The organism is Streptomyces sp. A2-16 (genome assembly GCF_018128905.1).
Lineage (GTDB): Bacteria > Actinomycetota > Actinomycetes > Streptomycetales > Streptomycetaceae > Streptomyces.
This window is the reverse complement of the sequence record NZ_CP063808.1, coordinates 2,910,552-3,138,484: the sequence shown is the minus strand read 5'-3', so window position 1 is coordinate 3,138,484 and position 227,933 is coordinate 2,910,552. Positions and strand designations below refer to the sequence as shown.

Sequence of the window (227,933 nt, the reverse complement as noted above, 5' to 3'; positions counted from 1 at the left end):
TCGACGACATCACCAAGGGCATCAAGGTGTCGACGGGCGGCGGCAGCGGCCAGGACGTCTGACGGCCGGCCCCCGGACACCGGTCGGCCGGGTGGGGCGCCTCTCCGCTCAAGAGGAACCCCACCCGGCCGGGGGGTGCGCGCCGCCCCCGTCCCCACGGTGCGGCGCGATCGGGCAGCCGTCCAGTCATCCCGTGGACGGCGGCCCGGGTCTCAGGTCAGGCCGAGTGCCGGCAGCACGGCGGCCTCCACGAACCGGACCAGGTAGTCCGGGTCGGCGTACTCCCCGTCGACCACGGGACGCGCGCGGATGACGCCGAACAGCTGGGCCGGGATGTACTCCAGCGCCGGGTGTCCGGCGGCGATCTCGCCCCGGTCGACCCCACGCTGGAGAATGTGCCTCAGTGCGGCGATCTCCGGATCGACCAGCGCCTCCCGCAGGGCCCGCGCGAGTTCCGCGTCCTGGGTGACGGCGTGGCCGAGTGCCTGGAGCAGCTTGGTGTCGTGCATCGACCACCGGCCCGCGGCCCGGGCGGCCTCGCGCAGGTCGTCGGCGAGCGATCCGGTGTCGATCCCGTCGAACTTCGACCTGCGGCGGGAGCGCAGCGCGGCCACCACGAACTGGGGTTTGGTCTTCCACTGCCGGTAGAGGGTGGACTTGCTGCAACGCGTGCTGGCGGCGACACCCTCCATGGTCACGGCGTCGTATCCGCATTCACGGATCTGTTCGAGTACGGCGTCGAAGAACTCCTGCTCACGCTCCGGCGTGATCTTGGAGCGGCGCGAGGCGGCGACCGTCTCCGGTCCGTCCGCGGCCTGCGACGTCATCGGCTCTTCCCCTTGTCTCGCTCCGGCGGCCGGCGTGCTGCACGGTCGCCGCGTTTCATTCCCGGATTCCAGTGTGGCGTATGTCTATCGATACGTGAGTGTACCGGTACCCGACCGTATCGGTACACTTGCGTATCGGTACGACGCCGTATCGATTAGTTTTGGAATCCGCACCGGTCACCACCTCGTTCGGATTCAGCACCTGCACCACCGTCAGCGAAAGGGCCGGGGGAATGAATGCCCGCACCGAGCCTTCAGAAGCGGAGCCGGACGCGACAGCGCGGCCGCCGCTCGTCCGTGAGCTCCTGCTCGTCGTAGGACTCTTCCTCGTCTACAAGTTCGGCCGGCAACTGGTCACGGGCCACACCACCGAGGCCTTCCGCAACGCCGACCGCGTGTGGGACTGGGAACGGACCCTGCACCTGCCCTCGGAGGGCTCGGTGCAGTCGCTGCTGCTGCACGGCGACACCCTCGCGCACCTGGCGAACACCTACTACGCGACCGTCCACTTCCCGGCCACGGTCGCGTTCCTGGTCTGGCTGTACCTCAAGCGCCCCGCCCACTACGTCTGGGCCCGGCGCGTCCTCGCCGCGCTGACCGGCGCCGCCCTGGTGCTGCACCTCGTCTTCCCGCTGGCCCCGCCGCGGATGCTGGCGGCGGCCGGGCTGGTCGACACCGCCAAGGTCTACGGCCCCTCCGTGTACGGCCCGCCGCAGACCGACACCCTCTCCAACCAGTTCGCGGCGATGCCCTCGCTGCACTTCGGCTGGGCCCTGATGGTGGCGATCGGCCTGATCGTGGCGACCCGCTCGCGTCACCGCTGGCTGTGGCTGCTGCACCCGCTGGTGACCCTGGTGGTCATCGTCGGCACGGCGAACCACTACTGGATGGACGCGATCGTGGCCGCGGCCCTGCTCGGCATCGCCCTGGCGGTCATCCACGCGCCGCGGCGGACGGTCACGACCGCGGGCCGGGCGCAGGAGCGGCTCGCGTCGGCCGACCCCAAGGAGAACGTCCTGGTCGGAGCGGGCCGATGAACGCCACCCTGCTCGCCGTAGGACTGTCCCTGCTCTCCTCCGTCGCCTACGCGGCCGCCGCCGTCGCCCAGGAGCGCCTCGCCTCCCGCAACCCCGGCACCGGTGTGCTGCGGATGCTGGGCTCGGGTGCCTGGTGGGGATCGGTCGGGCTCAACGCGGCGGCGGCGCTGCTGCACGTCGTCGCGCTCAAGTACGGCCCCCTGACCGTGGTCCAGCCGCTCGGCGCCCTCACCCTGGTCGCCGCGGTGCCGCTGGGCGCGCGGATCGCGGGGCGCCGGGTCGGCGCGACGGAGTGGCGGGGCACCGCGTACACCCTGGCCGGCCTCGCCGCGATCCTGGTGGTGGCGTCCGGCTCCGCGCCCGGGAAGGTGCTGAGCACCTCCGAGGCGGTGGCGGTGGCCGCGGTGACGGCGGCGCTGATCGGGCTGCTGGCCCGTCCCGGCGCCCGGCCCGGGATACGGCACGCGTCGGCGTCCGGGGTCGCCTCGGGAGTGGCCTCCGCGCTCACCCAGACCGTGACGGTCGCCGCGACCGACCGTTCCCAGTCGCTCCTCAGCGTCCAGGTGATCGGCGTGGCCCTGCTCGTGGCGGCCTTCGCCGCGGGTGGGCTCCTGCTCTCCCAGACCGCCTACCGCGACGGTCTGGGCGCCCCGCTGGCGGTGGTGACCCTGGCCAATCCGGTGGCCGCCGCTGTGATCGGCCTGTCCCTCCTGGGCGAGGGCCTGCGGGGCGGCGCGGCGGGCGTCCTGCTGGCGCTGGCGGGAGCGGGCCTGGCGGCGTGGGGCGTCGTGCTGCTGACCCGGATGCCCCAGGTCCCGGCGGACGAGGAACACCCGGTGGCGGCGGTCCTGAGGCTGGAGCCGTCGACGGCGTCGGTGGAACCGGCGCTGCGGGACATGGGCGTGCCCCGGCAGCCCGAGCCGGGGCACCTGACCGCGCTGTAGGCCGGCTCAGCCGAACCCGCGAGCGTCCTGCTTCAGCGCCGTGTCCACGGTCAACGCCGTGGCGACGACCAGGCTCAACAGCGGTTCGGGCAGTTGGTAGTGGATCTGCAGCACGTAGTTGTCCGCGGTCGTGAACATCGTCTTGGCGAGTCCCTCCCACGTCTTCGTGATCCGGGCGACCTCGTTCTCCGTGTGGTCGACGATCGCGAAGTTCCAGGCCCGCCAGTTCTCGGCCTTGATGGCGCCGACCTGCTGCCCGTCCACGTTGATCGCGAAGTTGATCTTCCCGATGACGTTCTGCTGGACGATCTCGCCCACCTGCGACCCGTCCGGGCGCTGCACGATCACCCGGGACTTGAGGAACTTCGCCGGCCGTGTCAGCAGGAGCACCGGCTGACCGTGGGCGTCACGGATCTCCAGCTTGTGGGTCATGTACTGGTCGAGGCTGGAGACGAAGCGCAGCACCTTCTTCAGCGCGCTCTGCCCGACCTGGGTGACGGAACCGAGCTGGTTGCCGTTCTGATCCATGACCTTGTACTCGTTGGTCACCTCGATCAGCTTGGCCTTCTGGTTCACCACGAGCACCGGCTCGGTGAACAGCGTGCCGCCGCCCGTGCCGTCCGCCGTGACCCCGGCCTGCTGCTGCACCTGACGCTGCACGCGCGGGTCGGGACCGGCCGACTGCTGCGGCATCTGGGGAGTCTGAGGCGCCTGCCCGGCCCCCTGCTGCTCGCTGTTGGTGTGCTGGGTCCACTGCGCCCCGTCCCAGTAACGGAGCGTCTGGGACGCTCCGTGCGGATCGGGGTACCAGCCTGCAGGTGTGTTCGAATGCGTGGTCACCGGGGCACACTACCCCGGCACGATCACTGTTCGGCCACCTGTTCGGCGGTACCCCGACCGCCTTTACCTGGTGATTACGGCCGGGTCGCTCACCCCGGGACGCCCGTTCTCGACATGTCCGGCGAACCGTCGCACAAAGGCCGCGTCGCTCTCGGACGTGACCGTCAGGTCGTACCAGCGCCTCCCGGCCTTGAGGTCGAAGGTGTGCCGGACGGTGGACCCGGCCCGCACCGTGAACGTCTTCGTCCGGCCGCCGTAGCCGCTCACGACCTGCAGACGGACCGTGCCGGAGCCCTTGTTGGTGAAGGACAGCTCGACGTCGTCGCCGCGGTGGCGGGCGGTGACCTCGGGACCCGCGGCCTTGTTCGACCCCTTGAAGGCACGCAGGAAGCCGCCGGGACCGTGCACGGTCAGGTCGTACGACCCCTTCGAGTACGCCGAGTTCCAGGTGTCCGAGACGGTCTTGCCGGCCTCGGTGGTGTAACTCCAGGGTCCGTCCGTGCGGTTGCCGGAGGTCACCAGGAAGGCGGCACCGGCCTTGGCGCCGGAGGCGAAGGCGAGCGTGAACTTCCCGCTCTTCGCGTCCACCGAACCGTCCACGTGCGGGGCGTACTTGAGCGGTCGGGCGGGGCGCAGCCCGCGCTCCTGCTTCGGCAGGGCACCGACGGCGGGCGGGACCGGCACGTAGTCGGGGTGGCGCTCGCGGTCCGGCGGTTCGTAGCCGTCGGTGTCCGGGAGGGCGACCGGCCTGGTGTCCTTGCGGGAGAAGTCGAAGGCCGAGGTGAGATCACCGCAGACCGCGCGCCGCCAAGGCGAGATGTTGGGCTCGTGGACGCCGAACCGGGTCTCCAGGAAGCGGATGATCGAGGTGTGGTCCAGCGTCTCTGAGCAGACGTAACCGCCCTTGCTCCAGGGCGAGACGACGAGCATGGGCACGCGCTGGCCGAGTCCGTAGGGTCCGGCCGGGTGGCCGGCGTCGCCCTTGAAGAGGTCGAGGGCGGGGTCGACCGTGGACTTGCCCTGCGCGACGGATCCCGCCGGGTACGCCGGGACCACGTGGTCGAAGAAGCCGTCGTTCTCGTCGTAGGTGATGAACAGGGCAGTCCTCGCCCAGACCTTCGGGTCGGAGGTGAGCGCGTCCAGGACCTGGGCGATGTACCAGGCACCGTAGTTGGCGGGCCAGTTGGGGTGCTCGGTGAAGGCCTCGGGGGCGACGATCCAGGAGACCTGGGGCAGCTTCCCGGCCTTGACGTCGGCCTTGAGCCGGTCGAAGTAGCCCTCGCCCTTGGTGTAGTCGGTGCCGGTGCGGGCCTTGTCGTACAGCGGGTCGCCGGGCTTGGCGTTGCGGTACTGGTTGAAGTAGAGGAGCGAGTTGTCGCCGTAGTTGCCGCGGTAGGCGTCCGGGATCCAGCCCCAGGAGCCGTTCGCGTCGAGGCCGTCGCCGACGTCCTGGTAGATCTTCCAGGAGACGCCGGCCTTCTCCAGGCGCTCGGGGTAGGTGGTCCAGCCGTAGCCGACCTCGTCGTTGCCGAGGACCGGGCCGCCGCCCTGGCCGTCGTTGCCCGTGTACCCCGTCCACATGTAGTAGCGGTTGGGGTCGGTCGAGCCGATGAACGAGCAGTGGTAGGCGTCGCAGATGGTGAAGGAGTCCGCGAGGGCGTAGTGGAAGGGAATGTCCTCGCGGGTCAGGTACGCCATGGTCGTGGACCCCTTGTTCGGGACCCATTTGTCGTACTTGCCCCCGTTGAAGGCGGCGTGTCCGTCGTTCCAGCCGTGCGGGAGGTCCTGGATGAACTGCAGGCCCAGGTCGTCGGCCTCGGGACGGAACGGCAGGATCTCCTTGCCGTTCCCGTCCGTCTGGTGCCAGACGGACTTGCCGTTGTCCAGCGTCACCGGGCGCGGGTCGCCGAAGCCGCGCACGCCTCTGAGCGAGCCGAAGTAGTGGTCGAAGGACCGGTTCTCCTGCATCAGGACGACGACGTGCTCGACGTCCTCGATCGTCCCCGTGCGGTGGTGGGCCGGAAGGGCGGCGGCGCGCTGGATGCTGTTCGAGAGCGCGCTGAACGCCGTCGTGGCACCCGCGAGTTGGAGGAATCTGCGCCGGTTGACGTCGGACATGAGTGAGGGACCTCTCAATCCTGCGCATCGATGGCCCGAATGTGACGGAAGGTGCGCGCAGCGAGTGTTCCAAGCCCACCAAACGTCAGGGAAGGGTCCGGTGGCGCTGATGTGAAAGTCGCGGGTACGGGAGGTGTTGCGAGCCTCGGGCGGGGAATGGCCGCGATCATGACAGAGACGACACGTCCGGACGCGCCGCCGACGAAACGGCCCGTACGCCAGCTCCTCGCCGCCTCCGTCGGCAACGCCGTCGAGTGGTACGACTGGTACGCCTACACCTTTCTGGCCACCTACATCGCCGCCGCGGTCTTCCCCAAGGGCGCGGACAACTCTCTGGTGCCGCTCCTGTCGACGTTCGCGGTGTTCGCGGTGGGGTTCTTCATGCGGCCGGTCGGCGGGCTGCTGATGGGGGCGATCGCGGACCGGCACGGGCGGCGGGCCGCGCTGACGGTCACGATTCTGCTGATGGGCGGCAGCAGTCTGCTGGTCGGACTGACGCCGACGTACGCGGCGGTCGGCGTCCTGTCCCCGGTCGTGCTGGTGCTTGCGCGACTGCTCCAAGGGCTTTCCGTGGGCGGGGAGTTCGCGGCCTCGACGACCTTCCTGGTCGAGTCCGCGGGGCCCGGCCGGCGCGGGCTGTTCTCCAGCTTCCAGTACGTGTCGACGACCGCGGGCCAGCTCGTCGCGTCCGGGATCGCCACCGTGCTGGTGGACACGCTCAGCGAGGAACGGATGGACGGCTGGGGCTGGCGGGTGCCGTTCGTGCTCGGGGCCGTACTGTCCCTGGTCGGGTTCTGGATCCGGCAGGGTGCGCAGGAGACGCGGAGCGAGGAGCAGCGCGGCGGCCCGCGTCCCGGTCTGCTGGAGGCGTTGCGCCGCCATCCGCGCGAGTCCCTGCTGATCTGCGGGATCACGATGGGCGGCACGATCGCGTACTACACGTGGACGTCGTATCTGCCGACGTACGCCGAACTCAACGCCGGTGTCGAGAAGTCCGACGCACTGCTCGCCGGGACGATCTCGCTGGCCTTCTTCGGCCTGCTCCAGCCCCTGGGAGGAATGCTGTCGGACCGGTTCGGGCGTCGGCCCCTGCTCCTCTTCTTCGGGGTGGGCTTCGCGCTGCTGAGCGTGCCGCTGCTGCACGCGCTGCGGGACTCGTTCGCCGTGCTGTTGCTCGTCCAGTGCGCGGGCATGGTGCTGCTGACCGGGTTCACGTCGATCAGCGCGGCGGTGAACGCGGAGGTGTTCCCGCCACGGGTGCGGGCGGCCGGGATCGGTTTCCCCTACTCCCTGACGGTCGCCCTGTTCGGCGGGACGGCGCCGTACGTGGGCACGCTGTTCAAGGAGTGGGGGTACGGGGGGTTGTTCCCCTGGTATGTGGCGGTGCTGTGTCTCGGGTCCTCGCTGGTGTACCTGCGGTTGCCGGAGACCGCTCATGCGGAGCTGCGGCGGTGAGGGCCAAGGCCCTCTTCGCCACCGCCGTTCCCGACCTCAGCGCCGTGACGGGGTCCGCCGCCTCGTCCAGCTCGATGAGGACCGTGTGGGCGCCCGGTGTGCGGGACATCGCGTCGGCCCAGCCCGCCCAGTCCACGATCCCCTGGCCCAACTCGGTCATGTACGGCTGCTGTTGGGCGTACACGGTGTCGTCGACGGTGAGGTGGACGTCGATCGGGCGCACCGCGTCCTTCCAGTGGGCCAGGGCGATGCGCGGGGCGTGGCGGCGGGCCACGGCCACGGGGTCGCCGCCGCCGAGGGCGATGTGGCAGGAGTCGGGGCACAGCCAGACGTAGCGCGGGTCGGTGAGGGCCATGAACAGGTCGATGTCCCGCTCGTACCAGAGGGTGCTGTTCGACTCCGTGTGGAAGGCCAGCTTCACCCCGTACCGGGAGACCGCCTCGCCGACCGCGTGCGCGATGTCGGCCATGCGGGTCATGTAGGCCGCGTCGACGAAGAAGGGCGGGCGGGTGCCGTACGTCGTGCGCATCGGCAGCCCGGCGACGAGGAGTCCGGCGCCGGTCTCGGCGAGGAAGGCGGCGCGGCGCTCGGCGTCGGCGACGATCGCGGGCAGGTCGTCGCCGTGCCGCCAGTCGGGGGCGTCGCTCTCGGCGACGAAGGCGCTGACGACCGCGAGGCCGCGGGCCGAGAGTTCGCGGCGGAACCCCTCTGCGCTGCCGAAGGCCCGCAGGGCCGAGTCCATCCCGCCGGGCGCGAACGTCAGCTCGACACCGGTGACCTCGGTCTCGGCCAGGGTGTCCATCACCCGGTGCCAGAAGCGGTCCGGATGCGCTGCGGCCCAGTCGCGCACCGCCTCGGCGGACTCCAGGTCCCAGAACCCGGGGTGATAGAAGGTGATGACGTCCGTGGCGAACCGGGGGTTCATTCGGCTCCTCCGCGCGCGTTGTAGACGACGACACCGTCGGACTCGTCCACGGCCTTGCGGTAGCCGCGGAACACGGCGAGCGCCTCGTCCCGCAGGACGTCCCCCACGACCTCGATGCCGCGTGCCTCGAACTGCTCGGCCCAGTCGGAGCGGACCGGGCCCTCGTCGAACGTGGTGATCTCCTCCAGTTCCGGGCCCTGACCCGCCACCACGAGGCCGCGCACCCCGGACCACATCGTGGCGCCGTAGCACTGCACGCAGGGACGCCAGTTGACGACCAGTTCATGGGCGGGCAGACCGTCGGCGCCGAGGTCCCAGCCGCCGGTCGCCTTCTGGGCGAGGCCCAGCGCGACGACCTCGGCGTGCGCACTGGAGACGCCCGTGGACAGGACGACGTTCACGCCGACGGAGACGATCCGGCCGCTCTCGCGCTCGGCGACGAGCGCCGCGAACGGACCGCCGTTGCCCTCGCGCCAGTTGCGGTCGGCGAGGCGGTGGACGAGACGCATCCGGTCCTCGCGGGAGGGCGCGACGGCGGGTACGTCGGCGAGTTCGTCGTCGATCCACGCGGGCAGGGCCACGCGGTATTCCTTCGCGATGTCGATCACGGTTCGGTTCCTCTCGGATGGTTCAGGTGCTCACGCGGCCACGGCACGGGCGGCCCGTACCGCGGTGACCGCGCCGGTCAGGGTGACGTTGGCGGCCATCGCCGTGGGAACGACTCCGTTGCCCGCCAGATACAGGTTGTCGAAGCCCCAGACCCTTCCGTCCGGGTCGCACACACTGGTGCCGTCGTCGCTGACGCCCGCCCTGACGGTGCCGGTGAGATGGAGCGACGAGCCGGGCGGGAGCACCCTGCACTCGGTCGCGGGGTCGAAGGGGCCGAACTCCTCGGCGACGGAACGGACCTCGTCCAGCGCCCGTCCGATCAGCGCCCGGTCGGCGTCGGAGTGGTCGAACTCGACCCGGATGCGGGGCAGTCCGGCGAGGTCGGTCTCGGTCGCCGAGAACACCAGCCGGTTCTCCGGGCGGGACTCGACGGGGACGTACAGCGACAGGCCCACGGAATGCGCGAGCCGTCGGCCCTCCTCGTCGACGTACGTGCGGTTCATGATCTGGCCGTGGAAGGGCTGCGCGGTTCCGTTGCAGGGCAGCCAGAGCGAGTCCGTGCTGAACTCGCCGGGGCGCGGCAGGGGCAGGTCGTCGAGGTCGAGGCCGAACCGGTCGAGGTCGAGGAGGACCCGGGCGGTGACGAAGGCGTGCTCGTTGAGGTGGCGGCCGAGCGCCGGGGGCCGGATGCCGGAGGCGAACAGGAGTTGGGGGGTGCGCAGGGCGTCGGCGCACACCACCACGGTGTCCGCGCGCAGTTCCGACTCGGCGCCGTCGGCTACGCGGCGCAGCCTGGCGCCCGCGACCCGGCCGTCACCGGCCCTGGTCAGGGAGGTGACCAGGGTGCCGGTCAGCAGGGTGAAGGCGGGGTCGGCGCCGGTGGCGATCGCGGGGAAGATCGTCCCGGGTGCGGTGCGGGGCATCGGGCCCGACGGGGTGGGGGTGACGGCCATGGGCATGGGCTGGGGCGCCCGGTCGCCCGGTCCGAGTGCGCCGTAGCGGCGGTTGAGGACGTCGAGCACGAGTTCGCCGACCTTGGTCGGGCCGATCGCGGCGGGTGTGACGGCGAGGAGCCGGCGCGCGGTGTCGAGGTCGGAGCTCCAGCGGCCGGGGTCCCCGAAGTCGAACACCTCGTCCCCGGCCGGCCACGGGGTCGCCGCGGTCCAGTGCACGCCCATGCCGCCCGCGTTCCAGGCGAGCGCGGCCTGCGGCATCGCCTCGGCGTCCTCGCCGAAGGCGAGCGCGTGGAACATGCCGGGGCTCAGGTCGGTGAGGCGGTCGGCGACCTCGCGGACCACCTCGGCGCCGGTGTACATGCCCTGGATGCCGGTGGCGACCTGTTCGTTGTAGCGGGACCACAGCTCGGGGTCGTCGAGGTCGTGCAGGTGCAGGCCGGGCGCACCGCCGATCGCGGTGCCGCCGTCGACCATGGTGATGCGCAGACCGGGGTCGCCGTCGCGCAGCAGGCGGGCCACGAGGGATCCCATGATGCCGCTGCCCACGACGAGGACGTCGGTGCGGGGGTGGTGCGTCAAGTGAGGCTCCAGCAGGAGGAGTTGTGGGGGGTTCACTGGCTCGGGACGGGCGGGCCGAACAGCTCGGTGTCCATGCGGTCCAGGGCCAGCTTCACCGCGCCGACGAGCGGGGCTTCGTGGCCGAGCGCGGTGGCGCGCAGTTCGACCGCGGGGGTGCGGGCGTCCCGGAGCGCCGCCCGCACCCGGGGCAGCAGGACGTCGGCCGCGCCCTCCAGACCGCCGCCGAGCACGATGAGCGAGGGGGCGACCGTCCAGGACAGGGTGGTGAGGATCGACGCGATGTTCTCCACGAACTCGTCGACCTCGGCGAGCGCGGCGGCGTCCCCCGCCCGGGCGGCGTCGAACCGGGCGCGGGCGAGGGCGCGTTGGGCGGGCAGCGGCGAGGTGAGTGCGGCCACGGTCCGGTCCTCGACCGAGCCGGCCGGCATCGACGGCGCCTCGACGATCTCGCCCGCGGCACCGTCGAGACCGCGGTGCACGGCCCCTCGGATGAGGATGCCGAGACCGGTCCGGTTCCCGAGCATCGCCCATACGACGTTGTCGTGGTCGTCGGCCACCCCGCGCCAACGCTCCGCCAGCGCACCGAGGTTGGCGTCGTTGTCGGCGAACCAGGGCACCGGGACGCGCCGGGCGAACTCCTCGGGCAGATGCACGCCCTCCCAGCGCGTGGTGTGCACCAGGCGCCGTACGACCCCTTCGTCGTCGATGGCTCCGCCCGCCGCGACCGCCCCGGCGCGCAGCCGGTCCACCGAGCCGCCGGCGTCGTCGAGAGCGCGCAGCACCAGTTCGGCCGCGTCGTCCAGCGTGGTTCGCGGATCCTGGTAGGAGCGCAGCGGCCGGTGGGCGCGGCCCAGGATGCGGCCGCGCACGTCGGCGACGACCGCGGACACGTCGACGGTGGTGATGCGGACGGCGGCCAACAGGGCGTGTTCGGCGCGCAGTTCGTAGCGGCGGGCCGGGCGTCCGGCCGAGCCGCTGATCGGCACCCGGTCCAGTTCCGCGACCCAGCCCGCCTCGACCAGGGAGTCCAGGACGATCTCGACGGTGCGGCGGGACAGGGCCGTCTGCCCGGCGAGCTCGGACAGCTTCCGCGGTCCGGCGGACACCGCCAACGCCCGCAAAATCACTGCGGTGTTGACCCGTCGTACGGCGCTCTGGTTCATCCCCGACATCAGCATGTCCCTGCTCCCGTCCCGGTCACGGGGTCGTACACGCCCCGGGTGTCGGCCGCGAGGGGCGCGCCCGGGCGGCCGTATTCGCGGGCCGGGTCGCCGGGTGTGCCGGTGGCCCGGGCCCAGGGCGGTGTCCCGCCGTGCACGAAGGCGACGAGGTCGGCGTGCATCCGGGCGGCGAGGTCCGCGGGCGGGTTCGGGCCGAGCGCTTCCGGGACGCCCGGCGCGTCGAGGAGGTCGAAGAAGAACGGGAGGTCGACGCAGTGCACGGCGCCGCCGAGGGCCGGCGAGGGCCACTCGAAGGAGTACAGCCAGGTGCCGGCGGGGGCCTCGCGCCGGGCGGCCGCGACGCGGATGCAGGCGGAGCGGAACAGGGTGTCCGTGATCCGGGTGCCCCGGGCGCGGTCCTCCGGAGCGCCCGCGCCGTCGAACTCGTCGCCGGTGGCGCCGAGGAGGAGCGGGACGTCGTGTCCGTACGCGGTGAGGCCCTCGGCGACCGGGACCGGCAGGATGTCGTCACCGACGACCGGGCCGAGGGGCGGCCTTTCGGCGCCGCGCAGGTCGAGGACGGCCCGTTGGAGCTGTTCCGGGGTGCGGCGGGCGAATCCGGCGCGGGTCGGTGGCACCCCGAGGCTGTGCCCGAGCCCGGCGAGGAACGCGTCCGGCGGGTCCATGTCGAAGAGCCCGCCGGACAGGCTCGCCGCGCGGCGGAAACGGCCCCGGGCGGCGGGTGACGAGAGCAGCGCGAGCACCGCGGCTCCCCCGGCCGACTGACCGGCGACGGTGACCCGGTCGGGATCGCCTCCGAACGCGGCGATGTTCTCCTGCACCCAGTCGAGCGCGAGCAGCAGGTCGCGCAGCCCGAGGTTGTGCGGTACGTCGTCGAGCACGGCGAACCCGTCGACGCCCAGCCGGTAGCCGACGGTGACGGTGACGACGCCGTCCCGGGCGAAGGGCCGGCCGTCGTACCAGGGGCTGGCGGGGCTCCCGGCCAGGAATCCGCCGCCGTGGATCCACACCAGCACCGGACAGGGCTCCGGCCGCGCCGCGGGGGCCGTGACGGACAGGTTCAGCACGTCGTCGCCCGGCACCGAGGGCTCGGGGATCGTGGTCACGGCGAACAGCGGCACGCGCTGCGAGGTGGCGCCGTGCCGGGACGCGTCGAAGGGCTCGGAAAAGGCTCCGCGCGGGACCGGCGGGGCGAACCGCCGCTCTCCGATGGGTGCTTCGGCGTACGGGATGCCCAAGTACCGTCGTACGTCCGCGTCCTGGCGTCCGACCACCGTGCCCGCGGGAGTGTGCAGGATCGACTCCGTCATGGTCATCGCATGCCCGTTCCCGCGATGCCCTGCACGAAGTACCGCTGCAGGAAGAGGAAGAGCACGAGGACCGGCAGCATCACGACGACGGCTCCGGCGAGCAGCAGGCCGTAGTCGGTGACGTGTGCGGCGGCCTGGCTGGTGGCGGCGAGGCCGACCGGCAGGGTGTAGGTGGACATGCTCTGGGCGACGATCAGCGGCCAGATGAAGTTGTTCCAGGAGTTCAGGAACGACATGATCGTGATCGTGGCGACGGCGGGTCCGGCCAGGGGCAGGAAGATCCGGAAGAAGATGCGGAACTCTCCGGCGCCGTCGATGCGGGCGGCCTCCAGGAGTTCGTCGGGGACCGACAGGGCGTACTGGCGCATGACGAAGACGGACATCGGCAGCGCCGCGCTGGGCAGGGCGATCCCGGTGAGGGTGTCCGCGAGGCCGGCGTCGACGGTGATCACGAACTGCGGGACGAACACCGCGGTGAAGGGCACCATCAGTGCGGCCATGACCGCGCCGAACGCGAGCCTCCGGCCCGCGAAGTCGAGCTTGGCGAGCGCGTAGCCGGCGGCCGACGCCGCCACGACGTTGCCGGCCACCACCATCAGCGCGACGACGACGCTGTTGCCCAGGAACGTGCCGAAGCCCTGGGTCTCGAACAGCCGGGTGAAGTTGCCGAAGGTGAGGTGGTGCGGGAACAGGGCGCCGGGGTCGGAGCGGATGTCGTCCAGGCTGCGCAGGGAGCCGCTCACCCCCCAGGCGAAGGGCACGGTCGTGAGCAGCGCGCAGACCACCAGGGCGGCGTACAGCAGGGAGCGGGCGATACGGGTCGTGGTCATGTGCGGGACCTCAGCAGCCGGAACTGGACGACACTCACGACCATCACCAGCACGAGCGTCACGAAGGACGCCGCCGAGGACATCCCGAACTCGCCCGCCCCGAACTGGCGGTAGGTGTAGAGCGCGACCGACTCGGTGGAGCCCAGCGGGCCGCCGCCGGTGAGCAGATAGGGCTCGTCGAAGACCTGGAGGTAGAAGACGGTCAGCAGGACGGAGACCATGAGGGTGGTCGGCAGCAGCAAGGGCAGGGTGATGTGCCGCAGTTGCCGCCACCGCCCCGCACCGTCGAGGGCGGCGGCCTCGTACACGTCCTGGGGCACGGCCTGGAGACCGGCGAGGAACAGCACCATCGCCGTACCGAAGTTGCGCCAGACACCGAGCAGGACGACGACCGGCATGGCCAGGTTCGGGTCGTCCAGCCAGTTCGGTCCGGCGAGGCCGACCGCGCCGAGCACCTTGTTGACGGTGCCGTCGGTGTGGAAGGCGTACTGCCAGATCAGCGCGGCGGCCACCACGTTGGTGACGACGGGGGCGAAGAAGACGGTACGGAACAGGCCGCGCAGCCGCCGTACGCCGGAGTTCAGCGCGAGGGCCAGCACGAACCCGGTGACCATCGTCAGCGGTACGCCCACGGCCACGAAGAGGCCGGTGTTGAGGAGGTCCCGGACGAAGGTGTCGTCCTGGAACAGCCGTACGTAGTTCTCGACGCCGGTGAAGTCGACGGCGAACGGGGTGCGCAGGTCGGCGCCCCGGATGTCGGTGAGGCTCAGGCCGAGGGCGGCGACGGTGGGGATCGCCGTGTAGACCACGAAGACGACGGCGAACGGGGCGAGGAACAGCCAGGCCACGGCGGTGCGCCGGGCGCGGGAGGCCCTGCGCGCCGCCGCCTTCGGTGCGACCGCGGTCTCCCGGGTCGCCGGTGCGAGGGTGGAGGCCATCACTTCCTACCGGTGCCGACGCTCTCGGCGTACGCCTGGATGTTCGCGGCCGCCCCCGCCGCGGTCTCCTTGCCCTTGGCCACCGCCTCCATCTCCTTGCCCAGCCGGGTCGCGACCTGCTGCCAGGTGCTGATCTGCGGAAACGCCCGGGTGTTCTTGAGCTGGGTGAAGAAGGCGTCCAGGAGCGGCTGGTTCTTGATGGCCGAGTCGTCCCAGGCGGTGATGACGGCCGGGAGCGAGCCGTACGCCTTGTACTGCGCGACCTGGGTGCTCGGCGCGGCCAGGTACCGGACGAGCTTCCAGGCGGCGTCCGCGTTGCCGCTGCCGGCGAGGACGCCCCAGGTGCCGCCCGCGGAGAAGGTGACGCTGCTCGACGCTCCGGCGGGCAGCGGGGCGGTGGCGACGTGGGCGGACGTCCAGCCCTTCTTCTTGGCCGCGGTGTCGAGCTGGCCGAGGACCCAGGGCCCGGTGATCATGGAGGCCGTCTTCCCGGAGACGAAGTACGGCTGCGCGTCCAGGAAGGTCGGCCCGCTGGTGTCGGCGGCCCCGGAGGTGAAGAAGTCGGCGTTGTACTTCAGGGCGGCGGCCATCTGGGGGGTGTTCAGGTTCCACTTGCCGTCGGAGGTGACGAGGGAGCCGCCGGCCTGCCAGGCGTACATGGCGACGTCCTGGCCGTTGAAGATGTCCCAGCCGATGTCGGCCCCGAGTCCGCGAGCCGCGCCGGCACCCTGGAGGGCCTTGAGGAAGGGCTCCATGTCGGCCCATGCCTTCGGCGCCTCGACGCCCGCCTTCTTGGCCAGATCGGATCGGTAGACGAGGGCGTACGTGTACGCGTACCAGGGCACCGTGTACGCCACGCCGTCCACGACCCCGGCGTCCCAGAGACTCGTGAAGAAACTGCTCTTGTCGACCAGGCCGTCCGGTACGGGCAGCAGGGTCGAGGAGTCGAGGAACTGGGCCTGCGACTCGGGGAAGAACTGGGCGATGTCCGGCCCCTTGCCCGCCGCGATCGCCGCCTGGAGCTTGGTGTAGTACTCGGCGTTCGGTATGAGCGTGGTCTTGACGACCACGTCGGGGTTGGCCGCCTTGAACGGCTTGACGACCGTGCCGAGCACGTCGGCGTCGCCCTGGGCGGCCCAGACGTTCACGGTGCCGGTGGCCGGGGACGCGTCGACCTTCTTGGCGCCGGCGGTGGCGGCCGTGTCGTTGCTGCGCCCGCAGCCGGCGAGGGGCAGGGCGGCGCCGAGCGCCATGCCGGCGGTCAGCCGCAGGGCGCTGCGGCGGGAGAGATTGGGCACGGGGGACTCCTGTCACACGAGGTGCAGAGGACAGTGGGGTGGTGTGGGGGCTGTGCGGCTGACGCTATGAACCGCGTGTTTCGGCCATGTGGCGGTCCCGGCCTTCAATAATTTCGGAACTTGTAGCGAAATCGGCCCGACGCTCGGTGTGCGAGGTGGAGCCCGGCGCAAGGTGGGGCCCGCGCGAGGCGAACCCACCACAGGCGGCGAGGGCCCGGGCGCTTCGTGCGCGCCCGGGCCCTCGCCGCCTGTGGTGGGGGTGTGCTAGCTGTGCCCGCCGCCGGTGAACTTCTCGAAGGTGTGGCTGAAGGCCCAGGTGTCCTGGGCGATGCCGGAGCAGGAGTCGGAGCCGCCGGTGCCCGGGCAGCCGCCGTTGTCGCGCTGGAGTGCCCAGAACGAGAGGGTGTTGATCCGCTTGGCCTCGGCCCACTTCTCCACCGCGACCGCGTTCTCGACGGTGAAGGTCTCCTCGGGGCCGTAGTCGTCGATGCCGGGCATCTCGATGATGCCGATCATGCTCCACAGCTTCGCGGAGCTCTTGTGCGGGTGGAGCGCGGCGAGCTGGGCGTGCAGACCCTCGGCGGCCGTCACCGTGTCGGCCGCCATGTCGTGCGTGGCGCCGTCGTAGTAGTCGAACGTCATGAGGTTGACGACGTCCACGCGCGCGCCGTTGTCGACGGCGTTCTGGAGCACGGCGAGGCCGTTGGCCTCCAGACCGTGCGTGGAGGTCGGCAGGGTGTAGGAGAACTGGACGGTGCGGCCGGTGCGTTCGGCCCAGCGCTGGACCTTGGCGATCGCCTTGTTGCGGCGGTCGATCCCGGCGGTGTTGTTGATCGAGTCGCCCTCGACGTCGAGGTCGATGCGGGTGATGCCGTACGTCGTGACGAGGCTCTTGAACACCTCTGCGATGGCGTCGACGCTGGTGCAGCTGTCGGCCAGTTCGGTGCCGGTGGTGTCAGCGGACCAGCCGCCGAAGGAGGGGATGACGTTGCCGCCGCGCGCCTGGATGGTGGCGATGTCGCGGCCGAAGGTCGTCTTCGAGATCGGCTGGTCCGTCTCACCGTTCCAGTAGGCGGAGCACGAACCCGCCGCGGCCGTCTGGAGGAAGGCCAGGGTGAGGTACTTGTTGCCGGAGGCGGCGGCGAGCGCGGCCGGGCTCTCGCCGGTCCAGGACTCGAAGTAGGGCGCCGCCACATGGGCGGGCAGGGGCTTGCCGAAGGCCGGGAGCGAGGGCGCGGAAGGCGCCGCGAGCGCGCTCCCTCCCCCGAGTCCGACGAGCCCCGCGGACAGAGCGCTCACGCTCAGACAGGACAGCAACGCACGAAGGTGACCAGGTCGTCTCACTGACGCTCCCAGGGGGAAAGGGCATGCGGGTACTGCGGAATCGCGGTACCGCGGGAAGAACCGTGCCCCATGATTGGACTAGACCATATAACTGTCAAGGTTCTTTACAATTAGCTTGCCCAGCCGTCTCCGTCCGGTGGCGAAGTCCGTGGCCACCCGGGCTCCTTGCGTCCGGCAAGTCCTCGTCCCTACCCTTGACCGACAGCGGAACCGTCCGCCACGCAGGCTGTGACCTGGCACTTTCCGCTCAACCTTCCGTGAGGCGGAAGCAGCGTTGCGCGTCGGCGAGGCCCTTCACGACGATGTCGCCACCACCCAACGACGGGAGCCGCAACGATGCCGCACATGACCGCGTTCGCCAGGAACCAGTGGTACGTCGCCGCCTACAGCCATGAGGTCGGGCGCGAGGAGCTGCTCGGCCGGACGATCCTCGGTGAGCCGCTCGTGTTCTACCGGACCGAGGAGGACGGGACGCCCGTCGCGCTCGCCGACCGGTGCGTGCACCGCCGGTTCCCGCTGCACGAGAAGCCGAGCCGGCTCGACGGCGACCGGATCGTGTGCGGGTACCACGGGTTCACGTACGACACGACGGGCACCTGTGTGTACGTGCCGGGGCAGAAGCGCGTACCGCGGACCGCCCGCGTCGCCTCCTACCCCATAGCCGAGCTGGACTCCCTGATCTGGGTGTGGATCGGCGACCCGGCGCTCGCGGACGCCGACACCATCCCGCGGGCCCGGCACCTCGACTCCCCCGGGTGGGTCACCGTCCGCGGCATGGAGCCGATCGACGCCGACTACGGACTGCTGGTCGACAACCTCCTCGACCTCTCCCACGAGACGTATCTGCACGGCGGCTACATCGGCACCCCCGAGGTCGCCGAGACGCCGATCACCACGGAGGTCGACGAGGGCGCCGGCATCGTGCGGGTCAGCCGGCACATGGACGACGCCGCCTGCCCGCCGTTCTACGCCAAGTCCACCGGCATCGAGGGGCGGATCACCCGCTGGCAGGACATCGAGTACCACGCTCCCTGCCTGTACCTGCTGCACAGCCGCATCGCCCCGGTGGGTGTGCTTCCCGAGGCCGACGGCAGCGACCCGAACGGCTTCCACACCGAGATCACGTACGCCATCACGCCGTCGAGCGACGGGCACGTGTACGACTTCTGGATGGTCTCGCGCGACTGGGCGACCGAGGACGCCGAGGTCACCGAGTTCCTGCGGGGCAACAACCACACCGTCGTCATGCAGGACGTCGACGCGCTCAACCTGCTCCAGAGGACGCTCGGCACCGAGCGCTCCGGCTACCAGGAGCTGAGCATCAACATCGACACCGGCGGTCTCGCCGCCCGCCGCATCCTCGCCCGGCTGGTCGAGGAGGGCGACAAGCCCGTGGAGAAGGTCCTGTGAGTGCCGGAGCCACCGGGGAGATCTACCGCATCGACTGGCTGCCGGGCACCGACACCCTGCACGGCACCTGTCACTGCGGCCGCGAGCACACCTCCCAGGACCCGATCGAGATGTGGGAGTGGATGCTCGCGCACCCGAACGGCCACGCCCCGCGGGAGGACGAGCCGCAGGACACCGGCCGCAGGAACACGAACGGCGAGGAAACAGCTCATGAGTGACGCGTACGAAGCCGAACTCGTCGTCGACCGCAGGGACGTCGCGGCCGACGGCGTGCTCGCCCTCACCCTGCGCCACCCGCTGGGCGAACAGCTCCCGGCCTGGGAGCCCGGCGCCCACATCGACGTGGTGCTCGGGCCGGGCCTCGAGCGCCAGTACTCCCTGTGCGGCGATCCCGCCGACCGCACCGCCTGGCGGATCGCCGTGCTGCGCGAGCCCGCGGGACGCGGTGGATCCGCCCATGTGCACGAGCAGGTGGAGCGGGGCGGCAAGGTCAGGGTGCGCGGTCCGCGCAACCACTTCGCGCTGCGGTCCGCGCCCCGCTACCGCTTCATCGCGGGCGGCATCGGCATCACCCCGATCCTGCCGATGCTCGCGGCGGCGGAGGCCGAGGGCGCCGAGTGGACCCTGCTCTACGGCGGGCGCACCCGCGCCTCCATGGCGTTCACCGGCGAGTTGGGCCGGTACGGCGACCGCGTCACCGTCGCTCCCCAGGACGAGACCGGCCTCCTGGACCTCGCCTCGGTGCTGGACGGCGTCCCCGAGGACACCCTCGTCTACTGCTGCGGACCCGGCCCGCTGCTCGACGCGGTGGAGGAGCGCTGCCCGGCCGGTCTGCTGCACGTCGAGCGGTTCGCACCGAAGGAGCAACCGGAGGGCGAGAACACGGAGTTCGAGGTCGAGCTCGCGCAGACCGGCACGACGATCACCGTGCCCCCGGACGTCTCCGTGCTCGACGCCGTCCGCGCCTGTGGCGTGGAGGTGCTGTTCTCCTGCACCGAGGGCACCTGCGGCACCTGTGAGACCGACGTCCTCGACGGCACCCCGGACCACCGGGACTCGGTGCTCACGGACGAGGAGCGGGAGGCCGGGGAGACGATGATGATCTGCGTGTCCCGGTGCCGGGGGAAGAAGCTCGTGCTGGACCTGTAGCCATCCGGAGGTCGGTCTCGATGCCGGCCACGGTCTCCAGCAGCGCCGGCAGCAGGTCCCGCCGGACCGCGGCGAGGGTCGTACGCCCCGCCTGCACCGGGATGTTGACCGCCGCCACCACCTCGCCGTCCCGGTCCCGGACCGGGGCGGCGATCGAGCGCAGGCCCTCCTCCAGCTCCTGGTCGACGAGGGCGTACCCCTGCCGTCGCACCCGTTCCAGTTCCGTCCGCAGCAGTTCGGCGGAGACGATCGTGCGGTCGGTGAGCGGGGTCAACTCGGCCCGGGCGAGCCGTGTTTCGACCTCCTCCTCCGGCAGGTGCGCGAGGATCACCCGCCCCACGGAGGTGGCATGGGCGGGGAAGCGGGTGCCGACGGTGATCGCCGCGGTCATGATGCGGCGCGCGGGCACCCGGGCGACATAGACGATGTCGTCACCGTCGAGCACGCACAGGGACGACGACTCCCTTGTGTTCTCGACCAGTTGCTCCAGATGCGGTTCGGCGATCTGGGCCAGCGAGAAGCTCGACAGGTAGGAGTAGCCGAGCTCCAGCACCCGCGGGGTGAGCCGGTAGGCACGGCCGTCGGCGCGGACGTATCCGAGGTCGGCCAGCGTCAGCAGGAAGCGGCGGGCCGCCGCGCGGGTCAGTCCGCAGGAACGGGCGACCTCGCTGAGGGTCAGTTCCGGGTGGTCGGCGTCGAAGGCGCGGATCACCGCGAGGCCGCGCTCCAGGGAACGGACGAAGTGGGGGGCGCGGTCTGCTTCGGGCATCGTCGCCTCCGTCGAGCAACTGTCAACAATATTGTCAGCCAAAGGTGTTGACCCCGCCCCGCGAGACCAATACCTTTCGCGCTGTGCACCACTGTGCGGTCTGCGCACAGCCTGTCGGAACAACGAAGTCTGCACAGGAGGAGCCATGCGTCGTCTGCTCGCCGCTCTCGCGGCCGGAGCATTACTGGTCACCGCGTCGGCCTGTGGTTCGTCCGGGGACTCGGGGGCCCCGGACTCGGGATCGTCGTCCGGCGGCACCACCACCGTCAAGCTCGGCCTCATTCCGATCGTCGATGTCGCGCCGGTGTATCTGGGCCAGCAGAAGGGCTTCTACGGCAAGCACGGGCTGAAGCTCGAGATATCGACCGCGTCCGGCGGCGCGGCGATCGTGCCCGGAGTCGCCAGCGGGCAGTTCCAGTTCGGCTTCTCCAACGTCACCTCCCTGCTGATCGCCCGGTCGTCCGGCGTGCCGATCAAGGCGGTCTCCAACGGCATCGCCTCAACCGGCGTGGCGGGCAAGGACTTTGCGGGAATCGCGGTGCAGAAGGGCAGCTCGATCAGGTCCGCGAAGGACCTGGAGGGCAAGAAGGTCGCGATCAACACCCTGAAGAACATCAACGAGTCCGCGGTGCGCGAGTCGGTCCGCAAGGACGGCGGCGACCCGGACAAGGTGAAGTTCGTGGAACTGGCCTTCGACCAGATGCCGGCCGCCCTCGACAGCGGCCAGGTCGACGCGGCCTGCGCGGTCGAGCCCGCGCTCGCCACCATCAAGGGCCAGGGCGGCCAGGTGATCGCCTCCCCCATGGTGGACGTGGCGCAGGGCACCACGGTCGCCATGTACTTCACCTCGACCCGGTACCGGCAGCAGAACGCCGACGTGGTGAAGAGGTTCCAGGAGGCCACCGCCGAGTCCCTCGCCTACGCCGACGCCCACCCGGACGAGGCACGCCAGATCATCACGACGTACACCAAGATCCCGGCATCCGTGCTGGCGCAGGTGACTCTCCCCAAGTGGCCGGCCGAGCCGAACAAGGAGTCCATCGAGGCGCTGGCGAAGCTGGGCGAGGAGGACGGGTTCTTCAAGAAGACCCCCGACGTGGACGCGTTGCTTCCGTGAGGCTCCGGAACGCGGCGCTGGGCGCCGCCGGGCTCGCGGCCTTCCTCGCCCTGGGCGAGGCGGTGCCGCGGCTCGGTCTGGTCAAGGAGGAGTACTTCCCGCCGACCAGCCGGATCGCCCGCGCCTTCGCCGACGAACTCTCCGACGACACCTTCTGGACGGCGCTCGGCGACACCCTGACCGGCTGGGCCCTGGGCCTGGCCATCGCCGCCACGGCGGGCATCGTCATCGGTGTGGTCCTCTCGGTCGTCCCGCACCTGCGCGAGGCGACGGCTTCGACGATCGAGTTCCTGCGCCCGATCCCCTCGGTCGCCCTCATCCCGCTGGCGGTGCTGCTGTACGGCAGTGAGCTGCGCTCGGTACTGCTGCTCGTCGTGTACGCCAGCTTCTGGCAGGTCCTCATCCAGACGCTCTACGGCGTCCAGGACGTCGACCCCGTCGCCGACGAGACGGCACGGTCGTACGGCCTCGGCACCTGGGCACGCGTGCGGCACGTGCTGTGGCCGACCGCGCTGCCGTACGTCATGACCGGCGTCCGGCTGGCCGCCGCGGTCGCGCTGATCCTCGCCATCACCGGTGAACTCGTCATCGGGGCACCGGGGTTGGGGGCCAGGATCGCGGTCGCGCAGAACTCGCAGGCGGTCCCGGAGATGTACGCGCTGATCGTGGTGACCGGTCTTCTGGGGCTGCTCATCAACGTCGGCGCGCGTACCGTGGAGCGACGGGCGCTGGCCTGGCACCAGTCGGTGCGCGGGGAGGTGGCGGTGTGAAGCGGCTCGTCTCGCGGCTGTTCCTCGTGCTCGCGCTGCCCGCGCTGCTGGTCGTCGTGTGGTGGCTCGCGTCGGACTCCAGCACCAACGTCTTCTGGCCGCCGCTGCGCACGATCCTCGACACCTTCCCGGACGTGTGGACCGCCGAGCGGCTGCGCGACGACGTCCTTCCCAGCATCTGGCGGCTGACCGCCGGTTACGCGCTGGCGGCGGTCGTCGGAGTGGCGGTCGGCACCGTCATCGGGTCCTACCGGCGGGTGCGGGCGCTGTGCGAGCCGGTCCTGGAGTTCCTTCGGGCGATCCCGCCACCGGTCCTGATCCCGGTCATCATGCTGTTCGCGGGCATCGGCGACACCATGAAGGTCACGGTGATCGCGAGCGGCTGTGTCTGGCCGATCCTGCTCAACACCGTCGAGGGCGTGCGCGCGCTGGACCCGGTGATGGTCGAGACGGCCCGCTCCTACGGCATCTCCGGGCCGTCGCGCCTGCGCAACCTCGTGCTGCGCTCGGCGAGTCCGCAGATCTTCGCGGGCCTGCGCCAGGCCCTCTCGATCGGCATCATCCTGATGGTCATCAGCGAGATGTTCGCGGCCAGCAACGGCATCGGCTTCACCATCGTCCAGTTCCAGCGCAGTTTCGCCGTCCCGGACATGTGGACCGGGATCCTCGTCCTCGGTCTGCTCGGCTTCCTGCTCTCCGTCCTCTTCCAGCTGGTCGAGCGGCGGGCCCTCGCCTGGTACCACGGCCGGCGCGCCTCGACCCGGCGGTCCCCGTGAATCCCCCGAACGCGAAAGGGCGTTCCATGCTCGACGTACGCGGCCTCAAGAAGGTCTACGAGGGGTCAGGCCGCCGGGTGGAGGCGGTGCGCGACCTCACCTTCACCGTCGAGGCGGGCGAACTCGTCTGTCTCGTCGGCCCGTCGGGCTGCGGCAAGACGACCCTGCTCAAGTGCATGGGCGGCCTGCTCACGCCGACCGCGGGCGAAGTCCGCCTGGCGGGGCGGACGGTGAGCGGCCCTCCTCCCGGCATGGCCTTCGTCTTCCAGGAGTACGGCCGCAGCCTCTTTCCGTGGATGCGCGTCGCCGACAACGTCGAACTGCCGCTGAAGCAGAAGGACCTGAGCCGGGCGAGACGACGTGAACTGGTCGCCGACGCGCTGGAGTCGGTGGACCTCTCGGAGGCCGCCGGGGCGTATCCCTGGCAGCTCTCCGGCGGGATGCAGCAGCGTGTCGCGATCGCCCGCGCCCTCGCGTACGAGCCCGAAGTCCTGCTGATGGACGAGCCGTTCGCGGCGGTGGACGCGCAGACCCGGGCCGACCTGGAGGATCTCGTACGGCGGCTGTGGCGGGAGCGCGGCATCACGATCCTGTTCGTCACCCACGACATCGACGAGGCGGTCTACCTCGGCGAGCGGGTGATCGTGCTGTCGGCCTCCCCCACGGTCGTGCAGGAGCAGCTGAAGGTCGATCTGCCCGACGAGCGGGACCAGTTGAACACCCGGGTGGCCCCGCGCTTCGCCGAACTGCGCACCCATGTGTACGAGCAGATCCAGGCGGCGAAGCGCGGGGTCGTGCGGGACGCCCCGGTCACGAAGTCCGATACGCCTCCACTTCGCTGAACTGGGCGGCGGGCCAGCCGGTGTTGGCGCTCACCGAAAGGCGCAGGTACCGCAGACCGGTGCCGGGCAGGGTGACGGTGGCCGTGTTGCCGCTCGCCGGGTCGAAGCGGTAGCCCTGTGCGCCGACGACGGTGCTGTAGGTGCTGCCGTCGGTGCTGCCCAGCACGGTGACGGTCTGGGTGCGGGCCTGCCAGGCGCTCTGGGGAGGCAGCTTCAGCACCAGCCTGCGCACCGGCTCGGCGGATCCCAGGTCCACCGTGAAGGACTGCGGGAAGGCGTTGTTCGCGGACTCCCAGTAGCTGTTCGCGTCGCCGTCCACCGCCTTGCCGGGCGTGTAGACGTCCTGGGAGCCGGTCGCGGTGGCCGGGCGGCCCTTGGCGAGGTTGCGGTTCGGGTCCGGGTCGGGGTTGCCCTGCCCCGGCTGCGGCCAGGTCGAGCAGTCCGACCAGGTGGTGTTCCAGCCGGAGTTGCCGCCGCCGTCGGTGAGGGCGAAGGTGCCGGAGCTCGCCGGGTAGGGGCAGTTGTAGACGCCGGCCGCGCCGACGCCGGTCGCCGTGACGTTGCGGAAGGTGGCGGCGCCCTGGGCCTCGGCCTGGACGACGACCGTGCCGGTGTTGCGGACGGTCGCGCCGTTCACGGTGACGTTCCGGACCGGGTACCCCTGTCCCCCGCCGGACACGAACTCGAAGGCGCTGTACGGGCTGTCGGTGATGGTCGTGTCGGTGATGTTCACCGTGGCGTTGATGGCGCTGTCGTACGAGTCGACCCGCAACGCCCCCATCGGGTGGTTCCAGTTCGGGTTCATCGCGCCGGTGCGGACGAGGGTGTTGCCGTCGACCGTGATGGTGCCCGCCAGCGGGAAGAAGGGGTCGAGGAACTTCTGGTTGGAGATCGCGATGCCGCTGCCGAGGGCGTTGGTGTCGGAGACCAGGTTGTTCCGTACGGCGATGTCGGTGCCGCCGTAGATCGCGATGCCGTTGGCCAGGTTCGGCTGCGTGACGGTGTTGTTCTCGAAGCTGCTGTTGGTGTCGGGCGCGTAGAGCGACCACATGGCGAGCGCGTCGTCGCCCTGGTTGCGCAGGAAGTTGTTGCGGACGCGCACTCCGCGGGCGTTGCCGTTGAGGTTGAGGCCGTCGGCCGTCATGTCGAGGAAGCGGTTGTTCTCCACGACGAGGTTGTCGTTGTTGCCCGTCAGCCAGAGGCCGACCTTGAGGTGCTGAAGCCACATGCCGGAGACCGAACTCCCGGGTCCGAGGCTGCCGTTGACGAAGTTGTCGGGGCTGGAGTCGACGCGCTCGGTGACCTCGCCGATCACCGCGAAGTCCTTGACGTGGACGTTCCCCGAGGAGCCGGACTGGTCGATGAAGCGGGAGGTGTGCACGACCGAGTGCCAGTGGCCGGCGCCCTGGAGGGTGACGTTCTGGACGCCGCTGAGGGAGGAGGTCAGCCGGTACTCGCCGGGCGGGATCCAGACCACTCCCCCCTGGGCGGCGGAGATCGCGTCCCGGAAGGCCTGGGTGGAGTCGCCGTTGCCGGTGGGGTCGGCGCCCTTGGAGGTGACGGACACCGACCCGGCGGGTTGCCCGGTGGCCGCCGCGGCCTGCTCGAAGTCGGCCACGTCGACGGTGACCTGGGTCCCGGTCGACTCGAAGGCGACCTTGTCGCCCGCCTGGAGGTTCTGGCCGAGCAGGAGGCGGGCGTTGTCGAAGAAGTGGTGCGTCCTGGCACCGGGGATCCAACTGGTGTCGATGTAGGAGTACTTGGAGGTCACCGGGAGCGTCTTCGCGAGCCTGGTGCCGTTGACGTAGACGTTCAGGGTGCCGGACTGGCCGTCGGGGACGCTGTAGGCGAGGTTCACGGCGTTGGCGGCGCGCGGCACGGTGAACTCGACGCGCCGGCCCGCGTCCAGCCGGACCGCCTGCCGCCCGGACGCCTCCGAGGCGAGGGTGCCCTGGGTGTAGTCGGGGCCGATCCTCGTGCCGGTCGTGCCGGCGGACTCGGCCTCGACCGAGGTGAAGGGGAGGGTGGCGCCGGCGGCCGCGTGGGCGGTGGGGGCGATCGCGGCGAGGAGGCCGGCGGACAGGGCCACGGTGATCGCTACTGACATGCTCCTGACAGATCTGTGCATGTGCTGATCCCTTCGTGTGGGGGTGCTGCGGTCTCAGCCCCTCAGCCAGACCGCGGTGTCCCTCGGCAGTCGGCCCCGCTGGTCCAAGGGCCCACTGGCGAGCAGCAGTTGGGCATGTTCCGGGAGGTCGGCCGGGGTCTCGGCGAGGTTCACCACGCACCGGACGCCCTCCGCGCGGGAGAAGGCGAGAACGCCCTCGGGTGCGGGCAGCCAGGTGAGCGGGGAGTCCCCGAAGACCGGCCTGATCCGGATCGCCTCGCGGTACAGACTGAGCATCGACCCCGGGTCCGCGCTCTGCCGGTCGACCGCGTACGACGTCCAGTCGGCCGGCTGCGGCAGCCAGGGCTCCTGCCGGGAGCCGAAGCCCGCGTAGGGCGCCGCCTCGACCCACGGCAGCGGCACCCGGCAACCGTCGCGCCCGGGGTCCGTGCCGCCGGAGCGGAAGTGCATCGGGTCCTCGATGCGGTCGCGGGGAATGTCCGCCTCGGGCAGTCCCAGCTCCTCGCCCTGGTAGACGTACACGGCTCCGGGGAGGGCCAGCGAGAGCAGGGCCGCCGCCCGGGCGCGCCGGGTGCCGAGGGCGAGGTCGGTGGGGGTGCCGAAGGCCTTGGCCGCGAAGTCGAAGCCGGTGTCGGTGCGGCCGTAGCGGGTGACCGTGCGGGTGATGTCGTGGTTGCACAGCACCCAGGTGGCGGGGGCGCCGACCGGGGCGTGCTCGGCGAGGGTGGTGTCGATCGAGGAGCGCAGCCGCTCGGGGTCCCAGGGGCAGGACAGGAAGGAGAAGTTGAACGCGGTGTGCAGCTCGTCGGGGCGCAGGTAGCGGGCGAAGCGCTCGGTGTCCGGGAGCCAGACCTCGCCGACGAAGACACCGTCGTACTCGTCGGCCACGGCCCGCCAGGAGCGGTAGATGTCGTGGAGTTCGTCGCGGTCCACGAAAGGGTGCGGTTCGGGTCCGTCGGCGAGGTCGGGCAGCGCGGGGTCCTTGGCGAGCAGGGCGGCCGAGTCGATGCGGACGCCCGCCACCCCCCGCTCGAACCAGAAGCGCAGGACGTCCTCGTGCTCCTGGCGGACGGCCGGGTGGGCCCAGTTGAGGTCGGGCTGTTCCGGGGTGAACAGGTGGAGGTACCAGTCGCCGTCGGGCAGCCGCGTCCACACGGGTTCGGTGGAGCCGACGAACTGCGAGGGCCAGTCGTTGGGCGGGAGTTCGCCGTGCTTCCCGCGCCCGCGGCGGAAGTGGAACAGCTCCCGTTCCGGGCTGCCGGGGCCCGCGCGCAGAGCCGCCTGGAACCAGGGGTGCTGGTCGGAGACGTGATTGGGGACGATGTCGACGATCGTGCGGATGCCCGACTCCCTGGCCTCCGCGATGAGCTTCTCCGCCTCGGCGAGGGTGCCGAAGGCCGGGTCGATGGCTCGGTAGTCGGCGACGTCGTAGCCGCCGTCCTTCATCGGCGAGCGGTACCAGGGGGTGAACCACAGTGCGTCCACGCCGAGTCGGACCAGATACGGCAGTCCGGCGCGCACTCCTGCGAGGTCTCCGGTGCCGTCCCCGTCGCCGTCGGCGAAGCTGCGGACGTAGACCTGGTAGATGACGGCGGAGCGCCACCAGTCCTGCTGTGCCACGGGGCCTGCCTTTCTGCGGATGGGGGGTCAGCCCTTCGTGCTGCCCGCGCTGATCCCGGCGACGATGTGCCGCTGGAAGACGAGGAACAGGGCGACCATCGGGATGCTGGCGATCACCATCGCGGCGATGAGCACGGTGAGCTGGATGTTCTGCGACAGCTGGACGAGTGCCACGCCGATGGGCTGCTTGTCGGTGTCGGAGAAGACCATCAGCGGCCAGAGGAAGTCCTGCCAGACGGCGACCAGCGCGAAGATCGACACCACCCCGAGGACGGGCCGCGACATGGGCAGCACGATCGACCACAGGGTGCGCAGCCTTCCCGCCCCGTCGATCTCGGCGGCCTCCAGCACATCGCGCGGGATCTGGTCGAAGAACCGCTTGAGCAGATACAGGTTGAAGGCGTTGGCGACCGCCGGCAGCCAGATGGCGAGCGGGTCGTTGAGCAGTCCCAGGTCGGCGACGGTCAGGTACTTCGGTACGACCAGGGCCTGGGCCGGGACCATCAGCGTGGCGAGGATGCCTGCGAGGATCACCTTGCCGAAGACGGGCTTGAGCCGGGACAGGGCGTAGGCGGCGGCCGTGCACAGGACCAGCTGGAACGCCCAGGCCCCGGCGGCCTGGACCACGGTGTTCCACAGGTGCCGCGGGAGCTGCATGAGGTCCCAGGCGTCGGTGTATCCCTCGAGGTGCCACCGTTCGGGGACGAGAGTGGGCGGGGTGCGGGTCACCTCGTCCGGCGACTTCATCGCGCCGGTGACCATCCAGTAGACCGGGAAGAGGAAGGCGAGTGCGAAGAGCCCGGCGACGGTGGTGAAGACGGTCCAGTAGGCGGCCCTGCCGCGCGGCCGGGCGAGCGTCGCCGGGGAGATCAGGGTGCGGGTGCTCATGCGGGGTCCCCCTCTGCGGACCTGGTCAGTCGCAGGTACACGGCGGAAAAGGCGCCCAGCAGCACCAGGAGCATGACGCTCAGCGCGCACGCGCCGCCGAAGTCGTTGTAGAGGAACGCGTACTTGTAGATCAGGTAGAGGACGGTGACCGTGGCGTTCTCCGGACCGCCGCCGGTGATCACGAACGGTTCCGTGAAGACCTGCATGGTGGCGATGATCTGAAGGAGCATCAGCATCAGGATGACGAACCTGGTCTGGGGGATCGTCACATGACGGACACGCTGGAGGAGGTTCGCCCCGTCCAGTTCGGCGGCCTCGTACAGCTCGCCGGGGATGGACTGGAGGGCGGCCAGGTAGATCAGGACCGTGCCGCCCATGTTGGCCCAGGTCGCCACGATCACCAGGGAGACGAGTGCCGTGTCGGCGCCGTTGGACCAGTTCGAGGTGGGCAGGTGGAGGAAGCGCAGCACCTCGTTGGCGAGGCCGGCTCCGGGGTCGTAGAACCACTTCCAGAGCAGGGCGCTGACCACCGGCGGGATCATCACCGGGAGGTAGACCACGACCCTGAAGAAGGCCTTGGCGTGCCGCAGTTCATTGAGCACCAGGGCCATCACGAAGGGGATCGCGAAACCGATCAGCAGGGCCAGCAGCGTGAAGACGAGGGTGTTGCGCCAGGCGGCGGTGAACTCGGGGTCGTGCCATACGCGGGTGAAGTTGGCGGTGCCGACCCATTCGGGCTCGGCGCCCGGCGTGTACTTCTGGAAGGCGATCACGACCGCGCGGATCGCCGGGTACCAGGAGAACAGGGCGAAGCAGACGAGTCCGCCGAGCAGGAAGCCGTAGGCGCGGACCTGGTCGGTGAGGCGGCGCCGCCTCCGGTCCCCTGCCGGGGGCGGCGCCTGCACCGGGGGTTCGGCGATGGCCTCGTGGGGCGGGCGTTCCACCGTCCTCACGGGGTCAGCTCCGGGCCAGGATGCCGTCGATCTTTCCTGAGGCGTCCTTGAGGAGCTGGTCGATGTCGGCGTCCTTCTTGGTGAGGACGGCGGAGACGGCGCTGTCGAGGACGGAGTAGATCTGCTGGGCGTTCGGCGGCTCGATCTTCATCTTCAGGCTCTGGTTGCCGTCGAGGAAGGCCTGGTAGTTCTCCACGGGCACATTGGCGTTGGCCTTCTTGACCTGCTGGTCCTTGGCGTCGGCGGCGCCGGTGAACAGGCGCGGCTCGGGCAGGCCGACCGGGGCGTCGGCCTTCTTGGCGCGGGCGTAGTCGCCGAGGAAGCCGGCTCCGGGCGTCAGGAACATGTGGTCGAGCCATTTCAGGGCGGCCCTGATCTGGTCGGGGCTCGCCTTCTTGTTGACCATGTAGCCGTCGCCGCCGATGAGCGTGCCGTTGCCGCCGGGCATCGGCGCGAGGGCGAGGTCCTTGTAGTTGCCGCCCTTCTCCTTGACCAGGATCGGGATGTTGTCCGGGGCGGAGAGGTACATGCCGAGCTTGCCCGAGCCCATCATCTGTTGGACGTCGTTGATGACGAGGAGCTGCTTGCTGCCCATCGAGTCGTCGGTCCAGCGCATGTCGTGCAGGTTCTGCAGGACGGCACGGCCCTCGGGGGTGTCGATGGTGGCCTTCTTGCCGTCGGCGCTGACGACGTCGCCGCCCTGGGAGTACAGCTCGGCGGTGAAGTGCCAGCCGCCCTGGTTCTGGGCGCTGTAGTCGGCGTATCCGACGGTGCCGTTGCCGAGGGCGGCGATCCTCTTGGCGTCGGCACGCAACTGTGCCCAGGTGGTGGGGGGTTGCTCGGGGTCGAGGCCGGCCTTCTCGAAGAGCTTCTTGTTGTAGATCAGGCCCATCGAGTAGCCGGTGCGCGGGATGCCGTAGATCTTCCCGTCGACCGTGTAGATGTCGCGGAGTTGCTGCTGGAGGGTGTCGTAGCTCTTCAACTCCTTGACGTACGGGGTGAGATCGGCCGCCTGGTTGATGTCGACGACATGCCTGGCGTCGGTGAAGTACGTGTAGAAGACGTCCTCCATCTGCCCGCCGGCGAGCTTGGCGTCGAAGGTCTTGGGGTCCTGGCAGGGGAAGGCGTCGTGTGCGACGACGTCGATGTCCGGGTGCTGCTTCTCGAAGGACGCGATGTCCTGCTCGAAGAACGTCCGGTCGACCTTGGCGCTCTTGGGCGGCATGCAGTTGACCGTGATGCGGGTCTTGCCGCTCGCCGACTCGTCGCCCGATCCACAGGCGGAGGCGGCGAGGGCAAGGGAGCAGACAGTGAGCGCGGCGAAGGTGCGGCGGTACCCGGTGCTTCTCATCGGTGGACCCCTCGTGGCAGGAGCGGTGGGCGCCGCACACTCAAGCACCGCCGACATCCGTCCGCAAGATGTCGCGCAGAATCTGTAATTATTCGACAGAGCTGTGGGTCTCAGCCGCGAGGGGCTTGCGCGGTGGACCCCCTGACCACGAGCTCGGGTTCGAAGAGGAGCTCCTCGGTCGGTACGGCACTGCCGCCGACCTGGGCGTTGAGCAGTTCCACGGCGGCCCGCCCCATGGCCTCGATGGGCTGGCGGACGGTGGTCAGCGGGGGGTCGGTGCAGTTCATCAGGGCGGAGTCGTCGTAGCCGACGACCGACACCTGCGCCGGCACGTCGAGTCCCTTGCGGCGCGCGGCCCGGACGACGCCGAGGGCGAGGGGGTCACTGGCGCAGATGAACCCGGTGACCCCGCGGTCGATCAGCCGGGTGGCGGCGGCATGTCCGCCCTCGATGGAGAACATGGCGCGTGCGACCCGCTCCTCGGGCAGCTCGCCGAGCGCCTGGGCCGCGGCCAGCTTGCGGGCCGAGGGCAGGTGGTCCGCGGGGCCCAGCACGAGCCCGATCCGCTCATGCCCGAGAGAGGCCAGATGCCGCCAGGCCTGCTCGACGGCGACCGCGTCGTCGCAGGACACCCCCGGGAACCCCAGATCGTCGATGGACGCGTTGACCAGCACCACCGGGATGTTCCGCTCGGCGAGCCGGCGGTAGTGGTCGTGCGGCGCGTCGGCCTGGGCGTAGAGCCCGCCGGCGAAGACGACCCCCGAGACCTGCTGCTGCAGCAGCAGGTCCACGTAGTCGGCCTCGGAGACCCCGCCCTTGGTCTGGGTGCACAGCACCGGCGTCAGCCCGAGCTGGGCCAGGGCCCCGCCGATGACCTCGGCGAACGCCGGGAAGATCGGGTTCTGCAGCTCCGGCAGCACCAGCCCGACCAGCCGCGCCCGCTCCCCCCGCAACTGCGTGGGCCGCTCGTACCCGAGCACGTCCAGGGCGGACAGCACCGCCTGCCGGGTGCCCTCCGAGACCCCCGGCTTGCCGTTGAGCACCCGGCTGACCGTGGCCTCGCTGACCCCGACCTTCTTGGCAACCTCGGCAAGTCGTCGCGTCATGAACGCAAGAATAGCGCAAACCATGCAAGCCACTTGCGCGATCGCGTCAACTCCCGCGAAAGGCAGCTCATGGCGGCGGAGCGAGCCGGGACGGGCGGCCCCGTGGAACACCCCTGCTCCACGGGGACCGACGACTCTCCACGGGGACCGACGCGTACTGACGAGGCGCCGTCGACGACCTGAACGCCGACGGTGCCCGTCAGGCCTGGGGGGCGGGCACCACCGTGAGGTGCGTCGCCGTGCGCCGCGGGCGGCGCCTGGCGGGAGCCGGTCGCAGCACCAGCGTCAGACGCGTGTAGCCGAGGTCTCGCAGCGTGCGCGGGGTCTCGTCGACGACCCGGCAGTCGGTGGCACCCCAGCGCGGGTCGGGGTGCACCAGGGGGCGTACGGAGCCGTCGTGCTCCACGGCCTGTTCGCCGACCGCGCGGATCCAGTGCGGCAGACCGTGCCGGTAGGCGGCGTCCATGATCGGGTCCTGCGCGATGTCCCGGCGGATCGCCTGCAGGCCGTGGTCGTGGCCGTGGCGCTCCACCGCGGCCGCGAAGTGCGCGAGCATCGGAAGGCACCAGCGCGACTCGTGCTCGCCCAGGACGCTGCTCGCGTCGGGATGGAAGAGGACGAACCGAAGGAAGTTGACGTCCGGCATGGCCGTCGGGTGCGGGCCCATGGCGCGGAAAAGTGACGCGAAAGCGGCGTTGGCGAGGACGACGTCCCAGCGGTGGTCGAGGACGACGGACGGGAAGGGGACGGCTTCCAGGAGCATGGCGTAGTCCTGAAGATACGCCCGGGCTTCGAGCCCCTCGGGGACGGGCCGCAGTTCCGACGGCTGCCCACCTGCCTGATACGCCATCGGGAGGTCACCCCTCTTGCCTATGCGGCCTTCACGCGGCGCCTTGATCCTGCGTCCCCGGAGCGAGGCATGTCAACTATCGTGGCATTCCGCAGCGGTTGACGGCTGAAATTGGCCACAGTTGTGGCGAGACCTGGATGTGAGTTCGAACAACGGGCTACTCTCCGGGAAGTTCACGGCGAGGGCCTGTGAGAAGTCGGGTGAGAGACGTAGGAGATCAGTCGGTGTCGGATGGCTTCGAGAGCCCGGACGACGCGGCAACGGTCGTGCTGACGGCCGTCGTCGCCCGCGTCACCGCACTCTCCGACCGGCTCGGCGTGCCGCACGCGCAGGTCTTCGACACCGGGCGGCTGTCCGTCGCCTCCGGAGTCCCCGAACCCGTGGTCAAGACCCTGCTGAGCGGGCGCCCGGCGGGCGAACCGGACGTCCAGGCGCGGTTCCTGCAGCGGCTCGGCCTGTTGCGCCGCACCCGGCTCAAGCCCAACGGGCGCAAGTACACCCAGCAGGAGATCGCCGACGGCGCGGGCATGTCCCGGCAGCAGGCGGGCGCCCTCATCAACGGCGACCGGCGCCCCACCATGGAGCACTGCGACGCCATCCAGCGGTTCTTCCGCGTGCACGCCGGATTCCTCACCGCCGAGGACCCCGAGGCGCTCGCGAGTGCGCTTCAGCACACCGAGCAGGAGCTCCTGCACAAACTCGCCGACCGGGAGCGGGAGGCCGCGGCGGCCGCCCACGACCCCTTGGAGCGGCTGCTGCAGGACCACGGCGTCCGCGGGATCGCCTGGCGGGCCGCGCAGCTGCCCACCGACCAGCACCGTGACAAGGTCGCCGAGTGGCTGGACATGCTCCTGGAGAGCGTCAAGCGGCCCGAGTCCTGATCCGGGAGACAAGTGTGGGCATCGGTAAGCACATGCGCCGCCTCAGCGGCGAGTTGGTGGCGGAGCTGGAGCTCGACGCCCCGGCACGGCCCGACGACCTCTACGGCGCCCTGTGCGAGGCGATGAGCAGACGCCGGGGCCGCCCGGTCCACTTCCGTACGGCGCCTTTCCCGGCCGGCACGGCCAGCGGGCTCTGGCTCGACATGGCCGACCAGGACCTCGTCGTGATCGAGGAACGCACCGCCCCCGACCACCAGTTGGTCATCCTCGGCCACGAGCTGTGGCACATGAACGCCGGCCACTGCTCCCACCACGTCGAGGGCGCCGCGGTCGCCGCCCGGCTGCTCAGCGACGACGCCGACCTGCAGGCCACCGTGCGCAAGGTCGCCGCCCGCAGCCGCTTCGAGCTCGACGACGAGCGGGAGGCGGAGAGCTTCGGTCTGCTGCTGGCCAGCAAGTGCCGTACCTGGCTGGAGGGTTCACCGCTGCGGGGCCCGGTGCAGCGGGACCGCCTGGCGGGACGGATCGAGGCGTCACTGGGGTACCTGGGGCCGCAGGGCTGAGGGTTCGCCCCGGAGGCCAGGTCGCAGGCTCGTCGCGAAGGTCAGATCGCCGGCTCGCCCCGAAGGTCAGGTAGCGGGTTCACCCCAGAGGCCACATCGCGGGCGCGCCCCGGAGGTCAGGTCGCGCTGCGCTCGCTGGCCTCCCTCAGCTCCCGCTCCCCCACACGCGCCCCCGTGCTGCCCGGGCCGCCCTCCCGCAGCAGCTCCCTCCAGTGCTCCCGGCTCCAGTCCGCCGGGGCGGTCGTGGCGGTGAACTCCTCGACCAGGGCCACGAAGCGGGCGGGGTCGCTGTGGAACGGGAAGTGGCCCGCGCCCTCGAAGATCTCCAGACGGCTGCCGGGCATCGCCTCGTGCGCCCCGAAGGCGTGCCGGACGGGCACCACGCTGTCGCGGTCGCCCCACAGGAGCATGGTCGGCATGCCCTCGGTGAGGTAGCAGCGGTCGAGCATGGTGACGACCTGGCCGCGCCAGTCGACGACCGCGCGCAGGGTGCGGATGAAGGCGTTGCGGGAGGTCTCGTCGGGGAGGGCGTCGACGAGGTTCAGCAGATCCGGCGCGTCCTGGCCCAGGTCGGTGTCCAGGAGCTTCATCAGCCGGACGGCGAGGCCCACTTGGAAGCGCATGCCGGGCAGCCGCAGCGAGGACAGCACGAGATGGGCGCCGGGCAGGGACACCAGCCGCAGCACGGGATTGACCTCCTGGCCCACCCCGCCCGCGCTGACCAGGATGAGCCGCTCGGTGCGCTCGGGGAACTGGTACGCGAACTGCATGGCCACTCCCCCGCCCAGCGAGTGCCCGACCAGGGTGGCCGACTCGATGCCGAGGGTGGTGAGCAGATCACGGACGCCGTTGGCGTACGCGGCCACCGAGTAGTCGGCGCGCGGCTTGTCGGAGTTGCCGTGGCCGAGCAGGTCCGGGGCGATCACGGTGTGGGTCCGGGCGAGGTCCGGGATCAGCTCGGCCCAGGTGGCCGAGGAGTCGCCGATGCCGTGGATGAGGACGAGGGGCGGCCCCTCGCCCGCCATGCGGAAGGCACGGCGGTAGCCGTGCACCACGCAGTAGCGCAGCTCCAGTTCTCCGTCGGCCACCGAGCGCAGCCGGACGGCGCGCACCGGGCGCCGGCGCGGGTCGTCGACCACGTGCTCGCCTCCCGTACTCCTGGCCGCGACAAGGCGGCCGAAAGCCCTTCCTCCCAGCGTAGAACTGCTTTCCCCACGGTGATTTCGGGGAGGTTTCGCCTCCGCTAAGCGGGCGAACGAAGGGGCGCGGAAGCCGGATTGTCAGTGGTGGACGGCAAGCTGGAGATGCACGCCCGTGCGGCGTGCGACCGACGCGCCCCGTCCGGGGGTGCGACCGACGCCGACCTGGGGAGAGCCGCCGATGCCCACCGCCGTACTGACCGACCGTGAGCGCACCGCCGTCCAGGCGTATCTGCGGCTGCTGCACACGGTCCGGGCCGCCTTCGACACCGCGGCCGGCCCGCCCGACCGCGCCCGACCACCGGTCGTCCCGCCGGCGGTCCTCGCCGAGGCCGAACAGGCGCTCGCCGACGCGGGGCTCGCGGGCAACGAGGAGGCGTTCTTCAGGCTGCTGCACAGCTGGTGCCCGCCGGAGGCCTAGAGGCTCCGGGCGGACGCCCTGCCGTGCCGCTCAGTGCCGCCCGGTGCCGTGCCGCGCGTTCAGGCGTGCGGCACGGTCACCGAGGTCGCGACCAGGCCGCCCCGGACCGTCCAGCGGCCCTCGAGGACACCGCGCCGCTCGCCGCCCACCAGCGGGCCGGGGACGAGGAGTTCGGCGCGCAGGGAGCCGCCGGAGGGCTGTCCCGGGTCGAGGAGGATGTCTATGTCGGCCTCGGCGAAGTCCAGCCACTTGCCGGTGAGCGGGAACCACGCCTTGTAGACGGACTCCTTGGCGCTGAACAGCAGCCGGTCCCAGTGGATCGCGGGGCGGGCCGTCGCCAGTGCCCGCAGCCTGACCCGCTCCTGCGGCAGGGAGACGCTCTCCAGCACGCCTTCCGGGAGCGGTCCGTGGGGTTCGGCGTCGATGCCGAGGGAGGCCAGGTCGGTGACGCGGACGAGGGCGGCGGCGCAGTAGCCGTCGCAGTGGGTCATGCTGCCGGTGAGTCCGGCCGGCCAGCGCGGGGCGCCGCGTTCCCCGGGCAGGACCGGCTGGGGCGGCACACCGAGTTTCTCCATGGCCCGGCGGGCGCAGGCCCGCACGACGGCGAACTCACGGCGGCGCTTGGGGACGGCGCGGGCGACGAGCGCGGCTTCCTCGGGGTACAGCGCGGCGTTGTCCGGCTCGTCGCGGCCGTACGTCTCGACGGCCACCACCGAGTCCGGCAGCAGTTCCCCGATCACAGCGCACCGACCTCCCTGGGCACGATCCGGCGCAACCGTCCGGGCGGCTCCGGGCGCTTGCGCCACTCCCGCGGATAGCCCACCGACACCTCCTCGAAGCGGACGCCCTCGTGCCAGGTGGTCCGCGGGATGTGCAGATGGCCGTAGACCATCGTCTCGACACGGAACCTGCGGTGCCAGTCGGCGGTCAGTGCGGTGCCGCACCACATCGCGAACTCGGGGTACCACAGGACGTCCGTCGGGTGCCGGTCCAGCGGGTAGTGGTTCACCAGGACGGTGGGCAGGTCGTCGGGGAGCGCGGCGAGTCTGCGCTCGGTCTCGGCGACCCGGGCCCGGCACCAGGCCTCGCGGGTCGGATAGGGGTCGGGGTGCAGCAGGAACTCGTCGTTGCAGACGATGCCGGTGCCGTGCGCGTACTCCAGGCCCTGCTCCTTGGTGGTGCACCCGGCGGGCAGGAAGGAGTAGTCGTACAGCAGGAACAGCGGGGCGACGGCGAGGGGGCCGCCGGGGCCGTCCCAGACCGGGTAGGGGTCCTCGGGGGTGAGGACGCCCAGTTCCCGGCACATCGCGACGAGATGCTCGTAGCGGGCGGCCCCGCGCAGGGTGACAGGGTCCTTGGGGTGGGTCCACAGTTCGTGGTTGCCGGGGGCCCAGACGACCTGGCGGAAGCGGCCGGCGAGGGTCTGCAGGGCCCAGCGGACGTCGGCCACGGTCTCGGCGACGTCACCGGCCACCAGGAGCCAGTCGTCGTCGCTGTCGGGGCGCATCCGCTCGACGAGCGAGCGGTTCTCGGGGTAACCGATGTGCAGGTCGCTGACGGCCAGTAGTCGTGCGGCGCCGGCCCCAGACATCACCTCTCGCCCCCTCAGAGCACCCATGTGGGACCACGAGAACACATTTGTTTTCCTGGTACAAGAGTGACCCGGAGCGGCGGCTTTCCATGATCGGGAAATCCGTAACACGGGCGTTGCACGCGCGGCCCCTTGAAAGCCGTATGATCGCCCCAACACCACCGCATGTACCTCCCTTCACAAGGGGCGGTTTGGTGTCCCTCCAAGCACCCTGCCCGGGCACGGGCCCGCTTCGCCCTGCCCGAAAACCCCGAAAGGCGGCCTGAATGCTCTCTCGCGTACGCGTCTGGCTCAACCGCACGTACGCGGAGAACGTGTTCTTCATGGATCAGTTGCGGCGAAATCCCAGCGACAGAGCCGTCGAGATCCACGCGACGCACGGGGACGCGGACTCTCCCGTGCTGGCCGCCGCCGACACCGCCGAGCTGGAGCCGGAGGGGCTGTCCCCGGCCGCCTACGTCGAGTTCGCCCTCGACCAGTGCCAGCGGCGTGGCATCGACGTGTTCGTGCCCCGGCTGCACCAGGCGGCGATCGTCGCCCACCGCGCCGACTTCACCGCGATCGGCACGGCGCTGCTCGCACCGCCCCCGGAGGCCGTCGCCGTCTTCCACGACAAGGTGATCGCCTACGAGGCGGTCCAGGCGGTCGGCGTCCCGGTGCCGCCGTGGTGGCGGGTGCGGACCGCGGACGAGCTGGTCGCGGCCGTGGAGGAGCTGGAGGCCGACGGCCACAAGGCCTGCTTCAAGCCCGCGTCCGGTGCGGGCGGGGTCGGCTTCCGGGTCGTCACGCGCGCCCCCTTCTCGCTCGCGCACCTCAACGGCTTCCCCAGCCCGTACGTGCCGCTGGACATGGTCGTCGAGGCGCTGGAGCAGGCCGACGAGCAGGTGGACTGGCTGGTCATGCCGCGTCTCGAGCAGCCGGAGGTGTCGGTGGACACCCTCACCGGGACCGACAACCGGGTGCGGCTGGCGATCGGCCGCACGAAGAACGGACGTCGTCGCGGGTTCACGCTGGACGAGCGGTGGCTGGAGCCGGCGCGGCTGATCGCCGAGGGGTTCGGTCTGCACTATCTGTCCAACATCCAGTTCCGGATGCTCGGTGACCGGCCCGTGCTGATGGATGTGAACACGCGTCCGGCGGGCGGGCTGCACCAGCTGTCCCTCTGCGGAGTCAACGTGCCGTGGGCCGCGGTGCAGTTGGCGCTCGGGGAGGACACCGGGGTGATCGAACCGCCGTTCCTCGGGCAGGACTACACGGTGGTGTCGGGGCCGCGGCAGCTTCGGCCCGTGTCCGTGCAGCATCAGCGGGAGCTCCCCGAGCCCTTGCCCGCGGTGCCCGCGCCTGCGGCCGCCGAGCCCGTGGTCGTCGAGGCAGCGGCTCAGGTGCTGCCGCTCTAGGCGCCCCCACCCCCGCCCTCACCGGTATGGACCAATTCTGCCGCTCGTCTTGACAGGCCGATTGGTCCATACCAACTTGGTTGCGCACCCTCCTGCACTCTCCTTGCACTCCCGAACACCCCCATATCTTCAGGGAGATCGCGTGCGCAACCCACTCAGACGTTCCAGACTTCTCGCTCTGCTCGGTTCCGCGGCCCTCGCGCTCGTCGGTGCCGTCGCTCTGCCCGGTACGGCCCAGGCGGCCAACGTCCTGACCAACCCCGGCTTCGAGTCGGGGGCCCTGTCGCCCTGGTCCTGCACCGGGAATCTCGGGTCGGTCGTCTCCTCTCCCGTGCACGGCGGCTCCAAGGCGCTTCAGGGCGCGGTGAGTTCGAGTGACATAGCCAAGTGCAGCCAGACCGTCTCCGTGCGGCCGAACACCTCGTACAGCCTCAGCGGCTGGGTGCGCGGCAGCTATGTGTACCTGGGCGTGGACGGCGGTTCGTCCACCTGGACGTCGTCGCCCTCGGCGTACAGCCTGCTCACCACCTCCTTCACCACCGGGGCCTCGCAGACCAGCGCCACCGTCTATGTCCACGGGTGGTACGCGCAGGGCACCTACCAGGCCGACGACATCAGCCTCGACGGGCCCGGCGGCGGTGGTTCGGACTCGCAGGCGCCGAGCGCGCCCGGCAGCCTGAGGTCCACCGGGAAGACCTCCTCCAGCGTGTCGCTGGCATGGAACGCCTCGTCCGACAACGTCGGGGTGACGGCGTACGACATCTACAGCGGGTCCAACCAGGTGCTCACCGTCTCCGGGACGAGTGCCACCGTGAGCGGGCTCGCGGCCAGTACCTCCTACACCTTCACCGTGAAGGCGCGGGACGCGGCCGGGAACTCCTCCGCGGCCTCCAACGCGGTGTCCGTGACGACGGAGGCGGGCGGCGGTGGCGGGACCGGGTTCAAGCAGGCCGCGCCCTATCTCTACCTCGGCTGGGGCGACCCGCCGAGCGCGACCTCGGTGATGAGCGCGACCGGGATCAAGTGGTTCACGATGGCGTTCGTCCTCTCCTCCGGTGGCTGCAACCCGGCCTGGGACGGCAGCAGGCCGCTGACCGGCGGCAACGACCAGTCCGTCATCAACTCGATCCGGTCCGCGGGCGGTGACATCGTCCCCTCGATCGGCGGCTGGAGCGGCAACAAGCTCGGGCCGAACTGCTCGACCCCCGAAGCGCTGGCCGGCGCCTACCAGAAGGTGATCGACGCCTACGGGCTCAAGGCCATCGACGTCGACATCGAGAACACGGACGAGTTCGAGAACGCGACCGTGCAGGACCGGATCCTGGGCGCCCTGAAGATCGTCAAGGCCAACAACCCGGGCCTGCGGACCATCCTCACCTTCGGCACCTCGACGACCGGCCCGACCTACTGGGGCAACCGGCTGATCGAGCAGGCCAAGGCGCTGAACGCGAACATCGACGTCTTCACGATCATGCCGTTCGACTTCGGCGGCGGCTCCGACATGTACGGCAACACCGTGAACGCGTCGGAGGGGCTGAAGACCAAGCTCAAGTCCACGTTCGGGTGGGACGACGCGACGGCCTACGCCCACATCGGGATCTCCGGGATGAACGGGCTCAGCGACCAGCAGGAGTTGACCAGCACGGCGATCTGGACCCAGATCCGCGACTGGGCCAACTCCCGTCACATCGCCCGGCTCGCCTTCTGGTCGGTCAACCGCGACCGGCCGTGCCCCGGCGGCGGGGTGACGAGCAACTGCTCCGGCATCAGCCAGAGCAACTGGCAGTTCACGTCGATCACGGCCGGCTTCACCGGCTGACCCGGACTCCGCCCCGAGAACCCGAACACCCCCACGCCTGAGCCGACTCGGCCGGGCGTGGGGGCAGTTCGGCTTCGGTGCGGAACCGGGCAGGGCGCGGTCAGAACCGGCCCGCCCCCCGGTACAGCTCCGCTTCCCCGTCCAGTTCGACCTTGAGCACCGTGGCGTACGGATCGAGGTCGGCCTCGGCCGGCGGGTCGATCCACACGATGCCCACGGCCTCGTGGAGTCCGCCGACCACCCGGTGGCCCAGTTCCCTGCCGGTGCCGAGGACGGTGACCCGGCGGACCGGGGTGACCAGTCCGCGCAGCCCGATCTCGGCGCGCGGCGCGTCGAAGAGGACCAGGTAGAGCGTCCGGCCGTCCGCGGACAGGGTGCTGGGCCCGTAGTGGTGCCCGGCGGGCAGCCCGCGCACGGTCCCGTACACGGCCTCGGAGTGTTTGCGGATCCACTCCCCCAGGCCCTCGAGGCGCTCCACCTGGGGCGCGGGAATGGTCCCGTCCTCCATCGGGCCGACGTCCAGCAGCAGGTTGCCGCCCCCGCCGATGGTCTCGGTGAAGTAGCGGATCAGCTGGGCGAGCGACTTGTGGTTGTGGTCCTGGTGCTGGTAACCCCACGAGTCGTTGATCGTCAGGCACAACTCCCAGGGCCCGGCGGGCGGTTCGATGGGAGCGCCCTGTTCGGGGGTGGCGTAGTCGCCCTCGCTGAGCATGCGCGCGTTGAAGACGACGTCCGGCACGTACGACCGGATGAGCGCGGCGAGTTCGGGGATGCGCCACTGCTCCTCGCTGCGGTCCCACTCGCCGTCGAACCACATCAGGTCGGGCCGGTAGCGGGAGGCCAGCTCGGTGATCTGGCCGTCCCGGTAGGCGATGAACCGCTCCCAGGCCTGAAGGTCCTCGTCCTCGGCGGCCACCTCGGAGTAGCGGTTGTCCTCCAGCTCCGGCGGGCGGCCCGGCTTGCGCGTGGAGGCGTAGTCCGGGTGGTTCCAGTCGGAGTGGGAGTAGTAGAAGCCGACCTTGAGGTCCTTCTCGCGCAGGGCCTCGGCGTAGGGGCCGACGTAGTCCTTGCCGAGGTTGAGGTCGCCGTACTCGGTGTCCCACAGCGCCACGCCGTCGTGGTGACGGGTCGTCAGCACCGCGTACCTGGCTCCCGCACGGGCGAACAGGTCGGCCCAGGCGCGCGGGTCGTACGCGGCGCCCGTGAACCGCTCCAGCTGGGACATGTACCGGTCGTGCGGGACGATGTCGTCGTAGAACGACCAGGACTCCTGCACGCCGTCCACGGCATAGATGCCCCAGTGGATGAAGATCCCCAACTTGGCGTCGGTGAACCAGGGTTGCATGGGCATCAGCTCACCCCGGCACGGGACAGGCGGAGCGTCAGCACCTGGAAGGGGCGCAGCTGGACGGCGACGCCGCCGTCCTCCACGGGAGCGGTCTCCAGCGGGCGCTCCAGCAGGTCGGTGATCCGGGCGCCGGCCAGCGGGAACCCGGTGCGCAGCACACCGCTCGCGCGGCCGCCGCCCGACTCGTAGAGACGGACCACGACGTCACCGGATCCGTCGTCGGCGAGCTTGACCGCCTCGACCGTCACGCCCTGGCCGTCGACCGAGACGACCGGCTCGGGGGCACCGGCCGCGTCCGCCACCCGCAGCGGCAGGTTGAGCGAGTAGCCCTCGGCGACGGTCTCCTCGATGCTCGCGCCGGGCAGCAGCGAGTAGGTGAAGCGGTGCGTGCCCTGGTCGGCCTCGGGGTCCGGGATGCGCGGGGCGCGGACCAGGCTGAGCCGGACCGTGGTCGTCGTACCGCCGTCCTCGCGGACCGTACGGGAGACGTCGTGGCCGTAGGTGGAGTCGTTGAGGACCGCGACGCCGTAGCCCGGTTCGCCGACGTGCACCCAGCGGTGGCCGGAGACCTCGAAACGGGCCGCCTCCCAGCTGGTGTTGGTGTGCGTGGGGCGCTGGATGTGACCGAACTGGATCTCCGCGGAGGAGTGCGCGGCCCGCACGTCCACCGGGAACGCGGCCTTGAGGATCTTCTCGGCCTCGTGCCAGTCGATGTCGGTCTCGAAGTCGATCCGGGGGCTGCCGGCGCGCAGGGTGATGGTCTGGGTGATCGTCGAGCCCTTGCCGAAGGCCCGGGTCACACGGATCGCGCCCAGCAGCGGGTCCTCGGAGACGACCTCGACCGAGGTGGGCTCCAGCAGGTCCGTGTAGCGGTTCTTGTAGTGGCTGTCGATGTCCCAGGCGTCCCAGTAGTTCGGGAGGTCGGTGTGCAGCCGCAGCAGGTTGCCCTTGTCGCCCAGGACCTCGCGCCCGGCCCGCAGGTCGAACACGGAGGACAGCGTGCCGTCCTCGGCCACCTCCACGCGCACCAGGCCGTTGTCGAGGGTCCGCCCGGACACACCGACCGGCCGGGCCGGCTCGGCACCGGTGAGCGCCGCGCTGCCGTTCGCGGGGACCTCGATGTACGCCAGGGCCCGGTCGCCGGTGCGGACCACCTCGGCCCGGTCGAACGGGCTGGTGTTGAAGGCCCGGGTGCCACCGGCGCCCAGCGCGACCACCGCCTCGGCGGTCAGCGCCTCCAGTTCCTCGGCGACCCGGGCGTACTCGGCCTCGGCCTCGCGGTGCACCCAGGCGATCGAGGAGCCCGGCAGGATGTCGTGGAACTGGTGCAGCAGGACCGTCTTCCACAGGCGGTCCAGCTTCTCGTACGGGTAGGAGTAGCCGGGCGCGTGCAGCGCGGCCGTGGTCGCCCACAGCTCGGCCTCGCGCAGCTTGTGCTCGGAGCGGCGGTTGCCCTGCTTGGTGCGGGCCTGGGAGGTGTAGGTGGCGCGGTGCAGCTCCAGGTAGAGCTCGCCGACCCAGACCGGGGCGTCAGGGTACTCGGCGCGGGCCTGGGCGAAGAAGTCGTCGGGGTGCTCGACGACGACCTTGGGCGAACCCTCCAGGTCGGCGAGGCGCCGGGCGCGCTCCATGATCTCGCGGGTGGGGCCGCCGCCGCCGTCGCCCCAGCCGAAGGGGGCCAGGGAGCGCCGGCCGCCGCCCTTCTCCGAGTAGTTGCGGACCGCGCGGTCCATCTCCTCGCCGCTGAAGCGGGCGTTGTAGGTGTCGACGGGCGGGAAGTGGGTGAAGATGCGGGTGCCGTCGATGCCCTCCCACCAGAAGGTGTGGTGGGGGAACTTGTTGGTCTGGTTCCAGGAGATCTTCTGGGTGAGGAACCAGTCGTTGCCGGCGAGCTTGGCGAGCTGCGGGTAGGCGGCGGTGTAGCCGAAGGAGTCCGGGAGCCAGACGCCCTTGGTCTCGATGCCGAAGTGCTCGATGAAGAACCGCTTGCCGTGGATGAGCTGGCGGGCCATGGCCTCGCCGCCGGGCAGGTTGCCGTCGGCCTCGACCCACATGCCGCCGACCGGGGCCCACTGGCCCTTCTTCACGGAGTCCTGGATGCGGGCCCACACGTGCGGGTAGTTGTCGCGCACCCATTCGTACTGCTGGGCCTGGGAGCAGGCGAAGATGAAGTCGTCGTACTCGTCGGCGAGCGAGGTGACGTTGGAGAAGGTGCGGGACGTCTTGCGCTTGGTCTCGCGGATGGGCCACAGCCACGCGGAGTCGATGTGCGCGTGACCGACACCGGAGATGGTGTGCGCGCTGGCGTTGGCGGGCTTGGCCAGCACCGGCGCCAGTACCTCGCGGACGGCGGCCGCGCTGCCGGCCACGTCGTCCAGGTCGAGGGCGTCCATGGCCCGGTCCAGGGCGTGCAGGATCTCGTGGCGGCGGGGCTCGTGGTCGGGGAGGTGGACCATGAGCTCGCGCAGCACCTGGAGGTCCAGGTCGAGGTGCCAGACGTTCTCGTCGAGGATCGCGAGGTCGGCGCGCTGGAAGGTGTAGAGCGGCGCAGAGCCGGCCGTGAGCTTGTCGCCCATCGGCGTGATCTTGGAGAAGTTGTCCTTGAGGATGTCCGGGTTGGAGGCCGCCTCGACCAGGTAGTCGATCTGCTCGCCGCCGGTCGCCGGGTTGGCGACGGGCACGTACTGGTTGAGCGGGTTCACGGCCTTCAGGGGGCGGCCGTCGGGCAGGTGGACCAGGGCCTCGGCCTGGTTGCCGGGCCAGTCGCCGACGAAGCCGAGGTCGATGACGGCCTCGACGCGCTTTCCGGCCCACTCGGCGGGCACCTGTCCGCGCATCCGGAACCAGGTGGTGCCCCAGGGCGGGCCCCACGGGGTGTCCATCGCGAACGGGGTGTACCGGGCGGCCGCGGCCTCCTCGAAGGAGACCGGCTCGCCGGGCGCCTGCCAGGCCTCGACCTCGAAGGGGACGGTGGCCGCGTAGATCGCGGGCTTGATGCGCTGGTCGTGGGCGCGCTGGACGCGCTCCTCGATGCGGCGGCGTTCGTCGTGCATGAAAGGTCTCCAGGGAGGGAGAGGGCGAGCTGGTGGGGCTGCCAAGCGAGGGGAAAGCGCTTTCCGAAGAAAGCCGCTACTTAAGGTACGCGAGCCCCGGATGCACCGAGGTGTACCCCTCGACCAGCCTGCGGGCGACGTTCACGGAGTCGACGAGCGGGTGCAGGGCGAAGGCCTTCACCGCGGCCGTGCGGGCGCCGGACTCGGCGGCGGCGAGCACCTCGCGCTCGACCGCCTTGACCGAGCAGACCAGGCCGGTGGCGTGGTCGGGCAGCGGGGCGACGGCGACCGGGTGGGCGCCGTTGGCGTCGACCAGGCAGGGCACCTCGATGACGGCGTCGGTGTCGAGGACCGAGAGCGTGGTGCGGTTGCGGACGTTGAGGATCAGGGTCGTGCGTTCGTCGCGGGCGATGGCCCGCATCAGGGCGAGCGCGACCTTCTCGTAGCCGCCGGAGAGGTCGTCGGGCTCGCGCTCGCCGGCGCCGGCGGTCTCCCGGTTCTCGGCCATGTACGTCGCCTCGCGCTCGGCCCGGGTGCGGTCCCAGGCGGTGAGGGCCTGGGCGCCGGGGTCGCGCATCTCCTCGTAGAAGTGGGCCTGCTGGTCGCGCAGGAAGGCGCCGCGGGTCTTCTCGGCCTGCTGGTAGGCGCGGACGGCCTCACGGTTGAAGTAGTAGTAGTGCAGGTACTCGTTCGGGATCGCGCCGAGGGACTGGAGCCAGTCGGTGCCGAAGAGCTTGCCCTCCTCGAAGGAGCCGAGCAGGTCGGGGTCGGCGAGCAGCCGCGGCAGCTCGTCACGCCCTGCGATGTGCAGGCCGCGGACCCAGCCGAGGTGGTTGAGGCCGACGTAGTCGATCCAGGCCTCCTTCGGGTCGGCGCCGAGCACGCGGGCGATACGGCGGCCGAGGCCGACCGGGGAGTCGCAGATGCCGATGACACGGTCGCCGAGGTGGCGGGACATGGCCTCGGTGACCAGTCCTGCCGGGTTGGTGAAGTTGATGACCCAGGCGTCGGGGGCGAGCCGGGCCACCCGTCGGGCGATGTCGACGGCCACGGGGACCGTGCGCAGGCCGTAGGCGATGCCGCCCGCGCCGACCGTCTCCTGGCCGAGGACGCCTTCGGCGAGGGCCACCCGCTCGTCGTTCGCCCGCCCCTCCAGGCCGCCGACCCGGATCGCCGAGAACACGAAGTCGGCGCCGCGCAGGGCTTCGTCGAGGTCGGTCGTGGCGCTCACCCGCGGGGCGTCCTCGACCCGGGCCGCCTGCTCGGCGAGGACCCGGGTCACCGCGGACAGCCGGCCGGCGTCCAGGTCGTGCAGCACGACCTCGGTGACCCTGCCCTCGCCGCGGTCGCCCAGGAGGGCGCCGTACACGAGCGGCACGCGGAACCCGCCGCCGCCCAGAATCGTCAGCTTCACTCTTGCACCTTTCCTGCCTCGACCACCTCGACGCCCGCCTCCTCCAGGGAGGAGCGGGTCGCCGGGTCGGCCGGGGCGTTCGTGACCACCATGTCCAGGTCCTCGGGACCACAGACCTTCGCCATGCCCGTACCCGGGAACTTGGCGGCGTCGGCGAGCAGGACGACCTTGTCGCTGGCCTTGATCATGGCTCGCTTCACCGGCACCTCGACGACCGTCGTGTCCATCACCTGCCCACCCGGACGCACTCCACTGGTGCCGAGGAAGAGCCAGTCGGCGTGGAGCTGGCGCAGGTTGTCCTCGGTGAGGAAGCCGACCAGGCTGCGGTACTCGCGGCGGAGCATGCCGCCGAGGAGCACCAGCTCGATGCCCTCGTCGTCGGCGAGCTCCTCGTAGACCACGAGGTTGCTGGTGATCACCGTGAGACGGCGGCCGTGCAGCTGGCGGGCGAGCCGGAAGGCGGTGGTGCCGATGTCCAGCAGCACCGACTGGCCGTCGGCGACCATGGCGGCGGCCCGCTCGGCTATGGCGTCCTTCTCGGACACGCGCACCTCTGCGACCTCGGCGAAGGGCTGGTCGCCCTCCTCCACGACGGCGCCGCCGTGCACGCGCGTGAGCAGCCCGTCCTCCTCCAGTTTGACCAGGTCGCGCCTGATCGTGGCAGGGCTCACAGCCAGCTGCTCGGAGAGATCGGTCACGGATGCGGGGCCACCGGAGCGCAGGGCCCGCAGGATGAGTTGGTGTCGTCGTTCTGCCAGCACGGCGTGCACACTACTCGTCATCTTCAATCAAATCCATGCTCAGTTCTGCTCGGGTATTGACCAATCTCGCGGAGCAGCGCACGATTCCCGTCATCGAAATTGACGAGTTTTGACGAGAGGCTCTTCGCGTGGACGACGACAGGCCCGACGTGCTCCTGACCGGGCTGCTCTTCTACGACCTCGTCCTCACCGGGCTCGGGAAGCCGCCGACGCCCGGCGAGGAGATCTGGACGGCCGGCATGGGCTGCGGCCCCGGCGGCATCGCCAACCTGGCGGTCGCCGCGTCCCGCTTCGGCCTTCGGACCTCCCTGGCCACGGTCTTCGGCGACGACTTCTACGGCGCCTACTGCCAGGAGGTCCTCGCAGCTCAGGAAGGTGTCGACCTCTCGCTCTCCCGGATCGCGAACGGCTGGCACACCCCCGTCACCGTCGCGCTCGCCCACGGTCACGACCGGGCCCTGGTCACCCACGGGCAGGAACCGCCGTACTCCCAGGACGTGCTGATGGGCGACCCGCCCGACGCACGCACCGCCCTCGTCCACCTGGAGGCCGAGCCGCGCGCCTGGCTCTCCAAGGCCGCCGCGAACGGCACGCACATCTACGCGGACGTCGGCTGGGACCCCACACAGCAGTGGTCCACCGACCTCCTCGACCAGCTGGCCCTGTGCCACGCCTTCCTCCCCAACGAGGGCGAGGCGATGGCCTACACCCGCACCGACAGCGCGGTCGCGGCCCTCGGCACGCTCTCCGAGCTGGTCCCGGTGGCCGTGGTCACCCGGGGCGGGGACGGCGCGGTCGCCGTCGACCAGATCACCGGTGAGTACGCCGACGTCCCGGCCCTCGCCGTGGACGTGCTCGACGCCACCGGCGCCGGAGACGTCTTCGGCGCGAGCTTCGTCACGGCCTCGCTCGGCGGCTGGCCCCTGGAGGAACGACTCCGGTTCGCCGTCCTCGCGGCCGGACTGTCCGTCCGGCACCACGGCGGCGCCCTCGCGGCCCCCGGCTGGTACGGCATCGACCTCTGGTGGCGCTCCCTGACCGACCCCGACCTGCGCACGGCGTACGGCTTCCTCGCCGACCGCCTGCCGGCCGACATCGGCCCGCCGGTGCACCACGCCCCGGTCACCCCGCCCCGGCAGCCCTGACCCTCACAACGCCCCCACAGTCCGACACCCCTCAGCACCACGAACAGGAACAACAGGAGTGACCCGTGGACCTTTCACGTAGAGGCTTCCTCCAGGCCGCAGCGCTCACCGCAGCCGCGTCCGGACTGACCGTCGCCTGCGGCGGCTCGGGCTCGGGCTCGGGCGGCACCAAGAACGGCAAGGACCTCACCTTGTGGTACTGGGGCGGCGCGCTCAGCGACAAGGTGGTCGCGGAGGCCAAGACGCACTTCGCCGGCCAGGTCAAGCTCACGTCCGCCTCCATCGGCGGCGACTTCAAGCAGAAGCTCACCACCACCCTCGCGGCGGGCACGTCCGTGCCGGACATCACGGGCATCAAGGGTGAGGACATCGCGTCCTTCCTGCCCAACGCCAACCGCTTCCTCGATCTGAACGACCTCGGCTTCAAGAAGATCTCCTCGCAGTACCTGGACTGGAAGACCAAGCTCGCCCAGACCGAGGACGGCAAGCAGATCGGCTTCCCGATCGACATCGGCCCCACCGCGCTCTTCTACCGCGAGGACCTGTTCGCCAAGGCCGGGGTGGACACCGACCCCGCCAAGGTCGCCGCGCTGGTCAGCACCTGGGAGGACTACTTCCAGCTCGGCACCGAGCTGCAGAAGAAGAACCCCGGCACCTACCTGGTCAACAACATCGGCTCCGTCTTCAACATCGCGGTCGGCCAGGGCACCCAGCGGTTCATCGACAAGGACAACCACTTCATCGGCGACGGGGACCACATCCGCGCCGCGTGGACCACGGCGGTGCGGCCGTACACCCTGGGCATCGACGCCAAGATCAACGACAACACCTGGAACGCCGCCGTCGGCAAGAACCTCCTCACCGAGCTCGGCGCGGCCTGGCACGCGCTGGACATCGAGCAGGCGGCGCCGCAGACCAAGGGCAAGTGGCGGGTCTGCGCCAACCCGGTCGGACCGGCCAACCAGGGCGGCTCCTACCTGGCGCTGCCCAAGCAGTGCCGCAACCCCGAAGAGGCGTTCAAGATCATCAGCTGGATCCTCAGCCCCGCCAACGACGCCCGCGGATTCACGGACGCCGCCATCTTCCCGGCCGCGCCGGCCGCGTACGCGATGCCGGCCATGACCGGTCCGGACGCCTTCTTCGGCGGACAGAAGGTCATCGAGGTCTTCGGCCCGGCCGCCAAGGACATCAAGGTGGCCTACGAGGCGCCCGCCGACGCGGCCGTCATGGCCCCCTTCATGACGGAACTGACCAACATCGAGGCCAAGGGCAAGAAGCCCGACGACGCCTGGAAGGACGCGGTCAGCCAGGCCAAGCAGATCGCCCGGCGGCAGGGGGTGAGCTGAGGTGACGTCACCTCCGGTCACCGGCCCCGCCGCGGTGCCCGCGCACCGCGGCGGGCCGGGCCCGGCCCGGTTCCGCCCGCGGCGCGCCACGCCCGCGGGTGCGGCTCGGCCCAAGCGGCGCGGGCCGCTCGCGTACTGGCGGCAGTACCTGGCGATCTCGCCGTTCTACCTGATCTTCGTCGCGTTCTCCTTCTTCCCGGTCTTCTACTCGCTGTACCTGGCCTTCCAGCGCTGGGACGGCTTGGGCTCCATGCAGTTCGTGGGCCTGCAGCAGTTCCGGTTCCTGTGGGACGACCCGGTCTTCTGGCTGTCGATCCGCAACACCCTGGTGATCTGGGTGCTGTCCACCGTGCCGACGCTGTTCGGCGCCCTGATGCTGGCGACGCTGCTGCACTCGGTGCGCCGCTTCAAGGGCTTCTACCGCATCGCGCTGTACGTGCCGAACGTGACGTCGATCGTCGCCGTGGCGATCTTCTTCGGCGCGGTGTTCAGCAACAACTTCGGTCTGGTCAACGCGATCCTGGGCGTGGTCGGCATCTCGCCCGTTCCGTGGCTGAGCAACCCGTGGCTGATCAAGGTGGTCATCTCGCTGCTGATGACCTGGCAGTGGACCGGCTACAACATGATCATCTATCTGGCCGGCCTGCAGGCGATCCCGGGCTCGATCTACGAGGCGGCGAAGATGGACGGCGCGGGCCCCGTCCGCACGTTCTTCCAGATCACCATCCCGATCATGCGGCCGATCATCCTGTTCACGGTCATCATCTCGACCATCAACGGCCTGCAGAGCTTCAGCGAGCCCCAGGTCCTGTTCGCCAGCAACGCCGCCAACGCCAACCTCGGCGGCCCGGGCCAGGCGGGCCTGACGACCTTGCTGTACTTCTACCAGTCGGCCTTCCTCAACAACGACTACGGCTACGGCGCGGCCATCGTGTGGGCCTTCTTCGTACTGATCATCATCCTCGTCGCCGTCAACTGGCGCATCACCACACGAGGGAGGAAGGCATGACCGCGGTCGACACCGCACGGCCGGCCACAGGCGGCAGGCGACTGCGCCGCCCCAAGGGCCTCACGGCGCACATCATCCTCATCGTGGCCGTCCTGGTCTCGGTCTTCCCCTTCGCGTGGACGATCATCATGGCGACCAACACCACGCAGGACATCTACAAGAGCCCGCCGAAGTTCTCCTTCGGCTCCCACCTGCTGGAGAACATCCGGCACGTGCTGAACACGATCGACTTCTTCGGGTCGATGCTCAACACGGTGATGGTCGCGACCGTCACCACCGTCCTGGTGCTGTTCATCGACTCCCTGGCGGCCTTCACCTTCGCCAAGTTCGACTTCCCCGGCCGCAAGCTGCTCTTCGGCACGCTGCTGCTGTTCATGATGCTGCCGCTGCAGCTGGCGATCCTGCCGCAGTTCATCCTGATGTCGAAGATCGGCTGGGTGGGGATGCTCAAGGCGCTGGCCCTGCCCTCCCTGGCCAACGCCTTCGGCATCTTCTGGCTGCACCAGTACATCCAGAACGGCGTGCCCGACGAACTCCTCGACGCCGCGCGCATCGACGGCGCCGGGTTCTTCCGGCAGTACTGGAACATCGCGCTGCCGATGATCAGGCCCGCGCTGTCGTTCCTCGCCATCTACGTCTTCGTCAACTGCTGGAACGACTACATCTGGCCGCTCGTCGTGCTCACCGACCCGGCCCACGTGACCCTCCAGGTGGAGCTCGCCCAGCTCAATGTCGGCCACACCACCGACTACAGCATGGTCATGGCCGGTGTGCTGATGGCGGCGCTCCCGCTGGTCATCGTGTTCAGCATCTTCGCCCGCGGGTTCATCGCGGGTGCCACCGAGGGAGCGGTCCAGGGCACCTGACCCGGTGCCGGGAGAAAGGGGTGGGCGGTGACGTACGACTTCGGCGGGCGCGGCAGGGTGCTCGTCGTGGGCATGGACGGGCTGCGTCACGACCGGCTGACCCGCTCGCCGGCCACGGCACCCGTCCTGCACGGCCTGATGGCCGCGGGCGCCCACGGCACCAGCCTGCTGCCCTACGGCGAGGTGGACGGCCAGGCCCCGGACGGGCCGTCCACCAGCATGGCCTACACCGACTCCGGGCCCGGCTGGTCCAGCGTGCTCACCGGGGTGTGGCCCGACCGGCACGGAGTGCGCGGCAACGACTTCGCCGGTGCCGACTACGCCCGCTACCCCGACTTCCTGAGCCGGGCCGTCACCGCCCGGCGCCGGCTGCGCACCGCGGCCGTGGTGTCCTGGCCCGAGCTGATCCGGCGCGGCACGCTCGGCCCCGCCATCGGCCGCCGGGTGCGCTACGACGGCGAGACGGACGGCTACGGCACCGCGGACCGCCTCGTCGCCCGCACCGCCGAGCGCTGGATCAGCCAGGACGATCCCGACGCCGTGTTCGTGTACTTCGGCGCCACCGACGAGGCCGCCCACGCCGAGGGCCCGCACAGCCTCGCCTACGACCGGGCCCTGCTCACCCAGGACACCCACCTCGGCTGGCTGCTGGCGGCCATCGAATCCCGGCGCTCGGACCCCGCCCGCGCGCGGGAGCGCTGGACCGTGCTGGTCACCACGGACCACGGGCACCTCGACACCGGCGGCCACGGCGGCGACACCCGCGCCGAACGCGAGGTGTTCGTCGTCCTGGCCGAGCCCGGCATGCCCGGCGGCACCCGGCTCGACACACCCCGTCTCATCGACATCGCCCCCACCGTCCTGGACCGGCTCGGCGTCCCCGTCGACCCGGCCTGGGGCCTGCAGGGCCGGGTCCTGCACGGCCACGGACGGTCCTGCCACGCCCCGGCACCACCCATCTCGCCACCGACTCCGGAACGGTCATGACCGACGCACCCCGCGGACCCCACCCCTCCGATCCCCTGATCGCCCTGCGCCCCTGGGAGTCACCCGAGGTGACCTCGTGGGGCCGGCTGCCCATGAACGCCGTCGACCGGCGCTCCGGAGCACTCCCCCTGGACGGCGACTGGCGTTTCCAGCTGCTGCCCACTCCGGACGCGCCGGTCGGCGGCTCCTGGTCCTCCTCGCACGTCCCCGGTGTCTGGACGATGCAGGGCACGGACGACCTGCCGCAGTACCTGAACGTCCGCATGCCGTTCCCCGAGTTCCCGCCGCACTCCCCCTCGGCGAATCCCACGGGCGTGTACGAGCGTGAGGTGGACGTCCCCGCCGAGTGGACCGGACGCCGGATCGTGCTCCAGGTGGGCGCCGCCGAGAGCGTGCTCCTCGTGCACGTCGACGGGCGGCCCGTCGGCATCTCCAAGGACTCCCACCTCGCGGCCGAGTTCGACCTGACGGGACTGGTGCGCGCCGGCGCGCGCAGCGTCGTACGCCTCACCGTCGTCAAGTGGTCGGACGCCTCGCACGTCGAGGACCAGGACCAGTGGTGGCACGGCGGGATCACCCGGTCGGTGCTGCTGTACGCGACGGATCCGCTGCATCTGGCGGACGTGACCGTACGGGCCTCCTTCAACGGCTCCTTGCGCGTCGACTGCACCGTGCGGGACGCGGGGGGCGCGCTGCCCGAGGGGTGGTACGTCAGCGGGGAACTGGAAGGCCTGCTGCTCACCCAGGACGCCGAGTTCGACCGGTGCAACCGGGAGGACGACCGGGTCTCCGACTTCCTCGGCGAGGCGCGGATCCGCACGACGGTCGAGGACGTCCGCACCTGGAACGCCGAGACGCCCGAGCTGTACGACCTCACCGTCCGGCTGCACCGCGCCGACGGCACGGTCGCCGACACCTCACGGCACCGGATCGGCTTCCGGGACATCGAGATCGCCGGCCGCGACCTGCTGGTCAACGGCGAGCGGGTGTTCGTCCGGGGCGTGAACCGGCACGACTTCCACCCCCTGACCGGGCGGACGGTGTCGTACGACGACATGCGCGCGGACCTGGTCACGCTGAAGCGGTTCGGGTTCAACGCGATCCGCACCTCGCACTACCCGAACGACCCGACGCTCTACAACCTCGCCGACGAACTCGGTCTCTACGTCGTCGACGAGGCGGACATCGAGTCGCACGACCACGCCCACGAGATCGCCGACGACCCGCGCTACCTGAACGCGTTCGTGGACCGGGTCTCGCGCATGGTGCTGCGGGACAAGAACCATCCCTCGGTCATCATCTGGTCGCTGGGCAACGAGTCCGACTACGGGGCCAACCACGACGCGGCGGCCGGATGGCTGCGCCGGCACGATCCGACGCGGCCGGTCCAGTACGAGGGCGCGGCGAAGCTCGACTGGGCGGCCGTCGACGACGCCTCCGACATCGCCTGCCCCATGTACGCCTCGCTGGAGGAGTGCGTGGAGCACGCGCTCTCCGGACGGCAGACCAAGCCGCTGATCTGGTGCGAGTACTCGCACGCCATGGGCAACAGCAACGGCACGCTCGCGGACCATTGGGCGGCCATCGAGTCAACGCCAGGTCTTCAGGGCGGGTTCATCTGGGAGTTCTGGGACCACGGCATTCTCCAGCGTGTGAACGACGGCAGACCGGTCGGGCGTGGGGGCGCCGGGCTCTATGACAACGGTGTCGCCGCGCCCGGACACCGCTGGGCGTACGGCGGCGACTTCGGCGAGCCCTTCCACGACGGTGCCTTCATCGCGGACGGCGTGGTCCTTCCCGACCGCACGCCCAAGCCGGTGATGTACGAGCACCGGGAGATCGCGGCGCCGGTGCGCATCGAGTGCTTCCGGCACGAGGGCATCGTGCTCGGCAACCACCAGCACTTCCGGGGCCTCGCCTGGCTGGCCGGCCAGTGGGAGCTCTCCCTGGCCGACGGCCGGACCCTGACCGCGCCCGCCGAACTGCCCGATCTGCGGCCGGGCGAGACGGCGGCGGTCCCGCTGCCGTTCGAACTGCCCGAGGACGGCGGCGAGGCCTGGCTGACGCTGCGGGTCACCACCGCGAACGACGAGCCGTGGGCCCCGCGCGGGACGGTGGTGTGCCTGCCCCAGGCGCGGCTGCGGGAGGCGGTTGCCGAGGCGCCGACGGCGGTGAGGAACCGTTCCGTCGAAGTCGATGACGACGGTCTTCTGGTCCACCCCCTGCTCACCTCCGCGCCCACGCTGTCCCTGTGGCGGGCGCCCACCGACAACGACGAGCTGGGCGGGACGGCGGCGCGCTGGCGCGGCTGGGGCCTCGACGCCTTGGTGCGCAAGGTCGCGCACATACGGCAGACCGCCGGACGAGTCACCGTCCGTGCCGAGTACCTCTCCGACGCCGGTGTCGTCCGTCATGTGCAGGTCCTCACCGCGGTCGAGGGCGGCATACACGTCGAGGAGTCGGCCGAACTGCCGGACACCCTCGCCGACGTGGCCCGGATCGGCTCCGTCTTCGAGACGGTCGCCGGACTCGATCTCATGGAGTGGTTCGGACAGGGCCCCTGGGAGTCGTACCCTGACCGCGCCTTCGGGGCGCCGGTCGGCCATCACTCGGTGCCCGTGGACGACTTGTTCACCCCCTATCTGCGCCCGCAGGAGAGCGGTGGCCGGCACGGGGTCCGGCACTTCACGCTCTCCGCTCCGGACGCCACCGGCCTCGCGGTCGTCCTCGACGAACCGCGCCAGGTCGGTGTGACCCGGTACCGCGCCGCGGACCTCACCGAGGTGGCGCACCACGACGAGCTCGTCCCCCGGGCGGGCTGTGTGGTCCACATCGACGCCGCCCACCGCGGCCTCGGCACCGCCTCGTGCGGCCCCGACACCTTCGCCTCCTATCTCGTCGCGCCGGGCGTCCATCGCTGGAGCTGGACGCTGCGCGCTCTCTGAACCCTCGCTGACTCCCACGTCCGTCTTGGAGCACACGTGTGTACTTCGCATGACCAGAATCAGGGCGCGGCGGAGGCCGCGCAGGCCGGTGCCGGCCGGCGCAGTTTCCTGCGGGCCACGGCCCTGCTGGGCGCCGCGGCCACGGCGGGCGTCGCCCTGCCCGCCGGCACGGCCGAGGCCGCTCCCGCCGCCGTGTCCGGTTGGCGCCCCGACACCGACAGCCGGCGGTTCACGCTCGCCGTCATGCCCGACACGCAGTACCTCTTCGACGGGCCGAGCATCGACAAGGCTCCCGTCGAGGCCTCGCTGCGCTATCTGCTGGAGCACGGGAAGGACGAGAACATCGTCTTCCTGTCCCACCTCGGCGACCTCACCCAGAACGGCGCGGCGGCCGAGTTCGCCGCGATCGGCGACGCGTTCGAGCTCCTCGACCGCCGGGGCGTCGGCTACAGCGTCCTCGCGGGCAACCACGACGTGAAGTCGTCCACCACCGACCAGCGCGGTGCGACGCCGTACCTGGACGTGTTCGGCCCCGGCCGGTTCAAGGGCCGCAGGACCTTCGGCGGCGCCTCCCCCGACGGCTACAACACGTACCACCTCTTCAGGGCCGCGGGCCGCGAGTGGATGGTCCTCGCGCTGGACTGGCGGCTGTCGGACCAGGGGTACGCCTGGGCGAAGAGCGTCCTGGCCGCCCGTCCGAGGACCCCGGTCGTCCTGACCACGCACGAGCTGGTCGTCGAGGACGACACCCTCTCGGACTACGGTCAGCAGCTGTGGGACCGGCTGGTCAAGGACCACGACCAGATCTTCCTCACCCTCAACGGCCACTACTGGCCCGCCGGGCGGGCGACCCGCACCAACACGGCGGGCAACGACGTCCATCTGCACCTGACGAACTACCAGAACCGGTACTTCGGCGGCGCGGCCATGATCCGCCTGTACCGCTTCGACCTCGACCGCGGGGTGATCGACGTGGAGACGGTCTCCCCGTGGATCCTCGGCCGGGCCGGGAAGGGCCTCAACGAGCTGGAGCGCCAGGAGATCGAACTCAGCGGCGACGCCGACCGGTTCTCGGTGGACATCGACTTCGCCTCGCGGTTCGCCGGCTTCGACCCGGTGCCCGCGCGGGCGGCGCGTCCGGCGTCGAAGCTGCTGATCCCGGGCACGGCCGCGTACTGGCGCTTCGACTCCGCCGTCACCGGCACGGTCCGCGACCAGTCCGGCAAGGGCAACGACCTCACCGTCGTGTCGGTCGGCGGCGGCTCGCTGGGCTGGTCCGCCGACCACCACCCCGACCAGCCCGGTCACGGCAGCCTGGAGTTCCAGGGATACAAGTCGCCCCTGAAGGGCGCCTATCTGCAGACGGTCGACAAGGCGCCGCTCAACTCGGCTGTCTTCAAGGACGGTTACACCATCGAGGTGTTCTACCGCATGCCCGCCGACTGGGACCCGGACCACAACGCCTGGGCGGGACTGGTCAGCCGGAGGGGGACCGGCGGGGCCGCGGGCAAGACCGGCGACGACCCCGACGAACCGCTCGCCACGCTGTCGCTCTCCAACGACCGCGAGCCGCAGTGGGCCATGCGCCCGCTCAACCAGCAGGGCATCGCCACCAACTGGGGCCAGGAGACACCGCTGGAGACCTGGTGGCACCTCGCCGTCGTCAACGACGGCAGGCACACCACGCTGTACGTGCAGGGCTGCCCGGTGGTCCGCAACCCGAAGGCGTCGGCCGTCGGGATCACCTCGGTCGGACTGCCGTGGCTGGTGGGCGGCTACACCTACGCCGACAAGATCGACCAGATCTTCCACGGCCGCCTCGGTGACGTGCGGATCGTCTCGCGGGCACTGCCCGTCTCGTCCTTCATGACCCACTGACTCCCTTCCGAGGATCACCATGAACGAGCAGCAACTGCCCTCCTGGGCCGACCCGTCCGTCTCCCCCGCCGACCTCGACGCGCAGGGCGTGTCGAGACGCGGACTCCTGCGCCGTGCGGGCCTGTTCGGCGCCGCGTTCGCGCTGGGGTCGGCGACTCCGGCACTGGCCGCTTCGCCTCGCCCTCGCTTCGGCGGCGACGACCCCCGGCTCGCCTACCTCGTCGGCGACCACCACGTGCACTCCGTCTACAGCCACGACGCCAAGTACACGTTCTCCCAGCAGGCGAGGGCCGCCGCCAAGTACGGCCTGGACTGGATGGTGTTCAACGAGCACTCCAACTTCGGACACGCCAACTACGGCGCCAAGCTGGAGCACGCGGAAATCGTCAAGGCCCGTGCGGAGAACCCGCGTCAGCTGATCTTCCAGGGTCTGGAGTGGTACATCCCGGCCGCCGAGCACTGCACGGTGTTCGCGGCTCCCGGGCCCCACGAGACCGACCTGCTCACCCAGTTCGAGCTGGCCTACGACGGCAAGCTCCTCAACTACACCGAGGGGTCCGCGGGCGCCGCCGACACCGCCCGCAACGAGGCGCACGCCGTCAAGGCGATCAAGTGGCTGGCGGAGCAGCGCCGTTCGGGCTACGTCGACGACGTCCTCGTCATCGCCAACCACCCGCTGCGGCTCGGCATCGACTCCCCGCACGAGATGCGGGGCTGGCGGGACGCGGCCCCCGAGATCATGATCGGCATGGAGGGCGCACCGGGCGCCCAGGGCGCGGCGATCCCGGGCTGGCGCGGTGCGACCTCGATCCGCGGCGAGTACGAGAACAAGCCGTCGGCCCAGTCCTGGGCGGGCTATCCGGCGGCGGCCTATGTGACGTACGGCGGTTTCGACTGGGCGACGGCGACCGTCGGCGGGCTGTGGGACTCGATGCTGGCCGAAGGCAGCCTGTACTCGATCACCACGAACTCCGACAACCACCGCACCGTCTTCGACACCTGGAAGAACGGCGACTGGCCGGCCGGGCAGAACTTCGACAACACCGGCAAGCTGCCCGACCCGGTGAACACCGACACCCCGCAGCCCGGCAGCGACTTCTGGCCGGGCGAGTTCAGCCGCACCCACGTCGGGGTGACCCGCTACGGCTACCGGTCGGTGATGGCGGGCCTGCGCGCGGGACGGGTCTGGGTGGACCACGGGCATCTGCTCGACGGGCTCGACGTGCGGGTGAAGCGGGACTGCGACTCCGGGCGCGGTGTCACGCTGGGCGGTCGGCTGCGGGTCCGCAAGGGCGAGCGGATCACGCTGTACGTGACGGTCACGTCCGCCTCCCGCCCCAACCCCCAGGGAATCCTGCCGGAGTTGGCGCACGTGGACGTGATCCGGGGCGCCGTGCGCGGTCCGGTGAGCGACCGGGACACCTGGCAGGCCCCCGACACCAGGGTCGTGCAGACGAAGGACGTGTCCGGGCGGAAGGGGACGTACACCCTGCGCATCCCGCTGACCGCCGGGGACGAGTCCTTCTACGTCCGGCTGCGGGGCAGTGACGGGAAGCGGCACGGTGCCGGGTACCTCGGCGCGTCGGTCGACCCGCACGGACCGATCCCGCACGAGCCCGGCAACGGTGACCCGTGGGCGGATACGTGGTTCTATTCCAACCCCGTCTTCGTCGACGTGGCGGGTGCCTGATGAAGCGTCATCTCACTGTCCTGGGCTGCTTATCAGGGGCCGTCGTACTCAGCACGGGTCCCGCCCTCGCGGGCGGTGACCCGCACTGGGTGGAGACCGGCACGGCGTACACCGACACCCTCGGCGGGGGCCAGGGGCTCGCCGGCCGCGCGGACGGCTCGCTGCTGTACCGCGGGCTGACGGACATCCCCCTGGACCTCCGCGTCAAGGGCTGGAACCACGTGGGCGACCCGGACATCGCGCGCGGCTACGTCTTCGACGCCTACCAGGGCGCGGACACGGCCACGTCGAAGATGTTCGCGGTCACCACGCCGGCCGGGAAGCGCTACGAGTACGTGCACGCCCTGAACCCCGGCGAGAAGGTCAACAACTCCTTCGCCGCCCTCTCGCCCGACGCGCAGTGGCTGGTGTCGGGCGAGTGGGGCGAGCAGAACAGACTCCAGGTGTTCCCGGCACCACTGCTGAACCCCTCGACCCCTTCCGCCGGTGGGGCCCTGAAGGAGGCCTGGCAGATCACCCTGGACAAGCCCGTCCGCGACATCCAGGGCTGTGACTTCGTGACGGACACCCGTCTGGTGTGCGCCTCGAACGACGCCACCGGCACCCTGTTCCCCGAGATCCGCCCGCTCCTGCAGGTCGACCTCCCGCACAGGCTGGACGGCGGGCCGGTCACGGGCGAGGTGCGGAGCCTGTTCGCCCTGCCGCAGCGCAGTGTGTGCACGCAGGGGTCGTTCGAGGCGGAGGGCGTGGACTACGACGCGAGCAGTGGGACACTGCGGGCGGAGGTGATCCCGCCGGGGGTGTGCGCGGTGGCGACGGCGGTGTACTCGTACCGTCAGGCGTAGAACCGCGACAGGCTCTGCAGCACCGCCGCCGGCTTCGCTCCGCCTTCGATCTCCACGGCCCCGTCCACGGTGATCTGGACTCCGCCCGGTACCTCCTCGACGTCCGTGAGCTTGGCGACGAGGCGGATGCGGGAGCCCACCTTCACCGGCGCGGGGAAACGCACCTTGTTCAGGCCGTAGTTGACCTTCGTGGTGACGCCCTGGACGTCCAGGAGCTCGGTGAAGAGCGGGATGAAGAGGGACAGGGTGAGGTAGCCGTGCGCGATGGGGGCGCCGAAGGGGCCCGCTGCCGCCTTCTCGGGGTCCACGTGGATCCACTGGTGGTCGCCGGTGGCGTCGGCGAAGGTGTTGACGCGCTCCTGGGTGACCTCGATCCACTCGCTGGTGCCGAGGTCGCTGCCGGCGAGCTTCTTCAGTTCGTCGAGGCCGTTCACGGTGACGCTCATGTAGCTGTCCTTGTCTGGGAGTCGGAGCCGTAGCGCTTGCGCACACGGGACTTGAGGAGCTTTCCGGAGGCGGTGCGCGGGAGTTCGTCCGCGATCACCACCGATTTGGGGATCTTGTACTTGGCGAGGCGGCCGGACAGGGAGGCCAGCACCTCGTCGGGGTCGGGCGTGTGGCCCTCGCGGGGGACGACGACCGCCCGCGGCACCTCGCCCCACTTGTCGTCGGGCACCCCGATGACCGCGCACTCGGCGATGTCCGGATGGCCGAGGAGCAGGTCCTCGATCTCGGCGGGGTAGATGTTCTCGCCGCCCGAGATGATCATGTCCTTGATCCGGTCGACGATGAAGACGTACCCGTCCTCGTCGACCCGGGCCGCGTCCCCGCTGCGGAACCAGCCGTCCGCGAAGGAGGCCGCGGTCTCCTCGGGCAGCCCCCAGTAGCCCGGCATCACGTGCGGGCCGCGGAGCACGACCTCGCCGGTCTCGTCGATGTCGACGGGTGTCAGGTCCGGCCGTACGACCCGGACGTCGCTGAAGAAGTGCGGCACTCCGGCCGAACCCGCCTTGCCGATGGCGTGCTCGGCGTCCAGGAAGAGGGTCCCGGGGGACGCCTCGGTCATGCCGTAGCCCTGGAGGAAGGTGAGCCCGCGCTCCTGGTACGCGGCGATGAGCGGGGTGGACACCGGGGAGCCGCCGCAGGTCAGGATGCGCAGGGAGGACAGGTCCGCGCCCGCCCAGCGCGGGTGCCTCGCCACCTGCTCGAACATCGTGGGCACCCCGAACATGAAGGTGATCCGGTGCTGTTCGATCAGGTCGAAGGTGGCGTCCGGGTCGAAGGCCTCGACCAGGACACAGGTGCCGCCCTTGAGCAGCACCGGCAGGGTCAGCATGTTCAGTCCCGCCGTGTGGAACAACGGGGCCGAGACCAGGGCGCGTTCGTCGGCGATCAGGTCGGTGTCGACGAGGACGTTGATCGCGTTCCACGTCAGGTTGCCGTGGGTGAGCATGGCGCCCTTGGGGCGGCCGGTCGTGCCCGAGGTGTACATGATGATGCAGGTGTCGTCGGGCGTGACCGGCTCGTCGACCGGGTCGGTCGGCGACTCGGTGAGCAACCCCTCGTACTCGGCGCCGACTTCGACGTACGTCCGCACGTCGGTGCTGCCCGGCAGTCCGGCGACGAGCCCCGCGTGCGAGGGGCCGTAGACCAGCGCCCTGGCCCCGGAGTCGGAGAGCTGGTAGGCGATCTCCGGTCCCGCTAGGCGGGTGTTGAGGGGGACGAAGACCGCGCCGAGGGTGCCGGCCGCGAACAGCGTCTCCAGGTAGGAGGGGTGGTTGGGGCCGAGGTAGGCGACCCGGTCGCCGCGCCGGATGCCCCGGGCGCGCAGGGCGTGCGCGAGGCGGGTGACGCGGGTGTGCAGTTCGGCGTAGGTGACGGTCGTGTCGCCGTGGATCAGGGCGGTGCGGTGCGGGGTCTTGCGGGCCCGGCGTGCGGACCACGACCCCAGTCCCTCGTTGCGCATCTGGGGCCCCTTATGGCTTGGTCAGCCCGAGCAGACGGGCGGCGTTCTCCTTGAGGATCCTCGGCTTGACCTCGTCCTTGATCGACAGCTTCTCGAAGTCGGCGAGCCAGCGGTCGGGGGTGAGGACGGGGAAGTCGGAGCCGAAGAGGACCTTGTCCTTGAGCAGCGTGTTCGCGTACTGCACGAGCTGCGGCGGGAAGTACTTCGGCGACCAGCCGGACAGGTCGATGTGGACACCCGGCTTGTGGGTGGCGACGGCGAGGGCCTCGTCCTGCCAGGGGAAGGACGGGTGCGCCAGGATGATCTTCAGATGCGGGAAGTCGGCGGCGACGTCGTCCACGTGCAGCGGGTTCGAGTACTTGAGACGGATGCCGCCGCCGCCCGGGACACCGGCGCCGATGCCCGTCTGGCCGGTGTGGAAGAGGGCGATGGTGCCCGTCTCCTCGATCACCTCGAAGAGGTCGTACGCCACTGCCCGGTCGTTGGGGAAGAAGCCCTGGATGCTGGGGTGGAACTTGAAGCCCTTCACCCCGTACTCCTCGACCAGCCGACGGGCCTGCTTGACGCCCGCCTTGCCGCGGAAGGGGTCGATGGAGGCGAAGGGGATCAGGACGTCGGAGTTGGCGGCGGCCGCCTCGGCGACCTCCTCGTTCGGGACGGGCGCGGTGCCGGTCGCGGACTCGGCGTCCACCGTGAAGATCACGGCGGCCATCTTCCGCTCACGGTAGTAGGCGGCGGTCTCCTCCAGGGTCGGCTTCCGCTTGCCCTCGACCTTGAAGTAGGCGGAGGAGGCGTCGTGCAGGTCGTCGTCGAGCGAGGAGTGCCCCTTGGAGGAGACCTCCGCATGGGTGTGCACGTCGATGGCGACCAGTTCGTCGATGTCCATCAGGCCTCCGGGAACTTCGGCGCCGGGATGCCGACGGTCTGGAGCTCGGCACCGACCGAGGTGGGGAAGGCGTCGGCCAGGGTCTCGGGGGTCCAGCCGCCGTCGGCGTACGCCGCCTTGATCTCCTGCGGATGGGACCAGAGTGCCACCTTGTCGCCGCCGATGCCGATCGCCTGCCCGGTGATGCCCCGGGCGGCCTCTGAGGCGAGGAAGGGCACGAGGGCCGCGCAGTCCTCGGGGGTGCCGAAGCCCTCGCCCTTGCGGAGGAAGCCCGGGAGGGGCTCGCCGTTCCTCATGGCCTCGATGTACGGGGCGAAGGCGGGGATGGTCTCGGTCATCGCGGTGGCCGCGACCGGCACGATCGCGTTGACGGTGATGTTCGCGCGGCCCAGCTCCATGGACCAGGTGCGGGCGAAGGCGGCGATGCCGGCCTTGGCGGCGGCGTAGTTGGTCTGCCCGAAGTTGCCGCGCTGTCCGGCCGGGGAGCCGACCAGGATCAGGGTGCCGCCCTCGCCCTGCTCGCGCATCCGGACGGCGGCGGCGCGGGCGCAGGTGAAGGTGCCCTTGAGGTGGGTGGCGATCACCGCGTCGAAGTCCTCGTCGGTCATCTTCCACAGCACCTTGTCGCGCAGGATGCCGGCGTTGGTGACCAGGACGTCGATCCGCCCGAACTCCGCCACGGCCCGGTTCACCAGCCGTTCCGCGGCCTCGGTGGTACCGACCGGGACGACCTCGGCGACGGCGGTGCCGCCCGCCTCGGTGATGGACTTCACGGCCTGCTCGGCGACCGCCTCGTCGACGTCGTTGACGACCACGGAGGCGCCGTGGGCGGCCAGGGCGTGCGCGTAGGCGAGGCCGAGGCCCCGGCCGCTGCCGGTGACGACGGCGACCTTGCCGGTGAGATCGATGCTGGGCACGAGGAGGTCCCTTCACGAACGGATGCGGGTGGTGCGGCTGCGAGAAGCGCGGTGCGACTTCGAGATCGAAGCTAAGAGCAATAATTGGTGACGTCAATAGTTGTTGTTCACCTATGGGTGCGCCATGCTGGAATCTCCCTGACACACCGAGTGCGAGGAGCCCGCCATCACACGCCAGCACGTCACCCCGAAGCCCATCGACTCGGAGGAGCCGTGGATGCGCGGGCTGCACGCGGACACCGGTTACCTGCTGTACCGCCTGGGCCTGCGCTCGGGCCAGCTCTTCAACACGTTCCTCCAGGAGTCGGGGCTGCGGCTGCGGCACTACGCGGTGCTGCGCTACCTCGCCGGCGCCGAGGGCGCCCTTCAGCGGGAGCTGAGCACCCGGCTCGGCTACGACCCCAGCGCGATCGTCGGCCTGGTCGACGACCTGGAGAGACTGGGCCTGACCGAGCGCCGCCCCTCCCCCGACGACCGCCGCAGCAAGATCGTCGTGCTCACCGAGGACGGCCGGGCCTTCCTGCGCGGCACCGACGAGGCAGGCCGACGGGTGACCAACGACCTGCTGGCCCCGCTGGACCCCGCCGAACGCGAGACGCTGCAGGCCCTCCTGCTGAGGGTCGCCGACCGGCCATGACGGCACGTTCCGCGCCGGACCGGCTGCTGTCCGTGCTCGCCGCGTTCGACCACGACCACCCGGCGCTGTCCCTGACCGACATCAGCCGGCGGGCCGGGCTGACCCTGACCACCACGCACCGGCTGGTGGGCGCGCTGACCGACTGGGGCGCGCTGGAGCGGGACGACGCCGGCGTCTACCACGTGGGACTGCGCCTGTGGGAGGTCGCCGCGCTCGCGCCGCGCGGGGTCGCGCTGCGGCAGCTGGCGCTGCCGTACCTGGAGGACCTGTACGAGGCCACCCACGAGAACGTGCAGCTGGCGGTGCGGGACGGATCGGACGTCGTGTACATCGAGTGGATCGCGGGGCGCTCCTCGGTCGGTGTGCACATCCGGGTCGGGGCGCGCTGGCCGCTGCACGCCACCGGGGTCGGCCTGGTGCTGCTGGCGCACTGCGCGCCGCGCGAGCAGGAGGAGTACTGCGCGGCACCGCTCGCGATCTTCACGCCGTACACCATCACCGAGCCGGCGAAGCTGCGCCGGGTGCTGGCGGAGGTCCGGCGCACCGGGGTGGCGGTGAGCAGTCGTCAGGTCACCGACGACGCCCTGTCGGTGGCCGCGCCGGTGCGCGGACCGGACGGGTCGGTGGTCGCCGCCGTGTCCGTCGTCGTGCCGCAGGACGACGCCCAGGTGCCGGTGCTGATCCCCGCGGTGCGGCTCGCGGCGCTCGGGATCTCGCGGGCCCTTGGCTGGCAGCCCGCGGTCGCGCCGCGTTCGGGCGCCGGATATCCCTCTCACCGGTGAGGTCCCCGCCGCACCCGTGTCGTGATACTGGAACGGCCCCGGCCCCGAGGAGCCGCTCATGTCCGCCGCCCGGTCCTGGTACGCCCCCGTCGTGACCCGTCTGAGGACGACGAACCCGTACGTCGTCGACAGCGCGCTCGCCGTGCTGGTGCTGTTCGCCGCGTCGCTGCAGTGGATGTTCCCGGACGAGGGGGACGACCGGCTGACCCTGGTGGGCTGGCTCCTGGGGGCCGCCACCGCCGTCCCCCTCATCTGGCGGCGCCGCCATCCCTACAGCTGCGCCCTGGCGGTCTCGGCGGCCACCACGGCGATGGCCTACTACCACGCGCCACCGCCCGACGTGCTGTACGGCGGACTCGTCGTCCTCTACACCATGGCCGCCCAGGGCCTGCCCTGGCAGCGGCGCACGATGCTGGCGGGCTGGCTGCTCGGAGCCGTCCTGACCATGCAGCACAAGGAGCACTCCGAGCCCTTCGAGTACGCCTTCCACATCACCGGGATGATCTGCGCCTACGGCCTCGGCGTACTGGCCCGCGTCCAGCGCGCGTACACCGCGGCCGTCGAGGACCGGGCCCGCCGGCTGGAACGGGAGCGGGCCGCGGAGACCGCGCGGGCCATCGCCCAGGAACGCGCCCGGATCGCCCGGGACATGCACGACATCCTCGCGCACGCGGTGAGCCTGATGGTCGTCCAGGCCGAGGCCGGACCGGTCGTCGTGCGCAGTGATCCGGCGCGTGCCGAGGCCGCGTTCGACGCGATCGCGGCCAGCGGACGGGACGCCATGACCCAACTGCGGCGGATTCTCGGTGTGTTGAAGGAGGAGGAGCGTCGGGGCGGCGCCGTCCGGCTGCCCCAGCCGGATCTCACCGGACTGCCCGACCTGGTCGGCCAGGTCGCCGGATCGACGGAACTGCGGGTCGAGTTGACCGTCCGCGGCCGCTCTCGCCCCCTGCCCCCGGACACCGAGGTCGCCGCCTATCGCGCGGTGCAGGAAGCCCTGACCAACACGGTCAAGCACGCGTACGCTTCCTGCGCACAGGTGGAACTCGACTGGGCGGAGGACGGGTTGACCCTCACGGTGACCGACGACGGCCGTGGGCCGGCCCGCACGGACGGCGGCCACGGGCTGATCGGCCTCAGGGAGCGGGCGGCCGCCTGCGGGGGCAGCGCGCAGACCGGGCCCGGACCGCAGGGCGGCTTCCGGGTCGTCGTACGGCTGCCCGCCGGCGCGGACCGGGAAGCGGCCCTCGGGTGAGCATCCGGGTGGTCGTCGCCGACGACCAGGAACTGGTCCGCAGCGGCTTCAGCATGATCCTGGAGGCGCAGCAGGACATCGAGGTGGTCGCCGAGGCCGGGGACGGCGCCGAGGCGGTGGCCGCGGTGCGGCGCCACACGCCGGACGTGCTGCTCCTCGACATCCGGATGCCCGTCATGGACGGTCTGGAGGCGGCCCGGCGGGTGTGCGCGCAGTCGAGCTGCAAGGTGGTCATGCTGACCACGTTCGACCTGGACGAGTACGTGTACGACGCGCTGTACGCCGGGGCCAGCGGCTTCCTCCTCAAGGACGTCCGCCGGGACGACCTGGTGCACGCGGTGCGGGTGGTCGCGGCCGGCGACTCGCTGCTCGCGCCGGCGATCACCCGCCGCCTGGTCGCGGACATCGTGCGCCGCCGCCACGAGGAGGCGGCCACCGGGACCGCCCCCGACCGCCTGGACGTCCTGACGGCCCGCGAGGCGGAGACCCTGCGGATGCTGGCGCGCGGCCTGTCGAACGCCGAGATCGCGACGACGCTGTTCGTGAGCGAGCACACCGTCAAGACGCATGTCAGCAACGTCCTGAGCAAGCTGGGGCTGCGGGACCGCGTCCAGGCGGTGATCTGCGCGTACGAGACGGGTCTGGTGACGCCGGGTTCCTCCTAGTCCCCGAGCTCGGTGAACAGCGTCAGCTGAAGCGAACCGGGCGCCTCCAGGCGGGAGTTGAGGGAGTTCCACGGCGTGCGGGTCGGTTCGGCGACCACCTGCGCACCGGCCTGCGCCAGCCTCGCCGTCGTGGCGGTCGAGTCGTCGACCTCGAAGGCGACCCTGATGTGCCCCGCGACCCGCTTGCCCACCTCCACGTCGTCGATGAACGCGGCGTGGTTGGGATCGGTGAGCTCCAGCGTCGCCCGCCCCGCCTCCAGGATGGTGACCCGTCCGTCCGGCGAGGAGAACGCGGCCCGCTCCGGCAGCCCGAGGACGTCCCGGTAGAAACGCAACGCCTCGTCGTAGTCGTCCGCCGTGACGACGAGCCGGAGTTCACGCACAGTGGGTGGTACCTCGGACATACGGCCTCCTCGATGGTGTCTGCCCGGTCCAACTCCCGGACCGGTACCGAAGATTCCTCCCCCGCGGGAGTGAGGAACCACCCCGCCTCACCCGTACGACGGAGGCCCCGAAACCGCCCGTCCCGGCGATCCGGTGATCAGCCCCGCGGCAGCAGCCTGAGGGGGCCGACCAACACCACCGCCAACTCGCCGGGAGGCCCCCGTGCTCTCCACACTCGCCCGGGCGGCGACCCGCCGCCCGCTGACCGTCATCGGCCTCTGGGCCGCCTTCCTGCTGCTGGGCTTCGGACTCGGGACGGGGGTCTTCGCCGACCTCTCCGACGACGTGCCCGACGTGCCGGGCACCGAGTCCGACATGGCCGACGACCATCTCTCCGGCGTGGACCCGACCGGCGAGTCCGTCACCGCGGTCGTCGCGGGCGAGCCGGTCTCCGGGGCGGCCCTGCGCGCCCAGGTCGAGCGGACCGTCGCCGAGGTCCGCGAGATCGCGGGGGTGGCCGACGTACCGGACCCGTACACCACCCCCGGTCTCGTCGCCCGCGACGGACGAGCCCTGATCATCCCCGTCACCTTCGAGGGCGGTCTGAGCGACGAGGCCGAGGAGAAGGCGACGGACACGGCCGTCGAGACCGTCCAGCGGATCGACGCGCCCGACGTCCACGTCAGCGGCGGCGAACTCCTCGGCAGGCAGCTCGGTGAGCGTGCCCAGGAGGACGTCAAGAACGCCGAGTTGATCTCCCTGCCGGTCGTCCTCGCCCTGCTTCTCGTCGTGTTCGGGGGACTGCGCGCCGCCGCGCTGCCGCTGGTGATCGCGGTGAGCGGGATCGCCGGTGCCTTCCTCGGGCTGTTCGCCTTCAGCCAGGTCACCGACATCTCGGTGTACGCGATCCAGGTCACCACCATGCTCGGCCTCGGACTCGCCGTCGACTACGCCCTGTTGATGCTGGTCCGCTTCCGCGAGGAACGCCGGCACACCGACGACGTGGTCCAGGCCGTCCACCGCACGGTCGACGCGGCCGGCCGGACCGTGCTGTTCTCCGGGCTCACCGTGGCCGTCAGCCTGACCGGGCTGCTGGTCTTCCCGAGCGTGTTCCTGCGCAGCATGGGCCTGGCCGTCGCCGCCGTCGTGGTCGTCGACATGCTGGCCGCGGTCACGCTGCTGCCCGCGCTGCTCACGAGGTTCGGCGGGCGGATCCGGCCCTCGAAGGCGCGTTCCGAGGACGAGGAGGGCCGTGTCTTCGCCCGCCTGGCCCGCTTCGCGCAGCGCCGCCGGATCGCCGTCCTGGTCACCGTGGTCCCGGCCCTGCTGCTCCTCGCCCTGCCCGTGACCGGCATGAGGATCGCGATCGGCGACGCCCGGCAGCTGCCTTCCGGTACCGAGGCACGGCAGTTGTACGACACCGTCGACGCGCACTTCCCGAAGGGCACCGGGGTCTCCCCCGTGGTCGTCGTCCTCAAGCCCGGCACCGACACCGCGACCGCCGACCGGATCCGCGCCCTGGTCCCGAACGCCGAGTCCCGTGAACTGCCCGGCGGCAACACGGTCGTGGAACTGCAGCCGCCCGGCAGTGTGGACGGCGGGGCGGCCACCGGCCTGGTCGAGCGGGTACGGCAGGTGCGCGGCGGCGAGCCCGTCGAGGTGACCGGGGTCGCGGCCCGGCTGGTCGACTTCCGCGCGATGCTCGCCGAGCGGGCCCCCTGGGCGGCGCTGACCGTCCTGGCCGGCATCTTCGTGCTGCTGTTCGCCTTCACCGGCTCGGTGCTGATCCCCCTGCGCACGATCGCGACCACCCTGCTCAGTCTGGGCGCGGCGCTCGGCGTGGTGGTGTGGGTGTTCCAGGACGGCCACGGGGCGGGGCTGCTGGGCGGCGAGGGCCTGGGCGCGCTGAGCCTGACCGCGCCGCCGCTGATCGTGTCGATCGCCTTCGGTCTGGCCATGGACTACGAGCTGTTCATCCTGGCCCGGATGCGCGAGGCCCGGCAGCGCACCGGGGACGACCAGGAGGCCGTGGTGACCGGGCTGCGCCGCTCCGGCCGGGTCGTCACCTGCGCCGCCCTCCTCCTCGCGGTGGTCTTCGGCGCCTTCATGACCGGCGGGTTCTCCCCCATCCTGCAGATCGGTCTCGGCCTGACCCTGGCGGTGCTGATCGACGCGACGGTCGTACGGATGCTGCTGGTCCCGGCGACCATGGCGCTGCTCGGCCGGCGTGCCTGGTGGGCGCCGAAGCCGCTGCGCAGGGTGCACGACCGGTTCGGGCTGCGGGAGGCGTCGCCGCAGCCGCGCGTACCCACGAGCGCCTGAGGTTCCAGGCGGGCGGGGCACCGGGCCGACGGCCTGGTGCCCCGCCCGCGCGGTCGCTACGGTGGCGCCGTGCACAGGGACACCGAGGGTGGGCGCACGCGGCCGTGCAAGTGGTGCGGCGCACCGGTTCCGCAACCTGGCAGATGGCGCCGACGGGGCTTCTGCGGTTGGTCGCACCGCCGCAGGTTCGGGATCATGCGGGCTCTCTGGGAGCTGCTGGACTTCTGGTAGCGGTGCCCTCGGGGAGAGTCCTCACCGGAATCTCAGGAAACAGCCCGGGGATTCCAAGGGACACCACATCTGCGCGACGCAGGATGCACCCGGCAAAGGTGGACATCTCAGGAAGGCGTGCCGTGGGCGTCCCGCACATATCGAACTCGTCCGACCGGTCGGAGAGGTGGTCCCGGCGCGGGATTCTCGCCGCGCTCGGCGCCGTACCGACCGCGACCCTGCTGACGGGGTGCGGCAGCTCCGCGGACGCCTCGCAGGGGGCGGGGGCGACCGCATCCGTGCAGGCGGCGACCAGGAAGGCGGTCGTCTCCGTCACCCCCGCGAACGGCACGACGAGGGCCGCCTTCTCCAGCCCCGTCGAGGTCACCGTCACCGACGGCACGCTGGCCTCCGTGAAGGTGACCGGCAACGACGGCTCCACGCTGACCGGATCCCTCAACGACGCGAGGACCAGGTGGACCTCGTCGAGGAACCCCTACTCGGGCACCGTGTACACGGTCACGGTCACGGCACAGGGCGGCACCGAGGAGACGACGACCTTCACCACCAGGTCCCCCGGTGAGACGTTCGTCGGCTACTTCACCCCCGAGGCGAACTCCACCTCCGGCGTCGGCATGCCCGTGTCGATCAACTTCACCCATGCCGTGTCCGACAAGGCCGCCGTCCAGAGGGCGATCACCGTGACCGCCGAGCCCGCGGTCGAGATCGTGGGCCACTGGTTCAGCGACACCCGGCTCGACTTCCGGCCCGAGACCTACTGGGCAGCCGGCACGCGGATCACGCTCGGGCTGCGGCTCAAGGACGTCCAGGGCACGGACGGCGTCTACGGCGTGCAGTCGAAGGACGTCACCTTCCGCATCGGCCGCGAGCAGATCAGCACGGTCGACCTCAGCAGCAAGGAGATGGTCGTCAGGCGGGACGGCGCGACGATGGCCACCTACCCCGTCTCCGGCGGCGACTCCGACCACACCACCTGGTCCGGGATCATGGTGATCAGCGAGCGGTTCAAGCAGACCCGCATGGAGTCCTCCACGGTCGGGCTCGGCGACGAGTACGACATCTCCGACGTCCCGCACGCCCAGCGCCTGACCACCTCCGGCACCTTCGTGCACGGCAACTACTGGGCATCCACCGCGGTGTTCGGCCACCAGAACACCAGCCACGGCTGCGTGGGCCTGCACGACGCCAAGGGCGCGAACGACACCTCGGTGGACGGCTACAAGTTCTACGAGAGCTCCATGCTCGGCGACGTCGTGATCGTGAAGAACTCCGGCGAGAAGACCGTGGCGGCGTCCAACGGCCTCAACGGCTGGAACCTGTCGTGGTCGGACTGGAAGGCCGGCAGCGCGCTTTAGCGGGTATGCCCGGTTTCAAGGGATGAACTCAGCGGCAGCGCACAGACTTTCACGGCTCAACCTCTTGACGGCCGGAGTGACTGCGAGCACATTGGGCCCACTTTGAGAGCGCTCTCAAAGACTCTCGAAGACACCCGCGCTCACTTCTCCCCGTACCCGAGAGGCACCCCCATGAGCGAAACCTCCGGCATACCCAGACGGCGACGGGCCCTCCTCGCCGTGCTGAGCACCCTCGGTCTGGCCGCCGCCCTCGCGACGGCCGCCACCCTGCCCGCCGACGCGTCCGCGCCCACTCCTCCCACCGGCTGGTCACAGGTCTTCGTCGACGACTTCAACGGCTCCGCGGGCACCGGCGTCAACACCTCCAACTGGCAGTACGCGACCGGGACTTCGTACCCCGGCGGCCCCGCCAACTGGGGTACGGGCGAGGTCGAGACGATGACCAACAGCACCAGCAACGTGGCGCTGGACGGCAACGGCAACCTGCGCATCACCCCGCTCCGCGACTCGGCCGGCCGATGGACCTCGGGCCGCATCGAGACCAACCGCACCGACTTCCAGCCCCCGGCCGGCGGCAAACTGCGCGTCGAGGCCCGCATCCAGATGCCCAACGTCACCGGCACCGCGGCCGAGGGCTACTGGCCCGCGTTCTGGATGCTGGGCGCGCCCTACCGCGGCAACTACCAGAACTGGCCGAGCGTCGGCGAGCTGGACATCATGGAGAACGTCCAGGGCATGAACCGTGTCTGGGCGACCATGCACTGCGGCACCAACCCCGGCGGCCCGTGCAACGAGACGACGGGCATCGGCAACAACGTGGCCTGTCCGGGCTCGACCTGCCAGTCGGCGTTCCACACCTACACCATGGAGTGGGACCGCTCGGTGGGCCCCGAGACGATCCGCTTCTCCGTCGACGGCACCCAGTTCCACTCGGTCAACGCGAGCCAGGTGGACGCGACGACCTGGGCCAACGCCACCAACCACGGGTTCTTCATCATCCTCAACGTGGCGATGGGCGGCGCCTTCCCGGACGCGTTCGGCGGTGGCCTCGACTCCGGCACCCAGTCCGGTGTACCCATGGTCGTGGACTACGTCCAGGTGCTGTCGGCGGGTGGGAGCGGTACCACGCCGCCCACGGGTGGCGTCGACGCCTACGGCACCATCCAGGCGGAGTCCTTCAACAGCCAGAGCGGTGTCGGCACCGAGACCACGACCGACACCGGGGGCGGCCAGAACATCGCCTCCCTCGCCAACGGCGACTGGGCTCTGTACCAGAACGTCAACTTCGGCTCCACGGCGGCCACTCAGTTCGTCGCCCGGGTGGCGAGCGGTGCGGCGGGCGGGGTCAGCGGCCTGGTCGAGGTGCGCCTGGACAGCCGTACCGCCACCCCCATCGGCAGCTTCGCGCTCGCCAACACCGGTGGCTGGCAGTCCTGGAGAACGGTTCCGGCGAACATCGGGGCCGTCACCGGCACCCACAACGTCTATCTGACCTTCACCAGCGGCCAGCCGGCCGACTTCGTGAACGTGAACTGGTTCACCTTCGGTCACTGACGATCGCGTCGCGCTGCCCCGCCAGACCGGTGCGGTCCCGCGGGGCAGCGGTGTGTCACCCCAGATAGGCGGGGGCGACCGCGGAGCTCATCAGGCGGCGGGCCGTGCCGGTGCCGTCGGCGGGGACGGTCCACAGGTCGGAGCCGTAGTCGCCGGGCAGGGCGTAGACGAGAGTGTCGTCGTCGGCCCACAGCGCCTGGTCGTCGATGTTGCGGGGCTCGGCCGTCGCGGTCTCCTTCATGGTCCGCAGGTTCAGCACGTACAGCCGCCAAGGGGCGTCCGGCGAGGCCCCTTTGACGCGTTTCTTGTACGCGACCCGGGTGCCGTCCGGTGAGAGGGAGGGGCATTCGACGTTGCGGTGCAGCGTGGTGAGGGTGCGCGCGCCGACGTCGCCCCGCACGAGGTAGGTCCGACCGCCGGTGGCCAGCGTGGCGTAGAAGCGGTTGTCGTCGGCGAAGGTCACGCCCCAGACGTTGGTGTCGGCGGCGTGGTACGCGCGGCCGTCCTTGACGATCCGGAAGGTCTCCAGGTTGTCGTCGATCGCCCAGGTGCGGGTGTCCACGACGGCCGTGCGGGTGGAGAAGTTCGTTCCGGCGTACGAGTCCCCGCTGACGAACACCGTCCAGGCGACCATGTGCCCCGAGGGCGAGACCCGGGCCCGGGTGGGAATGCCGGCCGCCGGGAAGCGGTGGCGTTCACGGAGGCGCGCGTCGAGCACCACCGCGCGGTAGGTGTCCCCCAGGGCGCCGTGCACGGCCTGGAGGCAGATGCCGGTGCCGGCCGCCGCGTGGAAGCGCAGGCACTTCACGCCCGACGCGGTGCGCGGGCCCTGCGGGTCGTCGGCGGGGACGGTGGCGATCTCGTCGCGGTGCGGGCCCCAGGCCAGGTTGCGCACCAGCAGCCGTCGTTCGGCCGTGGGCCGCAGCGAGACGGTACCGGCCCGCACGCTCGGACCGTCCGCCTGCTGACGGTCCCGCAGGCCCGAGCGGTGGGCGGCGTACAGCACCGACCCGGCACCGACCGCGCCGAGCAGCACGACGGCGACAAGGAGGGTCACCAGACGGCTCGTCCGGGTCATGCGGACACCTCGCACGCCCTTCCTCCGAGGTTCACGGGCGTCAGTTCCAGATGCCGGTGATGTCGGCGGCCGAGGCGGCGTTGCCTGCATGGGTGCTCAGACCGGCCAGGTCCTCCACCGTGCGCAGCACGTTGTAGTGGTTGTAGGTGGTGGAGCTGGTGCTGCCGGGGGTGACGTGCTGGCCGTAGAAGAGGGTGGGGATGCGGTTGCCGGAGAGCTTGTTGTCCTCGTCGAAGGTGACGGCGAGGATGCTGTTGTGGGTCCTGGCCCAGGTGGCGTAGGCGCCCAGGTTGTTCTTGATCCAGGTGTCGCCCGTGGAGACCGAGCAGTCGTGCATGTCGCTGCACAGGTTCGGGACGACGAAGGAGACCTTCGGCAGGGTCGTGTAGTCGGTCGGGAACTGCGTCATCGTCTTCGCGGTGCTGGTGGGCACGTTGGAGAAACCGAACCACGGGTTGTGCTTCTGCGCGTAGCTGCCGCTGCTGCAGGTCGTCGAACCCTGGCTGGGCAGCGACTCGTTGTAGCTCGCCCAGGTCTGGCCCGCGGCGATCAGCTCGGAGGCGAGGTTGGGCTTGTTGATGGAACCGACGCTCACGCAACTGTCGTCGGTGCGGCCCTGGTTGGAGCCGGAGAAGAGCATGTAGTAGTTCGGCTCACTGGGGTGGGTGAGGCCGTAGGACTGGGTGAGGTCGGCGCCACCCGCCTTGAGGGTGTTGTTGAGGTAGGGGGCGCTGGAGCTGCCGATGACCTGCGAGTAGGCGTGGTTCTCCAGCACCACGACCACGACGTGGTCGGGGGTGGGGAGGGCGGCCGCCTCGGCACTGGAGGCCGTCGTGGCCCACACTCCGATCGAGGTGGCGGTGAGGGCGAGGGCTCCGGCGAATGCGGAGAGGGAACGTCGGTTGCGCTGCGGTGCCTTGACGGCGGCCATGACTGTCCTCCGGACAGAGGTGACGGACGTTCGGGGGGAGCGGCGCCGCAACCCTAGGGGCCCCCGGCCGGGTCCGCGTGAAGGGCGGGCGAACCACGGGTTCCACCGGGCAAAGATCACCCCACGCACAGGTCATGCACAGCAAAGGGTTGGTCAAGTAGGCATCAGGCTGGGCGGTTTGACGGGATGTCATCCGCCCTGACCGAAGACGCAGAACTCGTTCCCCTCGGGATCGGTCAGCACCAGATGGTCCGCGTACCGGTCCCGGATGGTCGCACCGAGTCCTACGAGCCGCTCGGCCTCCGCCTCCATGTCCTCGGCGAGCAGGTCCAGGTGCACCCGGTTCTTGCCGCTCTTCGGCTCCGGCACCAGCTGGAAGAACATTCGGGGGCCGCCCTCGTGGGACTCGACGAGGACGGTCGGGTCGTCCTCGACGTCCGTGATCCCGAGGGCCCGCAGCCGGGCCAGCTCCTCGTCGTCGTACGGCGCAACGGCACAGTCGTCCAGCGCGGCCGCCCAGAACCGGGCCGTGGCGGCGGGGTGGGCGCAGTCGAAGACGATGTCCCGCAGTCGTGCCATCGGTTCACTCCTGTCGAAGTTCCGTCCGGAAGGCGGCCGGCGTCATGTCGGTGTGCTGCTGGAAGAACTTGGAGAAGTTCGCGGCGTCGGGGAACCCCACCGCCGCCCCCACCCGCCCGATCGGCAGGTCCGTGTGGGCGAGCAGCCGCTTCGCCTCCAGCACCACCCGCTTGTCGATGAAGCCCTTGGGGGTCTCCCCCGTGGCGGCGCGCACCGCGCGCACCAGGGTCCGGCGGGAGTAGCCCAGCGCGTCTGCGTACGCGCTGACGCTGTGGTTCGTGGCGAAGCCCTTCTCGACCGCGTCCCGGAACAGGGTGAACGTCGACTCGGCCCGCCGCCCGGCCTCCGCCGAACTCGCCGCGAGGTGGGCCAGCCGCAGCAGGAACGCCGTCAGCGAGTGCCGCAGGACCGAGGTGTGCAGGCTCAGCGGAAGGGTCCAGGTGTCCTCGTACTCCCGCCGCAGCTGGGCCAGGGAGGCCTCGATGCCCGCCAACTGGGCCTCGGTGGGCCGCAGCAGCGGCGGGAGGTCGTAGCGGTAGAGCCCCGTCGCCTCCACCGTCGCCCGCGGCAGGAAGCCCGGTTGCATGGTGAGCACGGTTCCGCGGTACTCGCTCGTCGGTGCGAAGCGGTGCACCTGGCCCGGGCGGATCCACAGCAGGTCGCCCGCCGTCGCCTCGTACTCGGCGAAATCGATCATGTGGCGGACGGGGCCGTCGTCGAAGAGCATCACGACATGGAAGTCGATGCGATGGACGCGCTCCAGCGGGGCATCCGCGTGCCAGGTGCGGTCGGCGGCTCCCATCGGGCCGATCTGCATACCGACTCCGCACACACTCAGCTCGACCGGGAAGGGGAACGTTCTGATCGCGTCCACCCCGTCGTCACCGGCTCCGCCTTGGATGGAGTCTTGGGTTGTTCTGTCCGCCATGTCCTTCTCGTGCCGCCTGCCTGGAGCGCTCCGTGTCCCACTTTCACCACAGGCTGACACACGGCGACCTTCCCCCGTAAAAGTCAGACTTTTAAGTTTGAACACGTCAGACCAGCTACCCCGCTCCGATCGAGGATTTCTTGAAGATGAGCACGCAGACACCGGACAGCTTCGAATGGACCGAACTCGACCGGCGTGCCGTCGACACCGCCCGCCTTCTGGCGGCCGATGCCGTGCAGCAGGTCGGCAACGGACACCCGGGCACCGCGATGGCGCTGGCCCCGGCGGCGTACACGATCTTTCAGAAGGTGATGCGTCACGACCCGGCGGACCCCGAGTGGACGGGCCGTGACCGCTTCGTCCTCTCCCCCGGGCACACCTCGCTGACGCTCTACACCCAGCTCTACCTCTCCGGGTACGAGCTGGAGCTGGACGACCTCAAGGCCTTCCGGACCCACGGCTCCAAGACGCCCGGCCACCCCGAGTACGGGCACACCGCCGGTGTCGAGACCACGACCGGCCCGCTCGGCCAGGGTGTCGCCAACGCCGTCGGCATGGCGATGGCGGCCCGCTACGAGCGCGGCCTCTTCGACCCCGAGGCTCCCGAGGGCGAGTCCCCCTTCGACCACACCGTCTGGGCGATCGTCTCCGACGGCGACCTGGAGGAGGGCATCTCCGCCGAGGCCTCCTCCCTCGCCGGCCACCAGAAGCTCGGCAACCTGGTCTTCGTCTACGACGACAACCACATCTCCATCGAGGGCGACACCGCCACCGCGTTCTCCGAGGACGTGCTGAAGCGGTACGAGGCCTACGGCTGGCACACCCAGCGCATCGAGCCCGGCGCCGACGGCGACATCGACGTCCACGCCCTGTACGACGCCCTGAGGACGGCCCAGGCCGAGACCGAGCGGCCCTCGATCATCGCGATGCGCACGATCATCGCCTGGCCCGCCCCGAACGCGCAGAACACCGAGGCCGCCCACGGCTCCGCGCTCGGCGCCGACGAGGTCGCGGCCACCAAACGCGTCCTCGGCTTCGACCCCGAGCGGACCTTCGAGGTCGCCGACGAGGTCCTCGCCCACTCCCGCACGGCCCTGGACCGGGGCGCCGAGGCGCACGCGGCCTGGGACAAGCAGATCTCCGTATGGCGCGGTGAGCAGCCCGAGCGGGCCGAGCTCTTCGACCGGATCGTCGCCGGCCAGCTCCCCGAGGGCTGGGAGTCCGCGATCCCGGTCTTCGAGGAGGGCAAGTCCGTCGCCACCCGTGCCGCCTCCGGCAAGATCCTCCAGGCGCTCGGCCCGGTGCTGCCCGAGCTGTGGGGCGGTTCCGCCGACCTCGCCGGCTCGAACAACACCACCATCGACAAGACCAGCTCCTTCCTCCCGAAGGGCAACCCGCTGCCCGAGGCCGACCCGTACGGCCGTACGGTCCACTTCGGGATTCGCGAGCACTCGATGGCCGCCGAGATGAACGGCATCGCGCTGCACGGCAACACACGGATCTACGGCGGCACCTTCCTGGTGTTCTCCGACTACATGCGCAACGCAGTGCGCCTGTCCGCGCTGATGCAGCTGCCCGTCACCTACGTGTGGACGCACGACTCCATCGGCCTCGGCGAGGACGGCCCGACCCACCAGCCGGTCGAGCACCTCGCGTCGCTGCGCGCCATCCCGGGCCTGAACATGGTCCGCCCGGCCGACGCCAACGAGACGGCGATCGCCTGGGCCGAGATCCTCAGGCGGCACGGCACGAACCCGGCCCCGCACGGCCTCGCGCTCACCCGCCAGGGAGTGCCGACCTACGCCCCGAACCCGGACGCCGCCAAGGGCGGCTACGTCCTGCGGGACTCCTCCACGAAGACGCCCGAGGTCGTCCTCATCGCCACCGGCTCCGAGGTCCAGCTCGCCGTGGCCGCGCGGGAGCAGCTGGAGGCCGAGGGAGTCGGCACCCGGGTGGTGTCGATGCCGTCCGTGGAGTGGTTCGAGGAGCAGCCGCGGAAGTACCGGGAGCGGGTCCTTCCGCCGTCCGTGCGAGCCCGCGTCGCGATCGAGGCCGGTATCGGCCTGACGTGGTACCGGTTCACAGGTGACGCAGGACGCATCGTCTCCCTCGAACACTTCGGCGCCTCCGCCGACGCGAAGACCCTGTTCGCCGAGTACGGCTTCACCGCCGAGAACGTCGCCGCCGCAGCCAGGGAATCACTGGCCGCCGCGCGTGGTTGATCCGACCGCCAGAAAGAAGATGATCACAGTGACCGAAGCAACCGCGACCGCGGGAGCACTCAAGCGCCTGTCCGACGAGGGCGTCTCCATCTGGCTGGACGACCTGTCGCGCGGGCGGATCGAGTCGGGCAACCTCGCCGAGCTCGTCGCCACCAGGCACGTCGTCGGCGTCACCACCAACCCGTCCATCTTCCAGGCCGCCATCGGCTCCGGAGCGGGCTACGAGGAGCAGCTGAGCGACCTCGCCACCCGTGGCGTGACGGTCGACGAGGCCGTACGGATGATGACCACGGCCGACGTCCGCGCCGCCGCCGACGTCCTGCGCCCGGTGCACGACAGCACCGGGGGCCGGGACGGCCGGGTCTCCATCGAGGTCGACCCGCGCCTCGCCCACGACACCCGGGCGACGATCGCCGAGGCCAAGCAGCTCGCCTGGCTGGTCGACCGCCCCAACGTCATGATCAAGATCCCGGCGACGAAGGCCGGCCTCCCGGCGATCACCGAGGTCATCGGCCTCGGCATCAGCGTCAACGTCACGCTGATCTTCTCCCTGGAGCGCTACCGCGAGGTCATGGACGCCTACCTCGCGGGGCTGGAGAAGGCCGCGAAGAGGGGCCTCGACCTCTCCGCGATCCACTCCGTCGCCTCCTTCTTCGTCTCCCGTGTCGACTCCGAGATCGACAAGCGGCTCACCGTCCTCGGCACGGACCGGGCCCTCGCGCTCAAGGGCAGGGCGGCACTCGCCAACGCGCGCCTCGCCTACCAGGCGTACGAGGAGGTCTTCGCCGGTGAGCGCTGGAACTCCCTCGGCGGCGCCCGCGCCAACAAGCAGCGCCCGCTGTGGGCCTCGACCGGCGTGAAGGACCCCGCGTACAAGGACACCCTCTACGTCGACGACCTGGTCGCACCCGGCACCGTCAACACCATGCCCGAGGCCACGCTGAACGCCACCGCCGACCACGGTGCCATCACCGGCGACACGGTGACCGGCGGCTACGCCCAGGCCCGCGCCGACCTGGCCGCCGTGGAAGCGCTCGGGATCTCGTACGACGAGGTCGTGCAGCAGCTGGAGGACGAGGGCGTCGCCAAGTTCGAGGCGGCCTGGCAGGACCTGCTGGACGCCGTCACCAAGTCGCTGAACAGCAAGGGAGTTGACGCGGAATGACCATCACCGCCGACTGGCAGAACCCCCTGCGCGACGAGCGCGACCGGCGTCTGCCCAGGATCGCGGGACCGTCCGGCCTCGTCATCTTCGGTGTCACCGGCGACCTGTCCCGCAAGAAACTGATGCCCGCCGTGTACGACCTCGCCAACCGCGGCATGCTCCCGCCGGGCTTCTCGCTCGTCGGGTTCGCCCGCCGGGACTGGGAGGACGAGGACTTCGCGCAGATCGTGCACGACTCGGTGCGCGAGCACGCGCGGACCGAGTTCCGTGAGGAGGTCTGGCAGCAGCTCGCCGAGGGCATGCGGTTCATCCCGGGCGACTTCGACGACGACACGGCGTTCAAGCAGCTGCGCCAGACCGTCGAGGACCTCGACAAGGCCCGCGGCACCAGTGGCAACTACGCCTTCTATCTCTCCGTACCGCCGAAGTTCTTCCCGAAGGTCGTCCAGCAGCTCAAGAAGCACGGCCTCGCGGACGCGCCCGAGGGCTCCTGGCGGCGCGCGGTCATCGAGAAGCCGTTCGGCCGCGACCTGAAGAGCGCACGCGAGCTCAACGCCCTCGTGCACGACGTGTTCGAGCCGGACCAGGTCTTCCGGATCGACCACTACCTCGGCAAGGAGACCGTCCAGAACATCCTGGCGCTGCGTTTCGCCAACCAGATGTACGAGCCGATCTGGAACCGGTCGTATGTCGACCACGTACAGATCACGATGGCCGAGGACATCGGCATCGGCGGCCGCGCCGGCTACTACGACGGCATCGGTGCCGCCCGGGACGTCATCCAGAACCACCTGCTCCAGCTGATGGCGCTGACCGCCATGGAGGAGCCGGCCGCGTTCGACGCCGAGTCGCTGCTCACCGAGAAGCTCAAGGTCCTCAGGGCCGTGAAGCTGCCGGAGGACATCGGCAAGCACGCCGTGCGCGGGCAGTACGCGGGCGCCTGGCAGGGCGGCGAGAAGGTGCTCGGCTATCTGGAGGAGGAGGGCATCGACCGCGCCTCCACCACGGACACGTACGCCGCCATCCGGCTGAACGTCGACAACCGCCGCTGGGCGGGCGTCCCCTTCTACCTGCGCACCGGCAAGCGGCTCGGCCGCCGGGTCACCGAGATCGCGGTGGTCTTCCAGACGGCCCCGCACTCGCCCTTCGACTCCACGGCCACCGAGGAGCTCGGCTCCAACGCGATCGTCATCCGGGTGCAGCCGGACGAGGGCATGACGGTCCGGTTCGGATCGAAGGTGCCGGGCACCTCGATGGAGATCCGGGACGTGACGATGGACTTCGCCTACGGCGAGTCGTTCACGGAGTCCAGCCCGGAGGCGTACGAGCGGCTCATCCTGGATGTCCTCCTCGGTGACGCCAACCTGTTCCCGCGCCACCAGGAAGTGGAAGAGTCCTGGAAGATCCTCGACCCGATCGAGGAGCACTGGGCGAACCACGGCCGTCCGGCGCAGTACGCGTCGGGTACCTGGGGACCCGAGGAAGCCGACGAGATGCTCGCACGAGACGGACGGAGCTGGCGCAGGCCATGAAGATCGACCTGACCGACACCACGGCAAGCAAGATCAACAAGGCGCTGGTGCAGGGTCGCCGCGCCATCGGAACCCCCGCCGTGGGCATGGTCCTGACGATGGTGATCGTCACGGACGAGGAGAACGCCTACGACGCGATCAAGGCGGCCGAGGAGGCCTCGCACGAGCACCCCTCGCGCACCCTGGTCGTCATCAAGCGGCACGCCCGGACCCCGCGCGACCGCACCAACTCGCACCTGGACGCCGAGGTCCGGGTGGGCGCCGACGCCGGCACCGGCGAGACGGTCATCCTGCGGACCTACGGCGAGGTCTCCGACCACGCCGACTCCGTGGTGCTGCCGCTGCTGCTCCCGGACGCCCCGGTCGTCGTGTGGTGGCCGGTGGACGCGCCCGACAACCCCGCGAAGGACCCGCTGGGCGCGCTGGCCCAGCGCCGGATCACCGACCTGTACGCCGTCGAGAACCCCCTCGACGTCCTCGCGACCCGGGTCCGTTCCTACGCGCCGGGCGACACCGACCTCGCGTGGACGCGGCTCACCCCGTGGCGCTCGATGCTGGCTGCCGCCCTCGACCAGGCGCGCGTGCAGATCATCTCCGGTGCCGTGGAGGCCGAGGCCGACAACCCGGCCGCCGAACTCCTCGCGCGCTGGCTGGAAGCGCGGCTGAAGGTGAAGATCGACCGCGTGGTCACCGCCGGTCCGGTCGTCACGGCCGTCCGCCTGGGCACCGCGAACGGCGAGATCGTCATCGACCGCCCCGAGGGCCCGCTGGCCACGCTGTCCCTGCCGGGCCAGCCGTCGCGCACCCTCGCGCTGAAGGTCCGCTCCACCTCCGAACTCATCGCCGAGGAGCTGCGGCGCCTCGACGCGGACGAGATGTACGCCGTCGCTCTCAGGGGCGAGGCCACCAAGGAGAACCTTTCCCATGTCTGACTCTCCCAAGCTGACGCGCCGCCCCGAGTGGACCGCGCTGGAGGACCACCGCGCCGAGGGTGTCACCCATCTGCGTGAGCTGTTCGCGACGGATCCCGGGCGCGCGGAGCGGTACGTCGTGCGCGTCGGCGATCTGCGCATCGACTACTCCAAGCACCTGATCACCGACGAGACCCTGGCCCTGCTCCAGGAGCTGGCCACCGCCGCCGATGTGTTCGGGCTGCGGGACGCGATGTTCCGCGGCGAGCGCATCAACCTCACCGAGGACCGGGCGGTGCTGCACACCGCGCTGCGCGCCCCCGCCAACGCCGTGGTCGAGGTGGACGGGGAGAACGTCGTGCCGCAGGTGCACGCCGTGCTCGACCGGATGAGCGACTTCGCGAACCGGGTCCGCTCCGGCGAGTGGACCGGGCACACCGGCAAGCGGATCAAGAACGTCGTCAACATCGGCATCGGCGGCTCCGACCTCGGTCCCGCGATGGCCTACGAGGCCCTGCGGGCTTACACGGCACGGGAGTTGACCTTCCGCTTCGTGTCCAACGTGGACGGCGCCGACCTGCACGAGGCGGTGCGGGACCTGGACCCGGCGGAGACGCTGTTCATCGTCGCGTCCAAGACGTTCACCACGATCGAGACGATCACGAACGCCACGTCGGCCCGCACCTGGCTGCTGGACGGCCCGGCCGGACTCCGCGACGACAAGGCCGTCGCCAGGCACTTCGTCGCCCTGTCGACGAACGCCGAGAAGGTCACCGACTTCGGCATCGACCCGGACAACATGTTCGAGTTCTGGGACTGGGTCGGCGGCCGCTACTCCTTCGACTCGGCGATCGGTCTCTCCCTGATGATCGCCATCGGCCCGGACCGGTTCCGGGAGCTGCTCGACGGCTTCCGGATCGTCGACGAGCACTTCCAGAACGCGCCCGCCGAGGCCAACGCCCCGCTGCTGCTGGGCCTGCTGGGCATCTGGTACGGCAACTTCCACGACGCCCAGTCGCACGCCGTACTGCCGTACAGCCACTACCTGTCGAAGTTCACCGCCTATCTCCAGCAGCTGGACATGGAGTCCAACGGCAAGTCGGTGCAGCGCGACGGCCGGCCCGTGGAGTGGCAGACCGGACCGGTGGTGTGGGGCACGCCCGGCACCAACGGGCAGCACGCCTACTACCAGTTGATCCACCAGGGCACCAAGCTCATCCCGGCGGACTTCATCGGCTTCGCCCGTCCCGTCGACGAGCTGAGCGACGAACTCAAGGCCCAGCACGACCTGCTGATGGCCAACCTGTTCGCCCAGGGGCAGGCCCTCGCGTTCGGCAAGACCGCCGAGGAGGTCCGCGCGGAGGGCGTGGCGGAGGAGCAGGTGGCCCACCGCACCTTCCGGGGCAACCACCCGACCACGACCATCCTGGCGCGTGCGCTGACGCCCTCGGTCCTGGGCCAGCTCATCGCCCTCTACGAGCACAAGGTGTTCGTCCAGGGCGCGATCTGGAACATCGACTCCTTCGACCAGTGGGGCGTCGAGCTCGGCAAGGTCCTCGCCAAGCGCGTCGAGCCCGCCCTGACCGAGGGGGCCGACGTCCCCGGTCTCGACTCCTCCACCACCGCCCTCGTGGCCGCCTACCGTGAACTGAAGGAAGTGCTCTGAGATGACAGCGATGCAGCTCGGCCTCATCGGCCTGGGCAAGATGGGCGGCAACATGCGCGAGCGGATCCGCCGCGCCGGCCACACCGTCATCGGCTACGACCGCAACCCCGAGGTCTCCGACGTGGCGAGCCTGGCCGAACTGGTCGACAAGCTCGAGGCGCCTCGCACGGTGTGGGTGATGGTGCCGGCCGGCGCCGCCACCCAGTCCGTCGTGGACGAGCTCGGCTCCCTTCTCTCCCCCGGTGACATCGTCGTCGACGGCGGCAACTCCCGCTGGAGCGACGACGAGAAGCACGCCGAGGAGCTGGGCGCCAAGGGCATCGGCTTCGTCGACGCCGGTGTCTCCGGCGGTGTGTGGGGCCTGCAGAACGGCTACGCCCTGATGGTCGGCGGCGACAAGGAGCACGTGGACCGGCTCCAGCCGATCTTCCACGCCCTCAAGCCCGAGGGGCCGTACGGCTATGTCCACGCGGGCAAGGTCGGCGCCGGGCACTTCTCAAAGATGGTCCACAACGGCATCGAGTACGCCATGATGCAGGCGTACGCCGAGGGCTGGGAGCTCCTGGAGAAGGTCGAGTCGGTGGACAGCGTGCGGGAGGTGTTCCGCTCCTGGCAGGAGGGGACCGTCATCCGCTCCTGGCTCCTCGACCTCGCGGTCAACGCCCTCGACGAGGACGAGCACCTGGACAAGCTGAAGGGCTACGCGCAGGACTCCGGCGAGGGCCGCTGGACCGTGGAGGCGGCCGTGGACAACGCGGTGCCGCTGCCGACGATCACCGCGTCCCTGTTCGCGCGGTTCGCGTCCCGCCAGGACGACTCCCCGCAGATGAAGATGATCGCGGCGTTGCGCAACCAGTTCGGCGGGCACGCCGTCGAAGCGAAGAAGTAGGCGCGCCGTGGGGGATCTTCTTCTGGTCCGCCACGGCGAGACGGAGTGGAGCGTGTCGGGACAGCACACCAGCTGGACCGACCTGCCCCTCACCCAGCACGGCGAGGAACAGGCCAAGTCCCTCGCTCCGCTCCTGTCGGGCCGGACCTTCTCGCTCGCGCTGACCAGTGAACTGGGCCGCGCGATACGCACCGCCGAACTGGCGGGCATCTCCGGGGCCCTGACCGACCCCGACCTCCACGAGTGGGACTACGGCGCCTACGAGGGCGTCACCACCGTCGACATCCACCGCACCCGCCCCGACTGGAACCTGTGGACCGACGGGGTCCCGGCCGGCCCGGACGGACACCCCGGCGAGTCGCCCGAGCAGGTCGGCCGCCGCGCCGACCGGGTCCTCGCCCGCGTCGACGCCGCCCTCCCCGACGGGGACGTGGTCCTCGTGGCCCACGCCCACTTCCTGAGGGTCCTGACGGCCCGCCGACTGGGACTCACCCCGGCGGAGGGCCGCCTGTTCCAGCTGGCGACCGGCACGGTGAGCCGCCTTTCGACGGAACACGACCGCCCGGTGATCGCGGAGTGGAACACCCGCGTCTAGAACGGCGGTTGCGGACGGCCCGGGAGCTCAGGCTCCCGGGCCGTCATCTTTGTCCAGGGCCTGTTGACACCGTGGCGCGTGCGTTGGAGAGTCACCGCTGATGGAGATCAACAACCTGACACCGGCCGAACTGAGGGTGTGGCGGGCCTTTCCCCGGGGTGAGGCCGTGGACTTCCGTGCGGCGGAGGACGAGGACATGGCGGACGGCGCCGGCTGGGGTGCCGAACGCACGGTCCGGGCAACCGTGTTGCGGGCCCTGATGCTCAACGGGCCGCAGGAGGACGGGGAGATACCGGCGCTCAAGCTGGCCGGCGCCCGGATCACCGGTGTGCTCGCGCTCCAGTACGGGACGGTCGACCACGCCATACGGCTCAGCCAGTGCCACTTCGACGACGTACCGCTGCTGTACGGCTGCCGACTGCGCCAGTTGAACCTCAGCGGCTCCGTGCTGCCCGGGCTGACCGCCGCCACGATGCGCGTGGAGGCCGTGCTGCGCCTCACCGACTGCCGGGTGAACGGCCCGGTGCGGCTCGGCGGGGCCCAGATCGCGGGCGCGCTGTTCATGGACCGCGCAGAGATCGTCGCGGACCAGGCCGGGGAACCGGCGCTCCAGCTCAACCACATGACCATCGGCGACGACCTGTGGGCACCGGGCCTGCGTGCGCACGGCGAGGTGCGTCTCAACGGCGCCACCGTCGCCGGTTCCGTGAACCTCAACGACGCCCGGCTCAGCCACCCCGGCGACATCGTCCTCGACGCGCAGACCCTCGTCGTGGAGGGCGACTTCCACCTGCGCCGCGTCCACACCTTCGGCTGGATCGGGCTGCGCGGCGCCCGGGTCGCGGGCCGGCTCGACCTGTCGTACGCCCATCTGTCGAACCCCGGCGACGCGGCACTGCGGGCGAGCAGCAGCACCATCGGGGAACTGTGGGTCCGCAAGGGACCGCCCATGGAGGGCACCCTCACGCTGCGTCGCGCGCAGATCGACGAGCTGTTCCTGGAGCCGGAGTCCGTGCCGGACGAGGTGCAGTTCAACGGGCTCGTCTACACCTCGCTCACCCCGCAGGAACCGCCCGCGCGCCGGCTGCCGATGCTGGAGCGGGACCGCGAGGGCTATGTCCCGCATGCCTACGAGCAGTTGACGGCCGCCTACCGGCGGATCGGCGACGACCACGCCGCCCGGCTCGTCCAGCTCGCCAAGCAGCGCCGCCGTCGCGCCACCCTCCCCTGGTACGGGCGGCTGTGGGGCCACGTCCAGGACTCCGCCGTCGGCTACGGCTTCCACCCGCTGCGCGCGGGGGTGTGGCTGGTCTCCCTGCTCGCGGTCGGCTCGGTCGCGTTCGCCCTGCACCATCCACCGCCTCTGAAGGCGGACGAGGCCCCGCACTTCGACCCGGTCTTCTACACCCTCGACCTACTCCTCCCGGTGATCTCCTTCGGCCAGGAGGGGGCCTTCGCCCCGCGGGGCTGGTACCAGTCGCTGTCGTACGCCCTGGTGATCGCGGGGTGGATCCTGGCCACGACGGTCTTCGCGGGTGTCACCCGCACGGTCAACCGTCAGTGAGGCGGGGTTACTTGGGTACGCCGGCCACGCCCGCCAGCTCCGCGATGTCCGTCAGCATCCGGGCCGCGTCCGGCTCCCGTCCCGTGAACAGGCGGAACGCGTCCGCGGCCTGGAAGACGGCCATGCCGGCGCCGTCCAGCGTGGCGCAGCCCAACGCGCGGGCGGTGCGCAGCAGTTCGGTCTCCAGGGGTCGGTAGACGACCTCGGCGACCCACAGGTCGGGGCGGAGCAGGCCGGCCGGGAGGGGCAGGCCGGGGTGGGCCGCCATGCCGGTGGGGGTCGCGTGCACGATGCCGTCGGCGTCGGCGAGCAGCTGCGGCAGCCGATCGGGGGTGGCATGGGCCGCCCGGCCGTCTCCGAAGTGGCCGTTCAGCGAGGCCGCCAGATCCGCCGCCCGGTCGGCCAGCGCGTCCACGACCGTGACCCGTCCGGCGCCCAGGGTGAGCGTGGCGTGCGCGACGGCCGCCCCCGCGCCGCCCGCACCCAGCTGCACGACCCGCTCCAGGGGCACGTCGGGCAGCCCGCGCGCGAAGGAGGCGGCGAAGCCGGTGACGTCGGTGTTGTGGCCGACGGCGCGGCCGTCCTCGAACACGACGGTGTTGACCGCGCCGAGCGCCTCGGCCTGCGGGGCGAGCGCGTCCAGGTGCCCGACGACCAGCTGCTTGCAGGGGTGGGTGATGTTCAGCCCGTCGAAGCCCAGGTCACGGGCGGCCCGCACCAGATCGCCGACCGCCTCGGGACGTACGCCGATGACGTCGATGTCGAGGAGGCGGTACAGATAGCGCAGGCTCTGCCGGTCCGCCTCCCGCTCGTGCAGCGCCGGGCTCAGCGAGGGGCCGATGCCGGCGCCGATCAGTCCGACGAGAAACGAGTCCCTGGCCACACGGACCTCCTGAACGATCAATGAGTGGGGGGTTAATGTACGAACCAGTACGTTAGCTATATCAGCCGGACCGCCGCCGGGGAAGAGTCCGGCCGCGCCTTCTAGAATCTGCGGCACCGGCCGCACTCCCGAAGGATCCCGATGACCAGCGTCGACGAACCGGCACGACCGAACGGGCGGATCCGCGACGCCGCCCGCACCCAGGCCGAGATCCTCGACGTGGCGACCCAGGAGTTCGCACGGGCCGGCTACGACGGCGCCCGGGTCGACGAGATCGCCGCCCGCACCCGCACCACCAAGCGGATGATCTACTACTACTTCGGCGGCAAGGAACAGCTGTTCACGGCCGTCCTGGAGCGGGCCTACGGCGTGATCCGCGAGGCCGAGCAGGAGCTCGACGTCGAGCACCTGGACCCGGTCGCGGCGATCCGGCGCCTGGCCGAGGTGACCTTCGACCACCACGAGCAGCACCCCGACTTCATCCGCCTGGTCAGCATCGAGAACATCCACGGCGCCGAGCACATCGCCGCCTCCGAGAAGCTCGGCCGGATCGGCTCCCCCGCACTCGACGTGATCCGCCGCATCCTGGCCTCCGGTCAGGAGTCCGGCCTGTTCACGGCCGACGTGGACGCGGTGGACCTGCACGCGATGATCAGCTCGTTCTGCTTCTTCCGGGTCGCCAACCGGCACACCTTCGGCGCGCTCTTCGGCCGCGACCTCGTCGCCCCGGAGCAGCGCGAGCACTACCGGGCCATGCTGGGCGACATGGTGATCGCGTACCTGACGGCGGAGCGGTCCACCCATTGAGCCGTCCGTCCGGAACTCTTGACAGCCGGGACACGTGGGCGCAACATCCGTGGGCAACCGCTACTAACTACCCAGTGGGTTAATTAACTGGGTAGCTCCCCCGGAGTCCCCCCGAATGGAGCAACGCCGTGTCCGTCCCCGCCGAAGCCGTCGGGCAACCGAAGAAGGCGGCAACCGCCGCCTGGATCGGCAGCGCCCTCGAGTACTACGACTTCTTCATCTACGGCAGCGCCGCAGCCCTGATCTTCCCGAAGGTGTTCTTCGACGAGTCCGACCCGGCCACCGCGACCCTGCTGTCGCTGGCCACGTTCGGTGTCGCCTACGCGGCCCGGCCGGTCGGCGCGCTCTTCCTCGGGCACTTCGGCGACCGGGTCGGCCGTAAGAAGATCATGGTCTTCACGCTCATCCTGATGGGCCTGTCGACGTTCCTCATCGGCTGTCTGCCCAGCCGCCACCAGGTCGGCACCCTCGCCCCGGTCCTGCTGGTGCTGTGCCGGGTCCTGCAGGGCATCTCGGCGGCCGGCGAGCAGGCCAGCGCCAACTCCATGAGCCTGGAACACGCCCCGGCGCACCGACGGGGCTTCTTCACCAGCTTCACGCTCAGCGGCACCCAGGGCGGGCAGCTGCTCGCCACCCTGGTCTTCCTGCCGGTCGCCGCGCTGCCCGAGGACCAGCTGCTGTCCTGGGGCTGGCGGGTGCCGTTCTGGCTGAGCGTCGCGGTCGCCGTGGTCGGCTTCGTGATCCGGCGGAAGCTGGACGAGACACCGGCGTTCGAGCAGCAGGCCGCCTCCGAGGGCGTCCCGAAGCTGCCCCTGGCGGTCCTGCTGCGGGAGCACTGGGCGGACGTGCTGCGGGTGATCGGGGGCGCGCTGATCGCCTCGGTCTCCACGATCTTCACGGTGTGGGCGCTGGCGTACGCGACGAGCGACGCCGTCGGGATGAGCCGTTCCTCGATGCTGTGGGTCGGCGCGCTGGCCAACCTCGTCGCGCTCGCCGCGATCCCCCTGTGGGCCACCCTCTCGGACCGCATCGGCCGGCGCCCGGTCTTCCTGATCGGCGCGGTGGGCAGCGCGGTGACGATGTTCCTGTACCTCTGGGCGATCTCCACGGGCAACTACCCGCTGACGCTGCTGCTCGGCATCGTCGCCTTCGGGGTCGTCTACAGCGCGGCGAACGGGGTCTGGCCGTCCTTCTACGGCGAGATGTTCTCCACCCGGGTCCGGCTGTCGGGCATGGCGATCGGCACCCAGATCGGCTTCGCCGTGGCCGGCTTCGCGGTCACCTTCGCGGCGCAGATCGCGGGGCCCGACGGTACGGACTGGTCGTCGGTGACCCTGTTCACGGCCGCCCTGTGCGTCCCGCCGGTGATCGCCGCCCTGACCGCCCGCGAGACCCACGAGGTGGCCACGGAGGAGCTCGGGGTGCGTGCGCCCCGCAAGGAGCCCCGCCCGGAAAAAGTGACGGCCTGACCCCCTCCCCGAAGGCCTGACCCCGTTCCGCTCGCTCAGCCCCGATTCGCCCCGGTGGGAATGCCGTACGCCCGCTCGACCCGCAACCGCAGCACCAGCCGCCGGTCCCGGACCATCGCCGCCCGGTAGTCGTCCCAGTCGGGATGCTCGCCCTGGACGTCCCGGTACAGGCGGACGAGTTCCTCGACGGTGTCGTCGTGCGGGTCGTCGGCCACCGGGGTGAGGTCGGCCGTGCCCTCGGCGACCGTGTACGCCCACCGGTCCGACGTCGTCACGTGGTAGGAGGCACGGGGATCGCGGCGCAGGTTGCGGGTCTTGGCGCGGTCGTCGGTGAGGGAGACCCGGATGATCCGCTCGTCGGGATAGTAGTGATGGCTGACGTTCGACAGCTGGGGCCGGCCGTCGCGCTTGAGGGTGACCAGCACCCCGCCGTGGCTCTCGGAGAGCAGTCGGAGCAGTGCGTCCTGCGTCGCGTCCTGAGTCATGTCTCGATCAACGGACCCGGCCGCGCCCGGCATTCCCACGACCGTCGAATCCCGGCAGACCCGCAGCTCGTCGCGGTTTGCTGAGCGACGATGATGTCTGAGGTGGTCCGGGCCGGGTATATCGGTCCGCACCTCGACGGATGCGACGGAGGAGAGCGATGGCACAGCTTCGACAAGAGGTCGATCCCGCTGAGGTGGGACTGGACGCGAAGGCGCTCGACCGCCTCGACCAGCACTTCGCCCACTACGTCGACGAGGGCCGGATGCCCGGCTTCCTGGTGTCCGTCGCCCGCGGCGGACGCGTCGCCCACCTCACCGCGCACGGCCGACGCGACCTCGCCTCCGGCCTGCCGGTCGAGGCCGACACCCTGTGGCGGATCTACTCGATGACCAAGCCGGTCACCGCCGTGGCCGCCCTGATCCTGGTGGAGGAGGGCCGGCTGTCGCTGGACGACCCGATCGCCGACTACCTCCCGGCGTTCGCGCACCCCCGGGTCCACGTGGACGGTTCCGGGGACGGTGTCACCACCCGCCCGGCCAGGGGTCCGATACGGGTCCGGCATCTGATGACCCACACCGCGGGCCTGACCTTCGCCTTCTACCACTCCCACCCGGTCGACGCCCTCTACCGCGAGGCCGGTCTGGAGTCGTCGGTGCTGCCGGGCTCGGACCTCGCGCAGACGGTCGACGTGTACGCGAGCCTGCCGCTCCAGTTCGAGCCGGGCACGCAGTGGAACTACTCGGTCGCCTCCAACGTCCTGGGCCGCGTCATCGAGATCGCGTCCGGCCAGACGCTCGACGCCTTCTTCGCCGAGCGGGTCTTCGACCCCCTCGGGATGACCGACGCCGGCTTCTGGGTGACGGACGAACAGGCGCCCAGGCTCGCGGAGTTGTACGGCGAGAAGGACGACGGCAGCATCGAGCCGGTCCCCGGGCTGCCGCTGCGGGGCCGGCCCCGTCTGCTGTCCGGCAGCGGCGGCATGGCGGCGTCGGCACACGACGTCCACCGCTTCGCGGAACTGCTGCGCCGCCGCGGCGAACTGGACGGCACCCGTCTGCTGTCCGCCGAGACGGTGGACCTGATGACCTCCAACCATCTCCCGGGCGGCGCCGACCTGCGTGCGTTCGGCACCAAACCCGCGCACGACGAGCCCGGCAACGACGGCGTCGGCTTCGGCCTCGGCGTCTCCGTGGTGATCGACCCCGCCCGCACCCTGGCCCCCTCGTCCCTCGGGTCCTTCGGCTGGAGCGGGGCGGCCTCCACGACCTTCTGGGTCGACCCGGTCCGCGATCTGACCGTGCAGTTCTTCACCCAGGTACGGCCGAAGAGGCTGAAGCTCTTCCCCGACCTCAAGCGGCTGGTCCACGAGGCGGTCGTGGACCAGGTGCCTACTGGTCGATCCGCAGGGTGAAGTGCACGCCGTCCCGGGCGAGTTCGCCCAGCCACTGCCGTGAGCGGGCGCCGGTCTCGGCGGCGCGGTGCAGCCCCGCCGGGAGGGAGCCGTCCAGGATGTGCCCGACGCCCAGGGCGAGGGTCCGGGAGACGCAGCGGGCCATGGCGCTGTCCTCCTCGTCTCCGACCTGGTCGAGGAGGTAACCGCCGGACCAGGTGTGGCCGTCCTCCGCGCGTACGTCGAGGGACACGGCGAGGACGACCCGGTCGCGGTCGGCGTCCGTCGTCGGATACTTGGCCGCCAGTTCCCGGGCCAGGGCGGCGATCCGGGTGTCGTCGCCGGTCCTCAGCTCCTCGAAGACCGGCTCCCAGGCCCGCAGCCAGCCGTCGAGGCGCAGGGTGCCGCGGACGAAGGTCCGCGGGGTCCAGGCGGCCGGCAGTCCGTACTGCTCGACGAAGGGGACGCTGTCGCGGTTGGGGTAGACCTCGAAGGTCTCGCCGTCCACGATGTGGCGCCGGGTCGCCTCCCAGGGGCGGTCGACGGTGGCCGGGGTGCCGTTGTCGATGTAACGGGCGGGCGAGCGCAGGGCGTTGAGGACGCCGAGCGGGGCCCAGCTGAAGCGGTACCTGAAGTCGTTCGGGACGGCGGGGATGCCGCCGCAGTAGGAGGTGAGTGCGTACGACGCCGGTGTCGTGTCGCCGATCGCCTCGCGGGCCGCGGCGACGAGGCCGTGGGCGAAGAGGTGGTCGATGCCCGGGTCGAGTCCGGCCTCGGTGAGGACGACGAGCCCGGCCTTCCGCGCCGCCGGGACCTGTTCGAGGACGGCGTCGGAGACATAGCTGGAGCAGGCGAAGTGGGCGTTCCCGCGGACACAGGCGGCGAGGATCCCGGCGTGCTCGGGAGCGGGCAGCATCGACACGACGACGTCCCCGGGCGCCAGTTCGGCCGCGAGGGCGTCCAGGGTCCAGGCGCGCGGCGCGGCGCGTCCGTTGAGCCCGAGTTGCTCGAGGGCCTCCTCCGCCCGCTCCTCGGTGCGGTGCCACAGCAGCACGCGGTCGGCGGAGTCGCAGAGTGCGGCCAGGCCGCTGCCGGTGGAGAGCCCGGCGCCGATCCAGTGGACGGTGCCGGTCGCGGGTACGAGGTCAGACACTTCGGAACTCCCCTTCCTCGATGCCGAGTTCACGGCACGCCTGACGGAAACGGTCCAGACAGCGCCCCCACGGGCCGCCGACCCCGAACTCCAGCAGCAGGGGCAGCAGGGAGCCCGAGAAGCCGACGCTGGACTCCTCCGGGAGCAGGGACGGCAGGTTGTCGATGGCGATGAGGTCGAGCGGGGGCTCCTTGTGCAGCCGGCGGACCGGCTCGGCCCACTCGGTGACGCGGTCGTAGACCGGCAGGACGTTCAGGGGCGAGCCGACGTCGCAGGTGACGTCGGAGAGGGTGCGCAGCCGGCGGGCGGGGTCGTCGAGGTCCGCCTCGCGGACGAAGGGCGGGATCGGGCTGGTGGCGAGGACGCAGTTCACCAGTACGTCGTGGGCGAGGAGGGCGGGGCGGTCGAGGTCACGGGTCTCGTCGAGGTCCCAGCAGGTCGGCTCGATCCCTGCGGCCTGCAGCGCGACGCGGGCGCCCCGGCCGCTGCGACCCAGGGCCCCGATCACCAGCGCCGTGAACTCCTCGTCGCCGGCGGCGGGCCGCAGCGCCTCCTCCAGCTCCTCCCGTGAGGTCGGCGTGAGGGGTGCGACGAGCCTGCCCCGGTGCTGGAGCACGGCCAGCGCGGCACCCAGATACCCGGCCCAGTAGCCGAACGCGGCGAGCCTGCGGCCGTGGTCGTCGACCAGGTACTCCAGGTCGAGGAGGGCTCCTCCCCCGGCGGCGAACCGGCGCAGCAGCTCCGCGGCGCCGGGCTGCTGCTTGTAGGCGTGCCCGAAGAAGACGTGCCGGTGGGTCAGGGCGGCGGGTTCGTCGGGGAGCTCCTTCAGGCCCACGACCACGGCGTCCCGCGGCGCCCGGGAAGCCCAGGAACCGGCGGGCGCGACACCGCAGCCGGCCGCCTCGTACTGCTCGATCGGGAAGATCCGCTGCGGGGAGTCCTCGACGGTGAGGGTCACGCCGCCGTCGACGAGCCGTCGGGCGTCGGACGGCACGAGGGGCGTGCGTCGCTCGGTGGAACGGACCTCGTGGCGCAGCCACAGATGGAGCTCGGTCATACGCGGTTGGCCTCCGGGCGCGGGGCGTCGGCCGCGAACCGGCCGGCGCTGAGCGGGCTGATGTCCACGAAGGGTACGCGGCCGAGGTACAGGTCGCGGACGACCTCGCCGACGGCCGGTCCCTGGAGGAATCCGTGGCCGGAGAAGCCGGTCGCGTACAGCAGGCGGGAGACCGAAGTCGCCTCGCCGATCAGGGCGTTGTGGTCGGGGGTGAGCTCGTACAGGCCGGCCCAGCCGCCGGTGCGGCGCAGGTCGAGGAGGGCGGGGGCGCGGTGTTGCATGGCGTCGGCCAGGCGGGGGATCCAGCGGTCGTGGGTGGTGGTGTCGAAGCCGGGCCTCTCGTCGGGGTCGGACATGCCGAGGAGGAGGCCGGGGCCCTCGCCGTGGAAGTAGAGGCTGCTGGTGAAGTCGATGGTCATGGGGAGGTCGGGGGGCAGTCCCTCGACGGGTTCGGTGACCGCGATCTGGCGGCGCAGCGGTTCGACCGGCAGGTCCACGCCGGCCATGGCGCCGACGGCCCGCGACCAGGCGCCGGCCGCGCAGATCACCGTGCCGGTGGCGATCCGGCCCTTGGTCGTCGTGACGGCGGTGATGTCGTCGCCGTGCCGTTCGATGCCGGTGACCTCGGTGTGCCGCAGGATCGTCGCGCCGTGGCGGCGGGCGTCGGCCGCGTAGCCGTGGACTACGGATTCGGGGGTGCAGTGGCCGTCCTCGGGCGAGAAGGCGGCGGCGAGCAGTCCGTCGGTGGTGATGAGCGGGGAGAGCCGCTGTGCCTCGGCCGGGTCGATCATGCGACTGGGGACACCGAGGGAGTTCTGGAGCCGCACGCTCGCCTCGAAGGAGGTCACCTCCTCGGGCGTCGACAGCAGGAAGAGATAGCCGACCCGGTGCAGCCCGATGTCGTGTCCGGTCTCCTCCTCGAAGCGGCTGAACGCCTCCAGGCTGCGCGCTCCGAGCCGGATGTTGAGCTCGTCGGAGAACTGCGCCCGCACCCCGCCCGCGGCCTTGGAGGTGGAACCGGAGGCCAGTTCGTCCCGCTCGACGAGCACCACGTCGGGTACGCCCGCGCGGGCCAGGTGGCGGGCGATGCTCGTGCCGATGACGCCGCCGCCGATGACGACGACCTCGGCCGTGCGTGTGGTCACCGGCGCTCCTCCTTCGCGGCCCGCACCACGGCCGCGGCCGCGGCGGCGTCCTGGATGCCGAGGCCGACGCTGTTGTAGTACACGAGGTCGCCGGGGGCGGTCCGGGCCGCCGCGCGTCCGGTCAGTACGTCGCCCAGACCGAGGGGCTCGGTCAGCAGACCCGTCCGCAGGGCGTCCACGACCGGTCCGGCGTGCTCCGCCGCGGTCGCCGGGTCGTCCACGACGACGGCCCCCGAGAGCACCGCTCGCCGCAGCACTTCGGTGTCCACCTCGCGGCGGGTGGGTTCGAAGGATCCCACGCTCACCACCGTGCAGCCGGGAGCGAGCCACTCCCCGCGCACGACCGGTGTACTGCTGAGCGTGCAGGCCGCGACCAGGGACGCACCGGTCACGGCCTCCTCGGCGCTGCCGGCCGCTTCGGCGGGCAGGCCGAGGTCCGCCAGCTCCCGGGCGGCGCGGGCGCGGTGGCGCGGGGTCGGGCTCCACAGCCGTACGGAGGTCAGGGGCCGCACCCGGGAGATCGCCCGCACATGGGCCAGGGCCTGGGTGCCCGAGCCCAGGACGGCGAGCCGGGTGCTGTCGGGGGTGGCGAGCACGTCGACGGCGACGGCGCTCGCGGCGGCCGTGCGCAGGGTGGTCACGGCGGCACCGTCCATGACGGCGGCCAGGCGGCCGGTCACGGGGTCGAGCACCGACACCACGGCGTGGATCGTGGGCAGTCCGGCCGCCGCGTTGCCCGGGTTGACGCTGCCGAACTTCGCGACGGCCCCGGAGTCGGCGGAGAGCCGGGAGACGTACGCGAAGACGACGCTGTCGTCGAAGCGGCTCGGATGCATGATCTTCGCCGGCAGGTCGGCCGTCCCGGAGCCGAGCGCGGTGAAGGCCGCGCGCTGCGAGGCGATGGCCCTGTCCACGTCGAGCAGGCGGGTGACCTGCTCTCCGGAGAGGAAGAGGACGTCGTCGGTCATTCCCTCTTCCTGTCCGGATCCGTCCTCCCGGAATCCGCCCGGGGATCAGGACAGGTGGGCCACCGCGTCCAGATGGGGCAGGACGTGGTCCAGCCGCTCCCGCTTGGTGCGCAGATAGGTGATGTTGCTCTCGCACGGCGTGATCAGCAGCGGCACCGTCTCGGCGACCTTGATGCCGTGCCGCTGCAGCGCCTCGCGCTTGCGCGGGTTGTTGGACATCAGACGGACCGAGTTCACGCCCAGGTCCTGGAAGATCCCGGCGGCGACGCCGTAGTCGCGGGAGTCCACCGGCAGGCCGAGCGCGAGGTTCGCCTCGACGGTGTCCAGGCCCTCCGCCTGGAGCGCCATCGCGCGCAGCTTGGCGAGCAGGCCTATGCCCCGGCCCTCGTGGCCGCGCAGGTACACGACGATGCCGCTGCCCTCCTTGACCACGGCCCGCAGCGCGGCATCCAGTTGGTCGCCGCACTCGCAGTGCTGGGAGCCGAACGCGTCACCGGTCAGGCACTCGGAATGCAGGCGCACGAGGACGTCGTCGGAACCTATGTCACCGTGGACCAGGGCGACTTGTTCGTCACCGCGGTCGTGATCGAGGTAACCGACCGCCTGGAATTTCCCGTACACGGTGGGCAGCGGGGCATTCACCACGCGTTCCACACCGGTGCGCTGTGATGCCTTCTTGCCGAGGACGCCAACGTTATCTGTCATGATCTGTTTCCTAAGCAGAGACGAAAGGCCGTGAAAAGATGAGCGGTTCGGGAACACGGTCGGCGGCATACGGTCTGTTGCCGACGGACACTACGGAAGACGTACGGACACGGGGGGCGGGCGTCTCAACACAGGTCGCCGTCCTTCCGGTCGGGAGCTTCGAACAACACGGCCCGTACCTTCCCCTGGCGACCGACACCCTGGTCGCCTGTGCCGTGGCGCGGGAGATCGCCGCGGCGTACCCGGTGCATCTCCTGCCTCCGGTGACGATCTCCTGCTCGCACGAGCACGCGGCCTGGCCGGGGACCGTCAGCATCTCCTCCGTCACCCTTCACTCGGTGGTACGGGACATAGCGGCCTCGCTGCGCCGCTCGGGCGTCGAGGCCCTGGTGGTGGTCAACGGACACGGGGGGAACTACGTGCTGGGCAACGTCGTCCAGGAGGCCTCCGCCGAGGGTGCGCGGATGGCGCTCTTCCCGGCCGCGGAGGACTGGGAGGCCGCCCGTACCGAGGCGGGAGTGCTCACCTCGCTCCTCACCGACATGCACGCCGGGGAAATCGAGACCTCCATTCTTCTGCACACTCACCCGGAATGTCTCCGCCCCGGTTACGAGACCTCCGATTTCGTCGCGGACGACCGTCGTCATCTCCTCACCCTCGGCATGTCCGGTTACACCGATTCCGGTGTCATCGGGCGCCCTTCGCTGGGCTCGGCGGAAAAAGGGAAAGCCTTGCTGGAGAGCCTCGCGGCGTCCTTCGGCACGTATTTCTCGATGCTGACCGAATCCGACGCGGGGGACGCGGCCGACGCCGAGTAGGGCTTCGCCGGGCGCAGGCCCTGGTACCAGCGGACCACCAGGACGACCGCGCCCGGCAGGCTCGCCACGAAGCTGAGGACGCCGTAGACGATCGCGGTCGCCAGGCCGGCGCCGGCGCCGAGACCCATGGCGGCGAACGCCCAGGCGGTGATGCCCTCCCGGGGGCCGAACCCGCCGACGTTCAGGGGCAGTCCCATGGCGAGCAGGGCGAGCACGGCCAGTGGCAGCAGTACGGCGACGGAGGCGTCGGAACCCGCGATGCGGGCGGCGAGCACGAACATCCCGAGGTGGCCGGCGAGCACGACGGCCGAGGAGAGCGCGACTCCGGGCCAGTTGCGGCGGGACAGCAGTGCCTCGCGTGCCTCACCGAGGGTGGAACGCAGCGCCCGGCCCCGGCGGGAGGAGGGGGCCCGGTTCATCCGCAGGGCCACGACGACGGCGAGCGCGCCGAGAGCGGCGAGGCCGACGGCGGGCGCGAGGTGACGGGCGTCGGCCAGCACCGGTGAGTCCATGGTGAGCAGCACCGCCCCGCCCACGACCGCCAACGCGATCTGGCCGGCGACTCGTTCGAGGACGACCGCCCGTACGCCGCGGCCCATGTCGCCGGCGCTCTGCCCGTGCCGCACGGCGCGGTGCACATCGCCGAGCACTCCGCCGGGCAGGGCCGCGTTCAGGAACAGGGCACGGTAGTAGTCCGCCACGGCCGCGCCGAGCGGCAACCGGATCCGCAGCCCGCGGGCCACCAACTGCCAGCGCCAGGCACTGAACACGGTGGTCAGCACGCCGATCGCGAGCGCCGCCAGCAGGGCGGGGCCGTCGATCCGGCGCAGCCCGTCGACGAACACGCCGGTGCCGAGCCGCCACAGCAGGACGGCGAGGATGGTGACACCGGCGACGGTGCCGAAGTGGGTGCGCAGCGCACGGGAGTCGAGGGCCGAGCGCAGGGCGGTACGCCATCGGGGGGCGGCCTGGGCGGGACCGGGCCGGGCCTCGGTCACGATCACGCCGATCCGCTCCCGGGAGACGGCCGCGTCCCGCAGGTCCGCGGCGGGAAGCCCTGCGGTCTCGAGGATCCGGGCCCGGGCCACCAGCGCGTCGGTCCGCGCCGTCAGCACCTCGTCCCGCGTCCGGACCACCTCGGCCCGGAGGGCGAGGGCCCGGTGGGAGAGGGAGTCGGGCTGGACGGGTTCCGCGGGCCGCCGCACGGGCAGGCCCGGTCGCTCGGGCTTCGTCGCGCGCCGCTCGGTGTCCGGGCGCACCGTCTCCACGCTCATGACACTCCGTCCGTCGGCCGGGACAGCGCCAGGAGGTCGCTGTGGTGGACGACGACCTTCAGCTCACCGGCGCGGCAGGCCTCCAGACGGTCCTGGAGGTAGCGCTCGGCGCGTTCCTTCAGTTCGGGGCGCTCCTCGACGGCCGCGCCGACCCAGCCGCGCAGCCACTGCGCGGTGAGCGCGGACTCGGCGGGGCCGAGGCGCCAGGCGCTCGGGTGCAGCCGTACGGTCGCGCCTCGCTCGGAGAACGCCTCGCAGGCGACGGTGACGGCGTCCGGGCCGAGCAGTCCGCCGCGTCGCTGGTGGGCGTTGAAGGCGTCGGCGATCTCGTCGTCCAGCGGGTCGGACGGCGTGAGCTCGACGCGGCCCGCCACGGACAGCGTGAGCAGGGCCGGGCAGCCGGCGCCCGTGCAGGCCGCGGCGAGGGTCTCGATCTCCTCGCGGGTGAGGACGTCCAGGAGCGCCGAGGCGGTCACCAGGGAGGCGCCGGCGAGGGCGTCGGGGGTGAGCAGACCGACGTCGCCGCGGCGGGTCTCGACGGTGACCCGGCTGCCGTCGGCGGCGGAGCGCGGGGAGGCGACGGCCGCGAAGTGCAGGAGGTAGGGGTCCCGGTCGTGCAGGATCCAGTGCTGGGGGCCGTCCAGGCGGGACGCCAGCCAGCGGCCCATCGAGCCGGTGCCGCAGCCCAGGTCGTGGATGACGAGTCCGGCCTTGCCGGGCAGGTTGGCCAGCCGGATCCGCAGCGGGTCGAGCAGATCGCCCGCCCGTGCGGCCGCGTCGGGGCCCTCCCGCAGTTCGAGCCACTCGGGGGCGTAGCGGGGAGCGTCGTCGGGTCCGGCGTCCCTGAGCCGTACGGTGGGACGCTCGCCGGGGCGGGTGCTGGGACCGGCTCCGGGGATGACCGATTCCGTGTCGGACGGGACACCAGGCTTCACCGACGCCACCTCTCGAGGGCCCGGCTGGGCCGGGATCTTCCCGCTCTGCTTGGTCGCCGTCTTCCTCATGCCGCCCTCCTGGGCTCGCTCGGCAGTCGGCCGAGAACTCCGGCCAGGCTGCGGGCCGTGGTCGCCCAGCCGTCCAGGGCGGCCCGCCGGCCCCGGGCAGCCGCCTTCAGCCTGCGTCGTACGTCCGCCTCGCCGAACCAGCCGCGCAGTTCGGCGGCGAGGGCGGCGGGGTCCTCCGGCGGGACGAGGATGCCGGGCACTCCCCCGTCGGGAGCGCGGCCGACCGCCTCGGCCACTCCGCCGACGTCGGTGGCCAGCACCGGGATGCCGCGCGCGAGGGCCTCGGTGACCGCCATGCCGTAGGTCTCGGCGTAGGAGGTGAGGACCATCAGGTCGGCGGCGGCGTAGCTGGCGTCGAGCTCGGCGCCGGCCTTCGGTCCCGCGAGGTGCAGGCGGTCCTGGAGGCCGTACTTCTTGATGAGCATCCGCAGGTGCGCGACGTACTCGGGATCCTGGGTGATCCCGCCGACGCACACGCAGCTCCACGGCAGGTCCTGGGCGCCGGCCAGTGCCTCGATCAGCCGGTGCTGTCCCTTGCGGGGGGTCACCGCGGCCACGCACAGCAGCCGGGAGAGTCCGTCGGTGCCGGAGGCGAGCGGGGCGATGTCGGCGCCCGGGGTGGCGACGTGGACCCGCTCGGGCGCGAGGCCGTGGTGCGAGACGAGCCGTCGTACGGCCCAGTCGCTGGTGGCGATGACGGCGGGCACGGCCCGCAGCACCTCGCGCTCCTTGGCGTCCAGTTCGAGGGCGAGCCGGGGTTCGAGGCCGGTCTCGTCGCCGAGCGGCAGGTGGACCAGGACGGCGAGCCGCAGCCGCTCCGCCTCGGGGACGACGATCTCCGGGACGCCGCAGGCGACCAGGCCGTCGAGGAGGACGACGGTGTCGTCGGGCAGGTCCCGCAGGGTGCGGGCCAGTTCGGTGCGGGCCGCCGCTCCCGGGCGGGGCCAGCTGCCGGCCACCGCGTGCCGCTCGACCTGCCAGCCGAAGCCGGGCAGGTCCAGGCAGACCCGCCGGTCGTAGGCGTTGCCGCCGCTCGGCGCGGTCGGGTCGTCCACGCCGCCCGGCATCACGAAGTGCACGGAGCGCAGGGACATCGGGATGATCTCGGCCTTCTTGAGGGCGGTGTGCTGCACGGGCACGTAGTCGAGTGTGGCCGCCCCCCGCCCGGTGGTCATGTCGGTCACAGGGCACGCTCGTAACTCGCCCAGGCGACATGCGACTCGTGCAGGGTGACGGTCAGACCCGCGAGGCCCTTGGCCCCCTCGCCGAGGGCGCCCTTCTCGATGCGCTCGGCGAGCCGGTCCGCGATGACCTTCGCCAGGAACTCCGTGGAGGTGTTGATCCCGGCGAAGTCGGGTTCGTTGTCGAGGTTTCTGTAATTCAGCTCGCTGACGACTGCACCGAGTTCCTGGGTGGCCAGTCCGATGTCGACGACGATGTTGTCGTCGTCCAGCTGTTCGCGCCGGAACGTGGCGTCCACCAGGAACGTCGCGCCGTGCAGTCGCTGCGCGGGGCCGAAGACCTCGCCGCGGAAGCTGTGAGCGATCATGATGTGATCGCGGACGGTGATGCTGAACAACGGACGACCCTCCAGGTGCGGCGCGTCTGGTCCCCCGACTGATCCCTGCCGGGGGATGCCGTGTAGTACGGCTCTCCGCTTCCCCGTGTTCAGCCGGATCTCACTCTTTTCTCAGGTCAGGCGCTCTTGCCGTACCTCACGAGGTGACAGAGGGCCGGAATCTCCCCACTGGCCAGCAGGGGCATCACCTCCGGCAGTTCTTCGAACGCGCTTTCCCCCGTGATGAGGGCATCAAGCCTCGGATCGGCGAGCAGTTCCAGCGCGACGGCGAGCCGGTCGCCGTAGCTCCGGTTCGCGCGGGCCGGCGAGACGGTGCCGACCTGACTGCTGCGGATGACGAGCCGCCGGGAGTGGAAGGCCTCGCCGAGCGGCAGAGCGACCCGGCGGTCGCCGTACCAGCTCAGCTCGACGACCGTGCCCTCGGCGGTGAGCAGTTCCAGCGAGCGGGCGAGGCCCTGTTCGGTGGCGCTGGCGTGCACGACGAGGTCGCAGTCGCCGAGGGCGTCCGCGGGGGACGCGAAGCCGACCCCGAGGGCCTCGGCGGTCTTGGCGCGGGCGGGGTCGGTGTCCACCAACTGGACCCGGACGCCGGGGAAGCGGGCGAGCAGGGCCGCGACCGAGCTGCCGACCATGCCGCCGCCGACCACCGCGATCCGGTCGCCGATCAGGGGCGCCGCGTCCCAGAGGGCGTTCACGGCGGTCTCGACGGTCCCGGCGAGGACGGCCCGGGCCGCGGGCACGTCGTCCGGAACGACCGTCACGGCGCTCGCGGGAACTACGTACCGCGTCTGATGCGGGTGCAGACAGAAGACGGTCCTGCCCTTCAGCGCGGCGGGGCCCTCCTCCACCACTCCGACGCTGAGGTAGCCGTACTTCACCGGCCCGGGGAAGTCGCCCTCCTGGAACGGGGCCCGCATGGCCGCGTACTGGCTCTCGGGCACCTGGCCGCGGAACACGAGTGTCTCCGTGCCCCTGCTGACTCCCGAGTAGAGCGAGCGGACCAGCACCTCGTCCTCGCCGGGGGCCGAAAGGGCTGCCTCCCGTATCTCGCCCTCACCCGGAGAGCGGAGCCAGAACGCTCGTGCGTCAGGCTTCATCGAGAACCTCCTGAACGATCGGGAACCCGTGCACGTACCTCGTTCACGTACCGAGATGTGCACAGGCCGCGCACAGTACGCGGCCTTGATCGACTCTGTCATCTGGCCGGAGGAATGTGCGGTGGCCCTGAACAACACTTACCAAGCAAGGCTGGTCCAGCAGGAGACCGCTGTCGGAGCGGGCGTTCAGATCCTGTTGCTGGCTCTGCTCGGCACGGCGATCGGCATGGGGCCGGCGGGCTGGCTGACCGGCCTCGCCTTCGCCGTCGCCACCTGGGCCGTGCTCTCCAGGGCGCTGCACCGCACCCGGCCGCGGTCCTTCGGTCCGGCCAACCGGGTGACGCTCGGCCGGGCGACCCTGGTCGGCGGAGTGACGGCGCTGGTCGCGGACTCCTACCAGGACTCCCCGCCCGTCACCCTCTTCGTCGGCCTGACGGCGGTGGCCCTGATCCTCGACGGCGTCGACGGCAAGGTGGCCCGCGCGACGGGCACCTCGACCCCGCTGGGCGCGCGCTTCGACATGGAGGTCGACGCGTTCCTGATCCTGGTGCTCAGTGTGTACGTGTCGATGTCGCAGGGCCCCTGGGTCCTTCTCATCGGCGCCATGCGCTACGGCTTCGTCGGCGCGGCCCGCGTCTGGAACTGGCTGAACGCCCCGCTGCCGCCGAGCATGGCCCGCAAGACGGTGGCCGCGCTCCAGGGGATCCTGCTGCTGGTGGCCGCGTCCGGGTACCTGCCGCACTCGGCGACCTTCGGGGTCGTGGCCGTCGCTCTGGGGACGCTGGTCTGGTCGTTCGGCCGGGACATCCTGTGGCTGTGGCGCACGCACCGGGCGGACCAGGCGGCGGTGGGCGAGCTGCTGGAGCTGGAGTTCGTGGCGGTGGAGCGGGAGCCGGAGGCGGTGGCCTCCTGAAGCCCGGCCGGCTCGAAGGTCAGCTTTTGAGCGGCACCCGGTAGACGGTCGACTCCCGCTGCCGGAAGCCCTGCCGCTCGTACAGCCGGTTGGCCGCGGCACGGTCCGGGCGCGAGGTCAGGTCGACGGTACGGGCCCCGGCCTCCCGGGCGAGCCGGATGGCCTCCCTGATCAGCAGTCCCGCGATGCCCTGGCCACGGGCCGCGTGGTCGACGATCACGTCCTCGATACGGGCCCGCAGTCCCGCGGGCGCCGGGAACATGACGAGGGTGAGGGTGCCCACGACCGCCCCGGCCGCCGACCTGGCGATCAGCATGGTGTTGGCGTCACAGTCCAGGATGCGGCCGAGCGCGGCGAGGTCGAGGACCTCGGCCGTCGAGGACAACTGCGGCAGCATCCGCGCGAAGGCGTCAACGAGTTCCTGGTCCGCCTCCCGGGCGATCTCCACCCGGATGTCCTGAGTCTCCATGAGGTGGACTGTATCGCCGGGGACGCGACGACCCGGGACGGATGCGAACGGCCGGGCGCGTGAGCGGTTCGGTGGAGGCTGCCGGGGCGCGTGGCGGTTCGGCGGAGGGTGGCCGTCGGGCGTGAGCGGTAGAGCGGCGGGCGGCCGTCGGGCGTGCGAGCGGTACGGCAGCGGGCCGACCGGGGCGCCCGGGACGCCTGGCGGGTTCGTGACCCACGCACCCGAGCCGGCCGCGACCCTCCTGACCCGCACTCAGGTGCCATCCGCCGGTTCCCCTGGCCAGGCGCAGCCGACCCGCCCGTACGAGACCACGGGGCTGGGACCACCGGCAGGTGCGGGGACGACCGGCAGGGTGCAGGGTCGTGGTCACGTTGCGTACGTGGTGAGGTCGGCCGTGCTGAGGTCTGCCCCGGTGAGCCCCGCTTCGTTCGGACGGTCCGCTCCTACCGTCGCGGCAGCAGGCCGATCGCCGCGACCGGTACCGCGGCCAGGACCAGCCACGGCACCGCGGCCGGCAGTGCAGTGTCCAGCAGGGAGCCGGTGACGGAGCTGCCGACGAGCACGATCAGCCCCGAGACCGAGGACAGTGCCCCCGTGTAGAGGCCGAGCCTGCCCTCCTCGGCGAGATCCGGGACCCAGGCCCGGGCCACGGGTGCGACGAGCATCTGCCCGAGGGTGAGAAGGACGACGAACCCGGCCGCGGGCACCAGCCCGGCCGTACCGGTCGGCTCCGCGGGCCGCGCCACCGCCACGACCGCGAACCCGGCGCCGATCAGCAGCAGTCCGGCCACCATGGAGCGCCGCAGCGACAGCCTGGCGCCGGCCCAGCGGGTCACCGGGAGCTGCGCGGTCACCACTAGCAGCGAGGACAGGGCGAACAGCCAGGCCAGCGCCGACTGCGAACCCGTCGCGCGCTCCACCTCCTCGGGGAGGGCGAGGTAGAGCTGGTTGTAGGCGAGCAGGTAGGCGCCGTACGCGCAGCACAGCGCGAGGAAGCGGCGGTTGCGGAGCAACACCCCCGTACCGCCCCGCAGTCGGACCCGCTGCCGTCCCGGTATGTGCTGCGGCAGCAGCCACGCGTGCCCGGCGAGGACGAGCACGAAGATCCCGGCGCCCGCCAGACACACCGTGCGGAAGTCCACCGACAGCAGCAGCGCACCGAGCAACGGCCCCAGGAAGGCCCCGGCCTGCCCGGCGACGGTGAACAGCGCCAGCACGCGCGTGCGTTGGCCGCCCGCCGCCTCGTGGACGACCGCCTGCCGGGCGACCTCGGACTCCACGGCCGGTGAGAACAGTGCGGCCGCGAACCCGATGAGCAGGACGGCCCCGATCACCGCCCCCGTGTCCTGCGCGTACCCGAGCCAGGCGAACCCGGCGATCCGCAGCACGCATCCGGCGAGCACGACCGGCCGGATCCCGTACCGGTCGGACAGCGCCCCGCCCACCACGAACAGTCCTTGCTGGCTGAAGGTCCTCAGCCCCAGCACGAAGCCGACCAGCCACCCCGCCATGCCGACGGCCTGTCCCAGATGCTCGGACAGGAAGGGCAGCACGGCGAAGAAGCCGACGTTGAAGGCGAGTTGGGTGAGGATCAGCAGCCGCAGCAGCGGCGAGAGCCGCACGCTCCTCGCCACGTCGACCGACGTCAGAGTCATCCGACCTCCACCAACTCCCTTGCGGACACGGCTTGCTCAGCTGCCGTCGGAGACGTACGGGGACGCGCGCGCCGTCGCGGCCACCGCACCCCGCCCGCCGCGCTCACCGCCAGCGCGCCCAGCAGCGCGAGCGCAGCGGCGGGGGCGAGGACGGCCCAGGGGGCGCGTTCGGCGTAGGGCTGGTTCTCGGCGAGGAGCAGGCCCCACTCCGGGGAGGGCGGCTGGGTGCCCAGGCCGAGGAAGCCGAGGGAGGCGAGGGCCAGGGCCACGCCGGGCAGGCGCAGCAGGGCGTGCCGGGTGACGGGCGGCAGGATCGCGGGCAGCAGTTCGTGCCGCAGGAGGTACCGGCGGCTCGCGCCCAGGGCCCGGGTGGCCGTCAGATGCAGGGTGGCGTGTTCCTGCCGCAGCAGTGCGGAGGTGTGTGCGGCAAGGGCCGCCCAGGAGACGGTGGCCACGGCGATCGCGGGTGTGGCGGGGCCGCTCCCGGCGACGGCGGTCACGAGCAGCGCGGCAAGCACCGGCGGCAGGGCGTTGACGGTGTCGACGAGCGGCCCGGACAGCCGGGGCAGCAGCCCGAGCAGAACCCCGACCAGCAGCGCGCCGACGCTTACGGCGAGGGCGACCAGCAGGGTGTCGAGGGCACCGTGGCCGACCCGGGCGAGCAGGTCCCGGCCGAGCGCGTCGGTGCCGAACGGGTGCGCCCAGGAGGGAGGTTGGAGTCGCGCCTCGGTGTTCAGGGTGAGCGGGTCGCGGAGCAGGCCGAGCGTGACGACGGCCGTCAGGAGGCCGCCGTACACGAGGGGCAGGCTGGTGCGGGTGGACCGGCGGGGCCGGTGCAGGGAGTCCAGGGAGCCGTCGCGCAGGGCCGGGCCGACCAGGAGACGGACGGCGAGGGCCGCGAGACCGGTGGCGGTGACCGCGAGGAGCAGGAGGACGAGAGTGCCCGCCTGGAGCACGGGCAGGTCCTGTGCGAGGGCGGCCTGGAGGGTGGTGCGGCCGAGGCCCGGGATGTCGTAGATCTGCTCGACGGCGACGGAGCCGGCCGTGAGACCCACGACGAACAGGCCCAGGTTGGGCAGCAGGGCGGGGACGCAGCGGCGGACGGCCTTGGCGGCGACGGTGCGGCCGGGCAGTCCCCGGGCGTCCGCGGCCAGCGCCCAGGGCTCGGCGAAGGCGCCGGGCAGCAGGTCGTCGAGGAGGCGCCCGAGCACGGCCCCGGTGGGCAGGCCGAGGGCGAGGGCGGGCAGGACCGTCCACTGGGGGCCGTACCAGCCGAGGGCGGGCAGCCAGCCGAGCTGCACGCCGACGACGGTGGCGAGGACCGAGGCGGTGAGGAACTCGGGCAGCGCGGCGAGCATCGCGGAGGGGCCGCCCCCGGGCCGTCGCCCGTCGAGGCGCCGCCGTGCGCCGAGCCACAGGGTGCGGGCGCACACCAGGGCGGCGGTGACGGCGGCGATCACGAGTGCCACCGTCACCAGCAGCAGGGACACCCCGAGTGCCTGGACGACGGTCGGGGTGACCTGCGTGCCGTTCAGCCAGGACCGGCCGGCGTCCCCGCGCGGCAGCCCGCCGAGCCACTGGCCGAGCAGGTGCAAGGGGCCTTGGTCCAGGCCGAGTTGGGCCCGGATGTCGGCCAGTACCCGGGGTGTGGGATCGCGGTCCGCCGAGCGGGCCTTGAGCACGGTGAGCGCCGGGTCGGTGCGGGACAGCCACGGCAGCAGTCCGATCCCGCACACCAGGGCGGCCGCGAGCAGGACGCGCCACAGCAGGGTGGCCAGTCGGTACCGCATGGATCAGCGTCGCGTTCCGGTGCCGACCAGGGTCCGCTCGTACGGGTCGAGGAGGACCCCGCGGACGTCGGTGGCGACGCCGGTGATGATCCGCTGGTGGGCCAGCGGGACCACCGCGTCGGTGCCGAGGATCGCCGCTTCGGCGCGCATGACCGCGTCCTGCCGCTCCTCGGTGTCGGTCACGGCGTCGGCCTCGGCGACCGCCCGGTCGACCTTCCGGTCGCACAGCCGGGCGAGGTTGTAGCCACCGTCGCAGGTGTAGTCGCTCGCGAGGACGCCGACGGGGTCACCGGTGTCGACGAGGCTGTTGCGGGCGCCGATGACCGCGTCGAACTTCCCTGCGAGGGCGTCGCTTTCGAGCCGCGAGTACTCACGCACCACCAGGCTGACCTTGAACCCGGCCTTCTGGAGCTGCTGTTGGAGGACCTGGGCGATCTCCGGGAGTTCGGGCCGGTTGTCGTAGGTGGCGAGGGTGACTGCGGTGCCGTCGGGCCTGCCGGCGGCGGCGCGTCCGCTGGGCGCCACGCGCTTGCCCTCGGCCCAGGTCACGGCGGGTCCGTAGATGCCGGCGCCGGGGTCGGCGTACCCCTCGAAGACGCCCTTGACGAGGGCGGAGCCGTCGATGGCCTCGCGGGCTGCGGCGCGCAGCTTCGGGTCCTTGAAGGGGCCGGATCCGGTGTTGAGCTGCAGGCTGGTGGTGCGGGTGGTGGCGGTCTCCTCGAGGGTGCCCTTGTCGAGGGTGGCGGCCTGGGCGACGGGGATCGACTCGGCGATGTCGACCTGGCCGGTGCGCAGGGCGTTGGCGCGGGCGGTGCCGTCGGCGATGAAGCGGGCGTCGACGCCGGGGGCCTGGGCGCGGCCGCCCCAGTAGTCGTCGAAGCGGGCGAGGGCGGCGGAGGTGGAGCCGGTGACCTTCGTCAGCTCGAAGGGTCCGGTGGCGGTGCCGACCGGATCCACCTTCCCCGCGGAGTAGGCCTTGGCGGCGAACACGGCGAGGTTGGGGCTGGAGAGCCGGAGCGGCAGCACGGGGTCGGCCGCCTTGGTGGTGATGCGTACGGCGTTCCCCGCCGCCTCGGCCGTCAGCGTGACGCCGGAGAGCGCGGCCGGGGCCGGCTTGGCCTCGGCGGCGTGGGTGAGGGCTGCGGCGACCGCGGTCGGGGTGACCTCGGAGCCGTCCTGGAAGGTGGCCTCGCGCAGGGTGAACAGCCAGGTGCGGCCGTTCTCGCGGCGCCAGGACTCGGCGAGCGCGGGGGCGGCCGCGCCGTTGGCGTCGAGGGCGGTCAGGCCCTCGGTGACGCCGAGGCGGCTGAGGAGGGTGGCGTCGGCCCCGTACGGCGAGAGGTTCTCGGCGGGCGGGAAGGCGAGGGCGACACGGAGGCGGGAGCCGTCGTTCGCGGCGCTCGGGGAGTCGTCGCCGGAGGAGGCGAAGCAGGCGGTGAGGACGGGGGTGAGCAGCAGGGCGCCCAGGAGGTGACGGCGTCGCATGGTGGTCCTATCGCTCCATCGGTATCTCGAAGTGGACGACGCTGCTCGCGCCGTCCGTGCTCTCGCGTTCGTCGTGCACGACCTTGCCGATCGAGCGCCAGAAGGGTTCGGCGCCCGGGACCGCCGGGTCGGTGTGCAGGTACACGGAGCGGTAGCCGCCGTCCGCGGCCGCGAAGGCGAGCAGCCGGTCGACCATGCGGCGGGCGAGGCCGCGCCTGCGGTGCTCGGGGCGGACGTAGATCCGGCGCAGTTGCGCGGTCCTGCCGCAGGGGTAGCGCTCGGCCAGCTCGCGCGGGTTCGGCGGGTGGGCGGGGCCGCGCGAGTCGAGCGCGGCGGTGGCCACGACGGCACGGTCGTCCGGGTCGAGGGCGACGAGGAGGGTGTGGCGGGCCGGAGCGAGATAGGCGGCGGCCGGGTCGATGATGTCGCCGTGCCAGCGGGGCACGTACCCGGTTCCGAAGTCGCGGTAGACGGTGTCGAGCATCACGGCTCGCGCACCGTCGAGGTCGTCCGGACCGGCCGTCTTGATGCTGTAGTCACGCACTTGCACATCATATGCATTAAGCCTTTCCAGCTTGATCGCGGGGGTGATTTGACAGTGATCGAATGCGCGCCATAGAACATACCGACATGACATCCATTTTCAAAAAGATGGAGCGGTAGTGCGCATCGCGTTCGTCGGCAAGGGCGGCAGCGGCAAGACCACCCTGTCGGCGCTCTTCTCCCGCCATCTGGCCCGTTCCGGCGCACCGGTGCTGGCCGTGGACGGCGACATCAACCAGCACCTCGCGGAGGCGCTGGGCCACAACGGCGAGGACCTGGACGCCCCCGCGCTGGGTGCGCACGTCGCCGGCATCAAGGACTTCCTGCGCGGCACCAACCCGCGCATCGCCTCCCGCGAGGCGATGATCAAGACCACGCCGCCGGGCCGGGGTTCACGTCTGCTGCGCCTGCTGGGCGACGACGAACTGCACGCCAGACACGTCCGCCGCGTGGGTGACGTACCGCTGATGGTGACGGGCGAGTTCGACGAGAGCGACCTCGGCGTGGCCTGCTACCACTCCAAGCTCGGCGGGGTGGAGCTGTACCTCAACCACCTGGTCGACGGGCCCGGCGAGTACGTCGTGGTCGACATGACGGCCGGCGCGGACGCCTTCGCCTCGGGCCTGTTCACCCGCTTCGACATGACCTTCCTGGTCGCCGAGCCCACCCGCAAGGGCGTCTCGGTCTACCGCCAGTACCGGGACCACGCACGGGAGTTCGGGATCCGGATCGCCGTGGTCGGCAACAAGGTGACCGGCGAGGACGACCTCCTCTTCCTCAAGGAGCACGTCGGCGACGACCTGTTGACCCATCTGGTCCAGTCGCCCTGGGTGCGCGCCGCCGAACAGGGCCGCGCCGAGGGCGGGTTGGAGTCCCTGGAGGCACACAACCGGCACGTCCTGAGCATCCTGCGCGAGACGGTCGACGCCCACCCCCGCGACTGGGACGCCCTCCACCGCCACGCGGTCGAGTTCCACCTCCGCAACGCCCGCTCCTGGGCGAACGAGGCCACCGGCCTCGACCTGGCCTCCCAGGTGGACCCGGACTTCGTACCGGGCCCCGCCGCCCTCGCCTGACCCCCGCCCCCCACTGACAGACAGGAACCGCAGCACATGTCTCTCGACGTCTCCCCCAAGCTCCTCGCCGAAGCCGAACAGGGCGACATCCGCGAGGAGGACTTCGTGGACACCGTCCGCACGTCCCTCCCCTACGCCTACGACCTCATCGCCTCGCTCGCCGAGGAACTCAAGGGGGGAACCGCCGAGTTCACCGACAACCAGACCCCTCCCCCGTCGGAGAAGGAGCGCGGCCAGCTGCTGCGCGCCCTCGCCAGCGATGCCATCCGCGGCAGCCTGGAGCGCCACTTCGGCGTGGCCCTCGCCTTCCAGAACTGCCACCGGGTGGCGGCCTTCCGCCCGGAGTCGGTGGACGGCCGGACGTACGCGCGCTTCACGTCGGTGCGCTCGCAGGTGCTGAACCAGTCGCCGGAGTTCAGGGACTGCTGAGCGGATCCTCGTGCGCGTGATGAGGGGCCGGGCGGTGCGACCGCCCGGCCCCTCGTTCTCGTGCCCGGGACTTTCGTCCCGGCCGTCACCGTGCCGAAGTCACCGCCGGTGCCGGCGCATACCCCGTCGGGCGGGCCGTGAAGGTGCCGCGGCCCTGGGTCCGGCTGCGCAACCTCGTCGCGTAGCCGAAGAGTTCGGCCAGCGGCACGGTCGCCGTGACGACCGCCGAACCGCCGCGGGTGGCCGAGCCCGAGACCCGGCCGCGGCGCGCGGCGAGGTCGCCGAGCACGGTGCCGACGGCGTCCTCGGGCACGGTGACCGTGACCTCGGCGACCGGCTCCAGGAGGACCATCGCGCAGGCCCGCAGCGCCTCCCGGAGGCCGAACCGTCCGGCCGTGCGGAAGGCCGTGTCCGACGAGTCCTTCACATGGGTCGATCCGTCGGTGAGGGTGACGCGCAGCCCGGTCACCGGGTGCCCGCCGAGGGGGCCCTCGGCCAGGGCGTCCCGGCAGCCGGCCTCGACCGCGCGGACGTACTCCTGCGGGACGCGCCCGCCGACGACAGCCGAGCGGAACACGAAACCCTCCTCGGCGGGTTCGACGTCGAGCACGACGTGGGCGAACTGACCGGCGCCGCCGTCCTGTTTGACATGACGGTGGACCAGACCGGACACCCCGCGCCCGACCGTCTCGCGGTAACTGACCCGCGGCCGGCCGACGTTGAGCACGAGAGCGTGCTCGCGCCGCACCTTCTCCACCGCGACCTCCAGATGCAGTTCACCCATGCCGGACAGCAGGGTCTGGCCGGTCTCGGCGTCGGTGCGGACGACGAGCGAGGGGTCCTCCTCGGCCAGCCGGGCGAGCGCCGAGGCCAACCGGTCGGTGTCGACGCTCCGTTGCGGCTCGACCGCCACCGACACGACCGGCTCGGCCGCACCGGGCGGTTCGAGCACGAGCGGTGCCTCGGGTGTGCACAGGGTCGCGCCCGCGCGGGCCGACTTCAGCCCGACGACGGCGACGATGTCTCCGGCGACCGCCCGTTCCAGCTGGGCGTGCCGGTCGGCCTGCACACGCAGGATCCGTCCGACGCGCTCGGTACGGCGTGCGCCCGCGTCCCACACGGTGGTTCCCTTCTCGATCGTTCCCGAGTACACGCGTACATAGGTCAGCCGGCCCGTGGGCGTGGCGTTCACCTTGAACGCCAGCGCCGCGAAGGGCGCCGACGGGTCGCACGGCCTCTCCTCGCCGTCCTCACCGCGTACGGCGGGCACGTCGAGCGGTGAGGGCAGATACGCCACGACGGCGTCCAGCAGCGGTTCGATGCCGCGGTTGCGGTACGCCGAGCCGCACAGGACGACCACGCCGTCACCGCTGCGGGTCAGGTCCCGCAGGGCGGCGGCGAGCGTGCCGGCGGAGAGGGTCTCCCGGTCGCAGAACTCCTCCAGGGCGGCCGGATGACGTTCGGCGACGGCCTCCTCCAGGAGCCGGCGTCGCTTGAGCGCCTCCTCGCGCAGCTCGGCGGGCACCGGCCCTTCCTCCGCTGCCTCGCCGGAGTCCGTCCAGGTCAGCGCCCGCATCCTGAGCAGATCGACGACCCCGGTGAAGCCGCTTTCGCTGCCGATGGGCAACTGCACGACCAGTGGGACCGGATGCAGCCGCCGCCGGATCGACTCGACCGCCGTGTCCAGGTCGGCGCCCGCGCGGTCCAGCTTGTTGACGAAGGCGATCCTCGGCACACCGTGCCGGTCCGCCTGCCGCCACACCGACTCGCTCTGCGGCTCCACACCCGCGACCGCGTCGAACACCGCGACCGCCCCGTCGAGCACCCGGAGCGAGCGCTCCACCTCGTCGGCGAAGTCGACGTGCCCCGGGGTGTCGATCAGGTTGAGGCGGTGTCCGTCCCACGCGCAGCTCACGGCCGCCGCGAAGATGGTGATCCCGCGGTCCCGCTCCTGCGGGTCGAAGTCGGTGACGGTGGTGCCGTCGTGGACCTCGCCGCGCTTGTGCGTGGTTCCGGTGGCGAACAGGATCCGCTCGGTGACGGTGGTCTTGCCCGCGTCGACGTGGGCGAGGATGCCGAGGTTGCGGACGACGGCGAGCGGGTTGGGGTTGTTGGTGCGCACGGCCCATGGCCTTTCGGATGCTGTGATGACAGGGCTGCGCAATGGCCCGTACGACGACATGACGGCACGTCACATAGGCGTGCTGCGGCGGTACTCGACCGTTCAGACAGTCGTCACGGGCGTCCGGTGCCGGCCGCGCAGCGGGCACCGGAGGGGCGGGGACACGAGGATCACGTCGTACGACGTCCGGGGAACGGCGACAGCTGTGCGCACGCACATGGCCGTACTCCCCTCACTCGTCGTTCCCGGTCATGGCGAGTGTAGGGAGCCTGCCTGGTCGGTGCACGCGGTTTTCGGTGGTCAGCGCGGCAGGCCCTGGATGCCGTCGTAGGCGGACATGACCAGGTCCAAGCCCCGGGTGTCCTCGGCCGGTTCGCGCATCTGGTTGGTCGCGTACGCCACGACCATGCGGGTGTCGGGGTCGATCATGACGAGGGAGCCGCCCCAGCCGCCCCAGCCGAAGGTGTTGCCGAAGAGGCCGTAGCCCAGGCCGTAGCGCTGCGTCATGCCGATCACGCGGTCCTCGCCGCTGAACTGTTCCTCCCGGGCCCGCTCGGCGCCGGCGGCCGACAGCAGTCGTACGCCCCGGACGGTGCCCGCGCAGGCGAGCGCTGACTGCACGAGGGCGATGGAGCGGGCGTTGCCGAACCCGCTGGCGGCGGGGATCTGGGCGCGCCGCCACGCCACGCTGTTGCCGTCCCGGACGCGCAGGGCGGTCCCGGAGGAGGGTGTCGCGTCGGGGCCGGGGCTGGCGGCGCCCGCGGTGTAGTCCTCGTCCCGGCCGGGCGGCGGGACCGTGAGGGCGACGCGGTGATCGTGCTCGGCGGTGACTCCGATGCGGAAGTCCGCGTCGAGGGGGCCGGTCACCTCCTGGGCCAGGAACTCACCGACGGTGCGGCCGGTGATCCGGCGCAGCACCTCGCCGACGAGGAATCCCTGGGTGAGGGAGTGGTAGCCGGCCGCGGTGCCGGGCTCCCAGAGGAGCGGCTGGGCGGCGAGCCGGGCGGTCGCGGACTGCCAGTCGTAGATCTCCTCGACCGGGCCCTCCCAGTGGGGCAGTCCCGCGGTGTGCGAGAGCAGGTGCCGTACCAGCACCTTCTCCTTGCCGGCCGCGGCGAACTCCGGCCAGTAGCGGGCGACCGGGGCGTCCAGGTCGAGTTCGCCGCGGTCGGCGAGGATCAGCGCGCACAGGGCCGTCATCGTCTTGGTCGTGGAGAAGACGTTGGTGATCGTGTCCCGCTGCCACGGGGTGGTCCGGTCGGCGTCGGTGAAGCCGCCCCAGACGTCCACCAGCGGCTCACCGTCCACGAAGACGGCCACCGAGCCGCCGGTATCGCCTTCGTCCAGCAGCTCCGCCAGCTTGGTGGGGACCGCGGAGAAGAGGTCGTCGTACGCGCCCTGGATGTCGGCCATGCCGGGTATTCAGCCCCTGCCGGGTGGGCCGGGTCAACCGAATTAAGGGGCGCCCGGTGGGCCGTAACGCGAAAGACCCCACATCGTGTGGGGTCTTGCTGGTGTCCGAGGGGGGACTTGAACCCCCACGCCCGATAAAGGGCACTAGCACCTCAAGCTAGCGCGTCTGCCATTCCGCCACCCGGACCAGGTGTCTGCCGCCTTGACGGGGGTGTTCCCCGCGGCGACATGGACAACAATACCAAGCTTTCGGAGCGCCCTTCACCTGCATATCCGTCCCGTACGAGGGATATGAAGACTGTATTCTGTATACTGTCGCCACCAATGACTCCGGCTCGGAGGCGACATGGAAGATCTGGAATCCGCGGTGGTGCTGGCCATGGCAGACCAGGCACCCGACGGCATAGTGATCACCGACAGGGAAGGACTGATCCGCTACTGGAACCGGGGCGCCGAGCGCATCTTCGGGTTCCCGGCGGCCGACGTGGCGGGTCGGAGTCTGGACGTCATCATTCCCGAGAGGCACCGCAAGCGGCACCAGGACGGCTTCGACGCGGCCATGGAGCGCGGGTCCAGCAAGTACGGGGACTCAGATCTGCTGAACGTGCCCGCGCTGGCGGCGGACGGGCGGAAGCTGTCCATCGAGTTCAGCGTGGTGCTGCTGACGGGCCCCGACGGCAGCCCCTACTGCGGCGCGGTCATCCGGGACGTCACCGCGCGGCGCGAGCGGGAGCGGGAGCTGATGCGACGCCGGGCCGAGGCGACGACGGTCTGAGCTCCGCCGGACAGCGCGAAGCGGCCGTGGCCTTGGGGCCACGGCCGCTTCGCGTCGGCTCCACGTCAGACGATGACGCCGCTCTCCTTCAGCCGGCCGATGGTCTCCTCGTCGTAGCCCAGCTCGACCAGCACCTCCGAGCTGTGCTCACCCAGCAGCGGGGCGCCGACGATCTCCGGCTTGAAGGAGGAGAACTTCACCGGGCTGCCGACGGTCAGATACGCACCGCGGCCCTTCTGCTCGACCTCGACGACCGTGCCGCTCCTGCGCAGGTCCTCGTCGTAGGCGATCTCCTTCATGCTCATCACCGGGGCGCAGGGCACCTCCCACTCCCGCAGGATGTTCACCGCCTCGTACTTGGTCTTGTCGGCGAGCCACTTCTCGATCTCCTCGAAGATCTCGAAGATGTGCGACTGGCGGGCGCGGGCGGTGGCGTACTCCGGGTCCTCGGCCCACTCGGGGTGGCCGATCACCTCCGCGGTGCGCTTCCAGTTCTGCTCCTGGACGGTGAAGTAGATGTACGCGTTCGGGTCGTCCTCCCAGCCCTTGCACTTGAGGACCCAGCCGGGCTGGCCGCCGCCGCCCGCGTTGCCGCCGCGCGGCACCACGTCGGTGAACTCGCCGTTCGGGTACTGCGGGTACTCCTCCAGGTAGCCGACCCGCTCCAGGCGCTGCTGGTCGCGCAGCTTGACGCGGCAGAGGTTGAGGACGGCGTCCTGCATGGAGACGGAGACCTTCTGGCCCCGGCCGGTCCTGCCGCGGTCGATGATCGCGGTGAGGATGCCGATCGCCAGGTGCATCCCGGTGTTGGTGTCGCCGATGGCGGCGCCGGAGATGGTGGGCGGGCCGTCCCAGAAGCCGGTGGTGGAGGCGGCGCCGCCCGCGCACTGGGCGACGTTCTCGTAGACCTTGAGGTCGTTCCAGGACGACTGGTCGTTGAAGCCCTTCACCGAGCCGAAGATGAGACGCGGGTTGAGCTCCTGGATGCGCTCCCAGGTGAAGCCCATGCGGTCCAGGGCGCCGGGAGCGAAGTTCTCCACCAGGACGTCGGCGTCCTTGATGAGCTTCTCCAGGACCTCCTTGCCCTCGGCGGTCTTGGTGTTGATGGCGAGGGAGCGCTTGTTGCTGTTGAGCATCGTGAAGTAGAGCGCGTCGAGGTCCTCGATGTCCCGGAGCTGACGGCGCGTCACGTCGCCGCCGTTGGGGCGCTCCACCTTCAGGACGTCGGCGCCGAACCAGGCGAGCATCTGCGTGCAGGCGGGACCGGCCTGGACCCCGGTGAAGTCGATCACCTTGATTCCGGCGAGCGGCTTTTCACTCATGTGTGCTTCCTTTTCGTGAAGTTGCGCGGTCTACGAGGTCAGGGAGGTCTGGGCGGTCACTTCTTGGCCGGCGTGATGTTGCCGACGGTGATGCCCTTGGGATTGAGGTGCGAGATGTGGCCGCTCTCGGTGCCGGCCGAGGGGTCGATCACGCAGTCGATGAGGGCCGGGCCGCCCAGGGCGAGGGCCTCGGTGAGGGCGGCGGTGACCTCGGCGGGTGTGGTGGCGCGGTAGCCCTTGCCGCCGAACGCCTCGATGAGCAGGTCATGGCGGGCGGCCGACATGAGGGTCGTCGGCGAGGGCTCGTCGTCGTACGGGTTGGTGTCGTCACCGCGGTAGACACCGCCGTTGTTCATGATCACGGTGACGACGGGCAGCTTGTAGCGGCAGATCGTCTCGATCTCGATACCGCTGAACCCGAAGGCGCTGTCGCCCTCGACGGCCACGACCGGGGCGCCGCTCTCGACGGCGGCGGCGATGGCGTAGCCCATGCCGATGCCCATGACACCCCAGGTGCCGCTGTCGAGGCGGTGGCGCGGCACGTGCATGTCGATGACGTTGCGTGCGATGTCCAGGGCGTTGGCGCCCTCGTTGACGATGTAGGTCTCCGGGTGCTGGTGCACGACGTCCCGTACGGCCTTCAGGGCGCCCATGAACTGCATCGGGTGCGGGTCGGCCTCGAGGCGCTTGGCCATCTTGGCGACGTTCTGCGCCGAGCGCGCCCCGAGTTCCTCGCGCCAGGCCGAAGGGGCCTGGATCTGGCCGGGCTTGGTCCGCTCGGCGAGCGCGTCGAGCACCGACTCGATGTCGCCGACGAGCGGGGCGGCGATGGGCTGGTTGCTGTCCATCTCCTTGGGGTCGATGTCGATCTGGACGAACTTGGCGTCCGGGTTCCAGCCCGCCTGGCCGTGGCCGAGCAGCCAGTTGAGGCGGGCGCCGATCAGCATCACGACGTCGGCCTTCTTCAGCGCGAGCGAGCGCGCGGTGGCGGCCGACTGCGGGTGGTCGTCGGGCAGCAGGCCCTTCGCCATGGACATCGGAACGTAGGGGATGCCGGTGGACTCGATGAACTGTCGTACCTTCGCGTCCGCCTGGGCGTACGCGGCTCCCTTGCCCAGCACCACCAGCGGCCGTTCGGCGGAGGCCAGGAGCTCGATCGCGCGGTCCACCGACTCCGGCGCCGGGAGCTGGCGCGGGGCGGGGTCGACGAGCCGGCTGAGTGTCCGGTCGCCCTCTTCCTTGGGCAGGATGGCGCCGAGCACCGCGGCGGGGATGTCGAGGTAGACGCCGCCGGGGCGCCCGGAGATCGCGGTGCGCAGGGCGCGGGCGATGCCGCGGCCGATGTCCTCGACGCGGCTGACCCGGTAGGCGGCCTTCACGAAGGGCTGCGCGGCGGCGAGTTGGTCCATCTCCTCGTAGTCGCCCTGCTTGAGGTCGACGAGGTGGCGTTCGCTGGAGCCGGAGATCTGGACCATGGGGAAGCAGTTGGTGGTCGCGTTCGCCAGCGCGACCAGGCCGTTGAGGAAGCCGGGGGCCGAGACCGTGAGGGCCACGCCGGGCTTCTTGTTGAGGTAGCCGGCGATGGCGGCCGCGTGTCCGGCGTTGCTCTCGTGGCGGAAGCCGATGTAGCGGATGCCCTGCGCCTGGGCGAGCCGGGCCAGGTCGGTGATCGGGATGCCGACCACCCCGTAGATGGTGTCGACGTCGTTCATCCTGAGCGCGTCGACGACCAGGTGGTACCCGTCGGTCAGCTCGGTCGGAACGTCGGCTGCTGCCGCGGTCTCCAGGGTCGAGGGAGCGGTCATGGTCCGAGGTCCTCCTTGGGCAGGTCCTGCCGGAGCGGCTACTTCTCTCACCATCCGCAGCGCGCTCGTCCGCGTCCAAGACCCATCGGCGACCAGCCGATAAACGGCGTCTATCGAGGGCTGGTCAGGGGCCTGCCAACTGTCTTGATAGACAGCCGCTATCGGCCGTTCGCCAGCGGGTATTGGACGTCCACGGGGTGCCACCGCACGCTCGCAGAGGATGTCTCATCGGATCTGTGCGAGGGGGTGGGGTCATGGCCGTTCCGGCCGCGGCATCCGTGCGTGATGCCTACCGGTACCGGCCGCCGGAGGTCACGGGCCTCGCCGATCTCCTCGACCGGCAGGTACGTGAACGCCCCCGTGCGCGGGCCCTGGTGGCGACCGGCGAGCGGGTGCAGCTGTCGTACCGGACGCTCTCGGGCCTGGCCGACGACGTGGCGGCCCGGCTCGGGGGTGCGGGACTTGGTCGTGGTGACGCGGTCGGTCTGATCTGCGCCAACACGGCCGAGTTCGTGGTGGCGTTGCTCGGTGCGGCGCGGGCCGGGCTGGTGGCGGCTCCGCTGGATCCCGCGCTGCCGGAGTCCCAACTTGGCGCCCGGCTGAGGGGTTTGGGGGCCCGAGCGGTGCTCCTGGATTCGTCAGGGGCCGCGGTCTCCGGGCTTCCGATGCCCGCATGGCCGTTGCGTGTGGAGGTCTCCCCGGCGGGGGCGGCCGCGGTGGTGCTCGAACCCGGACCATGTGACGTCCCGCAAGGCGCTGGGGCCTCGGGCGAGTTGTCGGAGCGGGACGCTCTCGTGCTGTTCACCGCCGGTACCACCGACCGGGCGAAGATGGTTCCGCTGACCCACGAGAACGTGGCCGCGTCCCTGCGGAACATCTGCGCCACCTACGAGTTGGGCCCGGATGACGCCACGGTCGCGGTGATGCCGTTCTTCCACGGCCACGGGCTGTTCGCGGCGCTGTTGTCCTCCCTGGCGAGCGGGGGGTGCGTGCTGCTGCCCGAGCGGGGGCGGTTCTCGGCCGGCACGTTCTGGGAGGACATGCGGGCGGTGACCGCCACGTGGTTCACGGCGGTGCCGGCCATCCACGAGATCCTTCTGGAGCGGTCGGGGCGCGAGGGCCGCGGGCCGCAGGCGCCGCCGCTGAAGTTCGTCCGCAGTTGCAGTGCGCCCCTGAACGCGGCAACTCAGCGGGCGTTGGAGCGGACGCTCGGTGCGCCCTTGCTGTCCGCGTACGGGATGACCGAGTCCTCGCACCAGGCGACCAGCGAGCCGCTGCCGCAGCGGGGAGCGCTCAGACAGGGGTCGGTGGGCCGGCCGACGGGGGTGGAGGTGCGGGTCGTGGACCGCGGCGGGCGTTCCTGTCCGGCGGGTGTGGAGGGCGAGGTGTGGGTGCAGGGGCCCACGGTCGCCCGGGGGTACCTGGCCGACGGGGACGAGTCGGCGCGGACCTTCGTCGACGGGTGGCTGCGCACCGGTGATCTGGGGGCGCTGGACGAGGACGGCTATCTGTCGCTGACCGGGCGGATCAAGAACCTCATCAACCGGGGCGGGGAGAAGATCTCGCCCGAACATGTCGAGGACATCCTCGCCGGCTGCCCGGGGGTCGCGGAGGCTGCGGTGTTCGCGGTGCCGGACGCGGTGTACGGGCAGCGGGTCGGTGCCGCCGTGGTGGTGCGCGAGGGCGAGGTCGTCGGCCGCGAGGAGATCCTGCGGTACTGCCGCGACCGGCTGGCCCCCTTCGAGGTACCGGACCGACTCGAACTGGTCACCGCACTGCCGTACACCGCGAAGGGGGGCCTGGACCGAAAGGCGATACAGGGCCGGTACGGGTCCTGACGGGCTTGGGGGTGTGGCGGTGCTCGGCGGGGGCGGTCGGAGGGGGACGGCGTACCCCACAGGCTGACCGCTGCGCGGCGAAGGCTGGCGTGGGACGACCGGAACGGTGGGCGGCCTGCGAGGGGCGGCAGGACCAGTGGGGGCACTCGGTATTAAGCGGGGGCGGTCAGCAGACAGGACATCTGGCATCAGGCCGGTCGCCGCGCAGACGGCAGCCCACGCGGGGTGGCTAGGCCGGTCGGCGGCCCGCGCGGGGCGGTCGGACCGGTCGGTGGCACGGGTCCTGCCGAGACGGTCGGCGCTCGGCACCCGGCGGGGGCCGTCGGCAGACAGGGCGTCCGACATCAGGCCGGTCGACTCGCTTACGGCGCCACGGGCGAGGCGGTCGGACCGGTCGGTGGCCCGGGAGGGGCGGTCGACCGGAGCGGTGGTACGGGGCATGCCGAGACGTCGGCGCGCGTGTGATCCGTCGCCTGTGGCCCCGGCGGGACAGGCACCCCCCTGCCGGACCGGCGCCTGGTCGGCGGCCCTTCGGCTCGGCGGACGCATCACCGCGGAGTCGACGCCGTCGGCGGGTCAGCGCAAGTGGTGTTCCGTGGGGAGGGGCGCGGCGAAGAAGTTGTCCAGGGACAGGCCTGTCGCCGCGTTGACGAAGGCGCGGGCGGCGACCGAGCCGGGGGTCGCCGCGTGGATGGCCACCGAGACCTGGGCACCTGCCTCGGGGTCGACCAGCGGCAGCGCCCGGGTGCGGCCGACCACCGGCATGGCGCGCAGCCAGGTGTGCGGGACGATGCTCGCCCAGCCACCGCCGCCGACGTGAGCGTAGAGGGAGGCGATGGAGTCCGTCTCGACCTGCGGGGTCACCACGTACCCCTTCTCCGCGAACACGGTGTCGACGATCTGCCGGATCCGCATGTCCGGCGTCAGCAGAGCGAGCGGCAGCTGGGCCGCGTCCGCCCAGGTCACGGTGGCGGACTGGGCCACCAGCTGCTCGTCCGAGACCAGCAGCATGTAGCGCTCCTGGTAGAGGGGGACGACCTGGAGCCCCTCCTGGTCGTCCGGGTCGAAATGGGCGATGGCCACGTCGAGTTCGTAGTCGCGCAGCTGGCGGTGGAGTTCCTTCGTCGAGAGCCGGGAGCGGACCTGCACCTTGGCCAGCGGGTGCGCCGCGCAGAACGCGGCCACGGGCAACGCCAGAGTGGTGGAGGCCGTGGGGTCCGTGCCCAGTCGCAGCGTGCCCGTGATGCCCGACTGCACGGCGGCCACCTCTGCCTTGAAGGCGTCCTGTTCGGCGAGAATCCGCTTGGCCCACACCACGAGCCGTTCCCCCTCGGGGGTGAGGCCCTGGTAGTTGTGGCCGCGGTTGATCAGCGTGACGTTCAGCTCCCGCTCCAGCTTGGCGATCGCGGCCGAGAGCGCGGGCTGGGAGACGTAGCAGGACTCCGCCGCCCGGGCGAAGTGCCGTTCCCTCGCCACCGCCACGAAGTATTCGAGCTGCCGGAACAGCATGAGCGGCTCCTCCCTGCCCATGGGATCACTGGCTCCATACTGTATGCAGTGTGGAGTGATGTACAGGGAGGAGACCGCACAGGTCAGCCCAGGAGCTTCACGGCGGCCACCACCAGGGGGTCGAGGCCCTCCGCTCCGGCGTCGACGAAGGCGTGGAGCCGGCTGCGCATCCGCGGGTCCCAGAACCTGCCGATGTGCCCCGCGATCGCCTCGGCGGCCTCCTCCCCCGGCAGGTGTCCGAGGTTCCTGGCGATGTCGTTGGCCATCCGGCACTCCGAGGGCACGGTCGTCGTCATCTCAGTCCACCACCGTCACGAGGTCGTTCCCGGCGGCCTCGGTCTCGTTCGACCGGTCCGGGCGGGCGAGTGCCACCTGTACGGCGGTCACCTTGTACTCGGGGCAGTTGGTGGCCCAGTCGGAGTTCTCCGTGGTCACCACGTTGGCGCCGGTGACCGGGTGGTGGAACGTGGTGTACACGACGCCGGTCGGCATACGGTCGGAGATCTCCGCACGCAGGGTGGTCTGCCCGACGCGGCTGGCCAGGGTGACCATGTCGCCGTCGTTGATGCCGCGGACCTCGGCGTCGTGCGGGTGCAGCTCCAGGATGTCCTCGGGGTGCCAGGCGACATTGCCCGTACGGCGGGTCTGGGCGCCCACGTTGTACTGGCTGAGGATCCGGCCCGTGGTGAGGACCAGCGGGAAGCGCCGGGTGCTGCGTTCGCTGGTCGGCACGTAGGACGTGACGACGAACTTGCCCTTGCCGCGCACGAATTCGTCCACGTGCATGATGGGCGTGCCCTCGGGAGCCGCCTCGTTGCACGGCCACTGGACGCTGCCGAGCTTGTCGAGGAGCTCGAAGGAGACCCCGGTGAACGTCGGGGTGACCGACGCGATCTCGTCCATGATCTGGCCGGGATGGTCGTAGGACATGGGGTAGCCCATGGCGGTGGCGATCTCGCTGACGATCTGCCACTCGTGCTTGCCCGTCTTCGGCTTCATCACCGAGCGGACCCGGTTGATGCGGCGTTCGGCGTTGGTGAAGGTGCCGTCCTTCTCCAGGAAGGAGGCTCCGGGCAGGAAGACGTGGGCGAACTTGGCCGTCTCGTTGAGGAACAGGTCCTGGACGACGACGAGTTCCATGGCTTCGAGGGCCGCGGTGACGTGCTTGAGGTTGGGGTCGGACTGGGCGATGTCCTCGCCGTGCACGAACAGGCCGCGGAAGGTGCCGTCGATGGCCGCGTCGAACATGTTGGGGATGCGAAGTCCCGGCTCCGCGAGGAGGGTTCCGCCCCAGAGGTTCTCGAAGACGGTGCGGACCGCGTCGTCGGAGACGTGCCGGTAGCCGGGCAGTTCATGGGGGAAGGAGCCCATGTCGCAGGAGCCCTGGACGTTGTTCTGGCCGCGCAGCGGGTTCACGCCGACGCCGTCGCGGCCGATGTTCCCGCACGCCATCGCGAGGTTGGCCATTCCCATGACCATGGTCGAGCCCTGGCTGTGCTCGGTGACGCCGAGGCCGTAGTAGATGGCTCCGTTGGGCGCCTCGGCGTACAGCCGTGCGGCGGCGCGGAGTTCGGCGGCCGGGACACCGGTGACGGGCTCGACCGCCTCCGGGCTGTTCTCCGGGCGGGCGATGAACTCGGCCCACTCCTCGAAGCCCTCGCAGCGCGCGTCGACGAAGGAGCGGTCGACCAGGCCCTCGGTGACGACCACGTGGGCCATGGCGTTGACGACGGCGACGTTGGTGCTGGGCCTGAGCTGGAGGTGGTGCCGCGCCTCGATGTGCGGTGAGCGCACGAGGTCGATGCGGCGCGGATCGACCACGATCAACTCGGCTCCCTCGCGCAGCCGTCGCTTCATGCGGGAGGCGAACACCGGGTGGCCGTCGGTGGGGTTGGCGCCGATCACCATGATGACGTCGGCCTCGGCGACCGAACGGAAGTCCTGGGTGCCGGCGGACTCGCCGAAGGTCTGCTTGAGTCCGTATCCCGTCGGGGAGTGGCAGACGCGGGCGCAGGTGTCGACGTTGTTGTTGCCGAAGGCCGCGCGGACCATCTTCTGTACGACGTAGACCTCTTCGTTGGTGCACCGCGAGGAGGTGATCGCGCCGATCGCGCTCGATCCGTGGCGGTCCTGGATCTCGCGCATACGGCGGGCGACCGTGCCGATCGCCTCGTCCCACTCGACCTCGCGCCAGGGGTCGGTGATCCGGTCGCGGACCATGGGCCTGAGCTGCCGGTCGGGGTGGGAGGCGTAGCCGAAGGCGAAGCGGCCCTTCACACAGGAGTGGCCTTCGTTGGCGCCGCCGTCCTTGTAGGGCACCATGCGCACGAGTTCGTCGCCGCGGAGCTCGGCCTTGAAGGAGCAGCCGACCCCGCAGTAGGCACAGGTGGTGACAACCGACCTGGTGGGCATGCCGAGTTCGACGACCGAGCGTTCCTGGAGCGTGGACGTCGGGCAGGCCTGGACGCAGGCTCCGCAGGAGACGCACTCGGAGTCCATGAAGGACTCCCCCGCGCCCGCCGAGACCTTGGAGTCGAAGCCGCGGCCCTCGATGGTGAGGGCGAAGGTGCCCTGGACCTCGCCGCAGGCGCGGACGCAGCGGGAGCAGGCGATGCACTTGGAGGGGTCGAAGTCGAAGTAGGGGTTGGAGATGTCCTTCTCCGCGTCGAGGTGGTTCTCGCCCTCGTAGCCGTAGCGGACCTGCCTGAGGCCCACCACCCCTGCCATGTCCTGGAGTTCGCAGTCCCCGTTGGCCGGGCAGGTGAGGCAGTCCAGCGGATGGTCGGAGATGTAGAGCTCCATGACGCCCTGGCGGAGCTTCTCCACCTTCGGGGTCTGGGTGCTGACCTTCATGCCGTCGGTGCAGGGGGTGGTGCAGGACGCCGGGGTGCCGCGCCGGCCGTCGATCTCGACCACGCACAACCGGCAGGAGCCGAACGCCTCCAGGCTGTCGGTGGCACAGAGTTTGGGGATGTCGACGCCGGCCTGCGCGGCCGCGCGCATCACCGAGGTGCCCTCGGGGACGGTCACCGGAAGACCGTCCACCTCCACCGACACCGTTGCCGGGCCCGGCCGTTCAGGGGTTCCGAAGTCGGGTTCCTTGAGCAGGCTCATGCCGTGCCCTCCGTCGCTCGTACGGGGTGGATCTCCAGCAGCCGACGGCCGCCGAGGAAGTCGTCGGGGAAGTGGGTCAGGGCGCTGCGCACGGGGAGCGGGGTCAGCCCGCCCATCGCGCACAGCGAGCCCTCGGTCATCAGGTCGCAGAGGTCTTCGAGCAGGGCGAGGTTCTCGTCCCGGTGGGTGCCGGCGACGATCTTGTCGATCACCTCCACGCCGCGCACCGCGCCGACCCGGCACGGGGTGCACTTGCCGCAGGACTCCTCGGCGCAGAACTCCATCGCGAAGCGGGCCTGCGCCGCCATGTCGACGCTGTCGTCGAACACGACCACTCCGCCGTGGCCGACCATCGCCCCGGCGGCCGCGAACGCCTCGTAGTCCATGGGCAGGTCGAACATCGACTCCGGCAGGTACGCCCCGAGCGGTCCGCCGACCTGTGCGGTGCGCACCGGGCGTCCGGAACGGGTGCCGCCGCCGTACTCCTCGATGAGCTCGCGCAGGGTGATGCCGAAGGCGGTCTCCACGATGCCGCCGTGGGCGATGTTCCCGCCGAGCTGGAACACCTGGGTGCCGCGGGAGCGTTCGACCCCGAGTTCCTGGTAGGCCCGCGCGCCCTCGGCCATGACCACGGGCACGGTGGCGAGGGTGAGGACGTTGTTCACCACGGTCGGCTTGCCGAACAGGCCCTCGATCGCTGGGATCGGCGGTTTCGCGCGGACCATGCCGCGCTTGCCCTCCAGGCTCTCCAGCATGGAGGTCTCCTCGCCGCAGATGTACGCGCCCGCGCCGACGCGGACATGCAGGTCGAAGTCGAGGGCGGAGCCGAGGATGTTCCGGCCGAGCCAGCCGTGCTCGCGCGCGATGCCGATCGCCCGGCGCATCGTGGCCACCGCGTCCGGGTATTCCGAACGGATGTATATGTAGCCCTCGTTCGCTCCGACCGCGTGCGCGGCGATGGTCATGCCCTCGATGAGCATGAACGGGTCGCCCTCCATGACCATGCGGTCGGCGAAGGTCCCGCTGTCGCCCTCGTCGGCGTTGCAGCAGACGAACTTCAGCTCGTCCTCGCAGTCGAGCACGGTCTTCCACTTGATCCCGGCGGGGAATCCCGCGCCGCCGCGGCCGCGCAGTCCGGACGCGGTGACCTCGGCGACCACGTCTGCGGGGCCGAGCTCCAGGGCGGCGCGCAGTCCCGCGAGGCCGCCGTGCGCCTCGTAGTCCTCGGCGGACAGGGGGTCGGTCACGCCGACCCGGGCGAAGGTCACGCGGTTCTGGCGTGCCAGCCAGGGCAGTTCGTCGACGATGCCGAGCCGCAGCGGATGGTCCGCGCCGTCGAGCATGCCGGCCGCCAGGAGCCCGTCGACGTCCTCCGGGGCCACCGGGCCGTATCCGACGCGCCCTTGGGGAGTCACCACCTCGACCAGGGGCTCCAGCCACAGCATCCCGCGCGATCCGTTGCGTACGACGTCCAGGGCGAAGTCTCCCCGGCCGGCGGCCTGTTGCAGCGCGTGCGCGACCTCGTCGGCGCCGACGGACCTGGCCGCGGAGTCACAGGGGACGTAGACCGTGGCCGTGGAGTGCGAAGGGGTGTTCATGAGGACACCGTCCCGTCGAGGATCGAGCCCAGTCGCGCCGGGTCGACTCGTCCGTACAGCCGTCCGTTCGCCTCCACGGCCGGCCCGAGCGCGCAGTTGCCGAGGCAGAAGACCTGTTCCAGGGTGACCGAGCCGTCCGCCGTGGTCTCTCCCATGCGGAGGCCGGACTCGCTTGCGTAGCTCACCAGTTGGCCTGCGCCCAGGGCCTGGCATGCTTCGGCCCGGCAGATGCGCACGGTGGTGCGGCCCGCGGGCTCGCGTCGGAAGTCGTGGTAGAAGGTCACGACTCCGTGGACGTCCGCCCGGGAGAGGTTGAGCTCCTCGGCGAGCACCGGCACCGCCTCCTGTGGCACATGACCCAACTCGGCCTGGAGGGCGTGCAGTACGGGCAGCAGCGGACCGCGCTCGCCCCGGTGCCGGGCCACCACCCTCCGGACCACGCTCTCGACCGTCACGTCAGTCCCGCTGGTCGTCATGATCGCTTCGCCTTCCGTCCCACGGGTCCCCGGCGAGAGGTGCAGGAGACACAGACAATACTCCATACAGACTTCTGTATACACAACCCAGCCGTACGGCACCATGCGACGCCCACCGGGAGATGGCAGACGCCATGTTGCATACCAAAACCTGTATGCTGACGCGGCTGTTCGGCAACCCTCCGGGCGGCTCCCACTCGGCACAGCCGCCGCCCGCGACCCCGGCGGCAGAACGGGACAACCATGCGCGAGGCACTCACGGCAGCAGCGTCCCGGCGCGTCACCCGCCCGGCACCGCTGCGTCAGGCCGTGTACGACGCCCTCACCGAGCTCATCGTCAACGGTTCCCTCAAGCCCGGCCAGCACCTGGTCGAGGCGGAGCTCGCCGAGCATCTCGGCGTCAGCCGGCAGCCGGTCCGCGAGGCTCTCCAGCGGCTCCAGACCGCCGGATGGGTCGACCTGCGCCCCGCCCAGGGGGCCTTCGTGCACTCCCCCACCGAGGAGGAGGCGGCCCAACTGCTCGGGGTGCGGGCGGTCCTGGAGACCTACTCCGCGCAGCTCGCCGCCAAGAACGCGAAGCCCGAGGACATCACTCGTCTTGATGAACTCCAGCTGGACGGTGTCGCCGCGCTCGCCGACGGCGACGTCGACCGGCTGGTCGCCGCCAACACCGCGCTGCACGACTACATCACCGCCGTGGCCGACAACGCCGTACTGGCCGAACTGATCGCCCAGGTCGGCCAGAAGGTCCGCTGGTACTACACCCCCATCGCCAAGCCCCGCGGCAAGGAGGCCTGGAACGAGCACTCCCAGCTCATCAAGGCCATCGCCAAGGGTGACGCCGACCGGGCAGGCGAGATCATGCGGGCACACACCGAGCGCACGACCGACTTCTACCGCAGGCAGATCGCGGCCGCGGAGAAGCGGGGGTAGTCGGCGCGGGTGCGGGACCTGCCGGGGGTGTGGGGGTTGCCGGGGGCGTTGGACTCGCCGGCGGCGATGGACTTGCCGGGGGCGTTGGCGTTCGCGGCAGGCTCCGGTGCGGGTGGCGGTCGGTTCGCGGAAGACTCCCGTGCGGGTGACGGCCGGTTCACGGAAGGCTCCTGTGCAGGTAAGGGCCCGCTCGCCACAGGCTCCGGTGCGGGTGGCGGGCGATTCGCAGCAGGCCCCCGTGCACGTGACGGCCGGTCCACGGCACGCTCCCGTGCAGGCGGCGGCCCGTTCACGGCAGACTCCCCTGCAGGTAAGGGCCCGCTCGCCACAGGCTCCCGTGCGGGTGGCGGCCGATTCGCCGCAGGCCCCCGTGCACGCGGCGGCCGGTCCACGGCACGCTCCCGTGCAGGCGGCGGCTGGTTCGCGTCGCGCTCCGGTGCGGGTGGCGACCGGTTCACGGCAGGCCCCCGTGCAGGTGACGGCCCGTTCATGGCAGGCCCCTGCCCACATGGCGGCCGGTGTCGCTCCGGCGAGCGGTTCCCCTCGCACGGCTCAGGACGCGGCGAGGGAGCCGGCGGGGTGGCGGGCGGCGGTCCCGAGGTCCACGGCATCGAGGGCCCGCGGGCGGCGGGTCTCGGCGGCGGCCCGGAGTTCGAGCAGCCAGGGCAGGACCGTGCGCAGCACGTGGTCGAGCCCGCCGCCGTCCGTGCCGAGCATCGCCTCGGCGGGTACGAGCACCGGATCGGCGAAGACCGTGGACGTCGCGCTGCCGCGAGGCCCCGTGACGCCGGGCCGCGCCGGGACGAAGAGGTCCGGGGCGTGCGCCGGGACCGCCCAGAGGGTCAGTCCGTCGGGAGCGTTGAGGGGGCGGGAGGACCAGACGTAGGTGTCGGCCTCCCCCGCCGCGACCACCCGCCGCTTGCGGGCTCGCAGGGCGACCACGCCTCCTGAACGGGTGGCGACGGAGCGCGGCACGAGGAGCTGGGTCTGCGCCGTAAGCCCGTCCACCTCACGCCCACTCCCGCTCGCTCCCTCCCCGTCCACCTCTCCCTCCTCCGACTCCGACTCCGACTCCGACTCCGACTCCGCGAGGGCGAGACTGCCCAGGTGGCGTCCGGCGGCGATCTCGGCGCGCAGCCAGGGGCCGCCGCAGGCATCGATGACGGCGACCGCCGTGTAGTGGGACCGGAGCACGGCCGCCGTGGCCGGGCAGACGCGCGCGGTTCGTGCGACGACATCGGCGGCTTCCGGCAACCCCCGCCCCCCACCGCCGAATTCGGTGGAGACGGTGAGTCCCAGGAGCCCCGCGCGGCCCAGTGCCGTGACGGCGCCGCGAGGGAACCGGCCCTGGACGGCCGCCGCTTCCGCGGCGGGTGCGACGACGTCGGTCAGGACTTCGGAGAGAGCAGTGCGGTACGACACGGGGCGACCCCCTCGGGCGTGGCTGATGTTCCACTGCCGAACGATAATTGCATACAGTATTCTGAATGGGAAGGTGGCCGCGCCCGGGGTCCAGCCGGGCGACCCAGCGTCGAACGAGGGAGACAGGGCCCATGCCCGACACACCCACCGCGACAGCCCCTGGCCCGATCAGCAGGCCCACCCCGCTCCGCCAGGCCGTCTACGAGACCCTCACCGAAATGATCATCAACGGCTCCCTCAAACCCGGCCGGCATCTCGTCGAGGCCGAACTCGCCGTCAGTCTCGGCGTCAGCCGGCAGCCGATCCGTGAGGCGCTCCAGCGGCTCCAGACCGCCGGTTGGGTCGACCTGCGCCCCGCCCAGGGAGCCTTCGTCCACTCCCCCACCGCCGAGGAGTGCGCTCAACTCCTCAGTGTCCGGGCCCTCTTGGAGACTCACTCCGCACGCGGCGCCGCCCTGCACGCCACCTCGCGCGACGTCGCCCGGCTGTGGGAACTCCAGCAGACCGGACTGGCAGCTCTGGCGGCCGAGGACGCCCGGGCCGTCGTGGAGGCGAACGCCGCCCTCCACACCCACATCACCCAGCTGTCCCGCAACGCGGTCCTCGCCGAGCTCATCCCCCAGGTCGACCGGCGGGTGCGCTGGTACTACATGCCCATCGCCAGGCCTCGCGGCAAGGACGCCTGGAACGAGCACGCGAGGATCATCGAGGCCATCGGCGAGGGCGCTCCCGACCGCGCCGAGGAGCTCATGCGCCGCCACACGCGCAACACGACCGAGTTCTACTGCGCCCAGATCGCCGCGGCGGCCGGCCGGGGCGCCTGACCCCGGCCGGTCGCCGACGTGTGCGGGAGTCTCAGGAGCTCGGGGTCGTCTCCCGCAACAGCCCGGTCGCCACGTCGAAGACGAACCCGCGCACGTCGTCGGTGTGCGGGAGGAACGGCGAGGTGCGCACCCGCTGCATGGACTGCCGTACATCCTGGTCCACGTCCCGGAAGGCCTCCACCGCCCAGGCGGGACGTTGGCCGACCTCCAGCTCGAGTTCGTGCCGGAAGTCCTCGGTCAGGGTCTGCAGACCGCAGCCGGTGTGGTGGATGAGGACCACACTGCGGGTGCCGAGCGCCCGCTGGCTGATCGTCAGGGAGCGGATCGTGTCATCGGTGACGACACCTCCCGCGTTGCGAATGGTGTGGCAGTCGCCGAGCTCCAGGCCGAGCGCGGCGTGCAGGTCGAGGCGAGCGTCCATGCAGGCCACGACGGCGACGCGCAGGACGGGGCGGGCGCCCATGCCGGGGTCGGTGAACCCGGCGGCGTAGGCACGGTTGGCTTCCACGAGCCGGTCGGTGACGGTCGCGGTTCGGGGTGGTGAGGTCGACATGTGGGGCTCCCTCTCTCCGGTCGAGTTGTCGGTTGGTCGAGTAGTCGAGTCGGTCAGATGACGCCCTGCTCCCGGAGACGCGGCAACTCGTCCTGGGACAAGCCGAGTTCGCCGATGTAGATCTCGTGGTTGTGCTGGCCGAGGAGGGGTGGGGTGGTGATGGTGGTGGGGGAGTCGGAGAGTTTGAGGGGGTTGCCGACGGTGGTGAAGGTGCCGCGGTGGGGGTGGTCGACCTCGACGATCATGTCGTTGTCGGCGAGTGCGGGGTCCTCGATGATCTCCCTGGTCGACAGGATCGGCCCGCAGGGAATGTTCGCGCGGTTGAGGTGGTGCAGGACCTGCCGTTTGGGCAGGGTGGCGGTCCATTCCTCGATCAGCTGGAACATCTTCGCCAGTTTCGGCAGCCGTGCCTGGGGGGTGGACCACTCGGGGTCGTCGGCGAGTTCGGGCCGGCCGATGAGAGCGGCGAGCGGCTGCCAGCCCTGGGGCTGGACGATGACGTAGACGTAGTCGTTGGGTCCGCCGGGTGCGCAGCGCACGGCCCAGCCGGGCTGGCCGCCGCCGGAGGCGTTGCCGGAGCGGGGCACCTCGTCGCCGAAGTCCTCGTTGGGGTATTCCGCCAGCGGCCCGTGGGCCAGGCGCTGCTGGTCACGGAGCTTGACCCGGCACAGGTTGAGCACCGCGTGCTGCATGGCCACGTCCACGCGCTGGCCGCGTCCGGTCCTCTCGCGCTGCAGGAGCGCGGCCAGCACGGCGGCCACCGCGTGGATACCGGTGCCGGAGTCACCGATCTGCGCCCCGGTCGCCAGCGGCGGCCCGTCCTCGAACCCGGTGGTGGCCATCGAGCCGCCCATCGCCTGCGCCACCACCTCGTACGCCTTGAAATCCATGTACGGGCCCGGGCCGAAGCCCTTGATCGACGCATACACGATCCGCGGGTTGATCTCCCGGATCCGCTCCCAGGGGAAACCCATCCGCTCCACCGCGCCCGGCGCGAAGTTCTCCACCAGCACATCCGCACCCCGGATCAGCGCGGTCAGGATCTCCCGCCCCCGCTCCGTCTTCACATTCAGCGTGATGCTGCGCTTGTTGCAGTTGAGCATCGTGAAATACAGCGAGTCCGCCTCCGGCACATCCCGCAACTGACCCCGCGTGACATCCCCGCCCGGCGCCTCCACCTTCACCACATCCGCCCCCAGCCACGCCAGCAACTGCGTCGCCGACGGACCCGACTGCACATGCGTCATGTCCAGCACCCGCACACCATCAAGCGCCAACGTCATGCTCGCCACCCCATCTCCGCGTCGTCGTGTGTTCGCCGGTGCCCGCGCGGCGCCCCTTCGCGGGGCGCCGTCCGGACCTGCCTCACGGCATCAGCTGGTACTCGGGGAAGTTGCCGGGCAGCCGTTCGTCTGCGGGGCCCCGAGTGACCGCGCGCACGAGAAGTTCGCCCCCGACGAAGGCACCGCGCCAGGACGCTCCGAACCCGCCGAACAGCTCGTCTCGGTCGCCGCGGGAACGCGGTGTGCCGTGACCGACCTTGAACGCGCGGATCTGCGGGGCGAGCCGGTCGAAGGTGGCCCGGTCGTCGGTGGACAGCGTGGCGACCAGCGCGCCGTTGGAGGCGTTCATGGCGGCCAGCAGTTCCGCCTCGGTGTCGACCAGGACGATGGTGTCGACCGGGCCGAAGGGTTCCGCGTGGTGCAGGGGTGAGGACGGGGGCGGGCCCAGAAGGGTGACCGGCTGGACGTACGCCGAGGTGTCCTGGCCGGGCAGGAAGCGGGCGTCGGCCTCGCTGCCGCGGTGCACGGGGACCGCGCCGCGGTTGATGGCCTCGGCGACCTGGTCGCGCAGTTCCTTCGCCTTGGCCGCGTTGATCACCGGCCCGAAGTCCAGTGCGGGGTAGGGGTCGTCGGGGTTCTCGACGGCGAGCGGGTGGCCGAGGCGCAGGGTGCGCACGGCGGGGAGGTAGGCCGCCAGGAACTCGTCGAAGAGCTCGCGCTGGACGACGAACCGCGGGTAGGCGGTGCAGCGCTGCTTGCCGTAGTCGAAGAGCTTGGGGATGACGGCGGTCAGCGCGTCCCAGTCGGTGTGGTTCCAGATGCCCCAGGTGTTGAGTCCCTCCTGTTCGAGGACATGGCGCTTGCCGAGGTCGGCGACGGCCGTGGCGACGGCGGCGCCGGTGTCGCGGCCGCCGACGAAGGAGACGCAGCCGATCTCGGGCGCCCGCACCAGCGCCTCGGACAGTTCTCCCCCGCTGCCGCTGACGAGGGTGACGGGGATTCCCTCGCGGGCGGCGAGCGCGCAGGCCAGGGTCAGACAGGCGACACCGCCGTCGGTCGGGGTCTTGGCGATGACCGCGTTGCCCGCCAGTGCCTGCACCAGCATGGCGTGGACGAGCACGCTCATCGGGTAGTTCCAGCTGGCGATGTTGGACACCGGGCCGTCCAGCGGGACCCGGCCCTCGACCATCGGTTCGATGCCGTCGACGTACCAGCGCACGCCGTCGATGGCCCGGTCGACGTCCGCCTGCGCGAGCCTCCAGGGTTTGCCGATCTCCCAGACCAGCAGGAGGGCGAGGAGTTCGCGGTGCTGGGTGAGGGCGTCGAGGGTGGCCGCGACGCGGGCCCGGCGTTCTTCCAGCCGGATGTGCCGCCAGGCGCGGTGCTGGTCGAGGGAGGCGCGAACGGCCCGGTGGGCGGCTTCCCGGTCCAGGCGCGGCGGGCCGGCGATCGGGCTGCCGTCGACGGGGCTGGTGGCGGGCAGGGCCCGGCCGTCGGCCCGCCAGGCGGAGGCCCAGAGGTTGAGGACGCGGTCGTCCCGGAATGCCTCGGGGGCGACGGCGAGGCAGCGCTGCCAGGCGTCGTTCCAGGAGGTGCCGGACTTCAGCACGAGCTGGGTGGAGTCGAGGGTGGTTGTCATGTGGTGTCTCCGCTCTCGGTGCACAGTCGGGGGCGGGGTGTGAGGGAGCGCGGCGGGGTCGGCTGTGCCGACGTCCGCCGCTGTGGGGTTCCGGGTCAGGCCCGAGGGGCCTCGCGGACCGTGTCCAGCAGGGCGAGCACGAGGCGGGCCGTCTCGGTCGGGGTGTCGCCGACCTTGACGCCGACCGCCTCCAGCGACTGCTTCTTGGCCTGCGCCGTGCCCGCCGAACCGGACACGATGGCGCCGGCGTGGCCCATCGTCCTGCCCTCGGGCGCGGTGAATCCGGCGATGTAGCCGACGACGGGTTTGGTGACGTGCTCGCGGACGTACGCGGCCGCCCGTTCCTCGGCGTCGCCGCCGATCTCCCCGATGAGGACGATCAGTTCGGTGTCGGGGTCGTCCTGGAAGGCCGCCAGGCAGTCGATGTGGGTGGTGCCGACGACGGGGTCCCCGCCGATGCCGACACAGGTGGAGAAGCCGATGTCGCGCAGCTCGTGCATGAGTTGGTAGGTGAGCGTGCCCGACTTGGACACCAGACCGATACGGCCGGACCTGGTGATGTCCGCGGGGATGATGCCCGCGTTGGACTGGCCGGGGGTGATCAGGCCGGGGCAGTTGGGTCCGACGATCCGTGTCCCCTTCTTCCTCGCGTACGAGGTGAAGGCGACGGAGTCGTGCACGGGGATGCCCTCGGTGATGACGACGGCCAGTGCGATGCCCGCGTCGACGGCCTCGACGACCGCCGCTCGAGCGAAGGCGGGTGGCACGAAGACGACGGTGACGTCCGCTCCGGTCGCCCGGACGCCGTCGGCGACGGAGCCGAAGACGGGGACGGCACGGTCGTCGAAGTCGACCGTCCGCCCGGCCTTGCGCGGGTTGACGCCGCCCACCACGTCGGTGCCCGCGGCGAGCATCCGCCGGGTGTGTTTCATGCCCTCGCCGCCGGTCATGCCCTGGACGAGGACCCTGGACTCCTTGGTCAGGAAGATGGCCATGTCCCGCTCCTTCAGGCTGCGTTAGCGAGTTCGGCGGCACGGCGGGCGGCACCGTCCATGGTGGTGGCCTGCTGGACCAGGGGGTGGGCGTGCCCGTCGAGGACGGCCCGGCCCCGGGCGGCGTTGTTGCCGTCCAGGCGTACGACGAGCGGCTTGTCGAGCCGTACCTCGTCCAGTGCCCTGACGATGCCGTCGGCGACCGCGTCGCAGGCGGTGATGCCGCCGAAGACGTTGACGAGGACGGACTTCACGGCCGGGTCGGACAGGATGACCGACAGTCCGTCGGCCATGACCTGGGCCGAGGCTCCGCCGCCGATGTCGAGGAAGTTGGCGGGCCGGGCCCCGCAGCCGGCGACCACGTCCAGGGTCGACATGACCAGGCCGGCGCCGTTGCCGATGATGCCGACCTCGCCGTCGAGCTTGACGTAGTTGAGGCCCCTCGCGGCGGCGGCCGCCTCCAGCGGATCGTCGCATGCGAGCGGCTCGGCGCCCCAACGGGCCTGCCGGAAGCGGGCGTTGTCGTCGAGGGTGACCTTGGCGTCGAGGGCGAGGAGCTGCCCCTGCCGAGCCCGGACGAGCGGGTTGACCTCGACGAGGACGGCGTCCTCGCGGACCAGCACCTCCCACAGCCGTACGAGGACGTCGACGGTCTGCGGGGGCAGTCCGGCCGCCTCGGCGATCTCGCCCGCCTTCGCCGAGGTGACGCCCTCCGCGGGGTCGATGTGCACGCGGGCGACCGCCTCCGGGCGGACCGCGGCGACCTCCTCTATGTCCGTGCCGCCCTCCGCCGAGGCGATGGCGAGGAAACGGCCGGCGGCTCGGTCGAGGACGTAGGCGACGTAGAACTCGCTCTCGATGTCCACGGGTTCGGCCAGCATGACCTTGCCCACCGCGTGTCCCTTGATGTCCGTGCCGAGGATCCGGCGAGCCGTCCGCTCGGCCTCGGCGGGGTCGGCGGCGAGCCGGACCCCACCCGCCTTGCCCCGGCCTCCGGTCCTGACCTGCGCCTTGACGATGACAGCGCCGCCGAGCCTCCGGGCGATCGCGCGGGCCTCCTGGGGCGAGTCGGTGACCTCGGCCCGTGGCACGGGGATCCCGTGTTCCTCGAAAAGCCCCCGTGCTTCGTGCTCGTACAGGTCCATGCTTGGGCTCCCGTCTCAAAGTGCACGACTCAAAAGTGCTGCACGCCCCCTGGACATCACCCATCGGATGCGGGATAACAATCTTCATACAGTATTCGTCGACTGTATGCAATGTGCCAAACCTGGCCGTGAGGTGATCCATGACGTTGGCGCTTGATGGTGTGCGGGTGCTGGACATGACGCATGTGCAGTCGGGTCCGTCGGCGACGCAGTTGCTGGCGTGGCTGGGGGCGGATGTGGTGAAGGTGGAGGCGCCGGGCGGGGATGTCACGCGGGGTCAGTTGCGGGATGTGCCGGAGGCGGACTCGCTGTATTTCACGATGCTCAACTGCAACAAGCGCAGCATCACGCTGAATGTGAAGACGGAGCGGGGGCGGGAGATCCTGACCGCGCTGATCCGGGGTGCGGATGTGCTGGTGGAGAACTTCGCGCCGGGCGCGGTGGAGCGGATGGGTTTCCCCTGGGAGCGGATCCGGGAGATCAACCCGCGGATCGTGTATGCGTCGATCAAGGGCTTCGGCCCGGGCCCGTACATGGATTTCAAGGCGTACGAGGTGGTGGCGCAGGCGATGGGCGGCTCGATGGCCACCACCGGGTTCGAGGACGGGCCGCCGCTGGCGACCGGGGCGCAGATCGGTGACTCCGGCACCGGTATCCACGCGGTGGCCGCCGTGCTGGCCGCGCTCCTGCAGCGCGAGAGGACCGGACGCGGCCAGCGCGTGGACGTGGCCATGCAGCACGCGGTGCTCAACCTGTGCCGGGTCAAGCTCCGTGACCAGCAGCGCCTGGCCCACGGGCCGCTGGCGGAATACCCCAACGAGGACTTCGGCGACGAGGTGCCCCGCTCCGGCAACGCCTCCGGCGGCGGCCAGCCCGGCTGGGCCGTGCGCTGCGCACCCGGCGGACCCAACGACTACGTCTACGTCATCGTCCAGCCCCAGGGCTGGCAGCCGCTCGCCGCTCTCATCGGCCGGCCCGAACTCGCCGACGACCCCGAGTGGTCCACCCCCCAGGCACGGCTGCCGAAACTGGCGAAGATGTTCCAGCTGATCGAGGAATGGACCGCCACCCTGCCCAAACGGCAGGTCCTGCACCACCTCAACCGCGCGAACATTCCCTGCGGGCCGATCCTGTCGACCAGGGAGATCATCGAGGACCCCGCACTCGCCGACAACGACATGATCGTCGAGGTCGACCACCCCCACCGCGGCACCTTCACCACCGTCGGCAACCCCCTCAAACTCTCCGACTCCCCCACCACCATCACCACCCCACCCCTCCTCGGCCAGCACAACCACGAGATCTACATCGGCGAACTGGGTCTCGGCGACGAGGAGTTGCGGCTGCTCGAAGCGGGCGGGGTGATCTGACGTGGTGCACCGGAGCCATGTCCCGCGGCCGTTGGGCGGTGGTCCATGACGTGAACGAGCACGGGGTCCGGCGACGGTGCGCGTCGGCCGGCCCCGGAGATCCGTGCGCGCACGAAAGGAATTTGGACAGGGGGCGCTGGCCAGATCTTTCGACGCAAGGAGTGCTTGAAGACTATGACAACCATCGACTACTCGTCGTCCGCCACCTTCAGGGAGGTGACGGACCGCAACGGCCGCGTGTACCGGATCGGCGAGACCGACCGGAACATCATGGGACGACCACGATGGACCATGGTGCTCTTCCCGTGGATGGGCATGCTGGGCATCAGTTCCTCGGAGTACGCGTTCACGTCGGCCGAGGACACACTGCACGAGGCGCATCTGTGGAGCAGTGGGCACATCTTCTGGCTGATGGGTGTGTGGGTGTTCTTCCAGGCGGCCGTGGCCTTCCCGGCCGGGCAGCTGCGGGAGAGCGGAAAGCTCCCAGCCCGCTACGCGATGATGATCGGCGCGCTGGGCACCGTGCTCGGCTATCTCTCGCTCGCGTTCGCACCGAACGTGATCGTCGCCTATCTGGGCTTCGGTGTGTGCAGCGGTATCGGCGCCGGTCTTGTGTACGCGACCTGCGTGAACATGGTCGGCAAGTGGTATCCGGAGCGCAAGGGCGGCAAGACCGGCATGGTCAACGGCGGTTTCGCCTACGGCTCGGTGCCCTTCGTCTTCCTGTTCACCTCGTACATGGACCTGAGCAACTACCGGGGCGTCCTGGTGACGGTGGGCCTCGTCTGCTGCTCGGTGGTGGCGTTCGCCGGCTGGTTCTTCAAGGACCCGCCGAAGAACTGGTGGCCGCCGCACGTCGACCCGCTGAGGATGACCGACGACCCGAAGATCCGGCGGGCGCTGGAGAAGAACCCGCCGGCGGTCAAGCAGTACACCCCGAAGGAAGCGGCGCGTACGCCCGTCCTGTGGATGATGTGGTTCTGCCTGCTGTGCACGGCGGGCATCAACATCTTCGGCATCGCCTTCCAGGTGCCCTTCGGCAAGGACATGGGCTTCGCGGGCGGGATCGTGGCCACCGCGATGTCGCTGAAGGCGATCGTCAACGGCACCGGGCGCGGTGTGATCGGCTGGATCTCCGACAAGTTCGGCCGCCGCAACACCCTGATCATCGTGTGTCTGGTGCTGGGCACCGCGCAGTTCGGTGTGCTGGTCTCGGGCCAGATGGGCAGCATGCCGTTCTTCCTCTTCTGCTCCATGGTCTCCGGCTTCGGCGGCGGCGCGATCTTCCCGCTGTTCGCCGCGATGACGGCCGACTACTTCGGTGAGAACAACAACGCCTCCAACTACGGCATGGTCTACAGCTCGAAGCTCATCTCGGGCCTCGTGGGCTCCGGCGTCGGCTCGATCGTGGTCGGCGCCTGGGACTACGAGGGCGCGTTCGTCCTGGCCGGCTGCATCGGCCTGAGCTCCGCGGTGCTGGCGCTGTTCCTCAAGGCGCCCGGCCGGCCCAAGACCAGCCGTCGGACCGTACCCAACCCGCAACCGCTCGGCGAGGAAATGGCCTGACATGACGGCAGATCCGTACGCAGCACGCAGCGAGACCGACAAGAGCGCACAGTCAACCGCCGCACCACGTCCCTACCGAGAAGTGACCGACGCGGGCGGCCGCGTCTACCGCATCGGCGAGACCGACCGGGACATCCTCGGCCACTCGCGCAAGCTCATGGTGTATCTGCCCTGGATCACCATGATGGCCATCAGCGTCTTCGAGTACGCGTACGGCTCGGCCGAGGACACCCTGTCCCACGCCCACGGCTGGACGCAGAGCAACACCTTCTGGATCCTCAGCGTCTGGGTCTTCTTCCAGGCCGGCATCGCCTTCCCCGCGGGCTGGCTGCGGGAGAAGGGCATCCTGACCGCCCGACAGGCCATGTACATCGGCTCGGGCATGTGCCTGGTCGGGTTCCTCGCCCTGTCGCACCTGGGCAACGTCGTGCTGGCGATCCTGGGATTCGGCGTCATCGGGGGAATCGGCGCCGGACTGGTCTACGCGACCTGCATCAACATGGTCGGCAAATGGTTCCCCGAACGCCGGGGAGCGAAGACCGGGTTCGTCAACGGCGGCTTCGCGTACGGATCACTGCCCTTCATCTTCATCTTCAACTACGGCTTCGACACGGCGAACTACCACCGTGTCCTGGACCTCATCGGCTGCTACATCCTGATCGTGGTCGTCGGGTGCGCGTTCTTCTTCAAGGACCCGCCGAAGAACTGGTGGCCCGCCGACATCGACCCGCTCACCCACGGCGGCAGCGAGAAGGGGGCCGGCGCTCTGGCCAAGAACCCTCCGGCGGTACGGCAGTTCACGCCGAAGGAGGCCGTCAGGACCGGCATGCTTCCCCTCATGTGGGTCGCCCTCGTGATGACCGCGGGAGTGTCGATCTTCGGGATCTCCTTCCAGGTCGACTACGCCAAGGAAGTGGGTTTCGGCCCGCTCGTGGCGGCCTCCTCGATGGGTGTCATGGCGGTCATCAACGGCATCGGGCGCGGTGTGGTGGGCTGGCTGTCCGACAAGTGGGGCCGCAAGTCCACGCTGGTGTTCGTCATCGTCGTCCTGGGTCTGGCCCAGTTCGGGGTGATCTGGGCGGGCGACATCAAGAGCGAGTCGCTGTTCCTGGTCTTCGCGTTCCTGTCCGGGTTCGGCGGCGGCGCCTTCTATCCGCTGTTCGCGGCGCTCACCCCGGACTACTTCGGGGAGAACTACAACGCCTCCAACTACGGGCTGGTGTACAGCGGCAAGCTGATCAGCGGCCTGTTCGGCGGCGGCCTCGGCTCCATGGTCGTCGCGGCGTGGGGCTACGACGGGGCGTACGCCCTGGCCGGCGCCACCTCGATGCTCGCGGCGGCGATCGCCCTGCTGCTGCGGCAGCCGGGACGGCCCCGGAGCGGGGCGCCGGCACCGCAGCCGCAAGCCGCGGCCTGAACGGGGGAACACGCACGGATCAGGCGGCCCTCCGCCCCGGCCCTGGCCGGGAAAGGGCCGCCTGATCCGATCGCTCGATGCCCGCGGGCGACCCGGCGACCCTACGACGTCCTGGGCCCGTCGGTCTCGAAGTGGTCCGGTGGCTACTTCTCGCGGTCGTGGTACATCTTCCGCGTCTGTTCGGTGTGTTGGCGCATGACCGCGGTGGCGCGCTGTTCGTCCCGGGCGGCGATCGCGGCGATCAGCTCACGGTGCTCGATCCAGGACTGCCGGCCGCGCTGCCGGGCGATCGGCGTGTAGTACCAGCGCACCCGGCGGTCCACCTGGGCCGCCAGTTCGGCGAGGACCGCGTTGCCCGCCAGTTCCATGACCTTGGCGTGCAGCCGGGCGTTCAGGGCGACGGCGGCGTCCACGTCGTCCGCGGCGACCGCACTCTCGCCCTGCGCGCAGAGCTCCTCCAGTACGGCGATGCCCGCGCTGCCCGCGTTCGCGGCGGCGAGCCGGGCCGCCTCCGCCTCCAACAACGTACGCACAGTGAGGAGTTGATCCGCCTCCTCGTCCGTCGGCTCATGCACGAACGCACCCTGGGCCGGCCGCAGATCCACCCACCCCTCGGTGTTCAACCGCTGCAACGCCTCCCGCACCGGCTGCCGGGACACCCCCAGATGACCGGCCAGCTCGCTCTCCACGAGATGCTGACCCGGCTGCAGAGCGCGAGTGGTGATGAGTTCCAGCAGCGCGCCGTACACGCGGTCGCGCAGTGGACCGGGGCGCTCGAGCCTGGGCACCGTCCCGTACGGCAGTCCTGTCGTCGGCAGCATCACGGTCCCTCCTGCACAGCGTCGTCGCTGCAGCTGAGAGCCAAGTATGAATTGGTTTTCGCCTACAGTCTACGGCGCACAACCACCGTCGGCGCGGGCCGTGCGGGGGCGTAGCAGCAGCTCACGGCCTGGGTGTCGTCATAACTCTTGCTGAGCGGACTCTCCATCCTGTAGACAATATCCAGTCGACAAAGTCGGCAGTTCCTCGGTCACCCTCACCGAACGGAGCTTCCACCCATGAAAGTCGCAGTCCTCGGCGCCGGAGCCATCGGTGCTTACGTCGGCGCGGCACTCCACCGCGCCGGCGCCGACGTCCATCTCATCGCCCGCGGTCCGCACCTGGCGGCCATGCGGGAGCACGGCGTCCAGGTCCTCAGCCCGCGCGGCGACTTCACGGCCCGCGCCCACGCCACCGACGACCCGGCCGAGATCGGCCCGGTCGACTACGTCTTCCTCGGTCTGAAGGCCAACTCGTACGCGGCGTGCGGGCCGCTCATCGAGCCCCTTCTCACCGACACGACGGCGGTCATCGCGGCCCAGAACGGTATCCCCTGGTGGTACTTCCACCGGCACGGCGGCCCGCACGACGGCCACCGCATCGAGAGCGTGGACCCGGGGGGCGCGGTCAGTGCGGTGCTCGCTCCCTCCCGGGCCGTCGGATGTGTCGTCTACGCCGCGACCGAGCTCGAAGGGCCCGGTGTCGTACGGCACTTGGAAGGCACCCGGTTCTCCATCGGGGAGCCCGACCGCAGCCTCTCACCGCGCTGTCAGGCGTTCAGCGAGGCCATGCAGGCGGGCGGGCTCAAGTGCCCGGTCGAACCGAACCTGCGGGACGACATCTGGCTGAAGCTGCTGGGCAACATCTCCTTCAATCCCATCAGCGCGCTGGCCCGGGCCACCATGCGTCAGATGTGCCTGCACGGCGGCACCCGCAGGGTCATCGAGACCATGATGGCCGAGACGCTCGCGGTCGCCGAGGCCCTCGGCTGCACCGTGGGTGTCTCCATCGAACGCCGTCTTGCCGGCGCCGAACGCGTCGGCGACCACCGCACCTCCACGCTCCAGGACCTGGAGCGCGGCAAGCCCCTGGAGCTCGACGTCCTCCTGACCGCCGTCATCGAGCTGGCGGAGATCACCGGCGTGGACGTGCCCACGCTCCGCACCGTGCACGCCCTCTCCGACCTCCTCGCGCTCCGGTCCGCCGCATGACGGAACTGGGCGTTCGTGCCATCGGGTCGGGGCCTCGGATCCGGCCGAACGCCGGGACCGAGGTCCCGATGGCCCATGCGATCGGCCGGGAGATCATCCGGACAGGGCTGGCCGACCGGGAGCTCATCGAGCGGGCGACCTCCGGCTTCGAGGAGTACGGACGGCTCGTCGAGCCGTGGACGGTGTCACTGGCGGTGAAGGTGACGGGCGTACCGGCCGCTGTCGTACGGGAGTTGGCGCGCGCCTGCGCACGCGGCGAGCCGATCCCGGCTGCCGACGGGCTCGATGACGACGCGGTCCGCGCGCTGATCGACCTGTCGCTGCTCACCGGCCTCGATCACGGCGATCGGGCACGGCGCACGCCCTTTCACCTGGTCCGGCACGACCCTCCTGTCGACCTGACGGACGAGGAGTATCCGGTCCGGCTCACCAAGGGGCGCCGGGTCGACTCGTACAACACCCGTCTCCAGAGGGGTGGTTCGGCGTCATCGCTGCGGCGGGCCGAGTGTGTCGAGCTGAGTCCGGAGGACGCCGAGCGCTACGGCGTGGTGGTCGGCGAGGAGGTGCGGGTGGCCACCCGTCGGGGTGCGACGGTGGCGCCGGTGTGGGTGGATCCGGCACTGCGGCCCGGTCTGGCGTTCATGACCGGCCGCCCGCCGGACGGCTCGGATGCCGACCGGGTTGCTGCCAGGGCCAGTTGTCCGATCGCGGGGAGCGTGGAGTTCGAGGCCGCCGCGATCCGGATCGAGAAGACGCCCGTCGTGGCGATGCGGAGCTGAGGCCTGACATGGGACCAGTCACGGAACGACGCAAGGTGATCCGCATCCGCGACGGGGCCCATTGGCCCGTCTCCGACACTCCCCCGGTCCGTGTCGGACCCGAACTCCTCGCGAGCCTCCCCGACCGGCTCCGCGCGGCCCGACGGGTCTTCGACCGGACCGGGGGCCTGCACGCCGCCGCCCTGTTCACCGAAACCGGCCTCACCCTGGTCGGCTTCCTGCGCGGCCACAACATGAACGTGTACGCGGGAGAACACCGACTCGCCCTGGAGACCGCCACCGCGGCCCAGGGCTGAGCGGCCTCACCGCCTACACGACGGCGGGACCCCGACCGGCGGGGAGCGCCCCCTGCGCCCTCGGGGTCCCGTCCCAGTCGTGCTCGGTCAGCACTTCTCCCGCAGCGAGTGCAGGTAGGCGCTGGAGCGGCGGGCGAACGTGAAGGACTCGGCGGGCTGGTCGTGCTCGGCCTGCCAGTGGTGGGCGAGGCGTTCGCCCCGCAGCCGGGTCACGGCGGAGATGAACTTCTGGTAGTCGATGTCGCCGTCGCCGACGTCGGTCATGCGGTAGCCGTAGGTGTCGGCCGGGTCCCTGACGCCGTCCTTGACGTGGAAGAGCGGGTAGCGGTGCGGCTGCTTGAGGACGTAGTTCAGGGGTTCGAAGGGGGCGGGGGTGCCGTCGGGCCGCTTGGAGAAGCGGAACTGACCCGAGTACGCCCAGAAGATGTCCATCTCCAGGAACACCAGGTCGGGGTCGGTCTCCCTGAGCAGCACGTCGTAGAGGCGGACCTTGGGGTTGTCGGTGGCGAAGGAGAACTCCTCCGAGTGGTTGTGCTGGTAGAACTTCATGCCGCGCGCCTTGGCCGCGGCTCCGTAGGTGTTGAACTCCTCGGCGGCACGCTTCCACGCGTCGACGGTCGAGCCGTAGCGGAACGGTCCTGAGGCGGTGCCGATGTGCTTGAGGCCGAGGGCCTGGGCGTCGTCGAGGACCTTGGTCAGGTTCTGGGCGAAGGTGTACGCGCCCGGGTCGTCGGAGTAGTAGCCGACGTGGCTGCCGATCGGGTTCAGTCCGTGGTCGCGGGCCAGACGCCTGAGCTGGGCAAGGGTGATGGGTCCTGCCGAGCCCTGGGTGTAGCCGGCGAACTCGACCTCGTCGTAGCCGTACTTCTCCAGCTCGGCGAAGACGGGGGCGAAGCCGAGGGTGGAGACCTTGTCGCGGAGGCTGTAGAGCTGGATGCCGAGGCGGCCGGGGGGCAGGACGGGGCGGCCACGGCCGTGCCCTGCGGTGCCCGTCGCGGTGGCGGAATCGGTGGCAGCGCCCGCGGGGGAGGCTGCGGCGCCGAGCAGTGCGGCCGCGGTGGCGCCGGCCGCCACGCCGAGCATCCCTCGTCTGCTGAGGCGGTGGGTGAGTTCGGGGTCGGGCTGGAACATGCGGCTCATGTCCGGGTCTCCTCGGGGTCGGAGGGCGTTGTCAGTGGTGGGTGCTTCACTGGTGACCAGTCAGGAAAGACCGGCCAGTCGGAGCAGGAGCGACTTCACGTCGGTGGCCGCGACGCGGTCGCCGACGGCACGGGGGGTGGAGCAGATGAGGAGCGGACCGTCGTCGTCGCTCTCGGGCAGGCGGCCGTGGCTGCCGCGAACAGGTGACGGGTCGAGGGGCACGACTGCCATGCGGTAGCGCAGGCCGAGTTTCTTGCGGGCCAGCGCGGTGGCGGCCTTGACCTTGACGTAGGGGTCGAGCGGGTCCATGAACAGTTCGACCGGGTCGTAGCCGGGTTTGCGGTGGATCTCGACCAGCTGCGCGAAGTCGGGCGCGCGGTCGTCGTCGAGCCAGTAGTAGTACGTGAACCAGGCGTCCGGTTCCGCCACGGCGACGAGTTCGCCGGAGCGCGGATGGTCGAGGTGGTGGTCCTTCTTTCCCTCGTCGTCGAGGAGTCGCTCGATGCCGGGCAGGCCGTCGAGGGCGGCGCGGGTGGCGTCGAGGTCCTCGGGGCGGCGCACATAGACGTGGGCGATCTGGTGGTCGGCGACCGCGAAGGCGCGGGAGGCCATCGGGTCGAGGTACTCCATGCCGTCCTGGGTGTGCACCTCGAGGAGTCCGGCACGGCGCAGGGCGCGGTTGATGTCGACGGGCCGGTCCGCGCGGGTGATGCCGTACTCGGACAGTGCGACGACGGTACGGCCCTGCGCGCGGGCGTCGTCCAGGAGCGGGGCGAGGGCCCGGTCGAGGTCGGCGGCGGCTTTCAGTGAGCGCGGGTCGTCGGGGCCGAAGCGCTGCAGGTCGTAGTCGAGGTGGGGCAGGTAGCAGAGCGTCAGGTCGGGCTGGCGGGTGCCCATGATGTGGCGGGTGGCGTCGATGATCCACTGGCTGGAGACCAGGTCCGCGCCGGGGCCCCAGAAGTGGAAGAGGGGGAAGGTGCCGAGTTTCTCGGTGAGTTCGTCGTGCAGGGCCGGGGGGCGGGTGTAGCAGTCGGGCTCCTTGCGGCCGTCGGCGTAGTAGACCGGACGGGGGGTGACGGTGAAGTCGGTGTCGGCGCCCATGGCGTACCACCAGCACATGTTGGCGACGGTGTAGCCGGGGTGGGCGCGCCGGGCGGCGTCCCAGAGTTTGTCGCCGGCGACCAGGCCGTTGTGCTGGCGCCACAGGAGTACGTCGCCCAGTTCCCGGAAGTACCAGCCGTTGCCGACGATGCCGTGCTCGGACGGGTGGGTGCCGGTGAGGAAGGTGGACTGGGCGGCGCACGTGACGGCGGGCAGGACGGTGCCGAGCGGGGCGTGGGAGCCGGACCGGGCGAGGGACGTGAGGTGGGGCATGTGCTGGAGGAGGCGGGGGGTGAGGCCGACGACGTCGAGGACGAGAAGAGGGGTCGGTGCCGCCCCGGGGGCTTCGTGGCTCATGGCAGTTCCTTGAGGCCGAGGTTCGTCAGCAGATCGCGGGCCAGGGTGAGTTCGGCGGCGATGCCGTCCACGAGCTGGGTCCTGTTGCGTGGGCGGAGCTCGGCGGGCAGCGCCTGCCAGGTGTAGGTCTCGACCTCCAGGTGGCGGGTGAGCGGGTGCGGGCCGCCGACGAGCCGGGTCAGGGCGGACTCGAGCACGGGGAGCGTGGAGGTGAGGGGTGCGGCGGGGGCCGCGTGCAGGGGGACGTGGAAGTGGGCGCGCCAGGGTGCCCCGTCGGGCAGGGCGTCGCCGCCGAGGGCCTCGCCGAGGTCGTCGGTGCCGCGCAGGCCCGCGGCGGTGGAGGTGCGGGTCTGGTGCAGGAAGCGGGGTTCGTCGAAGGCTGCGAGGGCCTCGCGGACCTCGGGGAGGTGGGGGTGTTCGGCGTGCAGGGCGGCCGAGAGCTGGGATTTGACGAGGGGGACGCGGGCCGCGGCGAGCGCGTCCAGGGCGGTGTGCGGGTCTTCGAAGGAGGTGGCGAGGTGGCAGGTGTCGACGCAGATGCCGATGCGGTCGTGGGAGATCGCGGTCAGTGGGGCGACGGCGTCGCCGGTGGTCTCCACGACGCATCCGGGTTCGGGTTCGAGGCCGACGCGGATGGAGCGGCCGGTCAGTTCCTGGAGGGCGTCGAGGCGTTCGGCGAGGGTGAGCAGGGCGGTGCGGGCCTTGTCGGCGCTGCCGTCGTCGTAGGCGGTGCGCCAGGCGAGCGGCAGGGTGGAGATGCTGCCCTCGGTGACGTCGTCGGGCAGCAGTCCGGTCAGGACGCGGGCCAGGGCGGTGGTGTGGTCGAGGCGTTCGGGGTCCGCCCAGTCCGGCTGGTAGACGCGGTACTTGACCTCTTCGGCGCCGAAGCCCTCGTAGGGGAAGCCGTTGAGGGTGACGACCTCCAGACCGCGGCGGTCGAGTTCACAGCGCAGGTCGCGCAGTGCGGAGGGGTCGCTGACCAGGGCGTGGGCGGCGTCGCGGGCGAGCCACAGGCCGATGCCGAGGCGGTCGCGGCCGAGGCGGCGGCGGACGGGTTCGCAGTGCTCGCGCAGCTGGGCGAGGACGCCGTCGAGGGTTTCGGCGGGGTGGACGTTGGTGCAGTAGGCGAGGTGGACGGTGGTGCCGTCCGGGTGGCGGAAGCGCATGGTTCACGCCCCGCCGCGGAGGATGGAGTTGCCCTCGTGGGTGGCTTCGGTGGCCGCGATGTCGAGGTTGAGCCGACCGCTGAGTCCGTAGAAGGCGACCGGGTTGCGCCACAGGACGCGGTCGACCTCGTCCTCGGTGAAGCCCTCGGCGAGCATCAGGTCGCCGACCTTGCGGGTCTTGAGGGGGTCGCTGCGGCCCCAGTCGGCGGCGGAGTTCACCAGGACCTGTTCGGGGCCGTACGCGCGCAGGATCGCCACCATCCGTTCCTCGTCCATCTTGGTGTCCGGGTAGACGGAGAAGCCGAGCCAGCAGCCGCTGTCCTTGGCCTCCTTGACGGTGGTCTCGTTGAGGTGGTCGACCAGGACCCGGTCCACCGGCAGGGCGGACTCGCGCACGACGTCGAGGGTGCGGCGCAGGCCCGCCAGCTTGTCGCGGTGCGGGGTGTGCACGAGCGCGGGCAGCTCGTGGTCGGCGGCCAGCTGGAGCTGGGCGGCCAGCGCCATGTCCTCGGCCGGCGTCATGGAGTCGTAGCCGATCTCGCCGACGGCGACGACCTGGTCCTTGACGAGATAGCGGGGCAGTTCGTCGAGGACGGGCAGACAGCGCGGGTCGTTGGCCTCCTTGGGGTTCAGGGCGAGGGTGCAGTGGTGGGCGATGCCGTACTGGGCGGCGCGGAAGGGTTCCCAGCCCAGCAGGGAGTCGAAGTAGTCGAGGAAGGAGGCGGGAGAGGTGCGGGGCTGGCCGAGCCAGAAGGCCGGTTCCACCACGGCACGCACGCCTGCGGTGTGCATGGCCTGGTAGTCGTCGGTGGTCCGTGACGTCATGTGGATGTGGGGGTCGAAGATGCGCATCAGGACTCCTTGCCGTGGGTGCCGTCCGCGCCGTTCGAGCCGTGGTCTGCGGCCGGCGCGGGTGGGGTGGCCGTGGGGTCGGTCAGGGTCAGGACGCGGTGCAGGTCCTCGGGCACGGGGCGGCCCGCCGCGGTGCGTTCGGCGGCGTAGTCGCCGAGCATGCGGGCGAGTTCGCCGTCCGCGTGGGCCCGCCGGCCCAGGTCGGCTACCTCGGCGACGGAGACGCCGGTGAACAGGCATTTCAGGACCGCATGGCGCCACTGGTGGGCGTCGAGGTGGCGGGCGGTGTAGGGGCCTACGGCGGCGGCCAGGAGGCGGGTGTCGTTGGTGCGCAGGGCGTCCTCGACGAGCGGGAGGGCCTGCGGGCCGGGCACGAGGTGGGGCAGGGCCTGCAGGACGGCGCGGCGTTCGGCGGCGGTGCCCTGGGCGTAGACCCGGGTCAGGGCGTCGGGGTCGGCGCGTGCGGCGTGCAGGATCAGGATGCGGGCGGCGTCGGCGTGTTCGGGGCCGCAGCGGCGTCCGGCCTCGGCGAGGCGCAGCTCCCACACGGAGATGGGGCCGTGGGCGCCGGGGTGTGCGGCGGCCTCTTCGAGGGCCTGGTCGAGCCAGGTGCGCGCGGCTTCGCCGAGGCGTTCGGCGAGGTGGCTGTGCAGGTCGTGCAGCGGGGTTCGGGCGAGGGTAGTGCCCTGGGTGTCCGCCGCGGGGGTTGCCTGGTGGGCCTTGGGGTCGGTCATGGCGTGCTTCCTTGTGAGAGCGCCTCTGCCTGACGGAGGAAGGGAAGGGAGAGTTCGGCGAAGCGGGGGCCCGCGTGGGAGTGGCGGGGCAGTTCGACGACCGTCAGGCCCTGGTAGCCGGTGGCGGCGAGGGCGGCGAGGACCGGTGGGAAGTCGATGTCGCCGTCGCCGAAGGGGAGGTGTTCGTGGACGCCTCGGCGCATGTCCTCGATCTGGACGTGGCGCAGCCAGGGGCCCGCGGCACGTATGCAGTCGGCGGGCGGCAGGGGTTCGAGGCACTGGCAGTGGCCGATGTCGAGGGTCAGTCCGAGGGCTGCGGGGTCGCCGAGGGTGGTGCGGAGGTGGTGGAAGTCGGCGAGGGTGGCGAGGAGATGGCCGGGTTCGGGCTCGATGGCCAGGGGGATGCCGGCGGCGATGGCGGCGTCCAGGACCGGGGTGAGGGTCTCGGCCAGGCGTTTCCATGCCGTGTCCGGGTCGGTGCCCTGCGGGGTGATGCCGCTGAAGCAGTGCACGGCGTGCGCGCCCAGGTCGGCGGCGACCCGAACGGCCCGGACCAGCAGGTCGACACGGCGGGCACGGTCGTCCGGGTCGGGGTCCAGCAGGGAGGGGCCGTGCTTGCGGCGCGGGTCGAGCACATAGCGGGCGCCGGTCTCGACGGTCACCGTCAGGCCGAGCGCGTCCAGCCGGTGCGCGAGGCGTCGGGTGCGGGCGGCCAGGTCGGGGGCGAGGGGGTCCAGATGCATGTGATCGAGAGTCAGACCGACGCCCTCGTAGCCGAGCTCGGCGAGGAGGGCGAGGGCGTCGTCCAGGCGGAGGTCCGCGAGGCCGTTGGTGCCGTAGCCGAAGCGGAGCGGGGTGGCGCCGGGGGTGGGCCGGGGCTGGGCGCGGGGGTCGGTCATGTGACGCTCACCTTTCTCGCGAAGCGTGCTGCCAGGGGGGCGAGGGCTGCGGTGAGCGGAGCGCGAGGACCGGGGCTGACTGGCCTGGCAGGCCGCTCTCGGGGAAGGGCGGGGTCTCGGTGACCGGGCCCGTCGGCGCGTGCGGGCCCGCGGTCCTGGCGGCGCGGCCTGCGAGGACCGCGAGGGCCGTCGCGGCGGGACCGCCGGCGCCGAGCAGCCGGACGCCGGCGCGCGGTGGGGAATCGGACGCGGACATGGGCAGCCTCCTCGTCGACGTGGAACGTGGCACGCGCGGTTCGCGGACCCCGCTCATGAGGGGTGAAGACGGCGGGCGGGGGTCCGGCGTCCCCCGCCCGCCGCCGCTCAGTCGCCCTTGACGGGCAGTTCCTTGATCCGGATGTCGCGGAAGGACACCTTGTCGTCGGCCCCGTGGTTCTGGATGCCGATGTGGCCGTCCCGCAGGCTCCGGGCCGGATCGGTGTTGGTGAAATCGTTGATCTTCACGCCGTTGAGAAGGACGCGGAGGCGTTCGCCCTCCACGCGGATCTCGTAGGTGTTCCACTCCCCCGGCGGGTTCAGCGCCCGGTCGCGCTTCTTCAGGTCGGCGGAGCGGAAGCCGTAGACGGATCCGGTCGTCTTCTCGGGTACGTCGGTGGCGTCGATCTGGATCTCGTAGCCGTTGTCCACGGCGGACCACGGGTCGTCCGAGGGCGGGAAGCCCACGAACACTCCGGAGTTGTCGTCCCCGGAGGCGCTCGCCATCTTCCAGTCGAGTTTCAGGGAGTACGCCCCGAGGCCCTGCCCGGACCCGGCGTACCAGAGCATGCCCATGCCGCCGGACGAGGTGAGGGTGCCGTCGTCGGAGCGGGTGAAGGAGCCCGGTCCGGCCTGTTTCCAGTCGGCGAGCGACTCGGCCGTGCCGTCGAAGAGCGGACGGTATCCGGTCTCCGGCCGGCAGTCCGCGTGTGCGGTGCCGATCGCATACCGGAGCCCGCCGAGCAGGTGACCGCGGAAGGCGGGGTCGGCGTACGACTCCTTGGTGTGGCCGAAGCCGGTGTAGAAGGCCCGGCCGCCCTGGTAGTCCTGGCACCAGGCGATGGGATGGTCGCCGTTCATCGTGCCGCCGGTGTACGACGACTCGTCGAGGGTGGCCAGGACGTGGACCCGGTCGCGGGGGTTGGAGCGGTAGTTGTACCACTCGTCGGTCCGGTTCCATGTCGGAGGCAGCTCCGACGTGGACGGGTGGGCCCGGTCCTCGACCACCACGGTGGCCGGCTGGATCGCGGGGTGCGACTGGAAGTAGGCGCCGGCGAGGCCGCCGTAGAACGCCCAGTCGTACTCGGTGTCGGCGGCCGCGTGGATGCCGACGTATCCGCCGCCCTGCCGGATGTAGCCCTCGAAGGCCCGCTGCTGGGCGGGGTCGAGGACGTCTCCGGTGGTGGAGAGGAACACGACGGCGTCGTAGCGGCGCAGGTTGCGTGTTGTGAACGCGGTCGCGTCCTCGGTGGCGTCGACCGAGAAGCCGGCGCTCTGCCCCAGTTCCCTGACGGCCGCCACCCCTTCGGGGATCGAGTCGTGCCGGAAGCCGGCCGTCTTGGAGAACACCAGCACCCGTTCGGTGTCGGCGGGGTGTGAGACAGCGGGTTGGGAGACGCAGCCGAGGAGCAGGGCGGCTCCCGCAACGGCCGTCGTCCATCGTCCGGTGGTGTGCATACGAGACGCTCCTCTCAGTCGGTCGTGAAGGTGAAGTCGTCCACGTCGAACAGGGCGCCGGTGCCGCTGCCCTTGAAGACGAGGTAGAGCGTGGTGGTGCCCGCCGGAGCACCGGACAGATCGGCGGTGACGTCCTGGAAGGTCTCCCAGCCGCCCGTCACCGGCACGGTCGTCTGGCCGAGCAGGGTGCCGGTGGCGGAGCCGGCGCGGATCTCCAGCGTGCCGCCGGTGCCGCCCGAGGAGATGCGTGCGGAGACCGACTCGGCGTTGCCGAGGACGTACGGCGTGAAGGAGATCCAGTCGCCGTTGTTGATGTCGCCGACGGTCCTGCCGCCGTGTGCCGGGGGCTTGTCGATGACGGACACGCCCGAGCCGGTGCCGAAGTGCTCGGCCTGGCGGTGCCTGGGTTGCAGGACGCTCTGGTCGTGGGTGGTCAGCGGGGCCTGGCCGCCGTCACCGTTGTCGGTGTACTCGGCGTCCAGCACGCCGAAGATGTTGGCGTCCTCGTCGTGGCCGCCGTCGGCGCTGGTCTGGATGGTGCCGGTGCAGCCGTTGGCGGAGGTGACGGGGTGGCCGTGGCTGTCGTGGCCGAGGACGAAGGTGACCTTGACCTTGGCGCAGTCGATGGTCCTGCCGTCCTCGGGGTCGCTCACGCGCACCGTGAACGGGATGGCGTCACCGAAGCTGAACAGCTGCCCGTCCTGCGGGAGTTCGAGCGTCACCCGGGGTGCGGTGTTGCCGACGACGATCTGTGTGCTCGCCATGCCCGTGCGGCCCGAGGGGTCCTTGGCGGTCAGGGTCGCGGTGTAGGTGCCGTTCCTCCTGTACCTGTGCGTCGGGTTCGCCGCCGTGGACGTGCCGCCGTCGCCGAAGTCCCAGCTGTAGGTGAGGGCGTCGCCGTCCTGGTCGCCGGTGCCCTCGGAGGAGAACCGCACCCGCAGCGGCGCCTGGCCGGATGTGCGGTCGGCCGTTGCCCGGGCGACCGGGGAGTGCTCGCCGGTGACGTTCTCGATGCGGTACAGGGCCGAGTTCTCGTCGCCGCCGAACCAGGAGAGGCCGTAGTCGAGGACGTACAGCGCGCCGTCGGGACCGAAGGCCATGTCCATCACCTGGGTGCCGGTCCACGGGACGTCGTTGATCGACTGGACGGTGCCGTTGTCGTCGCTGCTGATCCGCTTGATCCAGCGGCGGCCGAACTCTCCGGCGAAGAAGTCGCCGTCGTAGGCCTCGGGGAACTTGACGGGAGAGTCGAGTGCGGGGTCGTAGTGGTAGACCGGGCCGCCCATCGGGGACTCGGAGCCGTTCCCGAACTCCGGTACGGAGTTGCCGTCGTAGGGGATCCAGGCGGCCTGGGCCGGGGGCAGGTCGGTGAGGCCGGTGTTGTGGGGGGAGTTGTTCTTCGGGGCGGCGCAGTCGAAGGAGGCGCCCGAGGTGCCCGTCGCGAAGTCGTGGTCGACGTAGGCATCGTTGTCGCCGGTGCAGTACGGCCAGCCGAAGTTGCCGGGGCCGGTCACCCGCGCGAACTCCACCTGGCCCGCGGGTCCTCGGGCCGGGTCGGCTGCGCCCGCGTCAGGGCCGTAGTCGCCGACGTAGACGATCCCGGTGGCCTTGTCGACGCTGAAGCGGAAGGGGTTGCGGAAGCCCATGGCGTAGATCTCGGGCCGCGTCCTGTCGGTGCCGGGCGCGAAGAGGTTGCCGTCGGGGATGTCGTACGAGCCGTCGGCGTCGACCTTGATGCGCAGGATCTTGCCGCGCAGGTCGTTGGTGTTGCCGGCGGTGCGCTGGGCATCGAAGGCCGGGTTGCGGTCGGCGCGCTCGTCGATGGGGGTGAAGCCGTCGGACTGGAAGGGGTTGGAGTCGTCGCCCGTCGACAGGTAGAGGTTGCCGGCCGCGTCGAAGTCGATGTCGCCGCCGACGTGGCAGCAGATGCCGCGGGTGGCGGGGATGTCGATGATCTTCGTCTCGCTGGCGGTGTCCAGGGTGCCGTCGGTCCTCAGGACGAACCGGGAGAGCCGGTTGACGCCGTCGAAGGGGGCGAAGTCGGCCGCGGTGCCGGTCTCGGGGGCGTCGCCCGCCGGGGTGTTCAACGGGGGTGCGTAGTACAGGTAGATGAAGCGGTTGGTGGTGAACTGCGGGTCGACGCCGACGCCTTGGAGGCCTTCCTCGTCGTGGGAGTAGACGTCGAGCTTGCCGGCGAGGCGGGTGGTGCCGGCCGCGTCGGTGATGCGGAGTTCGCCGTCGCGGGAGGTGTGCAGGACCGAGCGGTCCGGGAGGACGGCGAGCGACATGGGCTCGCCGACCTCCGGTTCACCCTTGGCGAGGGTGACCTGCTGGAAGTCCTCGGCCGCGACCGCCTCGGCGGCTGCCGGCCGGGCTGCTTCCGGCCCGGCGACGGCTGCGCCGGCCTGGGGAGCGGTGAGGGTGAGGGAGGCGCCTGCCAGCAGGAAGCCGGTGAGCAGGGCCGCCGCTCTGCGCCGGGTGGCGCCTCGTCTGTGGGTCTCGATTCTGTCGGTGGGACCGGTGGGGTCTTTCCCGTGCACGAATGCCTCCGGAGTGGGGCCGGTTGTACGGGTGGGTGCGGGTACGCCGGAATGCGCCGTCATCCCGGAACTGACCAGTGCGGCTTGCTGGTTGCTGGGTCGGTGCGGCCTAGTCGCCGCCGCCGAACGCAGCGTCGAAGGAGGCCGACGGGGGCTCGAAGTCGTACGCCTTGAGCCGCTTCAGTGCTTCGGGCGCGCCCTGGAGCCGGTCCATGCCGGCGTCCTCCCACTCGACCGAGACCGGGCCCCGGTAGCCGATGGAGCCCAGCATGCGGAAGACGTCCTCCCAGGGCACGTCACCGTGCCCGGCCGAGACGAAGTCCCAGCCCCGGCGCGGATCCCCCCAGGCCAGGTGGGAGCCCAGGCGGCCGTTGCGGCCGTCCAGACGCCTGCGGGCCTCCTTGCAGTCCACGTGATAGATCCGCTCACGGAAGTCGTACAGGAAACCCACCGGATCCAGGTCCTGCCACACGAAGTGCGACGGATCGAAGTTCAGCCCGAACGCCGGCCGATGCCCCACCGCCTCCAGCGCCCGCTGCGTGGTCCAGTAGTCATAGGCGATCTCACTGGGATGCACCTCGTGCGCGAACCGCACCCCCTGCTCGTCGAAGACGTCCAGGATCGGGTTCCACCGCTCGGCGAAATCCTCGTAACCACGGTCGATCATCGCCTGCGGGGCAGGCGGGAACATCGCCACCAGATGCCAGATCGCCGAGCCGGTGAAACCGATGACCGTCTGCACACCGAAGGCCGCCGCCGCACGCGCGGTGTCCTTCATCCGCTCCGCGGCCCGCCGGCGAACCCCCTCGGGATCGCCGTCGCCCCACACCTGGCCGGGCAGAATGGCTTGGTGGCGTTCGTCGATGATGGCATCGCACACGGCCTGCCCCACCAGATGGTTGGAGATCGCCCAGCACTTGAGGCCGTACTTGTCGAGCAGCGCATGCCGGGAATCCAGGTACGACGGGTCCGCCAGGGCCTTGTCGACCTCGAAGTGATCCCCCCAGCAGGCGAGTTCGAGACCGTCGTAGCCGAAGTCACGGGCCAGACGGCACACCTCCTCCAACGGCAGATCGGCCCACTGACCGGTGAAGAGCGTGAACTGACGCGGCATCTTCCGGAACCTCCTCAGACGGCTGTCGGGGTGTAGACGGAGTTCTTCTCGGCACTCTCCTCCACCGCCGCGAGCACCCGCTGCACCTGCAGCCCGTCGGCGAAGGAGGGCTCGGGGCGACGGCCCTCGGCAATCGCATGCACGAGGTCACGGGCCTGATGGACGAACGTGTGCTCATAGCCCAGGCCATGGCCGGGCGGCCACCACGCGTCCAGATAGGGGTGATCGGGCTCGGTGACGAGGATGCGGCGGAAACCGGCGTGTGTTCCGGGCTCGGTGGCGTCGTGGTACGAGAGCTCGTTGAGGCGTTCCAGGTCGAAGGCCAACGAGCCGCGGTCGCCGTTGAGTTCGATGCGCAGGGAGTTCTTGCGGCCGGTGGCGTACCGGGTGGCCTCGAAGGAGGCGAGGGCGCCGGAGGTGAAGCGGCCGGTGAACAGGGCCGCGTCGTCCACGGTGACCCGGCCGGTGCCGGTCCCCGATTCGGCGGACAGGCCTTTCGCCGCGCCGGCGAGGGGGCGTTGGCGTACGAAGGTCTCCGTCAGGGCGGACACTCCGGCGAGCGGCTCTCCGGCCAGGTACTGGGCGAGGTCGATGATGTGTGCGCCGAGGTCGCCGAGCGAGCCGGAGCCCGCCCGTTCCTTGCGCAGCCGCCAGGTCAGCGGGAACTGCGGGTCCACGAGCCAGTCCTGGAGGTAGGTCGCCCGGACGTGCCGCAGTGTCCCGAGGCGTCCTTCGGCCACCATCCGGCGGGCCAGCGCGGTGGCGGGCACCCGGCGGTAGTTGAAGCCGACCATCGCCAACTGGCCTCGCTCATAGGCTTCTTCGGCGGCCCTGGTCATCGACCGGGCCTCCTCGACGGTGTTGGCGAGGGGCTTCTCGCACAGCACGTGCTTGCCCGCGGCGAGCGCGGCGACGGCGATCTCGGCGTGGCTGTCGCCGGGGGTGCAGATGTCGACGAGGTCGACGTCGTCCCGCTCGACCAGGACCCGCCAGTCGGTCTCGGCGGCCGCCCAGCCGTGCCGGTCGGCGGCCCTGCGCACGGCGTCGGCGTCCCGCCCGCAGATCGCGGCGAGCACCGGGCGGCGGGGCAGATCGAAGACGCGTCCGACGGTCCGCCAGCCCTGGGAGTGGGCGGCGCCCATGAAGGCGTAGCCGACCATGCCGACCCGCAGAGGCGGCACCTCGGCCTCTTCTGACTGCTGCGGCTGTGCCATGCGCGATGTCCTCCTCGTCGTCGTGGCGTGGTGGGGGGTGCAGCCCGGTCCGTCGACGAGCCGGGCTCCTGGGACCCGCCCCGGGGACCGGTCCGGCCGGGACGCGCTGCCGCCCGCGGCCGGACCGACCGGTAAGGCAGGTCCCTGATCGGTACGCCTCACTTGAAGCCGGTGGACATGTACTGGTCGACGTTGGTCTTGTCGACGACGGCCGAGTAGAGGGTGAGCGAGGCGGGGATCTCGAACTCGGCGAGGCCGCCGATGCCCTTGGACTGACCGAGCGCGCGGGCGAGATCGATCGCGGAGGCGGCCATGGTCGGCGGGTACAGCACGGTCGCCTTGAGGACGCCGTTGTCCTGCTTGATGGCCTGGAAGGCGGACAGGGCGCCGGCGCCGCCGACCATGAGGAAGTCGTCGCGTCCGGCCTGGTCGATGGCGCGCAGCGCGCCCACGCCCTGGTCGTCGTCGTGGTTCCACAGCGCGTCGAAACTCGGCTGGGCCTGCAGGAGCTGCGCCATCTTGGCCTGCCCGGACTCCACCGTGAACTCGGCGGCCTGGCGGGCCACCTTGCGGACGTTCGGGTAGTTCTTCAGGGCGTCGTCGAAGCCCTTGGTGCGCTGCTTGGTGAGCTCCAGGTTGTCCAGGCCTGCGAGTTCGATGACCTTGGCGTTCGACTTCCCCTTGAGCTTGCCGCCGATGTAGTGGCCGGCGTTGAGGCCCATGCCGTAGTTGTCGCCGCCGATCCAGCAGCGGTACGCCTGCGGGGTGTTGAAGATCCGGTCCAGGTTCACGACCGGGATGCCGGCCCGCATCGCCTTGAGTCCGACCTGGGTCAGGGCCTTGCCGTCCGCGGGCAGGATGACCAGGACGTCGACCTTCTTGTTGATGAGGGTCTCGATCTGGCCGATCTGCTGGGCGGTGTCGTTGGAGCCCTCGGTGATCTCCAGGGTGACGTCCGAGTACTTCTTGGCCCGGTTCTTGGCGTTGTCGTTGATGGCGTTGAGCCAGCCGTGGTCGGCCTGCGGTCCGGCGAAGCCGATGGTGACCGGCTTGCCGGGCGAGTCGGCGGCGGCGGGCTGGTCGTTCGCGGCCGGCTTGTCGTCACCGGAGTCGTTGCTGGTGCAACCTGCGAGGAAGGCACCGGCCCCGACGGCGGCGGTCCCGAAGAGCAGTCCTCTGCGAGTGGGAAGTCGACCATTACCTTGCTGCATGGCGGTGAACCCTTTCCTCAGGTCGTGCTTGCGGTACGGCGCTGGACCAGCACGGCGGCGACGATGATCGCGCCCTTGGCGATCTGCTGGACGTCGCTCTGCAGGTTGTTCAGGGCGAAGATGTTCGTGATGGTGGTGAAGATCAGGACCCCGAGCACGGAGCCGGTGATGGTGCCGCGCCCCCCGCTGAGCAGGGTTCCGCCGATGATCGCGGCGGCGATGGCGTCGAGCTCGTAGAGGTTGCCGTTGGTGTTCTGGCCGGAGCCGGACAGGATGATCAACAGGAAGGCGGCGATGCCGCAGCACAGCCCGGACAGCAGGTAGAGGTAGAGGCGCTGGCGGCGCACGTCGATGCCGGCGAGCCGGGCGGCCTCGGCGTTGCCGCCGACGGCGACGGTGCGCCGGCCGAAGGTGGTGCGGTTCAGCACCAGCCAGCCGATGATCGTCACGACCGCGAAGACGAGGACCAGCGGAGGGATGCCGAGCACATACGCGTCGCGCTCGCCGAGATCCAGCACGCTGTTGATCGTGACGATCTGCGTCCGGCCGTCGGTGATCTGCAGGGCGAGTCCGCGGGCCGAGGCGAGCATGGCCAGCGTCGCGATGAACGGCACCATCCCGCCGTACGCGATGAGCAGCCCGTTGACCAGGCCGCATCCGACTCCGACGAGCACCGCGGTGAAGAGGATGCCCGCGAAGCCGTACTCCTGGGTGGCGACGGTGGTGGCCCACACCGAGGCGAGGGCGACGATCGCGCCGACGGACAGGTCGATGCCGCCGGAGGTGATGACGAAGGTCATGCCGACGGTGACGACACCGATCACCGACGCCTGGGTGAGGACGAGTTGGAGGTTGCGGGTGTCGAGGAACTCGTCGGGTTTGGTGATGCCGCCGATGAGGATCAGTACGGCGAGCACGCCGAGGAGGGAGAGCGTGCGGACGTCGGCTCGGGCGAACACCCCTCGCCACGCGGACGGTTCGCTCACCGAGGGCACCTTGTCGGCGCTTCCCCTGGGCGGGGACACGGGCTGCGTCATGACGCCGGGCTTCCTTCCATGACGAGGTCGAGTACACGGTGTTCGTCGAGTTCGCGGGCGGGCGCGGTGTGCACGACTCGGCCCTCGCGGAGCACCAGGACACGGTCGGCGAGTCCGAGCACCTCGGGGACCTCGCTGGAGACCAGCAGTACGGCCAGCCCTTCGTCGGCCAGCCGCCGGACGACGGCGTACAACTCGGCGCGGGCGCCGACGTCGACACCCCGGGTGGGTTCGTCGAGCAGCAGGATCCGGCAGCCGCGCAGCAGCCAGCGGGCCAGCACGGCCTTCTGCTGGTTGCCGCCGGACAGGGTGCGGATCGGCACCGCGGGGTTGTCGGGCCGCAGCGACAGTTCGCGCGTCGCCGCCCGGGCCGCGCCGAACTCGGCACCCCGGTCGATCCAACCCGCTCGGGAGAAACGGGACATGGAGGAGACGGAGACATTGCGGGTGACCGACTCCAGCATCAGCAGGGCCTGCGCCTTGCGCTCCTCGGGGGCGAGCCCGATGCCGGCGCGGACGGCGGCGCGGACACTGCCGGGCCGCAACGTCCGCCCGTCCACGACGACTTGACCGGCGGTGGGCTTGCGGGCGCCGTAGATCGTCTCCAGGATCTCGGAGCGTCCCGAGCCGACGAGTCCGGCGAGGCCGACGATCTCTCCGGGGTGGACCACGAGGTCGAGGGGCTCGAACTCGCCCTGCCGGGCGAGTCCTTGGACCTCCAGCAGCGGCCTGTCGCCCTGCGCTGGAGCCGTCGGCCGCTCCGGAAAGACGTACTCGACGTTCCTCCCCGTCATCAGCGCCACGATCTCTCGCGTCGGCGTCGACTTCGCGGGCAGTCCGACCGCTACGGCCCGGCCGTCCTTGAGGACCGTCACCCGGTCGCCGATCCGCCTGATCTCCTCCAGGCGATGGGAGATGTAGACGACGGCGACACCCTCGGCGGTGAGGTCGCCGACGATCCGGAAGAGGTTGTCGACCTCGTCCGGGTCGAGGGCCGCCGACGGCTCGTCCATCACGATGAGCCGTACGTCGTGGGAGAGCGCCCGCGCCATGGACACGATCTGCTGCTGCGCGGCCGACAACTCCCCGACCAGGCGGGCCGGATCGATCTCCGGGTGCCCGAGCCGCCGCAGCAGTGCGGCCGTCGACTGCCGGGCCGCCTTGCCCCGTACGACGAACCCGGCCGCCGTGGGTTCATGGCCGAGGTGGACGTTCTCGGCCACGGACAGGTGCTCCACCAGGTCGAGTTCCTGGTAGATGGTGGCGATGCCGAGGCGCATGGCGGCGATCGGCGAGCGGAGCGTGACCTCCTCGTCCCGCCAGCGCAGGCGGCCGGTGTCGGGCTGGTGGGCGCCGGCCAGGACCTTGATGAGCGTGGACTTCCCGGCCCCGTTCTGGCCGAGCAGGCAGTGCACCTCACCGGCCTGGACGTCGAGGTCGACGCCGTCGAGGGCCCGGACTCCGGGGAACGACTTGGTGATGCCGGACATGCTGAGCAGCGGTGGTTCTGGTGCCATGAGGTCCCCTTGGCGGGCGTGCGGGCCGGTTTCAGGGCAGGGCGAAGCAGGGCTCTGTGCGGACGGGCCTGTGCTGAGTGAGACCTACGCGGGTGAGAACAGGTGGTCGCTGATGAGCCGGGCCGCGCCGATGACTCCGGCGGTGGGGCCCAACTCCCCCAGAACGATGGGCAGGTTGCCGGTCGCCAACGGCAGCGACTGACGGTAGACCTGGGTGCGGATCGCGGCGAGCAGGGTGTGGCCGAGGCCGGTGACCCCGCCGCCGATCACCACCAGGCCGGGGTTGAAGAAGGAGACCAGTCCGGCGATGACCTGGCCGGTCCGGTTGCCGCCCTCGCGGATCAGGTCGAGGGCGGTGGCGTCACCGGCGGCAGCGGCGGCGGCGACGTCGACCGCGGTCAGTTCGCCGTTCGCCGAGAGCCGCGCGGCGAGTTCCTCCGACCGCCCCTGCTCGACCGCCTCCACGGCGTCCCGGGCCAGGGCGGCCCCGCTGAAGTGGGCTTCCAGACAGCCCCGGTTGCCGCAGGCGCACGGACGGCCGTCGGGCACGGCCTGGATGTGCCCGATGTCGCCGGCGCTGCCCGTCACCCCGCGGTGGACCTCACCGCCGGCGACGATGCCGCAGCCGATGCCGGTACCGATCTTGACGCAGAGGAAATCGCCCACGGAACGAGCGACACCCGCGTGCATCTCCCCCATCGCCATCAGGTTCACGTCGTTGTCGACCATGACCGGACAGCCGAGTTCCTGACTGAGCGCCTCCCGCACGGGAAAGCCGTCCCAGCCCGGCATGATCGGCGGAGCCACCGGAACACCCTCGGGAAAGCGGACCGGCCCCGGGACACCGATGCCGGCGCCGTCAAAACCCTCCGCGAGCCCCGAGGCCCTCAACTTCGCCGCCATGGACAGGACCTGCTCGAAGACCGCGACCGGGCCCTCGCGAACGTCCATCGGCTGGTTGAGGTGTCCCAGGATCTCCAGTTCGGCGTTGGTGACGGCGACGTCGATCGAGGTCGCGCCGATGTCCACGCCGAGGAACCGCAGGTTGGGGGCGAGCCGGATGTTGTGGGAGCGGCGCCCGCCGCGCGAGGCGGCGAGTCCGTCGGCCACGATCAGGCCCGTCTCCAGCAGACGGTCCACCTCCACGGCCAGCTTGGACCGTGACAGGTCGACCTGATCGCCCAGTTGCGCCCGGGAGTTGGCTCCTCCGTCGCGCAGCAGCTTGAGCAGCCGGGCCTGATGCGCGTTCGCAGGTCGTGCCGTCATGCGTCTCACGAGCCCCTCCCCGCCTCTTTCGGCCACCAGTTGCCGGGCTTTCGAGGGGAACGTAGCAGCGGCGGCCCTACCTGGGAAGAAGCTGTGCAGAGATTGCCTCCGACTTTCCCCACTGACAGGACAAAGACCGGTCGCACTCTGGCGTCCTGGCACGTGCCCCCGCAGGATGGGCCGAGGGAGGGGAGAACATGTTTCTGGTGACGGGTGCGACGGGGAACGTGGGCGCCGAACTGGTACGGGCGCTGGCGGAGTCCGGCGAGCGGGTGCGTGCGGTCAGCCGGTCCGGGCGCGGCGAGGGGTTACCGGCGGGCGTGGAGGCCGTGGCGGGCGATCTGAACCGGCCGGAGAGCGTGCGGGCCGCCCTGGACGGCGTACGGGGGCTGTTCCTCATGCCCGGCTACGACGGCCAGCGGCAGATCCTGGCGGACGCGCGGGCCGCGGGAGTCCGCCGCGTGGTGCTGCTGTCCGGTCTGTCGGCGGGTACCGGCGACCGGAGCAACGCGGTCGCCGGCTATCTGCTCGCCGCGGAGGACGACGTGCGCGACTCGGGCCTCGCGTGGACGATCGTCCGCCCGACGAGCTTCATGACCAACGCGCTCCGGCTCGTGGACGGGATCCGCGAGGGCGACACGGTCCGGGTGCCCTTCCCGGACGCGCGGACCACCGACATCGACCCGTACGACATCGCGCAGGTCGCCCTGCGCGGCTTGCTGTCGGAGGAGTTCGCGGGCCGCGTCCTCGAAGTCACCGGCCCCGAGGCGCTGTTGCCCGCCGACCGGGTACGGATCCTCGGCGAGGTGCTGGGCCGGGACCTGCGCGCCGTGGGCCTGGAGCACGAGGAGGCACGGGCCGAGATGGAGGCGTCCGGCATGCCGAAGTCCTACGTCGACGCCTTTTTCGCCTTCTTCGTCGACGGCACCCTCGACGAATCGGTGGTGCTTCCCACGGTGGAGCAGGTCACAGGTCGGCCGCCGCGCACCTTCGCGCAGTGGGCACGGGCACACCAGGACGCGTTCTAGCGGCTACGACCGCTGGCGTGCGTGATACGACGTCCGCGTGTGCTCGGTGTGCTCGCGCATCAGCTCGGTGGCCCGGCGCTGGTCCCGGCCGGCGATCGCGGCGATCAGCTCACGGTGCTCGATCCAGGACTGCCGGCCGCGCTGCCGGGCGATCGGCGTGTAGTACCAGCGCACCCGGCGGTCCACCTGCCCCGCCAGTTCGGCGAGCACCGCGTTGCCCGCCAGCTCCATGATCTTCGCGTGGAAGCGGGCGTTCAGGGCGACGGCGGCGTCCACGTCATCGGCGTCGACGGCCTTCTCGCCCTGCGCGCAGAGCTCCTCCAGTACGGCGATGCCCGCGCTGCCCGCGTTCGCGGCGGCGAGCCGGGCCGCCTCCGCCTCCAACAACGTACGCACAGTGAGGAGTTGATCCGCCTCCTCGTCCGTCGGCTCATGCACGAACGCACCCTGGGCCGGCCGCAGATCCACCCACCCCTCGGTGTTCAACCGCTGCAACGCCTCACGCACCGGCTGCCGGGACACCCCCAGATGACCGGCCAACTCGCTCTCCACGAGATGCTGACCCGGCTGCAGAGCGCGAGTGGTGATGAGTTCCAGCAGCGCCTCGTACACGCGATCGCGCAGCGGTCCGGGACGCTCCAGCTTCGGCACGGCTCCCTGCGGCAGTCCTGTCGACAACATCGCGGTCCCCTCCTCGCCAGGCGGGCATGTCCATTGCGTTTTGTCTACAGTCTACGGCGTTCCAAGCACAGGTAAACCGGGAGTCGGTCTCATCACATCCCGTAGGTCAGGGTCAGGGACAGCGGATGACCTGACCCGCGTACGACAGGTTGCCCCCGAACCCGAACAGCAGCACCGGGTCCCCGGTCGAGATCTCGCCCTGCTCGACCAGCTTGGAGAACGCGAGCGGAATGCTCGCCGCCGACGTGTTCCCGGACTCCGAGACATCACGGGCCACCACGGCGTTGACCGCGCCGATCTTCTCCGCGAGCGGCTCGATGATCCGCAGGTTCGCCTGGTGCAGGACGACGGCGGCCAGGTCCGCCGGGGTGAGCCCGGCGCGTTCGCAGGCCTGCCGGGCCAGCGCCGGAAGCTTCGTGGTCGCCCAGCGGTAGACGCTCTGCCCCTCCTGGGCGAAGCGCGCCGGCTCGCCCTCGATCCGCACGGCGTGCCCCATCTCCGGCACCGATCCCCACAGCACGGGCGAGATGCCGGGCACCTCGGCCCCCTCGACGACCGCCGCGCCCGCCCCGTCGCCGACGAGCACGCAGGTGGTGCGGTCGCTCCAGTCGGTCACCGCGGACATCTTGTCGGCGCCGATGACCAGGGCCCGGGTCGCCGCGCCGGCCCGCACGGTGTGGTCGGCGGTGGCCAGCGCGTGGGTGAACCCGGCGCAGACCACGTTGACGTCCATCGCGGCGGGCGAGGGGATGCCGAGCCGGGCCGCGACCCGGGCGGCCATGTTCGGGGACCGGTCGACGGCGGTCGAGGTGGCGACCAGGACCAGGTCGATGTCGGCGGGTGCGAGCCCGGCCGAGGCCAGCGCCTTGGCGGCGGCGTGCGCGGCGAGCTCGTCGACCGGCTCGTCGGGGCCGGCGATGTGGCGGGTACGGATCCCCACGCGGGACCGGATCCACTCGTCGCTGGTGTCGACCAGGGCCGCCAGGTCCTCGTTGGTGAGTACCTTGGCGGGCTGGTAGTGGCCGACTGCGGCGATCCGCGAGCCGTTCATGGAGGGTCCCCCTCGTTGCCTTGGGTAGCCGGATCCACCAGTCTGATCAGTGACTCACGGGTACGCGGGCACGTAAGGCCACAGGAAACGGGCGCCCGAGTTGTCGGCTTCCCTCACACCCTCGGACGCCCGAACACCTGTCGAACGGTTACCCGGTGAACAGCTGGGTCGCCTTCTGCACCAGCTCGTAGAGCCCGTAGGCGAGCGGAGCGCCCACCCAGAGCCAGGCCAGGGCGATCAGCGGGCGCCGGTCAGGCGGACTCTGACTGGTGTCGGGCTGTGACATCGGCGGCCTCCCTCGGTGCGGGAATGTGGTGACGGGCACTGACGGGGCGGACCAGTTCGTTGGCGACGAAGCCGACGACGAGCAGCCCGATCATGATCATGAAGGAGAGGCTGTAGAGGTCGGACCCGCTCTTGCCCGCGTCCTCCTGCCGGTCGGCGATCCAGTTGACGATCAGGGGTCCGAGGACACCGGCCGTGGACCAGGCGGTCAGCAGCCGGCCGTGGATGGCCCCGACCTGGTAGGCCCCGAAGAGGTCCTTGAGATAGGCGGGGATCGTCGCGAAGCCGCCGCCGTAGAAGGACAGGATCACCAGCGCACACAGGATGAACAGCGGCTTGGAGGAGTCGCCGAACAGTGCGATGAGCCCGTACATCACCGCGCCCACGCCCAGGTAGACGCGGTAGATGTTCTTCCGTCCGATCAGGTCGGACGTCGACGACCAGCCGATCCGGCCCGCCATGTTGGCGGCCGACAGCAGCGCGACGAAGCCTGCCGCTGCCGACACCGAGACCGGGGTCGACGTCTCCTTGAAGAAGTCCGTGATCATCGGCGCGGCCTTCTCCAGGATGCCGATGCCCGCGGTCACGTTCATGCAGAGCACGACCCACAGACACCAGAACTGGGGCGTGCGCACCGCGTTGCGGGCCGAGACCTGGGGCCCCTCGAAGGCGCTGGGCGCGCTCTCGACCGGCTTCTCGCTGCGCGGCACGCGCACCAGCAGGACACCGAGGAGCATGAAGACGGCGTACGACAGTCCGTGCACGAGGAACGCGAGCGCGATCCCGGAGCTGTCGGAGCCGAAGGACTCCAGCATCTGCGCCGACCAGGGCGAGGCGATGAGCGCGCCGCCGCCGAAGCCCATGATGGCGATGCCGGTGGCCATGCCGGGCCGGTCGGGGAACCACTTGATCAGGGTGGAGACCGGCGAGATGTAGCCGATGCCGAGGCCTATGCCGCCGACGAAGCCGTAGCCGAGGACGATCAGCCAGTACTGCTCGGTGGCGGCTCCGAGCGCGGAGAGCAGGAAGCCGGACGAGAAGCAGATCAGGGCCACCGTCATCGCCCAGCGTGGCCCGTTGCGCTCCACGAGCGTGCCGCCGAACGCGGCGGACAGGCCGAGCATCACGATGCCGAGCTGGAAGGGCAGTGCGCTCTGTGTGCCGCTGAGACCGAGGGCGGACTCGAGCGGCGGCTTGAACACGGACCAGGCGTACGCCTGTCCGATGGAGAGATGGACCGAGAGAGCGGCCGGGGGCACGAGCCAGCGGCTCCACCCCGGGGGCGCGACAGGGGGACTCATGATCCCGGACGGTAGGAACAAAGAAGCTGGTTGAAAAGGCGGCGCGTCGACCGTATGCGATGAGCGGTATCCCGGACGCGACGAACGGTCGGACCGGCCGGTTTCCGGAGCCTCTTGCGGAGCTCGATCCCAGACTGTAGACAGTATTTCGTGGACACGTCCTTCCGGTCGGAGTTCGAGATGCGCGCGGCGGGTACCTGGGGCGAGGGGGCGCAGACCCGCATCGAGACCGTGTGCGCGCACTGCGGAGCGGGCTGCGGTCTCACGCTCCATGTGCAGGACAATGACATCGTGAAGGTCACCGCCCCGCTCGACGGACCGGTGTCCCACGGCAGCCTCTGCAGCAAGGGCCGTTTCGGCTACCAGCACGCACAGAACCGGGACTGAGACACATATGGGACGAGTCACGGAACGACGCAAGGTGATCCGCATCCGCGACGGGGCCCTCTCGTCCCGCCCGGACACACTCGTCACCGAGGAACCGCTGGAGATCCGCCTCAACGGCAAACCCCTCGCCATCACCATGCGCACCCCCGGCGACGACTTCGCCCTCGCCGCCGGCTTCCTCGTCAGCGAAGGCGTCCTCGCCCGACACAGCGACCTGCAGAACATCGTCTACTGCGCCGGCGCCACCGCGGACGGCTCCAACACCTACAACGTCGTCGACGTCACCACGACCCCCGGCGTCCCCATCCCCGACATCACCCTCGAACGCAACGTCTACACGACCTCCAGCTGCGGCCTGTGCGGCAAGGCGAGCCTGGACGCCGTCCGCACGACCACCCGCTGGCCCATCAACGACACTCCCCCGGTCCGTGTCGAACCCGAACTCCTCGCCTGCCTCCCCGACCGGCTCCGCGCGGCCCAACGCGTCTTCGACCGGACCGGGGGCCTGCACGCCGCCGCCCTGTTCACCGAAGACGGCGAACTCCTCGACATACGCGAGGACGTCGGCCGCCACAACGCCGTCGACAAACTCATCGGCCGCGCCCTCCAGAACAACAACCTCCCCCTGTCCCGCACCCTCCTCCTCGTCTCCGGCCGGGCCTCCTTCGAACTCGCCCAGAAGGCCGTCATGGCCGGCATCCCGGTACTGGCAGCCGTGTCCGCGCCCTCCTCCCTGGCCGTCGACCTCGCCGCCGAAACCGGCCTCACCCTGGTCGGCTTCCTGCGCGGCCACAACATGAACGTGTACGCGGGAGAACACCGACTCGCCCTGGAGACCGCCACCGCGGCCCAGAGCTGAGCGGCCGCACCCTTCAGCCCTCAGCCCTTCGACTGTCAGCCCTTCAGCCCCTCAGCCCTTCAGCCCCTCGACCACGGCCTCGACGAACGCTTCGACGAGCGGCGATCTCCGGTTCGCCTCCCAGGCCAGGAGCACCTGGTCGGGCTCCGCGTCCGGGACGGGCACGTAGGTGATGTCGGGCCGCGAGTACAGCCGGGCCACGGACTCGGGGACGAGGGTGATGCCCTGACCTGCCACGACACGCTCGAACTTCTCCTCGATCGTGCGGATCGGGACGTCGTCGGGGCCGGGGTCCGCGTACCGCAGCCGGGGCTCGCTCTCCAGGTCGGCCAGGAGCAACTCCCGCTTGCCCGCGAGCCGGTGGTCCGCGGGGAGCATCACCACGCGGTTCTCGGTGAACAGCGGCAGCAGCTCCAGGCCGCGTTCCCGGACCGGCGGCCGTACGTAGGCGAGGTCGACGGTGCCGTCGAGTATGAGGTCCTCCTGGTCGTCCCACTCGACCCGGCGGGCCTCGACGGCGATGTCGGGACGGGCGGCGCAGAAGGAGCGCAGGGCCTGGGACAGCACGATGCCCGCCCGGAAACCGACGACGAGGCGGTGCGGGCCGTGGGCGGCGCGGTGGACCCGGCGCCGGGTGGCGTGCGCGGCGGCGAGGAGGTTCCGGGCGTCGTCGAGGAGTTGGCGTCCGGCCGGGGTCAAGGTGACGCCATGGCTGTCGCGGTGGAACAGATCCGCGTCCAAGTCCTTCTCCAGGGACCTGATCTGACGGCTCAGCACCGGCTGGGCGATGTGCAGCCGTTCGGCCGCGCGCCCGAAGTGCAGCAGCTCGGCCACAGCGACGAAATAGCGCACTTTCCGCAGGTCGAGGTCCATGGCCGTCCTTTCCCTCGGCGATACCTCCAGGGTATCGCCGACGCCGAAAGAGGTCTTGGACGGCACGGTGGGGGTGCCCGCAGGCTGGAGCCGAGACCCACGGAAGGGGAATGGCATGAGCCTGCAGGGACAGCGGATCGTCGTGGTCGGCGGCACATCGGGCATCGGTCTGGCGGTGGCGGACGCGGCAGCGCGGGAAGGGGCCGAGGTGGTGGTCGCCTCGCGTCGGAGGGAGAGTGTGGACGCGGCGCTGAAGCAGTTGCCGCAGGGGGTCGCGGGGGACGTCCTCGACGTCACCTCGGAGACGGCCGTGCAGGCCTTCTTCGCGCGGACGGGCGCCTTCGACCACCTCGTCTTCACGGCGGGCGAACCGCTGCGGTTCCAGGCGCTGGCGGACACCGACCTCGCCCGGGCGCGGAGCTTCCTGGACACACGGCTGTGGGGCGCGATCACGGCGGTCAAGCACGGGGCACCGCTGCTGCGCGAGGGCGGGTCGGTCGTGCTCACCACGGGCACCGTCGCGCGCCGGCCCATGCCGGGGACGAGTGTGGTGGCGGGTCTGGCCGGGGCGATGGAGTCGCTGACGCGGGCCCTGGCCCTGGAGCTGGCCCCGATCCGGGTCAACGTGGTCGAGCCCGGGGTGGTCCGCACCGAGCTGTGGCGGGAGTTGCCGACGCAGGAGCGGGACGGCCTGTTCGCGTCCGCGGCCGAGTCGCTCCCCGTCGGCCGGGTCGGCGAGCCGGAGGAGATCGCCGAGGCGTATCTGTATCTGATGCGCGGCGGTTTCAGCACCGGCTCGGTGGTGGTCGTGGACGGCGGGACGGTACTGGTCTGAGGGCTCAGCACCTGATCAGCCGTCACCCGGCCACGACACGCCGCTGATTCGCCGTCATGCCGTCATGCCGTCATGCCGTCACGAAGCGAACCCCATCCGCCCTCACCCCGCCACGAAGCGCACCTGATCCACCGTCACCACCGTGCCGAGCCGCGGGAAGTCGAGTCGTGTCGAGGACTCGTGCTCGGCGGCGGTGAAGGCGGCCATGGCGTCCTCCACGAAGACGAGGTCGTAGCCGAGGTCGAGGGCGGCGCGGGCGGTGGACTCGACGCCGAGGTTGGTGGCGATCCCGCCGAGCACCAGCGTGGTGACGCCGCGTTCGCGGAGGACGGCGTCCAGGTCGGTGCCCTGGAAGGCGCCGATGGTCCGCTTCACGATCTCGATGTCGCCGTGCCGGGCGAGACCGGCCACCAGGCCGCTGCCGGGCGGCTGGTCGGTGACACCGGGCCGCTCGACGCGCACGAGCACGACAGGTGCGCCGACCGTGCGGAAGGCGGTCGTCAACTCCTCTGCGGCGGCGAGGACTTCGGTGCCTTTGCGGGGCTCCAGGGGCAGCGCGACGATCCGGTCCATCAGATCGACGAGTACGAGGGCGCTGCGTGCGGGATCGAGCGCGAGGGGTCCGGTCATGACGGAACGTTATCCGTCATCAGCCCTCCGTACCGGAGATCCGGATCAACAGGTCCATGAACTGTGCGCGTTCGGCCGCCGAGAGCGGGGCCAGCAGCTCGTCGTTGGCCTCGCGGGCTGCCTTCTCGCAGCGTTTCAGCAGGCGTGCCCCCTCGTCCGTGAGGGACACCGCGTTCTTGCGGCGGTCGCGCGGGTCCGGTTCGCGCAGGACGAGACCGGCGGACTGGAGGTCGTTGAGGACGCCGACGAGGTCCTTGGGGTCGAGCCGTACGGCGCGGCCGAGGTCGGCCTGGGCCACGGGGGCGAGATCGCGGACGGCGGAGAGCACCACGTGGTGCCACATCTTCACGTCCTCGGCGGCCAGCGCCTCGGCGACCAGGGCCCGCCCGCGGGCGGCGGCACGGCCGAGGAGCCAGCTGGGGAGGGAGCGGATCGCGGGCAGGGGTGCTTCGGCCATGCGGCCACCCTAACCAGAACTCATTGGACTTCCCAACGACCGCGCGCCTATCGTTGGGAACACCAATGAATCCACGGGAGGTCGGTCGATGCGTCGCGTCCGCTACGAGTCCACGGGTGGCCCGCTGTTCCTGGAGGAGGCACCCGTCCCCGAGCCGGGCCCGGGCGAGCTGCTCGTGCGCTGCGAGGCGGTCGGCGTCACCCTCCCGGTCGTCCGCAAGGTGACCGAGGCCGCCGAACCGGTGCCGCTCGGGGGTGAGCTCGCCGGTGAGGTGGTGTCCGTCGGCACCGGGGCCACCCGCTTCCGCCCCGGCGAACGGGTCACGGGACTGTGCTTCGGCCATGGCTACGCCGACTTCGCGCTGCTGCACGAGGCCATGGCCTCCCCCGTCCCCGACGCCGCCTCGGCGGTCGACGCCGTCGCCCTGGTCCGCAGCGGGCTGGTCGCGCTCGGCGCGCTGGAGGCGGCGCGCCCCGAGCCGGGAGAGACGGCACTGATCACGGCGGCCGCGAGCGGGGTCGGTCACCTCGCCGTGCAGCTCGCGCGGGCCCGGGGCGCGTCCCGGGTCGTGGGCGCGGTCTCCGATCCGGCCAAGGGGGCCTTCGTGCGCGGACTCGGCGCCGACGCCACCGCCCTGTACACGGACGGCAGTTGGGGAGAGCCCGTCGACTACGTCCTCGACGCGGTCGGCGGCGAGCTGCTCACCCCGGCGCTGACCGCACTGGTCCCGGGCGGCCGGCTGGTGGCGTACAGCTCGGGCGGCGGGACGATCCGGGCGTACGACCTCCTCGTCGGCGCCAAGTCCGTGACGGGCTTCCAGATGGCGCGGATCGCCCGTGAGCGGCCGGAGTTGTACGAGCGGTGGCGGCGGGAGCTGTGGCGGATGTTCACGGACGGCACCCTTCGCCCCGTCGTGCACGGGGAGTTCGCCCTGGAGGACGCGGCGCGGGCCCACGAGGTGATCGAGTCGCGGCGCAACCTCGGAAAGGTCGTACTCCGCCCGTGACGGGACACGCGCGTCGTTCTCGTGGGCCGGGGTGCGGGCGCACCCGGGCACTCCTCGCGTTCGCCGAGGGCCAGGCCCTCGACTGCGGGGACCCGCCCTGTGGCTGCCCCATGGACCAGGTGCGCGACAGCCGCTAACGTCGCCAACCGTGCCCGAGGACGCACGAGCACGGCAGCGGACCGGCACCGGCGTCGGACTGCTGCTGGCGCTGGTGCTCGCAGCCGTGCTGATCACCGCCCTCCCGGACGGCGACGGCCGGGACGCGGGCGGCTGCACACCGCGTACCGTCGCCTCCTGGTCGGCGGACGACCGGCTCACCGCTGAGTTCGCACGCTACGGCGACGACGCCGGCCGCGCCGACGACTGGACCGGCGGCGACGGCACCCACTCGGTGCGGCTGCCCGACGGACGGCTGCTGTGGCTGTTCTCCGACACCTATCTCGGCCAGGTGTACGGCCCGCCCAACCCGTTCGGCGAGTCGCACGCCTGGCGCGACGCCGGCGCGCCCCTGGTGCGCAACTCGGCGGTGCTGATGCGCGACGGCCGCCTGGAGTCCACCCTCCCGGCGCCCCTGTTCCCGGACCCGGGCCCGAACCAGTGGCGCTGGCCGGTCGCGGCCCGCGTCGAGCCCCGCTCCCCCGGCTCGGACGAGCAGGTCGTCCGGGTCCTGCTGTGGGTGCGCACGGCGGGCGCGTCCCCCTGGATCTACGGCGTCCCGACCGCCACCGAGGTCGCCACGCTCTCGCTGCCGGACCTGCGCGTCGAGTCGATCACGAAGGTCCTGGACGAACAGGGGGTCCAGGACCCGTCCCGGCGGGTGCTGTTCGGCACGACGCTGGTCGAGGACGGCGAGTGGACGTACGTCTTCGGGGGCGACGACGGCCAGGCCGCGTCCCGCTCCGCCTCCTCGGCGTACGTGGCCCGGGTGCCCAGGGGCGCGCTGGCCGAGCCGGGTGCCTGGGAGTACTGGGACGGCTCGGCCTGGACGACCGGTGCCCGCCCGCGCCCGGTGCTCGGGGACGGGAGGCGCACCGGGGTGGGCAGCGCCTTCTCCGTCGTACGGCACGAGGGCACGTACGTGCTGTTCACCATGGCCGCGGGGACCAAGGGGCTCGCGGCCGTGACCTCGTACTGGGCCTGCTCCCCCACCGGGCCGTGGCACGGTCCGGAGAAGGACTTCGCCCCGCCCCTGCCCGCGGGCCAGGTCGCCGCCTACAACCCGCAGGCGCACCTCGAACTCAGCGGCGGGGGGCGGCTGGTGCTCAGCTACGACGTCAACTGGCTGGAGACCGCGGTCGCTTCGGCGCAGCTCAACCGGAACGTGTCGTTGTACCGACCGCGGTTCGTGACCCTGCGGCTGACTCCGGCGCGCTGACCTCTCCGGACTCCCCGGTCTCCCCGGCGTCCTCCGTAAGAGGGTCGTGCGAGCGGCGCTTGGCGATCACCGCGCAGACCATCAGCTGCATCTGGTGGAAGAGCATCAGCGGCAGCACCGCGAGCGAGGCGTGCGCACCGAACAGCACGCTGGCCATGGGGAGTCCGGAGGCGAGGGACTTCTTGGAGCCCGCGAACTGGATGGCGATGCGGTCCCCGCGGTCGAAGCGGAGCGCCTTGGCGCCGTACCAGGTCAGGGTGAGCATCAGGGCGAGCAGCACGGCCTCGACGACCATGAGGCCGCCGAGCCTGAGCGGGCTCACCTGGTGCCAGATGCCCTGGACCATGCCCTCGCTGAACGCGGTGTAGACGACGAGCAGGATGGAGCCGCGGTCGACGAGCCCGAGGACCTTCTTGTGACGGGTGATGAAGCCGCCGATCCAGCGGCGCGTCAACTGGCCCGCCAGGAACGGCACGAGCAGCTGCAGCACGATCTCCAGGAGCGAGTCGGCGGAGAACCCGCCGCCGCTGCTGCCGAGCAGGGCGGCCGCGAGGAGCGGGGTGATGACGATGCCGACCAGGGAGGAGAAGGAGCCGGCGCAGATCGCGGCGGGCACGTTGCCGCGGGCGATCGAGGTGAAGGCGATCGAGGACTGGATGGTGGAGGGCACCAGCGTGAGGAAGAGCAGGCCCTGGTAGAGCGGGTCCGTCAGGAAGACCGGGACGAGTCCGCGGGCGGCCAGGCCGAGGAGCGGGAAGATCACGAACGTACAGGCGAGGACCGTGACGTGGAGCCGCCAGTGCTTGAGGCCGTCCAGGGCCTCACGGGTGGAGAGTCGGGCGCCGTACAGGAAGAAGAGGAAGGCGATCGCCGCCGTGGAGGCTCCGGAGGCCACGTCCGCGGTGGTCCCGCGTGCCGGTACGAGGGCCGCGAGGCCCACGGTGCCGAGCAGCAGCAGGATGTACGGGTCGACCGGCATCCAGGCCGGCCACTTCAGGCGCTTCACGGTGCTCCACTTGCTCGTGTTCGACGGCGGTACATGGACATGCGGGCACCTCCCTCAGGACGGGGGGTCCCCCTCCATCGTCCTCCTTCACTCCTTGATCGGGAATCCCGCATACCACTCTGACTGTCATCACGTTCCGCGATAAGCTCGCGGTATGTACGACCCGTCGCAGTTGCGTACGTTCCTGGCGGTGGCGCAGACCCTGAGCTTCACGCAGGCCGCCCGCAGGCTCGGGCTGCGCCAGTCGACGGTGAGCCAGCACGTACGGCGCCTGGAGGACGCCGCGGGCAGGCTGCTGTTCACCCGGGACACCCACTCCGTGGAGCTGACGGAGGACGGCGAGGCGATGCTGGGGTTCGCGCGCCGGATCCTGGAGGTGCACGACCAGGCGACGGCGTTCTTCACCGGCACCCGGCTGCGGGGGCGGCTGCGGTTCGGGGCGTCCGAGGACTTCGTCCTCACCCGGCTGCCCGAGATCCTCGAGGGCTTCCGGTACGACCATCCCGAGGTGGACCTGGAACTGACGGTGGAGCTGTCGGGGACGCTGCACGAGCGGCTGGCCGCCGGAAAGCTGGACCTCGTCCTCGCCAAGCGGCGGCCGGAGGATCCCCGGGGCGAGCTGGTGTGGCACGACCGGCTGGTGTGGATCGGGGCGGAGCGGCTGCGCCTGGACGCCGACCGCCCGGTGCCGCTGATCGTCTACCCCCCGCCCGGGATCACCCGGATGCTGGCGCTGGAGGCCCTGGAGCGACAGGGACGCGAGTGGCGGATCGTGTGCACCAGCGGGAGCCTCAACGGACTGATCGCGGCCGCGCGGGCAGGCCTCGGGGTGATGGCGCACTCGCGGGGCCTGGTGCCGCCCGGGCTGGTGCGGGTGCCCGACCGGTCCGGGCTGCCGGAGCTGGGGCAGGTCGACTTCGTGCTGGTGCACGGTCCGCGGCGCACGGCCGCGCAGGGGGCGGCGGACGCGCTCGCCTCCGCGATCCTGGCGGGCGGGGACCGGCTGCACCGGCGCTGAGGGCCGGCGCGGCACCGCGGGTCGCCCACGGAACGGAGTGACAAATTCCGGGCCGGTGGCGCTGAGTGAGGAGAGGCCGCGATGTGACGACGCCACCTCGCGAATAACCGTTTCACCAAGATCCCGAGCCGTCGTCGGGTCGTACAGATTCAGTGGAGATTACGGCGTCAAAGCTTACGCAACCGTCAGCTTTGTGTCCGACCCTTCCCCATGTGAGGGTATTTTCCGGTACTGACCAGGCCATACCTGAGCACCGCTCGGCTTCGGCCCCTCTCCCGTCGGATGCGTGGGTGGGGTAGCTTTCACGGCGCTGTGCGGAGCGTCACTGAGCGCCAGGGAGAGCGGGGAGCGGGGTTTGCGCGAGTTCACCAACCCTCCGTTGGCGTTGGCACCCCCGGTGGGCGGACTGGCCGACGTCGTCTTCGAGCATGCCCAGAACGACCCCGTGCACATCGCCCTCGGCCGCAAGGACGGGGACGGCCGGTGGCGGGACGTGACCTCCGCCGAGTTCCGTGACGAGGTCATGGCCCTCGCCAAGGGACTGCTCGCCCAGGGCATCCGCTTCGGCGACCGGGTCGCGATCATGTCCCGCACCCGCTACGAGTGGACGCTGTTCGACTTCGCGCTGTGGACGATCGGCGCACAGGTGGTGCCGGTCTATCCGACCTCCTCGGCCGAGCAGTGCTTCTGGGCGCTGTACGACGCCGAGTGCACGGCGGCGATCGTGGAGCACGAGGACCACGCGATGACGATCGCCACCGTCATCGACCGGCTGCCCCAGCTGCACCGGCTGTGGCAGCTGGACTCCGGCGCGGTGCAGGAGCTGTACGACGCCGGCACCGCCATCGAGGACGAGGTGGTGCACCGCCACCGGCAGGCGGTGACCCCGGACTCGGTCGCGACGATCATCTACACCTCGGGCACCACCGGCCGCCCCAAGGGCTGTGTGATCACCCACGGCAACTTCATGTACGAGGCGGACACCGTCATCGAGCGCTGGGAGCCGGTGTTCCACTCCAAGAAGGGCGACGAGGCGGCGACCCTGCTGTTCCTGCCGCTCGCGCACGTCTTCGGGCGGATGGTGCAGGTCGCGGCGATCCGCGGCAGGGTCCGCTTCGGCCATCAGCCGCAGATGAACGCGGCCGCCCTGCTGCCGGACCTCGCCGCGTTCAAGCCGACGTTCTTCCTCGGGGTGCCGTACATCTTCGAGAAGGTGTTCAACGCCTCCCGCCGCAAGGCCGAGAAGGAGGGCAAGGCCGGGCCGTTCGAGAAGGCCGTCGACGTGGCCGTGAAATACGCGGAGGCCATGGAGGCCAAGGCCTGGGGCATCGGGCCCGGCCCCTCGGCGGGGCTGCGGATGCAGCACCAGCTCTTCGACAAGCTCGTGTACTCCAAGATGCGGGCGGCGATGGGCGGCCGCATCAAGCAGGCCATGACCGGCGGTTCGGCCATGGACCGCAAACTGGGGCTGTTCTTCGCCGGCGCGGGTGTGCACATCTACGAGGGCTACGGCCTCACCGAGTCGACGGCGGCCGCCACCGCCAACCCGCCCGAGCGCACCCGCTACGGCACCGTCGGGCAGCCCATCCCGGGCATGACGGTCCACATCGCGGACGACGGCGAGATCTGGCTCTACGGCGCCAACATCTTCCAGGGGTACCTCAACAACGAGAAGGCCACCGACGAGACGCTGCACGACGGCTGGCTCGCCACCGGTGACCTCGGCTCCCTCGACGAGGACGGCTACCTCACCATCACCGGCCGCAAGAAGGAGATCCTGGTCACCTCCGGCGGCAAGAGCGTCTCCCCCGGTGTGCTGGAGGAGCGGGTGCGCGACCATCCGCTGGTCTCGCAGTGCATCGTGGTGGGCAACGACCGGCCCTACGTCGCCGCGCTGGTCACCCTCGACCAGGAGGCCGTCGAGCACTGGCTGGGGATGCGCGACAAGCCCCGGATGTCCCCGGCGCAGCTGGTACGGGACGCCGACCTGGAGACCGAGGTGCGGCGCGCGGTGGTCGCCGCCAACACCCTGGTCTCGCAGGCCGAGTCGATCCGCACCTTCCGTATCCTGGCACAGCCCTTCACCGAGGAGCACGGGCTGCTGACGCCGTCGCTCAAGCTCAAGCGCAAGGCGATCGAGACGGCGTACGCGAACGAGGTCGAGGCCCTGTACCGGGCCTGACGGCCTGTCACCCCGTTCCGTCGGCCTGACGGGCTGTCAGCTGATGGTCACGCGGAAGATCTTGTCCGATCCGTCCGCCGCTCCTCCGTTGTTGTCGCAGTTGGTGGTCGACAGCCACAGCTGGTCGGCGCCCGGCACCTTGGTGACCGTGCGCAGCCGGCCGTAGGTGCCCACGTAGTACGCGGTCGGCGTGCCGACGCTCTCGCTGTCCCCGGTGATCGGGATCCTCCACAGCCGCTCGCCGCGCAGGGAGGCCATGTAGACGACGTTGCGCACGATCGCGATGCCGCTCGGCGAGGCCTCCGAGACGTTCCAGGTGGCCTTCGGGTTGGTCATCCCCGCGGTGGAGCAGGCGCCCTCGCAGACCGGCCAGCCGTAGTTGGCGCCGGGCTTGATCAGGTTCAGTTCGTCCTTGGAGCTGTTGCCGAACTCCGCTTCCCACAGACGGCCGTTGCGGTCGAAGGCGAGGCCCTGCGGGTTGCGGTGGCCGAGGCTGTAGACGTAGGTGCCGAACGGGTTGCCGGGGGCCGGCCTGCCGTCGGTGGTCATGCGCAGGATCTTGCCGTTGAGGGAGCTCTTGTCCTGCGCCAGATCGGGCGTCTGGGCCTCTCCGGTGGAGACGTACAGGTAGCCGTCGGGGCCGAAGGCGAGGCGGCCGCCGTTGTGGTAGCGGTTCTTCTTGATGCCCTGCAGGAGGACCGTGTAGTCGCTCAGGGCGGTCCCGTCGTACGTCATGCGGACCACGCGGTTGCCCTCGGACGCGGTGTGCATGAAGTAGACGCGGTGGTTCGTCTCCCACTTCGGGTCGACGGCGACACCGAGCAGTCCGCCCTCGCCGTTGGTGGTGACGGCGTTCGGGACGGTCCCGACCTGCGTCTTCGTGCCCTCCTTGGTCACCTTCCAGACCCGGAAGTCGTCCCGCTCGGTGACCAGCGCGCTCTTGCCGTCGGGCAGCCAGAAGACGCCCCAGGGGATCGTCCAGCCCGAGGAGAGGGTGGCGACCGAGGACGGGACACCGCCGTCGGTGGCGCACGCCTTGGTGGTGAAGGTGACCGTGTTGCTCGGCGGGGAGACATTGCCGGCCGCGTCCCGGGCGACGACGTTCAGGCTGTACGGGCTGTTGCAGGCCAGCCCGGTCAACGTCGTCGAGGTGCCGGTGGTGACGGACTTGTAGACGGTGGTGTCACTGCGCACGTCGTAGCCGGCGACCGCCCGGTTGTCGGTGGAGGCACCCCAGCTCAGGGCGGCGCTGTTCGCCGTGACGTCCGCCGCGGACAGGGTGCCGGGCTTCGTCGGCGGGGTCGTGTCGGAGCTGGCCTTGGTGGTGCAGTCGACGACGGGGCTCGCCGGGGACGTGTTGCCGGCCGCGTCCCGGGCGATGACGGTGAGGTTGTAGGTGGTGCCGGGGGTGAGGCCGGTGAGCGCCTTGCTGGTCGAACTGCCGGGCGCCTCACCGATCTTGTTGCCGTGCTCGTAGAGGTCGTACGCCGTCACGCCCACGTTGTCGGTGGCGGCGCCCCACGCGAGCGTGAGTCCGTCCTCGCCGATGTCGGAGCAACTGGGCTGCCCGGGGCGGCTCGGGGCCTGGGAGTCGGTGGCGGCGGCGACGCCGATGCGGTCGAGGTTGGGACCGCCGCCCGCGGTGGTGGCGGTCGCGCGGATCTTGCCCGAGCCCGCGGTGAGCGGGACGTCGACGGTCCTGGTGGCCCAGGTGTTCCAGTCGGCGGTGGCCGGGAAGGAGACGGCGGGCGCGACGACCGTGCCGTTCACGGAGATGTCCATGGGGCGGTCGGTGGCGGTCCCGTTGGCGTAGCGGAAGGTGACGGCCGTGGTGCCCGCCGAGGCGGCGCTCACCGTGAACTCCACGTACGAGCCTATGACGTTGGTGTAGTCGACGAAGCCGGTGCCCGTGTAGCCGGTGTGGTTGGTGGCCACCGTGCCCTGCACGACGGTCGCGTCCTCCGCCTGGTAGTCGGTGGCCGCGAGCGCGCTGCCCTGGCTCAGGCCGGCGAGCGGCAGAGCGAGGGCGGCGGCGAGGCCGTAGGGCAGAAGTCTGTTTGTTTTCACGGTTGTTCCCCTCAGCCCGTGTACTGGGTGAAGACCTTGAGGTAGTCGTACGGCTGCTGCGTCACACCGCTGCACGAGTCGCCGTCGGTGCCCGAGGCGCAAGGGCGGTCGCGGTTGACGGACCAGTAGGTGAGGCGCCCGATGTGGTGCTGCTGGGCGTAGGCGAGCATGGTCCTGAAGTCGGCGACGCGGACGCGCTCACCGGAGTCGTCGGTCCTGCCGTTCATCGAGGACAGCCCGATGTGGGCGTAGGCGGTGGCGTCGCTGTAGCCGTACGCCGACTTGACCCGCGCCTTGAGCCCTTCCATGGCCTGCGTGGTCAGGGTGCCCATGTTCGTGGCGCCGCCGCCGAAGTCGAACGGCATGATGCACCACACGTCGTTCGCCAGGCCCGAGTTCGCCGCCCGCTTGATCATGTCGACGCCGGTGGCGTCGGGGCCGCTGGTCGTGGTGCCGAAGGTGATGACGGTCTTCAGGCCCGGGTTGTTCGCCTTGACCGTCTTCAGCGCGTCGACGACCCGCTGCCGTACGGTCGCGTTGGACCACTCGGTGTTCTCGATGTCGATGTCGAGGGCCTTCAGCCGGTAGGCGTTGATCACCTTCTGGTAGGCGCCGGCGAGCGCCGAGGCGCTGGAGCACTTCTCGCCGAGCTTGTTCCCGCTCCAGCCGCCGACGGAGACCATGACGTCACCGCCGGCGGATCTGATCGCGTCGATCCTCGACTGGTCGGTGCCGCCGGTCAGCGGGCGCGAGCCGTCCCACTTCGGGTTGCAGCCGCCGTCGGAGAGGATGAACGCGAGGGTGAACCACTTGACGCCGGTCGCCGACATCACCGAGGTGGGGTTCTGCGGGTTGCCCCAGCCGAGGTACTCGTAGGGGGCGACGGCCATGCCCGGTGAAGCCGCCGCGCTCTTCAGGGAGTTGACGGGCTTCACGCGGATCAGCCGGGTCTCGCCCGGGCGCAGGGTCGCGCTGTAGGAGTCCGCGATCACGCCCTTGTGCGAGCCGGACCACAGGTCGGTGACGTCACCGGAGCCGGAGAAGCCGACCTGCGACCAGTCCACGGCGACCGTCGCGTTGCCGGACGTACCGGTGTTGAACAGGGCCACCACGTACTGGCCGTCGCTCTCCTTCTTGCTCCAGACCTGCTTGACCCCGCTGTTCACGATCCGCTTGGCGGCGACGCCGTCCTGGTCGACCCCGATGAGGCGGTCGTTGGTCAGCATCGCCTTGTCGACCGGGTCGAGATCGGTCAGGTCGGTGCCGAGCAGCAGCGGTGAGGCGGCCATCGCCCAGAGGGTGAAGTGGGACCGGCGCTGGTCGGCGGTCAGGCCCACCCGGTCGCCGTTGCCGATCTCCAGGGAGTCGAGGTCGTTCCAGCCGCCCGGACCGGCGTGCGGCTGCCAGGAGGCCGCGGTGTTGAAGCGGGAGGAGACGTGCGACCAGTCGGTGAGCGGATAGCCGCTGCCGTTGTCACCGGGACCGCAGTAGCACTCCACGTCGCCCTGTGTGCGCCAGCTGTTCGCCAGCCTCTTCCAGGTGGAGGCGTCCGCGATCGGAAGGTTGTTGGACAGCGCGAAGTTGATCGGCCGTCCGGTGGAGCGCAGCGCCTTGTCCCATGCCTGGACGTCGGGGACGTCATGGCTGCCCACTCCGTCGATCTTGAGGTAGTCGACTCCCCAGGAGGCGAACTGCCGCGCCCAGGAGTTCACGAACTCCTGGGCACCCGGCTTCTGATAGTCGATGTAGTACATGTTCTTGCAGTTGTAGTTCTTCTCCGTCCTCGACGTGTCCGCGATGTCCTTCGCGTGGTACGAGGTCCCCTCGATCGGGGTGTTCTTGGTGACGGCGTTCTTGGCGATGCCGGGCGTCACGTAGAAGCCGAACTTCAGGCCCTTGGAGTGGACGTAGTCGGCCAGCGCCTTGATGCCGGACGGGAACTTGGCGGTGTCCACGGCCCAACGGCCGTAGGAGTCGACGACGAAGCCGTTGGAGTCGCACTTCTGCCAGAAGTCGTCGAGGTTGACGTAGGCGAAACCGTGGTTCTTGAGGCCACTGGCGACCAGCGCGTCGGCCTGCGCCTTGATCTTCGCCTCGGTCGGCGTGCGGCGCACGAAGCTCCAGCTGGACCAGCCCATGGCGGGCCGGACGGACTGGCCGTTGTCGGAGGCGGCCGCCGGTTGGGCGGTGCCCACGAGCGGTACCGTCGCGGCGAGGAGCAGGCCCGTCACCGTGGCCGTGAGCGATCTGATTCCGATCATGACTGTCCCCCGTTCGCGGGTGTGGCGTACGACGTGCCGATCCATGCCTCGTCGATCCGCAGCCGCTTGTAGCGGCTCGTGTCGGTGGCGGCGGCCCAGGTGGAGTCGACTTCGAGGCGGACGTAGCGGGCGTTGGCCGCGGTGAGGTCGATGCCCTGGATGCCGCGGCGGCTCGGCAGTTGGCCGGTCTTCACCGGGCTGCCCCAGGTGGAGCCGTCGGCGCTCAGATACACCTTGTAGTCCTTGATCCGCGCGGACTGCTCGGTGTCCGAGCGGGCGTAGGCCACGGAGTCCTCCCGCTGGTTGAGCCCGAGGTACTGGACCTTCTTCGAGCTGCCGAGGTCGAAGGTGAGGTTGACCGGGAGGGTCTTGTCGCTGTCCCAGTAGGTGCGGTGGTCACCGTCACCGGCGGCCGAGCCGGCATGTCCGCTCGCCGAGGCGCTCGCGCTCACCTTGACGCCGGTGAGGATGCCCTGGCGGCCGGCCGTGGTGACCTTGAACACCGTGTCGTACGGGTCCCAGGCGCCGAGGCCGGTGAGGGTGAGTACGCCGCCCGACTGCGACCACGAAACCGCTGCGCCCGTACGGAGGTTGGTGACCGACGCGACGCGGTAGCCGTTGTCGCGGATGCGCAGGGTGGACGTGCTGGGCGGGGTGAGGACATGGATGTACTGCCGGTCCGGGTCGCCCTTGGCGATGGTCGTGGCGCCGTACGCGCCGTCGTTCCAGGCGCCGGGTTTGAGGCCGCCGTACATGTAGCCACCGCCCTCGGTGCCGTGCAGGGATTCCCAGATCGGGTCCAGGTAGGAGTCGGCGAAGGTGTTGAAGGCGGTCTGGTTGGCCGGGAACTTGCCGTTGACCTGGGCGGTCTCCGCCATGAGCGCCTTCACCGACGAGCCCGCGTTGGTGATCAGGCGGCCGAGGGTGAGCGCGCGGTCGACGGACGGGTTCGAGCCGTCGTACCACCAGGCACCGCTCGACGGCAGCTTGAAGTCCGCCTCGGTGAGCCGGGGTTGGGAGGTGTAGACGGCCTGCGGGTAGTCGTACGCCGGTGTCATCCCCGTCTTCTGCTCATTGCTGATCATGTCCATGATCGGCGTGTCCTCGTTGTTGTTGCTGAGCGTGTAGTTCGGACGCTTCTCGTAGATCTGCCGGTAGAGGTCGTGGCTCTCCCAGTAGGCGTTGTCGTTGTCGATCCAGAAGCCGCCGAGCTCGGGATAGCGGTCCATGACCTCGAAGAAGTTGTCGTAACTGAACTGCCCGAAGCCGTCGTTGGTGGTCAGGTCGACGTTCTTGCCCTTGTAGGCGGAGTAGGCGGCCGAGTCGAGCCACTCGTGGCCGCCCTCGTCGTGCCACTGGGGGTCGTTGGTCATGTAGAGGACGACCTTCATCCCCTTGGCCTTGGCGGCCGTGATCAGCTCGCCGAGGAAGTCCCGCCGGGTGGAGCAGGATCCGGGGATCGCGGACGGCCAGGGGCGGGCGTAGCCGAGGCGGCTGTGGAAGGTGGCGAGGACCAGGTACTGGGTGTGCAGCTTCTGGGCCTCCTTCACCCAGTAGTCGGCGTTCCAGCCGCCGTTCGTGACGTCGCTCTCCCAGGCGGTGCAGCTGGTGTGGGCGGGCGCGGTGCGCAGGCCCCAGTGCAGGAACAGCCCTCCCACCGAGGCGCGGAGGAAATCCTGGCGGGGGTTCTCCAGATCCAGCGGTTCGACCGCCGTACCGCAGTCCTGGCCTCCCGAGATGCGCAGGGCGCCGCCGGACGTGTTGTGGCTGTCCGTGAGACAGCCGCCCGTGACGTTCTGGAAGCCCACGTCGAACGGGGAGCCGCCGCCTTTGCGCGCGGTGAAACGGGTGAGCCGGATGCCGTCGGCCGCGTCGGCGATGAACGCCGGGCGGCCGTCGTCCGCGGCGAACGTCACCGAACTGTCGGTGAAGCGGATGTCGTCGGCGTTGTGGAGGTACCAGCCGTAGGCCGGCCGGGTGCCGATGGCCTTGGGGTTGTAGTCCTTCGGGTCGTTGGCCGGCACACCGGTGGACATGGTGCCGTTGCCGCCCGGGACCGTGATGTCGACGTTGTCGAAGGTCACGCCCTTGATGCGGTGGCCGCTCTCGCCCCACAGGGTCGGGCTGAAGGACGGACTGCTGCCGGTGGCCGTGATGTCGTCGTACGTGATGTCGCTGATCGATCCGACACCGGGACTGTTGCCGCACCGCTTTCGGGTGCCGATCTTCTGCATGATCGGCGAGTGGACGTTCGTCATCGTGATGTCGCGGTAGTGGACGTCCGAGATCTTCGCGCCGTCCATCGACACCATGCCGAGCCCGGACTTGTCGGCGCCGTCGATGCGGATGTTCTCGAACCGGTAGTCCGAGAAGTCGCCGCAGGTCTCCGAGCCGAACATGAGGGCGTTGCAGCAACGGGCGGACAGAAAGCTGTCGTTGACGCGGACGTGGCCGTTGGAGAGCTTGGCGCCGAGGGCGTAGTCGCTCTTGAAGACCAGGGCGTCGTCGTTGGCCCTGATGTTCGCGTTCGTCACCGTGACGTCCGTCGTGGAGATGATGTTCCAGCCGTCGCGGTCGCTCGCGGTGTCGATGGTCAGGTGGTCCGAGATCACGTTCTTGCAGCCGTTGACGAGCGCCGCGAAGTGGCCGCCGCGGCGGAGGGTGAGGCCGTCGCCGATCGTGAGTCCGTCGCACCGGGTGAGGGAGATGATCTTGTCGGCCTCGCCGGACTTCGGGTTGCCGGTGATCAGGTTGCCCATGCCGTCGATGACGCCCTGGCCGACGAAGCCGATGTCGGTCAGCCGGTCGCCGTGGATCATCGCGTTGTGGAAGTGGCTGTGCCCGTAGTCCTGGTAGGCGTCGTACGGATTGGACTCGGCCTTGTCGTAGGTGTCGGCGCCGGAGCCCTGGAGGGTGGCGCCCTTGTCGAGCTGGAGCGTCACATGGCTCTTCATGTGGATGGTGTTCTTCGACCTGTAGTCACCGGGCGGGAAGCGGACGACTCCGCCGTCCGCCGCCGAACTCGCCGCGTTGATCGCCTTGTTGACGGCGGGTGTGTCGTTGGCGGAGCCGTCTCCCTTGGCTCCGTAGTCGCGTACGTCGAAGACGGCGGCGGCCCGGGGCGGGTCCTGCGGGGCCGGGGCCGCCGGGTGACCGAGCCCGAGGACGACGGCGAGGACGAGGAGGACGATCGCCGCTGCCCGGGAGCGGAAGCGTGGGTCGGTGGGGGGTTTCAAGATGACGGCTCCTCAGACGAGTTGGTAGCCGCGCAGGTTGGTGAGCAGCAGGTAGGTGTTCTGGAGGGAGCCGGAGGTGTCGCCGAGGGAGCGGTAGATGCCCCATTTGGGGCGGACGCGGTCGGCCAGGAAGGTGTCGACACCGGTCTTGGACGCGTCGACGACGGTCGAGCCGCCGGACTTCAGGATCCAGCGGACCGAACCCGACGAGCCGTCCCCGACCTTGATCTGGAAGTCGACGTCGGTCCACTTGTCGTGCAGCGGTTCCAGGTCGGTGCGGCCGACGAGGATGTCGTCGATGGCGAGCTTCAGCTCGATGGTCTGCCGGCCGTTCACCCGGCGCAGGGACTGCACGACGATCGGCGAGGTGCCGCTGCCGGGCTGCTTCATCTGCATGATGTGGGTGAAGGTCGTGGTCGCCTTCAGGGAGCTCGGGATGTACATCGAGTAGGTGAGCCGCCAGGTCTGGCCCTTCGTCCACTTCAGGTAGTTGCCGCCGCTGCCGTTGCGCAGCCCGGTGACCTCCTGGCGCTGGCGGTCGGTGGAGGTGTCACGGTCGACGGTGTGCATGTCGAAGCGCCAGTTGTTGCCGGTGGCGTAGATGTGCGGCTGTCCGGCGGAGTGCGAGTCGGCGCGGTCGTCCTCGATCGTCTCGAAGGCGCCGAGGCCGTCGCCGCTCGCGGAGGGGGCCCACTTCTGCTGCCAGGAGGCGGCGTGGGCGGTGGTCGCCTGCGGCAGACCGACCGCGGCCGCCGTGGCCCCGCCCAGCGCGGCACCCAGCAGCGCCCGTCGTGATGTGCTCATGACACTAATCACCTCGCAGTTGTTCGTTCATGATCAGGAACGCGCCCAGGCCGTGGAAGTCGTTGGTGGCCCGGGTCCGGGCGACGTAGTACGCGTAGTCGCCGACGTTGGTGCCGATGGAGATGTCGGCGAGGTCGGTGCGTCCGTCGGAGCCGACCGAGAGCCTGGCGAGCACGCCCTGGTAGCCGCGGTGTGCGACGGCCCGGAAATGCTGGTCCAGGTATCCCTGCTGGGCGCCGCGCGAGAGGGCGTAGGTGAACATGCTGGAGCAGGACGTCTCGGTCCAGTTGTCGCTCCGTCCGCCCTTGTCGATCACCTGGAACCAGCGGCCGGTCGCCGGGTCCTGGTACTTCTCCAGGCCGGCCGCCAGCTTCCGCAGGATCGCGAGGAGCCGGGGCCGACGGGGCTGGTCCGCCGGGACGGCGTCGAGGACGTCGACGAGCGCCATGGAGTACCAGCCGACCGCCCGGCACCAGTGCTCGGGGGCGAGCCCGGTCTCCGGATCGGCCCAGCTCACGCTCCTCGACTCGTCGTAGGCGTGCCTCAGCAGCCCGTTGGCGACCTGGAGATGGCCTCCGTACACGGCGAGCTGCCGCACCGCCTCGGCGTCCGTGCCCCCGCTCCCGCCGAACTCCTCGCCGTACTCGACGAGGAACGGGTTCACCATGTAGACGCCGTCCGCCCAGAGCTGGTGGGCGCGGCTCGCGGTGTCGGCGTGCCAGAAGCCGCCGTCCTCCGTGCGCGGATACGTGGCGAGACGGTCGAGGATCTTGCGCGCGGCCGTGCGGTAGCGGGCCTCGCCCGTCTCGTGGTGGAGGATCACCAGCAGCCGGCCCGCCTGCATGCTGTCCAGGCTGTTGAACGACTGGCCGATGGAACCGTCCTCGCCGACGAATCGGTCGACATAGCTCTTGATGTACGCGAGGTAGCGGGCGTCGTGCGTGCGCCGGTAGGTGAGGTACTGGCCGTAGAGGTACAGGCCGACCGGGTAGGACCAGCCGCCGATGGTGCTCGGCGTGTAGCGGGCCATGGTGGAGTCGACCACGGCGACGGACCAGTCCCGGTCCGGACGCGGATCGGCGAAGGGGCCGGTGGGCGGGGGTGCGGCGGCCGGCAGGGCGACCAGGGTCGCGGCGGCGAGTGCAAGGGTCGTCAGAGCTGCGCGAAGACGACGGCGTCTCATGTTCCTCCCTCTCCGTGAGCCAGGAGACACGGGAAACATCGGATGAAAGCCAACGCACGTTCATATCCATGAACTGAGTTCAGGATTCCGCCCGTTCGGCGCGATCCAGAGTCGCGGCAGGACCGTGAGTGGTCAATGGTCTGTACCGAAGAGGTCGGATGCATTTCCGGCCAATTTCGGCCATCGCCTGCTGACCGGCGGGTCAGTTCGGACGGATTCCGCCGTCAGGAATGCATCGCGGCTCGTGATCGTTGACGATGGGAGTACCACCTGACGACAACCGTAAGGATCAAGAGCTCGTGAGCAAGGTCCCCCCGATCATCCTCAACAACGGCGTCGAGATGCCCCAGCTGGGTTTCGGCGTCTGGCAGGTGCCGGACGACGAGGCTGAGCGCGCGGTCGCCACGGCGCTCGAGGCCGGGTACCGCAGCATCGACACAGCGGCGATCTACGGCAATGAAGTGGGCACCGGCAAGGCCGTCGCCTCGTCCGGAGTGGCCCGTGAGGACATCTTCGTCACCACCAAGCTCTGGAACAGCGACCAGGGCTACGACTCGACCCTGCGCGCCTTCGACACCTCGCTGGAGAAGCTCGGCCTGGACTACGTGGACCTGTACCTGATCCACTGGCCCACGCCCGCCCGCGACCTGTACGTCGACACCTACAAGGCGTTCGAGAAGCTGCACGCCGACGGCCGGATCCGCGCCATCGGTGTCTCCAACTTCGAACCCGACCACCTGGAGCGGCTGATCGCCGAGACGTCCGTCGTCCCGGCCGTCAACCAGATCGAGCTGCACCCGCACCTCCAGCAGCACGCGGCCCGCGAGTACCACGCGGAGCAGGGCATCGCCACCGAGGCCTGGTCGCCGCTCGGCTCCGGCAAGGGCCTCCTTGAGGTCCCGGCGATCGTGGCCATCGCCCAGAAGCACGGCCGCACCCCGGCCCAGGTCGTGCTGCGCTGGCACCTCCAGCTCGGCAATGTCGTGATCCCCAAGTCCGTGACCCCGTCCCGGATCAAGGAGAACATCGAGGTCTTCGACTTCAGCCTGGACACCGAGGACCTGGCGGCGATCAGCGCGCTCAACGAGGACCGGCGCACCGGCCCGGACCCGTCGACGTTCAACGCCGCCTGACGGCACACCGGTTCGGCCGGCGGTGCGTCCCCCACGCCTGGGGACGCACCGCCGGCCGTCGTGCGTTCGGCGCCGTCCGTCAGACGGGCTGCCCGATCGGCCGTACCACGACCGTGTTGATGTCGACGCCCTCCGGCTGCCGTACGGCCCACACGACCGAGTCGGCGATCTGGTCGGCGGTGAGCAGGTGGCCGGGCGGCAGGCTGCCGTAGCTGTCCCAGAACGGTGTCTCCACACGGCCGGGTGCGACCAGGGTGACGCCGACGCCGAACTCGGTCACCTCACGGCGGGCGTTCTCGGCGAGCCCGGTCACCGCCCACTTCGTCGCCCCGTAGATGTTGCCGGGCCCGTGGATGAACCCGGCGACGCTGCCGATCAGCACGATCCGGCCGCGGGTCTCCTTGAGCGCGTCGATGGAGGCGCGGATGAGGAGGGCGGGGCCGAGCACATTGGTCAGCACCATCTCGGTCCACCCGGCGGGGTCTCCCCCGGCGACCGTGTCGTGGGTGGCGAAGCCCGCGTTGGCGACGACCGTGTCCAGCCTGCCGAACTCCTTGATCGTGCCGTCGACCGCGGCCTTGATGTCGCCGTACTCGGCGGCGTTGCCGACGAACGTCAACAGGCCCTCCGGGTCGCCGAGTTCCTCGGCGAAGGCGCGCAGCCGCGGCTCGCCGCGCCCGGTGACGGCCACCCGGTGCCCCGCGTCGAGCAGTTGCCGCGCCACCGCGGCGCCGATACCGCTGCCGCCGCCGGTGATGAGCGCGACCGGTGAGTCGGACATGGCTTCCCCCTGTGTTCCTCTGTCATCTCGTGGACGGCAGGGAGTACATCAGTTGGAGCTTTCTCGAAGTCAAGTGCCGCAGGTGCGGCGGTGGTCGGCCGAGGGGAACCAGCGCCGCCACTCCGCCGCCGACAGACCTCTCGACACCCTGGCGCACACCGCCCGCGCGGACAGGTCCGGGGACAACGCAGCCGTCCTGTCGGCGAGATGGGGAGTGGCGATGTGCAACTCGGTGCCGTCCGGGGCGAATCCGAGGGCGAGCGTCGGAACGTCCCCGGCCGGGAGGGTCGCGGGCGGCAGAGCGGGCGTGGCCGTCTCCCACACGTCCACCGAGCCGTCGGGGTCGCTCGCGGCCACCAGCGAGCCGTCGGCGGAGAAGCCGAGCGCCGGTTCGTGCCGGTTGGAGCCGCCGCCGCGCAGCACGGCCAGCCTGCGCCAGCTGTGCGCGTCCCACAGGGTGACGCGGCCGCGGACGTCGGCGACGGCGAGGCGACGGCCGTCCGGGCTGAAGGCGCCCTCCGTGAGGTAGTCCTCCCCCTTGACGCCCTTGCCGCCCTTGCCGCCCTCGGGCCGTTTGCCCGTGGTGACGCTGACGAGCGTCCCCTGTGAGGTCAGCGCGGTGCGGCCGGTCGGGTCCACGGTGACGGTGGACTCCCGGCCCACGACCGGTGCCTCTCTGGCCCGCACCGGCCGGCCACGCCCGTCGAAGGCGGCGTCCCGCGCGGCCCGGTCCCGCCAGGCGGTGCCCGTCAGTCCCTGGAGCGAGAGGGTGTGCACCGAACTGGTCCGCCCCTGTTCGCGGTAGCGCAGCACGCCCGCGTCGAGGTCCAGCCGCAGGTCTCCCACCGCCGACGACGCGACCGGGAAGGTGAGCAGGGGCTCGCGCCCGCTGTCGTCGGCGGGGTCCGGCAGGCCGGGGCGCCACAGCGCGATGCCGCCCGGGGTCCAGGTCAGGGCGTAGTCGTCGGCGAACCTCAGGTACCCGCTGCCGGTCAGGGGCAGCCGGGGCCGTTCGCGTCCGGTCCGCAGGTCCCAGGTCACGATCCCCGCGTCGGTACTGGCGGCCACGCCCCTGCTGTCGGCGGTGAAGGCGAGTTCGTCGCTCCGGCACAGGGCACCGCCGGTGGCGGCGGGCACCGTGGTGAGGGCGGGGCGCGGCTCACGGGTGTCGAGGACGCGCAGCCGCCCGCCGTGGTCCGTGCACCAGGCGAGGTAGCGGCCGTCGGGGCTCTGCGCGGGCAACGCGCCGTCGTCGCTGCCGCGTTCGTACCGCAAACGCATCCGCTGCCGCGTCACGTCCCACATCTCCAGTGTGGCCCGCGAGTCGGTCGCGCCGTGGACCAGGCGCCGTACGAGCAGGCTGCGCCCGTCCTGCGCGAACGCCACGTCGGTGTCCCGCCACGAGCCGATCGGCAGCCGGTACGTCCTTCCGTCCGCGAGCCCGTCGACCAGCAGACCGGTGCCCTCGGGAGCCATCCGGGCGACGAACCGGCCGTCCTCGCTGACGTCGGTCACCCACTCGGACACCCCCTTGATCTTCACCGACCTCAGTCGGCGGTGTCCCGGTACGTCCCACTGGACGACCTTGTCGCGCACCACCGTCGTCAGGATCCTTCCGTCGCGGCTGAGCCAGGAGGGCGCGTTCAGGGCCAGGGCGTCGCCCTCCTCGGGCTCGGTGAACACGTCCCGTTCGCTCTGTGCGGCGGCGGTGCGCAGGGCCTGCCGGGTCTCGGGCAGGTCCGCGGTCCGCCACGCGGCCAGGGCCAGCCGCATCGCGGTGCGCGGGTCGCCCTCGCGCACCGTGTCCACGAGGGCGGCGGCCCGGCGGGCCTCGGCCTCGTCGCGCTGCCGTGCGCTGATCCCGCTCTGCCGCCAGGCGGCCGCGCCCGCGACCACGGCGAGCACCAGCAGAACGGCGAGCGCCCCGGTCAGGGCACGCAGTCGGCGGGCGGCACGGGTCGCGGCACGGCGGCCTTGTTCGTACGCCCCGACGCTCGCGGCCAGGAAGTCGCGTTCGAGCCGGTTCAGTTCACCGGTGCCACCGCCGTCGCCACGATCGCCGCCGTCGCCACGGACACCGCCGCCACCCTCGCCACGATCGCCGCCGTCGCCACGGACACCGCCGCCACCCTCGCCGACGCCACCGCCGAAGGTCTCGCGAGCCCGTGTCAGCCGCGTACCCCGGTAGAGGGCGCCCGGGTCTCGCCCCAACGCGTCCCAGATGAGGACCGCTTCGGTGAGCGCGCGGTGCAGGCGCAGCCGTTCGCGGTCCTCGTCCAGCCAGCCGCGCAGCCGGGGCCAGGCGCCCAGGAGCGCCTCGTGGGCGAGGTCGACGGTGCCGCCGTCGACCGTCAGCAGCCGGTTGCGGACGAGGAGTTCCAGGACGCGGGCCGTCGTCGCGTCCGCGTCGAGTTCCGCGCGGTCCACCGGCCGCCGGGTGTCCTCGGTGCCGTCACCGGGGTGCACCATCCGCAGCAGCAGGCGGCGCAGTGCGGCGGCCTCGGCCGGGGTGCACCGGTCGTGCACGGCCTCCGCGGTGTGTGCGACGGCGCCGTGGACCCCTCCGACGGCCTCGTAGGCGGCGAGGGTGAGCGTCTTGCCGGTGCGTCTGCGCCAGACCTCCCGCAGCGCGTGGGCCATCAGCGGCAGTCCGCCCGGTTCACCGGCCACGTCCGCCACGATCCGCGCGGTCAACGCCCGTTCCACGACCAGCCTTCGGGCGGCGGCCGGACGGACCACGGCCTCCCGGAGCGCGCTCGGCGGCATCGGTCCGACGAGCAGCGTGGAGTCGAGCAACGCCTCGGCGAGCGGCCCGTGTTCGGCGCACCGGCCGTAGAAGTCGGCCCGGACGGCGATCACCGTGCGCAGCCGCGACGCCGGGTCCGTCGCGGTGAGCAACTCCTCGATGAATGCGGCGCGTTCACCGGTGTCGGCGCAGAGCGTGAAGATCTCCTCGAACTGGTCGACGACGAGGAGGGTGTCGCCCGGGCCGTTGTGCGGGGTGAAGAGGGCCCGGTGGGTGCGGAGGGGGTGGGGGCCGGGGGTGAGGAGACGGATGGCGGCGAGGCCGGGGCTCGTGTGCGGCGGGGTTTCCCGCAGCGCGGGTATCAGACCCGCCCGCAGCAGCGACGACTTGCCGCTTCCGCTGGCCCCGACGACCGCCACGACCCTCTTCCGGCCGGTGAGTGCGGCGAGTTCGGCGATCAGCTCGTCTCGGCCGTGGAAGTGCTCTCCGTCCCCCGTCTCGAAGCGGGCGAGTCCGGGATAGGGACTGTCCTCGTCCTCGCCCTCCTCGCCGACCCGCGCGGCGGCCGACTCGGCGGAAGCCTCCCGCCAGCGCCCCTCCCACTCAACCGGATCGCCTCCGCACGCGGTGACGTAGGCGAGGAGCACCGCGAGGGTCGGCAGCCGTTCTCCGGCCGCGGCGGCGGAGAGGGTGGGCGCCGAATAGCCGGCCCTGGCTGCCATGGCGCGGTAGGTCGGGGCGCCCGCCTCGTCGCGCAGCTTGCGCAGCTCGTACGCGAAGCGCTGCACGACCCCCGCCCCCGGATCAAGCGGCTTCTCCCTGCGCCCCATGCGCATCTCCCCCCTCGTTCACGGCCGCCCCGGACGCCGACAACCGCTCCCGCGAATTGATGGGCACGCCGGTTCGGGGCTGCCCAACAATCCGCCGGCCTCTGAACTCGTCGGTGCACGCCCGCTCCTCGGGCCCCGCGCTTCCGCCTCGCACCGGAGTCAGCCATCGCCACCACACACTCACCAGGACCCCTGCAGCGGCGGGTCCGGTTGCCATCCTCGCCGTCCGGACCCGCGCGCGCCGCGCTCCCCTGGCACGCGCTGTGCCCTGCCGCCCTCTCGCTCGTCCTCGGTCTGTGGGGCATCCGGCGCGGCGGCAGCATCTGGCGGGACGAGGTGGTGACGTACGACATGGCCGGGCGCTCCCTGCCCGACCTGTGGCGGGCGCTGGGCGACGCCGACGCCGTGCACGGCCTGTACTACCTGTTCATGCACGCCCTGTTCCGGCTGTTCGGCGGGGCGGACCCCTTGCTCGTGCTCCGGCTGCCGTCGGTCCTGGCGACCGCGGCGGCGGCCGCCGCGCTCGCCCTGCTGGGCCGGCGCCTCGCCGGACCGCGCGCGGGCCTGCTGGCCGGCCTCGCCTTCTCGGTGCTGCCGCCGGTCCAGCGGTACGCGCAGGAGGGCCGCTCCTACGCCGTGGTCTGTGCGCTGGTCGTCTGGGCGACGTATCTGCTGCTGCGGGCGGCGGACCGTCGCACGCCCGGCGCCTGGACGGCGTACGGCACGGTCCTGCTCACCGCGTGTCTGCTGCACGAGTTCGCGGTGCTGGCGCTGCCCGGGCAGCTGGCGGCCCTGCGGCGCCCGGCCCGCCGCCCCGCCCTGCGCGTGGGCCTCGCGGTCTGCGCCGGCATGGCTCCCCTGGCCGTGCTGAGCACGCGCCAGTCGGACCAGGTGTCGTGGATCGGCGGCCCGGACGCGGGCGCGCTGCTGGGTTTCGCCGCGATGAGCGCACTGGCCCTGGCCTGCGCCGTCCCGCTCCGGGGCACCCTCCTGCCCCGCCTGGCCCTGCCCCTGACGGTCCTGCCCGCGCTGACCCTGCTCCTGCTGACCCCGCTCAAGCCCCTCTACGTGGACCGCTATGTCCTCTACGGCCACGCGGGCACGGCCCTCCTGATCGGCGCGGTCCTCGACCGCCTCGGCCGGAACCGGGCCCTCGCCCTCGCCGCGGCCGCGCTGCTCGCGCTGCTGCCGGTCGCCCTCCAGCTGCGCACCCCGCAGAGCCGTACCGACGACGCCACCGCCGTCGCACGAGCGCTGAGCACCACACGCGCGGACTGCGTCCTCTACCTGCCCTCTCGTCGCCGCGTGTGGTCACTGGCCGACCCGGACTCGGTCCGGCGACTGCGCGACGTGGCCCTGGACCTCGGCCCGGCGGAGTCGGGAACGCTGTACGGCAGGGAGGCCTCCGCCCCGGCGATCCGCGCCCGGATGCTGGCGACGGAACGGATCGTCGCCGTCAGTGATCCAGCGGGTCAACCCCTGGACGAGACACCTCAGGAGAGAACGAAACGACGGGTACTGGCCGACCGCTTCACACCCGTCCGTGTCCGGCACGTCCAGGGCACCTTGATCACCGAGTACGTCCGCGTCCCTTGAGGCGGCGCATCCGCAGGCGTCCTCAACCGGTCCGCACAGCGGTGTGCACCGTGTGCGCGGCCAGCACGAACACGTCCGCCCGCCGATGCACGCTCACCGCGTCCTCGGGATCGAGCAGCCGGTCGAGGCTGTCACGGTCGTCCGCGTCCAGCTGCTCGTCGAAGACCTCCCGCAGCCGCCCGAGCGACGCGGCGACGTAGGTGCGGGCCCGGTCCGTGGTCGGTGCCGGCAGGTCCAGCAGGAAGCTGCGCGTACCGGTGTGCCGCAGCCCTGCGGAGGCCATCAGCGCGGGCCAGTCCTCGACCTCGGCGACGGAGTCGGCGAGCCCCGCCCGCATCTGCGCGAACCACTCCTCCTCCAGCGCGTCGAGCCGTGCCTGGAGCCCCGGCCGGCCGATCCCGATGTCCCGGGGCAGGAAACGCGCGGGCAGCCCGCCCTCCATCAACGCCAGCGTCCCGCCGCGCGCCAGCCGCGAGGCGAACGCGGCGATCCCGGCCCGCTGGTCCCCCAGGTGGTGCAGGCTGCGGCTGGCCCAGAGCAGGTCGACGGGGTAGTCCAAGTCGTCGAGGATGCCCGGAAGTTCACCGGTGAGGGTCCCGAAGCGGTCGGCGACACCGAGCCGCCCGGCGCGCGCCTGGGCCCGCTCCAGCAACGGCTCGGCCCCGTCGACGGCGACCACCCGGGCCCCGGGGAACGCCTCGGCGAGCAGACAGGACAGCACCCCGGGCCCACTGCCCGCGTCGACGATCAGCCCCGGCTCGGTCTGCTTGTGCCCGAGCCAGGCCAGGGCCCGCTCGTACAGGGGGGTGAACAGCTCGGCCTGGGTCTCGAGATGCTCGGCCATCCGGGACCAGTCGATGTCGGTGTGGTCGTGGTCGTGGCCACCGTGTCCGTGGACGTGCTTGCCGTGATCGTGCGCCATGGTGTCAGCCTCTCCCCGGGAGGCTGTCAGCGTGCACCGACGCACCGCGAGGAAGCCAGCGATGTTGCCACCACGGCAAAATGCATGGCAAAACGGACGCAAAGAAAATGGGATGCGCCCACCCCGGCCGGTCCCCCACGATGACCCCCATGGACGACGAACTGGTGGAGCGCTTCCTCGAGGACGGATTCGTGAGGATCGAGGGCGCCTTCCCGCCCCGGGTCGCCCAGCACTGCGCGTCCCTGCTGTGGCGGGAGACGGGCTACGACCGCGAGGACCCGGCCTCCTGGAAGGACCCGGTGGTCCGGGTGCCCGGCATGGCCCAGGGCCCGTTCGCGGCGGCCGCGAACTCCCCGGCCCTGCATGAGGCGTTCGACCTGCTGGTGGGCGGGAACCGCTGGCAGCCCCGCTACTCACTGGGCACGTTCCCCTTGCGGTTTCCGCACGCCGAGGAACCGGACGACGCGGGCTGGCACATCGAGGGCAGCTACCTCCCCGAGGGCGCCGCGCCCGGCATGTACCACACCAACCTGCGCTCCAGGGACCGCGCCCTGCTGATGCTGTTCCTGTTCAGCGAGGTCACGGAGGCCGACGCCCCGACCCGGATCCGGGTGGGCTCCCATCTCGACGTACCGCCGGTCCTGGAGCCGTACGGCGAACAGGGCGCTTGCTTCCTGGAGTTGGGCCCGCAGGTGGACAAGGCCTCGGCCCACCGCCCGCTCGCCCACGCCACGGGCAGCCCGGGCGACGTCTACCTCTGCCACCCGTTCCTGGTTCACGCCGCCCAGCCCCACCACGGCACGAACCCCCGCTTCATGGCGCAGCCTCCGCTGCTGCCGGCGGAGCAGTACGAGTTGCACCGCCCCGACGGCGACTATTCAGCGGTGGAGTTCGCGATCCGCCGGGGCCTGGCCCAAGAGAACTGACCGGACCCCGGGGGGCGTGTTCTCCGGAGCGCGGGGAACTGCGCGACCAGCCGCAACGGACTCGCGGCCGACATCGCGCAGCACCCCGCATTTCCTCAGAGCGCCGGGTACGCGTTCTGCATCAGCTGCTGGAACTGCGCCGAGAACCAGTGCCCCGACAGCGGAGCGTTCGGCAGCGCACCGGACATGTTGTTGTTGTTCCGCGGGTTGCCGGTGTACGTCGGGTCGCACATCCGGTCGAAGCCCTTGCCCTCGTCGTTCGGGATCGCGCTGCTGGCGCCGTCGGACTCACCCGGAGGCTTGATCCAGACGTACGCGTCGATCCCCGCGGCCGGGGAGGCCTTGGGACGCTCACCGAGACCGGCTCCCGACTGGTTGCACCAGTTGCCGACGTGGATGCGCCGGTCGATCCGCCCGCCGTTGACGTAGGTGTCCACGTCCGTGGTGGCACCGGGACCGGTGGGCCGGGCCGTGCCGCCCCAGCCGTTGCGGGAGGTGTCGATCAGCATGCCGACGCCCGAGGCGAAGCCCTGGTTCACCGCCTCCTGCCGGAACGCCTGGGCGTAGGAGAGCTCGTCGGTGTACCGGTTCCAGTCGACCCACTTGGACTCGCGCACGGACTTGCCGCCCACGGAGTCGTTGATGGTGAAGTACTGCTCCTTCAGGGCGCTGTAGTTGGCGGTGTTGGTGATGAAGCCCTGCACGTCGTTGATCGTGGCGCCCTCGGCGGTGGCCGCCTGCTTGATGATCTGGACGGTCGCGGAGAAGTTGTCGTCCCAGCCGAGCCAGCCGTGGTGTCCGGCGTCCACGTAGTTGTAGACGTTGGGGACGTCACCGAGCTTGTTGAGCGCGTAGCCCACGCCCTTGACGTAGTTGCCGTTGGCCTTCATCGTGTCGCAGTTCGCGGTGGCGGTGGCCCGCGGTGTGACGTTGGTGACGAGGTTCGGCAGTGAGTCGATCTCGATCGTGTTGACGATCCGCAGCGAGGCGTACTTGGGGTCGGCGAGGATCGCCTTGATCGGGTCGATGTACTGGGTCTTGTACTTGTCGATCTCCGTCGGGCCGAGTTCGCCGTTGGAGGCGAGGGCCGAGCAGTCGCGTCCGGGCAGGTTGTAGATGACCAGCTGGACGACGAGCTCTCCCGAGCCCTTCTGCTTGAGCGCCTCGTCGAGATGGGCGCGCAGGCCCATCTTGCCGCCGGTGCCGTTGATCGCGGCGGTCCGGTCCAGCCACACGCCGGTGGGCTGGTTGGCGATGCGGCTGCCGCCCGGCTCGGCGGCGGCGTTGGCGGACCACTCGGGGTTCACGTACACCTTGGCGCCCGTGTACGGGTTGTCGACCCGGGTGCCAGGGGTGCCGGGGTCGGTCGGGCCCGGGTCGGTGGGGCCGCCGCCGTCGACGTTGCAGGTCACCCCGTCCAGGGTGAAGGTGGTCGGGACGGCGTTGGTGCCGCTGTAGCTGCCCTGGAAGCCGAAGCTGACCGAACCGCCGGTGGCCAGTGTGCCGTTGTAGGTCTCGTTGGTGGCGGTGACGGCCGTCCCGCTCTGGCTGATCTTGGAGTTCCAGAAGCCGGTGACCTTCTGGTTTCCGGCGTACGACCACTTCAGCGACCAACTCGACTTGGCGGCGCTGTTGTTGGTGATGGTGACGGCGGTGGTGAAGCCGGTGTCCCACTGGTTCTGCACCTTGTAGTCCACGGTGCAGGGGACGGCGGCGATGCCTGCGTCCCCGGGGGCCACGGCGAGCGCGGTCCCGGAGGCCCCGGCGACGAGCGCAAGGGCAGCGAGGAGCGCTGTTCTCGTACGACTCATGAGTGCGGGTTTCCTTCTCAATCGCGGGTGTTGTCCGTTGAGCGGGTGCTGTGCGGTGGAGCGGACGGGCGCTATCCGTTCAGGGCGCGCAGACGGTCACGCAGCCCGGTGCCGAACGCTGTGGGTGTGCCGTCGTAGCCGCTGATCAGGGACGGTCCGGAGGAGCAGTCCCAGGTGTTCCAGGTCCAGCCCAGATACGACAGGCCGCGGTCGTCGAACCACTTCATGACCTGGTCGATGAATCCGTGCGCGCAGGTGTTCTCGCCGATCTCCCCTGCCACGAGGGGGACCTGAGCGGCCACCGGGGCGAGCGTGGAGTTCCAGCAGCTCACGTCGGAGCAGGAGTTGAAGTTGTACACGTGCCAGGCGGCGGCGAGATTGCCCGCCGGGTCGGCCGGCCTGTACGTCAGCCACTGGCTGAGGTCGTTCGAATAGGCGATGCCTCCGGCCAGGATCAGGTTGGTGGCGCCGGTGCCCCGGACGCTGTCGACGAGATCCTGCATACCGGCGACCTCGTACCCGATGCCCGGGCAGCTGCCGCCGTCCCGCCAGCACTGCCACGCCTGGGTGGTCGTGGCGGTGGCGCGGTCCGGGTAGGGCTCGTTGAACAGGTCGAAGACGACCGTGCGGTCGCTCTTGAACGTGTTCGCCACCGACGCCCAGAAGGACGGCGTGTACCGCATGTCGGGCATCGGTTTCTGGCAGCTTGCGTGCACGTCGGAGCAACCGGCGGAGTTGCCGGTGTACTGCCCGTAGGTCCAGTGGAGCTCGACCACGGGGGTCATGCCGTGCGCCTTGACCTTGGCGACCAGGTCCTTGACGGCGTTGATGTAGTTCGCCCCGGCGTAGGCCGGGTTGATGTTGGCGAGGCCGAGCCAGCACTCCTCGTTGAGCGGAATGCGGACCGTGTTGGCCTTCCAGTCGGCGATCGCCTTCACGGAGGCGTCGTCGACCGGTCCGTCGAAGATGCCCCGGCCCTGGACGCACATGAACTCGCCACCGGACCGGTTCACGCCGAGCAGCCGGCGGGTGGTGCCGGCGGAGTCCACGAGCTTGTTGCCGGAGACGCGGAGAGCGGGGGGTGCGTCCTCGGCGGGGTCCGTCGGCCCGGGCGTGGGCGAGGGCTCGACGTCCGTGTTGCAGGTGGTGCCGTTGAGCTTGAACGAGGTCGGAACGGCGTCACCGGACGACCGGGACGCGATGAATCCGGCGCTGACGCTCGCTCCGGTGGCCAGAGAGCCGTTGTAGCTCTCGTTGGCCGCGGTGACCGTCGTACCGGACTGGGACCATATCGCGTTCCAGCCCTGGCGGAGCTGCCGGCCGTCGGCGAAGTCGAAGGTGAGACTCCAACTGCTCACGGCGGCCGTGTTGTTGGTGATGTTCACGGAGCCCTGGAAGCCGCCGTCCCACTGTCCGGTGACGGAGTACTCCACCGAGCAGGCAGGCGTGGCGCCCGACGCCGTGACCACCGGCACCGTCACGGTCCCGACAAGGGCGACCGCGCCGACAACGGCTAAAAGTACTGAACGCGGGGGGTGTCGCATGAGCGACTCCTTGCAGATCAGCGCGCCGTGACGGACGCGTCGACTGATGGAATCGCTCCCACTGGTGTCAAGGAAGGTAGCGCCAAGTGACGGCAAAGAACAGAGGCGTCACTTGTCTTTTCCGGCGCCCCATTCGTCGAATCTTTTCGACTCTTCAAGCATCTTGACCCCTTGAATGCTCGTCTCCACTATGGGAGCGCTCCCACTGGTTCAAGCCTTGACTTCTCCGAGCCGCACAAGGAGGAACCAGCAATGCCCCCCACCAGGAGACGCCGGGCCGTCCGGCGATTGTGGACCGCTGTCGTGGCGGCCATGGCACTGCCGTTCGCGATGCTGAGTGCGGCTTCAACTCCCGCACAAGCAGCTGCAGTTCAGTGCAGTGTCGACTACAAGACCAACGACTGGGGCTCCGGCTTCACCGCGGACCTGACCATCACCAACCGCGGCACGGACGCCATCAACGGCTGGACCCTCACGTACGGCTACACGGGCAACCAGAAGCTGAGCAACGGCTGGAACGGCACCTGGTCCCAGTCCGGCCAGACGGTCACGGTCAACAGTGTCTCGTACAACGCGAACATCGCCGCGGGCGCGGCCGTCTCCACCGGCGCGCAGTTCAGCTACAGCGGCACCAACGCGGCCCCGACCAACTTCGCGATCAACGGCACCAGTTGCACCGGCGCCCACCAGCCGCCGATCACCGTGCTGACCAGCCCGGCAGCCGGCGCGGTCTACACCCAGGGCAACGCGGTCCCGCTCGCCGCGACGGCCGCCGCCGCGGACAACGCGACCATCAGCAAGGTGGAGTTCTACGACAACACCACGCTGCTCGGTACCGACACGACGGCGCCGTACTCGCTCTCGGTCTCAAGCTTGACCGTGGGCAGTCATTCGCTGCTGGCCAAGGCCTACGACAGCCTGGGCGCGTCCGGTGAGTCGACGCCGGTCGGCATCACGGTCGCCTCGGGTCCCGCGGTCGTCGCCTCGGCCACCCAACTGGCCGTCCAGCAGGGCAAGACGGGCACCTACACCGTGAAGCTGTCCACGCAGCCCTCGGCCAACGTGACCGTCACGACCGCCCGCACGAGCGGCAACTCGGGTCTCTCGGTGACCGGTGGGGCCTCGCTCACCTTCACCCCGTCGAACTGGAACACCGCGCAGACCGTGACCATCACGGCCAACGCCTCCGGCACGGGCGCGGCGACCTTCGAGTCGACGGCGACCGGACACGCGAAGGCCTCGGTGACGGTCACGCAGATCGCGGCGACGGGCACGTACAACGCCCGCTTCCTGGATCTGTACGGCAAGATCACCAACCCGGCGAACGGCTACTTCTCCCCCGAGGGCATCCCGTACCACTCGGTCGAGACGCTGATCGTCGAGGCGCCGGACCACGGCCACGAGACCACCTCGGAGGCGTACAGCTACCTCCTGTGGCTCCAGGCCATGTACGGCAAGGTGACGGGCGACTGGTCCAAGTTCAACGGCGCCTGGGACATCATGGAGAAGTACATGATCCCCACGCACACCGACCAGCCCACCAACTCCTTCTACAACGCCTCCAAGCCGGCCACCTACGCGCCCGAGCTGGACACCCCCAACGAGTACCCGGCGAAGCTGGACACCGGGGTGTCGGTGGGCTCGGATCCGATCGCCGGTGAGCTGAAGTCCGCGTACGGCACGGACGACGTCTACGGTATGCACTGGCTGCAGGACGTCGACAACGTCTATGGCTACGGCAACTCGCCCGGCAAGTGCGAGGCGGGACCCACCGACACCGGACCGTCGTACATCAACACCTTCCAGCGCGGCGCGCAGGAGTCGGTGTGGGAGACGGTTCCGCAGCCGACCTGCGACCAGTTCAAGTACGGCGGCAAGAACGGCTACCTGGACCTCTTCACCGGTGACGCCTCCTATGCCAAGCAGTGGAAGTTCACCAACGCCCCGGACGCCGACGCGCGCGCGGTGCAGGCCGCGTACTGGGCCGACATCTGGGCGAAGCAGCAGGGCAAGGGCTCGGACGTCTCGGCGACCGTGGGCAAGGCCGCGAAGATGGGCGACTACCTGCGCTACGCGATGTACGACAAGTACTTCAAGAAGATCGGCAACTGTGTCGGGCCGTCCACCTGCCCGGCCGGCAGCGGCAAGAACTCCTCGATGTACCTGCTGTCCTGGTACTACGCCTGGGGCGGTGCCACCGACACCTCGGCGGGCTGGGCCTGGCGCATCGGCTCCAGCCACGCGCACGGCGGCTACCAGAACCCGATGGCCGCGTACGCGCTGAGCTCCTACGCCGACCTGAAGCCCAAGTCGGCCACGGGCGCGGCGGACTGGAACACCTCGCTGACCCGGCAGCTGGAGTTCTACCGCTGGCTGCAGTCCGACGAGGGCGCCATCGCGGGCGGTGCGACCAACAGCTGGGCGGGCCGCTACGCCACTCCCCCGGCCGGCAAGTCGACCTTCTACGGCATGTACTACGACCAGCAGCCCGTCTACCACGACCCGCCGTCCAACCAGTGGTTCGGCTTCCAGGCATGGTCGATGGAGCGGGTCGCCGAGTACTACCAGCAGACCGGGAACGCGCAGGCCAAGGCGGTCCTCGACAAGTGGGTCAAGTGGGCGCTGTCCAAGACCACGATCAACCCCGACGGCACCTACCAGATCCCCTCCACCCTCCAGTGGTCGGGCCAGCCCGACACCTGGAACGCGTCAAGTCCCGGCGCCAACAGCGGACTTCACGTCACCGTCGCCGACTACACCAACGACGTCGGCGTGGCCGCCGCGTACGCCAAGACCCTGAGCTACTACGCCGCCAAGTCGGGCGACACGGCGGCGAAGACGACGGCGAAGGCACTCCTGGACGGCATGTGGAACAACTACCAGGACAGCCTGGGCATCGCGGTGCCGGAGAACCGAGCGGACTACAACCGGTTCGACGACTCGGTGTACATCCCGAGCGGCTGGACCGGGACCATGCCGAACGGTGACGCGATCAACTCGTCGTCGACCTTCGAGTCCATCCGGTCGTTCTACGAGGACGACCCGGCCTGGTCGAAGATCGAGGCCTATCTGAAGGGCGGCGCGGTGCCGTCGTTCACGTATCACCGGTTCTGGGCCCAGGCGGACATCGCCCTGGCCATGGGGTCGTACGCGGAGCTTCTCGAATAGCAGCCCCCGCCGGGCGCTCCGCGGGTGGGACCGTTGCCGACTGCGGGTCCTTTGTGGCTCGTCGCGCAGTTCCCCGCGCCCCTGACGGGGCGCACCAGGCACCGTTCCCTCCCCGGAGCGCTCGAAGGCTCCGCGTATAAGGCTCCGCCACCGGACGGCGGGGCCGAAACGGCCGGGCGGCCCCCTCCCGCACTGGGGGTCGCCCGGCAACTCTCGCACCACGTAGAAAGCGCTTGCCCCCACTCGGGAAAGGAACCTCCCGTGCGAAGAACCCGCATCCTGACGGCCGTGCTCGCGCTCGCGGCCGGGCTGCTCGCCGGCACCCCACCCGCACTGGCGGCCGACGGCACCGCGAAGGTCTCGCTCGCCGCCGACACGTACACCTGGAAGAACGCCCGGATCGACGGCGGCGGTTTCGTGCCGGGCATCGTCTTCAACCGCAAGGAGAAGAACCTCGCCTACGCCCGCACGGACATCGGTGGGGCCTATCGCTGGCAGGAGTCGTCGAAGACCTGGACGCCGCTGCTGGACTCGGTCGGCTGGGACGACTGGGGGCACACCGGCGTGGTCGGCCTGGCCTCCGACCCGGTGGATCCGAACAAGGTGTACGCGGCCGTGGGAACGTATACCAACAGCTGGGATCCGAAGAACGGCGCGGTCATGCGGTCGTCCGACCGGGGTGCCAGCTGGCAGAGGACGGTGCTGCCCTTCAAGCTCGGCGGGAACATGCCGGGTCGGGGCATGGGCGAGCGGCTCGCCGTCGACCCGAACAAGAACAGCGTGCTGTATCTGGGCGCGCCGAGCGGCAAGGGGCTGTGGCGGTCCACCGACTCGGGCGTGACGTGGTCGCAGGTGGCGAACTTCCCCAACGTGGGCAACTACCAACAGGACCCGAGCGACACCAGCGGCTACGCCAGTGACAACCAGGGGATCGTCTGGGTCACCTTCGACGAGCGGACGGGCACGTCGGACAGTGCGACGCAGACGGTCTACGTCGGGGTGGCCGATCTCCAGAACTCGGTCTACCGGTCGACGGACGGCGGCGCGACCTGGAGCAGGCTCGCCGGGCAGCCGACGGGATACCTGGCGCACAAGGGCGTCCTGGACACGGTGAACGGCCATCTGTATCTCGCCTACAGCGACAAGGGCGGCCCGTACGACGGCGGCAAGGGCCGGCTGTGGCGGTACGCGACGGCGACCGGCACCTGGACGAACATCAGCCCGGTGGCGGAGGCCGACACCTACTACGGCTTCAGCGGACTGACGGTGGACCGGCAGAAACCCGGCACGGTCATGGCCACCGCCTACAGCTCCTGGTGGCCGGACACCCAGATCTTCCGTTCCACGGACAGCGGGGCGACCTGGACGAAGGCGTGGGACTACACGTCGTACCCCAACCGCGCGAACCGCTACACGATGGACGTCTCGTCATCGCCGTGGCTGACGTGGGGGGCGAATCCGTCGCCGCCCGAGCAGACGCCCAAACTCGGCTGGATGACCGAGTCGTTGGAGATCGACCCGTTCGACTCGAACCGCATGATGTACGGGACGGGCGCGACGGTCTACGGCACGGAGAACCTCACGAACTGGGACTCCGGCGGTCAGTTCACCATCAAGCCGATGGTGCAGGGACTGGAGGAGACCGCGGTCAACGACCTCGCCTCACCGCCCTCGGGCGCCCCGCTGCTGAGCGCGCTCGGTGACGTCGGTGGCTTCCGGCACACGGACCTCACCAAGGTCCCCTCGATGATGTTCACCTCCCCCAACTTCACCACGACCACGAGTCTGGACTTCGCCGAGACCAACCCGAACACGGTCGTGCGGGCCGGCAATCTGGACTCGGGCCCGCACATCGCGTTCTCGACGGACAACGGGGCCAACTGGTTCGCGGGGAGCGACCCTTCGGGGGTGAGCGGCGGCGGCACGGTGGCCGCGGCGGCCGACGGCAGCCGGTTCGTGTGGAGTCCGGACGGTACCGGGGTGCAGTACACGACGGGCTTCGGTTCGTCCTGGTCGGCGTCGAGCGGCATCCCGGCGGGCGCGATCGTCGAGTCGGACCGGGTCGACCCGCAGACCTTCTACGGCTTCAAGTCCGGGAAGTTCTACGTCAGTACGAACGGCGGCGCGAGCTTCACGGCGTCCGCGGCGACGGGACTGCCGAGCGGTGACACCGTGCGCTTCAAGGCGCTGCCCGGGGTGAAGGGTGACGTCTGGCTCGCGGGCGGGGCGAGCGACGGGGCGTACGGTCTGTGGCACTCGACGAACGGCGGCACGAGCTGGACCAGGCTGTCGAACGTCGACCAGGCCGACGCGATCGGCTTCGGGAAGGCGGCGACGGGGGCGTCGTACCAGACCCTCTACACCAGCGCGAAGATCGGCGGGGTCCGCGGCATCTTCCGTTCCACGGACAAGGGCGCGAGCTGGACCCGCATCAACGACGATGCCCACCAGTGGGGTTGGACCGGCGCGGCGATCACCGGTGATCCGCGGGTGTACGGCCGGGTGTACGTCTCGACCAACGGACGGGGCGTGATCTACGGAGACACCTCCGACACGAGTGGCGGCGGTGGCGGGACCGATCCGACGGATCCGACCGACCCGACCCCGACGGGCGCCTGCGCGGTGACGTACAAGATCACCAACCAGTGGTCGGGCGGTTTCCAGGCGGACGTCCAGCTGAGCAACACGGGCTCGAGTGCCTGGAGCGGCTGGTCACTCGGCTGGTCCTTCCCGAACGGCCAGACCGTCTCCCAGGCCTGGAACTCCGAGACCGCCCAGTCGGGCTCGACGGTCACGGCGAGGAACGTCGGCTGGAACGCCAACGTGGCGGCGGGCTCGTCGGTGAGCTTCGGCTTCACGGGGAGCTGGTCGGGGACGAACGGGAAGCCGACCGCGTTCAAGCTGGGTGACCAGGCCTGCACGGTGGCCTGACCGGACGACAGGGCGGCTGTCCGCAGCCGCCCTGTCGCTCATGTCACGGCGTGTACACCGCCGGCCGCGGCGCCGCGGCCATCCCGTTGCCGATGAAGAAGCTCGGGTGCGGGGGCTGGTTGTAGGCGGTATTTTGCCAGGCCAGGCCCGTGCGGTACATCGTGTCGTGGAGGAGCGTGGTGATCTTCGTGGTCGTCTCGATCGGGGTCGAGTAGATCCGCAGGGCCCTGTTGTCCGAGGTCGGCCAGACGACCTCCTCGCGCCAGTCGCCCAGGATGTCGCCGGACAGCGACGGGGTCGCCTTCGTGCTGTTGTTGGAGTGGACCGACGCGCCGGTCAGCAGGCGGGTGTCCGATGCCGTGCCGTACTTGTCGATGTGGGTGCCGTCCAGGAGTTCGCGAACCGTGTCACCGTCCCACCAGGACAGGAAGTTCACCGAGGACGGCTCGCGGCCCTTGGTCGCGCCCGCCTCGTCGCGGATCGAGGTGTCGGAGGCCGACCAGACCTCCGCGCCGTCGTTGCCGGCCCAGATGTCACCGGCGACACCCCGCCCGTTGTCGCAGCACGCGGCCAGCTTCCAGTTCACGGTGCCGTTCGCCGGGTCGATGTACAGCTCCGCCGGCTGGGACGTCGACTCGGAGACCTTGAAGTACTCCAGGCCCGCGTGGGACGGGTCCAGGTCGCCCAGGTGCTGCGCGTCGCCGTGCCCCGTCCTCGTGGTCCACAGTCCGTTGCCGTTGTCGTCGACCGCCATCGCGCCGTAGACGATCTCGTCCCTGCCGTCGTGGTCGACGTCCCCGACGGACAGACTGTGCGAGCCCTGACCGTCGTAGCCCTTGCCGCTGTTGGTCGAGGAGTTGGTGTCGAAGGTCCAGCGGCGGGTGAAGGCGCCGCCCCGCCAGTCCCAGGCCGCGATCACGGTACGGGTGTAGTAGCCGCGGGCCATGATCAGCGAGGGACGGGCGCCGTCCAGGTAGGCCGTCCCCGCGAGGAAGCGGTCGACGCGGTTGCCGTAGGAGTCGCCCCACGACGACACCGTGCCGCGGGCCGGGACGTAGTCGACGCTCTGCATCGCCCTGCCGGTCTGCCCGTTGAACATGGTCAGGTACTCGGGGCCGGACAGGACGTAGCCGCTGGAGTTGCGGTGGTCGGCCGACGCGCTGCCGATCACCGCGCCGGTGCCGTCGACCGTGCCGTCCGCCGTCTTCATGGCGACCTCGGCCCTGCCGTCGCCGTCGTAGTCGTATGCCTGGAACTGTGTGTAGTGCGCGCCGGAGCGGATGTTGCGGCCCAGGTCGATCCGCCACAGCCGGGTGCCGTCGAGCTTCACGCCGTCGAGGATCGTGTTGCCGGTGTAGCCGGACTGGGAGTTGTCCTTGGCGTTGGTCGGCTGCCATTTGAGGACGAAGTCCAGTGCCCCGTCGCCGTCGAGGTCGGCCACGGACGCGTCGTTGGCCTCGTAGGTGTAGGCGACTCCGTCGGGGGTCGTGCCGCCGGCCGGCGGGCTGATCGGCACGTCCTTGTAGCCGGCGCGCAGTTGGACCGCGTGCACCGAGTCGGCCTGCTCGACCCCGCCGACGACCGCGCGGACCGTGTAGTCGGCCTCGGCGGGCGCGCCGGAGTGGAAGTAGTTCGTGGAGCCGGTGACCGGGGCCGAGTTGACCTTCGTGCCGGCGCGGTAGACGTTGAAGGACACGTCGTTCGGGTCGGTGCCGAGCCAGCGCCAGCTGACCAGGTTGCCGCTGCTGGTGTGCACGCTGACGACACCCCGGTCGAGCTTCTCGACCTGGCGGGCGGTGGCGGCCTCGGCCGTGCCCGGCGACAGGGCGGTCAGACCGGCGGCCAGAAGGGCCACGGCGGCGGTCGTCGCCGAGAGGAGGACTCGGCGTCTGCGGTGGGAAGGCAGATGCGGGTGCGGGGGCAGGTGCGGGTGCGGGTGCTGCACGGGGTGAACCTCCGAAGCGGTGGGGACGGACGGGTTCCGCCCACTCAGTCGCCGCTCGCGGAGGTCGGGTTGCCGTACCTTTCGGCCAGTTCGGCGATCGTCCGGGCCATGCGTTCCCGCAGTTCGGGGGGTTGCAGGACCTCGATGCCGGTCCCCAGGCGCAGGAATTCGCCATGCGCGTGCTCCACCGACTCGACGGGGACCCGGGCGACGGTCCAGCCCCGGGAGTCCGTGCGCTCGGGCACGGCCCTCGGCAGCCGCACGCCCGGTGCCAGGCGTACGACCGCCTCGCCCCGGTGGAGCCGTTCGTGGAAGTCCCGCTGGTAGGCCGTCCAGTAGGCCACCAGGTCGAAGTCCTCGGGGCGGACGAACTCGTCTTCAGATGTGGTGAGTTCGAGGATCTGGTCGACGCGGAAGGTGCGCGGCCCCGGACCGGCGACCACGTACCAGCGACCCGCCTTCGAGACCAGCCCGTACGGCTCCAGACGGCGCCGGACGTCGGTCGGCTCACGCCAGCGGCGGTATACGACATCCAGGATCCGGTTGTTCCATACCGCCTCCGCCACCGCCGGCAGATACGGCGCCTCCTCGCCCTGCGCGTACCAGCCGGGCGCGTCGAGGTGAAAGCGTCCGCTGATCCGGTCCGCGTGCGCCCGCAGCGGGGCAGGCAGCGCCGCCCGCACCTTCAGCTGCGCGGCGGCGAGGACCGGACCCAGGCCCAGTTCGGCGGCGGGCCCCGGAGCCCCGGCCAGGAAGATGGCCTCGGCCTCGGCCTCGGTGAGGCCGGTCAGCCGGGTGCGGTAACCGTCGAGCAGGCGGTATCCACCGGCGTGGCCCGCGTCGCCGTACAGCGGGACACCGGCCGAGCTCAGCGCCTCGACGTCCCGGTAGACCGTGCGCACGGAGACCTCCAGCTCCTCGGCGAGCTGGGCTGCGGTCATCCGGCCCCGGGTCTGGAGCAGGAGCAGGATCGAGACGAGACGGCTGGACCTCACTTCCCCACCTTCGCAGACTTCACTGACAGTGGATGTCAGTGAAGCGGTCCTAGCGTCCTGCCATGGGCTTCACCGAGAAACTCCTCACCGTGCTCCCGCCGATCGAGGTCGCCGGGCGGCACGTCAAGCGCTACCACGTCACCGCCGACCCGGCCGGCATCGCGCCCGACGTCGAGAAGGCGGCGTACGAGATCCTCCCGGAGCTGCTGCCGGAGCCGGACGGCACTCCGCCCGCGACCTTCGTGGTGCTGCACCGCGGCAACGACGACGGCGCCTATCTGAACGCGTACAGCTGGGTCTGGGACAACGTCCTGCACTTCCGCGGCGCGTCGGCGGGCCAGCCGGTGCTGGGCTGCCCCGACGACGATCCGACCCACTTCATCAGGCCCGAACTGCCCTGGATCGGCTGCGTCTTCGAACTGCCTCCGATCCTGCACGAGCGGGACGCCTGGGTACGGCACCTGCTCGTCCCCGAAGTCCCGGACCTGGCCTCCTATTTGGCCGACTCCTTGTCCGAAGGAACCACCGGGGAGCGCTCATGAGCAGCCCGCACGACTTCGACTTCTTCCACGGCGAGTGGGAGGTCGCCCATCGCCGCCGCACCGACTTCCTGGACCCGGACAGCGATTGGGAGGAGTTCCCGGCGACAAGCCACTGCCGGCCGCTGTTCGACGGGGCGGCGAACGTCGACGAGATCGACATGCCGCACCTCGGAGCGAAGGGCGCCACGCTGCGGCTCTTCGACCGGGAGACCGGGCTGTGGTCGCTGAACTGGGCCGCGAGCCACAGCGGGAAGCTGTACCCGCCGGTGGTCGGGCGGTTCGAGGGCGGGCGCGGCGAATTCCACGGCGAGGACACCTGTGACGGCAAGGACGTGCGGGTGCGGTTCGTGTGGGCGGACGTCTCGCCGACCGGGGCCCACTGGGAGCAGGCGTTCTCCGTCGACGGCGGCGCGACCTGGGTGACCAACTGGACGATGGACTTCAGCCGGCCTTCCGGAACGCCCGGAGGCTGAACACCGGCTCGGGGCGCGGGAGTTCCTGGCCGGGCAGCTCCTCGATGCGCTGGGCGAACCGTTCGGTGACCGGATCGCCGGGCGGCAGCAGGGTGAACCAGCCGCGCCGCAGGTCGGCGGCCGTGCGCCGGGGGCTGCGGCCCTGACCGAGGCCGGGGAAGCGGGCCTGGCCGGCCGGGTGCAGGAGATGGGCGGCGGCGTACGACTCGACGAGCGACGCCGCGTCCGGGGCCGGGCGGCGCGGGCGCGGGGCGAGGACGGCGTCGATGTCGCTGCCGACGTCGTGGGCGGCGGCCTTGTCGACGGTCGTGACGTACACCCCGCCGGGTCTCAGGACCCGGGCGCACTCGGCGACCACGGCCCGGACGTCCTCGGGCCGGTCCAGGAGGTGCAGCAGCCACACGCTGGTGACCGCGTCGAAGACACCGTCGGGGAACGGCAGCGCGCGGCTGTCGGCCAGCACCACCGCGCCGGGCAGCCGTACGGCGGCCATGCTGGCCATGCCGTACGTCAGGTCGGCGCCCGTGACCCGGGTCCCGGGGCGGGCGGCGGCGAGCCTGCGGGTGACGATGCCGGTGCCGCAGGCCACGTCGAGGAGGCGCCGGGTGCCGGCGGGGATCAGGCCGAGTACGGCGTCGGCGGCCGCGGCGGCCCTGGGCTCGCCGCCGCGGGTGGCGTCGTAGGCGTCGGCCTCCTTGTCGTAGTCGAGCACGGGCTCACTGGGCTCCGTGACCGGCGGCCAGCGCCTCCACCCGCTGCGCGAGCTCGAAGTCCTTGCCGGTGAGGGCGCCACCCGCGCTGTGCGTGTGCACGGACAGCTCGACCGTGTTGTAGCCGAGGGTGAGATCGGAGTGGTGGTCGAGCTCCTCCTGGACCTGGGCCACGTGAACGACCATCGCGGTCGCGGCGAAGTGGGTGCCGAGTCGGTACGAGCGGGTGAGGCGGCCGTCGACGACGGACCAGCCGGGCAGCTCCGCGAGCCGGTCCTCGATCTCCTTCTGCGACAGGGGTTCGACGGGCATGGCCACGCTCCTTCCTGGGGTCGGGATGTCTTCAGCGTCCCACAGCCGAGCCGCTGCCGCCCAGGTCAGACGGGTTCCCGATGGCCGGCCGCGGACACCTCCGGCAGCAAGGTCATCGGCGGGAGGGCCCCCGGCGGCCAGGCGCGCGACGCTCGCGACGGCCCGCTCGGGCACCCGCTCCTCGGTTACCGTCGTACGCATGACCATTGTCCACTCCGGGGCAGCCGCCCCCTCCGACCAGGGCGTCGGTCCGCTCCTGCGCGCCTGGCGGGAACAACGGCGGGTCAGCCAGCTGGAGTTGGCGCTGCGCGCGGACTCCAGTGCCCGGCACATCAGCTTCGTGGAGACGGGCCGCTCCCGTCCGAGCGAGGAGATGGTGCTGCGGCTCGCCGAGCATCTGGAGGTGCCGGTGCGGGAGCGCAACGCGCTGCTGCTCGCGGCCGGTTACGCCCCGCGCTTCCCGGAGACCCCGCTCGACGACCCCGCGCTGGACGCGGTGCGCGAGGGGATCGAGCGGCTCATCCAGGGCTACGAGCCCTACCCGGCCCTGGTGTTCGACGCCGCGTACCACGTCGTGGCGGCGAACCGCGGGATCATGATGCTCCTGGACGGCATCCCGGATTCCCTGCTGCGGCCTCCGCTCAACACCATGCGGCTCACCCTGCACCCGCAGGGCCTCGCGCCGCGCATCCGCAATCTGCGGGAGTGGCGCGGCCATCTGCTGGAGCAGATGCGGCGGCAGATCGCCCTGCGCCGATCGGAGCAGCTGCGGGAGCTGTACGACGAGGTCGCGGCCTATCCTGTGCCGGACCCGGAGGAGACCGACGACGACCCGTCGGCCGAGTCGGTGCCCTACTTCGCGCTGCCGATGCGGATCGAGCACGAGGGCCGCACGCTGTCGTTCATCTCGTCCACGTCCACCTTCAACACCCCCATGGACGTGACCGTCTCCGAGCTGGCCATCGAGACGTTCCTCCCGGCCGACCCGGCGACGGTCAAGTACCTTCACGCACTGCTGCCTTGACGGGCCCTCAGCGCGGCGTACTGGAGCAGCGCGAACCCGGCGACGGTGATCGCCTGGAGCACGATCCACACGGCACCGGCCGTGCTGGGCGACAGCCACAGTCCGAGGGCGGCGCAACTCAGGGCGGCCCACAGGAGGTTGGCCTCGACGACGGCGCGCACGGCGAGCGCGGGCGGCCGGCCGCGCGAGGCGAGCACGCCCACGACGGCGCCGTACGCCGCGAGGAAGGCCCCGAGTCCGAGCAGCAGCCCGGAGTCGACGCCGAGGAACCGGCCGACCGGTCCGGATCCGAGGAGGTGGACGAGCCCGTTCGCACCGGTCACGGCCGCGTCCAGGGCGAGGAAGCGGCGCAGCATGGTGTGCGGGTCGTCGGTCCGGGCGAGTGCGGCGAGTTGGGTCGCGGACATGACGAATCACCCTCCGTCGAGGTCGGAAGCAGGAGGTCACGGGCAAGGGGGCGGGGCGGCGGATCCCGGACCGGAGTGCGCCGGCCCGGAACCCGTGAGCACCACGATCCCGCCCGTGCGCGCCGCCGTCGATTACCCGGGAGGTAAGAGAGGAACCGCCCGTGACCGGTGAGACCGGCCCGGGAACATGGCACACTGCACGCAAGCTTCGACGCGTAGGGGAGGCGTGGCGTGAGTGAGCGGCGACCTGCGCCGACCGTGGGCCAGGTGGTGCTCGGCAGACGGCTGCAGGAACTGCGGGAGGCGGCCGGCCTCAGACGCGAGGAGGCCGCGCAGGTACTGCGGGTGGCTCCCGCGACCGTGCGGCGGATGGAAATGGCCGAGGTCGCCCTGAAGATCCCCTACGTCCAGGTGCTCCTGGAGACGTACGGCGTCCCCGAGGAGCAGGTCGAGGCCTTCGTCCAGCTGGCCGAGGAGGCGAACCGGCCGGGCTGGTGGCAGCGGTTCCACGACGTGCTGCCGGAGTGGTTCAGCCTGTACGTGAGCCTGGAGGGCGCGGCCGGGATCATCCGCTCCTACGAGCCGCACTTCGTGCCCGGTCTGCTCCAGACCGAGGCCTACGCGCGTGCCGTCATGGAGACCGGGACGATCGGCCATGCGGGCCCCGAGGCGCTGGAGCGGCACGTGTCGCTGCGCATGACCCGGCAGAAGCTTCTCGAGCGGCCGAACCCGCCCCACCTGTGGGTGATCATGGATGAGACGGTGCTGCGCCGTCCGGTCAGCATCCGCACCGAGGTGATGCGCGAACAGCTGGACAAGCTGCTGGAGTTCGCCGAGCGCGACCGGGTCACGCTCCAGGTGTGCGAGTTCGAGGACGGTCCGCACCCGGGGACGTACGCGCCCTTCTCGCTGTTCCGCTTCTCCGAGCCGGAGCTGCCCGACCTGGTCTTCACCGAGTACCTGACCGGTGCGCTGTATCTCGACTCCCGCCAGGAGGTCGCCACGCATCTGGAGGTGCTGGACCACATGTCGGCGCGGGCCGCCTCGGCCGAGCGCACGAAGAAGCTGCTGCGGGAGCGCCGCGCGGACTTCTGAGCGGGCCCCACGGCACCGCCGCACGGCACCACGACGGGTGCACCACGACACCACCACAGGGGAGAGGACACCGCATGACCGGATCCGACGCCGCGGCCCAACCCATCGACACCAGCCGGCCGCATCCGGCCCGGGTGTACGACTGGTGGCTGGGCGGCAAGGACAACTACCCGGTGGACGAGGAACTGGCGCGCCGGATCCTCGCCGTGGACGGCACGGTGGTGCGCGGGGCGCGTGCCAACCGCCGCTTCATGCAGCGGGCGGTGCGGACGGCCGCGGAGGCCGGGATCCGCCAGTTCCTGGACATCGGCACCGGCATCCCCACCGAGCCCAATCTGCACCAGGTGGCGCAGGAAGTCGCCCCGGAGTCGAAGGTCGTGTACGCGGACAACGACCCGATCGTCCTCAGACACGCGCAGGCCCTCCTGCACAGCACCCCCGAGGGCGCGACGAACTACGTCCACGCCGATGTCCGCGACCCGGACACCATTCTGCGGCTGGCCGCGGAGACCCTGGACTTCTCGCAGCCGATCGCCCTGTCCCTGGTGGCGCTCACCCACTACCTGGGCGACGACGTGTACGGGCTGCTCGACCGGTACGTCGCCGAGCTCGCCCCGGGCAGCTTCGTGATCCTCTCGCAGGTCACGCCCGATCTGAGCCCCGAGGCCATCGCGAAGGCCGCCGAGCAGTTCCGTCGCAGCGGCACCCCCTTCTTCCCGCGTTCGCTCGCCGAGTTCTCCCGCTTCTTCGAGGGTCTGGAGCTGCTCGGACCCGGCGTGATCCCGGTGTCGGGCTGGCGTCCGGGGCCGGAGGACGTGGCCGCGCAGGCGGAGGGCATCGTGCCGGTGTACTCGGGGGTCGCCCGCAAGGTCTGACCCGTACGGGTGCCGTGAACGGGTGCGCTCCCGCGCCCCGCCCTAGGTTCGAAGCGAGCCGCGGGCCAGCGGAGGGAGCACACGTGACCGACACCCGGACACCGCCGAGGGAGCCCGGCGCGGCCCTGCTGCGGGCGGGGCGGTTCCTCCGGCCCGGCAAAGCCTCCGGCCACCTGCACAGCGGCGGGCCGGCGGGCGGGCGCAAGGCGTCCGCGCGGCGCCGCCCTCTCCTGGTGCACCTGCTCCCCCACCCGGGTGCGCCACCCGCGCGATCGACACGCTGCGGATCCCGCTGGAGTACCTGGCGGAGCTGTTCACAGCCCGCCGGCGCGGGGCCGGTGCGGGCCTTCGTGGAGGAGTCGACCGCGATGCGCGCTCACCTGCGGGAGCTGTACCGGCTGCCGGCCATCGCCAAGTACCAGGAGCGCAGGCGGCTGCCGCTGGTTGTCGGTGGAGAACTTCCACGCGCTGCGCGGACGGCGGACCACGGACAGGACCCACGACGCGGAGGAGGCCCGAATGCCCTCGGACGCAGTGCTGTACCAGGCGGCGGCGCTCTGCCTGACGTATCCCGACGACGACTTCCGCGCGCGACTGCCGCTGCTGCGGGAAGCGGCCCCGCAGTTGCGGGAGTTCGTCGACCACGCGGCGGTGACGCCCGCGCAGGAACTGGCGGCGCACTACGTCCGGGTCTTCGACTCCAGGAACCGGCACAGTCTGCATCTGAGCCGGTGGCGGCACGGGGACACCCGGCGGCGCGGGATGTCGCTGGTCCGCTGCAAGGAGGTCTACCGGGCCGCGGGGCTGGAGTTCACCGGTGAGGAGCTGCCCGACTTCCTGCCCGCAATACTGGAGTTCACGGCCCGGACCGGGGACACGGGCCTTCTCACCGAGTACCGGGACGGGCTGGAGCAACTGCGTTCCCGGCTCGGCGACTTCGGCACACCGTACGCGACGGTCCTGGACGCCGTGTGCGCCACGCTGCCGCCCGTACGGACCGGGGTGCGCCCATGACGACGCTCCTGTGAGGCGGGCCACCTGTTCCCGCTGTACGCCGGGCCGCCGTACGACGGCACCGGTGTTCCGGGGGACGACGACCCGCCCGGTCCACATGTTCGGCCTGCCGGTCCCGTACCTGTTCCGCCCCTATGCGGTGCACCGCGGCCGCGGCCCCGGGCAGTCGGGGTCGCGGCCGGACTCCTGACGAGGCCTCAGGCAGCCCCGCCCTTCTGGTCCTTCTCGTCGTCCACGATCTCCGCGTCGACCACGCCCTCCTCTTCGTGAGGGGCAGAGGTCGATTCGTCCTGGGGCGGCTGCTGCTGGGCCTGGGCGTACATGGCCTGGCCCATCCTCTGGCTGACGGAGGCGAGTTTCTCGACGCCGTCGCGGAGGGGGGCGGTGTCCGCGTTCTCCTCCAGGAGGCGCTTGAGGTCGGCCACCGCCGACTCGACCTCCGTCTTCGCCTCGGCGGGGACCTTGTCCTCGTTCTCGCGGACGAACTTCTCGGTCTGGTAGACGAGTTGCTCGGCCTGGTTGCGGGTCTCGGCGGCCTCGCGGCGGTTGTGGTCCTCCTCCGCGTACTGCTCGGCCTCGCGCATCATGCGGTCGATGTCGTCCTTGGGGAGCGCCGAGCCGCCCGTGACCGTCATCTTCTGTTCGCGCCCGGTCGCGAGGTCCTTCGCCGAGACGTGCATGATCCCGTTCGCGTCGATGTCGAAGGCGACCTCGATCTGGGGAACGCCCCGGGGGGCCGGCGGAAGACCGGTCAGGTCGAAGACACCGAGCTTCTTGTTGTACGCGGCGATCTCCCGCTCGCCCTGGTAGACCTGGATGCCCACCGAGGGCTGGTTGTCGGTGGCGGTGGTGAAGATCTCCGAACGGCGGGTGGGGATCGTGGTGTTGCGTTCGATGAGCTTCGTCATGATGCCGCCCTTGGTCTCGATCCCCAGGGACAGCGGAGTCACGTCGAGCAGCAGCACGTCCTTCACGTCGCCGCGGATGACACCCGCCTGGAGCGCCGCCCCGACCGCCACGACCTCGTCGGGGTTGACCCCCTTGTGCGGGTCCTTCCCGGTGAGCTCCTTGACCAGGTCGGTCACCGCGGGCATCCGCGTCGAGCCGCCGACGAGGATCACGTGGTCGACCGCGGAGAGCTTGATGCCCGCGTCCTTGACCGCCTGGTGGAAGGGGGTCTTGCAGCGGTCGAGGAGATCTGCGGTGAGTTCCTGGAACTGTGCGCGGGTGAGCTTCTCGTCGAGGTGCAGGGGGCCCTCGGCGGAGGCGGTGATGTAGGGCAGGTTGATGGTGGTCTCGGAGGCCGACGACAACTCGATCTTCGCCTTCTCGGCCCCCTCCCGCAGCCGCTGCAGCGCCATCTTGTCGTTGCCGAGGTCGACGCCGTACTGCCCCTTGAAGCGTTTGACCAGGTGCTCCACGATCCGGTGGTCCCAGTCGTCGCCGCCCAGATGTGTGTCGCCGTTGGTCGCCTTGACCTCGATGACCCCGTCGCCGATCTCCAGCAGGGACACGTCGAAGGTGCCGCCGCCGAGGTCGAAGACCAGGACCGTCTGTTCCTCGCCCCGGTCGAGGCCGTACGCCAGCGCGGCCGCCGTGGGCTCGTTGATGATCCTGAGCACCTTGAGGCCGGCGATCTCCCCGGCTTCCTTGGTGGCCTGCCGTTGGGTGTCGTCGAAGTAGGCGGGCACCGTGATCACGGCGTCGGTGACGTCCTCGCCCAGATAGGACTCGGCGTCCCGCTTCAGCTTCTGCAGGACCCGCGCCGACAGCTCCTGCGCCCGGTACCGGGTGCCGTCGACGGCACCCTCGTCCGGGAAGCGCCAGCTCCCGTCGCCCATGTGCCGTTTCACGGAACGCGCGGTGCGCTCGACGTTGGTCACGGCCTGCCGCTTGGCGACCTCGCCCACCAGCACCTCGCCGTTCTTGGCGAAGGCCACGACCGACGGTGTGGTCCTGGCCCCCTCCGCGTTGGCGACAACCGTGGGTTCACCGCCCTCCAGTACGGCCACCACCGAGTTCGTGGTACCGAGATCGATCCCGACCGCACGTCCCATCGCTGTCCCCTTCCGCCAGGGATTTCCACCAGGGGGGCCTTCCCGAACTCCAGCACAAAACTTGAGTGCGTTCTTGTCAATGGTGCGGGTGGCCCTGCTCAGTGGGACGGGTACCCCGGAGAACGCTCCTCGCTCGGCTCTCCCCGCAGTGCTACGGCCCGCCGCGGCCGGTCGGTGATCAGGACGTCGACGCGCGGGTGGTCGAGAAACGTCCGCATCAGCCTGTCGTCGTTGACCGTCCAGACCATGGTGAACAGGTCGTGGCGGACCGCCTCGCGCAGCACGTTGGCCCGGGCCAGCCGCTGGTGCACGGCCACCCCGCCCGCGCCGCAGGCGCGCACCCGGCGCATCGGCCAGAGCTCGCTGAGTCGGACGCCGGCCAGGCGGGAGCGGGCGATCTCCCTGCCGTCCCGCCCCAGCGACAGCACCGTGCGGACCTGCGGGAAGTGCCGCGCGATGGCGGCGACGGAACGGTCCTCCAGGGTGGTGGCGACGAAACCGTCCGCGCCGAGCAGCGAGACGGCCCGGTCCATGAGCTCGCGCTCGTACCCGGTCTCCTTGAGGTCCAGGTGGCCGATCAGCCTGCCCGCGATCAGGGACATGACCTCGTCGACCACCGGCACGGGTCGTCCGGCCCGAGCACTGAGCTCGGCGTGGGTGATGTCCCGGAGCAGCGGCCCGGCGGGGCCCACCCGGGGGTCGTGGTGGACGACGAAGACCCCGTCCGCCGTCCGCCGGACGTCGAACTCGACGTACTCCGCCCCGGACCGGACGGCGTCCTCGTAGGCCTCCCAGGTGGCGGCGCCGGCACGCTCGGATCCGCCCCGGTGGGCGGAGACGGCGGGGCGACGGGGCATACGGCGGTCAGCCTCCGTCCGGTGATCGGGGCACGGGCACCGGCACGGGCCGGTTCACCCGTGGCGTGGCCAGCAGCGGGCCGGAGCGTCGGCTGACCCGCCTGAGCAGGAGGTATCCGATCGCGGCGAGCGCGATGAAGGGCAGCCAGGCCAGGAGGTAGGCCGGAAGGTAGTGCGCGTCGAAGATGGACCGCCGATTGTCCACGTCGGAGGCGTTGGCCCCGAAGAACGCCAGCAGCAGCGTCGGCGGCAGGGCGATCCCGGTGGCCACCGCGACGAGCGCCGACACCGTCCGGTCCCTGCGGTCGTCGCGCTCGGAGAGCTGGGCGCTCAGGGCGGCCGAACGGGCGCTGATCACCGAGGTCAGGCGCTCCACCATCCTGGCGGAGTTGTCCAGGCTGTCGGGGATGCCCAGCGCGTCGCGCAGCGAGGACTGGAAGGCCTCCATGACCATCTCAGGGATCAGCAGGCTGTCGACGTACGCCTCGACGCCGAAGGCCAGGTCCAGCTGGAGTTCGTTCACCCCGTCGGAGAGCCGGGAGATCAGCCGGCGGATCTCGTACGGCGACTCGGCGGCGGCCCGTTCGTTGGCGCGCATGGTCTCGAAGGCGGCCAGCCGGGTGCGCTGGAGGACGGCGAGGGCGGAGATCATGCCGACGGCGACCAGGATCAGGCCGTTCTCCACGTGCCCGGCCCAGCCGGCGTGGACGGAGACCCCGCGGCCGTGCGCGGAGAGGGTTCGGCCGTTCTTCCTGAGGTGGGGCGGCTCGGACGCGGTGAGCCGGCCGCGGTACACGAGCTCGTTCAGCAGGGTGGGCAGGCGGGTCTCGTCGGGGCCCAGCAGGTCGCTTTCCAAGTCCCCGCCGGGGAAGACCAGTTGGTGGACGTTCTGGCCGAAGGCGAGCGGTTCGCGCGGGGCGAGCCGACCGCTCAGGGAGCCGAGCAGGTCCGTGGGGCCGAGCGTGATCCGGTCCCGGTCGAAACAGCTGTCGGCGAGCCAGGCCGCGAGGGCCGCGGGGGGCGTGTGTCCGGCGAAGCCGCAGTCCAGGGCCAGGGTGATGTCCCCGCGCGGGGTGGCGAGCACGGCGATCTGGGCGGAGGCGAGGTCGAGTCCGTGGTCGCCGTGCGGCAGCCGCAGGTCCCCGGGTGCCACGTCCTCGACGAGCACCGGCACGGGCAGCACCGCCTCGCTGGACGTCAGGTGCAGGGCGAAGCGGCCGAAGTCGAACGTGTCGACGAGGCTGCCCAGTGCGGGGCGCCCCGGGTCCAGCCGTCCGGTGAGGCTGAACAGCACCACGACACGGGTCAGTTCACGGGTGCCCGAGTCGAGTGCCGCCGTGCCGCCCGCCGTTCCCGGAATCATCGCGTCTCCTCCCGCACCGCCGAACCGGTCGCCGAACCGCGCTTCGCGCAGGCCGCCCCGAACGGGCGGCCTGCGCGAGGCGGTGCCTTCGGGGTCAGGCGAGCTTCGCGTCCAGCGTGATCGGGACGGCCTTCAGGGCCTGGCTGACCGGGCAGTTGACCTTGGCGTCGGCCGCGGCCGCGGCGAAGCCCTCGTCGTCCAGACCCGGCACGGTGCCCTCGACGGTGAGGTGGATGCCCGTGATGCCCTCGCCCGGCTGGAAGGTGACGTCGGCCGAGGTGACGAGCTTGGTGGGCGGGGTGCCCGCGCCGTGCAGGGCGTGCGACAGCGCCATGGAGAAGCAGCTGGAGTGCGCGGCGGCGATCAGCTCCTCCGGGCTGGTCTTGCCGTTCGCGTCCTGGGAGCGTGAGGCCCACGTGACCGGCTGGGCCTCGATGGCGCCGGAGGAGTCGAAGTTGACGACACCGCTCCCCTCGAGGAGGTTGCCTTCCCAGACGGTGTGTGCGGAGCGCGTGGTAGCCACGATCAGTCCTTTCGTGTGGTCCCGCGGACGGGGGTGCGGGATCCATCCGATCACACTACGTCTCAGCTCACCCGGAAGACCGGCCCACGTGCGGTGAACGGCAGTCCGGCTCCCTGCGGGATCAGATACGCGTGCTCGCGCCGCACCCGCAGCACATCGCACCAGCCGTCGGTGATCACCAGCACGGGAGCGCTCGCGGGGAAGTCGTCGGCGCGGTGCAGGAGATCGATGCCGGGCTGCAGGACGGTGCCGCCGCGGCCGTGCACCCGGACCCGCTCGGCGATCTCGGTCACGGGCAGATAGCCGGCGTCGTGCGGGGCCGCGTCGCAGAACACGACCCGGGCGGCCGGCACGTCCCGGGCCTCGGCGTACGAGGCGATCGCGCCGAGTGCCTTGCCGAGCAGGGTGCGGTTCATCGAGCCGGAGGTGTCGAGGACCACGCCGAAGGTGCAGCGGGCGATCTCCTCGGGCGGGAAGTACCGGCCGGCGCGCGGGATGTCGGGGGTGGAGGACTGACGGCGCGCGGGACGGGCGTAGGACCTGACGGGCTGGGGGCTGGGCACGAACTCGTCGAACCAGCGGGCGAGTTGCGCGTCCCAGGGCAGCGGTGGGTGGCTGAGCGCGCGGATCTCCTCGACCAGGCCGCCGGGCAGGAAGCCCCGCTCCTGGCGCTGGTGCAGGTCGAGTCCCTGGGCGAGGCCGCGGCGGTAGAACTCGTCGAGGTCGACGTAGTCGCGGGGCGAGCCGAGCGGGCCGCCCAGGATGTCGCCGACGCCCTTGCCGCGCAGGGTGGCCAGCCGGCGCATGCGGCGCAGGTCGCCGGCGATGCGGTCGTAGACCTCCTCGGAGGACAGGCCGGTGAGCGCGGGGTCGTGGAGCAGGCCCTCGGGCATGGTGCCGATCCGCATCTCGGTCAGCCAGCCGTTGATGACGTAGTCGCAGGCGATGTTGAAGAGGTAGGGGTCGCGGGTGCCGCAGCGGTCGCCGTGGCGCAGGGCGGCGTGCAGCATCTCGTGGGCGAGGACGAACCGCCATTCCTCGTCGTCGAAGCTGCGCAGCGGGTTGATGTAGATCTCGGCGGCCTCGGCGTCGACGGCGGCGACCGCGATGCCGTGGGCGCGGGCGAGTTCGGCGTCGGCGACCAGCTTGATGCCGGCCGCGATGCCGCCGAGCAGCGGATAGGAGGAGACGAACCAGCTCAGGGCCCGCTGCCAGGGGCGCAGCGTGGGCGCCTCGCCGTCGAGGGAGTCGCGGCGGCCGCCCGCCATGTCCATCGCCGCGGACACGGTCCGGGTCAGGGCGGTGGCGAACGCCAGCTGCCAGTCCACGGGCTGCCGCCAGCCCGCCCACGGCAGCAGCAGCTGGTCGGGCTCGGGGCCCGCCGTACCGCAGTGTTCGTAGACGGCCGGGATGCCGTCGCGCCGCCAGCGGGCGGCGAGCTGCTCCTCGTCGCCGTCGGGGTAGGAGGCGGGCAGGTGTTCGGGGGCCCTGCCGACGGAGGAGCCGAGCAGGAAGCGGTTGACGACGAGACAGCGGGCGGCGACGTCGAAGCGGTCGGGCTGGGTGCGTTCGCCCTTCACCGCCGGGACGTGCCCGAAGCCGAGGTGGAGGACGGCGTGGGCGAGCGCCCAGGCCCAGGCGGCGGGCTCGGCGAGCCGGTCGGGGTGGGCGTGCACGTCGCCGTCGGAGTCGACGACGACGAGCCCGTCGCGGGGTGCGAACCGGCACTCCTCCCGACGGCAGACGTCGAACTCGACGGCCGCGAGGGCGGGGTTGGCCCGCATCAGCCGCATCCCCTCGGCGAACGCCTCGCCCGCGAGGTCCCGCTTCTTCTTCTTGTGCGGGCTGCGGCTCACCGCCGCGCCTCCACCAGCCGGGGCATGTCCCGGGCCGCCTCGACGAGGAACCAGGAGGGCAGGACCGGGTTGCCGTCGGCGTCGGAGGCGATGACGGTCTGGGCGACCTCCACGGAGATCTCGGCGAGTTGGACCAGCAGCGACTTGGCGCGGTACGCGGTCTGCCGTCCGGCGGCCGACATGTGCTCCTTGCTGACCGGGAGTTCCTTGACCAGCCGGCCGCGGAAGGACTCGGCGAGGTAGTAGAGCAGGTCGCGGTCCTCCAGCCGGTTGGGCCAGCGGGCGTCGCCCTTGATGATCGCCTCGATGCCGAACCGGCTGCGCACGATCTTGACGTATCCGCAGAACGCGGTCGCGTGCCGGGGGGTGAGCGTGCCGTGCGCGAGGACCTTCAGGGTCTCCTCGTCGAGGTCCCGGCCGAAGGAGTGCAGCGCGTCGGAGAGCATGTGCCAGGAGCGGGGCGTGGAGAAGGGCTCCTCGGTCTTCGGCGGCTTGGACCACAGGTGGTCGGGCCGGTCGGTGAGGTGGTCGAGGATCCAGGGGTGGATGTCGTGCTCGGCGGCCCAGACCAGCCAGTCCTTCGCGGACGCCTCCAGGTGGACGTGGGTGAGGCGGTTGACGAGGGCGGAGGCGATGGGCCGGGCGAGGGCGTTGTCGGTGGCCCGGTTTCCGGCGCCGATGACGATGGAGCCGGCGGGGAGTTCGTAGTCCCCGATACGGCGGTCCAGGATCAGCGAGTAGAAGGCCTTCTGCACATCGGGCGTGGCCGCGTTCAGCTCGTCCAGGAACAGACAGTACGGCTCGTCGCGGGCGATGGACTCCGGCGGGCAGAACACCGAGCGTCCGTCCCGGATCTGCGGCACCCCGATGAGGTCCTCGGGAGCGAGCTGGGTACCGATCAGGCTCACGCACTCGAGACCCAGCGAGGCGGCGAACTCCCGGACGAGGGAGGACTTGCCGATGCCGGGGGCACCCCAGACGAAGACGGGCCGCACGGTGGCGAGTCCGAGGAGGAGCTCGGGGATGCGGGAGGGCGAGACGGTGACGGCAGCCTGCAAAGCGGTGGCTCCAGGGAGTGTTCGAGAAGGGGGTGACTCGAACAGTGTGTGCGGTGCCCGGCACGGACGCAGCCGATTTTCCCGGGCCTGCGGTCTACGCGGCCTTCTCCTCCGCCTTCTTCAGCGGCACTTGCGGGCCTCCCGCCTCGTCCAGCCAGCTCCGCAGCACCTGATGCACCTGCTCGGCCCCGGCGAGGCCCTCAGGGGGCGCGGACAGGGCGAGCGGCGACAGCAGGAACGGTTCGGCCTGCGCACCCCCCAGCCCGCCGTGCGAGCCGATCTGCTCCTCGAAGGCCAGCACCTCGCCCTCCGCCGGGTCGTACCAGGAGTTGACCATGATGTCGGCGGTGTGCGGGAAGGAGTGCGTACGCCGGACCGCCTCGGCCGCGCCGGGCCCGAAGTCGGCCAACGGCCCCGGGTTGTCGTCCAGTTGGTCCAGCGGGATCTCCGTGCCGAACGGGCCGAGGACCACCCCGCCGTGCTCGTCGCTGCGCACCAGGAGGAACCCGATGCCGGGATGGTTGGCGAGGGTGGTCAGCAGCGCCGGGTGCCGCGCGTCGATCTCCTCCTTGCTCATCCGGTGGCGCACGTCGGGGAAGGAGATCAGCCCGAGGTTGCCGGAGGCCAGCACGATCGGCTCGGAGTCGCGCGCGGGCCGGTACTGCTCGCGTGACTCCTTGCCCGGCCTGCGCAGCGCGGCGCGGACGGCGCCGCGGGCCTCGGCCCCGCTGTGGGTGCGCTCGGCCCGGCGCGGCACGGGCAGCCCGCAGCCGGCCCGGACCAGGTCGCCGAGGGTGAGCCCGTAGCGGGTGCGGAAGGTCTCTCCGGGGCTCTGGCCGTGGTCGGAGAGCACGACGATCCGGTACGGGCGCGGGGCGTGCTCGGCGACGTTCCCGATCAGCGCGAGCGAGCGGTCCAGGCGCTCCAGGACCTTCGCCGCGTCACGGCTGGTGGGCCCGGAGTGGTGGGCGACCTCGTCGTAGGCGACGAGGTCGGCGTAGACGGCCGTGCGGCCCGCGAGCATGTCGCCCATGACGGCGGCGACCACGACATCGCGTTCGACGACGGTCGCGAAGGCCCGGACGAGGGGATACAGGCCGCCGCGGCCCACTCTGGGGCGCTCCTTGCGGACCCGGGCGCGGGTGGACTGGCCGATCTCGCGGCCGACCTCGGCGAAGAACGACATGGCGGTGCGCACGGCGTTGGCGGGGTCGGAGAAGTAGGCGAAGTAGCCCGCCCGGGAGCGGTTCTCCCGGCTGCGGCGACGCGTGGCGATGGACAGCACGAGGGCCTGCTCCTCGGCGCCGCCGGAGAAGAGGTTGCCGCGGCTCGCGCCGTCGACGGCGAGCAGCCCGCCGTGTCCGGCCTGCGTCACGGCCCGCTGCTGGAGTTCGACGGCGCTGGTGGGGCGGTTGCAGACCATCACCTCGCCGCGGTCCTTCTCGTACCAGCGGAAGGCGGGGACGTCGTGGTTGCTGCCGTGCAGGATGCCGAGCTGGCTGGCACCGGTCTGGCTCGACCAGTCGGTGCGCCAGGAGGTGAGCCGGTGGGTGGGGCGCACGCCGCGTCCGGGGGCGTCGCTGTGGCCCATCCAGCGGGCGATCGTCGGCATCAGGCCCCTGCCGACGGCGGCCAGCAGGACGTCGTGGCCGACGCCGTCGAGCTGGAGGAAGACCGTGCCGGGGGTGGCCGGGCCGACGGGGCCGCGTCTGCGGCGGCGGTCGGCGAGCCGGTACAGGCGGCGCCGGTAGGCGTCGTCGTCGCGCACCGCCAGGGCACCTCCGGTGGCGGAGGCGACCGCGGACATCACGGCGGCGACCACGACGGCGGTCTCCGGGGCGGCGTCGCCGCGCTCGGCGGGGTTCAGCCGCAGGGCGAGCAGCAGCAGCGCCCCGTTGAGGAAGAAGACGAGGAGGCCGAGCACCAGGGTCGGCACGAGCAGGAACAGCCTCACCAGCAGCGGCCACACGACGGCCGACAGCACACCGAAGGCGCCGGCGCCGAACGCCGCCGTGACCGCGATCCGGGTCGCGCTGTCACCGGTCGGCGACTGGAGCCGGAAGTCCGGCAGGATGCCGGCCAGCACCAGCATCGTCAGGGTCGAGACCACCCATACCGTGACGCTCCGCCCGACCTGACTGGCCACTCGCCGCCAACGCCCCGCAAGCACGCCCCGCACACCTCACGTCCCGGCCCGTCGTCGGTGCGGGCGCCTGGGACCAGCGTGTCACACGGGTGACTAACGGCCGTCGTAGCCCGCCGTCGGCATCGACAGCCTGCGGTGCACGCGAGCCTTCATCTGGGCGTCGTAGAGGGGCTCCGCGAAGCCCACCGTCTCGACCCGGACCCCGCGGCGGGCGCATTCCGCGGTGAACTCCTCCACCGAGGACAGGGCGCTCTCCAGGACCCGGTGGCTGGGGGCCACGAAGAGGTCCCGGCCCGCCCGCACCCCGTCCCACAGCACGCAGTGGTCGGCGCGCAGGCCCCGCACCAGCAGTTCCCGCCGCACGGTGTACCCCCGTTCCGCGGCCCAGCGCGCGCACATCGCGTGCTGGCTGCGGGAGTCCACCAGGAAGGGATCGGCGTCCAGTTCCTCGAGCGGCGTCAGACTCGCGATCGCCGTGACACGGACCGCTCCCATGGTGTCCCCCTCACCTCCGGGTTTCGCCGCCGACCATACTCCAGCCCGTAGGCTTCGGGGAGTCGCGCGAAGGAGGCAAAGAGGTGCCGGTGGAGATCACCTGGTGGGGCCACGCCACCTGCACGGTCACGGATTCGGACGTACGTGTGCTCACCGACCCTCTGTTCACCCGCCGGCTCGCGCATCTGCGACGGCGCCGCGGGGCGGTCCCCCCGGCGGACGCCCGGCGGGCGGACGTGGTCCTGGTCTCCCATCTGCACGCCGATCATCTGCACGTTCCCTCGCTGGCGGGGCTGGAGCCCGGCACGCGCCTGCTCGTGCCCCGGGGCGCACCACGCCAGGTGCCGGGGCTGCGCCGGCTCACCCACCTCCGGGTGGACGAGGTGGCGCCCGGCGACGAGCGGCGCGTCGGCGACCTGCTGATACGCGCGGTGCCGGCGTGGCACGACGGGCGGCGGCTGCCGGTCGGGCCGCACCGCTCCCCCGCGCTCGGTTACGTCGTCGAGGGCTCGGCGCGGACGTACTTCGCCGGGGACACCGGGCTGTTCGACGACATGGCCAAGGAGGTCGGGCCGGTCGACGTGGCGCTGTTGCCGGTCGGCGGCTGGGGGCCGTATCTCGGGGAGGGGCACCTCGACGCCGGCCGGGCCGCCCAGGCGCTGGCCCGGCTCGATCCCGTCAGCGCGGTGCCGGTGCACTACGGGACGTACTGGCCGATCGGGATGGACGCGGTGCGGCCGCACGAATTCCACGCTCCGGGCGCGGAGTTCGTGCGGCTGGCGGCCGAGTTCGCGCCCGGCGTGGACGTGTACCGGCTGGAGCACGGGGAGAGCGTGCGGCTGGAGGTCGCACGGTGACATGGCTCGCGGCCGCCACCACGGGGGCGACGCCCGGGGCCGCCGGGCAGGCGATCGGGTATCCGACGCTGTTCCTGCTGGTGTTCCTGGGGGCGCTGGTGCCCGTGGTGCCCACGGGGGCGCTGGTGAGCTCGGCGGCCGTCGTGGCCTTCCACCAGACGGCGCCCCTGGCTCTGCTGTTCGTGTTCGTCACGGCCTCCACCGCCGCGTTCCTCGGGGACATCGCCCTGTACTGGCTGGGGCGGCGCGGGATGAGGTCGAAGAACGGGTCGCGGTGGCTGAAGGCCATCCGGTCCCGGGCACCGGAGGAGCGGCTCTCCCAGGCGCAGGGGAAGCTGGCCGACCACGGGGTGGCCGTCCTCGTGCTGTCCCGGCTGGTGCCGGCGGGGCGGATTCCGGTGATGCTGGCCTGTCTGATGGCCGAGTGGCCGTTGCGGCGGTTCGTGCGGGGGAATCTGCCGGCCTGTCTGGCCTGGGCCGTGACGTATCAGCTGATCGGGATCCTGGGCGGTTCGCTGTTCGAGGAGCCCTGGCAAGGGGTGGTCGCGGCGATCGCGCTGACCTTGGCGATCAGCGCGGCGCCGGGTGTGTGGAAGCGGGTCCGGGCCAACGGGTGAGGGCTCGTCAGTCCAGCACCCTGGAGCCTCCCACCGGCAGGTCCCACAGGTCCTCGCGGGCCAGGCCCGCCTTCTCCCACGCCTGCCTGACCCTCGTCAGCGGCTCCAGCACCGGTTCCGCCGACAGCACGAACGTCGCCCAGTGCATCGGCGCCATCCTCTTGGCACCCAGGTCCTGGGCCGCCCGCACCGCCTCCTCCGGGTCGCAGTGGACGTCACTGAGCCACCAGCGCGGGTCGTAGGCGCCGATGGGCAGGAGCGCGAGGTCGATGCCCGGGTAGCGGTGGCCGATGCGGGAGAACCAGTGGCCGTAGCCCGTGTCACCGGCGAAGTAGACGCGCTGCCCGTCCTGCGCCGTGAGGACCCAGCCGCCCCACAGGGTGCGGCAGGTGTCGGTGAGGGAGCGCTTGGACCAGTGGTGGGCGGGGACGAAGTCGAAGCGGACCCCGTCCAGTTCGGCCGCCTCCCACCAGTCGAGTTCGGTCACCGCGGTGAAGCGGCGGCGGTGGAACCAGCGGGCCAGCCCGGCCGGCACGAAGACCGGGGTGTCGCGGGGCAGGCGGCGCAGGGTGGGGGCGTCCAGGTGGTCGTAGTGGTTGTGGCTGATGACGACGGCGTCGACGCGCGGCAGGGCGTCCCAGTCGATGCCGACCGGGGTGATGCGGGCCGGGGTGCCGAGGATGCGGCGCGACCAGACGGGGTCGGTGAGAATCGTCAGCCCGCCGATACGCACCACCCAACTCGCGTGTCCCGCCCAGGAGACGGCGACCGTGCGGGCGTCGACGGCAGGCAGCGGACCGGGCGCGTACGGCAGCTTCGGGATGTCGGCGAGGCCTTCGGGGCCGGGGCGTACGGACCCCTCGCGGGCGAAGCGGGCCATGGCCTTGAGGCCGGGCAGCGGGGCGGTCAGGCGGTCGTGGAAGGACCTCGGCCACGTTCTGCGCTCCCCCAGCGGGCGGGGTTCGGCGAGCGGCGGGGACGGCGGCGCGAAAGGGGACGGGGCCGAGGGCTCGTCGGCCACTCGGGTGCTGGTGGTCGACTCGGACTGCTGCGTCATCGAGGAGGCTCCCATCGCTGAGCGTCGTCGCGGAGGTCGTCGAAGACCGACTCCAGGGTGATCAACGCGCGTTGCACGTGTGGCAGTTCCAACGGCGCGGGTGACGTGAGGCATTCCGCGCGCTCCTCGTCCGAGCCGCCGAGCAGGGGGCCGGTGGACAGCCGTACGCGCAGCGCGCCGAGGTCGTCGCCGAAGCGGTGGCCGCCGGGTGCGGGCATGCCGAGCCGGGCGGTGAGGAAGTCCTCCAGGTCCTGGGCGTCGCCGACGCCCTGCGCGGTGAGCGCGGGGCGCAGGGGGCCGAGGTCGACGTAGAGGTGGCGGCCGGCCCTCGGGGGCCGGCACAGGGCACCCGCGCCGACGACGACGGAGTGCGCGGCGGCCGCCACAGGCGCGTGGAGGTGTCCTGCGGCGGTGCGGCGGGCGGTGACCGGTTCGGGCTCGGTGAGGGCGTACGCGGCGGCCGCCGCGACGGGGGCGGCGACGCTGGCGCCGAGGGCGGTCAGGATGTCCAGCACGCGCGCGCGAAGGCCGTCGCCGCCACCGTTCGCCGGGAAGCGGGCGAAGGCGGCCGGCCAGCCGGCCGGGAGCAGGCCGCCGGCCAGGTCGGTGACGACGGTGACCCGGTCGGGCAGCATCTCGGCGGGGCTGAGCAGGACCGTCTCCTGGGGGGCGTGCACGGTGTCGCGCCAGGTCTCGTCGCTGACCAGGTGCAGGCCCTCGCCCGCGGCGGCCTCGACGGTCTCGTGCAGCACCTCGGGCGGGGCGACGGTGGCGGTGGGGTCGTCGGCGACGGACAGCACGAGCAGCCGAGGGTCACCGCCCTCGGCGCGCACCCGGCGCACGGTCTCCAGCAGGGCGTAGGGATCCGGTACGCCCCCGCACTCGGCCGGTGTCGCCACATGAAAGACGGGTCTGCCCAGCAGGCGCGCGTACGGTGCCCACCAGGCGGCACAGGGACGCGGCACCAGGACGTCCCCGCCGAGCGCGGCGGTCAGCGCGAGCAGCAGGGACGGGGCGCCGGGGGCGGCGGCGACGTGGTCGGGGTCGGCGGGCAGTCCGCGCCGGGCCGTGAAGGCGCAGGCGGCCTCCAGGAGCGGGGGGCCGCCGCCGACGGGTTCGGCACGGGGGCGGGCGGCCGCGGCGGCGAGGACGGCGGTGAGTTCGGGCAGTACGGGCAGCCCGTCGTCGGGCAGCGGCGGGCCGTAGCGGACGGGGCCGTGACCTTCCGGGTCGGTCCGCATGGTCACCTCCGCAATCCGCTGTCCGGTGGCTCGTCCGGTCCGCCGTGTCCCCGGCCCGGTCCGGTGCGCTTCTCGCGCCCCTTGTGCCCCTCGCGCTCTGAGTACCCGCGCAGCCGCCGGGCCATGGGCACC

At 71.0% G+C, this 227,933-nt stretch carries 192 protein-coding genes, 1 tRNA gene and 4 pseudogenes (1 of these 197 only partly in view); 78 read left to right on the top strand and 119 right to left on the bottom strand.

Annotated features, from left to right (window positions below; all coding sequences use genetic code 11):
- Window positions 1-62 carry the 3' portion of a DUF2510 domain-containing protein gene (locus tag IOD14_RS14125; RefSeq protein ID WP_212670402.1) on the top strand. Its footprint begins 946 nt before the window's first position, so only the last 62 of its 1,008 coding nucleotides appear in the window; the start codon falls outside the window, past its left edge; the stop codon is at window positions 60-62.
- A 150-nt stretch (window positions 63-212) separates the two neighbouring features.
- On the opposite strand, the gene IOD14_RS14120 is transcribed toward IOD14_RS14125, so the two are convergent.
- Complete coding sequence (locus tag IOD14_RS14120; protein WP_123994110.1) at window positions 213-827, bottom strand: TetR/AcrR family transcriptional regulator; 615 nt, start codon at window positions 825-827, stop codon at window positions 213-215.
- Between the two features lie 233 nt (window positions 828-1,060).
- Between IOD14_RS14120 and IOD14_RS14115 the strand changes: the two genes are divergently transcribed.
- Together IOD14_RS14115 and IOD14_RS14110 are read left to right on the top strand one after the other, a co-directional pair.
- On the top strand, window positions 1,061-1,864 hold the full coding sequence (locus IOD14_RS14115) for a phosphatase PAP2 family protein (protein ID WP_123994111.1): 804 nt from the start codon (window positions 1,061-1,063) through the stop codon (window positions 1,862-1,864).
- Window positions 1,861-2,808, top strand: a complete 948-nt coding sequence (locus tag IOD14_RS14110; RefSeq protein WP_123994112.1) for a hypothetical protein — start codon at window positions 1,861-1,863, stop codon at window positions 2,806-2,808. Before IOD14_RS14115 ends, IOD14_RS14110 begins: the two co-directional genes overlap by 4 nt.
- A gap of 6 nt (window positions 2,809-2,814) precedes the next feature.
- Here IOD14_RS14110 and IOD14_RS14105 read toward each other — a convergent pair whose 3' ends face one another.
- Together IOD14_RS14105 and IOD14_RS14100 are read right to left on the bottom strand one after the other, a co-directional pair.
- Entirely contained in the window at window positions 2,815-3,648 is an 834-nt protein-coding gene (locus IOD14_RS14105) for a phospholipid scramblase-related protein (protein ID WP_123994113.1), read from the bottom strand.
- Window positions 3,649-3,711: 63 nt separating this feature from the next.
- Window positions 3,712-5,766 (bottom strand): phospholipase C, phosphocholine-specific, encoded by a 2,055-nt coding sequence (locus IOD14_RS14100; RefSeq protein WP_123994114.1) that lies wholly within the window; start codon window positions 5,764-5,766, stop codon window positions 3,712-3,714.
- A gap of 156 nt (window positions 5,767-5,922) precedes the next feature.
- Here IOD14_RS14100 and IOD14_RS14095 point away from each other — a divergent pair, with 156 nt between their 5' ends.
- Window positions 5,923-7,221, top strand: a complete 1,299-nt coding sequence (locus IOD14_RS14095; protein WP_123994115.1) for an MFS transporter — start codon at window positions 5,923-5,925, stop codon at window positions 7,219-7,221.
- Here the strand turns inward: IOD14_RS14095 and IOD14_RS14090 are convergent.
- From IOD14_RS14090 to IOD14_RS14050, 9 genes are all read right to left on the bottom strand, one after another.
- The gene (locus IOD14_RS14090; protein WP_212670401.1) at window positions 7,106-8,146 is read right to left on the bottom strand and encodes a sugar phosphate isomerase/epimerase; all 1,041 of its coding nucleotides are present in this window, start codon (window positions 8,144-8,146) and stop codon (window positions 7,106-7,108) included. The genes IOD14_RS14095 and IOD14_RS14090 overlap by 116 nt on opposite strands.
- Window positions 8,143-8,754, bottom strand: a complete 612-nt coding sequence (locus tag IOD14_RS14085) for a nucleoside deaminase (RefSeq protein ID WP_123994117.1) — start codon at window positions 8,752-8,754, stop codon at window positions 8,143-8,145. The genes IOD14_RS14090 and IOD14_RS14085 overlap by 4 nt, the downstream gene beginning before the upstream one ends.
- Window positions 8,755-8,784: 30 nt before the next feature.
- Window positions 8,785-10,290 carry a GMC oxidoreductase gene (locus IOD14_RS14080; RefSeq protein ID WP_212670400.1) on the bottom strand — a complete coding sequence of 502 codons (1,506 nt, stop codon included), beginning with the start codon at window positions 10,288-10,290 and terminating at the stop codon, window positions 8,785-8,787.
- Window positions 10,291-10,322: 32 nt separating this feature from the next.
- A complete protein-coding gene (locus IOD14_RS14075; RefSeq protein ID WP_123994119.1) occupies window positions 10,323-11,468 on the bottom strand; it encodes an ROK family transcriptional regulator in 1,146 nt (381 codons plus the stop codon).
- Window positions 11,462-12,787: a carboxylesterase family protein gene (locus tag IOD14_RS14070; RefSeq protein ID WP_212670399.1), complete on the bottom strand. Its 1,326-nt coding sequence runs from the start codon at window positions 12,785-12,787 to the stop codon at window positions 11,462-11,464. Before IOD14_RS14070 ends, IOD14_RS14075 begins: the two co-directional genes overlap by 7 nt.
- Window positions 12,784-13,611, bottom strand: coding sequence for a carbohydrate ABC transporter permease (locus IOD14_RS14065; protein ID WP_212670398.1), 828 nt, complete (start codon window positions 13,609-13,611; stop codon window positions 12,784-12,786). Before IOD14_RS14065 ends, IOD14_RS14070 begins: the two co-directional genes overlap by 4 nt.
- Window positions 13,608-14,549, bottom strand: a complete 942-nt coding sequence (locus IOD14_RS14060) for a sugar ABC transporter permease (RefSeq protein WP_174269389.1) — start codon at window positions 14,547-14,549, stop codon at window positions 13,608-13,610. The genes IOD14_RS14065 and IOD14_RS14060 overlap by 4 nt, the downstream gene beginning before the upstream one ends.
- Window positions 14,549-15,847, bottom strand: coding sequence for an extracellular solute-binding protein (locus tag IOD14_RS14055; RefSeq protein ID WP_212670397.1), 1,299 nt, complete (start codon window positions 15,845-15,847; stop codon window positions 14,549-14,551). Before IOD14_RS14055 ends, IOD14_RS14060 begins: the two co-directional genes overlap by 1 nt.
- A 264-nt stretch (window positions 15,848-16,111) precedes the next feature.
- A complete protein-coding gene (locus tag IOD14_RS14050) occupies window positions 16,112-17,146 on the bottom strand; it encodes a chitinase (protein ID WP_348540886.1) in 1,035 nt (344 codons plus the stop codon).
- A gap of 381 nt (window positions 17,147-17,527) precedes the next feature.
- Here IOD14_RS14050 and IOD14_RS14045 point away from each other — a divergent pair, with 381 nt between their 5' ends.
- From IOD14_RS14045 to IOD14_RS14035, 3 genes are read left to right on the top strand one after another with little or no spacing between them, the layout of a single operon-like run.
- Window positions 17,528-18,601 (top strand): aromatic ring-hydroxylating dioxygenase subunit alpha, encoded by a 1,074-nt coding sequence (locus IOD14_RS14045; RefSeq protein WP_174269391.1) that lies wholly within the window; start codon window positions 17,528-17,530, stop codon window positions 18,599-18,601.
- Window positions 18,598-18,819: a hypothetical protein gene (locus IOD14_RS14040; protein ID WP_123994226.1), complete on the top strand. Its 222-nt coding sequence runs from the start codon at window positions 18,598-18,600 to the stop codon at window positions 18,817-18,819. Before IOD14_RS14045 ends, IOD14_RS14040 begins: the two co-directional genes overlap by 4 nt.
- Window positions 18,812-19,750, top strand: a complete 939-nt coding sequence (locus tag IOD14_RS14035; RefSeq protein ID WP_212670395.1) for a PDR/VanB family oxidoreductase — start codon at window positions 18,812-18,814, stop codon at window positions 19,748-19,750. The genes IOD14_RS14040 and IOD14_RS14035 overlap by 8 nt, the downstream gene beginning before the upstream one ends.
- On the opposite strand, the gene IOD14_RS14030 is transcribed toward IOD14_RS14035, so the two are convergent.
- Entirely contained in the window at window positions 19,665-20,519 is an 855-nt protein-coding gene (locus IOD14_RS14030; protein WP_123994228.1) for an IclR family transcriptional regulator C-terminal domain-containing protein, read from the bottom strand. The two genes, IOD14_RS14035 and IOD14_RS14030, sit on opposite strands and share 86 nt — an antisense overlap.
- 145 nt (window positions 20,520-20,664) lie before the next feature.
- Between IOD14_RS14030 and IOD14_RS14025 the strand changes: the two genes are divergently transcribed.
- The 4 genes from IOD14_RS14025 to IOD14_RS14010 are packed head-to-tail and all read left to right on the top strand — an operon-like array spanning window position 20,665 to window position 24,024.
- A complete protein-coding gene (locus IOD14_RS14025) occupies window positions 20,665-21,636 on the top strand; it encodes an ABC transporter substrate-binding protein (protein ID WP_212670394.1) in 972 nt (323 codons plus the stop codon).
- On the top strand, window positions 21,633-22,406 hold the full coding sequence (locus IOD14_RS14020) for an ABC transporter permease (RefSeq protein WP_123994230.1): 774 nt from the start codon (window positions 21,633-21,635) through the stop codon (window positions 22,404-22,406). The genes IOD14_RS14025 and IOD14_RS14020 overlap by 4 nt, the downstream gene beginning before the upstream one ends.
- Complete coding sequence (locus IOD14_RS14015) at window positions 22,403-23,182, top strand: ABC transporter permease subunit (RefSeq protein WP_212670393.1); 780 nt, start codon at window positions 22,403-22,405, stop codon at window positions 23,180-23,182. The genes IOD14_RS14020 and IOD14_RS14015 overlap by 4 nt, the downstream gene beginning before the upstream one ends.
- A gap of 26 nt (window positions 23,183-23,208) precedes the next feature.
- A complete protein-coding gene (locus tag IOD14_RS14010) occupies window positions 23,209-24,024 on the top strand; it encodes an ABC transporter ATP-binding protein (RefSeq protein ID WP_174269392.1) in 816 nt (271 codons plus the stop codon).
- Here the strand turns inward: IOD14_RS14010 and IOD14_RS14005 are convergent.
- From IOD14_RS14005 to IOD14_RS13975, 7 genes are all read right to left on the bottom strand, one after another.
- On the bottom strand, window positions 23,993-26,131 hold the full coding sequence (locus IOD14_RS14005; RefSeq protein WP_249125912.1) for a discoidin domain-containing protein: 2,139 nt from the start codon (window positions 26,129-26,131) through the stop codon (window positions 23,993-23,995). The genes IOD14_RS14010 and IOD14_RS14005 overlap by 32 nt on opposite strands.
- Window positions 26,132-26,185: 54 nt before the next feature.
- Complete coding sequence (locus IOD14_RS14000; protein WP_212670391.1) at window positions 26,186-27,772, bottom strand: glycoside hydrolase family 13 protein; 1,587 nt, start codon at window positions 27,770-27,772, stop codon at window positions 26,186-26,188.
- 27 nt (window positions 27,773-27,799) lie between these two features.
- Window positions 27,800-28,660 carry a carbohydrate ABC transporter permease gene (locus tag IOD14_RS13995; RefSeq protein WP_212670390.1) on the bottom strand — a complete coding sequence of 287 codons (861 nt, stop codon included), beginning with the start codon at window positions 28,658-28,660 and terminating at the stop codon, window positions 27,800-27,802.
- Window positions 28,657-29,613, bottom strand: a complete 957-nt coding sequence (locus IOD14_RS13990; protein ID WP_212670389.1) for a sugar ABC transporter permease — start codon at window positions 29,611-29,613, stop codon at window positions 28,657-28,659. The genes IOD14_RS13995 and IOD14_RS13990 overlap by 4 nt, the downstream gene beginning before the upstream one ends.
- Window positions 29,614-29,617: 4 nt before the next feature.
- Entirely contained in the window at window positions 29,618-30,964 is a 1,347-nt protein-coding gene (locus IOD14_RS13985) for a sugar ABC transporter substrate-binding protein (protein ID WP_123994236.1), read from the bottom strand.
- Between the two features lie 110 nt (window positions 30,965-31,074).
- On the bottom strand, window positions 31,075-32,070 hold the full coding sequence (locus IOD14_RS13980) for a LacI family DNA-binding transcriptional regulator (RefSeq protein WP_123994237.1): 996 nt from the start codon (window positions 32,068-32,070) through the stop codon (window positions 31,075-31,077).
- 199 nt (window positions 32,071-32,269) lie between these two features.
- Window positions 32,270-32,920 carry a hypothetical protein gene (locus tag IOD14_RS13975; RefSeq protein ID WP_174269394.1) on the bottom strand — a complete coding sequence of 217 codons (651 nt, stop codon included), beginning with the start codon at window positions 32,918-32,920 and terminating at the stop codon, window positions 32,270-32,272.
- Between the two features lie 224 nt (window positions 32,921-33,144).
- Here IOD14_RS13975 and IOD14_RS13970 point away from each other — a divergent pair, with 224 nt between their 5' ends.
- On the top strand, window positions 33,145-33,801 hold the full coding sequence (locus IOD14_RS13970; protein ID WP_123994239.1) for a helix-turn-helix transcriptional regulator: 657 nt from the start codon (window positions 33,145-33,147) through the stop codon (window positions 33,799-33,801).
- Between the two features lie 32 nt (window positions 33,802-33,833).
- Window positions 33,834-34,364: a toxin-antitoxin system, toxin component gene (locus IOD14_RS13965; protein WP_123994904.1), complete on the top strand. Its 531-nt coding sequence runs from the start codon at window positions 33,834-33,836 to the stop codon at window positions 34,362-34,364.
- A gap of 116 nt (window positions 34,365-34,480) precedes the next feature.
- Here IOD14_RS13965 and IOD14_RS13960 read toward each other — a convergent pair whose 3' ends face one another.
- A complete protein-coding gene (locus tag IOD14_RS13960) occupies window positions 34,481-35,503 on the bottom strand; it encodes an alpha/beta hydrolase (protein ID WP_212670388.1) in 1,023 nt (340 codons plus the stop codon).
- A 241-nt stretch (window positions 35,504-35,744) separates the two neighbouring features.
- Here IOD14_RS13960 and IOD14_RS13955 point away from each other — a divergent pair, with 241 nt between their 5' ends.
- Window positions 35,745-35,984 carry a hypothetical protein gene (locus tag IOD14_RS13955; protein ID WP_123994241.1) on the top strand — a complete coding sequence of 80 codons (240 nt, stop codon included), beginning with the start codon at window positions 35,745-35,747 and terminating at the stop codon, window positions 35,982-35,984.
- A gap of 59 nt (window positions 35,985-36,043) precedes the next feature.
- On the opposite strand, the gene IOD14_RS13950 is transcribed toward IOD14_RS13955, so the two are convergent.
- Both IOD14_RS13950 and IOD14_RS13945 read right to left on the bottom strand, forming a co-directional pair.
- Window positions 36,044-36,724 (bottom strand): 4'-phosphopantetheinyl transferase superfamily protein, encoded by a 681-nt coding sequence (locus IOD14_RS13950; RefSeq protein WP_212670387.1) that lies wholly within the window; start codon window positions 36,722-36,724, stop codon window positions 36,044-36,046.
- The gene (locus IOD14_RS13945; protein ID WP_123994243.1) at window positions 36,721-37,575 is read right to left on the bottom strand and encodes a metallophosphoesterase; all 855 of its coding nucleotides are present in this window, start codon (window positions 37,573-37,575) and stop codon (window positions 36,721-36,723) included. Before IOD14_RS13945 ends, IOD14_RS13950 begins: the two co-directional genes overlap by 4 nt.
- A gap of 266 nt (window positions 37,576-37,841) precedes the next feature.
- On the opposite strand from IOD14_RS13945, the gene IOD14_RS13940 reads away from it, so the two are divergent.
- Window positions 37,842-38,972 (top strand): ATP-grasp domain-containing protein, encoded by a 1,131-nt coding sequence (locus IOD14_RS13940; RefSeq protein ID WP_123994244.1) that lies wholly within the window; start codon window positions 37,842-37,844, stop codon window positions 38,970-38,972.
- A gap of 142 nt (window positions 38,973-39,114) precedes the next feature.
- On the top strand, window positions 39,115-40,791 hold the full coding sequence (locus IOD14_RS13935; protein WP_123994245.1) for a carbohydrate binding domain-containing protein: 1,677 nt from the start codon (window positions 39,115-39,117) through the stop codon (window positions 40,789-40,791).
- Between the two features lie 100 nt (window positions 40,792-40,891).
- On the opposite strand, the gene IOD14_RS13930 is transcribed toward IOD14_RS13935, so the two are convergent.
- The 4 genes from IOD14_RS13930 to IOD14_RS13915 all read right to left on the bottom strand — a co-directional run bounded on the left by IOD14_RS13930 (window position 40,892) and on the right by IOD14_RS13915 (window position 47,367).
- Window positions 40,892-42,142: an alpha-L-fucosidase gene (locus IOD14_RS13930; RefSeq protein ID WP_212670386.1), complete on the bottom strand. Its 1,251-nt coding sequence runs from the start codon at window positions 42,140-42,142 to the stop codon at window positions 40,892-40,894.
- Window positions 42,142-45,192: a glycoside hydrolase family 38 C-terminal domain-containing protein gene (locus IOD14_RS13925; RefSeq protein WP_212670385.1), complete on the bottom strand. Its 3,051-nt coding sequence runs from the start codon at window positions 45,190-45,192 to the stop codon at window positions 42,142-42,144. The genes IOD14_RS13930 and IOD14_RS13925 overlap by 1 nt, the downstream gene beginning before the upstream one ends.
- Before the next feature lie 76 nt (window positions 45,193-45,268).
- Complete coding sequence (locus IOD14_RS13920) at window positions 45,269-46,606, bottom strand: 6-phospho-beta-glucosidase (RefSeq protein WP_123994248.1); 1,338 nt, start codon at window positions 46,604-46,606, stop codon at window positions 45,269-45,271.
- The gene (locus tag IOD14_RS13915) at window positions 46,603-47,367 is read right to left on the bottom strand and encodes a DeoR/GlpR family DNA-binding transcription regulator (protein WP_123994905.1); all 765 of its coding nucleotides are present in this window, start codon (window positions 47,365-47,367) and stop codon (window positions 46,603-46,605) included. Before IOD14_RS13915 ends, IOD14_RS13920 begins: the two co-directional genes overlap by 4 nt.
- Before the next feature lie 128 nt (window positions 47,368-47,495).
- Here IOD14_RS13915 and IOD14_RS13910 point away from each other — a divergent pair, with 128 nt between their 5' ends.
- From IOD14_RS13910 to IOD14_RS13870, 9 genes are all read left to right on the top strand, one after another.
- Window positions 47,496-48,512 (top strand): carbohydrate kinase family protein, encoded by a 1,017-nt coding sequence (locus tag IOD14_RS13910; protein ID WP_212670384.1) that lies wholly within the window; start codon window positions 47,496-47,498, stop codon window positions 48,510-48,512.
- 65 nt (window positions 48,513-48,577) lie between these two features.
- Window positions 48,578-49,858 carry an extracellular solute-binding protein gene (locus IOD14_RS13905; protein WP_123994250.1) on the top strand — a complete coding sequence of 427 codons (1,281 nt, stop codon included), beginning with the start codon at window positions 48,578-48,580 and terminating at the stop codon, window positions 49,856-49,858.
- Between the two features lie 34 nt (window positions 49,859-49,892).
- Window positions 49,893-50,867 carry a sugar ABC transporter permease gene (locus tag IOD14_RS13900; protein ID WP_174269434.1) on the top strand — a complete coding sequence of 325 codons (975 nt, stop codon included), beginning with the start codon at window positions 49,893-49,895 and terminating at the stop codon, window positions 50,865-50,867.
- A complete protein-coding gene (locus IOD14_RS13895; RefSeq protein ID WP_123994251.1) occupies window positions 50,864-51,733 on the top strand; it encodes a carbohydrate ABC transporter permease in 870 nt (289 codons plus the stop codon). Before IOD14_RS13900 ends, IOD14_RS13895 begins: the two co-directional genes overlap by 4 nt.
- Window positions 51,734-51,760: 27 nt before the next feature.
- A complete protein-coding gene (locus tag IOD14_RS13890) occupies window positions 51,761-52,720 on the top strand; it encodes an alkaline phosphatase family protein (protein WP_282959517.1) in 960 nt (319 codons plus the stop codon).
- Entirely contained in the window at window positions 52,717-55,665 is a 2,949-nt protein-coding gene (locus IOD14_RS13885; RefSeq protein ID WP_212670383.1) for a glycoside hydrolase family 2 TIM barrel-domain containing protein, read from the top strand. Before IOD14_RS13890 ends, IOD14_RS13885 begins: the two co-directional genes overlap by 4 nt.
- Window positions 55,666-55,701: 36 nt before the next feature.
- A complete protein-coding gene (locus IOD14_RS13880; protein ID WP_212670382.1) occupies window positions 55,702-57,543 on the top strand; it encodes a LamG-like jellyroll fold domain-containing protein in 1,842 nt (613 codons plus the stop codon).
- Between the two features lie 19 nt (window positions 57,544-57,562).
- Complete coding sequence (locus tag IOD14_RS13875; protein ID WP_212670381.1) at window positions 57,563-59,233, top strand: PHP domain-containing protein; 1,671 nt, start codon at window positions 57,563-57,565, stop codon at window positions 59,231-59,233.
- A complete protein-coding gene (locus tag IOD14_RS13870) occupies window positions 59,233-60,078 on the top strand; it encodes a hypothetical protein (protein ID WP_212670380.1) in 846 nt (281 codons plus the stop codon). Before IOD14_RS13875 ends, IOD14_RS13870 begins: the two co-directional genes overlap by 1 nt.
- On the opposite strand, the gene IOD14_RS13865 is transcribed toward IOD14_RS13870, so the two are convergent.
- From IOD14_RS13865 to IOD14_RS13850, 4 genes are read right to left on the bottom strand one after another with little or no spacing between them, the layout of a single operon-like run.
- Window positions 60,069-60,524 (bottom strand): MaoC family dehydratase, encoded by a 456-nt coding sequence (locus IOD14_RS13865; protein WP_123994256.1) that lies wholly within the window; start codon window positions 60,522-60,524, stop codon window positions 60,069-60,071. The genes IOD14_RS13870 and IOD14_RS13865 overlap by 10 nt on opposite strands.
- On the bottom strand, window positions 60,521-62,044 hold the full coding sequence (gene menE, locus IOD14_RS13860) for an o-succinylbenzoate--CoA ligase (protein WP_212670379.1): 1,524 nt from the start codon (window positions 62,042-62,044) through the stop codon (window positions 60,521-60,523). The genes IOD14_RS13865 and menE overlap by 4 nt, the downstream gene beginning before the upstream one ends.
- A 10-nt stretch (window positions 62,045-62,054) precedes the next feature.
- Entirely contained in the window at window positions 62,055-62,930 is an 876-nt protein-coding gene (locus IOD14_RS13855; RefSeq protein WP_123994258.1) for an amidohydrolase family protein, read from the bottom strand.
- Window positions 62,930-63,847: an SDR family oxidoreductase gene (locus IOD14_RS13850; protein WP_123994259.1), complete on the bottom strand. Its 918-nt coding sequence runs from the start codon at window positions 63,845-63,847 to the stop codon at window positions 62,930-62,932. The genes IOD14_RS13855 and IOD14_RS13850 overlap by 1 nt, the downstream gene beginning before the upstream one ends.
- A 217-nt stretch (window positions 63,848-64,064) precedes the next feature.
- On the opposite strand from IOD14_RS13850, the gene IOD14_RS13845 reads away from it, so the two are divergent.
- The 4 genes from IOD14_RS13845 to IOD14_RS13830 are packed head-to-tail and all read left to right on the top strand — an operon-like array spanning window position 64,065 to window position 67,186.
- A complete protein-coding gene (locus IOD14_RS13845; RefSeq protein ID WP_123994260.1) occupies window positions 64,065-64,484 on the top strand; it encodes a MarR family transcriptional regulator in 420 nt (139 codons plus the stop codon).
- The gene (locus tag IOD14_RS13840) at window positions 64,481-65,266 is read left to right on the top strand and encodes an IclR family transcriptional regulator (protein ID WP_212670378.1); all 786 of its coding nucleotides are present in this window, start codon (window positions 64,481-64,483) and stop codon (window positions 65,264-65,266) included. Before IOD14_RS13845 ends, IOD14_RS13840 begins: the two co-directional genes overlap by 4 nt.
- 58 nt (window positions 65,267-65,324) lie before the next feature.
- A complete protein-coding gene (locus IOD14_RS13835; protein WP_123994262.1) occupies window positions 65,325-66,521 on the top strand; it encodes a sensor histidine kinase in 1,197 nt (398 codons plus the stop codon).
- On the top strand, window positions 66,518-67,186 hold the full coding sequence (locus IOD14_RS13830) for a response regulator transcription factor (RefSeq protein ID WP_123994263.1): 669 nt from the start codon (window positions 66,518-66,520) through the stop codon (window positions 67,184-67,186). The genes IOD14_RS13835 and IOD14_RS13830 overlap by 4 nt, the downstream gene beginning before the upstream one ends.
- On the opposite strand, the gene IOD14_RS13825 is transcribed toward IOD14_RS13830, so the two are convergent.
- The gene (locus tag IOD14_RS13825) at window positions 67,183-67,590 is read right to left on the bottom strand and encodes a VOC family protein (RefSeq protein WP_212670377.1); all 408 of its coding nucleotides are present in this window, start codon (window positions 67,588-67,590) and stop codon (window positions 67,183-67,185) included. The two genes, IOD14_RS13830 and IOD14_RS13825, sit on opposite strands and share 4 nt — an antisense overlap.
- A 202-nt stretch (window positions 67,591-67,792) precedes the next feature.
- On the opposite strand from IOD14_RS13825, the gene IOD14_RS13820 reads away from it, so the two are divergent.
- The 3 genes from IOD14_RS13820 to IOD14_RS13810 all read left to right on the top strand — a co-directional run bounded on the left by IOD14_RS13820 (window position 67,793) and on the right by IOD14_RS13810 (window position 73,032).
- On the top strand, window positions 67,793-69,892 hold the full coding sequence (locus IOD14_RS13820; RefSeq protein ID WP_212670376.1) for an MMPL family transporter: 2,100 nt from the start codon (window positions 67,793-67,795) through the stop codon (window positions 69,890-69,892).
- A gap of 353 nt (window positions 69,893-70,245) precedes the next feature.
- Entirely contained in the window at window positions 70,246-71,478 is a 1,233-nt protein-coding gene (locus tag IOD14_RS13815; protein WP_212670375.1) for an Ig-like domain-containing protein, read from the top strand.
- 171 nt (window positions 71,479-71,649) lie between these two features.
- Window positions 71,650-73,032, top strand: coding sequence for a glycoside hydrolase family 16 protein (locus IOD14_RS13810; RefSeq protein ID WP_212670374.1), 1,383 nt, complete (start codon window positions 71,650-71,652; stop codon window positions 73,030-73,032).
- A gap of 55 nt (window positions 73,033-73,087) precedes the next feature.
- On the opposite strand, the gene IOD14_RS13805 is transcribed toward IOD14_RS13810, so the two are convergent.
- The 4 genes from IOD14_RS13805 to IOD14_RS13790 form a co-directional block, all read right to left on the bottom strand.
- On the bottom strand, window positions 73,088-74,110 hold the full coding sequence (locus IOD14_RS13805) for a TolB-like translocation protein (RefSeq protein ID WP_212670373.1): 1,023 nt from the start codon (window positions 74,108-74,110) through the stop codon (window positions 73,088-73,090).
- Between the two features lie 40 nt (window positions 74,111-74,150).
- Complete coding sequence (locus tag IOD14_RS13800) at window positions 74,151-75,041, bottom strand: alkaline phosphatase family protein (RefSeq protein ID WP_212670372.1); 891 nt, start codon at window positions 75,039-75,041, stop codon at window positions 74,151-74,153.
- Window positions 75,042-75,230: 189 nt separating this feature from the next.
- Window positions 75,231-75,620, bottom strand: a complete 390-nt coding sequence (locus tag IOD14_RS13795) for a VOC family protein (protein ID WP_123994270.1) — start codon at window positions 75,618-75,620, stop codon at window positions 75,231-75,233.
- 4 nt (window positions 75,621-75,624) lie between these two features.
- Window positions 75,625-76,548 (bottom strand): AraC family transcriptional regulator, encoded by a 924-nt coding sequence (locus IOD14_RS13790; protein WP_123994271.1) that lies wholly within the window; start codon window positions 76,546-76,548, stop codon window positions 75,625-75,627.
- A 146-nt stretch (window positions 76,549-76,694) separates the two neighbouring features.
- On the opposite strand from IOD14_RS13790, the gene tkt reads away from it, so the two are divergent.
- The 8 genes from tkt (at window position 76,695) to IOD14_RS13750 (ending at window position 87,092) form a co-directional block, all read left to right on the top strand.
- Window positions 76,695-78,770 (top strand): transketolase, encoded by a 2,076-nt coding sequence (tkt, locus tag IOD14_RS13785; protein ID WP_212670371.1) that lies wholly within the window; start codon window positions 76,695-76,697, stop codon window positions 78,768-78,770.
- A gap of 19 nt (window positions 78,771-78,789) precedes the next feature.
- Window positions 78,790-79,935 (top strand): transaldolase, encoded by a 1,146-nt coding sequence (gene tal / locus IOD14_RS13780; RefSeq protein ID WP_123994273.1) that lies wholly within the window; start codon window positions 78,790-78,792, stop codon window positions 79,933-79,935.
- Window positions 79,932-81,467 (top strand): glucose-6-phosphate dehydrogenase, encoded by a 1,536-nt coding sequence (zwf, locus tag IOD14_RS13775; RefSeq protein ID WP_123994274.1) that lies wholly within the window; start codon window positions 79,932-79,934, stop codon window positions 81,465-81,467. Before tal ends, zwf begins: the two co-directional genes overlap by 4 nt.
- Window positions 81,464-82,399, top strand: coding sequence for a glucose-6-phosphate dehydrogenase assembly protein OpcA (gene opcA, locus IOD14_RS13770; RefSeq protein WP_123994275.1), 936 nt, complete (start codon window positions 81,464-81,466; stop codon window positions 82,397-82,399). The genes zwf and opcA overlap by 4 nt, the downstream gene beginning before the upstream one ends.
- Window positions 82,392-84,044: a glucose-6-phosphate isomerase gene (gene pgi / locus IOD14_RS13765; RefSeq protein ID WP_212670370.1), complete on the top strand. Its 1,653-nt coding sequence runs from the start codon at window positions 82,392-82,394 to the stop codon at window positions 84,042-84,044. The genes opcA and pgi overlap by 8 nt, the downstream gene beginning before the upstream one ends.
- A 10-nt stretch (window positions 84,045-84,054) precedes the next feature.
- A complete protein-coding gene (gene gnd, locus IOD14_RS13760; protein ID WP_212673267.1) occupies window positions 84,055-84,933 on the top strand; it encodes a phosphogluconate dehydrogenase (NAD(+)-dependent, decarboxylating) in 879 nt (292 codons plus the stop codon).
- Window positions 84,934-84,940: 7 nt separating this feature from the next.
- Window positions 84,941-85,528: a histidine phosphatase family protein gene (locus IOD14_RS13755; protein WP_123994277.1), complete on the top strand. Its 588-nt coding sequence runs from the start codon at window positions 84,941-84,943 to the stop codon at window positions 85,526-85,528.
- Window positions 85,529-85,628: 100 nt separating this feature from the next.
- A complete protein-coding gene (locus IOD14_RS13750) occupies window positions 85,629-87,092 on the top strand; it encodes a membrane-associated oxidoreductase (RefSeq protein ID WP_123994278.1) in 1,464 nt (487 codons plus the stop codon).
- Window positions 87,093-87,099: 7 nt separating this feature from the next.
- Here IOD14_RS13750 and IOD14_RS13745 read toward each other — a convergent pair whose 3' ends face one another.
- Window positions 87,100-87,975 carry a shikimate dehydrogenase gene (locus IOD14_RS13745; RefSeq protein ID WP_123994279.1) on the bottom strand — a complete coding sequence of 292 codons (876 nt, stop codon included), beginning with the start codon at window positions 87,973-87,975 and terminating at the stop codon, window positions 87,100-87,102.
- A gap of 141 nt (window positions 87,976-88,116) precedes the next feature.
- Between IOD14_RS13745 and IOD14_RS13740 the strand changes: the two genes are divergently transcribed.
- The gene (locus IOD14_RS13740; RefSeq protein WP_212670369.1) at window positions 88,117-88,782 is read left to right on the top strand and encodes a TetR/AcrR family transcriptional regulator; all 666 of its coding nucleotides are present in this window, start codon (window positions 88,117-88,119) and stop codon (window positions 88,780-88,782) included.
- Window positions 88,783-88,910: 128 nt separating this feature from the next.
- Window positions 88,911-90,251, top strand: coding sequence for an MFS transporter (locus IOD14_RS13735; protein ID WP_212670368.1), 1,341 nt, complete (start codon window positions 88,911-88,913; stop codon window positions 90,249-90,251).
- A gap of 35 nt (window positions 90,252-90,286) precedes the next feature.
- Here IOD14_RS13735 and IOD14_RS13730 read toward each other — a convergent pair whose 3' ends face one another.
- On the bottom strand, window positions 90,287-90,736 hold the full coding sequence (locus IOD14_RS13730; RefSeq protein ID WP_123994282.1) for a PPOX class F420-dependent oxidoreductase: 450 nt from the start codon (window positions 90,734-90,736) through the stop codon (window positions 90,287-90,289).
- Window positions 90,737-90,894: 158 nt separating this feature from the next.
- Between IOD14_RS13730 and IOD14_RS13725 the strand changes: the two genes are divergently transcribed.
- Entirely contained in the window at window positions 90,895-92,148 is a 1,254-nt protein-coding gene (locus IOD14_RS13725; protein WP_123994283.1) for a serine hydrolase domain-containing protein, read from the top strand.
- Here the strand turns inward: IOD14_RS13725 and IOD14_RS13720 are convergent.
- From IOD14_RS13720 to ribA, 5 genes are read right to left on the bottom strand one after another with little or no spacing between them, the layout of a single operon-like run.
- Window positions 92,126-93,280: a saccharopine dehydrogenase family protein gene (locus IOD14_RS13720; protein ID WP_212670367.1), complete on the bottom strand. Its 1,155-nt coding sequence runs from the start codon at window positions 93,278-93,280 to the stop codon at window positions 92,126-92,128. The genes IOD14_RS13725 and IOD14_RS13720 overlap by 23 nt on opposite strands.
- The gene (locus IOD14_RS13715; protein WP_123994285.1) at window positions 93,273-94,337 is read right to left on the bottom strand and encodes a saccharopine dehydrogenase; all 1,065 of its coding nucleotides are present in this window, start codon (window positions 94,335-94,337) and stop codon (window positions 93,273-93,275) included. Before IOD14_RS13715 ends, IOD14_RS13720 begins: the two co-directional genes overlap by 8 nt.
- Window positions 94,334-95,482: an FAD-binding oxidoreductase gene (locus IOD14_RS13710; RefSeq protein WP_123994286.1), complete on the bottom strand. Its 1,149-nt coding sequence runs from the start codon at window positions 95,480-95,482 to the stop codon at window positions 94,334-94,336. The genes IOD14_RS13715 and IOD14_RS13710 overlap by 4 nt, the downstream gene beginning before the upstream one ends.
- Window positions 95,479-96,450, bottom strand: coding sequence for an ornithine cyclodeaminase family protein (locus tag IOD14_RS13705; protein WP_212670366.1), 972 nt, complete (start codon window positions 96,448-96,450; stop codon window positions 95,479-95,481). Before IOD14_RS13705 ends, IOD14_RS13710 begins: the two co-directional genes overlap by 4 nt.
- Window positions 96,451-96,495: 45 nt before the next feature.
- Window positions 96,496-97,155: a GTP cyclohydrolase II gene (gene ribA / locus IOD14_RS13700; protein ID WP_123994288.1), complete on the bottom strand. Its 660-nt coding sequence runs from the start codon at window positions 97,153-97,155 to the stop codon at window positions 96,496-96,498.
- A gap of 38 nt (window positions 97,156-97,193) precedes the next feature.
- On the opposite strand from ribA, the gene IOD14_RS13695 reads away from it, so the two are divergent.
- Window positions 97,194-97,973 carry a creatininase family protein gene (locus tag IOD14_RS13695; RefSeq protein ID WP_123994289.1) on the top strand — a complete coding sequence of 260 codons (780 nt, stop codon included), beginning with the start codon at window positions 97,194-97,196 and terminating at the stop codon, window positions 97,971-97,973.
- A 110-nt stretch (window positions 97,974-98,083) separates the two neighbouring features.
- Here the strand turns inward: IOD14_RS13695 and IOD14_RS44260 are convergent.
- The 5 genes and pseudogenes from IOD14_RS44260 to IOD14_RS13675 form a co-directional block, all read right to left on the bottom strand.
- A pseudogene (locus IOD14_RS44260) lies at window positions 98,084-99,247 on the bottom strand (lysylphosphatidylglycerol synthase transmembrane domain-containing protein); the annotation flags it as partial.
- Complete coding sequence (locus IOD14_RS13690; protein WP_212670365.1) at window positions 99,244-100,251, bottom strand: class I SAM-dependent methyltransferase; 1,008 nt, start codon at window positions 100,249-100,251, stop codon at window positions 99,244-99,246. The gene IOD14_RS13690 and the pseudogene IOD14_RS44260, both read right to left, overlap by 4 nt.
- Window positions 100,248-101,435: a glycosyltransferase family 4 protein gene (locus IOD14_RS13685; RefSeq protein ID WP_123994292.1), complete on the bottom strand. Its 1,188-nt coding sequence runs from the start codon at window positions 101,433-101,435 to the stop codon at window positions 100,248-100,250. The genes IOD14_RS13690 and IOD14_RS13685 overlap by 4 nt, the downstream gene beginning before the upstream one ends.
- Window positions 101,432-101,830 (bottom strand): 6-carboxytetrahydropterin synthase, encoded by a 399-nt coding sequence (locus IOD14_RS13680; RefSeq protein ID WP_046728401.1) that lies wholly within the window; start codon window positions 101,828-101,830, stop codon window positions 101,432-101,434. Before IOD14_RS13680 ends, IOD14_RS13685 begins: the two co-directional genes overlap by 4 nt.
- Before the next feature lie 116 nt (window positions 101,831-101,946).
- Complete coding sequence (locus IOD14_RS13675; protein ID WP_123994293.1) at window positions 101,947-102,927, bottom strand: zinc-binding alcohol dehydrogenase; 981 nt, start codon at window positions 102,925-102,927, stop codon at window positions 101,947-101,949.
- Between the two features lie 121 nt (window positions 102,928-103,048).
- Here IOD14_RS13675 and IOD14_RS13670 point away from each other — a divergent pair, with 121 nt between their 5' ends.
- The gene (locus IOD14_RS13670) at window positions 103,049-103,840 is read left to right on the top strand and encodes a CDP-alcohol phosphatidyltransferase family protein (protein ID WP_123994294.1); all 792 of its coding nucleotides are present in this window, start codon (window positions 103,049-103,051) and stop codon (window positions 103,838-103,840) included.
- Between the two features lie 19 nt (window positions 103,841-103,859).
- On the opposite strand, the gene IOD14_RS13665 is transcribed toward IOD14_RS13670, so the two are convergent.
- The 5 genes from IOD14_RS13665 to IOD14_RS13645 all read right to left on the bottom strand — a co-directional run bounded on the left by IOD14_RS13665 (window position 103,860) and on the right by IOD14_RS13645 (window position 109,783).
- Window positions 103,860-104,309 carry a GNAT family N-acetyltransferase gene (locus IOD14_RS13665; protein ID WP_123994295.1) on the bottom strand — a complete coding sequence of 150 codons (450 nt, stop codon included), beginning with the start codon at window positions 104,307-104,309 and terminating at the stop codon, window positions 103,860-103,862.
- A gap of 443 nt (window positions 104,310-104,752) precedes the next feature.
- Complete coding sequence (locus IOD14_RS13660) at window positions 104,753-105,964, bottom strand: MFS transporter (RefSeq protein WP_123994296.1); 1,212 nt, start codon at window positions 105,962-105,964, stop codon at window positions 104,753-104,755.
- Window positions 105,961-107,754, bottom strand: coding sequence for an ABC transporter permease subunit (locus IOD14_RS13655; protein ID WP_212670364.1), 1,794 nt, complete (start codon window positions 107,752-107,754; stop codon window positions 105,961-105,963). The genes IOD14_RS13660 and IOD14_RS13655 overlap by 4 nt, the downstream gene beginning before the upstream one ends.
- 3 nt (window positions 107,755-107,757) lie before the next feature.
- Window positions 107,758-109,239: an ABC transporter substrate-binding protein gene (locus IOD14_RS13650; RefSeq protein ID WP_212670363.1), complete on the bottom strand. Its 1,482-nt coding sequence runs from the start codon at window positions 109,237-109,239 to the stop codon at window positions 107,758-107,760.
- A 7-nt stretch (window positions 109,240-109,246) separates the two neighbouring features.
- Window positions 109,247-109,783, bottom strand: coding sequence for a GNAT family N-acetyltransferase (locus IOD14_RS13645; protein ID WP_123994299.1), 537 nt, complete (start codon window positions 109,781-109,783; stop codon window positions 109,247-109,249).
- Window positions 109,784-109,901: 118 nt separating this feature from the next.
- Here IOD14_RS13645 and IOD14_RS13640 point away from each other — a divergent pair, with 118 nt between their 5' ends.
- Both IOD14_RS13640 and IOD14_RS13635 read left to right on the top strand, forming a co-directional pair.
- Window positions 109,902-110,858, top strand: a complete 957-nt coding sequence (locus IOD14_RS13640; RefSeq protein ID WP_212670362.1) for an adenylyl-sulfate kinase — start codon at window positions 109,902-109,904, stop codon at window positions 110,856-110,858.
- A 36-nt stretch (window positions 110,859-110,894) separates the two neighbouring features.
- On the top strand, window positions 110,895-111,287 hold the full coding sequence (locus tag IOD14_RS13635) for an SCO5389 family protein (protein ID WP_123994301.1): 393 nt from the start codon (window positions 110,895-110,897) through the stop codon (window positions 111,285-111,287).
- Window positions 111,288-111,372: 85 nt separating this feature from the next.
- Here IOD14_RS13635 and fusA read toward each other — a convergent pair whose 3' ends face one another.
- The 3 genes from fusA to IOD14_RS13620 form a co-directional block, all read right to left on the bottom strand.
- Window positions 111,373-113,409, bottom strand: a complete 2,037-nt coding sequence (gene fusA, locus IOD14_RS13630; RefSeq protein ID WP_212670361.1) for an elongation factor G — start codon at window positions 113,407-113,409, stop codon at window positions 111,373-111,375.
- Window positions 113,410-113,709: 300 nt separating this feature from the next.
- A complete protein-coding gene (locus IOD14_RS13625) occupies window positions 113,710-114,822 on the bottom strand; it encodes a serine hydrolase domain-containing protein (protein ID WP_212670360.1) in 1,113 nt (370 codons plus the stop codon).
- Between the two features lie 99 nt (window positions 114,823-114,921).
- Window positions 114,922-115,009, bottom strand: a tRNA-Leu gene (locus tag IOD14_RS13620).
- 159 nt (window positions 115,010-115,168) lie between these two features.
- On the opposite strand from IOD14_RS13620, the gene IOD14_RS13615 reads away from it, so the two are divergent.
- A complete protein-coding gene (locus IOD14_RS13615; RefSeq protein WP_212670359.1) occupies window positions 115,169-115,597 on the top strand; it encodes a PAS domain S-box protein in 429 nt (142 codons plus the stop codon).
- 65 nt (window positions 115,598-115,662) lie between these two features.
- Here the strand turns inward: IOD14_RS13615 and frc (IOD14_RS13610) are convergent, their stop codons facing one another.
- Entirely contained in the window at window positions 115,663-116,919 is a 1,257-nt protein-coding gene (gene frc, locus IOD14_RS13610; RefSeq protein ID WP_123994305.1) for a formyl-CoA transferase, read from the bottom strand.
- A gap of 56 nt (window positions 116,920-116,975) precedes the next feature.
- Window positions 116,976-118,724 (bottom strand): oxalyl-CoA decarboxylase, encoded by a 1,749-nt coding sequence (oxc, locus tag IOD14_RS13605; RefSeq protein WP_123994306.1) that lies wholly within the window; start codon window positions 118,722-118,724, stop codon window positions 116,976-116,978.
- A 254-nt stretch (window positions 118,725-118,978) separates the two neighbouring features.
- Here oxc and IOD14_RS13600 point away from each other — a divergent pair, with 254 nt between their 5' ends.
- Window positions 118,979-120,562: a FadD7 family fatty acid--CoA ligase gene (locus tag IOD14_RS13600; protein WP_212670358.1), complete on the top strand. Its 1,584-nt coding sequence runs from the start codon at window positions 118,979-118,981 to the stop codon at window positions 120,560-120,562.
- 576 nt (window positions 120,563-121,138) lie between these two features.
- On the opposite strand, the gene IOD14_RS13595 is transcribed toward IOD14_RS13600, so the two are convergent.
- From IOD14_RS13595 to IOD14_RS13575, 5 genes are all read right to left on the bottom strand, one after another.
- Window positions 121,139-122,092, bottom strand: coding sequence for a LysR family transcriptional regulator (locus IOD14_RS13595; RefSeq protein ID WP_280845451.1), 954 nt, complete (start codon window positions 122,090-122,092; stop codon window positions 121,139-121,141).
- Window positions 122,093-122,154: 62 nt separating this feature from the next.
- Window positions 122,155-122,367: a formate dehydrogenase subunit delta gene (locus IOD14_RS13590; protein WP_249125911.1), complete on the bottom strand. Its 213-nt coding sequence runs from the start codon at window positions 122,365-122,367 to the stop codon at window positions 122,155-122,157.
- 1 nt (window position 122,368) lies between these two features.
- On the bottom strand, window positions 122,369-125,185 hold the full coding sequence (gene fdhF / locus IOD14_RS13585) for a formate dehydrogenase subunit alpha (protein WP_212670357.1): 2,817 nt from the start codon (window positions 125,183-125,185) through the stop codon (window positions 122,369-122,371).
- On the bottom strand, window positions 125,182-126,783 hold the full coding sequence (locus IOD14_RS13580) for an NADH-quinone oxidoreductase subunit NuoF (RefSeq protein WP_212670356.1): 1,602 nt from the start codon (window positions 126,781-126,783) through the stop codon (window positions 125,182-125,184). The genes fdhF and IOD14_RS13580 overlap by 4 nt, the downstream gene beginning before the upstream one ends.
- The gene (locus tag IOD14_RS13575) at window positions 126,780-127,259 is read right to left on the bottom strand and encodes a formate dehydrogenase subunit gamma (RefSeq protein ID WP_212670355.1); all 480 of its coding nucleotides are present in this window, start codon (window positions 127,257-127,259) and stop codon (window positions 126,780-126,782) included. Before IOD14_RS13575 ends, IOD14_RS13580 begins: the two co-directional genes overlap by 4 nt.
- 243 nt (window positions 127,260-127,502) lie before the next feature.
- Here IOD14_RS13575 and IOD14_RS13570 point away from each other — a divergent pair, with 243 nt between their 5' ends.
- Complete coding sequence (locus IOD14_RS13570; protein WP_123994311.1) at window positions 127,503-128,192, top strand: GntR family transcriptional regulator; 690 nt, start codon at window positions 127,503-127,505, stop codon at window positions 128,190-128,192.
- Here IOD14_RS13570 and IOD14_RS13565 read toward each other — a convergent pair.
- Together IOD14_RS13565 and IOD14_RS13560 are read right to left on the bottom strand one after the other, a co-directional pair.
- Complete coding sequence (locus IOD14_RS13565) at window positions 128,153-128,353, bottom strand: hypothetical protein (RefSeq protein ID WP_123994312.1); 201 nt, start codon at window positions 128,351-128,353, stop codon at window positions 128,153-128,155. The genes IOD14_RS13570 and IOD14_RS13565 overlap by 40 nt on opposite strands.
- Window positions 128,354-128,744: 391 nt before the next feature.
- Entirely contained in the window at window positions 128,745-129,614 is an 870-nt protein-coding gene (locus IOD14_RS13560; protein WP_212670354.1) for an acyl-CoA dehydrogenase family protein, read from the bottom strand.
- Window positions 129,615-129,745: 131 nt separating this feature from the next.
- Between IOD14_RS13560 and IOD14_RS13555 the strand changes: the two genes are divergently transcribed.
- On the top strand, window positions 129,746-130,438 hold the full coding sequence (locus tag IOD14_RS13555; protein ID WP_123994314.1) for a GntR family transcriptional regulator: 693 nt from the start codon (window positions 129,746-129,748) through the stop codon (window positions 130,436-130,438).
- Window positions 130,439-130,469: 31 nt separating this feature from the next.
- Here the strand turns inward: IOD14_RS13555 and IOD14_RS13550 are convergent, their stop codons facing one another.
- The 5 genes from IOD14_RS13550 to sucC all read right to left on the bottom strand — a co-directional run bounded on the left by IOD14_RS13550 (window position 130,470) and on the right by sucC (window position 136,050).
- Window positions 130,470-130,991, bottom strand: coding sequence for a carbonic anhydrase (locus IOD14_RS13550; protein WP_123994315.1), 522 nt, complete (start codon window positions 130,989-130,991; stop codon window positions 130,470-130,472).
- Between the two features lie 53 nt (window positions 130,992-131,044).
- Window positions 131,045-132,274, bottom strand: a complete 1,230-nt coding sequence (gene frc, locus IOD14_RS13545) for a formyl-CoA transferase (RefSeq protein WP_212670353.1) — start codon at window positions 132,272-132,274, stop codon at window positions 131,045-131,047.
- Window positions 132,275-132,356: 82 nt separating this feature from the next.
- Complete coding sequence (locus IOD14_RS13540; protein WP_123994317.1) at window positions 132,357-133,913, bottom strand: aldehyde dehydrogenase family protein; 1,557 nt, start codon at window positions 133,911-133,913, stop codon at window positions 132,357-132,359.
- Between the two features lie 95 nt (window positions 133,914-134,008).
- A complete protein-coding gene (gene sucD, locus IOD14_RS13535) occupies window positions 134,009-134,908 on the bottom strand; it encodes a succinate--CoA ligase subunit alpha (RefSeq protein ID WP_212670352.1) in 900 nt (299 codons plus the stop codon).
- Window positions 134,909-134,919: 11 nt separating this feature from the next.
- A complete protein-coding gene (gene sucC / locus IOD14_RS13530; RefSeq protein WP_212670351.1) occupies window positions 134,920-136,050 on the bottom strand; it encodes an ADP-forming succinate--CoA ligase subunit beta in 1,131 nt (376 codons plus the stop codon).
- A 140-nt stretch (window positions 136,051-136,190) separates the two neighbouring features.
- Between sucC and frc (IOD14_RS13525) the strand changes: the two genes are divergently transcribed.
- The 3 genes from frc (IOD14_RS13525) (at window position 136,191) to IOD14_RS13515 (ending at window position 140,403) form a co-directional block, all read left to right on the top strand.
- Complete coding sequence (gene frc, locus IOD14_RS13525; protein WP_212670350.1) at window positions 136,191-137,420, top strand: formyl-CoA transferase; 1,230 nt, start codon at window positions 136,191-136,193, stop codon at window positions 137,418-137,420.
- 174 nt (window positions 137,421-137,594) lie between these two features.
- On the top strand, window positions 137,595-138,986 hold the full coding sequence (locus tag IOD14_RS13520) for an OFA family MFS transporter (RefSeq protein WP_123994321.1): 1,392 nt from the start codon (window positions 137,595-137,597) through the stop codon (window positions 138,984-138,986).
- 1 nt (window position 138,987) lies between these two features.
- The gene (locus IOD14_RS13515) at window positions 138,988-140,403 is read left to right on the top strand and encodes an OFA family MFS transporter (protein WP_123994322.1); all 1,416 of its coding nucleotides are present in this window, start codon (window positions 138,988-138,990) and stop codon (window positions 140,401-140,403) included.
- A 143-nt stretch (window positions 140,404-140,546) separates the two neighbouring features.
- On the opposite strand, the gene IOD14_RS13510 is transcribed toward IOD14_RS13515, so the two are convergent.
- Window positions 140,547-141,221 carry a GntR family transcriptional regulator gene (locus tag IOD14_RS13510; protein WP_123994911.1) on the bottom strand — a complete coding sequence of 225 codons (675 nt, stop codon included), beginning with the start codon at window positions 141,219-141,221 and terminating at the stop codon, window positions 140,547-140,549.
- A 240-nt stretch (window positions 141,222-141,461) separates the two neighbouring features.
- Here IOD14_RS13510 and IOD14_RS13505 point away from each other — a divergent pair, with 240 nt between their 5' ends.
- From IOD14_RS13505 to IOD14_RS13495, 3 genes and pseudogenes are all read left to right on the top strand, one after another.
- Complete coding sequence (locus IOD14_RS13505; RefSeq protein WP_123994323.1) at window positions 141,462-142,433, top strand: 2-dehydropantoate 2-reductase; 972 nt, start codon at window positions 141,462-141,464, stop codon at window positions 142,431-142,433.
- 47 nt (window positions 142,434-142,480) lie between these two features.
- Window positions 142,481-143,212, top strand: a pseudogene (locus tag IOD14_RS13500) (molybdopterin dinucleotide binding domain-containing protein); the annotation flags it as partial.
- 44 nt (window positions 143,213-143,256) lie between these two features.
- Window positions 143,257-143,508, top strand: a pseudogene (locus IOD14_RS13495) (hypothetical protein); the annotation flags it as partial.
- A gap of 87 nt (window positions 143,509-143,595) precedes the next feature.
- On the opposite strand, the gene IOD14_RS13490 reads toward IOD14_RS13495, so the two are convergent.
- The 15 genes from IOD14_RS13490 to IOD14_RS13420 form a co-directional block, all read right to left on the bottom strand.
- Window positions 143,596-144,648, bottom strand: coding sequence for a sugar phosphate isomerase/epimerase (locus tag IOD14_RS13490; RefSeq protein ID WP_123994325.1), 1,053 nt, complete (start codon window positions 144,646-144,648; stop codon window positions 143,596-143,598).
- A 60-nt stretch (window positions 144,649-144,708) separates the two neighbouring features.
- Window positions 144,709-146,106 carry a nucleotide pyrophosphatase/phosphodiesterase family protein gene (locus IOD14_RS13485; RefSeq protein ID WP_212670348.1) on the bottom strand — a complete coding sequence of 466 codons (1,398 nt, stop codon included), beginning with the start codon at window positions 146,104-146,106 and terminating at the stop codon, window positions 144,709-144,711.
- Window positions 146,103-147,272 (bottom strand): metabolite traffic protein EboE, encoded by a 1,170-nt coding sequence (eboE, locus tag IOD14_RS13480; RefSeq protein WP_212670347.1) that lies wholly within the window; start codon window positions 147,270-147,272, stop codon window positions 146,103-146,105. Before eboE ends, IOD14_RS13485 begins: the two co-directional genes overlap by 4 nt.
- Window positions 147,273-147,275: 3 nt before the next feature.
- Window positions 147,276-148,124, bottom strand: coding sequence for a TatD family hydrolase (locus IOD14_RS13475; RefSeq protein ID WP_212670346.1), 849 nt, complete (start codon window positions 148,122-148,124; stop codon window positions 147,276-147,278).
- Window positions 148,124-148,858 (bottom strand): EboA domain-containing protein, encoded by a 735-nt coding sequence (locus IOD14_RS13470; RefSeq protein WP_212670345.1) that lies wholly within the window; start codon window positions 148,856-148,858, stop codon window positions 148,124-148,126. Before IOD14_RS13470 ends, IOD14_RS13475 begins: the two co-directional genes overlap by 1 nt.
- Entirely contained in the window at window positions 148,855-149,757 is a 903-nt protein-coding gene (locus IOD14_RS13465) for a sugar phosphate isomerase/epimerase family protein (RefSeq protein ID WP_212670344.1), read from the bottom strand. Before IOD14_RS13465 ends, IOD14_RS13470 begins: the two co-directional genes overlap by 4 nt.
- Before the next feature lie 7 nt (window positions 149,758-149,764).
- Window positions 149,765-150,013 (bottom strand): hypothetical protein, encoded by a 249-nt coding sequence (locus tag IOD14_RS13460; protein ID WP_212670343.1) that lies wholly within the window; start codon window positions 150,011-150,013, stop codon window positions 149,765-149,767.
- Window positions 150,014-150,120: 107 nt separating this feature from the next.
- Complete coding sequence (locus tag IOD14_RS13455) at window positions 150,121-151,470, bottom strand: ThuA domain-containing protein (RefSeq protein WP_212670342.1); 1,350 nt, start codon at window positions 151,468-151,470, stop codon at window positions 150,121-150,123.
- A gap of 14 nt (window positions 151,471-151,484) precedes the next feature.
- Complete coding sequence (locus tag IOD14_RS13450) at window positions 151,485-154,073, bottom strand: PQQ-dependent sugar dehydrogenase (protein WP_249125910.1); 2,589 nt, start codon at window positions 154,071-154,073, stop codon at window positions 151,485-151,487.
- Window positions 154,074-154,119: 46 nt separating this feature from the next.
- Window positions 154,120-155,124 (bottom strand): sugar phosphate isomerase/epimerase family protein, encoded by a 1,005-nt coding sequence (locus tag IOD14_RS13445; protein WP_123994333.1) that lies wholly within the window; start codon window positions 155,122-155,124, stop codon window positions 154,120-154,122.
- 14 nt (window positions 155,125-155,138) lie between these two features.
- Complete coding sequence (locus IOD14_RS13440; protein WP_123994334.1) at window positions 155,139-156,338, bottom strand: Gfo/Idh/MocA family oxidoreductase; 1,200 nt, start codon at window positions 156,336-156,338, stop codon at window positions 155,139-155,141.
- A 158-nt stretch (window positions 156,339-156,496) separates the two neighbouring features.
- The gene (locus tag IOD14_RS13435; RefSeq protein ID WP_123994335.1) at window positions 156,497-157,549 is read right to left on the bottom strand and encodes a substrate-binding domain-containing protein; all 1,053 of its coding nucleotides are present in this window, start codon (window positions 157,547-157,549) and stop codon (window positions 156,497-156,499) included.
- Between the two features lie 17 nt (window positions 157,550-157,566).
- A complete protein-coding gene (locus IOD14_RS13430; RefSeq protein ID WP_123994336.1) occupies window positions 157,567-158,586 on the bottom strand; it encodes an ABC transporter permease in 1,020 nt (339 codons plus the stop codon).
- Entirely contained in the window at window positions 158,583-160,103 is a 1,521-nt protein-coding gene (locus tag IOD14_RS13425) for a sugar ABC transporter ATP-binding protein (protein ID WP_123994337.1), read from the bottom strand. Before IOD14_RS13425 ends, IOD14_RS13430 begins: the two co-directional genes overlap by 4 nt.
- An 84-nt stretch (window positions 160,104-160,187) precedes the next feature.
- Window positions 160,188-161,369, bottom strand: coding sequence for an ROK family protein (locus IOD14_RS13420; protein ID WP_123994338.1), 1,182 nt, complete (start codon window positions 161,367-161,369; stop codon window positions 160,188-160,190).
- Window positions 161,370-161,566: 197 nt separating this feature from the next.
- Here IOD14_RS13420 and IOD14_RS13415 point away from each other — a divergent pair, with 197 nt between their 5' ends.
- Window positions 161,567-162,397: an NAD(P)H-binding protein gene (locus IOD14_RS13415; RefSeq protein ID WP_212670340.1), complete on the top strand. Its 831-nt coding sequence runs from the start codon at window positions 161,567-161,569 to the stop codon at window positions 162,395-162,397.
- Window positions 162,398-162,400: 3 nt separating this feature from the next.
- On the opposite strand, the gene IOD14_RS13410 is transcribed toward IOD14_RS13415, so the two are convergent.
- From IOD14_RS13410 to IOD14_RS13395, 4 genes are all read right to left on the bottom strand, one after another.
- On the bottom strand, window positions 162,401-163,078 hold the full coding sequence (locus IOD14_RS13410; protein ID WP_212670339.1) for a GntR family transcriptional regulator: 678 nt from the start codon (window positions 163,076-163,078) through the stop codon (window positions 162,401-162,403).
- Between the two features lie 112 nt (window positions 163,079-163,190).
- On the bottom strand, window positions 163,191-164,129 hold the full coding sequence (locus IOD14_RS13405; protein WP_123994341.1) for a beta-ketoacyl-ACP synthase III: 939 nt from the start codon (window positions 164,127-164,129) through the stop codon (window positions 163,191-163,193).
- A gap of 148 nt (window positions 164,130-164,277) precedes the next feature.
- Window positions 164,278-164,415: a hypothetical protein gene (locus tag IOD14_RS13400; RefSeq protein WP_212670338.1), complete on the bottom strand. Its 138-nt coding sequence runs from the start codon at window positions 164,413-164,415 to the stop codon at window positions 164,278-164,280.
- The gene (locus tag IOD14_RS13395; protein ID WP_212670337.1) at window positions 164,381-165,715 is read right to left on the bottom strand and encodes an OFA family MFS transporter; all 1,335 of its coding nucleotides are present in this window, start codon (window positions 165,713-165,715) and stop codon (window positions 164,381-164,383) included. The genes IOD14_RS13400 and IOD14_RS13395 overlap by 35 nt, the downstream gene beginning before the upstream one ends.
- A 159-nt stretch (window positions 165,716-165,874) precedes the next feature.
- On the opposite strand from IOD14_RS13395, the pseudogene IOD14_RS13390 reads away from it, so the two are divergent.
- Window positions 165,875-166,102, top strand: a pseudogene (locus tag IOD14_RS13390) (Fe-S-binding domain-containing protein); the annotation flags it as partial.
- A 7-nt stretch (window positions 166,103-166,109) separates the two neighbouring features.
- Window positions 166,110-166,961: a formate dehydrogenase accessory sulfurtransferase FdhD gene (fdhD, locus tag IOD14_RS13385; protein WP_212670336.1), complete on the top strand. Its 852-nt coding sequence runs from the start codon at window positions 166,110-166,112 to the stop codon at window positions 166,959-166,961.
- Between the two features lie 51 nt (window positions 166,962-167,012).
- Here fdhD and IOD14_RS13380 read toward each other — a convergent pair whose 3' ends face one another.
- Window positions 167,013-167,834, bottom strand: a complete 822-nt coding sequence (locus IOD14_RS13380; RefSeq protein WP_212670335.1) for a LysR substrate-binding domain-containing protein — start codon at window positions 167,832-167,834, stop codon at window positions 167,013-167,015.
- Between the two features lie 115 nt (window positions 167,835-167,949).
- On the opposite strand from IOD14_RS13380, the gene IOD14_RS13375 reads away from it, so the two are divergent.
- Complete coding sequence (locus tag IOD14_RS13375) at window positions 167,950-168,669, top strand: SDR family oxidoreductase (protein WP_212670334.1); 720 nt, start codon at window positions 167,950-167,952, stop codon at window positions 168,667-168,669.
- Window positions 168,670-168,771: 102 nt separating this feature from the next.
- Here IOD14_RS13375 and IOD14_RS13370 read toward each other — a convergent pair whose 3' ends face one another.
- Complete coding sequence (locus IOD14_RS13370) at window positions 168,772-169,299, bottom strand: isochorismatase family protein (RefSeq protein WP_212670333.1); 528 nt, start codon at window positions 169,297-169,299, stop codon at window positions 168,772-168,774.
- 19 nt (window positions 169,300-169,318) lie between these two features.
- On the bottom strand, window positions 169,319-169,756 hold the full coding sequence (locus IOD14_RS13365; RefSeq protein WP_123994347.1) for a MarR family transcriptional regulator: 438 nt from the start codon (window positions 169,754-169,756) through the stop codon (window positions 169,319-169,321).
- Window positions 169,757-169,844: 88 nt separating this feature from the next.
- Here IOD14_RS13365 and IOD14_RS13360 point away from each other — a divergent pair, with 88 nt between their 5' ends.
- Both IOD14_RS13360 and IOD14_RS13355 read left to right on the top strand, forming a co-directional pair.
- Window positions 169,845-170,762: a zinc-binding dehydrogenase gene (locus tag IOD14_RS13360; RefSeq protein ID WP_212670332.1), complete on the top strand. Its 918-nt coding sequence runs from the start codon at window positions 169,845-169,847 to the stop codon at window positions 170,760-170,762.
- Window positions 170,763-170,910: 148 nt separating this feature from the next.
- Window positions 170,911-172,137 carry a DUF4185 domain-containing protein gene (locus tag IOD14_RS13355; protein ID WP_212670331.1) on the top strand — a complete coding sequence of 409 codons (1,227 nt, stop codon included), beginning with the start codon at window positions 170,911-170,913 and terminating at the stop codon, window positions 172,135-172,137.
- On the opposite strand, the gene IOD14_RS13350 is transcribed toward IOD14_RS13355, so the two are convergent.
- A complete protein-coding gene (locus IOD14_RS13350) occupies window positions 172,073-173,116 on the bottom strand; it encodes a bile acid:sodium symporter family protein (RefSeq protein WP_212673266.1) in 1,044 nt (347 codons plus the stop codon). The genes IOD14_RS13355 and IOD14_RS13350 overlap by 65 nt on opposite strands.
- A 181-nt stretch (window positions 173,117-173,297) precedes the next feature.
- Here IOD14_RS13350 and IOD14_RS13345 point away from each other — a divergent pair, with 181 nt between their 5' ends.
- The gene (locus IOD14_RS13345; protein WP_123994351.1) at window positions 173,298-174,161 is read left to right on the top strand and encodes a LysR substrate-binding domain-containing protein; all 864 of its coding nucleotides are present in this window, start codon (window positions 173,298-173,300) and stop codon (window positions 174,159-174,161) included.
- A 355-nt stretch (window positions 174,162-174,516) separates the two neighbouring features.
- On the top strand, window positions 174,517-176,343 hold the full coding sequence (locus IOD14_RS13340) for an AMP-dependent synthetase/ligase (RefSeq protein WP_123994352.1): 1,827 nt from the start codon (window positions 174,517-174,519) through the stop codon (window positions 176,341-176,343).
- A 36-nt stretch (window positions 176,344-176,379) separates the two neighbouring features.
- On the opposite strand, the gene IOD14_RS13335 is transcribed toward IOD14_RS13340, so the two are convergent.
- The 5 genes from IOD14_RS13335 to IOD14_RS13315 are packed head-to-tail and all read right to left on the bottom strand — an operon-like array spanning window position 176,380 to window position 185,894.
- A complete protein-coding gene (locus tag IOD14_RS13335; RefSeq protein ID WP_212670330.1) occupies window positions 176,380-178,410 on the bottom strand; it encodes a PQQ-dependent sugar dehydrogenase in 2,031 nt (676 codons plus the stop codon).
- A gap of 11 nt (window positions 178,411-178,421) precedes the next feature.
- Window positions 178,422-180,671, bottom strand: coding sequence for an alpha-galactosidase (locus tag IOD14_RS13330; RefSeq protein WP_212670329.1), 2,250 nt, complete (start codon window positions 180,669-180,671; stop codon window positions 178,422-178,424).
- Window positions 180,668-183,907 carry a glycosyl hydrolase family 28 protein gene (locus tag IOD14_RS13325; protein WP_249125909.1) on the bottom strand — a complete coding sequence of 1,080 codons (3,240 nt, stop codon included), beginning with the start codon at window positions 183,905-183,907 and terminating at the stop codon, window positions 180,668-180,670. Before IOD14_RS13325 ends, IOD14_RS13330 begins: the two co-directional genes overlap by 4 nt.
- Before the next feature lie 12 nt (window positions 183,908-183,919).
- Entirely contained in the window at window positions 183,920-184,711 is a 792-nt protein-coding gene (locus IOD14_RS13320) for a heparin lyase I family protein (protein ID WP_212670328.1), read from the bottom strand.
- Between the two features lie 4 nt (window positions 184,712-184,715).
- On the bottom strand, window positions 184,716-185,894 hold the full coding sequence (locus tag IOD14_RS13315; RefSeq protein WP_212670327.1) for a glycoside hydrolase family 88 protein: 1,179 nt from the start codon (window positions 185,892-185,894) through the stop codon (window positions 184,716-184,718).
- Window positions 185,895-186,151: 257 nt separating this feature from the next.
- Here IOD14_RS13315 and IOD14_RS13310 point away from each other — a divergent pair, with 257 nt between their 5' ends.
- A complete protein-coding gene (locus tag IOD14_RS13310) occupies window positions 186,152-187,027 on the top strand; it encodes an aldo/keto reductase (RefSeq protein ID WP_123994357.1) in 876 nt (291 codons plus the stop codon).
- 79 nt (window positions 187,028-187,106) lie between these two features.
- On the opposite strand, the gene IOD14_RS13305 is transcribed toward IOD14_RS13310, so the two are convergent.
- On the bottom strand, window positions 187,107-187,808 hold the full coding sequence (locus IOD14_RS13305; RefSeq protein WP_212670326.1) for an SDR family oxidoreductase: 702 nt from the start codon (window positions 187,806-187,808) through the stop codon (window positions 187,107-187,109).
- A 69-nt stretch (window positions 187,809-187,877) separates the two neighbouring features.
- Complete coding sequence (locus tag IOD14_RS13300; RefSeq protein ID WP_212670325.1) at window positions 187,878-191,384, bottom strand: PD40 domain-containing protein; 3,507 nt, start codon at window positions 191,382-191,384, stop codon at window positions 187,878-187,880.
- Window positions 191,385-191,594: 210 nt separating this feature from the next.
- On the opposite strand from IOD14_RS13300, the gene IOD14_RS13295 reads away from it, so the two are divergent.
- The gene (locus IOD14_RS13295) at window positions 191,595-192,980 is read left to right on the top strand and encodes a glycosyltransferase family 39 protein (RefSeq protein WP_249125908.1); all 1,386 of its coding nucleotides are present in this window, start codon (window positions 191,595-191,597) and stop codon (window positions 192,978-192,980) included.
- 22 nt (window positions 192,981-193,002) lie between these two features.
- Here IOD14_RS13295 and IOD14_RS13290 read toward each other — a convergent pair whose 3' ends face one another.
- Window positions 193,003-193,902: a class I SAM-dependent methyltransferase gene (locus IOD14_RS13290; RefSeq protein ID WP_212670324.1), complete on the bottom strand. Its 900-nt coding sequence runs from the start codon at window positions 193,900-193,902 to the stop codon at window positions 193,003-193,005.
- Between the two features lie 149 nt (window positions 193,903-194,051).
- Between IOD14_RS13290 and IOD14_RS13285 the strand changes: the two genes are divergently transcribed.
- Complete coding sequence (locus IOD14_RS13285) at window positions 194,052-194,828, top strand: phytanoyl-CoA dioxygenase family protein (protein WP_174269397.1); 777 nt, start codon at window positions 194,052-194,054, stop codon at window positions 194,826-194,828.
- A 95-nt stretch (window positions 194,829-194,923) separates the two neighbouring features.
- Here IOD14_RS13285 and IOD14_RS13280 read toward each other — a convergent pair whose 3' ends face one another.
- Together IOD14_RS13280 and IOD14_RS13275 are read right to left on the bottom strand one after the other, a co-directional pair.
- On the bottom strand, window positions 194,924-196,639 hold the full coding sequence (locus IOD14_RS13280; RefSeq protein ID WP_123994362.1) for a glycoside hydrolase family 6 protein: 1,716 nt from the start codon (window positions 196,637-196,639) through the stop codon (window positions 194,924-194,926).
- Between the two features lie 71 nt (window positions 196,640-196,710).
- The gene (locus tag IOD14_RS13275; RefSeq protein WP_174269398.1) at window positions 196,711-198,183 is read right to left on the bottom strand and encodes a cellulase family glycosylhydrolase; all 1,473 of its coding nucleotides are present in this window, start codon (window positions 198,181-198,183) and stop codon (window positions 196,711-196,713) included.
- Window positions 198,184-198,435: 252 nt separating this feature from the next.
- On the opposite strand from IOD14_RS13275, the gene IOD14_RS13270 reads away from it, so the two are divergent.
- Window positions 198,436-201,351: a glycoside hydrolase family 48 protein gene (locus IOD14_RS13270; RefSeq protein ID WP_123994364.1), complete on the top strand. Its 2,916-nt coding sequence runs from the start codon at window positions 198,436-198,438 to the stop codon at window positions 201,349-201,351.
- 261 nt (window positions 201,352-201,612) lie between these two features.
- Window positions 201,613-204,282 (top strand): cellulose binding domain-containing protein, encoded by a 2,670-nt coding sequence (locus IOD14_RS13265; RefSeq protein ID WP_212670323.1) that lies wholly within the window; start codon window positions 201,613-201,615, stop codon window positions 204,280-204,282.
- Window positions 204,283-204,325: 43 nt separating this feature from the next.
- On the opposite strand, the gene IOD14_RS13260 is transcribed toward IOD14_RS13265, so the two are convergent.
- On the bottom strand, window positions 204,326-206,188 hold the full coding sequence (locus tag IOD14_RS13260) for a rhamnogalacturonan lyase (protein WP_212673263.1): 1,863 nt from the start codon (window positions 206,186-206,188) through the stop codon (window positions 204,326-204,328).
- A gap of 83 nt (window positions 206,189-206,271) precedes the next feature.
- On the bottom strand, window positions 206,272-207,222 hold the full coding sequence (locus tag IOD14_RS13255; protein ID WP_212670322.1) for a YafY family protein: 951 nt from the start codon (window positions 207,220-207,222) through the stop codon (window positions 206,272-206,274).
- A 62-nt stretch (window positions 207,223-207,284) separates the two neighbouring features.
- Between IOD14_RS13255 and IOD14_RS13250 the strand changes: the two genes are divergently transcribed.
- Complete coding sequence (locus tag IOD14_RS13250; RefSeq protein WP_123994367.1) at window positions 207,285-207,764, top strand: hypothetical protein; 480 nt, start codon at window positions 207,285-207,287, stop codon at window positions 207,762-207,764.
- Entirely contained in the window at window positions 207,761-208,237 is a 477-nt protein-coding gene (locus IOD14_RS13245) for a hypothetical protein (RefSeq protein ID WP_212670321.1), read from the top strand. The genes IOD14_RS13250 and IOD14_RS13245 overlap by 4 nt, the downstream gene beginning before the upstream one ends.
- On the opposite strand, the gene IOD14_RS13240 is transcribed toward IOD14_RS13245, so the two are convergent.
- Both IOD14_RS13240 and IOD14_RS13235 read right to left on the bottom strand, forming a co-directional pair.
- Window positions 208,206-208,949 (bottom strand): class I SAM-dependent methyltransferase, encoded by a 744-nt coding sequence (locus IOD14_RS13240; protein ID WP_212670320.1) that lies wholly within the window; start codon window positions 208,947-208,949, stop codon window positions 208,206-208,208. The genes IOD14_RS13245 and IOD14_RS13240 overlap by 32 nt on opposite strands.
- A gap of 4 nt (window positions 208,950-208,953) precedes the next feature.
- A complete protein-coding gene (locus IOD14_RS13235) occupies window positions 208,954-209,259 on the bottom strand; it encodes a 4a-hydroxytetrahydrobiopterin dehydratase (RefSeq protein ID WP_123994370.1) in 306 nt (101 codons plus the stop codon).
- A gap of 199 nt (window positions 209,260-209,458) precedes the next feature.
- Between IOD14_RS13235 and IOD14_RS13230 the strand changes: the two genes are divergently transcribed.
- Window positions 209,459-210,283, top strand: a complete 825-nt coding sequence (locus IOD14_RS13230; RefSeq protein ID WP_212670319.1) for a helix-turn-helix transcriptional regulator — start codon at window positions 209,459-209,461, stop codon at window positions 210,281-210,283.
- Here the strand turns inward: IOD14_RS13230 and IOD14_RS13225 are convergent.
- Window positions 210,265-210,690, bottom strand: coding sequence for a hypothetical protein (locus IOD14_RS13225; protein ID WP_212670318.1), 426 nt, complete (start codon window positions 210,688-210,690; stop codon window positions 210,265-210,267). The genes IOD14_RS13230 and IOD14_RS13225 overlap by 19 nt on opposite strands.
- 231 nt (window positions 210,691-210,921) lie before the next feature.
- Between IOD14_RS13225 and IOD14_RS13220 the strand changes: the two genes are divergently transcribed.
- From IOD14_RS13220 to narJ, 3 genes are all read left to right on the top strand, one after another.
- A complete protein-coding gene (locus IOD14_RS13220; protein ID WP_123994373.1) occupies window positions 210,922-211,785 on the top strand; it encodes a helix-turn-helix transcriptional regulator in 864 nt (287 codons plus the stop codon).
- Between the two features lie 74 nt (window positions 211,786-211,859).
- The gene (locus IOD14_RS13215; RefSeq protein WP_123994374.1) at window positions 211,860-212,660 is read left to right on the top strand and encodes an SAM-dependent methyltransferase; all 801 of its coding nucleotides are present in this window, start codon (window positions 211,860-211,862) and stop codon (window positions 212,658-212,660) included.
- Between the two features lie 519 nt (window positions 212,661-213,179).
- Entirely contained in the window at window positions 213,180-213,674 is a 495-nt protein-coding gene (narJ, locus tag IOD14_RS13210) for a nitrate reductase molybdenum cofactor assembly chaperone (RefSeq protein ID WP_212670317.1), read from the top strand.
- 197 nt (window positions 213,675-213,871) lie between these two features.
- Here narJ and dnaK read toward each other — a convergent pair whose 3' ends face one another.
- The 8 genes from dnaK to IOD14_RS13170 all read right to left on the bottom strand — a co-directional run bounded on the left by dnaK (window position 213,872) and on the right by IOD14_RS13170 (window position 224,029).
- A complete protein-coding gene (dnaK, locus tag IOD14_RS13205) occupies window positions 213,872-215,731 on the bottom strand; it encodes a molecular chaperone DnaK (RefSeq protein ID WP_123994376.1) in 1,860 nt (619 codons plus the stop codon).
- Between the two features lie 98 nt (window positions 215,732-215,829).
- Window positions 215,830-216,588 carry a glycerophosphodiester phosphodiesterase family protein gene (locus tag IOD14_RS13200; RefSeq protein WP_212670316.1) on the bottom strand — a complete coding sequence of 253 codons (759 nt, stop codon included), beginning with the start codon at window positions 216,586-216,588 and terminating at the stop codon, window positions 215,830-215,832.
- Between the two features lie 7 nt (window positions 216,589-216,595).
- Window positions 216,596-217,951 (bottom strand): hypothetical protein, encoded by a 1,356-nt coding sequence (locus tag IOD14_RS13195; protein ID WP_123994378.1) that lies wholly within the window; start codon window positions 217,949-217,951, stop codon window positions 216,596-216,598.
- Between the two features lie 94 nt (window positions 217,952-218,045).
- Window positions 218,046-218,474: an OsmC family protein gene (locus IOD14_RS13190; RefSeq protein ID WP_212670315.1), complete on the bottom strand. Its 429-nt coding sequence runs from the start codon at window positions 218,472-218,474 to the stop codon at window positions 218,046-218,048.
- Between the two features lie 62 nt (window positions 218,475-218,536).
- On the bottom strand, window positions 218,537-220,330 hold the full coding sequence (locus IOD14_RS13185) for a hypothetical protein (RefSeq protein WP_212670314.1): 1,794 nt from the start codon (window positions 220,328-220,330) through the stop codon (window positions 218,537-218,539).
- Window positions 220,327-221,388: a MoxR family ATPase gene (locus IOD14_RS13180; RefSeq protein WP_123994381.1), complete on the bottom strand. Its 1,062-nt coding sequence runs from the start codon at window positions 221,386-221,388 to the stop codon at window positions 220,327-220,329. The genes IOD14_RS13185 and IOD14_RS13180 overlap by 4 nt, the downstream gene beginning before the upstream one ends.
- A gap of 94 nt (window positions 221,389-221,482) precedes the next feature.
- The gene (locus IOD14_RS13175) at window positions 221,483-223,567 is read right to left on the bottom strand and encodes a phage holin family protein (RefSeq protein WP_212670313.1); all 2,085 of its coding nucleotides are present in this window, start codon (window positions 223,565-223,567) and stop codon (window positions 221,483-221,485) included.
- 60 nt (window positions 223,568-223,627) lie between these two features.
- A complete protein-coding gene (locus IOD14_RS13170; protein ID WP_123994383.1) occupies window positions 223,628-224,029 on the bottom strand; it encodes a hypothetical protein in 402 nt (133 codons plus the stop codon).
- Window positions 224,030-224,112: 83 nt separating this feature from the next.
- Here IOD14_RS13170 and IOD14_RS13165 point away from each other — a divergent pair, with 83 nt between their 5' ends.
- Window positions 224,113-224,886, top strand: a complete 774-nt coding sequence (locus tag IOD14_RS13165; RefSeq protein ID WP_212670312.1) for an MBL fold metallo-hydrolase — start codon at window positions 224,113-224,115, stop codon at window positions 224,884-224,886.
- On the top strand, window positions 224,883-225,503 hold the full coding sequence (locus IOD14_RS13160) for a VTT domain-containing protein (RefSeq protein ID WP_123994385.1): 621 nt from the start codon (window positions 224,883-224,885) through the stop codon (window positions 225,501-225,503). The genes IOD14_RS13165 and IOD14_RS13160 overlap by 4 nt, the downstream gene beginning before the upstream one ends.
- Before the next feature lie 7 nt (window positions 225,504-225,510).
- Here IOD14_RS13160 and IOD14_RS13155 read toward each other — a convergent pair whose 3' ends face one another.
- Together IOD14_RS13155 and IOD14_RS13150 are read right to left on the bottom strand one after the other, a co-directional pair.
- Window positions 225,511-226,560, bottom strand: a complete 1,050-nt coding sequence (locus IOD14_RS13155) for an MBL fold metallo-hydrolase (RefSeq protein WP_212670311.1) — start codon at window positions 226,558-226,560, stop codon at window positions 225,511-225,513.
- A complete protein-coding gene (locus IOD14_RS13150) occupies window positions 226,557-227,801 on the bottom strand; it encodes an aminotransferase class I/II-fold pyridoxal phosphate-dependent enzyme (protein WP_212670310.1) in 1,245 nt (414 codons plus the stop codon). The genes IOD14_RS13155 and IOD14_RS13150 overlap by 4 nt, the downstream gene beginning before the upstream one ends.
- Window positions 227,802-227,933 lie beyond the last annotated feature (132 nt).

Excerpts from the sequence above, each read along its gene's own strand:
- frc (WP_212670353.1), bottom strand. The coding sequence starts at position 132,274 with ATGACGTTGGCGCTTGATGGTGTGCGGGTGCTGGACATGACGCATGTG.
- fdhF (WP_212670357.1), bottom strand. The coding sequence starts at position 125,185 with ATGAGCCTGCTCAAGGAACCCGACTTCGGAACCCCTGAACGGCCGGGC.
- IOD14_RS13650 (WP_212670363.1), bottom strand. The coding sequence starts at position 109,239 with ATGCGACGCCGTCACCTCCTGGGCGCCCTGCTGCTCACCCCCGTCCTC.
- IOD14_RS13865 (WP_123994256.1), bottom strand. The coding sequence starts at position 60,524 with ATGAGCGTCACCGTGAACGGCCTCGACGAACTGAAGAAGCTCGCCGGC.
- IOD14_RS13590 (WP_249125911.1), bottom strand. The coding sequence starts at position 122,367 with ATGACGACGACCGTGCCCTCGGAGTGCCGGATGGCCAACGACATCGCC.
- IOD14_RS13885 (WP_212670383.1), top strand. The coding sequence starts at position 52,717 with ATGACCGACGCACCCCGCGGACCCCACCCCTCCGATCCCCTGATCGCC.
- frc (WP_123994305.1), bottom strand. The coding sequence starts at position 116,919 with ATGAGTGAAAAGCCGCTCGCCGGAATCAAGGTGATCGACTTCACCGGG.
- IOD14_RS14005 (WP_249125912.1), bottom strand. The coding sequence starts at position 26,131 with ATGTCAGTAGCGATCACCGTGGCCCTGTCCGCCGGCCTCCTCGCCGCG.
- IOD14_RS13945 (WP_123994243.1), bottom strand. The coding sequence starts at position 37,575 with ATGTCTGGGGCCGGCGCCGCACGACTACTGGCCGTCAGCGACCTGCAC.
- IOD14_RS13800 (WP_212670372.1), bottom strand. The coding sequence starts at position 75,041 with ATGGCCGCCGTCAAGGCACCGCAGCGCAACCGACGTTCCCTCTCCGCA.
- IOD14_RS13360 (WP_212670332.1), top strand. The coding sequence starts at position 169,845 with ATGCGTCGCGTCCGCTACGAGTCCACGGGTGGCCCGCTGTTCCTGGAG.
- IOD14_RS13635 (WP_123994301.1), top strand. The coding sequence starts at position 110,895 with ATGTCTCTCGACGTCTCCCCCAAGCTCCTCGCCGAAGCCGAACAGGGC.
- IOD14_RS13370 (WP_212670333.1), bottom strand. The coding sequence starts at position 169,299 with ATGACCGGACCCCTCGCGCTCGATCCCGCACGCAGCGCCCTCGTACTC.
- IOD14_RS13235 (WP_123994370.1), bottom strand. The coding sequence starts at position 209,259 with ATGCCCGTCGAACCCCTGTCGCAGAAGGAGATCGAGGACCGGCTCGCG.
- zwf (WP_123994274.1), top strand. The coding sequence starts at position 79,932 with ATGACCATCACCGCCGACTGGCAGAACCCCCTGCGCGACGAGCGCGAC.
- IOD14_RS14075 (WP_123994119.1), bottom strand. The coding sequence starts at position 11,468 with ATGCTGATGTCGGGGATGAACCAGAGCGCCGTACGACGGGTCAACACC.
- gnd (WP_212673267.1), top strand. The coding sequence starts at position 84,055 with ATGCAGCTCGGCCTCATCGGCCTGGGCAAGATGGGCGGCAACATGCGC.
- IOD14_RS14045 (WP_174269391.1), top strand. The coding sequence starts at position 17,528 with ATGCCGCACATGACCGCGTTCGCCAGGAACCAGTGGTACGTCGCCGCC.
- dnaK (WP_123994376.1), bottom strand. The coding sequence starts at position 215,731 with ATGGGACGTGCGGTCGGGATCGATCTCGGTACCACGAACTCGGTGGTG.
- IOD14_RS13930 (WP_212670386.1), bottom strand. The coding sequence starts at position 42,142 with ATGCCCATGCAACCCTGGTTCACCGACGCCAAGTTGGGGATCTTCATC.
- IOD14_RS13305 (WP_212670326.1), bottom strand. The coding sequence starts at position 187,808 with ATGTCCGACTCACCGGTCGCGCTCATCACCGGCGGCGGCAGCGGTATC.
- IOD14_RS13750 (WP_123994278.1), top strand. The coding sequence starts at position 85,629 with ATGGAGATCAACAACCTGACACCGGCCGAACTGAGGGTGTGGCGGGCC.
- IOD14_RS13985 (WP_123994236.1), bottom strand. The coding sequence starts at position 30,964 with ATGAGAAGCACCGGGTACCGCCGCACCTTCGCCGCGCTCACTGTCTGC.
- sucC (WP_212670351.1), bottom strand. The coding sequence starts at position 136,050 with ATGGACCTGTACGAGCACGAAGCACGGGGGCTTTTCGAGGAACACGGG.
- IOD14_RS13290 (WP_212670324.1), bottom strand. The coding sequence starts at position 193,902 with ATGGCGCACGATCACGGCAAGCACGTCCACGGACACGGTGGCCACGAC.
- ribA (WP_123994288.1), bottom strand. The coding sequence starts at position 97,155 with ATGACAGATAACGTTGGCGTCCTCGGCAAGAAGGCATCACAGCGCACC.
- IOD14_RS13440 (WP_123994334.1), bottom strand. The coding sequence starts at position 156,338 with ATGGCACAGCCGCAGCAGTCAGAAGAGGCCGAGGTGCCGCCTCTGCGG.
- IOD14_RS13375 (WP_212670334.1), top strand. The coding sequence starts at position 167,950 with ATGAGCCTGCAGGGACAGCGGATCGTCGTGGTCGGCGGCACATCGGGC.
- IOD14_RS13155 (WP_212670311.1), bottom strand. The coding sequence starts at position 226,560 with ATGACGCAGCAGTCCGAGTCGACCACCAGCACCCGAGTGGCCGACGAG.
- IOD14_RS13515 (WP_123994322.1), top strand. The coding sequence starts at position 138,988 with ATGACGGCAGATCCGTACGCAGCACGCAGCGAGACCGACAAGAGCGCA.
- IOD14_RS13855 (WP_123994258.1), bottom strand. The coding sequence starts at position 62,930 with ATGGACATCGACGAACTGGTCGCCATCGACGTGCACACCCATGCGGAG.
- IOD14_RS13170 (WP_123994383.1), bottom strand. The coding sequence starts at position 224,029 with ATGGGAGCGGTCCGTGTCACGGCGATCGCGAGTCTGACGCCGCTCGAG.
- IOD14_RS13245 (WP_212670321.1), top strand. The coding sequence starts at position 207,761 with ATGAGCAGCCCGCACGACTTCGACTTCTTCCACGGCGAGTGGGAGGTC.
- IOD14_RS13460 (WP_212670343.1), bottom strand. The coding sequence starts at position 150,013 with ATGTCCGCGTCCGATTCCCCACCGCGCGCCGGCGTCCGGCTGCTCGGC.
- IOD14_RS13270 (WP_123994364.1), top strand. The coding sequence starts at position 198,436 with ATGCCCCCCACCAGGAGACGCCGGGCCGTCCGGCGATTGTGGACCGCT.
- IOD14_RS13625 (WP_212670360.1), bottom strand. The coding sequence starts at position 114,822 with ATGGCCGACATCCAGGGCGCGTACGACGACCTCTTCTCCGCGGTCCCC.
- IOD14_RS13365 (WP_123994347.1), bottom strand. The coding sequence starts at position 169,756 with ATGGCCGAAGCACCCCTGCCCGCGATCCGCTCCCTCCCCAGCTGGCTC.
- frc (WP_212670350.1), top strand. The coding sequence starts at position 136,191 with ATGACGTTGGCGCTTGATGGTGTGCGGGTGCTGGACATGACGCATGTG.
- IOD14_RS13550 (WP_123994315.1), bottom strand. The coding sequence starts at position 130,991 with ATGTCGACCTCACCACCCCGAACCGCGACCGTCACCGACCGGCTCGTG.
- IOD14_RS13795 (WP_123994270.1), bottom strand. The coding sequence starts at position 75,620 with ATGGCACGACTGCGGGACATCGTCTTCGACTGCGCCCACCCCGCCGCC.
- IOD14_RS13345 (WP_123994351.1), top strand. The coding sequence starts at position 173,298 with ATGTACGACCCGTCGCAGTTGCGTACGTTCCTGGCGGTGGCGCAGACC.
- IOD14_RS13555 (WP_123994314.1), top strand. The coding sequence starts at position 129,746 with ATGCCCGACACACCCACCGCGACAGCCCCTGGCCCGATCAGCAGGCCC.
- IOD14_RS13200 (WP_212670316.1), bottom strand. The coding sequence starts at position 216,588 with ATGCCCCGTCGCCCCGCCGTCTCCGCCCACCGGGGCGGATCCGAGCGT.
- IOD14_RS13725 (WP_123994283.1), top strand. The coding sequence starts at position 90,895 with ATGGCACAGCTTCGACAAGAGGTCGATCCCGCTGAGGTGGGACTGGAC.
- IOD14_RS13690 (WP_212670365.1), bottom strand. The coding sequence starts at position 100,251 with ATGAGGAAGACGGCGACCAAGCAGAGCGGGAAGATCCCGGCCCAGCCG.
- IOD14_RS13695 (WP_123994289.1), top strand. The coding sequence starts at position 97,194 with ATGAGCGGTTCGGGAACACGGTCGGCGGCATACGGTCTGTTGCCGACG.
- IOD14_RS13275 (WP_174269398.1), bottom strand. The coding sequence starts at position 198,183 with ATGCGACACCCCCCGCGTTCAGTACTTTTAGCCGTTGTCGGCGCGGTC.
- IOD14_RS13840 (WP_212670378.1), top strand. The coding sequence starts at position 64,481 with ATGACGGCACGTTCCGCGCCGGACCGGCTGCTGTCCGTGCTCGCCGCG.
- IOD14_RS13475 (WP_212670346.1), bottom strand. The coding sequence starts at position 148,124 with ATGCGCATCTTCGACCCCCACATCCACATGACGTCACGGACCACCGAC.
- IOD14_RS13790 (WP_123994271.1), bottom strand. The coding sequence starts at position 76,548 with ATGGCGGACAGAACAACCCAAGACTCCATCCAAGGCGGAGCCGGTGAC.
- IOD14_RS13215 (WP_123994374.1), top strand. The coding sequence starts at position 211,860 with ATGACCGGATCCGACGCCGCGGCCCAACCCATCGACACCAGCCGGCCG.
- IOD14_RS13410 (WP_212670339.1), bottom strand. The coding sequence starts at position 163,078 with ATGTTGTCGACAGGACTGCCGCAGGGAGCCGTGCCGAAGCTGGAGCGT.
- opcA (WP_123994275.1), top strand. The coding sequence starts at position 81,464 with ATGAAGATCGACCTGACCGACACCACGGCAAGCAAGATCAACAAGGCG.
- IOD14_RS14115 (WP_123994111.1), top strand. The coding sequence starts at position 1,061 with ATGAATGCCCGCACCGAGCCTTCAGAAGCGGAGCCGGACGCGACAGCG.
- IOD14_RS13980 (WP_123994237.1), bottom strand. The coding sequence starts at position 32,070 with ATGACGCGACGACTTGCCGAGGTTGCCAAGAAGGTCGGGGTCAGCGAG.
- IOD14_RS13320 (WP_212670328.1), bottom strand. The coding sequence starts at position 184,711 with ATGAGCACATCACGACGGGCGCTGCTGGGTGCCGCGCTGGGCGGGGCC.
- IOD14_RS13470 (WP_212670345.1), bottom strand. The coding sequence starts at position 148,858 with ATGACCGACCCCAAGGCCCACCAGGCAACCCCCGCGGCGGACACCCAG.
- IOD14_RS13870 (WP_212670380.1), top strand. The coding sequence starts at position 59,233 with ATGAAGCGTCATCTCACTGTCCTGGGCTGCTTATCAGGGGCCGTCGTA.
- IOD14_RS13195 (WP_123994378.1), bottom strand. The coding sequence starts at position 217,951 with ATGATTCCGGGAACGGCGGGCGGCACGGCGGCACTCGACTCGGGCACC.
- IOD14_RS13285 (WP_174269397.1), top strand. The coding sequence starts at position 194,052 with ATGGACGACGAACTGGTGGAGCGCTTCCTCGAGGACGGATTCGTGAGG.
- IOD14_RS13445 (WP_123994333.1), bottom strand. The coding sequence starts at position 155,124 with ATGCCGCGTCAGTTCACGCTCTTCACCGGTCAGTGGGCCGATCTGCCG.
- IOD14_RS13330 (WP_212670329.1), bottom strand. The coding sequence starts at position 180,671 with ATGATCGGAATCAGATCGCTCACGGCCACGGTGACGGGCCTGCTCCTC.
- IOD14_RS13250 (WP_123994367.1), top strand. The coding sequence starts at position 207,285 with ATGGGCTTCACCGAGAAACTCCTCACCGTGCTCCCGCCGATCGAGGTC.
- IOD14_RS13810 (WP_212670374.1), top strand. The coding sequence starts at position 71,650 with ATGAGCGAAACCTCCGGCATACCCAGACGGCGACGGGCCCTCCTCGCC.
- IOD14_RS13450 (WP_249125910.1), bottom strand. The coding sequence starts at position 154,073 with ATGACGGCGCATTCCGGCGTACCCGCACCCACCCGTACAACCGGCCCC.
- IOD14_RS13845 (WP_123994260.1), top strand. The coding sequence starts at position 64,065 with ATGCGCGGGCTGCACGCGGACACCGGTTACCTGCTGTACCGCCTGGGC.
- IOD14_RS13435 (WP_123994335.1), bottom strand. The coding sequence starts at position 157,549 with ATGCAGCAAGGTAATGGTCGACTTCCCACTCGCAGAGGACTGCTCTTC.
- IOD14_RS13280 (WP_123994362.1), bottom strand. The coding sequence starts at position 196,639 with ATGAGTCGTACGAGAACAGCGCTCCTCGCTGCCCTTGCGCTCGTCGCC.
- IOD14_RS13730 (WP_123994282.1), bottom strand. The coding sequence starts at position 90,736 with ATGACTCAGGACGCGACGCAGGACGCACTGCTCCGACTGCTCTCCGAG.
- IOD14_RS13875 (WP_212670381.1), top strand. The coding sequence starts at position 57,563 with ATGAACGAGCAGCAACTGCCCTCCTGGGCCGACCCGTCCGTCTCCCCC.
- pgi (WP_212670370.1), top strand. The coding sequence starts at position 82,392 with ATGTCTGACTCTCCCAAGCTGACGCGCCGCCCCGAGTGGACCGCGCTG.
- IOD14_RS13575 (WP_212670355.1), bottom strand. The coding sequence starts at position 127,259 with ATGACGACCAGCGGGACTGACGTGACGGTCGAGAGCGTGGTCCGGAGG.
- IOD14_RS14110 (WP_123994112.1), top strand. The coding sequence starts at position 1,861 with ATGAACGCCACCCTGCTCGCCGTAGGACTGTCCCTGCTCTCCTCCGTC.
- IOD14_RS13965 (WP_123994904.1), top strand. The coding sequence starts at position 33,834 with ATGCGCCGCCTCAGCGGCGAGTTGGTGGCGGAGCTGGAGCTCGACGCC.
- IOD14_RS13315 (WP_212670327.1), bottom strand. The coding sequence starts at position 185,894 with ATGAGACGCCGTCGTCTTCGCGCAGCTCTGACGACCCTTGCACTCGCC.
- oxc (WP_123994306.1), bottom strand. The coding sequence starts at position 118,724 with ATGACCGCTCCCTCGACCCTGGAGACCGCGGCAGCAGCCGACGTTCCG.
- IOD14_RS13485 (WP_212670348.1), bottom strand. The coding sequence starts at position 146,106 with ATGAGCCACGAAGCCCCCGGGGCGGCACCGACCCCTCTTCTCGTCCTC.
- IOD14_RS13705 (WP_212670366.1), bottom strand. The coding sequence starts at position 96,450 with ATGACCGACGACGTCCTCTTCCTCTCCGGAGAGCAGGTCACCCGCCTG.
- IOD14_RS13150 (WP_212670310.1), bottom strand. The coding sequence starts at position 227,801 with ATGCGGACCGACCCGGAAGGTCACGGCCCCGTCCGCTACGGCCCGCCG.
- IOD14_RS14120 (WP_123994110.1), bottom strand. The coding sequence starts at position 827 with ATGACGTCGCAGGCCGCGGACGGACCGGAGACGGTCGCCGCCTCGCGC.
- IOD14_RS13405 (WP_123994341.1), bottom strand. The coding sequence starts at position 164,129 with ATGAACGGCTCGCGGATCGCCGCAGTCGGCCACTACCAGCCCGCCAAG.
- IOD14_RS13660 (WP_123994296.1), bottom strand. The coding sequence starts at position 105,964 with ATGACTCTGACGTCGGTCGACGTGGCGAGGAGCGTGCGGCTCTCGCCG.
- IOD14_RS13465 (WP_212670344.1), bottom strand. The coding sequence starts at position 149,757 with ATGACCGACCCCCGCGCCCAGCCCCGGCCCACCCCCGGCGCCACCCCG.
- IOD14_RS13975 (WP_174269394.1), bottom strand. The coding sequence starts at position 32,920 with ATGGCGTATCAGGCAGGTGGGCAGCCGTCGGAACTGCGGCCCGTCCCC.
- IOD14_RS13420 (WP_123994338.1), bottom strand. The coding sequence starts at position 161,369 with ATGACGGCACGACCTGCGAACGCGCATCAGGCCCGGCTGCTCAAGCTG.
- IOD14_RS14030 (WP_123994228.1), bottom strand. The coding sequence starts at position 20,519 with ATGCCCGAAGCAGACCGCGCCCCCCACTTCGTCCGTTCCCTGGAGCGC.
- IOD14_RS13455 (WP_212670342.1), bottom strand. The coding sequence starts at position 151,470 with ATGCACACCACCGGACGATGGACGACGGCCGTTGCGGGAGCCGCCCTG.
- fdhD (WP_212670336.1), top strand. The coding sequence starts at position 166,110 with ATGGGACGAGTCACGGAACGACGCAAGGTGATCCGCATCCGCGACGGG.
- sucD (WP_212670352.1), bottom strand. The coding sequence starts at position 134,908 with ATGGCCATCTTCCTGACCAAGGAGTCCAGGGTCCTCGTCCAGGGCATG.
- IOD14_RS13425 (WP_123994337.1), bottom strand. The coding sequence starts at position 160,103 with ATGGCACCAGAACCACCGCTGCTCAGCATGTCCGGCATCACCAAGTCG.
- IOD14_RS13490 (WP_123994325.1), bottom strand. The coding sequence starts at position 144,648 with ATGAGCCGCATGTTCCAGCCCGACCCCGAACTCACCCACCGCCTCAGC.
- IOD14_RS13940 (WP_123994244.1), top strand. The coding sequence starts at position 37,842 with ATGCTCTCTCGCGTACGCGTCTGGCTCAACCGCACGTACGCGGAGAAC.
- IOD14_RS14035 (WP_212670395.1), top strand. The coding sequence starts at position 18,812 with ATGAGTGACGCGTACGAAGCCGAACTCGTCGTCGACCGCAGGGACGTC.
- IOD14_RS14010 (WP_174269392.1), top strand. The coding sequence starts at position 23,209 with ATGCTCGACGTACGCGGCCTCAAGAAGGTCTACGAGGGGTCAGGCCGC.
- IOD14_RS13505 (WP_123994323.1), top strand. The coding sequence starts at position 141,462 with ATGAAAGTCGCAGTCCTCGGCGCCGGAGCCATCGGTGCTTACGTCGGC.
- IOD14_RS13740 (WP_212670369.1), top strand. The coding sequence starts at position 88,117 with ATGACCAGCGTCGACGAACCGGCACGACCGAACGGGCGGATCCGCGAC.
- IOD14_RS13925 (WP_212670385.1), bottom strand. The coding sequence starts at position 45,192 with ATGCACGACGAACGCCGCCGCATCGAGGAGCGCGTCCAGCGCGCCCAC.
- IOD14_RS13395 (WP_212670337.1), bottom strand. The coding sequence starts at position 165,715 with ATGAGTCCCCCTGTCGCGCCCCCGGGGTGGAGCCGCTGGCTCGTGCCC.
- IOD14_RS14090 (WP_212670401.1), bottom strand. The coding sequence starts at position 8,146 with ATGAACCCCCGGTTCGCCACGGACGTCATCACCTTCTATCACCCCGGG.
- IOD14_RS13600 (WP_212670358.1), top strand. The coding sequence starts at position 118,979 with ATGGCCGTTCCGGCCGCGGCATCCGTGCGTGATGCCTACCGGTACCGG.
- IOD14_RS13655 (WP_212670364.1), bottom strand. The coding sequence starts at position 107,754 with ATGCGGTACCGACTGGCCACCCTGCTGTGGCGCGTCCTGCTCGCGGCC.
- IOD14_RS13675 (WP_123994293.1), bottom strand. The coding sequence starts at position 102,927 with ATGAAGCCTGACGCACGAGCGTTCTGGCTCCGCTCTCCGGGTGAGGGC.
- IOD14_RS14095 (WP_123994115.1), top strand. The coding sequence starts at position 5,923 with ATGGCCGCGATCATGACAGAGACGACACGTCCGGACGCGCCGCCGACG.
- IOD14_RS13310 (WP_123994357.1), top strand. The coding sequence starts at position 186,152 with ATGGGAGTACCACCTGACGACAACCGTAAGGATCAAGAGCTCGTGAGC.
- IOD14_RS13415 (WP_212670340.1), top strand. The coding sequence starts at position 161,567 with ATGTTTCTGGTGACGGGTGCGACGGGGAACGTGGGCGCCGAACTGGTA.
- IOD14_RS13595 (WP_280845451.1), bottom strand. The coding sequence starts at position 122,092 with ATGGGCAGGGAGGAGCCGCTCATGCTGTTCCGGCAGCTCGAATACTTC.
- IOD14_RS13400 (WP_212670338.1), bottom strand. The coding sequence starts at position 164,415 with ATGTCACAGCCCGACACCAGTCAGAGTCCGCCTGACCGGCGCCCGCTG.
- IOD14_RS13580 (WP_212670356.1), bottom strand. The coding sequence starts at position 126,783 with ATGAACACCCCTTCGCACTCCACGGCCACGGTCTACGTCCCCTGTGAC.
- IOD14_RS13540 (WP_123994317.1), bottom strand. The coding sequence starts at position 133,913 with ATGACAACCACCCTCGACTCCACCCAGCTCGTGCTGAAGTCCGGCACC.
- IOD14_RS13615 (WP_212670359.1), top strand. The coding sequence starts at position 115,169 with ATGGAAGATCTGGAATCCGCGGTGGTGCTGGCCATGGCAGACCAGGCA.
- IOD14_RS13300 (WP_212670325.1), bottom strand. The coding sequence starts at position 191,384 with ATGGGGCGCAGGGAGAAGCCGCTTGATCCGGGGGCGGGGGTCGTGCAG.
- IOD14_RS14100 (WP_123994114.1), bottom strand. The coding sequence starts at position 5,766 with ATGTCCGACGTCAACCGGCGCAGATTCCTCCAACTCGCGGGTGCCACG.
- IOD14_RS14025 (WP_212670394.1), top strand. The coding sequence starts at position 20,665 with ATGCGTCGTCTGCTCGCCGCTCTCGCGGCCGGAGCATTACTGGTCACC.
- IOD14_RS14070 (WP_212670399.1), bottom strand. The coding sequence starts at position 12,787 with ATGACCATGACGGAGTCGATCCTGCACACTCCCGCGGGCACGGTGGTC.
- tal (WP_123994273.1), top strand. The coding sequence starts at position 78,790 with ATGATCACAGTGACCGAAGCAACCGCGACCGCGGGAGCACTCAAGCGC.
- IOD14_RS13835 (WP_123994262.1), top strand. The coding sequence starts at position 65,325 with ATGTCCGCCGCCCGGTCCTGGTACGCCCCCGTCGTGACCCGTCTGAGG.
- IOD14_RS13805 (WP_212670373.1), bottom strand. The coding sequence starts at position 74,110 with ATGACCCGGACGAGCCGTCTGGTGACCCTCCTTGTCGCCGTCGTGCTG.
- IOD14_RS13380 (WP_212670335.1), bottom strand. The coding sequence starts at position 167,834 with ATGGACCTCGACCTGCGGAAAGTGCGCTATTTCGTCGCTGTGGCCGAG.
- IOD14_RS13825 (WP_212670377.1), bottom strand. The coding sequence starts at position 67,590 with ATGTCCGAGGTACCACCCACTGTGCGTGAACTCCGGCTCGTCGTCACG.
- IOD14_RS13955 (WP_123994241.1), top strand. The coding sequence starts at position 35,745 with ATGCCCACCGCCGTACTGACCGACCGTGAGCGCACCGCCGTCCAGGCG.
- menE (WP_212670379.1), bottom strand. The coding sequence starts at position 62,044 with ATGCGCAACGAGGGACTGGGGTCGTGGTCCGCACGCCGGGCCCGCAAG.
- eboE (WP_212670347.1), bottom strand. The coding sequence starts at position 147,272 with ATGCGCTTCCGCCACCCGGACGGCACCACCGTCCACCTCGCCTACTGC.
- IOD14_RS14065 (WP_212670398.1), bottom strand. The coding sequence starts at position 13,611 with ATGACCACGACCCGTATCGCCCGCTCCCTGCTGTACGCCGCCCTGGTG.
- tkt (WP_212670371.1), top strand. The coding sequence starts at position 76,695 with ATGAGCACGCAGACACCGGACAGCTTCGAATGGACCGAACTCGACCGG.
- IOD14_RS13895 (WP_123994251.1), top strand. The coding sequence starts at position 50,864 with ATGACCGCGGTCGACACCGCACGGCCGGCCACAGGCGGCAGGCGACTG.
- IOD14_RS13995 (WP_212670390.1), bottom strand. The coding sequence starts at position 28,660 with ATGAGCACCCGCACCCTGATCTCCCCGGCGACGCTCGCCCGGCCGCGC.
- narJ (WP_212670317.1), top strand. The coding sequence starts at position 213,180 with ATGCCCTCGGACGCAGTGCTGTACCAGGCGGCGGCGCTCTGCCTGACG.
- IOD14_RS13715 (WP_123994285.1), bottom strand. The coding sequence starts at position 94,337 with ATGACCGAGCTCCATCTGTGGCTGCGCCACGAGGTCCGTTCCACCGAG.
- IOD14_RS13665 (WP_123994295.1), bottom strand. The coding sequence starts at position 104,309 with ATGGAGACTCAGGACATCCGGGTGGAGATCGCCCGGGAGGCGGACCAG.
- IOD14_RS14060 (WP_174269389.1), bottom strand. The coding sequence starts at position 14,549 with ATGGCCTCCACCCTCGCACCGGCGACCCGGGAGACCGCGGTCGCACCG.
- IOD14_RS13520 (WP_123994321.1), top strand. The coding sequence starts at position 137,595 with ATGACAACCATCGACTACTCGTCGTCCGCCACCTTCAGGGAGGTGACG.
- IOD14_RS13230 (WP_212670319.1), top strand. The coding sequence starts at position 209,459 with ATGACCATTGTCCACTCCGGGGCAGCCGCCCCCTCCGACCAGGGCGTC.
- IOD14_RS13570 (WP_123994311.1), top strand. The coding sequence starts at position 127,503 with ATGCGCGAGGCACTCACGGCAGCAGCGTCCCGGCGCGTCACCCGCCCG.
- IOD14_RS13225 (WP_212670318.1), bottom strand. The coding sequence starts at position 210,690 with ATGTCCGCGACCCAACTCGCCGCACTCGCCCGGACCGACGACCCGCAC.
- IOD14_RS13350 (WP_212673266.1), bottom strand. The coding sequence starts at position 173,116 with ATGCCGGTCGACCCGTACATCCTGCTGCTGCTCGGCACCGTGGGCCTC.
- IOD14_RS13430 (WP_123994336.1), bottom strand. The coding sequence starts at position 158,586 with ATGACGCAGCCCGTGTCCCCGCCCAGGGGAAGCGCCGACAAGGTGCCC.